We start from the raw sequence: 230,686 nt of genomic DNA, 5'->3' as shown, positions 1-230,686 counted from the left end.
ATTGCATCACAACTATCTATATAGGCACTCAGATCCTCTAGAGAGTGTGTGCGATTGAATGCAATTGGTTTGTAGCCCTCTAATTCAATTAATCGAACTATGAAATTTTTCCCAATAAACCCATTTGATCCTGTAACAAGAACTTTCATATTTACTCCTTGACATTGGCATGCTCACCTCGAACAATAGTCTGAATGAAAGTGAGCTTGAGAAGAAGTTTTTTCATACCTTCAACATCAAGACGATCTGTATTGTGGGAGTTGTAATCTTGAGATGAAGATAATTTTGCCTCACCTTTCTCGATAAATTTATCGTAATTTAGGTCGCGTAAATCAGGCGGTACGCGATAATATTTACCCATATCTAACGAATTAGCACACTCCTCTCTGCTGAGAAGGGTCTCGTATAATTTTTCGCCATGGCGGGTGCCAATAATTCTGATTTCATGTTTAGGCTTATCAAGCAAACTTATTAATGCTTTAGCCAGAGTCTCAATCGTTGTAGCTGGAGCTTTTTGAACAAAAATTTCGCCAGAATTGCCATGCTCAAATGCATAAAGAACAAGATCCACAGCATCATCAAGAGTCATCATAAAGCGAGTCATATTAGGATCAGTAATTGTAATGGGTTTACCATCGCGAATTTGCTGAACAAATAAAGGTATTACTGAACCCCGCGAGGCCATTACATTACCATAACGGGTAATATTAATTAAGGTATGGCCAGTGCTACGCGACTTTGCTACAGCTACTTTTTCCATCATAGCCTTACTAATACCCATGGCATTTATTGGGTAAACGGCCTTGTCAGTACTAAGTACTACTGCGCGCTTAACACCACTCTGAATGGCCGCTTCCAGTACGTTTTCTGTTCCAAGAATATTCGTCTTTACAGCTTCAATCGGATGAAACTCACATGATGGTACCTGCTTAAGTGCGGCGGCGTGAAAGATATCATCCACCCCACGCATTGCATTTAATATCGACTGGTAGTCCCGAACATCACCAATATAGAATTTAAGACGGGGATCAGCATAACGCTTTCGCATATCGTCTTGTTTCTTTTCATCACGACTAAAAATACGAATTTCAGATACATCAGAGCAGAGAAATCTTCTCGAGACAGCATTTCCAAAAGAACCTGTACCGCCAGTAATTAATATTTTTTTTGACATAATTTTTTAAAATTATTTATTAATAAAATATTTCTCATTAAATATAGTTTTTACTAATCTTTTCATAAATTTATTAAAAAAGTACTAATATTTAAACATGTGAATTTTTACTGTGTTGTAAATTTCCTATTGCGTTATTAATAATTGAAATTAAATTTAATATTCCTAATTCAGTAGAAAAATTTTTTTTTGCAAACTCATATCCATTTGTTCCTATCTTTATACGAAAGTTAGGTCTTGAAATTAACTCACTTAAGGCAGTCATAATAGCCTCCACAGATTTAGGAGGGATCAATAAAGCGTGCACGCGATCATCTAGAATACTTTGCACGTTTCCAACAGCAGATACAATGACTGCTACTTTAGCAGACATAGCTTCAATAACAACATTAGGAAAGCCCTCATACCATGATGGCAAGACTAAAATATCAGCGGTTTTTAGTAAATCATCTTTTTGATTGCCCTGAATCCAGCCAATGAAACGAACATAATCTTCTAAGTCATTATCATATACGAATGTCCTAGCCGCTTTTTCAGAACTACCTCTACCGGCAATTGACAATATAAATTTATGCTGGATTGCTAATTTCTTGCATGCATCTAGCAATTCAAATACTCCTTTTTCTTTTTCTAGCCAGCCAATAAATACAATATTTATCCTGGAATTAGCTAAAGAAAAATCCCGCTCAGTTCCAATTTTTAATAGTTTAGAAGTAGCCGACCAATTATAAATTATTGGTGAATTTTCTTTTTTAAAACCAACTGTATTGATAGCAAATTTTTGCCATGCAGCTCCCTGACATAATAAATGAGTTCCTCCACTCATTGCAAATTTCATCAATATTTTCATTAAGAGAGTGTCTTTATTAGAATTTATAAGCACCTCTCCCCGAGGGAATAACAGAGCAGGTATACCTCTTGATCGCGCAAATCTTGCCATAATCCCTTTTTCAAATGCGCTTGCTCCAGTCGATGTAAACAATAGCACTGCATCTGGCGAAGAAGAAAATAACATTTTTAGGTAACGATAGAACCTTTTTATAGCCAAATATAAACGTATTAGAAAAATAGGTGGGGGGTTTCTTATTTGCGTTGAATCAATAAGCAATAACTCAAATTGATTCGACAGTTCAGAATTAAGTAGAAGTTGACAGGTTGTGACAATTCCTCCATAAATTTTAGAATTTTTTCCTGGAAATGCACCTACAATTAATAATCTAGGTTTACGTTTTTGATACTTCATAAATTTAGATCCCTAGAAATACATCAAAAAAATTTACATATAATTAAAATTATCGTTTAAATCAAAGAATTAAAAGGAATTATTTCAATACCTAAATAAATCCGTGCTAAAACAAGAAATATAACTAGCCAACTTATTTAAGTATTAATTTATTTTTAATTTTTTAATGTCTACCTGTCGTTTTACCAGAATTCATTTACTACTATATTAATAATTTTCTTTTAAATATTGTAAAAGAGTTAATAAATTGACTGTTAACAAATTCAATTTTATTTATAGGGCTTTACACTTATTGCCCAAGAGATATTAAGGTGTCTAACTACCTAGTAATTATAATAAGTTATTGGGTAGTTTATGCAATGTAAAATTGGTTAGCCTGGAATAAGTTACTAATATTTTTATAAATTTTACCCCACTAAAGTAAACTCTGTTGTTCCACATACCATCGTGTTGCTAATTTAATACCATCGGCAACACAATGTGTTGGCTCGTAGCCCAATAAGTTTTTAGCTTTACTGATATCAGCCAAACTATGACGAACATCTCCTGCGCGGAAATCACAGTATTTTGGCTCTTTAGAGTCGGACACCCCATAAGGTCTCAAGTTGTGACGTATTAAAACAAATAATTGTTTGAGGCTAGTGCGCTCACCAAAAGCTATATTATAGATCTGATTTCTCGCCTCATTTTTTGCTGTAGCAGCTAGCAGATTGGCCTGAATGACATTTTGTACAAAAGTAAAGTCTCGACTAGTTTCGCCGTCGCCATTGATATATATGGTTTCATCTTTAAGAAGCGACGATACCCATTTTGGAATGACCGCAGCGTAAGCTCCGTTAGCATTTTGGCGAGGGCCAAAAACATTAAAATAGCGAAGGCCGACAGTATGATAGTCATAGCACTTAGAAAAAATATCTGCGTACAATTCGTTGACATATTTCGTTACAGCGTAGGGGCTCAGTGGTTTACCAATCCTATCTTCCACCTTTGGCAGAGAAAGGTGATCGCCGTAGGTGCTGCTGCTGGCAGCATAGGTGAAGCTTTTAACCTTTTCATCTCGAGCGGCTACTAGCATATTTAAAAAACCATTAATGTTGACATTGTTGGTGAGAATGGGGTCAGCTAGACTGCGAGGTACGCTCCCTAAGGCGGCTTGGTGAAGGACATAATCAACTCCGTTGCAAGCCTTTTGGCAATCCTCCATTTGGCAAATATCACCATGAATAAATTGGAAGTTAGACCATTGAGCCGGCGTCACGAGATTTTGCACCTCATCTAAGTTACGTTGATTTCCGGTGGCAAAATTGTCTAGGCCAACAACATTCTGATCGAGCTTTAAAAGAGTCTCGAGTAAATTACTGCCAATAAAGCCGGCTACACCAGTAACTAACCAAGTACTAGGAGATTGATGAATCCGTTTTAGAAGTTGAACGTAAGGACTCATAAATTAAAGTTGACCATCAGTAGCATTCATCGGCAAAATACTTTTTACGTCGAACAGTACAGCCCCAGGATGACCAAAGGCTTTGATCCCATGTTCACCCATATCTAAAAATTGATGGTGTCCGACTGCTAAGATAATGGCAGAATATTGTCCAGTAGCGGGAATTTGCTCTAAGCATTCAAGTCCATACTCATTTCGAGCTTCATCAAGGTCAATCCAAGGATCATATATATCTACTTCAATATTAAATTCATGGAGCGTCCTTACAATATCAACTACCTTTGTGTTGCGTACGTCTGGGCAATTTTCTTTAAAAGTCAAGCCTAGTACCAAAATCTTACTACCGAGCACGGGAATGCCTTTGCGAAGCATTATCTTCACTGTCTCTTTAGCCACATGACTGGCCATGCTGTCGTTTATGCGACGACCAGCCAATATGACCTCAGGGTGATAACCAATCTCTTGCGCCTTATGCGTCAAGTAATAAGGATCAACGCCAATACAGTGTCCGCCTACTAAGCCGGGGCGAAATGGTAAGAAGTTCCATTTAGTACCTGCTGCCTCTAGGACCTCTAAAGTATTGATGCCAAGCTTGTTAAAGATGAGGCTTAGCTCATTCATAAGTGCGATATTAACGTCTCGTTGTGTATTTTCAATTACCTTTGCAGCCTCAGCCACCCGAATTGAACTCGCTTTGTGTGTGCCTGCAGTTATGATTTGGTTATATAACTTATCAACCTCATTTGCAACCAATGGAGTACTGCCACTAGTGACCTTTTTGATGGTTGCCAGACGGCGCTCTTTGTCACCTGGATTTATCCGCTCGGGGCTGTAGCCGCAGAAAAAATCCTGGTTGAACTTTAAACCGCTAAACTTTTCGAGAACAGGTACGCAGACCTCCTCTGTCGTGCCAGGGTAAACGGTGGATTCATAAATTACGATATCACCCGATTTAAGAACCTCACCAACAGTTTCGCTGCTCTTAATTAAAAGAGAAAGGTCTGGGCGATTTGCTTGATCAACTGGTGTTGGCACAGTAATTATATATATTTGTGCAGCTTTCAGATTTGATTTTTCACAGCTATAGTCCAGATACTTAGCACTTTGGAGCTCTTCTGGCCCGCACTCACGAGTACGATCTTTGCCGGACCGTAAATCTAAGATACGTTTTAAATTAATATCAAACCCAATAACTGGGCGGATTTTTCCAAATTCGACAGCAAGTGGTAACCCAACATAGCCTAAACCGATAATGGCAATGATTTTTTTTTTATCCATACATCTATACCTTATATTGAGCAAAATTTTAATTTAAAAAATCTCAAAACTACATTCTTACTTATTCCAGCAATACCCCCCCCCAGATATATATACTTTTAATCTTATTTATTCAAGACAAAAAAATGTTCTAACAATATCGGCTAATTCATCATATTTAAGCTATCTCATAATTTATATGAGAAGCGGTTTCTTTCTTACTAACATAGTTTATCAACGGAATAGCATCAGAATGAACTCCGTCAGAAAATATCAATACCGATCTCTCCTTGTAATATCTGATCTTCAGTTGTACTCTGATCAATAAGGTTTTCTGTAACTGCTCAGCAGACTATAAATGCTACGCTAGTCTCATGTCATCATAGGTACCTAAAGTCGCCAATTCAGCCTAAAACCACTTGTAACATATCCAATCAGCCAAATCAAAAAAATGCCTATGTATAAAGTTTTAACCATACCTCAGATATGAATGGTTATCGCAACATTTTTGGCAAAGCATTAACGAAGTTCTAGAGTTTGCAACGCAATGGATGTATGAGCAATCATCAACGTCCAGATATGTTGTTACCACGAAACATTGAGCGGCTATGGTTTCTCAATGAACCTCGATTCTGGATTTGGTTAAATAACGGGGGGGGAACACCATAAATAGATCTAATCCGTTAACAAGGTAAATATAAGACGGATAAGCATTCCTAGGAATATGATTTTGATTCAAATATATCCTAATATTTAAATTCCGAATGCCAGATTGCAAGTTGTAACAATTTCCAGAGCATAAATCCCTGATTTACTGGATGCTTATGATGCTGGACGAGCATACTCTCTAACTTATTACCGCTTATTTCAAATTTCTCTAGGAAGTTCTTATCCAAAAGCTGTGCTTGGGCAAATTCATATAGAGACGTACGAAGCCACTCGCCATAAGGTACATTAAACCCGGTCTTTGGGCCATCCAGAATGCTGGCTGGCAAGCGTCCTCGTTGAGAATCTCGCAAAACTATCTTCTTCTGCCACCCATTCACGTTCAAGCTCGAAGGTAATTTAATAGCGAGACGAGCAACCCCCTCGTCAAGCATCGGGACTCTCGCTTCGACCCCAGCAGCCATTGTTGCTCGATCTACCTTAGTTAGAAATTGAGCTGGCAACTGAACAGTTAAATCAGTCAACAACATTTGCTTCACTGGGTCAAATTGCTTAAATCGCTGAGCTGCTTTTCTGTACGCTAAAAATGGGTCAACGGTTTGCTGCAAATGTTGCCGCCGTTCAGGTTGAAAAACTAACTCGGGAGGATGATAAGGTGTTTCGACTGTCAGTAGGTAAGCCATTCGCAACGCTGGATCTGGATTTCCAACAGAATCTGCTATGCGGACAAAACGCCGACCCAGATTACTCCGGCTATGCAATAGCGATGAAAAGGAACGCGGCCAGAGTTGCCACCAATATGCATTGCGTAAAATAGCATAACGTCTATAGCCTGCAAATAATTCATCACCGCCATCACCTTGGAGCACTACCTTAATCTGCCCTTGTAACTGCTGAGACATTAAATAGAGCGGAATGTTAGCAGCATCTGCGAAGGGTTCATCATGAGCTCGAGCAAGCTTCATTAAGACTGACTCTAACTCACCACCTTGAATCCTCAACTCATTATGATCTAAACCAAATTTCTTCGCTACCAATGCAGCCTTAGGCAGCTCATTAACACCGCGCTCAAAATCAAAACCAGCAGAGAAACTTTGAATTGGGTAGAAGCGATTTTGCATAGCCGATGCCGCAATTGCAGAAGAATCTACCCCGCCACTAAGAAATAGGCCTATTGGCACATCTGCTATAAGCTGACGCGCTACAGCCCTATCCAGGGCCTCTCGGACCAATTCTGCTGCGTCCCGAGCTTCGCGCAACTGAAAGGGCTCTTCAAGCCATTCCTCAATTCTCCACCAAGCCTCAAGGATTTGTATGCCTTTTTCAATAATCAGCCAATGGCCCGGCTGCAGAGCCTGAATGCCCTTATAAAAAGTGCGATCTCCATATGAGTTACCATACCAAAGGTATTCTGAAAAAGTTTGATCATCTAGCTGAGAATTGACACCTCCTGCTGCGAGAACAGTCTTAATCTCGGAGCCGAATGCAAGTCCGTATTGACAAGTTCCATAAAAAAGGGGTTTGACACCAAAACGATCGCGCATTAATACTAAACGCTGATTTTCAGGGTCCCATATAGCCAAAGCAAAAATACCTTCAAGCCGTTTCAGGCCCTGAAGCCCCCACTCGGCATAGATCCTTAAGACTACTTCTGTATCCGTATAACTTTGCCAATCACTGTGTCCAGCCTTCTGAAGGGCCTGCTTTAATTCTCGAAAATTGTAGACTTCTCCGTTATAAGAAATTACTGGGCCATGCTTCCTGAACCTCATGGGTTGAGCGCCAGAATCCGATACATCAAGGATACTCAATCTGCGATGACCTAAGGCAATAGGCAGATCTATAAAAATACCTGAACCATCTGGGCCTCTTGCTTTAATAGTTGAAGTCATTCGTGAAATAGCGTGGGAAACCTCCGCAGCGCCAGCGGATGAATTTAAAAGTCTTAACCCAGCAATTCCACACATATCAATTACACAAGGCCTCATGTTGAAAGATGATTAGCTGCGAGTCAGGAAAGTATTCAACATACTTGCTAGTTTTTTCCCGTAGACTATCGTCTGCTATAGTAATATGGCTAAAAGATATAACAAAACAGAACTACCGAATGAGTCTACTTTACCAAAATAATTAAAATTTATTTATGAAATATCAATCAGTATACAAAAAAAATGATAATGGAATTTTTTAAATATAAATTATTTTAAATGTTAAATTTTTTATTTTGAATTGAATTAATATTTTCAATTATAATACAGTAAATTAAGGTTACTATAATGATAGTAAAATCAATCAAATTTATACTTACTAATAATATATTTCGCAAAGAAGATTATTGGTATTCTTTCCGTAGATCTATTTTAATGGATGAATCAAAATATAAGCGAAGTGTCCTTAAAAATTTACAAACTATTTATAAAACAAAGTATTTTATAGAAACAGGAACGCTTTATGGTGATACCACTATCGCTATGCAGCCATTCTTTCATAAACTATTTACAATAGAATTATCGGATAATTTATATACGATTTGTAAAAATAAATTTAAAAAATTTAACAATATCGTACCATTGCATGGTGACAGTAGATTCGAATTAAAAAAAGTAATTCCCCTCTTAGATGCGCCATCTACATTTTTTTTGGATGGGCATTTCTCGGGGGGTAGTACATCTTGCGGAGATATTAGTCATCCAGTATTAGAAGAAATTGCTATCATAGCTTCCAGTGCAATTAAAGATCATGTAATAGTAATAGACGACATATCGGACTTTAGCCCAGCCGAAGGAAATCCACGTCTCTCCGAAATTATTAAAAGCATAGAAAATATCAATTTAAACTATAAATTTTACTCTGATTACGATATGCTATTTGCATTGCCAAATGAGGAAAAATTTAGGTTTTTTTGGAGAAAAATAGCTCCATGGTTTGTTATAAGATGAGTATTAAAACTTAATTTAGTATCAATTAGTATGATAAATATTCTCATCGGAACAATTAAAAGCTTTACCAATCAAATCTTGATTTCATCGCGTTATTACCTAAGTTGATAAAACTTAAGAAATAACATACTGACTCTTATTATATAAGTCACAAAGTAATTAATTTAAATTTTTAAAATTTAATCATGTTTATTACTGTTATATAAACTGGTCTTATAAGCACGAAACAAATCAATTAAACAATAATTAGAAATCTTTAGTTTAAATGTGTGATATCGTAAAATTAATTTAACTTAAGAAAACTCCTCTAAACTCATCAATTTTAAGATCCTATTCACTCTGTCATGCATTTGAAACCTCAAGACAAAGTCTTTATTTTTTTTAATAATTCCATTTCGCGCATCAGTGCTTAAATTTAAGTATTTAAAGACAGCGATACGTAGTTTTTCTACATCATTTGGAGGGATCCACTCAATACTACTTCCGCTATACAATGAAGATAACCCATCTACATCCGTCGAAATGACAGGGATACCGATAGCCATTGCTTCGGCTATAACCATACCAAAGGCTTCCCGTCTTGTAGGATGAATCAGCATATAACTTAATGCCATTAAGTTGTGGATATCATTTCTAGGGCCTAAAAAATGGACTCTTTCCTTGAGCTGGCTATTTTCGACCTCTCTTTTTAATTTTTCCAGCCTCTTCGTACCAATAATATCGAATAAGTTAACATCCCCTACGTAAAATATTGCCAAATCAAGATTAATTAAATCATTTTTTAAGGAATCCCATATTACCTCAAATCCCTTCTCACTATCATGGCGACCAACAAATAATAAAATCTTTGTTGATAAAGATAATCCAAAATTATCGTTAAATAATAAAGAATCACTATTCAAAAAAAATTTATCAGAGATGGCGTTGTGTACAACATGAATTTTATCTCTTTTCATTGAAGAATATTCACACCACATCTTTTTTGTATATTCAGAGACACAGTAGACTTTCCATGAGAAATATTTAATAAGGAGTGCATACAAAAATAACTTCAACGAATTATCATTATTTTTTTTATAAACATAATGAATACCCACAACGTGCCGTACTTTAGAGAAAATTATGGCAAAAGATGTTATGAAAGTTGATGAAAGATGTCCAGTTTCTACAACATCATAACAGCCAGTTAGAATGAATTTTCTCAATCTATAAATTGTAATTAGAACATCAAATAAGTTCGGTGAAACAGGCATTTTTAATCTTATGATCTCATTTATGTTTATTGCAAAACCCCTCGCAGAACAATTTTCACTATAATTTTGAGACGAAGGGTGCAAGCATAGTAAATCTGAAGAAATGCCCATATTTCTGAAGCTATGATAAAGATCTAAAGATAGTCTTTCTATTCCACCAAGGGTTTCGATTTGCGGTAATATAACTAATATCTTCATTGAATCGATTACAAATAAATTATTTGGTTACTCTAAAATAATTACGCATTTGATGTTGAAATTGATTGAGATAACGAACTATTGCTGGCGATATTAAACCAATCATAAGAATAATCAAACAGAATATGTCTTTCGGATTTCTAGTGATGTATATATATCCGTACTTAATGGGTAAGAACCTATTGCCAGCATAAAGATTATGCAAAAACGCTTGACGATACAATTCTGTTAAATATCTTGGTGCAAATTGATGAATAGTATTTTCATACACATTTATTATTGATTGATATTGCCAGGCCATATCTTTTGACCAACGACTCAATGCAGCAGCTCGTCCACGATGACCACGTGAAGAACTGAATTCAATTGATTCATGCTGAAAAGCAAAAACTTTATTCGTAAGTTTACGTTTCCATGATTTACTAAAATTAATATGAAACAATGCATCCATTGAAGCTCTGCGATCAAAGAACCAATTTGATTTTAATAAAGCATGTTTTCTGGCACAAAATACTATATCACTACCACCCTCCTCTTCGATCCATAGAAGCCACTCCTCAAAGTTCACAATATCCTTGTTTGGGAAAAATTTAGGAGTATATTTATTGTCAGACCAGATATAGCGGCCACAAATTGCTCCAACCTGTGGATAATGGTTGATCAAAATAATTTCTTGTGCTAATTCATGTAGAGAATCAGGAAGTAATTCATGATCACTATCTAAATGAAGAACCCAATCGCCCTTGGAAAGCATCACCGCATCATATCTTGCAGCACTAATTCCTTTATTTTCATTCTGATAGATATATTTAAAATTTTTATGAGTAACATTTCTTAATATATAAGGAGTTAAATCTTGTGAAGCACCATCACAAACCACAACTTCAAAATTTCTATATGTCTGTTTAAAGCAACTTTCTAGACAATTAGTAATATATTCTTGAGAATTATATGTTGAAATAATGACACTTATAAAGGGTTCATATTTATTAAATTTGTGTTGTATATCAATCTCCATTTATAAATAAATAAAAATATTATGGTTCAATTTTTCTCCCAAGCATAATTAATACCATGTTGAAAATTTATTTTATAACCTAACGATTTAAGCAAGGGATTTACATCTTTACATATATTTTTTGTAATATTATCTGGACTTCTCTCAACGATCATTCGAGTTGGCCATTTGTCTTTTTCAACATCTTCAAAAAATGATTTTAAAACCTCATACTCAGAGCCTTCAACATCAATTTTTAGTGCGGCAATCTTTTCGAAAGACCCTAATGTATCATTTAATAAATTTTTTAGAGACATGCATGAAATCTGAATTGAGGTATCAGTTGAATTTAAAACCATTCTTCCGCCGCCTCGATTTCCATACAACTGAGGTTCAAAATGGAAATCCCTGTCACTGCTCCAAATCCCTTTATTTACGGGGATTATTTGAGATATGTTATTCAGATTAATAGTCCTACATAGATTCTCAAACGAATAAGGATCAGCATCAACAGCAACAATGCAGCCATTTTTTCCAACTATATGCGAAAGTGCTAATGAGTATCCGCCAATATTAGAGCCTAAATCAAGAAAAAGAGAGCCGGGATTAAGTGCTTCTGCAAGAAATCGAATTTCTCTCCAGTCAAATAATTGAGGTGCAAAGAGTAGCTCTCTTTCCACAGATTCAGAGGGATCAAGACTAATTTCATAATTAAAAATTTTTGTAGTAACATCACATTTCAGGTTTTTGAAAAAGTACTCAAAAATACCACTAATCACTCTTCCACCAGGAATGACAGGAATATTATGACTAATGATTAAAGTAAGTCGTAAAAAATGTAAAGTACTTTTTTTCAAATTATACCTTTTAATATAATAAAAATTTTAAGTAGAAAATTTTTTTGAGAAAAATGCGGCTGAAATTCCAATTACTATAGCAAATGGAATAGAATATAAAGTTCTAGGATTGAATAATGCAGCCGATAACATAAAAATTAATAATGATAAATTAAAAATTTTATGGGTTGTTTTTTTACTTTCTTGATACATCATTGTAATAGAAAATAAAAAAATAAGAGCAGCAATAATTCCACCTTCAAGTGTAATTTCAAGTATCACGTTATGAGCAGTGCCATAAATTGCATCAGATCCCAACCCTCCACCAAATACAATATTATCCTTTATGAATTCAAATGCCTTAGGCCAAACCTCTGATAATCTTCCTCCTGAATAATCACGGTCTGATTCTGTATCATATAAATATCTATTTTTAATTAAATCAATAAATTCACTTGATGAGGAATAAATAATAATAATAAATGTAAAACTTAGAGCTAAAGTCAATAGAATTATTCTTCTTAATCTAAATATTCGTTCTTTACATAAAAATATATAAGATAACGAAATAAAAAGTGAAAATATTGCAGTTCTACTAAATGAAAGTAAAAGACATAATAATAAAAATAAATTACAAATTAATAATACATATTTTTCTCTAGAACTGGATATTTCATAAATTGGAATTGAAAATAATATTAATAATGCAATCAGAATTGCTATATCATGATTGTAGTAACCAAATATATAATTATTGCCAAATAAAATTGTTTGTCTTCCGAAGTAGCCTCCGAAAAATAAATAAAGGCTTATTAATATAGTACCAATTAATAAATAGAAATAAAAAATTTTATATTCATCTATGTTAGTGATTAAAATAATAACAAATATTGATAATCCAATTAGTAATGAAATACTTAAAAATCTCGATAAAAATATTGAAAGGTCATAGTTGAGAAAATTAAATGAAATAATAGTTAAAATTGTAATTACAAAAAATGGTAGTGAATAAAACTTCCAATATTTTATGGATAATGCTGTATTTAGTTTTCTTGTGTAAGTTTTATTCCACTTTATTAAAAGTATTAATAAAGTAATTAAAATTTCTAGTTTAGAAAATGAGAAGGAATTTTCATATAAATTTGAAATTCCAGACAGTCCATAAAAAATAAATCCAATTGATAAGCCAATAACTGGATTTACAAAAACTAATGGAATCGTTAGTAAAATAATCGATAATATGGTTGATCTTATTTCGTAATTAAAATAAATATAAATAATTAATAGCAAAGAAAATATACTATAAAGATTTATTTTATTAATATTATTTTGAATATTAATTCGCACTATATAAAATTATTTCTTTTTGTGAGTTTAGATCTATTAATATAACTTTATACAAAGTCGGTCTAAATTCTTTTGATTTGTCATCAAAATGAATTTTTAATTTAAAGTTTTTAAGATAGCATTCATTAAGGTAGTCATTATCAATATCTAGGCTATTATTAAAAGATATATCCTGTACTCTGTTTAACTCCATCCCAGCAAGAATAGAATTTAAAGAAGAAAATCCAAATTTAAGTTTTGAGTTAACCTCTGCATATCTTTCTATAATGCCCTCAAATGTACTTGGATTTATATATAATTTATTTTTAACAAAATTTAATAAAAATATTCTATTGTATACATGACCATCAATTGAAAATCTATATGCCCAGTGCCCGTTTTGATAATTTAAATCATAATTCCATTGCAAATGCATATTGTCAAATTTCTTTGAAACATCGTTACCCCTAATGTTTAATCCATGCCTAAAACTGTATGAATTCTGAGACGGGTTATCTTCAATAATGTCTCCAATCTTTGAATTCCATTCAAATTCTCTATAAAAAAAGCTATCATCGGTAAGAAAGCATACATTTCTTGCTGAAGATTCTGATAATTCTTTTTCCAACAATTCCTTGAAATTAAATATATTTCTAGTATTTCTAAATTGTGGGTATATTAAGTAATAGAATAGATTTCTTGGGTAAAACAAAAGGTGCCATGGAGTTTTATAAAATCCTAAATTCTTTTTAATAAATTTTATATTATATAATCTATATTTACTTTGTAGAATTTGAAATCCTTTTTCAAATTCTTTGTTAGAAGAACCATAAATTATAGATATTTTATAATTTCCTTTAAGATAATTATTTATACTTTCTAATAAATGTTCACATAATATTGGTCTATTTAAACAAAAAATAATTATTTGTAAATCAGGTTTATTTATTAAACCACTATGTATATTCATTTAAATTTTTAAGCCAAGGCTTTTAATTTATTTATAAATTTTTTAGCAAGATTTTTCGATGAAAGCTTTGAATAATCATCGCTATTTAAATATCTTTCCCCACAGTGTAAGATTTGTTCGCAAGTCTCAAGTGATAAGGAATTTATATAGGTTACTAGAGCTTTTACATCGCTAAATTTGTCTGCATTAATAAATGAACATGGCCAAACATAATTTTCAATGTCTGGTGCTCCAGAATATACTGGAATAACCCTTGATTGAATGGCATCAAAAATTTTCTCAGTAATGTAACCATTTAATTTTATGTTTTCATAACAGATGCAAAACTTATATTTTGAAATTGTTTCTAATTTTTGTTTTACCCCACCATTAATTACGCCCTTGTAACATTTTTTTATAACATTCATCATTTCTTTTGAATTTTTAAAATATGATGTTTTATCCCAACCATTTCCATATATATCTAATTTTGTTGATAATCCAACTTCTTTAATTAAATTAAATTTATTGTTAGTATTATCACGATGAACCCACGGATCATTAAATTTTATCCATACAGTTCGTGGAGCATGCAATACCATGGAAGCTACAGCACGTATTATTCCATATAAATTTAATTTTGACGGTATCCATATAAGTCTCAAATGTCGTTTATAAGCAGTTACTGCCACTATTCCCTCTTTATTACCTTCAAATATTTTATTTTTATAATTATGATTTGGCCAAAATATTGCTTCAAAATTACTTTTTTGGGAAACTCGCTCATTGCATGCTGACCACAATAGTGTGATCGGAAATTTTTCTGTTATTTTATTTAATGAATTATAAAACCTTGTGCTTACGATTGGTGACTCAAGTGCCCATAAAATTCCTGGAGAGAGTTTATCACCACAACACTCTAGTCCAATACCCATATCTGATACCAAATATGCTGGCTTTACAGATTCTTTACCATTTTTAAATTCATCTAACCCCATTACTAGAAATTTGTTTTTCTCAGCTTCTTGAATTAAATCAAATAAAAATATTCCTCCGGGAAATTTTAATAGATATTGTTGATCACGCAAATGTTTCCCGGAAAAAATATCTAGAGTTGCTATTACGATGGTTCCGTAATAATTAATAGTCATTAATATAAATAATCTTTCATTTGAATAATTTCGATTCTATTTATCACTTAATATTTTCATTTAATTAATAATTAATTATTTTCTTTTAATAGAACTAGCAATTTTCTCTTAATGTATCGAAAGGGGATTTTTATTATAATTTTAATTGTGTCAATAGTTATCTCAAATAATCCAATTTCTAATTGTAATGATGCTTTTTTTAAATATTTATAGATTGATTCTTGATTTCTCATTGTAAGATTAATGGATGACTGAGCTAATGACACGCTTGCCCATTTTTTATAATAATTTATATCTGAATTACTATCTTCATTCAATATAATTTTTTTATAACAGGTAATCAAGGCTAAAATGTTTTTAAATTTTAAGGGCCCAGTTACAGAATCTTGCTCGGGATGTACCCTGTAACTTACTAATTGACCATTACAAATTGCGCATCCTCCATCCATAGATAATTCCAACAGAAGTGGTCGATCAAATACTATCGAGTATAAACTAATATATTGTTTTAAGTTAATAGCTTTTAATTTTGATGTTTTATATACTACTGAACTAAAGCATAATGATCCAGATCTCATTAAGTAATTAGCAAGATAGTATTGACTGAATACTTCACATTTATTATTTTCAAATTTTGAAGCAAAATTCTTTGATTTTATAGTATTAAAACTAGTTCCTACCCATGCTAAATTCTTATATTCTTTCAGAGTTGACAAACAAATTTTCAATAATTCAGGATGCATAATATCATCATCATGAAAAATCATTGTATATGGGGTATCGATATTCATACTCCATGCATACATAAAGTTTCCTGTTGAGCCAATATTTTTTGAGTGTCTTATATAACTTATATTAAGGTTTGTAAATTTATTGATTATTTGTTTGCAATTGAATTGACTTGCATTATCTAAAACAATAACTTTAAAATCATTATATGACTGTGCCTCAATGCTCTCCAAACACTCTTTCAGATAATGTGGTCTATTGTAAGTTAGTATAAAAATACATAATTCTGTCATTTTAAGTTTTTTTTGAAAACTTGTTGTTTTGATTTTTTATAGAAAGCTTTACTCTGCGATTTGAGCTGTATAAATTTCGTTAAAAATATTGTGTAATGACTTTGTCACTTTCCATTTTGGATAGTGCGCTCTAATTTTTCTTAAATCACTGTAATAAACAATATGATCTCCAGAACGGGCTTCATCTTTATAATTTGTAATCATAGATTCACCGCTTATCGATTGAATCAATGATATTGCTTCTAGTATTGAAATACTATTCTCGACTCCGCCACCAATGTTGTAAACCTCTCCGACTCTAGGCTCATCAATAAAATATTGTATGAAGTTTGCAACGTCCCAAGCATGTATATTGTCTCTTACTTGTTTACCTTTATACCCAAATATTGTATACATTTTCTTTTGAACATTACACTTTATCAAATAACTTAAAAATCCATGTAGCTCAACTCCACTATGACTTGGCCCAGTAAGACATCCTCCTCGCAAACAACATGTTGGTATTCCAAAGTATCTTCCATACTCTTGAACAAGAATATCTGCAGCCAATTTTGAAGCGCCAAATAATGAATGTTTTGATTGGTCAATAGAAAAGTGTTCCGAAATTCCGAAGTGGTACTCTGGATCAGCAAAGTCCCATCTGCTCTCCTTTTCTATTAATTTTAAGTTATTTGGTGCATCTCCATAAACCTTATTAGTTGATAAATGTATAAATGGGGAGTCGGTACAATACTTTCTACAAGCCTCAAGGATATTCATAGTCCCAACCGCATTTGTATCAAAATCATCAAAAGGTATTTCAGCAGCTCTATCATGTGAAGGTTGAGCTGCTGCATGAATAATAACGTTTGGACGCACCTCATCTATCAAAGCATTAATACGATTTCGATCGCGGATATCTATTTCATAGTGATGAAAATTTTTAAAGATTGATTTTAGTCTTTCACGATTCCAAGCTGTGCTTCCTGACGGCCCAAAAAATTGGGCGCGCATATCGTTATCGACGCCATGGATATCAAATCCAAGCTTGGCAAAGTAAGCTAACACTTCACCACCAATTAACCCGCTTGAGCCTGTTATAAGAATGGATTTTTTACTCATATTTCTCAATATTATTAATAAAGTTATTTAAGTTTTATTAATTTAATAAATACACTTAAGATTTTATTGGGCTTAACTCTACCAATCCAGTACCGGTATAGTGACCCAAACCACTGATATCAATTTTGGGTAATTTAATATCCTGCCAAATTTGCAACATATTCCATAGCTTAATATCATCAATAATTAAAATAGCGCCAGGCTTAAAGGTACATCTACTAAACTGAGATAGAAATTTTTTTTCCATTATTGAATCTTTAGCAGCGTCCATAAAAATTAAATCACAATTTTCAATATTTTTTTTCTGAGATTGAAAGAATGACTCTTCTTGCAAGTCCCCTATGAACTGTTTTATAGTTCCACCTTCGAAATCAGAATCTCTCAAAAGAGTTGTGGGAAATGAATGCCAATCTTTGATGTCATAGGTGATTATGGAAGTAGCTCCACCCTCACATAAAGATAATGTACCCATACCCCAGAATGTTCCAATTTCAACAACATTTTTTGCATCTAATGCCCGAACTATGGCAGCCAACAATCTATAATGCTCACCAGGCCATGTACTCGGTGAAAAATTTGTTTCAATTAGGGACGATATTTCTACTGACTTATAACCCTCGTGAAATCTTTTTTCTACCAAGGGTAACTGACAATCAATTGCAATCTTACTCGCCTTTGACACAATATCAACTAGATATTCCGATGGGCAGATTGAGTTCTCGATAGAATGAATCAGTGAAAATTCAATGTGTCTATTTGATTGTTCAAAATTTGTTATTGATGGAAGATATATTTTTAATAGTGGGGGTGAAATCTTTTTAAAAAAGAGAAATTTAAGACAGATTAAGCGTATGTGTTTTATTCCAGCATAATAAATTCTAATTAAATTTTTCATTTTTATATATGTGTTTTATTAATCAAAATATAACATTTAATTAAGAAATTAAAATTATTGAGTTATTTTAGTGTAAAAGTTCTTAATTAAAGCAAAAGAAACAATTGCTCTATACCTTACATATCGAAATATTGAAATCAAGAAATTTTGCCAGTTAGGTCTTGTATGCCAAGGATTCCTAAGGGTTACATAATATGGAATTTGCTCTTTGCTATTTGGTAGGAAAAGAGAATTATTAGTCTCAATTGTGCTTATTCTTGAATTCCAAAAAAAAGGAACGTCCTCCAACAGACAAAGTAAGTCAGACTCCCCATCACCCTCACCAATATTTGTCGCCAATGGATTAATATTTACATATCCTTTTTCATATTTTTTGAAACCGTAACGTATTTTTATGTCATTATCAAAAAAACCGGGCGGTATGAATAATGGAGGAACTTCCTTGGTTATATGAACATATGAGTCATAATGTCTACAGAGTTCTTCCTTTGGGACAATTGAAATTTCATTTATTTTCCTATCTCCATAAAATTCAGTATCTTCGATACGAATAACACGACCCGTATTATTGGTTTTATAAAATATATTAATTAGAAATTCTAGTCGATATATTTTAATTGAATCAAGCAATGCCTTATTTGACTTTACCACATAGGCTAAATCATTTTCGTAAAGAATTTTTTTAAAAAACCCGTCATAATAACCCCATTGTGGATACTGCATTCCAACATCATTTTGTGATTCTGTGTAGTGGCTGTAAGTAATTGAAATCGATGCTTCAGGGTATTTTTTCTCCATAACCTCAGCAAGCTGTAAATATGTTTCAATTTTATTAGGCTTATTAATATAGGGATGATCATTATTTGGTGAGAAAAAAATCCATGAATTTCCGAATTTTTTATGAAGTTCAATTAAAGCGGTGTGATACTTCAGCGCTGTATCAGAACGTTGATTTAATATCATGGCCCGGGGAAATATTTCGCTACAGAATCCTTTAAACTCTTCAACATCATCTATATCTTCACACTCAAACCTTATGACAACTTCATCCCAATTTAATATAGAATAACTTGCAAGTGTATATTGAACTACCTTAATTTTCTCTTGAAATTGATATGCAGCTGTTCTATTCCTAAAACTTCGTAAGACTTTTTCGCGCCTGGTATCATTAAGTGATCCAGCCGTGGTATCTGTGTTTTTTGATATAATAAAAGTATCAAAAAATAAGATCATATAAATCTATAATTGTAGAGTTGTAACTTTTACTCAGAAGATTCATTTTATTGATTGAATATAAAATTTACTTTATGCTTCATTTTTAACTCGAATATCTTCAAAAAAAAGAATTTTTGTAATATATTTTCTTAAATCTAATTCCGATTATTGCATAAACTATTATAAATAATCATATTGTGACTAACTTTTGAAACTATTAAAAATTGCTATCAAAATAGCAGATATTCCTTATTAATTATTTATCTGAACTTAGTAAATTAATTTTAATATATCGTATTATGTATTTGGTATAACTTCTTTTATATAACATTGATATGCATAATTTGCGAGTATTTAATCACTTTCGAAGTGTACATGGTGCGCCCTTTTAACTTTAATAGCTCAATTAATATTTGAACCTTGGTAATTTATTTGAAAAAAAAACTCATAAATCATACCCAGCTGCCAGTGCGTCAGAATGAAACATTTTTACAGTATCTAATGAATATTTATTTAAATCATATCCAACCAGAGGTAATTTCTTTATAATGTCATTGGTTACTGTGATTATGTGACATCCAATTTCATCAGCCTGAAATATATTTAGTAATTCGCGTGGGCTTGCCCAAATTAACTCTACTGTAGTTGAAGATTTTAATATTTCCACAGCAGAAGTCATTAGGGGTACAGGATCATAACCAGTGTCAGCTATACGGCCAGCAAATACTGATACATAACTAGGTATATTTGGATTAAGAGCGGCCATTACCTCACGTACCTGATCAAGTGTCATCAGTGCTGTCACGTTTAATTTAACCTTTTGGGCTGACAGTTTTTTCACTAAATCGTGGCAACTCTCTTGCTTTGTGTTTGTAATTGGAATTTTAACGTATACATTATCACCCCAACTCGCAATCTCTAAGGCTTGGCGCTCCATATCTGCAAAATTATCTGAAAATACTTCAAACGATATTGGCTTATCCTTTATATAAACCAAAATGTCTTTACAAAATTCACGATAATTAGTAATGCCTGCCTTTTTCATCAAAGTAGGATTAGTAGTCAAGCCCTTCACAAAAGGCTTTTCATACATCTCAAGCATTCCTTCTTTATCAGCTCCATCAGCAAAAATCTTTATTTTTAAATCTTCAATTTTCTTCATTCAAACTTTTCCAAGGATCATTTTTTTTACATCGAGTAAAGATGACACAATAAAATCAGGCTTATTTGGTTTTTTTTCAGCATAGTTATAATCAATAAAAAAAGTTTTACATCCAGCCGATGCTCCTGCTTCAATATCACGCCAACGATCACCAACCATGAAACTTGTCGGCAAATTGATATCATACTGTTGAGCTGCCTCGAGCAACGCCCCAGGCAAGGGTTTTCTACAGATACATCTATCCTTATTATCATGATAGCAAGTCTTAAAGACATCTATTGGTAATTTAGATGATAGATATGCATGCATTAACTCAATATCCTGTTTCTTTGCGATACCTCTTGCCACATCTGGTTGATTAGTCACTACTATCAATAAGTAATTTGCATTGTGTAATTTTTGAAGAGCTTCGTAAACACCTGGCAATATTTCCATATCCAGTAAAGATGCTGGAGGATATGGCTTGCCATCACGTACGATCGCACGATTTATTACTCCATCCCGATCTAAAAAAACTGCGCGCTTCAATGAATTTATACTACAGCTTACTTAGCCGTAGATTCCCATTTAGTTTGATGTATTTTTAACTTCGGATGAGAAACCAAAAGGTGCCAAACCACTGCCTGAAAAGCTTCTGAATGTGGTGTTACATTATCGGTATTTACAGTTGGAACAACTACACAAGAATCTGCGACTTGAGCAGTATAGCCGCCATCCCGACCAACCACCCCAATTACTTTGGAGCCTACTGATTTTCCATACTTCAATGCCTCAACTAAGTTAGGACTGATGTTTTTTTCTAAATTTCCTCCGCCAACTGAAAAAATAAACAGCATATCTTTTGAGGTAAGTTTGCTGACTTTAAGCCATTCAATAAAAATTGAAACCCATCCCTCATCATTTGCGCGTGCAGTCAACTCTGATACGTTATCAGTGGGAGCATATGATTCAATACCTACAATCTTGCGAAAGTCATTTACGGCATGTGAACAATTTCCAGCACTACCGCCTACACCTAAAAAAAAGATTCGACCACTATCTATTTTTACTTGAGCTATCAGATCTGCCATTTTTTCAATTGCTCTTACATCCATCCTTTTAATAATCTCAACCGCTTCATTCAAATGTTTTTCTGCGTAACTCATAAACTACCCTTTACTATTTTTCCTAATAAATACGCTTCTGTATCGACTATTCCTTGGTGTGATCCAATTTCATAAAATCTTTCAAAAACTTCGTAGCCAGCAAGCTCACCAGCTAATGATAGTTTATTATAAATTTTTGAAAGATCAAATGACTGCCCATCAGGGCAGTCCTGTAGTGCGTCAATTTTTAAAATTCCTAGGCCATAATCAATGTAATTCATTTGAGATCGAATTGTATTCTTGTTGTATTCAATAATTTGGTCCGCATGATATTCCACATTACTTTTATCCCACTGGTTCTCATTTCTGAGTACAGTCATTAGTCCTTTCTTACCACTAGCTAGATAGAATTTTTCTACATCTGAAAAAACGATAGGCAAATAAGAGTCTCCGTATAAGATAAAAAAATACTCGCCCAGTAGTGGCAAGGCTTGTCTGAGTGCACCGCCCGTTCCTAAGGGTGTTGGACCATCTAGTGAATAGCTAACTTGCATACCCCAACGGGAGCCATCATCGACAACCTCTTGGATCATTTCACCCAAATATCCAATGCACAAAACTACCGAATTAATACCTTGTTGGTGCAAATAATCAAGTTGATGATAAATAAAAGGCTTACCAGCAACTGGAATAAGTGACTTTGGAATTGTTTCAGTAATAGGACGTAGTCGTGTTGCTAGGCCACCGGCTAATATTGCAACTGGGAACATTAGGATGACATCATAACTTTAGTACCTTCAAAATCAAATTTAAAGCGAACTTCTTCTAAACCGATACCAGTCATTGCCCTCCGTAATTGAGTTCGATCCTTTGCCATGAACATCAAAAATCCGCCTCCTCCGGCCCCAACTAATTTCCCACCAATAGCGCCATTGTTTATGGCTAGCTGATACCAGTCATCAATCTGGGAATTACTCATCCCACTTGTGCGGCGCTTTTTATGCTCCCAATGTTCATGCATGAGCTCTCCAAGTAACTCGGTATCACCCTCTTCTAATGCCGCTTTACTTCTATACCCCAAATTCTTTACATAATGTAAATTAGCTATCATATCAGTATCATTTAGCTGCGACTTTAACTTTTGATCCTTTAAGATCTTGCTAGCACTTCTTGAAAAACCAGTAAAAAATAGAAGTAAATTGTCCTCAAGATCAAATATGGTTTCCATGCTAATTTTTAGGGGAGAGGCCGTTACTTTTCCATCCCTATGAAATGTAAAGCAAGTTAATCCGCCAACTGAGGCAGCATACTGATCTTGCTTACCAATGGGCTCACCAAGACGATCAATCTCAATATGACAAGCTAATTCAGCTAATTCTTCTTGATGAATATGGCGTTTACGATGGGCATACAAGGCCTTTATTAATGCAGTGGTAAAGCTACCTGATGAACCAAGACCCGTTCCGGCGGGGATATCTGCAAGAGTGGTGATTTCTACTTGGGGCGTACGAAATCCCATAATACTCAACGCTTCCCGAATAATCGGATGATGCACATCTGTAATTTTTTTTACATGTTCTAGTTGACTGTATTTAAGATAAATCCCATCAGTAAAAGGACGTGTGATCGTTACATAGACGTACTTATCAATCGCCGCTGCAATTAAAAAGCCTTCATGATCTTCATAATAGGAAGCTAAATCAGTTCCCCCGCCCCCTAAGGTGATGCGAAGTGGGCTACGTACAATGATCATAACCAGAATCCTTGTAAATTTTTTCAATTATTTTTAAGACTTGATAAGCATCATTTAGCCCAGCAGCCGGGTCACGGTCTAGCTGAATATCTTCATAAAACTCTGCCATCTCTAAAGCCCATGAATTATCACTCATTGGATACTCCCACGACACAGTTTCAGGGGGGCCCATTTGAGGAAGCATTCTGTAGTAGGTTAATTTCTCTAACCCATAGCTTCCACCCAATCCAGATATATCTAATTTTCCATCCTTACCATAAATCTCCATTGAAAAAAGATTTTTCCATTCGGTGCATGAGGCATGCAAAAAAGCTACTTGCTTTTTTGGTGTCTTTAACAACATAAATCCATTGTCATCTACAGGCATATTCCAATAGAAGGTGTTAGCGAAACCATCAATTTCAGAAAAGTCACCTAAAAACCACCGCGACAGATCAATTAAATGAGGTCCTTGATCAATTAGTTCTCCTCCACCCGACAATTTAGGATCAGCACGCCACTCTTTGTCATAACCCAAACGAGCGCCATGCCCATAGCGTGCACGTATAAACATTAGTTCACCTAAATCACCAGAAATAACAATCTCTTTGGATTTTCTTAACGCCCGATGGTATCGGTGATTAAATCCTACATGAACCTTGGCGCTGCTTTCCTGCAATGCTAAAAAAATTGGCTCCAGCTCAGCACTGGCTCGGGCGGCTGGCTTTTCCACTAATACGTTTTTACCAGAGTTAACTGCAGCTAGGGTAATTTCTGCTAATGAGTCGTGCAATGTAGAGATAATCACGATATCAACCTCATTCAAAGCAATTAAATCTCGCCAATCGTTAAATGATTTAGCTTTGAAGCGATTGGCCAGAGATAAAGCCCTATCCATAGCAATATCGGCACATGCGATTAACTTGCCACCAGAACCTAATGCATTAGCTCTTTTTTGACCTATTAATCCGCATCCAATAATACCCACTCCGAATACATGATTTTTTTTTGTCACCTATCACCCCAATCTATATTACGATCACGGCCAACAATTCTTCGTAAAGTAAATAAATCGGTATTATCAAGCTCAGAGATATGATTTGGCCATTCCTCCCAATTGTCCCAAGTTACGCTTATTAGTTTTCCTGTAATACCTCTGCCAGCATTACCAGCCAAAAAGAGGATAAGATCTGCGACTCTATCCATACATGCGCCACCATCGGTAAAAACTTTGTTCGCTAACTCTAACTCACGTTCACCTGCATTTAAAGGAGATGCCAAAATTTTTTCCAGCATATTGGTTTTCAATGCGCCCGGAGCTATACAATTCACATTAATATTTTGAGGCCTTAACTCATTAGCTATAGTTTCGCTAAATCTTACTAAAGCTGCTTTTGACGAAGAGTAAGAGCTAAATCCTGGCCTAGGCCCAGTAGCACCCCCGCCAGAGAGATTAATGATTGAGGGATTTAATGCCTGATTTAATAATGGAATAAGCTCTTTACAGAGTAAAACCGGTGCCAATAAATTAATTTGTAGAGCTTCAATCCATTCATCAAAATCATTTTGCTGCAAAGATCCAATAGGACCTTGAATTGCGGCGTTATTAACAAGAAGATCTAATGACTGATATTTTTCTTTCATGGAACAGGAAAAATTTTTGATTTGATCATTAGAAGCCAAATCACATGATACTAGCTCTAGAGTCTGAAAAGATCTATTCTCGAATGAAGCACATTTATCCACAAGAGCCTTCTTGTCTCTCGCCACCAATATCAAGCTCCAACCAGCATACCAAAATCTACAAGCTAGATGTGCACCAAGTCCCCTGGAGGCGCCCGTGATTAAGGCGAGCGGTGAATTCATAAGCGTGCCTCAAATACCCATTCATTCGATCGTAAAAATTTTACTGTCTTAATAATGCCCTCTTCGATAGAGACTTTTGGTCGCCACCCAAGTGCATTTATTTTATTTGTATTCAAAAAGATAAATGGGTTATCCCCTATCCAACCCCGATCCCCACCAGAATAATCAAGCGCCGGGCTAACCCCCAACTCCTTGCAAATCCAGTTAATAGAATCGTTTACCTGAACATAACTGTCAACACCTAAATTAAAAATATTCACTTTATCACTAGATTTAGCTGTAGCTAATAAAATCGCATCAATACAGTCTTGAATATATAGATATGACTTACGTTGCTTACCATTACCCAACACTTCCAAACGTGTTGGGTTTATTTTTAGCTTACGATAAAAATCAAAAATATGTCCATGCGTATAACGTTCGCCTAGAATTGAAACAAATCTAAAGATCCAAGATCGAAAACCAAAACCTTCACAATATGCGGCTATTAATCCTTCACACGCAACCTTAGAAGCTCCATACAATGAGGTTTGAATTGGAAATGGTCCATTTTCAGGGGTGGGAATAACTGGCGACTCGCCATATACTGAACCGGTCGAAGAAAAAACAATTTGTTTGACTCCATTGAAGCGCATAGCCTCTAAGACATTATAGGTTACTATGGTGTTCTGCTCAAGGTCCTTGCGCGGGTGATTGGTACCAAAGCGAACATCTGCATTTGCTGATAAGTGAAATACTAAATCGATATTTTTAAAAATATTTTTTAATTTGTCAAGATTAAGTAAATCAACTTCAAAAAGAGTAAATGAATTATTTAATAATGCGTTATTTAAAAAACGACGCTGTCCCGAGGAAAAATTATCAATACCATAAACTATGTGTCCCTCTAATAAAAGTCGATCAACGAGTGAGCTCCCTATAAAACCTGCGCATCCTGTTACCATGCATTTCATAGTTCTATTCCGTTTAACGCAAAATGTTAATTAACAAGATACTATTTTAAGGGATTAGATAGTAAGGCGGCTATTATGAGAATTAACTCTTGGTTAAATTTAACCTTAACATACACTGCCGATTAGTCTAAGTTGCTCTAAGTCGTAAGCTGATTTATCATTTGCTGATAAGTTCCTACGCGTTTGATAGTGCCGCTACTCATCTCTACTATTTGTGTACAATTTTTTAATGTAGTAATGCGATGAGCGATAATTAATAGGGTAAGATTTGCGCTTAAGCCCTCGATTGCTTGCATGACTGCCATCTCAGTTTCGCTATCCAGGGCGCTGGTTGCCTCGTCAAAAATAATAACATTTGCTTGCTTGTATAAAGCACGTGCAATTCCTATTCGCTGACGCTGGCCACCCGATAGACGTACTCCACGCTCACCGACAAAAGTCTGGTATTTCTGAGGCCAGCTTTCAATAGTCTCGGATATCTGTGCCTGTTGTGCAGCAAACATGACACGTTCAAAATCTATGTGTTCCTTGGGTAGGCCAAATGCAATATTTTCAGCAACAGAGCAGTCAGCCAAAAAGATAACTTGTGGTACATGGGCAATTTGAGCCTGCCATTGTCGGTGATTGCCGAGCGTAATGGGGCAACCATCTACTTCAATTACTCCATTTGTCGGCTGCAAAAGGCCCATTATGATATCGAGCAGTGTACTTTTACCGCTGCCTGTAACACCAATAAAACCAACGCGACCTCCCTTAGGGATGGTTAAATTTACCCCCCTCAGCACATAAGGTGATAGCATGGAATAAGCAAAATTTATCTGCCTAAGTACGATCTTATGCATGAAAGGCAATGGGTAGGCAGCTGGAAGATCAGCATAATCAGGTAAAGGCTGCTCGAGTAATTCTAGGGCGTCTTGCAATGAAGCTTGGCTACCGCGTATACCTGACCAAGAACTATATGCCTGTTGTAAGACAGGTAACAATCGCTGTGCGCCTAATGCCATAGCACCAAGAATTGGAATAGTCTTAGCGATACCTTCATCTTGATACATTAGTAAATAAGCCAATGTAGCCAAGAGTACCATTCCCAAGGCCTCCATTACATAACGAGGGCTATTACTGATAAACGCAATGTTACCTTGAGCACGTCGATAGGAATGGTCAGCTTTAGCATAAATCTTGCAGTAAGTTGCTTGACTTCCATCTATCAGAACATCGCGAATACCGCCCAGACCCTCTTGCAGGGATTTAATAACAAGAGTTGACTCACGCGCATTGATCTGGCTATTAATCATCAATTGATTACGGGAAAATTTAATTATTAATAGATAAAGCACACCAAATCCGCCGAATGATGCCAGCGCTATAACAGGATTAACCAATAACAGGATGATTAGGATGGCAATAAGCATGATGCTTGAAGTAATAATACTGATTACATTTGCCACCACTCCAGCAACATAATTAGTTTTAGTGGTTATGCCATTAATGACTTCACTACTATTGCGGGCACACTGTGCAGCATAAGGCTGATAAAGCGTACGTCGATAAATGCTGATACTCAGGTCAGCACCGGTGGCAAACGACAAGCGGATACTAGCCCATAATAATAGCAAACGCATAGCACCAGCTATCAATGCTGCCATTCCGAAGCTAATCGTAAGTGGTAACAAAAGCTCGGAAGGCTCAGTGATTTTTAAAGTCTGAATAAAGGGTTGTAAAGAAGGCGTATTGAAAACGCTCTCTGGCGCAGTTAGTACGCCTAGAAAAGGCAATACTGCTCCAATACTAATAACCTCTGCAAAGGAGCTAAGCATCATCAACAGAACTAATATCGCAAATTGCAAACGACGTCGACGGCTAATTTGATGCCAGAGGCGCTTTAGTAGGCTTGATATAGATTGCCTGCCTTGAACTGACTGCCCGTTACTTAGATCCAACATAGGTTTAACTCTATCTAAATCTAGCCTGAGAAAACAAACCATTTTACAGTACTGCAAAGCATGATTTACCTTTAAATTTATCAAATCTATTGCAGCAAATTTACAACAGGGAACATATACTGAATTTTTTAAATTTTTTGATCTTCGAATTACGATAAAATGCGAGATTGGTGTATTTCTTAACACAACTGAGATCAACACAAAAAATTTTCATAAGACTTGTAAATGATAAAACTCGTTATATGCGACCTTTACCATAGAGCAATGGCTCTAAGAAAGACCACCCTTCGACTGTAATGCAGACTGACTAGCAACTAGCCCACAAACAATAGGGTTAAGAGCTTTTATGCTAATTCTTTGCATCAAGTGGGGGGTCGTAGTTAAGGACTCTAGTAACCAGCTACCAAACCCAGCATCTAATAAATGATCTTCAATGGTCATAATTTGATCAAATTTCTCTATCTGTTTGGGTTGGTCTTTTTTATAGCTCATACCCCATAACGGTAGACTATACAATTCGAAATCAGGGTATCGACCGCCTTTTTGCCAACCGGCTGCAATCTGCAGGCCATTTCCAGTAGTAATAATCGCTTTAGAAGCTGTTTTGTTATTTTTTGATATTTTTTTCCAAATACCAGGCTCTAAATTTGGTAAAGAATCATGCATAAACGCCTCGCCTTCCTTGCCCAATCTTAAATAGGAGGGCTGAGGATATTCGGTTAAATATCGCAGACATGCACGTACCTCCATTGGGTCTCCGGGGGCTGATATAAGCATATTTGGCATAGACCTCATTAACGCATAATCTTGTACCGCATGATGCGAATAGCCCAAATTTCCATATGCTAAACCACCCCCTATAGCAACAATAGTAACTGGTAACTGATGATAGGCAACATCATTCCTAATTTGCTCAGCACACCTGAATGTCGGAAAATTAGCAATCGAATAAATAAAGACATGACAACCCTCTGAAGCCAACCCTGCTGCCATACTCATCATATTTTGCTCAGCTACGCCAGCATTAAAAAATCGATCTGGAAATTGCTCCTGAAAGGGCTCAACAACTGAGAATCCCAAATCCCCAACTATCAAGACAATATTCCGATTGACCTTAGCAATCTTTATTAACTCATCAATGAAGGCTTTACGCATTCTCTGACTCAATCTCTTTGATGGCTTGTAAAAGCTCATCATTATTGGGACTGCGATAATGCCATAACACCTGATTCTCCATAAAACTTACACCCTTACCTTTAATGGTATGCGCAATGATCACTTTAGGTCTATTAATACCGGAAACTTTCAGTACCTGAGACAACATAACATGATCATGTCCATTCAACTCAACTACATCAGCCCCAAATGATCTAAATTTTTCTGAAAGTGGTTCTAAGGCAAGCGTCTTATCTATACTCGTTAAACTTTGAAGTTTATTGTAGTCGACAATAACTGTTAAATTACATAATTGATGATGAGATGCAAACATTAGAGCCTCCCAATTACTTCCCTCATTTAACTCGCCATCACTTAAAATCACAAAAACACGCCAACATAGATTCCGACGCTTAGCATAAAGCGCTTTACCAACACCAAAGGGCAAACCATGCCCAAGAGAACCCGAGGAAAATTCAACCCCTGGAACTTTGTGACTAATATGATTCATCATTAGCGAAAAATCATCACCATAAGTTTCTAAATTTTTTTTGGGGAAAAATTTCATTTCAGCTAATGCAGCGTAGATAGTCACGCAAGCGTGTCCCTTACTAAGAATTAATCTATCCCTACAGGGGTTTTTTGGATTTCGAGGAAAAATTTTTAGAACATCAGCATACAGGACGCCAACGATATCGGCGATTGATAAGGCGCTTCCTATGTGGGATGCGTTTGCCTTAGTAACCATCTTTAGCGCATTAATTCGAATATTTTTTGACAGCTCTTTGCTTGATATTTTCATATCTCAAATTCCAATCAGCAGTTTTTCGAATTGCATCACGCAAATTAATCTTAGGTATTACGTGTAAAGCTTGCTTAATTCTATTGATATCAGGAATATATGAGTCAATAGTTTTATTATTAACCTGATGAATATTTATACAGACATCAGAATTAAGTGTGTCTTTGACAATATTAGCTAACTTCCTAATTGAAACTACTTCATCGCCTCCTACATTAAATACATTATTTGAATTATCTGATAAAAGTATTTTCAACAAACAAATGCATAAATCCGAGGTATACATATACGTACGCAATGGCGTTCCATCACCCCTAATTTCAATAGTATGACCTTGAAGAGACGCCTCGATAAAGTTACCAATAGCGAAATGTTGGTTTAGCGGCAAATAAGGCCCGACGAATGCAAAACATCTTGCAATTTTTACCTTGATACTCAGGCTACTAACTTGTTGGGTCAACCATTCTGATAACTGCTTTCCTAACGCGTAAGCTGATTTTGGAGATACAAGATCAGCTCCACCAATATACGACTCCGAAAATTTGACATTAGCGTTGGGTGACTTGCCATATACTGCGCCAGAACTAAGCAACAAAAAGCGTTCACAACCTAACTCAATAGAATAAGATAATACATTTGAAGTGCCATCCAAACTAGTTCTGAGAATTTGCATAGGATCGAATTGTTGCAACACATCTGTAGCGGCATGGATTACAAAATCAATTCTTTTGATTGGTAAATTACACAAGTTATCACATACGTCACTTTGATAAAGTTTGAACTGGGTGTGCTTCTTAAAGTGCGGATAATTTCGGTAAAACTTTTCACAATCTCTTGAGATAGCCAATATTTCTATATTGAGGCTGTTTTTTTCATTAATCCATAAAAGGCATTCAACTAGGTTTTTACCTATAAACCCTGTTGCCCCGGTTAAAAATATTTTTTTGTTACGAAGTTTCTCAAGATCTAACTTCATTCCATCAGAAATAGCTTCAAGATCCTCTTCCGGGCAAAGATACATCAAAAATTTACACCTAAATATGTTTCAATTTTAGTCGCAACAAAGTCGAGTATTTCTTCTGTGAGTGCGGGCTGTACACCAATCCAAAAGGTATTACTCATAACATTATCTGTGTGAGTTAAGGCACCACTCACTCGATACTTTACATTAACCATATATGGCTGACGAATTAAATTACCTGCAAATAATAAACGCGTGCCAATCTTATTTTGATCAAGATATGTAGTTAAATCCAATCTTGACACGGGTGATTTCTTTTTTAGCGTAATTGGAAAACCAAACCAGGATGGATTAGAGTCTTCCGTACAGACAGGCAATTGTAAATAATCTTCACATGATTTTAAGCGCTGATTTAAAAATTTGAAGTTGTTTTTACGCTTTTGAATAAATTCAGGAGCCTTTTCTAACTGTGCAACAGCACAAGCAGCTTGCATATCTGTGATTTTTAAGTTATAACCCAAATGACTGTAGGTATATTTATGATCGTATCCTTCAGGCAAATTTCCTAGCTTCCAGCAAAATCTTTTACCACAGGTATTATCTGTTCCAGGAGGACAATAACAATCACGACCCCAATCGCGAAAACTCTCAGCAATCTGCTTTAACTCATAATTATTTGTAAATACTGCTCCACCTTCCCCCATGGTGATATGATGAGCGGGATAAAAGCTCAAGGTTGCAATATCCCCAAATGTGCCAACCATACGATCCTTATAGGTAGATCCTAAAGCATCACAGCAATCCTCTACCAACCAAAGGTTGTACTTTTTACACAAATCAGTCACTACATCCAAGTTAAAAGGATTTCCTAAAGAGTGCGCCAACATGATAGCTTTTGTTTTTTGGCCAATCGCTGCCTCAATTTTTTTGACATCAATGTTGAGCGTTAGGGGATCGATATCCACAAAAACAGGTATAGCGCCAAATTGAATTATCGGATTGACTGTTGTTGGAAAACCAGCTGCAACGCCAATCACTTCATCACCACGCTTGATAGCACGCTCACCTAATTTAGGCGAGGTCAATGTTGAAAATGCGACTAAATTTGCAGAAGAGCCTGAATTAACCGTAATAACATGTTTAACGCCAATAAATTCAGCTAATTTTTTTTCAAATAAGTCATTAAAACGACCTGCTGTAAGCCAACCATCTAAAGAGGCATCAATCATATTTTTCAACTCTTGAGCCCCAATTACTTTGCCAGATGGCGGCACAACAGTTTTCCCGGGAACAAATGATCTTTGCGCAAACTCAATTGCAGCATATTCATCAACTAATACTGCAATTTGCTGACGTATTTTTTCCTGTTGCCTCTTTTTCTCATCAATTGTTTGCACATTCATATCAATTACAAACTCCTAGTTATTCATATACTGCTTAATTTGAGAAAGACTAATTTCTTGCATATCTTTCTTTTCTTGAAAAGCTCTTTGCCAATCTACACTTTTTTTAATTGCTGTTTCTAAATTCCATTTAGGTACCCAAGCCAAATGTTGCCTAGCTTTAGAGCAATCCAACTTAAGAAAATTTGCTTCATGAGGCTGTTCCTCACCTTCTTTTTCCCAACTAGCACATCCCCATTGTTTAATCAATAAATTAATTACCTCTTGAACCGATCGGACATCTTCATCTTGCGGTCCAAAATTCCAAGGAGATGCATAGATCATTCCTCGCTCATAAAGCGCCTGAGCTAAAATCAAATATCCAGATAGAGGCTCCAAAACATGTTGCCAAGGTCTGGTCGCTAGCGGGTTGCGAATTTTTAGTGTTTGTCGTGCCTCGAAAGCTTTGATAGCATCTGGAATTAATCTGTCTTTAGACCAATCTCCCCCACCAATTACATTACCAGCTCGAGCAGACGCAACAGCATTTTGATGTTTTATCCATTTATCCTGAGAAAAAAATGATTGGCGATAAGCTGCGGTTACTAATTCTGCGCAACCCTTACTATTACTGTAGGGGTCGTAACCACCCATAGGATCATTTTCACGGTATCCCCACTCCCACTCTTTATTTTCGTAACACTTATCAGTAGTTACAATAACGGTTGCCTTTAAGCTGCTAATTTGACGGGACGCCTCTAATACATGCACTGTCCCCATAACATTAGTTGCATAGGTCTCAACTGGATTTGAATATGAATATCTTACCAATGGTTGAGCAGCCATATGAATTAACACATCTGGTTGAGCCGAGAACATTGATTGGTTCAAATACTCAAAATCTTGAACATCACCAATATGAGATTTCTCAATTAGACTAGATACTTTCAACACTTCAAATAAATTAGGCTGAGTATTTGGCTCTAAAGCAAAGCCAACCACTTTTGCTCCCATAGAAGTCAACCACAAAGATAACCACCCACCTTTAAAACCTGTATGACCTGTCAAGAAGACCTTTTTATCCGCCCAAAAAGTTGGGGTGACAGAAGAAAATTTCACGGCCAAACTTTCCAAGGTGCTAAGCCGGAGGACCAAAGCTCTTCAAGATAATTTTTATCCCGAAGGGTATCCATCGGGTGCCAAAAACCTAAGTGAGCATAAGCTGCCATCTCATTAGTTCTAGCTAATGTCTCTAATGGCTCTTGCTCCCATACGGTAGAGTCATCTTTCAACAGAGATAAAACTGAAGGAGACAACACAAAAAAACCACCATTAATCATTCCACCATCACCTTTCGGCTTTTCTTTGAATGAGGTCACTTTATGATCATTAATATCCAATGCGCCAAAACGCCCTGGGGGATACACGGCCGTCAATGTTGCCTGGGCACTTTGCTGCTGGTGAAACGTAACTAAATTTTTAATATTAATATCTGAAATACCATCGCCATATGTAAAGCAAAAGGCCTCTTCATCCTTGATGTATTGGCCAACTCGCTTTAGTCGGCCACCAGTCTTTGTTTCCTCACCAGTATCTACGAGTGTTACTTTCCAGGGTTCTGCAAATTGTTCATGAACCTCCATACTATTTTTCTGCATATCAAAAGTGATGTCTGAGGTATGCAAGAAATAGTTAGCAAAGTACTCTTTAATCATATACCCTTTATACCCACAGCAAATAATAAAATCATTGATTCCATGATGGGAATAAATTTTCATGATGTGCCAGAGAATGGGTTTTCCACCAACCTCAATCATGGGTTTTGGACGCATTACACTCTCTTCAGATATTCGCGTACCAAGCCCACCGGCAAGAATAACTGCTTTCATAGTATCCTACTCAAGAAACAATGTATTGTGATTAATCTGCTTAAGAATCTGATCTTTAATTTCTGAGCTGTATGCACCAGCCTTTAGAATTACAAATGGAAGATCAAAATTCTTGAGCACCTCAGGCGAAAAAACCATCAATTTAGTACCGTAAAGCCTTTTACCTTGCTTATTCTTATCGTTATCTAGAATTCCGGTAATTTTAGAAACATTTAAACCAAACTCAATTAAATACTGCGTAAAAATATGTGCGCCAAAAATAAAAATTTCTTTCCGCTTACCTACTAAATCTAACTTTGAATTTATAGTATCTACCAAATTCTTATAGTGGGTTATGTAATTTAGGAATATTTCTTTATTAATTTGATACAAATTGGGTGGTAAAGCCTTCAAAATAAATGAGTCAATTTTTTGATAGGAGTAAAAAATACTATGATCATCTAAAAAATATTTTTTTTCAACTAATTCAAAGCCATACTTACCTAGTAAATACTCTACATAAGGTTCAGTAAGAAAAATTGTATGCTCAAAATTTAGACAATTATTATATTTTCTATTGAGCATAACTTTCATATTAGGAATGCTAAATATCAATCGCTTACCAGTGGTAAGGAATTTACCTAAATTTTTAATAAATTGATCTGGATAGTAGATATGCTCAAAAACATGAGAATGAACTATAGCATCAACTGGGTCTTCTAACGAAAAATTTTCGTCAAAAAAGCCTTTGATATATCGAGCATCCACACCTTCCGCAGGATCGGGATTCGGCTCAAGAATTACCCAACTTGCATGAGGAATCTTTTTAAATTCTCTACTCAAAATTCCATGTCCACCCCCGATCTCAAGAATGTTGTTAGGGGAGAATTTTTCCACGAACTCAGCAAAGGCTTGATGATGTTGGAGCCAAATTGCACCAACGCATCCTGAACCATGTTGATTCTTATAAAGTACATTAGCTGGGATTAAGGGATTCAATTGAATCAATCCGGAGCTTTTTGATATGAACCAATTCATATCCGCCATTAAATCAGAAGATTCATCTTTGGAAGAGCACCCCATAAACACCGGAAAATTTGGAAAAGAGTGCAACAATTCCAAATCGTGCTGCATAGTGATAGGGTCAAAATCTCTATTAATTAGATTCATTTTGATTCCAATTGCTTTTTTAATATCGATTTTCCAAGCGCATATAACAAAAGCCCATAGGGGTAATGATGCAAGGCAGCTATATTTAAATATATTAGAGCCGTAAGAGTTAAAACTTTTTTCTGATCATATCCGCGATCTTTAATCCATATTTCAAAATATTTTTCGCAATCAACTAGGATTTGTTTGCGATTAAAGTCATAGTTAATTACATCATCATTCCAATTAATACTATAGTAATTACCTACAATCAATTCATGATTAACTATTAATCCATGCAAAAGCTTGGCGAAATCATAATAAATATCGCCAGTCGATATATCTCCACCAAAATCCTGACGCCAATCTAAAAAAATAAATTTTCGATCTGATGATGTCAAAAGTATATTTTCAAAGTGAAAATCACCATGAAATCTTCCCGCCAAACCATCTGCCAACCAATCCCAATCTATGGAATCCAATAAATCTTTTAGCAAAGGCATGCTCAGACCGTTAATTTTCTCTGCACCATCCTCCCTAGAGAAATTCTTGTAGAATAATTTTACGCGTTCATAAGTTTTATCCCGATAAAACCATAAGCATTTCTCTTTAAAAGAAAGCTTATCTTTTGCATTGAGAGCTTCCAGCCTCCAAAACTGCGCGGAATGATCTAGCAAACTTTTAAATAAAGGCAAATTAACTACATCAGAAAATATTCTGCCCTCTGCCTTGACATAGCGATACATATTCACACCACTTCCAGTGATGCTAGGTACAAATCCTTCCAACTCTTTTGCACGCTCTACTCTATTAGATATAAATTCCTTATCGTTGGAAAATTTAATCGCATGGTTACCTACAAACCAAATGGCTTCATTCGCCTTCTCTAGAATATTTGGCTCATCTGGATCACAATAAAACTCTCTGGCTCTGATTAAGGCATCAACATTTCCAGTGTCATGCCATGTAAAAGATTTAGCCTCAATACCGTTTGACAATAATGCACGCAAACCATGTGCCTCTCCAGCCTGAATTGCTTTAGGGCCGCCAGACTCCATTGCCATCCAAAATGCCTCATGATTAGCGATCCCCGCTAGTCCAATATAAGGTTTGTAGCCCGTAAACTTACCCGCCCCTTTCTCGCAGATCTCAATAACCCGATCATATGCAACTTCTAAAGTTCTGTAGTGATCAAGATCTTGCACCTCGGCATAGCCCATCCAATTCTTATCTGGCGGAGGAATAAACTCATCTACCAAAGTATCGCAAGAAATAAAAACAAAGGGTTCCTGAAGATGCTGCTTACATGCAAGCAAACTTAATCCCAAGCCTGAACCTTCTCCCTCAAAGGGAACAACATGTGCATAATCAAAATGGCGATCTGGATATGCAAGTTCCAAAAATTCTTGCACAAGGTTTCCTTTATAGCCTAGTGCAATAACAAATTTTGCATCAGCGGGAAACTGCTCTAATAAATGGCAAATTATAGGGCGATTAGCTATACCTACTAAGGATTTGTTAAGGTAACGAGTTAGCTCTCCCAATCTTGAGCCAGTTCCTGCAGTGGGGATGCATACCTTGTAACTCATTACTGAGCCCGTTGGTAATCATCCACCAATCTAATAACATCATCCATCTCGGGAGTTGATGCCTCTAAATACACACTATCCTCTATACCTTCCATGCGATGAATCAGTCCGGGCGGAATGGTAATAGTGTCACCTGCATAGTAAAGCTTTTCAATCAGCGCATCTTGTGTTTGCCCTTGAATAATCTTCAAAACTCCTGAGAGTACGTAGATCGTTTCTTTTTTGCGATTATGATATTGCAAACTACAGCGATGACCAGCCCACATAGTTAATTTCTTGACCATGTATTTATCATTAATCTCAACAACTTCTTCTCGCCCCCAGGGCTTTTCGATAATCTGCATTTTCAATTCTTGAATAATTTAAGTATTAAATTTTGTAAGCGCCATATTCGGGATGAAACTCAAAAAACTTATCGTAAAAAAATTTGACATATTGCTGCATAGACCAGCGACTGTTAAATCCATATTTGTTACGAAGCCATTGTTTACCCTCAGAAACATACAGTCGGAGATTTTCTTGATAATCTTCGGTCTTGATAAGATCTGCCTGGTTGATTAAATATGACTCATTCTCGCCCGCCCAGACTGCTGAAGTGATGGCAGCAGCCCAATCATTTGCGTAGGCTTTGGCAATTAATTCGGATTCACTCAAATACCCTCTGAAATTTTCACCGTCAAATAAAAAATTCATAAAGTCTGGTTTATTAATATTACATACCGATTCTATAAATTCCCTACGTAACAAAAGGGAGTTATTATGGATAAACCAAAAATATTTGGTTGACTCCTTTTCTAATAACAATTTCTCACCCCAGAGCTCAGAACAGGGTGATAGAATTCCTAGTTTAGGATGCTCGTCCATGATATTCATCAGCGGGGCTATCGTTGGCATTTGTCCAAGTTCAGTATCATTGGTAAGCAAAAAAAATGCATCGTAAATCTTAAATCTATTTTCTTTCCAAAGTTGACTCAAACCGAAATTCATGCCTCGACCATAGCGTAGCCCATACTTGATAGCATCATTCCAACTAGCGTGCCAAGTACAGTTCTTACTTAACTTAGATGCATCAGAGCCCGCCTCAACGATAAAAATATCAGTCATATCATTATCAAACTTTTTGAGATGCTCACATAATCGCTCTGTTACCTCCGGTAGATTTCTATTTAAGATAATTGTCGCAACGCGTGCCAATTTAACCTCCCGCTATTCTGAAATTTTTCATATATCGGAAAATACTTCTCTTGACTTGATTTTTTAAATAGAAATCAAGATCGATCTGTTTTTTTACTAAATCTTTTCTTGCTATTGCTTTGATTTCATCGCATTCTTGCATAGAAAATACATAGTGCCCAGAAATAATAGATCTATCTCGGTCGCTTGCTGTGGTTTCATCTAACATCCACTTTTCCCACTTCTTGGAATCATAAGAAAGCTTTAAGAAGTCATCTGCTAAACTCTGCAAACTGTTTCTTTCTAAAATATCTAGCAAAGCTAAGGTTTCGGCCACACCAAATTCAGGAGCGACATTAGCAGCATGAATGCCCAGTCTAGGATGCCATTGCAAGGCTTCATCTGACAAGTAGTCAGTGTTGTGCTCTTTCATCATTATTCCATAATGATTGCAAATTTCAATCATCTTAGGAACCTGAATCTCAGCAGGCAGCTCATTAATAACCCTCAATGGCGTATCAAATGAACCCACATTACGTGTTTCCATTACCCTTGTGCCCGTTTGGATGACTACAAATGACGGCTGAGGAATATTATTTTTTTTGCAAAATTTAATTATCTCACTAAGCGTATAGTTAAGCTCTTCTTGTGTATTAGTTCTGCCACTTTGCTCTTCGGTTCCCACTTCAAAAATCACTTCACGACCCAAGCGCTGGGCATGAGTCCAGCAATAATCGTATAAATCAAACACCCGGTCCAAAATTTCATCTACATTTGGTTTGCAGTGAATATCAACGCTAGGGTCAATGTGAAGGACTTGGAAGCCTGCCTCTAAGTCTCTAAGATAAGACAATTTTGCTGAATCCATTGCTCTGCGTAGACTTAAATTCTCGTCTACTTCTTTAGTGCTCTGCCATGGGCCACCATGATCACGTGCCAGTAAGATTTTTCCTTTTTGGTCGTTGTCAATAACATATCTTGCAAACTCTTGAGTAGTCCAATTATTGACATAACCACCATCAAACTCTTCAGAATCAATCTGACGACGACTAGCAATTAGCAATAGTGGCGCCTCATACTCATTGGCAAGTTCTACTGCTGCGTCTACACAATTCAGGCTCATTGGACCCACGCCCAATAAGGTACATTTATTTTTATTTAAAAACGTTTTTAGTCTTTGTTGAATCATACGGTCCACTCCCCAGAGACTTTATTTTGAGAATCGGGTAGGACTTGGGGATTATATGGAGTAAAAAATTTCTCCATAATATGGAGGCAAGCCTCTGCAACGGCCCTGTCGCCACCAGACCTTTCTGTTACGAAATCAGCGTGCTCCTTTGCTAATTTATCTCCATTGGCTGGTGAGATTGCGTACCCGACCTCACGCATAACATAGTGATCGAAGATGCCATCTCCCATATAAATCACGTCCTCAAGAGCATAACGCTCTTTGATCCAATCAATTCGGCGAATCGTACTCACAATTTCTAATGGGAATTTCATATCATCAACAATTCGCTTGTGAGAGATTGAAAATCCTTTTTTATCTCCAGTAACAAAGCAAATTTCAAGATCATTTTTTAATAAAGAGAGGCCATCGTTATCATCTGGGCCAAAAATCTTCATTACCTTACCCTTGGAGGTATAAAGAAAATGGCCAGTGGTCATTACGCCATCGACATCTAAAATAAAATACTTTGGTTTCTTTATTAACATTAATTGAAACCATTAATTTCTGATATCGATAAAGAGCGGTAATGAGTTTGCCGATACTCAATCCCCGATGTGGTAACACCGCACCCCTGGAAATTCAAATTTCTTCGCAGCGCTCTTCCCCTGCCTTTGGGTCGCTGACGACAAACCGACCGCTCAAGGGATTGAGACCATTCCTTCGAATGGGATGTTCTCTTCGCTCTTCGCCTAGGCGATAATCTGCCCAGGCGAATATGTATCAAAACCAAGACACTCGCCATAATTAGTACCGTTGAAATGTATTTGGTCTCTTTACACTGCAAGAAGAAGGTGTTAAGTTTGTAGACTGCACCTTGGGAGGGGGTCGGGATAAGCGGGCACGCCTGCTTGTTGACGTTTTGGATAAAGCTATCCCACTTTACGAGGCCCTTTTCCTTTCCGATTTTAAGGCTGCAATTAATCTTTCCCGGACTCATGCTTAAAGCATTGGCTAGTTGGTGCTGGATCATGATGGGACAAGCCCCAATCAGGCTCAGGGGTTGAAGATGAATATAGTGATTGCCGTCGGCGGTGGGCATAGACTTTTCTCGCTCAAGGCTTAATCCAATTAATTAAATAATATCAGAAACTATAATTTGTTCATTGAGTGGACAGCCTCTTTTGCAGTTTGTACCCTTGTAGGCCACACGTAAGCATGAAGACCTGGGGCGGAATGTATGTTACACCCTGTCGTACCATCAAATCAAGTCGCCATTATTAAAGAATCACGACTCAATTTACCACTCATTATTAATTTTAAAATGGGGAAAAGCCTTAAACTTTAGCCGTTGGTAGCAGATTTTCCAGCGCTCTTAAGGCTCTATTGCCCAATAGAAACGCAAGCATCAAAAAGCCAGTAATGAAAGATCCCCCAACAATGTTCTTCAAAGTATTACCGGACTTATTAACAGATGAGGAATTATTAACATACAGGCTATTGCCAAATTTCACCTTGATGATTTTTAATTGGAGTTGGATACCATCAAGGACTTTGAACGCCTTGATGTCCTCAGGCGCAGACTTAGCACGCAGGTTTTCTTCGCTAGCCATGAGGATCTTGAGCATAGCGATGCCGTCGAAGCGGTTGGTTAATTGCGGTGATATCTCATCTAAGAAGGCCTGATAGATTTTGATTTCACTGAGCTCGTCATTTAGATGCTTAAGGGCCTGATTTTTTGCGATGATGTCGCTTTTGATCGCAATAATTTGGGTGGTCAGCGGCAGATACTTCGCACCTGAGTCCTTGGGGTCGACCAGTTGCTGGATGACGCTGGTGGAGTTGGGATAGCTCTTTTGCAATAACTCCAGGTTCTTGGCACGCTCGCTCAAGTAGGCGATCTCGATCTCGGTAGCCGAGATCTGTGCCTGAACAGAAGCTTGATCTAGAACGGACTTTCTCTCGAAACCTAATAATAGATCCTTAATGGCGATGTAGGTCGCACCATTGCTAATAAACCGAGTCACTTCACTAGCTTCGTTGAGCGCTTTTGCCTCGGATGAAGCGGTTGAAGTAATGACAAAAGATTGGATCGTATCCGAAACGCTTTCGAGATTTTTACTTGAGACCGGCAATTCCTTGCCATCAGTTTTACTTAATAAATAGTTAACGCGAACGTTTTGTTTAAACCAAGTGGGACTACTGATTCTTTTGAAGATAGCGACTTGATTTTCAGGCACTACCTTCCTATTAAGCATCTCAGCCGCTAAAATGGGAAAAAGGTTTTCCATGGAGCGCCAGGAACGAATGTCGAAACTACCATTGTTTTGCAAGATTATTCCCGCAGTGTATTTAGGAAAGGCTAAGGAGCCGCCCAGACCCAGAAACGCTCCTACAATTCCAGCTCCAAGAAGTAGTTTCCAAGTCTCTTGAATAAATTTAAAAATATCAACGAGTGAAATCTCAGTTTCAACTTGACTCGGTGCGTTTGCGTTGAAATGATTGTTCACCCACATCCTTTTGCTTTAATGGAAAATATTAGAAGATTATAAATGGTATCTATGGCTGTAAGTTATTAATGGGAGCTTGCGTTGGTTTTACAAAAATTAAGCCAGAAATGAAGGCCAAAAGGTAATACAAAATTTCGATACCATGTTGGATTGCTACCTCGCCAACGGTATATAGAGAAAAAATCAAGACTACCAAACCCAGCACTGTCATTCTCGCTGGATAGGCATTGCGAGTAGCCTCTATGAAGCTCAGCAACAATACTGAAAAAATTAAGGCTAAAATTGGAAAACCAAATGCTAAACCTAATTCTATCCAACCGCTATGGGTGGCGATTCCAGGGTCATTTTCACCAAGCGGCATATTTACGGGGGGGTTAGGGTGTTTTCCCAAGGGGTAGGCCAGCGTACCAACACCGTACCAATTTTCAAAAATTTTACTCAAACCGGCTACAGCCCAAGCTATTCTCCCATAATTAGCATCTGCTGGAATGTGCCCATCCTCTCCTTGGGGAAGGCCCATGGCAGGATTTTGCCAATGTGGGTATCGTTCAATTTGAACTGCAATTTTTGCATCCTTGAGAATAGTATTCCAACCACTATTAATATTTGTTTGCAAAAACGCAAAATACACGACAAGACATAAAATGATAGCGGCAAATAAAAGCGCTAAAAGACTTTTTACATTAGGCCGTCTCATCTGACTTTGAATGAAGAAAATCAATACACAAATGAACCAAAAGCTGTACAAAATTATTGATAAGCCAATGCCATTTCGAGCATTTACAATAAATACAAATGCCCACAACGCCATACTGGTACCAACCAACCAATAAAGAAAATACCAAAGCTTCAAATGACTCCATTGATAATGGATTGCACGAAAATGATCCAAAAGGGCACCATCAATACCTGCAACGAATATCATGCCCGCTAGAACGGCATTAAACTTTAAATGGAATAAATAGTGATCGTAGTCTGGAACTAGTAATTGGTTTTGCGCTAGCGCTCTTGGAATATATTGGTAATACAGAACGCAGAAGGCAAGCAATATACCCAACCAGAGCAGATTGAGGCGGTTTGGGTAATTGCGTAAAGCTAGCCCAGCTCCCAGGCCCACAATGAATGCCAAGAGTGCTCTTAACCAAGTGCTTTTTAGCTCATCAAGTTGCGCAATTGGATCAACTGAAAAAAAGAAATAATGAACAATGACCCAAAGAAAACTGCAGGCAATTAGGATCAGTGGTAGAAGCTTCCAAAGAGATAAATCTTCCTTTAGTTTTTCATAGCGAAATTCAAGGGCGATGTAATAAAGCGATAAAAGCGTCCCAACAACTAAAAGAATATTACGAAGGGCAATCGTCTCTTTAACTGCCCAAATTCCCAATAGGATTGAACTTAAGATGATCAGAACCCACCTTAGATTATCTATCGAAGGGCTCTGTAATTTGTCTGTCGGCTGATTCAAAATTTATCCTAAGTTAAATATCCGCAATAGAGTTGCTATCTTTTTAAACACTAGCATAAGTTACCATTAAATTACCTTTATTTACCTATGTTCGGTCGTTTCATTTACCGCTGGCTCGGAATTTTCCTCGAGCGTTTTGACCGTCGCAAAACGACTAGCAAAATCCTACTGCAAGATGTATTTGACTTTGGGATACTGAACGCCCAAATTGTTAATAGTTGGTCAATTCTGTTTGCCTGTGATCTTCACCCCACGATCCAATTATTGCTCAGATGGACACAACTTATGTAGATCGCATCGCTAATCGAATCAACTCCAATAGCAAACCATCTGGTTAATTTGCTGCCAATTATATTCAATCCAAATGGCGTATTTACTTCTCACAAGTAGTTCTTCCGCAGATTCAACGGCCATTCATTTTAGTGAGCGGCGATAACGATACGACAATTAGTAGAGCAACCCTTGGTAGTGATTTGGATTTAATTCTTGACCATCCACATCGGGTGCGGTGGTAAGCCCAAAATAAGGGTCACGATTCGCCCAAGTTAAGTGCTATTCCCATCGGAATCAATTTATATAACTTGTGGCTTGATCCCTTGCAATGGGGTGGCGGCTTTATTCTGCCCACACTCCAAGAATTGCAAATCCAAACCTTTGTAAAGCAAGCGCAAAAGTGCGAGGATCGACTGCCCCTCGTCTTTTGCAACGGGTATTTCTTACTTGATCGAACCAATCGGCAATCCTGCTATGACATGATCAATTGATCGCTTTGCTATGTTCAACCCAAGCCCTTACCTTCAGCCAAAACCTGGGAAGAGCAATCGGGTTATCAATTTGTCTTAATTCCCCATGGAGCAGAGATTGATTCCTTTCATACCTGGGAAGCTCTAATTCTTGGCTGCATTCCCATAGTTAAGAAATCTCATATCAGCGAGCTTTTTCAAGACTTGCACGTGATTGAAGTTGAATCTTGGGATCAACTAATCCCAGAATTTTTAGCACAAGCTAAATTGAATCTTAAAAACAAAATGTTTAATTACGACAAACTAACGATGCATTACTGGAGGAAATTGATCAACGAAGGTGGCGACTTGTAATCAGCTGAGTTGCACAAATTCCTGATAGGTCATTGATAGCCCAGACTCTAAATCGACATGGGGTTGCCAACCCAGCTTCTGAAGTGTTGATGAATTCATTAGTTTTCGTGGAGCACCATCTGGCTTTGTGGAATCAAACTCAATCTCGCCAGCATATCCAGTTACCTTGGCGATCAAGTGGGCTAACTCTGCAATCGTGACATCACTACCAAAACCAACGTTAAGATGCTGCTGCATTGGACTAGTCACTTGATCGTACTGCACTTTCGGTAAATTCATTACAAATACGCAGGCTTTTGCCATGTCATCCACGTATAAAAATTCGCGCCTAGGAGTCCCGGTTCCCCAAATGACTACCTTGGATTGATTGTGACGTTTAGCCTCATGAAAACGTCGCACCAGCGCCGGAATCACATGGCTATTTTCGGGGTGGTAGTTATCACCTGGTCCATACAGATTGGTGGGCATTACGGAACGATAGTCCACCCCATGACTCTCGCCATATTGCCGGTTATAGCTTTCGCACATTTTGATACCGGCAATCTTGGCAATCGCATAGGGCTCATTGGTAGGCTCTAATTTTCCGGTCAAGAGTGCGTCCTCCGCCATCGGTTGAGACGCTAACTTTGGATAAATGCAACTGGAACCTAAGAATAGGAGTTTTTTGACGCCACTTCGAAAGGCTTGATGGATGACATTATTTTGCACCATCAAATTGTCGTAAATAAACTCTGCAGGATAGGTATTGTTCGCATGAATTCCCCCAACTATTGCTGCCGCCAAGTACACCTGATCAGGCTTTTCAGATTCAAAAAAGTGTTGGACGGCTGCTTGATTGGTGAGGTCGAGTTCCTGATGAGTGCGATACACCAAATTGGTATAGCCTTTGCGCGCCAACTCCCGCACAATCGCAGACCCCACCATGCCCCGATGGCCTGCAATATAAATTTTTGGATCACGATCGTTAGACAAGCAAGCCTCTCTATAAGGTTTGATTAGTTTTACAAGTGATTACTTTTCTTTACCAACCGCAACGTCATAGCCGTGTTGTTTTAGTAATGCATGTTGCTTTGCTTTTTCCAGATCGTGGGCGACCATCTCTTCGATCATTTGATCAAGCGTAATCTCAGGCACCCAACCCAGCTTTTCTTTGGCTTTAGAGGGATCCCCCAAGAGGGTCTCGACTTCGGTGGGGCGGTAGTAATGCGGATCAATTTGTACGATTACATCGCCCACCTTTAAAGCAGGCGCCTTGTTCCCTTCAATCTTCGCTACAATGGCCTTCTCGCTTTCAGCTTTGCCTTCAAATTTCAGAGTGATTCCTAGCTCATTGGCACTCTTTTGAATGAACTCACGCACGGTATATTGCACCCCCGTGGCAATCACAAAATCTTCTGGCTTGTCTTGTTGGAGCATCAACCACTGCATACGCACATAATCCATGGCGTGACCCCAATCGCGTAACGCATCAATATTGCCCATGTAGAGGCACTGCTCCAGACCCTGAGCAATGTTGGCCAAACCGCGCGTGACCTTGCGTGTCACAAAGGTTTCACCGCGGCGCTTGGATTCATGGTTAAAGAGAATGCCATTGCACGCATACATGCCATAGGCTTCTCGGTAGTTCACCGTAATCCAATAGGCATAGAGCTTAGCAACTGCGTAGGGGCTTCTCGGATAGAACGGGGTCGTTTCTTTTTGGGGGATCTCTTGCACTAAGCCATAGAGCTCTGAAGTCGAGGCTTGGTAAAAGCGGGTTTTCTTTTCCAATCCTAAGATGCGAATGGCCTCCAACATCCGCAGTGCTCCAATCGCATCCACGTCCGCCGTATACTCCGGCGACTCAAAGGAGACAGCCACATGGCTTTGCGCCCCTAGGTTGTAGATTTCATCGGGTTGGCACTCCTGAATGATGCGCACCAAGTTGCTGGTGTCCGTCAAATCCCCATAGTGCAAGATCAAATGGCGATGATTCACGTGCGGGTCTTCGTAGAGGTGATCAATACGCTCGGTATTAAAGAGTGAGGCGCGGCGTTTAATGCCATGCACCACATAGCCCTTTTCCAATAAAAATTCAGCCAGGTAGGAGCCGTCTTGGCCAGTAATACCAGTAATTAAAGCTACTTTAGGTTGATTGGTGCTCATGGATTTGTGATTGGTTATGATTAATCTTAAACTCTATTTTCGCCCATACGTATCTTCAAACCGCACAATATCATCTTCTCCTAAATAAGAGCCTGATTGCACCTCAATAATTTCCAGGGGTTCAGTCCCAGGGTTGGCTAATCGATGGGTCTGCCCTTGGGGGATGTACGTGCTTTGATTCTCGCGCAAGATCATCACTTGATCGCCATTGGTGATTTCTGCGGTTCCCTTCACCACAATCCAGTGCTCAGCGCGGTGATGGTGCATTTGTAGGGAGAGGCTCGCGCCGGGTTTCACTTGAATGCGTTTGACCTTAAAGCGCTCACCCTCATCGACGCTGTCATACCAACCCCAGGGCCGATTGACTTTACGATGCAAATTCTTCTCTTCGCGACTCTCTTGCTCTAGTCGTTTGATAATGGCCTTGACTTCTTGACTATTGGCTCGATCAGCAACCAATACCGCATCGGCGGTCTCTACAACAACAAGGTTATTGACGCCCACTGCGCCAATCAAACGATTACTTGAGTAAACAAGAGAATTGGTGGTTTGCTCCAAGACAACATCCCCTCGCGTGACATTACCTTGCTCATCTTGACTACTGACCTGCCAGACTGCATCCCATGCGCCTAAATCATTCCAACCGGCATCCAATGGAACCATTTGAATGGTAAAAGTGCTACCAGGGCATTTCTCAATCACCGCATAATCAATTGATTCGCTCGGAATCGAATTAAAAAGTTCTTTATCGGGTCGGATAAAAAGAGCATCACCACTGACATCGCTCGTTTTAGCTTGCCATGCTTTGATGGTAGCCTCCAAAATATCAGGGCGAAACTCTTTTAATGCAGCAAGCCAGACACTCGCCTTGAGGACAAACATGCCGCCATTCCAATAGTAGCCACCCTCCTTTAAATATTGGGTGGCAGTCGCTAAATCGGGCTTTTCGACAAAACGCTTGACCAACATCGCGCCATTATCTGCTGGCTGCGCTTGAATATACCCATAACCGGTCTCTGGGGCCGTTGGCTTTATTCCCAAAATCGCAATCGCCCCTGATTGGGCAATTTGCAGTGCCGACTGTATGGCTTTTTCAAATGCGGATTGATTAGCAATTGTTTGATCAGCGGGCGTCACGAGCAAAACGGCATCATCGTGATTCTCTATTGCACATAAGGCTGCCAAGGTAAGTGCTGGTGCAGTGTTGCGCCCCGATGGCTCAAGTAGCAGGGTTGCCTGGGCATTCTTTAACTCGCGCAGCTGATCCAATGCTAAAAAACGATGTTCTTCATTGGTCACAATGAATGCCCTACCCGAATCAGCGCCAGATCCGATCGCTGCGCAAGCCCTAATAATAGCCTGCTGAAAAAGACTTTCCTGACGATCGTCGCCAGAGAGAATTAAAAATTGCTTTGGAAAGCCTGCGCGCGATAAAGGCCAAAGACGCGTCCCGGAACCGCCACATAAAATGACTGGTATGGTTGAGGGGGTTATGGTAGAAGTATTCACACAAAGCTATATTTAGAAAACAACCCTATTTTAAAGGACTAATCAAAACAAAATTTGGAATTAGTTCGGAACAACATTTACCGCTTAAACTATTCCTAATAGTAAATATCCCATTCATCGCCGACTTTATGACTAAAAATGCCCTCATTATTGGCATTACCGGACAAGATGGTGCTTACCTAGCACAGCACCTTCTTAGCAAAGGCTATGCAGTTACTGGATCGTCGCGAGATGTCATGGCATCCTCATTTGCCAACTTAAATGCCCTTGGTATTCGCGAACACGTAAAGCTAATATCTGTCTCAATTAATGACTTTCGTAGCGTCTTTAACGCGATTCAAAGCTGCGATCCTGATGAGATTTACAACCTCGCCGGTCAAACCTCTGTTGGCCTTTCCTTTGAACAACCGGTTGAAGCCATTGAAAGTATTGCGATTGGCACCTTGAATATTTTGGAGGTAATCCGAGTACTTGGTAAGACCGTCCGTTTTTACAATGCTGGTTCTAGTGAGTGTTTTGGAGATACCGGTACCACCCCTGCCAATGAGGCTACACCCTTTGCACCACGCAGTCCGTATGCAGTTGCGAAATCAACCGCCAAGTGGCTTATTAACAGCTACCGTGAATCCTATGGTCTCTATGCCTGCACGGGCATCTTGTTTAACCACGAATCGCCCTTGCGTCCGGAGCGTTTTGTCACGCAAAAAATTGTGGTGGGCGCTAGTCAGATCAAAGCTGGGCTGATGCAAAAGATTGAACTGGGTAATTTAGATATTTGCCGCGATTGGGGCTGGGCTTCAGAGTATGTGGAAGCCATGTGGCTCATGATGCAGCAAGATAAACCTGATGATTTTGTGATCGCCACGGGCCGCATGGAGTCCCTCACCTATTTTGTCGCCAAAGCCTTTGAGTATTTTGATTTGGATTGGCAAGAGCATGTAGAAATTAATCCTGCGTTTTTCCGACCCAATGAAATTCAATACAGTGTGGGTAACCCCGAGCGGGCCATTAAACAACTGAAGTGGAAAAAACCCACCGATGTTGACGGGGTGATTGAGCGCATGTGCGCTGCGCAAGCGCAAAAGCTCGCTTAGTACGCTTAGTAGACAGTAGACTCTCATTTTATTCCGATTGATCAAATTGATGATTGCATCATTAATCGCTGACAAGCCGCAAGCACCTCAGCCACTTCAGGCGGATGCCCTACATCACCGTGATTGGCGATTTGATTGGACCAATAGCCCTCGGTTTTCCACCTAGGGGAGTCGCAATAAATCTCAACCGTGGGTTTACCCAAAACGGCGGCCACATGGGTTAAACCGGTGTCTACCCCCACGATGAGTGCCGCATGGGCAACCAACGAATAGGCCTCTTCAATTGAGATGGCCCTGGGAACGATTGCTCCCGGAATGTGACTTGCGATGAATTCACTAACCTGCCTTTCGCTCGTACTCCCCCAAGGCAGTACCAATCGGTAGCCCTCTTTAGCCAATGATTTTCCCAAATCAATCCACGATTCATTAGCCCAGCGCTTGGCGGCGCGCGCTGTGGAATGAAAACACAGCACATACGGCGCGGTGGGGTCATTAGTCGCGCTGGAAAGATCCTCGAGGGGTAGGATTGGAAGATGCTTTACAAATTCAGGGGGATAAAACTGCGGTGGTTCATTCTCGCGTTTAATGAGTGGCCAATCCATCGCCGAGCACATCACCCAACGCGCGCGATCAACCGCGTGGCACTGTTTAGGAACCTGCACTGCTTGGGTATAAAAAAAGCGTGCCAACGGCTCATAGCCTGAGTACTCGGTGGCATTCCCCAGACCCGCAACTACCGCATGAGCGGATTTTTTTGCAAGTGTGCACACCAAGGCGGATTTGATTAAGCCTTGCGTTTCAAGAATCACATCGTAGGTGGTGGCTTGCAGTATTTGGCGCATGGTCCGAAACTCATGCCAAGTACTTCGACTCCAAAGGCTTTTACGCCAACGCCGAAACGCGAGCGGAATAATCCGATCAATCCCTCTAAATGTGTTGGTGGTTTCTAAGGGTTTGAGTAATGGGACGTAGGCCTCTTCGATAATCCAATCGATTTGCGCATGGGGCAAGCGTTTGCGCAAATCCCAAACGATGGGCAGGGTATGGAGCACATCGCCTAAGGATGAAAGCTTAACGATCAAGATTTTGGGGGCACCCCCCTCTTGAGTGATCAACCCTGCCTGATCAGTCTGATCTACAGAAGTGTGCTGTAAGCCTTGCGTCTGCGATAAACTAGCCATGGCTCGATTATCGTATGGTTTAGTCATGGGCCGCGCTCATTCCCTTCGACTTTCAGAGCGACTTGATGGATACCACTAAAACTTAGGGGCTTGCTTCCAGGATAGGCCTGCCGCATCCTTGGCGTTGAGCGACACTTCTACGCCAGCTGGAATGGGCCATTGGATCGCGATGGTGGGATCGCACCATGATAAACAGACTTCGCTCTTTGGATCGTAGTAATCGGTGGTTTTGTATAAAAACTCTGCGGTATCGGATAAGACCAAAAAGCCATGCGCAAAGCCGGGGGGGATCCACAGTTGGCGATGGTTTTCAGCGCTCAGTATCTCGCCCACCCAGTGGCCAAAAGTCGATGAGTCTTTGCGTAAGTCCACAACTACATCAAAGACCGAACCCGCTATCACTCGCACGAGTTTACCTTGCGTGTGTTCGAGTTGGTAATGCAACCCCCGCAGTATCCACTGCTGTGAGAAGGAATGATTATCTTGCACAAACTCAATCTGCAGTCCAGTTGCGTTTGCAAAATCCTTGGTATTAAAGGATTCGGTAAACCAACCGCGCTGATCCCCAAAGACCTTAGGCTCCACCATCAACACCTCAGGAATGGCGGTAGGCTTGACTTGTAATTTCGGATTAGTATCAATAGTCATGACTTTGCCTTGGTAGATAAACCAATCGGTTGTGCACTGGTATTTAATTCATGAAGCATTTTGGATAGATACTGACCGTAACTGCTTTTACTGAGTTGATTGGCAACCTTCTCCACAGCTTCTTGGCTAATCCAACCATGTCGGTAGGCAATTTCTTCGGGACAAGCCACCATGAGACCTTGACGTTTTTGCAAAGTAGCAATAAAACCTGCGGCATCGAGGAGCGAATCGTGCGTGCCCGTATCGAGCCAGGCATAGCCGCGCCCCATGATCTCAACACTCAATGCATTGTTAATGAGATAAGCACGGTTCACATCCGTAATCTCAAGCTCGCCCCTGGCACTGGGTTTAATCGAAGCAGCAATGTCGCAGACCTGATGATCGTAAAAATAAAGACCGGTTACCGCATAACTACTTCGGGGCTTTGTTGGTTTTTCTTCAATCGAGATGGCTTTGTAGTCTTGATCAAACTCGACGACACCATAGCGCTCGGGATCATTCACGTGATAGGCAAATACGGTTGCGCCGTCGATTTGGGCATTCGCACGCTGGAGCTGATCTACGAGCTCATGGCCATAAAAAATATTGTCACCCAATACCAATGTGCAGGGATGATGGTTTATGAAGGACTTGCCCAAAATAAAAGCTTGCGCAAGACCATCGGGCGATTGCTGCACACAGTAGGCGATATTCAAACCCCATTGCGAACCGTCACCCAGTAACTCGGTAAAACGTGGAGTATCGTGCGGGGTAGAAATCAACAAAATGTCACGAATACCAGCGAGCATCAGGGTTGTTAGCGGGTAATAGACCATCGGCTTGTCATACACCGGCATGAGTTGCTTGGAGACCGCTTGCGTGACAGGATATAAACGCGTGCCCGAGCCACCCGCCAAGATAATACCCTTGCGCTTGTTTGAATTCGCTAAATTTACTGTCATCGAAAAATACCTTTAGGAAGCTCTTAAATATTTTTATGAAGAACTAAATCTTGAACATAGTCTGCGACTTGCTCTTGCCATGATTGTTGCCATTGCTGCCATTTTGTCACATCAGTGCCTTTAGAGATCTGATTCATAAGCGTATCCAATGCGGGTCGTCCCAAACGTGAGTTCATCGGTCGCGGTGCCGGTAAGGGATACTCCGAAGCAGGAATGGCAGTGATCTGATTAGGATACAGTTTTAGATCCGCACCCGCATCTGAGGCAACCTGTACTGCAAAACAGGCCAATTCGTACCAGGTTGTTTCTCCTTGAGGGATGGCGTGGTAAAACCCTGAGGGAAAGGATCGCAGTTGATGGTTCTCATTAAGCACGATGGCTAGGCTAATGCTCGCTAACCAGAGTGCACTGGTGGGCACGCCATATTGATTGGCAATGACTTTGATGGCATCGCGCTCTTTAGCGAGCCGCAAGATCGTACGAATAAAGTTAGGCCCATCGCCATAGACCCAGCTGGTTCGCAAAATTGCAAATTGTGCTTGGGGGTCTGGCTGACTTCTAAATATCGTTTCAATCGCTTCCTCACCGGCTGCTTTGCTTTTGCCATAGATTCCTAACGGATTACGGGCATCGGTCTCGAGGTAAGGGGTGGCTTTGGTCCCATCAAAGACGTAATCGGTCGAGTAGTGTAATAAGGTTGCGCCCTCCTTCACTGCGTATTGCGCCATAACGGCGGGGGCATTGGCATTGATTGCATAGGCTAAATCGATTTCTTGCTCAGCTTGATCTACTGCTGTATACGCCGCCGCATTAATGATGAGGTTTGGTTTCGTTTCTCGTAAAAGATTGGTTATAGCATCGGCATTGCTAAGGTCGCACTGCGCGCGCCCTACGAAGTGAATGCGATGCAACTCGCTGAGCTTATGAGCGGCCAAGACGCTTTGAAATGCTTTACCCAATTGGCCATCTTTACCAAAAACCAAAATGTTCATTTGAATATAGGGATGGATATGTTTTAGCTGTATTGCTTTTGCAACCAATCGCGATAGGCGCCGCTCACCACACCCTCCACCCAGGATAGATTCTCGAGATACCACTGGACCGTTTTGCGAATGCCGGTATCAAAGGTTTCAGCGGGTCGCCAACCGAGCTCGCGCTCAATTTTGCTTGCATCCATCGCATAGCGCCGATCGTGGCCAGGGCGATCTTTCACAAAAGTAATTTGCTGGGCATAAGACTGTCCATCCGCTCTCGGTCTTAACTCATCCAAAATCTGGCAGATGGTTTGCACGACACTTAGATTGGTTTTCTCATTCCAACCACCAATGTTGTACGTTTCTCCAAGCGCACCGTGAGCGAGCACCGCGCGAATCGCTGAGCAATGATCACCGACAAAGAGCCAATCGCGCACTTGCTGGCCATCGCCGTAAATGGGTAGCGGCTTACCATTGATGGCATTCAAAATAACGAGGGGAATGAGCTTTTCGGGGAAATGGTATGGCCCATAGTTATTCGAGCAATTGGTGGTCACCACCGGTAAGCCATAGGTGTGAAACCAGGCTCTTACTAAATGATCCGATGCGGCTTTGGAAGCGGAATAGGGACTATTGGGTTCATAGGGATGGGTTTCCGTAAATGCCGGGGCGGTTGGTAATAGCGAGCCATAGACTTCATCGGTGGAGACATGGTGAAAGCGAAAACTCTTTTTTCGGTCTTCGGATAGATCATTCCAAAAGTGACGCGCGCATTCGAGCAAATGGAAGGTGCCAACAATGTTTGTATTGATAAAATCAGCTGGGCCATGGATCGAACGATCGACATGGCTCTCGGCGGCAAAGTTCACAATCGCTCGGGGTTGATGCTCTTTTAAAAGCTGCAGGACCAACGCACGATCGCCAATATCGCCTTGCACAAACCGATGGCGGGAATCGTTCTTTAGGGAGTCAAGCGTCGCTAAGTTACCCGCATAGGTTAATTTATCGAGATTAATGATTCCTTCGGCAGCGGGGTCTTTGAGCCAATCGAGCACAAAGTTGCCGCCAATAAAACCCGCGCCACCCGTTACAAAAATCATGGTCTACCTCTATTACCGTCAATATCAATAATACTAGGGTTAACGAGCCTTTATTAAATCCAGGTATTTATTGAGCCGCTTTTTTCCAAAAACCAATAGTCCCAAAGCTTGGATCCATTTCAAGATCATTTCAGCTCTCTTGGAAACGACTTGGTGCTCACAATTAATCAATGCGCAGTTGATGTAAATTCGATATCCCTTTTGGCGCAACTCCGCATGATAGGAAATGTGTTCACAGATCTCATCCAATCTACCCTCGCTAACTGAACCGACATAGCGCCCCGCTAAAAATGCCTCCCTGCGGTAGATGGCAAATCCGCCAAATGCTGAGTCCACCTCAATTAAACCCGCACTGGGATCAAGCGCCACTTGTTTGGCGGTAATCGCTAAATTTTCTGCGGCCTCATACCCAATAATATTTTCTAATGCTGTTCTTTGTTGCCAGCAATCGGTTGGATTCCAATCTGGATGTTTTAGCGCCCAAGTGTCGTAATAGGGCCCTAATTGATTAGCCGTAATAACATCCCATGGCTCGCTTACTTTCCAGCATTGGGTAATTTTCTCGGGGGTGATAAGGCTATTCATGCCATCCATATCGGCCATGGCGATATAGTCAATATGGGCATAAGCTGGGTTTTGCGCGACGGCATCAATAATCACATTGCGACACAAGGCAATCCGATCAGTGCGCCTGGGGTAGTGTTGACTTAATTGCCCCATACTGACATACGAAAACTGAGGAATGGTCTTAGTCAGTTCGGCTAATTTTTTTACCGTATCATCGTTGGAGTCACTTTCAACTACCAAGCAATCAATGCTTTTAAAATGTATGAGGCTTGCCATTAGGGTTTGCACTTCGCGCTCAATTACCCCCGCAACATTACGAACGGGGCCAGCCAATAAGACTGACGATTCTGAAATCGGCCGATGTGGGTTAAGTTCGCGGTGTGAGGTCATATATAGTGGGATAAATGATGCGATTTGCTAACTATTATCACCCGGACCGGGTTAAGAATGCCTCATTTGCGGTGATTGATAAACATCATACCTATAACCCGACCTACACCAATCGGCTCTTACGTTCTGAATTCATGGCGGTAGGCGTTGAGCTCAATAACCCTGATGTCAATTTAGGTCGCCCCATTGCTTTTAATCTTCTTCATGATGGTCAGATGATTTGTGATTTACCCGGTCCCAAATACCTGATTGCCACTGAAAACCCCAGTATTTGCCCCCTCAATTGCGATGAACAATACCTCAAGCAATTTGACGCGTTCTTCACTTGGAATCGAAATTTATTGCACTTACCCAATGCAGTGCAGCTCTTCATCCCCAATCAGATTCGCTATGAGGCATTTGCGCCTTTTGAGGAACGGCCAATATTTAGCTGCCTCATTAATGCCAATAAAGCCTTTCCCCCCGGACTCGCAACCGACTTATATCGCGAGCGCATTTCGGTGATTCGCTGGTATGAAAATCACGCGCCAAGCGATTTTTCCCTCTATGGCCTGGGTTGGGGTAAACCCAGTCCTGCATTTCATTTTTCCGCAAAGATTAAGCGGCGGATTGAGCGTCTACGAACCCAACTTTTTGGGTATCGACCGTTTCCGAGCTACGCCGGAGCGATTGAAGATAAGTCCGTGGTGTACCGTAAAGCTAAGTTTGCCTACTGTTATGAAAATGTGGCGGATTTACCCGATTACATTACCGAAAAAATATTTGATTGCTTTTTTAGCGGCTGCGTTCCGGTCTATTGGGGGTCCCACACCATTAACGAGCATATTCCAAGTCATTGCTTTATTGATCGTCGGCAGTTTGATACGACTGCTGATGTACATCGCTACCTAAAGTCGATCGATGCAAAAACCTATGCCCGCTTCCAACAAAACATAATGACTTATTTGAAAAGCTCGGCCGCTATGGCATTTGACACCACACGGTATGTATCAATCATCCGCAATCGGATTTTGGCTGATTTGAACCAATGAGTCAGCGCTTTATCATTGATTACGACAATCCCGATGCCGGAATCGGTCACTCGATGGGCTTCATTAATCGTGGGCTCAAAATTGCACTTCGCAATCAATTGCAGTTAGCATACGCTCCGGCACAGCTGCGCAAATCGTCGCGCGCCAATTGGCGCTGGCGCCTCAAGCAGGGCTTACGCAAACTACGGGGTGCGCAAGTCTATGAAACCCATAATCTTGGTGATGACTTAAACCGCATGCTCAATTTGGCCCAGATACTTCCTAGACGGAATGCGGTAGAGCGGCGCATTCGCCAAGGTGAACTGAGGGTCATTACCTTGCCTCAATTTCAAATACCGATTCCAACGCATGAGCAAATTGATGATGAGGTCTATCGAGTAATCGATACCTTCATTCAATCCCACCCAGAACCCAATACCGTCTTTCGGTTAAAAAAAAATCCCACTGGTGATTATGAATATGCCAGTACTCGAACCTGGTTACGCAGCGCCTATGACAAAGCCCGTCAAACCGATCCAATTGCTCTTCTCTATCCACCAGGATCTTTACATATTGCGGTGCATATTCGCCGAGGTGACCTGCTACCGGGTCGGCAATACGCGGATTTAGCGTCACGAATGCTTCCTGATCGGTGGTATCTTGAGATTCTCGATCTCATCATGGCCCAGGTCCATCAACCCCTAACGATCCATATTTTTAGTGAGGGAAAAAATGGGGTATTTCACTCCGAAACCGGGGAGCCTTTCTCTTGGATGCATTACTACAAGGACAGCGGTCATCAGGTAGTTGAGCATATCGACACGCCTTTTTTAGAAACCTTTCATCACCTTTTACAGGCCGATTACTTCATTGGCTCCAAAAGTGGAATGACCCATTTAGCAGGAATGCTTAGTCATTCCATTAAGCTAGTTCCATCTATGTGGCACTCGTACCGAGGCGCTGATCATCTCTGTGAAGTGCCTGACATCCTCGACGTACCGAGTAAAAGAGCCATCACTCAATTTTTAGCGCATCACCCACCAGCAAACCAGGATCCGCTCTAGGCGTGTGAGCGGCGTCCAAATTCCTGAGCGCCGATACTGAAACCGTGCGTAAATTTCATAGTAAGCCTTGAACGACATTTTTGGAAAAGATACCTTCAGAGCTTTTAGTAATTGAATTGCCGGATACATGCGTTCTCGCCACGGAAGTGGATTAGGACGAAGGTGGACATCAATTCCGAGTAGCGTCAAATAGCGCTTTTGCACTTCAATACTGGAGAGCTTAAATTTCTCTAAATGAACCGAGCTGGTTTGTGCCGGATATTGCCGGTAAGTCACCAGGCGCTCTGGTAAGTTGAGAAAACGATAGCCCGCCGCAGCAATTTGAACCCACAAGTAATAATCTTCCGATGTCAAAATCGTAGTGTCATACCGATAGCGCTTAAATAGTTCTGCACGTGCCATTACTGCTGAATTGCATAAGGTGCAATACACAGCCAGCAAAGAACGTAAATCAGAGTCACTAAACTTGTCCTTGGATTTTTTAATTTCCTTAGTGGCGTCATCCAGTACCCACTGCGCACTGCCGCATACATCGCATGCCTGGGCCTCTAAAGTGAGTACCTGTTTTTCAAAACGCATCGGATCAGCTATGTCATCGGCATCCATGAGGGCAATGTATTGGCCCTTAGCCATATCAATCATCTTGTTTCGGGCGAAGACCACTCCACGATTTTGGTCTGAAAGCACTTTAATAATTCGGGGATCGACATACCGATGAATCACTGCGCGAGTTTGATCGGAGGAGCCATCATCAAAAATAAGTAGCTCAAAATTGGTATAGGTTTGCGCTAAGATGCTTTCGATCGCCTGGGCGATGTATTTCTCCGAATTAAAGGCCGGCATAATGACGCTGACCAACGCTTGGGTACTCATTAGATATAACTTTGCAGGTAACGCCCCAAGCGCTTAATTTTTTTTAAGGCGCGCGAGAAAACGGATTTTTTACTAGGACCAAGGTCTAGACTTAAGTCCCAACTAGATTGGTAAATGACGCCTTGATAATTTTCCTTGAGCTTGGGAATTGACTCACCCAAACGCCGCAATAGGAAGTAATGCCAATCGTAGTAGTACACCCGAAACAATTGCTCAATCGGATATAAGGGAATGGCCCGAAAGTTCAATAAGGCCTCGTTATAAATAAAGGTTTCTGGATGCTCACGCGTGCATAAATCCCATAGCGTTTGGCCGCGAGGCTCAAGAAATTCTGTATCGAGTGATTGCCATACGGCCGCTGACCAAATGAAGGGTGGGCAGAGGCAGTAGTAATTAGGGCCACGGCGACCAAAAATCGCTTTAACATTTTCCGCGTCCACTTGTAAATTACGGGGTGCTTTTGCGTAGTTCCGATTAATCGCGAGCTGATGGTATTCCTTGTTTTGATAAATCACTGTATAGGGATAGCCATCGCTTGCAATAAAGTCACTTTTTTTAAAATCACGTATAAAAATGCAATCGGAATCCAAGCAAACATAATTACTCGCAAGACCTAAGCGCCAAAATTCAGATTTAATGACTTGTTGCGCGAGCCCACCAGGTTTGGTCTTTTCAATCCCCATGGGCGCCCTCGGATTTGCACGCGAGATTGATTCATCGGAGACCCATTGGTAACCGTGGCTACCAAGGAACCGCTCCAGTTCAAGGCGCTCACTCTCGGGGGTAGATATATAAAAATCAAGGCGCTCTTGGTTGTGGCGGTCGATGGAAGCCAACAAATTTCGCAGACGCAAAAAGTCCTTCGAATACGACTTGCAGTAAAGAACAATGTCTTTCAAAAGAGCGTCCGCTTAAATGTGAAGGTGATGAAAAATGGTCCTTACTGCTTGATCAACTCCAATTGGATTGTAAACAGGGTTAATAAGTTGTTTGTGGTTCCAATCCAACCAAATCCGCTCGAGTGTCTTTGCAATCCCGCTCTCGTCTCCATCAGCGCTTAGATAGGAGCCCCGCTCTTGCAACATTTGGTCGAGCTGAGGATTGCGATGTGTAATCCCCCAAATGGGTCGGCCTGCCCACAAATAATCGTAAAACTTTGAGGGAATATACTCCGCGCACCACTCGTCATTACCAACCAATAAAATCAGAACATCAGCCTCTTGCATCTTTTGCGCAACTTGCTCACGACCCGATTGACCTGTTGTCGGGTTGTATTCGAGCCTTCCATGCGCGATCAGAAGATCGGGATAGTCATACCGCTTAATCGCCTCTAAGGTCAAGGCATCCAAGGGTGCGCCAAAAGCATGGATACGGATAAACTCTCGCGCTTCAGGATATTTGCCAATTAAGGTGTGTGCTGCTCGCAAAATCATGGAGAGGGAACGATCATTCGCCAACGAACCGAAGTGGCATAAATTCAAATATTTGCCATAGCGGTGAGGCTGCCTTCCATCCTCAATAGGAGGATTAGCGCCCGGCATCACCACAAATCCTTGCGCATTGCCAGGCGTGTTTAAATTCGGATTACGCGCCTTTGCGTAATGCAAAGCCCCGTCCGTAAACCACCATACATAATCGGAGTATTTACACAACTGTTTTTCTAAATAGTGCCGAAAACGGGCATCGCGATTTTTCGGCTTTTCAAGTCCCAGATCATCAGGATTTTTCCGAATCACCATTGGATCGTGCACCTCAGAAATCAGTGGTAAGCCCGTGGTTCGCTTTAACCAAACCCCTGCTAGATGTGCTGACCACGCGCTACCAATGGAATAGATCACATCGACCTTGCCTGATTTAATGAGCCAATAGCCACGTAAAAACGCAGGGATTGCCCACGACCATTGGCTGGAATAGCCCAAGATAATTTTTTCAATCGCAATAAAGGGGGCTAAGAGAACCGAGACGGTACGAGTTGTGAATTTATAAAACCACCCCCGCCCGTATTGGTTCGCAATCCAATGCCGAAAATCAAAGCGAAAGGCCGACGGCCCCCAGGCTAAGAATTGATAATGAGGAAAGCGGTTGTCTTTCATGCCGGTGATGGCGCTCAGCACAATCGGTTGCACCCCAGCCTCTAAAAAATAAGGGATCTTATCGGTGATCGTAAGGCTTGCCGCACGACCATCCATATTGAAGGCATGGGACAAAATCAACCACCGATTCTTTGTGGTGATTCGAGGTAATGGAGCCAACACTGTCCGCGTTTGAATTTAATTACCCGCCACAATCGACATTACAGCCATGCGAACCGCAATCCCAAAGGTGACTTGCTTCAAAATCACCGATTGAGCGCCATCGGCTACCGCCGAATCAATTTCAACACCCCGATTCATGGGGCCGGGGTGCATCACAATCGCATCAGGCTTGGCCAGCGCCAAGCGCGCGGAGGTGAGTCCAAACTGAGCAAAAAATGCAGCGCCCTCTGGAACCTTACCGGCTTCCATCCGCTCTTTTTGAATGCGTAGGGTCATCACCACATCGACGCCGCGCAGGCCCTCCTCCATGCTGTGAAATACTTTCACACCCAATAAATTCAAATCATTGGGGAGCAAACTCTCGGGACCAATCGCGCGGATGTCAGTGCAACCCAAAGCAGTTAGCGCATGAATATTCGATTTCGCGACGCGGCTGTGCACAATATCCCCCACAATCGCCACCTTGAGTTTGGTGAAGTCCTTCTTAAAGTGGCGCATGGTATACATATCGAGTAAGCCCTGCGTGGGATGCTGATGGCTTCCATCGCCGGCATTAATCACATGCACATAAGGTGGTACGTGATTCGCAATCTCAATCGGAGCGCGCGAGACACTATGGCGCACCACAAAAATATCGGCCTGCATCGCAATTAGATTATCGATCGTATCCATGAGGCTCTCGCCCTTGGCGGTTGATGAGGTCGAGATATCGAGATTAATCACATCCGCTGAGAGACGCTTGGCAGCAATCTCAAAAGTAGTGCGAGTGCGGGTGGAGTTCTCAAAAAAGAGGTTAAACACACTCTTACCCCTCAGGAGTGGAACTTTTTTAACTTCGCGTGCAGGGTCGGTGATGCTTACAAACTGTTGAGCAGTATCCAAAATATGGATGATCTGCTCTTTGGGCATACCTTCGAGCGTAAGTAAATGGGTGAGCTCTCCGGCAGAATTCGTTTGCATGGTCATGCCCGCTCCTCGAGAACGAAGCGAAAGAGTTCGTGCTTGCCCTTGGTTACTTTTTCCAAAGCCAGGATTTGAGTGTCTGGTAATTGGATATGCTCACCGACAAAATCAGCAGCGATCGGTAACTCCCGCCGACCCCGATCAGCGAGCACCATGAGTTCAACTGCTGCGGGCCTTCCAAAATCAAAGAGTTCGTTGAGCGCTGCGCGCACGGTTCTTCCAGTAAAGAGCACGTCATCGATGAGCACGATTTGAGCGCCAGTCACCTCAAAGGGTAGATGCGTTGCCATAGTGTCAGCCGATCGAATCGCTGCCAACCCTTTTTCAGCGTAATCATCTCGATGAAAGGCAACATTTATCACCCCGAAGTCAGAAAGCCCTAAGTCATGCGCTAAACGCTTGGCGATCCACGCGCCACCAATAGCCAGCCCCGCAATTTGGATCTTTGGGTTTGCCAACAAATCCTTTCGGAGATGATTTTGCAACGCTTGATATAGCCGCTCGGCATCCATATTTCTAATTTTCTATAGCGCTCTTCTTAATCAATAATTTCATCTTGAGTCCCAACCCAAACAAAATACCAGGTGCAAGTTGATATGTAATTATCTCCCAAGTCATTGTATTACTTCAGACTATTTATTGAGCTAATCAATGTCTCCCGTAATCAACCAATTATCCACTTGCAGATTTATTCTTAAAATCAATCCAGATGAGGGGTAAAAGGCAAAATTGAGGATACCTCATGGCCCTACTCAGCTCTTATGAGTAGGCAATGATGAAGTGATTCGTATTTATTTCATTCCAAATAGTTTTTAATGCCAAATCTGATGAAGAGTGGCGGTCCATTGGTAAAATTTGTTTACCAAGTACGGGATAACCTCATCATGAAATTTATAAAAAAGCTATTCAAGCAAAAAAATCATCTAAAACTCTAAACGATGTTATTGGCCCCGAGATTAAAGATGATCCCTTTTAAGATGAGTTAAAAAAATACGCTGCCAGCCCAACTTTAAAAACCTTCCTAGAAATTGGCTCTTCTAGCGGTCAAGGAAGCACCGAGGCATTTGTTAGTGCGATCCGCACAAGACAAGACAAAGACTTGTGCTCGTTATTTTGTATGGAAATTAGCAAGCCTCGATTTGAGCAGCTGCGATTGACTTACTCTAATGATCATTTTGTGAAACCCTTTAATCTAAGCTCAATTAGTCCCGAGGAATTTCCTGCTGAGAGTGAAATTATTGATTTTTATAAAACCCACAAAACTAATTTAAATCATTACCCCGTGGATACCATCCTTGGCTGGTATCGCCAAGATCTTCATTATTTACAAAGTAATTTTGCTTGCATCAACGGTATCCAATACATTCAAACTAGTCAAAATATCAATCAATTTGATATGGTTTTAATTGACGGCTCTGAGTTTACTGGCGAACGTGAACTATCGTTTGTGATTGGCGCAAAGGTTATTGCTCTTGACGATACGGAAACGTTTAAGTGTTTTAAAGCTATGCGAATCTTGGAAAAAGACCTTCGCTATCGTTTAATCACGCACAATCCAAAAGTTAGGAATGGTTTTGCAATCTTTGAAAAAATTTAGTGCGATGTTGTTATCGAGCACAGGAACTCAATCTCCAAACCCGAATGATAAGGCGGCAAAGTGCCTATCCTATTAGTTAATTAAATTTAACTATCCATAAAGGAAATCACTAGTTTTTTCCTATTGGATCTATACAAAAATACGATGAAACGGTCACCAAAATTTCTGATAATTAAAACGTGGATTAGTGCTGGGAAAACCTTTCCCATCACTGCCTCTCAATTTATAACCCATTCATTCTAAAGGAGATTTATATGGCTAAGTCGGTAAAAGGTACTAAGACTGAACAGTCGTTAAAGGAAGCATTTGCGGGTGAGTCCCAAGCCAACCGTCGTTATTTGTACTTCGCGAACCAGGCTGACATTGCTGGTGCAAACGATGTGGCAGCGGTTTTCCGCTCCACCGCCGAAGGTGAGACCGGTCACGCTCACGGTCATATGGAGTATTTGATCAATGGTGGCGCTGGCGAGCCAGGAACTGGTATGCCTGCCAAGACCGTTGCCGAAGCTCTCCAGGCAGCGATTGCTGGTGAGACCCATGAGTACACCGATATGTATCCAGGTATGGCCAAAACTGCTCGCGAAGAAGGCTTTGACGAGATCGCTGATTGGTTTGAGACTTTAGCGAAGGCTGAGCGTAGCCACGCCAACAAGTTCACCAAGACGCTCGAAGCACACTTGGCAAATTCCTAATTATTCCTAATTGGTAGTTTCTTAGGAAAAGAAAATGGCGCTCAATTGAGCGCCATTTTTATTTGCTTCAATATCGCGAAGATGTTGAAGCTCTTGGTAAGTTAGGCGATTAGCCCTTCTTTGCCCAAGCGGAACACCAGCCCGCCGCAGCCACTTGCTTACCAGCAAAAAGGCTGCAACCACCTGCAGCAGCACCAGCTTTGGCTTGGTACAGAGCGCAATTGTCGCAACGTTGGGTGTTCGCATGCTTAGGATACTTCTTAGTATCTACTTTAGTAGTATCTGCTTTGTAACCCAAGGCTTGCGCTTGGGGATCAGTCTCAGCAACCATGGCTTGAGCTTGAGCCAAATTATTGAGTGACAATGTAGCTGCACCGGCAGCAGACATGATCAAAAATTGACGACGTGTGTTTTTCATGGATTCTCCGTGTTGAAAAAAAACTGCAAGTCGGATCTTAAAACATAAATCAATACTCTTCGTAGTGTTTTATAAGCTACTGATTTAATTGATTTTTTAGTTGAGAATGATTCTCAAATCATTCGGGGTGGTTGCTATTACTTGCCCTACTGCTTGTCCATGAGCGCCAAGAACTCGCGCCGCAAATTGGCGTCTTTTAAAAATGAGCCACGCATCACGCTATTGACCATCTTGGAATTGAGATCCTTCACACCACGCCATTGCATACAAAAGTGATCGGCTTCCATGACGAGCGCGAGTCCCGTGGGCTTCATTTTCTCTTCCAAGATATTAGCGAGCTCCACCACCGCCTCCTCCTGAATCTGTGGCCGGCACATCACCCACTCGGTAATGCGGGCGTACTTGGATAAACCAATCAGCGCCGTTTGCTTATCGGGCAAGACTCCAATCCACACGCGCCCCATGATCGGACACAGATGATGCGAGCATGCGCTCTTGACTGCAATCGGTCCAATGATCATGAGCTCATTGAGACGAGTAATGTTCGGAAACTTGGTGAGATTTGGCTGTGGGGTATAGCGTCCTGTAAATACTTCATTGACATACATCTTAGCCACACGATAGGCAGTACCGCGCGTATTGTGATCACTCTGCGTATCAATCACGAGACTCTCAAGCACCCCTTGCAACTTCCCCGCCACTTCATCAATTAAGCCATCAATCTCACCGGGTTCAATGAACTGCGAAATATTGTCGTTCGCATGAAAGCGTGCTTTCTTTGCTTGAATTCGTTTACGAATCACTTGCGAGAGTGGCACGCCCTCTTCGCTCTTGCAGGCGGTCGTTTTGGTATTTACTTTGGATGGCGTTAGTTTTGTGGTGCGCGGCATGAATAATTTGAGAAGTGACTTGAATTATTAGGCACTGACCTAAATTTGAAAGAATAAGGCTACTGTACACGCAAATCCAATGAACCACACGAAGGTACGGAGGTTCGCCCAATCCATCACATAGCAAACAATATAGGCTACGCGGGCTAAAAGGTAAGCAATCGCCAACACATCGATGCGTGCTTGAGGCGCTTGCAAGATAATTGTGATTGCAATCGCCACATAGAAAAAAGGTAAGGATTCAAAGGTATTGGCTTGCGCCGAGTTCGCACGCGCGCGCAATCCCGTTTGTTTGGCAAGCCACGCGCGCGGCTGATTGTTGTCATAGGGATCGCTTACAGCATTCTCGGTGGGACCAAATTTGGCAATGCCCGCTGCAATGATGGGTAAAAAACCGGTAAGGATGACACAAACGATGGCGATGGTCATAATTGATTACCTGCTCCGTTATGTTTAATTCACTACTTTTTACTCAGGCGCGTTTCCGTGCCATTAAGAAGATTTCGGATATTACTGCGATGCCGATAAATGAGAAGTGCACTCATCGCGACAATGGCTAACCCCATGGGCTGTGCGCCAAAGAGAAAGGTGAAATAAATCGGTGCAAAGACTGCGGCACATAAGGCGGCTAAAGACGAATAGCGCATAAAGACTGCCACAATGAGCCAGGTTCCTAAGGTGGCCAAGCCCAAGACCCAATTAATCGCAAATAAGATCCCTGCGGCTGTGGCCACACCCTTACCCCCTTTAAAGCGATGAAAGATCGGATAGAGATGTCCGATAAAGACAGCGATCGCTACCAGCCCCAAGAGAATGTTGACGCTTTCCTGGCTGGGCCCCCCCAAGACTTCGCGTGCAAGGGTCACTGCCAACCACCCTTTGGCAGCATCGCCAATCAAGGTGAGCGCAGCGGCCACTTTATTGCCAGTGCGCAAGACATTGGTCGCCCCTGGATTTTTAGAACCATGGGTATAGGGGTCCGGCAAACCCATCATCTTACTTACTATTACAGCAAAAGAGATTGAACCTAAAAAATAGGCAATTACAATCAATAAAAAAACTATTATTATTATTGGTTCCATGAGTCAATACCAGCAAATTATTTAAGTGAAATTAGAAAAATAATTATTAAAAATTTATCAACTGAAGATTAAATTTCAACTTTGGTTTAAATGGTGATCAATTTATGTTTCAAAAAAATCTATATCTAGTGACAAAAGTTTTTTTTAGTATTTTCATCTTCATTTCTTTGAGCCAGACTTATAGGCTTATTCAAAATCACTTTACTCACATTGATGACATATCAGTAGCATATAGATTTACCAAAGAAGATTTTTTTAATAGGGCTTGTTCTAGCAATATGTCCAAGCCTGCTGGTATAGTCATCTATAAAATAACGGGTGAAAATAGAGAACGTTTTTGCAAGCTTTATTATTATGCCTACATTTATACAGTAATTCCGAGAAATTTTACATATGCACCATTTCAGTTTTGGTTTACACAGGCGTTTTTAAAACCAGAAAATTCATATAGCTACATTGAAACAAAATTACAGGGCAGACTTCCTTCTTTTATCTTCCACATATTAGGAATTATACTTTTCCTCGTATTTATCCAAAAGAAATTGCCCGGCTTAAAGGATGAAAAGTTAATTCCCTTTATCTTGATTCTAATTGCTGCATTCTCCCTCGAACAACGAATTATGGCATCACAAATGCATTCTTATGCTATTGGTATTCTTTCAAATGTTTGTGCTATTTACGGTATTGTGCGAACTCAAAATTTTTTCTCCTTTTCAAAAAAACAGCTTTTTTATAACGGATTAATTCTTGCTTTATCTGTAACTATGCAATATCAAGCAATATTCCTTGTATCTGCTGGTTTGCTTGCAACAGCCTTAATTCATTTAAACAGGCAAAATTTTAATGAGAGAATAAAAAAATATTTTTTTCTATGGGCCTTTTTTATCATCAGCTTGGGGTTAACGGGTGCGATAATTATTATTCGCTACAACTCCGGAATTAATTGGAACGCCGGGCCCAACGCCGAATTCATCATCACATCAACAGATTTTTTTAATAGAATTAGTACTTTCTTTAAACTTGTATTTTATGAATCTAGTTATAATTTTTACTCTATTTTAAGTGCTATTGAATTTGAGTCAATGCAAGCAGCAAATTTTTTTGGAGCGAGCCTCTTATTAGTTTGTCTTTTAGGTTTTTTTTATTTGTATCAGAAACGTAATCAGTATGACTATAAAATATATTTCTACACTATATTCTTTTATATTTTACTTTACTTTACATTGATTTTTTTAGGAAAACTTTCTTATTCTCCCACAAGACATTTTTTATTCTTTCTACCAATAATTTTGATATTAATAGGATATGGTTTAATTTTTATTAAAGCTAAAATTAATAATCTCATATTTTATATCTTTTTGATCCCAACAACCCTGATTTATGCTTGCTTCTCGATCCTCATGTTTTCATCTTTCGAAGAAAAGCGCAAAGATTTAATTCAAGTTTTCAATATTCCACTTCTTTTTCAAAATAGTGGAGCTACTGAAATTCTTGTAGATGAATTTGATGTAGAACCTTTTTTTTTAACTGAGCTATCAAATATAACAATTTTTCGTTATAGACCTAATCCAATTTGCAAGGATTATCCTTATTTATCCAGTAACAATCTCCCAAAAAAATTCATAATTTTTTGGTATAGTAAAAGAGTTCTTTTAAATAATCAGGGTGCGCCATTAGTAAAAAATTTTTATGATGGTGGACCCATTTCTTTGACTGATTATTTCCAAAAAGTTTTAATTAGTTGTTTTCCACATGAAAATATCCAAAATAAAACTATTCAGGTAAAAAAAATTTCTGACATACTAATTCAAAGATCTACTATAGAAATTGACTTGAGCAATCGCACGAAAAATGGTTCAAATTCGTTATTTTTACAGACCTTTGAGATTCAATTACCAACTATGGAGTTAAAATAATCATGCAAATTGTAATTCCTATGTCGGGATTTGGTGAGCGTTTTCGGCAATCAGGCTATTTAGTTCCGAAGCCACTTATTAATGTTGATGGTCGTCCTGTTATTTCTTATGTTGTCGATCTTTTTCCGGGTGAGACAAATTTCCTTTTTATTTGCAATCAGGATCATCTTGACAACTCTAATTTTCAAATGCGTGATACTCTCTTATCGCTCTGCCCAACCGGGAAAATTATCGGCATAGCACCTCATAAATTAGGCCCAATATATGCCGTCATGCAGGTGATTGATCAACTTAACCATAATGAACCTGTAATTGTGAATTATTGTGACTTTAGTTGTTATTGGGATTGGGCGCATTTTAAAAATTTTGTAATTACCTCTCAATGTGACGGTGCTATTCCTGCCTATAAAGGTTTTCATCCTCATTGCCTTGGAACTACCAATTATGCATACCTTAAAGAAAATGCAGGTTGGGTTAGCGCCATTCAAGAAAAAAAACCATTCACCTTAAATCGAATGGATGAATATGCTTCAACTGGAACTTATTACTTTTCAAGCGCACAGCTTATGCATGACGCTTTTAAAAATGTGATTGCTAATGATTTAAGTATTGGTGGTGAATTTTATGTAAGTCTTTCTTACAATCTTCTTATTGGCCAAGGAAAACATGTAGCGGTTTATCCTATTCAGCACTTCATGCAATGGGGCACACCTGAGGACTTAGTTGAGTATCAACATTGGTCTTATGTTTTTAGGCGTTTAATATCTCCATTTAAAAAAAATGAGGTTGGTGGTGCTACGATAATTCCGATAGCCGGCCTTGGAAAACGATTTTCAGATGAGGGCTATGCCCATACCAAACCTCTAATCTCAGTCTCCGGTCAGTCGATGGCTATTCAGGCTATCAACGACCTGCCAAATACTCAAGAACGCTGTTTTATTTTACGATCTGATATGCCTGGTGTTGAATCAGTTTGCGAGGAGTTACTAAGGAAATACCCGAACGCACTCATTCCAATGGTTGATAATATTACTCAAGGACAAGCTTGTACCGCTGAAATCGGCCTGAAGGCGCTGTGTGATGCAAAGCGTATTAATGCACACTCGCCAATACTGTTTAGTGCCTGTGATAACGGCGTTCTCTTTAATGCAGAAAAATATCTTTCCATGTTAAACGATCCAATGATCGATGTGATTGTCTGGGGAGTTCGCGGCCATCCGAACGCTGTTCGACATCCGCACATGTTTGGTTGGATTGATGTAGATGATATGGGCCTGATCCAGAAAATTTCTGTAAAACAACCTCTCGCCAACCCCCGTAGCGATCCCATTGTGATCGGGACATTTACCTTTAAACGTGCAGGTGATGCTCAGAGAGCAATAACTCATCTTATTGAACGTAATGGACTTATTAATGGCGAATTTTACTTAGACTCCTGTATAAATGATGCCATTGCTATGGGTCTACGTTGCGTTGTTTTTGAGATAGATGCATATATTTCTTGGGGTACGCCCAATGAACTTAGGACCTTTGAGTATTGGCAATCCTGCTTCAGCAAATGGGCTCTACACCCATATGAGCTCAAACTCGATGCACACATTCCAAGTCATAAAGTAGCCGAACTTACATCCCACTATCAAGCAATCTTACCTGCTATACCGCTCCAGTAATGCCCATTCGAGAAGTGCTAACTTTCTTACTTGTTGGCCTTTTGGCGACAGGTATAGATTTTGCTATCTACCAATCCATGCTCTTGCTCACTTTTTTAGGAACTAGCTCCTCAAAGGCAATAGGATTTATCTTCGGAACTTTATTTGCATATTTTGCCAATCGGTTCTGGACCTTCCAAAACCCAAAAATGCGAACCGGAAGCAGCTTTCGCTTCGTACTAGTTTATGCAATTGGTTTGGTAATTAATGTACTGAGTAATGATGCTCTGCTTATTCTTTTTAAATTTGAGGTAGGCTCAATTTTTTTTGCCTTTATGCTTGCTACACTGTTTTCAGCAATTAGTAATTATGTTGGTATGAAATGGTATGTTTTTAAACACCTTTAGAATGTGTATATGAAACTTTCTTTGATTATTCCTTGTTACAACGAGGGGACCAATCTACCTCTATTGCTCGATCGTTGCCAAATCTTGGGCGAGCGTGGTGATATTGAAATTATTTTAGTTGACAACGGCTCTACTGATGACAGTGCAACAGTCTTAGAAAAACTTATGTCCCAGTATCGATGGTGCAAGAGCATACGAGTTCCGATCAATCTTGGATATGGTTACGGTATTTTGATGGGGCTTCGTGAAGCACGCGGTGAGTTGCTCGGATGGACACATGCTGATTTACAAACAGACCCGAAAGATCTTTTAAAGGCGTTACCTTTGTTTGAACGATATGGCAATTTAATTTATGTTAAAGGCCAAAGAAAACATCGACCCTTTACAGATAATTTTTTTACAGTTGGCATGAGTATTTTTGAAATACTTTTACTAAGAAGGTTTTTTTGGGATATCAATGCTCAACCCAATTTATTCCCACGCTCATTTTATGAAAAATGGGTTCAGCCACCTCACGATTTCTCACTGGATCTTTACGTCTACTTTAAGGCGAAAGAGTCAAATCTAACGATTCATCGCATTCCTGTAGAGTTTGGTAAGCGTATCCATGGTAATTCTCACTGGAATATTAATTGGCAGGGCAAATGGAAATTTATTAAACGTACCATTCAATTTAGCTTTAAATTAAGACGTTCTCTTAATCAATGAAAATAATTGCTCATCGACGAAATAGTATTGAGTTACTCATCAATACCCCAAAAAAATATGGGGTTGAAGTTGATATCCGCACATTCAATAATGAATTAATTTTACAACATGACCCTCTTAAATCTGGGGAAAAATTGGAGGATTGGTTAAAACATTTCGAGCATCAAACCCTAATACTGAATGTAAAAGAAGAAGGTCTCGAAGAGGCCCTACTTTGCCTGATGCGAAAATTCAAAATTAATGATTTCTTTTTTTTAGATCAATCATTTCCTTTTTTAATTAAATTTGCTAAATTAGGCGAACGTCGTTGCGCCTTGCGTGTCTCCGAATTTGAATCAATTGAGACAGCACTATCTCTTTCACATCAAATTGACTGGATATGGGTTGACTACTTTACTTATTTTCCACTTTCTAGATTTATGGCGGAACAATTAGAATCTGCTGGTTTTCGTCTTTGTATCGTTTCCCCTGAATTACAAGGTTTTATTTCTAATGTCGCAATTCCAAAGCTAGCTTCAGAGCTTCGTCAAGAAAGAATTACACCAGCCGCTATATGCACAAAAGAGCCAGAACGCTGGGAATCTGAAGGTTTTGGAATATGAAAATTTGGCTTTTAAATCCACTGTTTTTGTTTGGCCTAGCGACCCGTATTGCGCTTCTTATTTTCATACCAGCAGCTCCTATTAATGATTGGTACATCCCTTTTTTTGAATTTAGTATCGAGAATCTATCCATAGATCCCTGGGCAAGCTGGCTTAATAGTTTAGGTGATTATCGAGCATTTCCTTACGGCTATGCCATGTGGCTCTTTTTTTTGCCCTGGATCATTCTTGCTAAATTTATATTCATTCCAATTTCATATGGGTATGGTGCAGCTATTATTTTTGCAGACTTAATTTTATTATTAACCCTAGATAAATTATTTTCAAATAAAAGAAATAAGCTGATAGCCATTTACTGGCTCTCGCCAATTATCTTAATTGCGATATATGTTCTCGGTTATAACGATTTAATTCCAATCTGTTTTTTAATTTTGTCTATATATCTGATTAAGATTAATCAATTTATATTTAGTGGTGTTTTTTTAGTTGCAGCAATTTCCGCAAAATTAAGTATGTTCCTCACATTACCTTTTTTTTTAATTTACTTCTTACATAATCGTTCAATTTTTCAAAAATTTTCTCAGTTTTTATTTGGATTTATTTTAGCTTTTATAAGCATCCTGCTACCCTTTCTCTTTTCTATCGCCGGCATCCAAATGGTGCTTACAAATCCTGAAGTTACAAAGATTTACCAGCTTAGTATTCCAGTTCTTAAGGATAATGAGCTTTACCTTTTTCCACTGCTATATTTATTGTTGCTTTACTTAGCATGGCAAATTAAACGTGTGAATTTTGAACTATTCTATAATTTTTTGGGAATAGTTTTTTTAGTTTTTGTCCTTCTAATACCTGCATCACCGGGATGGTTTGTTTGGGTAGTTCCCTTATTAATTAGTTATCAACTAAGTAATGATCGCTTTGCAATGAGTATTAGTAATATTTTTATAATTTTATATATTATTTGTATTAGTTTCTTTCTATCAAGCTATGACGTTGGATTAATTCACCATCTATTAGCGAGTAATAATTTTAATATTAGTCTTGGGACATACAATCATTTAAGTTCTTTTGCTTACACTGCACTAGTTTCAATAAGTATTATTTTAATCATTCGTATTTGGAAAAATAATATTGTACGTAATGATTTTTTTCGTCTAAGCCGAAAACCGTTTGTGATTGGAATAGCTGGTGATTCTGGGTCTGGTAAAGATACTTTCGCAAATATTATTACTGATTTATTTGGTAAGCACTCGACTACCCATCTTTCTGGTGATGATTATCACTTGTGGGATCGCAAGCAACCAATGTGGAATATGCTGACCCACATTAACCCCTCGGCTAATGATCTGGAAAGTTTTACTAATGATCTGGTTTCTCTAATAGATGGAAAAACTATTCGTATCCGACATTATGATCATTCAACAGGTTTAAGTGGTGAGCCAATTAATTTGCCTAGTAAAGATTTGATTATCTCCAGTGGTTTGCATGCTTTATATCTTCCACTACTACGCTCGTGTTATGACCTTTCTATTTATTTAGATATTAATGAAGAATTACGTTGCTACCTAAAAGTTTTGCGTGATATTAAAGAACGAGGTTATTCTGCAGATCATGTTATGAAAAAGCTTGAAGAGCGAAGAGTCGATTCATCACGTTTTATTCACCCTCAAGCTCATTTTGCAGATCTTATATTCTCTGTTCAACCTGCAAAAATATCTGAGTTAGATGAACAAGTTGATCCAAATTTACTTCATTTAAAGTTAATTATTCGCTCACGTCAGGGACTCAATGAACTTTCATTAAAACGAATTTTAGTTGCTATTTGTGGGCTTCATGTAGAAATAGAACTTAATCCTATAAATTCTGAAGTAATTCTTATTATTGATGGTGACTGTCAAGCTGACGATATAGCAATGGCTGCAAAAATTTTATGTCCAAACATTTTTGATTTCTTTGATTTTGAGCCAAAATGGTATGGTGGAGTTCTCGGATTAATGCAAATTACTACAATTTCTTTCATGCAGCAGGCTCTAACTAAGAGGTTCATCTGATGAAAATAAATTTTCCATCAGCCTTTACTGTAGCTCCTGATGCAGTTCTACTCGATCTCGATGATACATTATATGCATATGATCATGCCCATCAATCTGCTTATAAAGCAATCAAACAAAAATTGTTTAAGGATTATTCGGTAAAGGAATCTGCTATTGATTTCACTTTTAAACAAGCTAAAAATGAAATTAAATTATCTTTAAAAAAAACGGCTGCATCACATAGTAGGTTACTTTATTTTCAGCGTATGTTGGAATTAATGGGATTAGGTTCGCAACCTTTATTATGTCTTGATTTAGAACAAACTTATTGGAGAACCTTTTTAAATAATGCTCAATTATTTCCTGGAGTAAAAGAATTTTTGGATGATTTAAGGATATTGCGAATTCCATCTGCCATTGTTACAGATCTAACTGCTCAAATTCAGTTTCGTAAACTTCTTTATTTCGGCTTAGACCGTTATTTTACAGCAATTGTAACAAGTGAGGAAGTTGGCCTAGACAAACCTCATCCAATGATATTTGAATTGGCTCTCAAAAAAATTAATCCTAGTGGAGATTGTATATGGATGATTGGAGATAATTCAATTAATGATATTTTAGGTGCCAAAAATGCTATTGGTGCCATTACGTTACAAAAAATTCATTCGGGTGTTGAGATTGGTTCCAATGAATCATTACCTGATGCACACTTTAATAGTTTTATCGAGTTAAGCCGGCTACTTAAAGCACTAAATGAATATGCCTCCAATTAATCATGAACAAATTTCTTCTTTTTGTGTTTCCATTGGTAACAACCCTTTGCTTGTTCAAGGTGCCGGAGGAAATGTATCTTGGAAAGATGGTGATAAGCTTTGGATTAAAGCATCGGGAACATGGTTAGCACATGCTAAAAATAAATCGATCTTTGTTCCGGTTGATCTTTATGATCTAAAGAAATCTATTTTAGAAAAAAAATTTTTCGTTAGCCCAAAATTAAAGATTGATTCACCGCTTCGACCATCAATAGAAACTGTTCTTCATGCATTATTGCCTCACCCTATTGTGGTTCATATCCACCCTATTGAAGCACTTTCCTTTTTAGTTCTACGAGAACCGCATGAAGCATTCAATAGAGTTAGAGAATTAATGAGTGAAGAAATTATTATGATTCCATATCGACAACCAGGCGGAGAATTATCGAGTACTATTTCATCTGTAATTCACGAAAAAAATATCCGTTGTATTTTTTTGCAAAACCATGGGGTGGTATTGGGTGCTTCATCAATCATGGATATGAACGATCTAATTTCTTCTCTTCGCTTAGCTTGTCAATCAGTTTCGCATAAGATAAATTTTTCTACAAATCGGTCTCACATTTCTTCTTTTTTTGATGAATATTTTCCTCCTGAAGACTATGAAATTAATATGTTGGCTATCAATCCTGAGTGGTTTAAGCGACTTAAGGATGATTGGGTTTTATTTCCAGATCACGCAGTTTTCCTTGGTCCAAAAGCATTTTTTTTTCATAATATCGAAGAATTTAAGGCCTTTACTAAGCTTAAGCTATCCCCCCAGCTTATTTTTGTTAAAGACAAAGGTGTTTTTTATAAATCATCCTTTAGTTTGACTCAAAAAATTCAACTCCGCTGCTATCTTGATTTACTTCAGCGTATACACCCTGATTCTGAGTTAAACCCCTTGAGCATGCAAGAGGTTAATAATCTTTTGAATTGGGATGCTGAGAAATTTCGTCAGCAGTATTCGTAAATTGTGTCTAATTCGCCTTTTTGAAATTTGATTTAACTACACCCCCTTGGATGATGAATTTCATGTAATTTCTTTAAGCGCTCGCGCGCCACATGGGTATAAATTTGAGTGGTCGAAATATCGGCATGCCCCAACAAGAGTTGTACAACCCGTAAATCCGCACCATGGTTTAAGAGATGGGTAGCAAACGCATGGCGCAGAGTATGGGGTGAGAGCGCCACTTGAATGCCAGCCAGACTCGCATAGTGTTTGATGATGAACCAAAATGCTTGACGGGTTAATCCAGCGCCTGTGCGGCGCCCCACAAAAACCTCTTGGCAATTTTTTCCCTCTAAGAGGATGGGTCGGGCTTCATGTAGATATTGACGCAACCACTGTCCCGCTTCACCACCAAAAGGAACGATACGCTCTTTACCACCTTTACCGTTGACCACGCGCACGACCCCTTCATTGAGTCCCAACGATACGGTTTTGAGTGACACAATTTCTGAGACGCGTAAGCCACTGGCGTACATCAGCTCGAACATGGTGCGATCACGCAACCCCAATGGCTCGTCAATATTGGGGGCATTGAGTAGCGCAATGACCTGGTCCTCACTCAAGACCTTTGGAAAGCGCTGCGCTTGCTTCGCGGCGCGCAACTTCGCACACGGATCTTCTTTAACATAGCCAAGGCGCAATGCATGGCGATAAAAGCGCTTAAAGACCGTGAGGCGCCGATTGGCTGTGGTGGCTTTATCGCTTCGCTTTGCTGCCATGTAGGCCGTGAGATCTGCCTCCTGGACCCGATAAAGATCGCTGGCATTTTTTTGCTCACCCAACCAGGTAGCAAATAAAATGAGATCGCGCCGATAGGCACTTAGCGTATTTTTTGAGAGGCCATCTTCGAGCCAACAGGCATCGCAAAACTGATCAATCGCGTTTTGAGATGCCAAGACCACAAATTAGTCGCGAAAATTGTTAAACGCCAAAGGAGCTTCGCTCGCTTCTTTTCGCAGTAACGCCATCGCAGTCTGCAAATCATCACGCTTGGCCCCTGTCACGCGCACCGCATCCCCCTGAATACTCGCTTGCACTTTAATTTTGCTGTCTTTGATAATGCGTACGATCTTTTTAGCAAGCTCTTGCTCGATGCCTTTTAAAAGTTTCATGGTTTGCTTACGCTTATCGCCTGACATCGTCTCGGTCTTATCGTCTTTTAAAAATCGAACATCCACATTGCGTTTAGCCATTTTGCTAAAGAGTACGTCTCGCACTTGACCCAATTTAAAGTCATCATCGGCAAACAAAATGAGTTCGTTATCTTTTTGCTCGACGCGCGCGTCTGAACCTTTAAAGTCAAAGCGGTTTGTAATTTCTTTATTGGCTTGCTCGACAGCATTTTTGAGCTCCACGACATTGGGTTCGCACACAGTATCAAATGACGGCATTTACCTCTCCAAACGAATGTTGTAATCATGACGGTTTTGCTATTTTTAGACCAATTTCGTTCTTCATGCAAAACCCGAATAAGATTGTGGCATGAACTCGGATTGCAAGCCACTAGCCAATTACCCATTACGAGAGCGCAATACCCTAGGCTTTGAGGTGGTGGCCGAGTGGGCTTTGCCGATTACCCAAGCTGAGCAAATCCCCCCAGCGATTCGCTGGGCCAAAAATGCGGGGTTGCCCTATCGGACTCTTGGGGGAGGTAGCAACGTTGTGCTACCCGCCCAATTACCAGGACTCACCCTCCTCATGGACATCGATTTCATTGAGGTTCTTGAGAATCAAGCTGCGAAGACAAGGTTGCGGGTAGGGGCCGGGGTCAACTGGCATGACTTCGTTCGCTGGACTCTGGATCAGAACTGCCGTGGTCTAGAGAACCTCGCCTTGATTCCAGGCACGGTTGGAGCGGCTCCCATCCAAAATATTGGCGCCTATGGAGTTGAGGTGAAAGAGTACATCGATACGGTGGAGGCCTTCGATTGCCAAACCAATCAGTGGGTCAGTCTATCGAATAAAGATTGTCGCTTTACCTATCGGCACAGCGTGTTTAAAGATGAGCCGAATCGCTTTGTGATCACAGCAGTGATATTTGATCTGCCCAAGGTATGGCAACCGCGCATCTCATACGCCGATCTTGCCAACCACTTTGCCAATCGCTCAATTGATGCGATCACCGCTTCTGCAATTTTTGATGCAGTGTGCGCCATCCGCACTCAAAAGTTACCGGATCCTAAGGTGATTGGTAATGTGGGTAGTTTTTTTCAAAATCCTGTGATTTCCAATCAGCAATTGCAATCCCTTAAGCGGCAATTTCCACAGATAGTGAGCTATCCAGAATCGGCTACGCATAGCAAGCTTGCCGCTGGATGGCTTATCGACCAGTGTGGCTTCAAAGGGGTGCAAATGGGTAATGTGGGCGTTCACGACAAACAGGCCCTGGTGCTTACGCATCGCGGTGGTGGTAATGCCAGTGAACTGTTAAAGCTTGCCGAACAAATTCAGAGAAAGGTAAAAGAGACCTTTGGCGTTGAATTAGTTATTGAACCAATCATTATTAACGGCAGCGCTAGTCTTTAATCATAAAAAATGCTTATGACTTTTATTGGTTCGTCACATTAAAGAAAACTTTAATATGGAATTTTCAAATTAAAGTTTTCTTTAATGTGAGATAGCTAGTCAATGTTTATAAATACTTAAACTATTGATTTATAGGGATTCTTGGCGTCATAGCTATCTTGACCACGAAGCCACCAACCAACGCTTAAACCAAAATACTGGCAAAGCTTTAAGTCCTCGTCCTCTGTAATAGGGCTCTTACCCGCAATAATGTCATGCATTCTTGAGGAGATACCCCAACATCCTCAGCAAGACGATGCATTGTGAGCCCTAATGGCTTTAAAAAATCCTCTTTCAACATTTCGCCAGGTGTAACAGGAGCAATTTTCTTTTCATTTTTTTATTCTTAAAAATGATTACTTACTTGGTTTATCGAATCTAGTTGCTACCTCACCGCTTGCCAGCTTAATAATGTAATCCTCATCCTCTCGAATATCGCTGGGTTGCCGGGCAGCCTTTTGATTCTGATCCAAAATGACTGCATAACCCCGCTCGAGCGTGCGTTGCGGATTGAGGGTTTCAAGCTGAGTAAGCCAATGTGCTTGATTGCGTTTCAGGCTCTCTAGATAAACGCGTACACCTTGTGACAGACGTTGCTGACATTGCTCAATTTGCTCGCGCATGCGCTCTGGGTTTGGCAGCGCGTGCTTCAGTCTCAGACTAATTTGATCAAGTGTTTGAGCCTCGCGCTCAAGGCGTTGCTCCAGACGCTGAGTAATCGTGTCTTGATAGCTCTTTAGTTCCTGTAAGAGTTGCTCTCGTTTTGGGGTGGCCAGTTCGGCGGCGCCGGTTGGCGTGGGGGCTCGCAGATCTGCCACAAAATCAGCAATCGTGAAATCTGTTTCGTGCCCCACGCCACTAATGATTGGTATGTCCGAGTTAGCAATGGTTTGTGCCAGCTGCTCGTCATTAAAACCCCATAGGTCCTCAATGCTGCCACCGCCCCGCACGAGAAGAATCACCTCGGTCAAGCCATCATCATTGGCCTTCTGAATGGCTTTCATGATCCCAGCAGGCGCATCCGTACCCTGCACTAAAGTTGGGTAGATAAAGATCGGAATATGCGGGGCCCGACGCGCTAAGGTGGTCAGCACATCTTTCAAGGCTGCGGCTTGCGTTGAGGTCACAATTGCAATTGCCTTTGGATGAGATGGAATTGCGCGTTTACGCTCCTCATCAAATAAACCGGCTCTCGCTAATTTATCCTTGAGTTTTAGAAAAGCTTCATAAAGACCACCAAGGCCAGCTTTACGCAAAGCATGGATGGTCAGTTGCACATCACCGCGGGGCACATACATGCTGACCGAGGCACTGACCTCCACTTGATCCCCAGATTGGGGCATAAATCCAACTTGAAGATTTTTTCCCCGAAACATCACACAGCGAATCTGACCTTCTTCGTCTTTGAGCGAGAAATACCAATGCCCGCTGTCATAGGCTTTGAAGTTCGACACCTCCCCGCTAACCATCACAAATTCAAATTGTTCGGTCAAAGATTCAGCAATGGCGCGGTTTAGATCGCCAACACTCAGGATCGGCCTTGATTTTTCGGTCATCAAATGGTCACTTTGCTGTAACTATATGGGCTTGCGGGTCGCAACATATCCACAAGGCTTGACTGGCGGAAAAAGTAAAAAAGTTAGTGAATACTTGCTCTTTATGGATGTGGCTTTCATCCAACAACAAATTCATAAACATTTGATTTAAAACCATATTTTTATCACTTGAATAAATAAATATCCATGCATAAATCAAGGACTTACACCACCCATCAAGGACTTAGGGAGGTATATGCATAAAGTTTTACACAGAGTTATCCACAAGCCGGCATCAAAGCCCGTAGTTGGATGCAACTGACTTACCGGATGAAATAGGGTCACCCGTTTTTGGGGGCTTTTCTGAATTTGCATGAAAATACCGTTCATGTATTCCATCTTAATCGCAGCCGGCTGGCCCATCTGGCCGCTCCTTGCCATATCCATTCTCGGCTTAGCTATCTTGCTCGAACGCAGCTGGTATTTGCGCAAAACCCATATTGTTCGTAAAAGGTCGATTGAAGAGGCGTTTGCCGCCACCCCAACCTTAGCGAATGACCCCAATTTTCTCAATCAGCTCTCTGGCTCCTCCCCGATTGGCGGCCTATTAGCGGGTGTCTTACGTGAGCATGCCCTGGGGCACTCAGCCGAGGTTGCGATTGAAGAGCTTCAGATCCTTGCGCAAAACCTCTGGATGAAATTAGATCGCTATTTAGGGGCGCTCGCCACGATTGCCACCGTTGCCCCACTGCTGGGTCTCTTTGGGACTGTGGTGGGCATGATCGAGATCTTTGGCAGTCAAGGCGGCACGATTGGTAGTGCAGTGAATGCTGCCAGCGTTGGGGCGACTAATCCTCAGCAATTAGCACACGGCATCTCGATTGCGCTCTACAACACCGCATTTGGTCTTTTAATTGCAATTCCAGCTTTGGCTGGTTGGCGGATCTTGCGAGCAGTAGCGGACCAACGCCAGCGTGAGTGTGAGGAATGCACCCGGCAGTTGTTTAAGAAGTTGTATCCACAATCGGCTTCGTCATCTTCATGAGTTGGCTAGACACTTCGCAAAAAAGCTCCTCTCGCTTTGGCATACATTTGGGTCGCTCATCCCGCTCCTTCTCTTATGCCGAACCAGAAATTAATCTAATTGCCTTCATTGACGTCCTCTTAGTCATTCTAATTTTTTTGATGATTTCTACTACGTTCACCAAATTTCAAGAAATTGCGATTACCCTCCCAACGGCCTCTGGTGTCGAGACTGTCGATTCAGCGCGTGAGATCAATATTGCCGTCAGTAGCGATGGTCGCTTTGCCCTAAATGGCAAGATCATGAATCGCTCTCAGCTGGGAAGTGCTTTGAAACAAATGAACACTGTTCCTGAGCAAAACCTACGCATTAGCATCGATGCCGATGCCCGCGCTCCGCATCAAGCGGTCATGACCGTATTGGAACTGGCGCGTGATGCAGGTCTACCCAATATCGCTTTTAGTAGTCAAGCAAAAAAATAATGTTGTTTAAGACCTCACCGCGCTTTTGGGAAAAATCTTCATTTTCTCAATCGCCCATTCGAGCGATTGTCGATCGATTTGTCAGCGTTGTTTTGCTTCCGTTCGCATGGATCTTTGGCCTCATGGTTTGGATCAAGCAGTTGATCGTGGACTCTAGTCTATTGCACACCCTTGGGATCTATCGCGCCGCACCCGTTCCCATCATCATTGTCGGTAATATTCGGGTGGGGGGTACGGGGAAAACGCCGCTCGTGATTGCGCTTGCCAATGAATTGGTCGAACGAGGCTTTAAACCTGGAGTGATTAGTCGTGGCTATCAACCCAATGCTCGATCATTACTTGCGCAACCTACAGCCGTTAATCGGAACGGCAATCCCAACGAAGTTGGCGATGAACCAGTACTCATGTCGCAATGCATTCATGATTCTGTACCCATTTGGGTCTATAGCAAACGTAAGGCCTGCATAGATGCGCTCCTGCAAGCCCATTCCGAGGTCAATGTCATCATCAGTGACGATGGCTTACAGCACGCCGCTTTAGTGCGTTGGCCTGCGCGTGAGGGCGGGCGTGATTTGGAATTAGTTGTTGAGGATGAGCGTGGGGACGGTAATGGCAGACTCTTGCCCGCAGGTCCATTACGCGAGAGTGCTAAGCGCGAACGCGATGCGACCATCACCATTAGCCAATTGCCTCCTAAAAGCGAGCCTTTTTCCAGCTCTCACGAACTGCATTTCAGCCCAATCATCGATAGTGCCTATCCATTGCATCGCCCCAATGAGCCCATCACCTTTACACAAATGCTTAGTCGCTTGGTCGGATTAAAAGTGGGGGTACTTGCAGCAATTGGTAATCCAAAAAAGTTTTTTGATGCGCTCGTCAAGCTTGGTGTTCATATTGATCAAACTCTGGCACTTCCCGATCACGCGTCAGTTCGCGATAACGATCTCCAGGCGCTTGCGGTGGATCTCATCCTGATCACCGAAAAAGACGCAGTTAAATGCTCAGATATTGAGGATTCTCGCGTCTGGGTTATTCCCATGCGCCTAGATCTTCCATCAGAGTTTAGTGATTGGGTGCAAGAGGTCATTACGCGGCCCAATCCTTATCTCAAATAATCTGACATCTTGGGCTATGATGAGCACATAGTGATGATTGAGGCCCTCCGATGATGAATAGAAATTTACTCGATATTGTGGTTTGCCCGATTTGCAAGAGCTCACTCCATTTGGATGAAGACAAGCACGAACTCATTTGCAAAGTCGATAAGCTTGCCTACCCAATTCGCGACGACATTCCGGTGATGCTGGTTGATGAAGCAAGGAGTCTGAGTCCTGAAGAAGCTGGTGCGCTCTATAAATAATTTATCGCGATGACCGTCTTTACTGTTGTAATCCCTGCGCGCTTAGCCTCCTCACGACTTGAACGCAAAGCGCTCGCGGATCTGGGCGGCAAACCAATGGTGGTGCGAGTTGCTGAGCGCGCTTCACAATCCAAAGCAAAACACATTTTGGTTGCTACCGATGCTGTTGAAATCGAATCGGTCTGCCAAGCGGCAGGATTAAATGTCCTCATGACCCGCGCCGATCACCCCAGTGGCACTGATCGGATTGCAGAAGTTGCCTCTCGCTTAGGGTTAGATGATGAGGCACTCATTGTGAACGTGCAAGGCGATGAGCCCTTAATTCCGGTGGAGCTTATTAATCAAGTAGCCAACACCCTGGCAGCACACCCTGAATGCGTGATGAGCACAGCAGCCGTAGCTATTCAGAGTGCTGAGGAAATTACCAATCCCAATGCGGTCAAGGTGGTTCTCAATCAACGCCATGAGGCGTTGTACTTCTCTCGAGCAGCGGTACCCTACGATCGCACCCAATCGTCACCCACTTACTATCGACACATTGGCATTTATGCGTACCGCGTTGGTTTTCTAAAAAAATACGCACAACTTGCAAGCTCGCCATTAGAGGTCGCCGAGTCCCTAGAACAGTTGCGTGCGCTATGGCACGGCTACCGCATTGCGGTGCACCTCGCCTCCGTATTGCCCCCAGCTGGTGTAGACACCCCGGAAGATCTTGCGCGCGTTCGCGCCTTCTTTTAAGGGATTTCGCTAAGAAACATCTCCTAATAAATCTGCCCTAACTCAGGGCAATCAATTAGACTATAGGGAATGAAAAAACAAGATAGGGGATGACATGCGCTTAATTTTGCTGGGTGCTCCAGGTGCGGGCAAGGGAACGCAAGCCCAATTTATTTGTGAAAAATTCGGAATCCCACAAATCTCAACTGGCGATATGCTGCGCGCCGCCGTTAAAGCAGGCACTCCTCTCGGAATCGCCGCCAAGAAAATTATGGATGCCGGTGGCCTGGTCTCCGATGAGATCATTATTGGCCTTGTCAAAGATCGCCTAACTCAACCCGATTGCCACAAAGGCTACCTCTTTGATGGTTTTCCTAGAACCATCCCACAAGCACAAGCCATGAGAGATGCGGCCGTGCCGATTGACTACGTCCTTGAAATCGATGTGCCCTTTGAGGCAATTATTGAGCGTATGAGTGGTCGCCGTGTGCACCCTGCTTCGGGTCGTACGTATCACGTCAAATTTAATCCTCCAAAAGTCGATGGCAAAGATGATGTGACGGGTGAGCCCCTCATTCAGCGTGATGATGATCAAGAGGTAACGGTGCGTAAGCGTCTGCAGGTCTACACCGATCAAACACGCCCTCTAGTGGACTATTATTCAAAGTGGGCAAGTGAGCCAGCAAGTGCTGGGGTTAAGGCACCCGCCTATCGAAAGGTATCCGGTACAGGCTCCGTTGACGATATTACTAAGGCAATTTTTACTGCTTTAGCTTAACTGAAGTCTAGATTGACTCTCCCAAGGGCTTCTCAATTCGGTAATGCTTTAGCTCATAGTTTTCAATTGCGCTGAGCAATACTTCAAATTCCATCGCTTCTTTGGAATTCATCTGTGGCGGATGATCAAAAAATTGTGAAGCTCGCTCAAGAGCATCACAATAACTTTGCTCATTATGAATTTGTAAAAAACTCATTGCATTAAATCTACTTCAGCTCTTTGAGAGCACTCTCAAACGACTCGAGATCAGCAAAGCTGCGATAGACCGATGCAAAGCGGATGTAGGCGACTTTATCTAAACGTTTGAGCTCACGCATTACCAGTTCACCAACCCGCTCGCTGGGGATTTCCTTTTCGCCAGACGCCATCAGTTTTTCTTCGATGCGTCCGATCGCATCATCGACCGCATCGGAGGAAACGGGGCGTTTGCGTAGTGCTAAACGAATTGAGCTGACTAACTTTTCATGACTGTACTCAACACGACTGCCATTTTTTTTCACAATGGCAGGCAGACTTAACTCAGCCCGCTCGTAAGTTGTAAAGCGCTTATCGCAGGAAGCGCAGCGCCTGCGACGTCTTACCGAATCGCCCTCGTCCGATACCCGAGTATCCATTACCTGGGTATCGTCGCTGTGGCAAAACGGGCAGCGCATAAACGTTAATTTACGTAAACAGGAAAGCGTTTAGTAAGGGCATTGACCTGCTCTCGGACCTTCGCCAAATGATTAGCATCGTTTGGATGGTCCAGCACGTCGGCAATGAGTTGCCCCACTTGCCTAGCTTCTGCCTCCCTAAAACCTCGCGTGGTCATTGCCGGTGAACCTAATCGAATACCACTTGTCACCATGGGTTTTTCAGGATCATTCGGAATTGCATTTTTGTTCACGGTAATGTGCGCAGCGCCTAATGCCGCTTCAGCTTCTTTGCCTGTGATTTTCTTAGCGCGCAGATCCACGAGCATGACGTGTGACTCAGTTTTACCAGAGACAATTCGTAGACCCCGCTCAATTAATGAATTTGCTAAGGCTTGCGCATTGGCAATCACTTGCTTTTGATAATCCCTAAAGCCAGGCTCCAGCGCTTCTTTAAATGCAACGGCCTTTGCCGCAATCACATGCATCAAGGGGCCGCCTTGCATCCCGGGAAATACCGCAGAGTTAATCGCTTTCTCATGCTCAGCCTTCATCAGAATAATGCCGCCACGTGGACCGCGTAGACTCTTGTGCGTGGTTGAGGTCACGACATCGGCATACGGCACTGGATTAGAATACACGCCCGCAGCGATCAAACCTGCGTAATGTGCCATATCCACCATAAAAATCGCACCAATCTCTTTGGCAACTTTTGCAAAGCGCTCAAAATCGATTTGCAATGAGTAAGCGGATGCACCAGCAATGATGAGTTTTGGTTTCTTTTCGCGGGCAAGACGCTCCATTTGCTCGTAATCGATCGCTTCGTTTTGATCTAGGCCGTAGGAGATGGCGTTAAACCACTTGCCACTCATATTGAGTGCCATACCGTGGGAGAGATGCCCGCCCTCGGCAAGGCTCATACCCATAAATGTATCGCCAGGCTTCAAAAAGGCCAAGAAAACCGCTTGATTGGCTGATGCTCCGCAATGGGGCTGTACGTTCGCCGCATCAGCTCCAAATAATTTCTTGACCCGATCGATCGCCAATTGCTCGGCCACATCAACAAACTCGCAACCGCCGTAATAGCGCTTACCGGGGTAGCCTTCGGCATATTTATTAGTCAACTGGGAGCCTTGAGCGGCCATCACTGCGGGTGAGGTGTAGTTTTCAGAGGCAATGAGCTCAATGTGCTCTTCCTGACGGCGATTCTCGTTTTGGATGCTAGTCCATAACTCGGGATCAATATGCGCTAAAGTGTGTTGACGATCAAACATGGTGGATTCCTAATTAATCACATAACAATAACAAAATACGGCAGTCAAACTTCGGCAATCGTGCAAGGATTGGCTAAAATTACCCTCCATAATACAAAGTCCTTATGAACCCTACTCAAGACCTTTCTATTCTCTCCCTAGTTCTCAATGCCAGCATCCTGGTCCAAGCCGTGATGGTATTGCTCTTGAGCCTGTCGATAGCCTCTTGGACCATTATTTTTCGTAAAGGCTCGATTCTGGGTGGCGTGCGTCGAGAGACTGAACGTTTTGAGCGAAATTTTTGGGCTGGCGGTGATCTGTATAACTTGTTTGAGGTTGCGCAACGAAAAATGGCCAATGCCGACAGTGCCGGAAATGCTGCTGTTCTTGAAAGAATCTTTGCAGCTGGAATGAAAGAGTTCTTAAAGGCAAAAGAAATCGATGCGGCACGGCGCGCCATGAAAGCAGCCTATCAACGCGAGATGGATCGTTTGGAGGCGAATCTACCCTTTTTAGCTTCAGTTGGTTCAGTCTCCCCCTACATTGGTTTACTCGGAACGGTTTGGGGCATCATGCACGCCTTCCGAGGCTTGGCTAATGTTCAACAAGCCACTCTTGCATCTGTTGCCCCTGGCATTGCAGAGGCCCTGGTCGCAACTGCAATTGGTTTATTTGCAGCTATCCCAGCAGTGGTTGCCTATAACCGCTACTCGACCGATATTGATCGCCTCTCGATGCATTTTGAATCGTTTGTCGAAGAGTTCACCAATATTCTGCAACGCCAAGGCGCTCGCCTCTAAAGGCTATGGCTAGTCGCTCATCCTTTCGCTCATCCCGTCGGAAAGCGATTGCGGATATCAATGTCGTTCCCTACATCGATGTGATGTTAGTATTGTTGGTCATCTTTATGGTGACCGCGCCCCTAGTAAATCCCGGTGTTGTCAATCTACCTACCGTCGGTGGCGCCAAAGTGCAAGCCCTACCCCCGGTCTTTATTACGATCGGTGCTGATGAAGCCATTACGATTCGCAAAGAGGGTGAACCCGCACAAACGATTTCCAAACTAGAGCTTGGTGCCTTTGCTCGCTCACAAGCCGAGAAGTCCGCTGAGCAACCAGTCGTTCTAGCCGCCGACAAATCCATCAAATACGAAGTGGTGATGGATGTAATGTCCCGCTTGAAGGAAAACGGTGTGAAGCGCGTGGGATTGGCAGTTCGTAGTCAATAATGATGAGTAAGCATGAGTAGCGCGACTCTTCATACCTCGCGGCAGTTTCATGCGCAGCGCGAGCCGGGAACTACAAAAGCGTTCGTGCTCTCCCTAGGTGCGCATCTTTTTCTAATTGCTCTGCTGACTCTGGGGATTCATTGGAAAACCAGCTCAAGTCCAGCTGGCGTTGAAGTGGAGCTCTGGGATGCGAGTGTTCCGCCCCCAAGCATCACCCCTATCCCTAAAGTTGAGGTGAAACCAGAAGCCGCTGAAATCGTCATCAAGAAAACGAAACCACCGCCCGAGCCTCCCAAAGAGGTAATGAAAAAACCTGAGCCTAAGCCTGAGAAGAAAGTAGAAACAAAACCGGCTGAGAAAAAGGTTGACCCCAAAGAAGATGTGGCAGCTAAAAAAGCAGCGGCTGCAGCGGAGAAAGCGCGTTTAGATCAATTGGCCCGCTTAAAAGCAGCAGCAGGTGCCGAAGGTGGCAGCGGCGGCAAAGTAGGCGATGGCGTAGGAGCGGGTGGTAACGCCCCCCCTGGTTACGCCGATCGCGTACGCAAAAAGATAAAGCCCCTCATTGTGTTCAATGCCGAATCCACCACTGGCAATCCAGCTGTAGTCGTTTTGGTGGATCTCGCTCCAGATGGCATGATTTTGAAACGAACTGTTACCTCTGCAAGCACGGATCCCGCCTGGGATCGCGCGGTCTTAATTGCGATTGATCGAGCCGAGAGCCTACCGCGTGACGAAAACGGCAAAATTCCTATGCGTCAAATAAAACTGACCTTTAAACCGAAGGATTAATTGATCGGTCATTGTGACCGGCTAGAATAATGTCCATGACATTTGAACGCATTCGTATTGCCACCCTGCTGGCATTTACTATTTTCCTGGGACTCTTCGTTCCCCCTGTGAATGCTCAAATGAATATCGAGATCAAAGGCGTTGGCCAAACGCTCTATCCGATTGCGATAGCCCGGTTTAAAGATGAAGATAAATTACCGGTCAAGATTTCCGATGTGATCCGCCAAAACCTCACACGCAGTGGCTACTTCCGAAATGTCGAGCTTGGTAACGGCGTTGAGGACGATCAAGTCATTCCTAACTTTAAAACTTGGGCGGCACGTGGAGCCGATGCCTTAGCTGTTGGCTCAGTAACTCAAAAATCTCCAGGTCAATATGAGGTTCGTTACCGCTTGTATGACATCCGTAAGGGCGAGAGTCTCAATGGTTTGATTGTGTCTACAAGCGAAGATAACTTGCGCCTTGCGGCCCACAAGATTTCAGATGACATCATCTTCAAACTCTTGGGAGAACGTGGCGTATTCTCGACACGACTCTCGTACGTCATGAAAGAGGGCAAACGTTACCGCTTAGTGATCTCAGATGCCGACGGCCAAAATATGCGTAATGCGCTTAACAGTAGTGAGCCAATCATTTCGGTAGCGTGGTCACCCGATGGTCAAAAAATTGCGTATGTGTCGTTTGAAGATCGTAAACCCGTAGTTTATGTACATGAACTAGTCACCGGACGTCGCATTGTTCTCTCAAATGAACGTGGTAACAACAGCGCGCCATCCTGGGCCCCCGATGGTAAGAGCCTTGCAGTTTCTCTCTCCAAAGATGGCAATACGCAAATTTATCGAGTCAATGCCGATGGCAGCAATCTGCGCCGTCTGACGCAAGGCAATACCATCGATACCGAACCACAATTTTCACCAGACGGTAAGTTCCTTTATTTCACGAGTGATCGAGGCGGCAATCCTCAAATCTATCGCATGAGCGCTGATGGCGAACGCGGGGAACCAGCAAGACGCATCACTTTTAAACAACCGTATGCGACATCGCCACGGATCTCACCCGATGGTAAGTACTTAGCCTATATCGGCGGTGCAGGTGGTGGCTTTAAGCTCTTTTTGATGAACCTCGCCACTGGCGATAGCACTCCGATGACGGATACCAGCTTTGATGAGTCACCTAGCTTTGCCGCCAATGGTCGTTACATTTTGTATTCAACCCAAGTGGGGGGCAAAAAAGTATTAGCCGCTGTTTCAGTGGATGGCTATGTCAAACAAATTTTGAGCGTTCCAGGATCGGATGTGCGTCAACCGTCTTGGGGTCCATTCATGGATCGCTAATCTACTTAAGTGATCCACAATCCAAGGCATAATATTCATTAGTTTGCAGTTCATTGGTTCATAAAATTTATACTATTTTCGAGGGAGAGCGCATGAACACCATATCACCCCAACGTCGCTTCGTACTAACCAGTATTTTGGGAGGTATTGGCTTGCTGAGCGCTTGCTCTTCGGGTGTTAAGTTAGATGACCTCAGCACCATGAAAACCGATGAGGCTAAAGGCAGTAATATCGCCTCTCAGCCTTGGAATGATCCGAAGAGCCCACTCTTTCAACGCAGCATCTATTTTGATTTTGATGAGTACACCATTAAACCCCAGTATCAAAATATGCTACAAGCTGGGGCGGCCTTCTTAAAACAAAATCCTCAGCAGAAGATCATGATCCAAGGTAATACCGACGATCGCGGTACCGCAGAATACAACCTCGCCCTTGGTCAACGTCGCTCCGATGCCGTACGTAAAGCACTTGCAGCACTTGGGGTACCCGATAGTCAAATGGAGGCAGTGAGTCTTGGTAAAGAAAAGCCCAAAGCGGAGGGTAATACCGAAGCGGCATGGGCTGAAAACCGTCGTGCTGACATCATTTACATCACCAAATAAGAGTGTGATCGATTGACTGCTATCTCTAGCTATACACGCATTGCACTGACGATTTCCCTAGGTGCGTTACTTTCCAGTAATGCGTGGGCTATTTTCTCTGATGACGAAGCCCGCAAAGCAATTTTGGAAATGCGCAAATCGGTGCAAGCCTCGCAAGGTGCGATTTTGGATCTACAAAACCAAATCGAGAAGCTACGTTCGGAGAACGCTCAACTGCGTGGACAAATCGAAAGTTTGCAAAAGCAAACCGATGATCTGACCAAGAATCAAAAAACTTACTATCAAGATTTAGATAATCGACTGACTCGATTTGAGCCCCAAACCATTGAAGTGGAGGGCGTGACCGGGGTGGTGCAAGCCGGTGAGCGTTCTGCTTATGAAGAAGCACTTAATGCGTTTCAGAACAATCAGGTCAAAAAAGCGGATTCTGATCTCACTGCATTTATTCGGAAATACCCTTCTAGCCCCTATTTACCGCTTGCACTCTTTTGGTCCGGCAATACCAAGTACGCACTGAAGGATTACAACGGTTCAATCAATCAACTACAAACGCTGATTAGTCGATTTCCGGGGCATCAAAGGGTTCCGGCGGCGATGTTAACCCTTGGTAATGCCAATCTAGAATCTGGTAAGAAAGCAGTAGCTAAAAAGGTGCTGAGTGACCTGATTTCCAAATATCCAGACTCTGAGGCTGCCAAAGAAGCAAAGCCGATTGTTGCCAATATCAAGTAAGTAGATCCTGGATTTCTAATTTTGGACTTTTCTGCTTTTAAGCATTCTTTTGCTCCATCACAGGCCCGCACTCCCAATAGCCCTGCGGTCATTCTGTTCTCCGGCGGTTTAGACTCCACGACCATTCTGGCGCTAGCCAAACAACTCGGCTATCGCTGTTATGCCCTCTCGGTTCATTACGGCCAAAAACATTCCTCAGAGTTGGATGCTGCAAAAAAGATTGCTCAATCGTTTGGTGTTGAGCGGCATGAGGTCATTCACCTGGATCTCGCCCGCTTTGGTGGATCAGCCCTCACCGACCAGACACTGCGCGTACCCACCGAAGGTGATCCGAAGACAACAGCAATTCCAATTACGTATGTGCCTGCTCGCAACACCATCATGCTCTCGATGGCCTTAGCCTGGGCAGAGTCTTTAGGCAGTATTGATGTGTTCTACGGCGCCAATGCAGTGGATTACTCTGGATATCCGGATTGCCGCCCAGAGTATGTGAAATCCTTTGAAATGATGGCGAACTTAGCAACGAAGGTTGGGGTCGAGTCTACTGATGAGCAGCACCGATTTCGAATTCATGCGCCGATCATTTCAATGAGTAAGGCACAGATTATTCAACTAGGCCAATCTCTAGGGATTGATTACAGCCAAACGGTGTCGTGCTATCAAGCCAATGCGGAAGGGAAAGCCTGCGGCGTTTGTGAGTCCTGTCAACTTCGTAAAGCGGGATTTAAAGAAGCTGGGATCGCTGATCCAACGCGATACCAACTTTAGAAAGATGGATCATCAACTCATGCCAAGCATAACTAGTTCAACCAAATCGTTTTCTCACTCTCAGATCTTTGATCACCTAAAGAATTCTCTTTTTTCTGCTGATGAGGCTGCACAATACCTCGAAGTATCAATGCCAACCTTTAGAAGATATGTTCAAGCTGGAAAATTGAAGTCGACACAAAATGTAGGTCGAAGTCAGCTATTTTCTTCAGCTGATTTGCGGCGATTAAAGCAAAAAACAGTGATTAAGGCTTATTCTTTGCTGAGCATACGCGCCACATAGCGCGCGATTAGATCTACTTCCAAGTTCACGTGATCGCCTGCCTTGAGTTTGCCTAGTGTGGTGTGATCCAAGGTATGGGGAATGATGTTGATTTCAATAGGGCATTCGGATTGATCTTTCGATCCTGCTTGATTGACCGTGAGCGATACGCCGTTCACCACAATTGACCCTTTGTAGGCCAGATAAGGCGCCAATGATTGCGGTACATTGATTACTAGCTTCCATGAGCCATATGCATCACCTTGAACAGGAGCAAATGATTGAACCGTGCCAATCCCATCCACATGGCCACTGACCAAGTGGCCGCCCAAACGATCGTTAAATCGTAGAGCCTTTTCTAAATTCACAGACCCAAGCTGGTTTAATCCGGTTGTTTTCGAGACCGATTCCTGTGAAACATCCACTTCAAAGGCATTGGTTTGCATAGTCGTAACCGTCATACAGGCACCGTTGAGCGCAATGCTATCACCAATCGCTACATCATCAAGATAGTTGGCAGGGGTTGTGACAGTTAAATGGAGGCCATCCCCTTTTGGAGTGAGATGTGTAATCTCACCAATCGCAGTAATGATTCCAGTAAACATGAATGAACTATATCAGCCTATGTGATGCTTAATCACTTAACGTCGTAATGCCCGAATTCGGATATCATCACCAATTAAAGTGTGCTCAATAATTCGCCAAGAATCCCTTTGTGACAGTTCTTGAAGCGGCCCAATATTGACCATTCCTAAGCCCTCGCCCAAAAAGCAAGGCGCTTGGTAGATAAGGAGCTCATCGACACAGCCTTCGCGAATCAGTGAGCCATTTAATTTATACCCTGACTCAACATGTACCTCATTCATCTCACGCTCAGTAGCCAAATAAGCAAACAGTTTAGATAAGTCCACCTTACCTTTCGTATTTGGAATTTGAACTACCTCAATGCCACGCGCTGCTAATTCTTTTTGAATTCTCTTTAAGTGGTTTGGCTCTGGATTAGCGCAAATGATGATGGCATTCGCATCACTCAGCACCTTGGCTCCTAATGAAATCTCCAGTTGTGAATCCACAATCACTCGCAGTGGCTGGCGCGAAGTGCTGACCTCACGAACGCTGAGCGCTGGATCATCCTCCTTCACCGTACCCACCCCCGAGAGAATGGCGCATGCTTGGGCTCGCCAATGATGGCCATCTGCACGTGCTGCCGGCCCTGTAATCCATTGACTCTTTCCATTGGGCAGTGCGGTACGACCATCTAGACTCGATGCAATCTTCATGCGTACATATGGAAGACCCAGGGTCATGCGTTTGATAAATCCAGGATTCAGTAAAGCCGCTTCATGCGCCATTAGACCAAGGTCCACCTCAATTCCATGCTTTTCTAAGCTTGCGATACCCCGCCCAGAGACCTTGGGATTGGGATCTTGCATGGCAATCACAACTCGCTTTGGTGAAAGCTGGGTGAGCACATCACAACACGGCGGTGTCCGACCAGTATGCGAACAAGGTTCAAGCGTGACATAAAACGTGCTGGCAGCAAGATCAGCGTCACTTGTTCCCAAGCGTCGTGCATTAGCAATTGCTTCAATCTCGGCGTGTTGGGACCCAACTTGCTGAGTAAACCCTTGGCCCACAATTTGTTCACCCTTGGTGATCACGCAACCCACCCGTGGATTGGGATTGGAGAGATACAGCGCCTTGTTGGCCTCCTCAAGCGCCAAGGCCATCATCTGTCGATCAAATGAACTAAATTGGGTCATAGCGCTATTAAACCTGATTTATGGAATGACTAATAGAGCGGTAATCTGCTAACAATTAAGTTCCTTACGATGAAAGGACGAATTCGGATTACAGATGCGCCAGCGACCGCTTGCCGCCAAGATCACATGCCGCTGCAAATCTGTATTTTTAGTATGGGCAAAGATCAAACGATTGGCAACAAAGCCACCATGTTTTGATTTAGCTGCACCTGCAGGATTAAAGCGAATCTGGCTTTGCCCAGAATGTGGATCGACAAACCCTTTGGACTGAATCGTAATATTGGAAGGCAGAAAATACTGGGCAACAATCGCTATCGAGTCGTTTGCACCAATACCCTCAACCTGCCACCCTAATTTCCAATTTGCTTCATCATCATTAGCTACTATTGGTTTCAAAAGCATGTCGTGACCCCCATAAAGCGCACGCTGCCTAGCAAACTGAGCGTGATAAATGAATTGGCGCGCCGCATGCTCGAGCTCTCGCTCATAAAACTGGGCCTGTATTTGGGGTACTCCAACCATCAAGATCAAACTGATAAGCGCGATGACTACCATCAACTCCAATAAGGAATACCCCTGTTCCCCGCCCTCTCTTGAGTCAAATAAATAATGGATGTGCCTCTTACTCATAGAGTATTTGCCAATTGGTACGACTAAGTTGTTGGCCCGTAATTTGATAACGAAACACGCTGCGAAGACGAATACCCTGTCCCACTTCCATCTCAATCCAGCGTATGTTTATCATATGAGGATTATTCAAATTAGGTGTTGCAGAGTTGCCAAAGTTACTGATCAACTTTGGTCGGCACCCTTCAAGGTCTAAAAAATTGAAGTCCATCTCTACAGAATCTGCCCCATGGATCAATAATGTTTTAAGCCGATCCTCGCAATGGGCTAGGAGCGCTTCTGCCTTCTCAAACTCGGATTGAGATCGAACCTGGATTGCTTGCGATTGAATCTCAAGCGCGAGCACCGACTCCAACTGGGCAACCGTCCAAGCCAGATAGAGTAATAAGCTCATCACCCAGAGCAAAATCATGGGTTATACATTCCGTGACGCTGACTGATGTAGCGCGTCTGCTCGATAACCCGAGCAGGATCATTTTGTCCGATTTGAGGTTGCACCCTTAGGGTAATAGTAATTAAGCCGGTTGAGGTACGAGAAATCTCAGGTTGATGGGTAAGCGAGTTCACTCGCACCCAATCGATTTGTAAAGACAGAACATTATTTAGAATTTCTCCCTGATGCAATCGACCCTGACGATCAACGCTTTGACACATTAGTTTTTGAGTCCGAGAATCATGCCGATTAGGTTCCAGATAAAACCGCTGATAAGCTTGCTGTTTGATGGTTCGCTCACGCGTTAAGGAATTACCCATGCAGTCATATCCCAATTGATCTGGAATATCTTGGGTAAGCACAATTGCATCACCACTGCGAGAAGAAGATCCTTTTTGGATTTTGATTGATTCGACGGTTGCTTGATACTGCGATGTCGTTGCTTGATACCCAGCGCCCTGAATCGCTCGACTCATTAACTCGAGCGAACGATCCAGATTCTGTTGCTGTAAAAATCGAGTCTCGATCTGCGACTGGTGAATCAGGACTCGATGAACTAACCAAGCGGGTGGTAAAAGCAAAATCGTACTGAGTGTAAGCGCGGTCAAACATGCCAATAGACTCATCGTTTTGATTGCGCTGAATTCTGAGACTGCTGGCTTTTTAAGCGATTTAAGTAAAACGTCATTTCATGCTGATTCTTTTGCTGAACCCACACCGCATGGGACTGCTCCAGTTGTACGGCCTTCATAACGAGTTTTGAATAAATCGCGTGCGCGACCGTGATACTACCCACAATCAAGGTCATCGCAATTAGCAGTTCAAGTAATACGATTCCGGATTCAGATCGATGGTCATGGTTCATGGGTTTACTCCAGAAGTGGCTGATCCCCAAAATTGTTCCAAAGTCCTCATGGCTTAACCATCGGCCCCCTCGGAAAATCCTGTCGTAAAGCCCTACAAAGCAGCAAGAGGGCTTAAAATGACGCTCTATTTGCAAATTCCTCTACCATGCCAAACGTATCCTTACCAGCCATCAGCCCCGTTCATGAGATCGTGGCCGACCTTCGGGCCGGTAAGATGATCATCTTGGTTGATGAAGAGGATCGCGAGAATGAAGGTGATTTAGTTCTTGCGGCTGATCACGTTAGCGCGGAAGCAATTAACTTCATGGCTAAACATGGTCGGGGTCTCATTTGCCTCACGCTCACCAAGGAGCGTTGCCAACAGCTCAATTTGCCACTCATGGTTCGAGAGAATGGTACTGCTTTGGGCACAAACTTTACGGTATCGATTGAGGCCGCTAGTGGCGTGACCACTGGCATCTCCGCAGCAGATCGCGCGCGCACCATTCAAGCTGCAGTCGCCCCAACTGCCAAACCAGCTGATTTAGTGCAACCAGGCCACGTCTTTCCATTAATGGCTCAACCTGGGGGTGTATTGATACGCTCTGGCCATACCGAAGCTGGCTGTGATTTAGCAAGTCTTGCTGGCTGCTCATCCACAGCCGTGATTTGTGAAATCATGAAAGACGATGGCAGCATGGCGCGCTTACCAGATCTGATTGAATTTGCCAAAGCCCATCAATTAAAAATTGGGACCATTGCGGACCTGATTCAGTATCGCAGCCAAACCGAGAGCATTGTGCTGCGTGAGGGTGTGCGCGAGTTTGCAAGTCCTTGGGGTCGCTTTACGGGCGTGGTATATCGTGATACACCGAGTAACTGTTTACACCTTGCACTTATTCAAGGAAACCCACAATCGGCCGAAGAAGCGATTGTTCGGGTTCATGAACCGGTCACTGTTTTGGATATTTTGGACATCGATCAATCGACGCACTCCTGGCCTTTGAGCAAAGCTCTGCAAGTAATCGCTAATGCACCCTGCGGCGTCGCTGTTTTACTAAATGCTGCAGGAGTTGCAGCCCCCAATGAGCACAAATGGCTTTCGCAGTTTGAGAAGCTGACCCAATTGGACCAGCACTCCGATCTCAAGCCCTCAACCCCCTCAGTTCATCCCGGTACAGAGCGTAAAACCGATTTTCGCAGCTACGGAATTGGGGCACAAATACTCAAAGATTTGGGTGTGCGCAAAATGCGCCTACTCGCTAACTCATCTAGAGTGCCGAGTTTATCTGGCTACCAATTAGAGATTATTGATCACATTCCCTACACACCAATCCCATCCTGAGGAACATAGCATGAATGATATTGATGTCTTTGAGGCTGACTTAAATGGCCAAGATCTGAGGATTGCGATTGTGCAAGCACGCTTTAATGAAGATCATTGCAAAGCCCTATCAGAGGCCTGCATTACCGAGTTGCTGAATTTGGGGGTGGCTCACCATGATATTCAGTTGGTTACTGTTCCCGGTGCCTTAGAGATTGGCTTTGCCCTATCGCAACTTGCGAAGACTCAAGAGTTTGATGCCCTAATTGCCCTTGGTGCAGTAATTCGGGGGGAAACTTACCACTTTGAGTTAGTCGCCAATGAGTCCGCAAGTGCCATTACTCGGATTAGTTTGGATCATGGTATCCCAATTGCCAATGGCGTACTAACTTGCGACACCGACGATCAAGCCTTCGACAGAACCCTTGAAAAGGGCCGTGATTGTGCACGAGCGGCAGTTGAAATGGCCAATCTCGCCCTAGCCATGAATCCTGACCTCGATATTGAGTCAGCATAACTGCGATGGCTAGTGGATCACCCAACCCAAAGCGTTCCCTCACGCCACGACGACGTGCCCGGGAATATGCTCTACAAGGCGTCTATCAGTATTTGGTAATTCAAAGGGCGGGCGAGCTAACCGATGTCCCTTTAGCGATCAGCGCGATTACAAAACAGCTTGGCGAGGATCCGGCGTTTAAAAAATGTCAGGGTGATTTATTTACGGGTATCTTCCAGGGTGTGATTAGACAGCACCAAGAGCTCGAGGCGTTAATTGTTCCAGAGTTAGATCGCCCCCTAGCCGAGCTGTCCCCAGTTGAGCATGCTGCGATGCTCATTGGTACTTATGAGTTAGCAGCTGATCTTTCGGTACCCTACAAGGTTGCAATCAATGAAGCGGTCGAGCTAACAAAAACTTTTGGTGGCACCGATGGCCATAAATATGTGAATGGGGTTTTGGATCAGCTTGCCCAAAAACTGCGGCAAGCTGAAATCGTCGCAAACTAAACGCTGCCGCCTAACCGACGAGCAACGTTACGTAATTCTTCGCGCTCTAGAAATACTTTGTGCGTGTAAGTGCCCACCCCACTTGCTGCGCTTGGCGCACCGAGATAACTCTTTAAGCCATCCTCAAGTGATCCTGCTCGGGCAATACAAGCTTTCAAGATTAGCGCACCCACCCGAATGTTCGCCTCAGGAATAAAGGCTGCTAATGGGCCTCCATAGGGCTCAAATTTGTCGTGATGAACATGGGTTCGAACTTGCATTAATCCTTGCGCACCCGCGCGGCTCTCGGCACGTGGGTTTAAGCTGGATTCGGTGGCCATCACTGCCAAGATGAGGGTTGGGTCTAAGTTGACCTCTTTACTGACCACCATCGCCTGATTTACATAATGAAGGGTATCTTCAAACGAAATCCGAAACTTTTTAGCCAAATGCTCGGCAACCGCCCGACGCTCGTTTTCGGAGCGCAATATTGAACGATCTACTGCGCTTAAGTCGACTAAATGCCCTGGGATTTGGGATGCAGGTCCGGCAATGGAGGGAATACTCTGTGGGTTTGAGCTCCAAAACTTAAGCTGATTTGCCGACTCATCAGCAGTCAAGATTTCCGCGCTATCGGCACCCAGGATCAGCGCACGCGCTTCAGCAGGAACCAAGTAATGGGCAAGATCAAAGATTCCGGCACCGGTCTTCGGACCAATTAGCCAAATTACAAGAATTACGGCAACCAATATCGCGAATACACGCTGGCCGAACCTGGCAAAAGAACTTGTCACCAGATGACGATTAATCCAAATTGTGTCTAACAAGTTAAACGGTTTCATTGTTTGGGTCACACAAAATACGAGGAATCCGGGAAGCAGACTCTATTCATATTGCAGTGCAACAACTATTGAACATGCCGAATCTTAGGAACCGCTATATATTCTGTCAAGAATAAAGAAATGTTTTTATATAACTAATAAGCCATATTATCCGTTTAAACCCTAATATGATGCAGCGCTTAATGTAAAAAAATCAATGAATACAATGGCTTATTCAAGTTAGTCTGCACTCATTCCTCATCATGAAAAAATCATCTATTACCGATTTATTTTCATATTTTGAAAGAAAAAGTGTCAATCTAAAACTACCTATAGGCTGTCAACTTCCTTATACCTACTAGCTATAGTAGTTTTCAATATGTATTGTTCGCTCTGTAGCCAATACAAATTAGTGCAACGCCATTTGTACTTCACGTATTTATTGGCCCTCAATTTGGACTAATATCCGCAAATAATCTTGTATTGCGGTTGGGATTACACTAAAGACCAAGACACCATCACTCCAAAAAAAATCACCATGAATGCACCCGATTCAATCGCAAATATCCGCACACTCCTAAAGAACCCCCGTCTTTTTCATGAGGATGCCCTAATTAATGGCCAGTGGGTCAAAGCCTCAGAAAACGCTCGATTTGCGGTTTCCAATCCCGCAACCGGTGAAATCATTGCCAAGGTTGCTAACTTGAATCGCTCAGATGCTCAAGAGGCGATCTCCGCGGCTGAACTGGCTCTGAACGCCTGGAAGGGCAAGCTGGCAAAAGAGCGTGCCCAGGTCATGCGCAAGTGGTTTGAACTAATTCTGGCCAATGCCGATGATTTAGCGATGCTCATGACTTTAGAGCAAGGCAAACCTCTGGCTGAAGCCACAGGCGAGGTGATCTATGGAGCCTCTTTTGTAGAATGGTTTGCCGAAGAGGCCAAACGCGTCATGGGAGCAATTCCAGCAACCACCTGGGGCGATAAGCGCACCCTTGTTCTAAAACAGGCCATTGGGGTTTGCGTCGCCATTACACCCTGGAACTTTCCGATCGCAATGATCACTCGCAAAATCGCTCCGGCAATGGCAGCAGGATGCACCATTGTCATTAAGCCCGCAGAGCAAACTCCACTATCAGCCCTAGCGATTGCGGAGCTCGCCCAACAGGCGGGTGTGCCGCAAGGGGTCATTAATATCGTGACCGCCGATGCCGAGCAATCCATTGCGGTTGGTAAGGTCCTTTGTGAATCCCCAACGGTACGTCATCTATCCTTTACCGGATCGACGGAAGTAGGTCGCATTCTTATGGCCCAGTGCGCCCCAACGGTTAAGAAGCTCTCCCTTGAACTTGGCGGTCATGCACCCTTCATTGTTTTTGAAGACGCGGATATTGATGCCGCTGTGTCTGGTGCGATGAGCTCTAAATACCGTAACGCTGGGCAAACGTGTGTCTGTGCTAACCGGTTTTATGTTCACAAAAATGTTCATGATGCCTTTGTTGAAAAATTAGCCCTTGCAACCAAGTCAATCAAAATTGGTAATGGTCTAGAACAAGGCGTTTCTCAAGGTCCTCTCATTGACCAAGCCGCCATTGAAAAAGTTGAACGGCATGTTGCCGATGCGTTGAGCAAAGGTGCGCGACTTGTAATTGGAGGTAAACGTGCAAGTCTGGGCGGCACATTCTACGAGCCAACGGTTCTAGCCAATGTCACCAACACCATGCTCATTACCCATGAAGAAACCTTCGGCCCTGTAGCTCCAGTCATACCATTTGAGAATGACGATGAGGTCATTCGGCTAGCCAATAGCAGTCAGTTTGGCTTGGCATCTTACTTTTACAGCCGGGATATTGGTCGGGTTTGGAAGGTAGCTGAAGCGCTTGAATTTGGAATGGTGGGGGTAAACTCCGGACTCATCTCAAATGAAGTTGCCCCATTTGGTGGGGTAAAGCAATCTGGCCTAGGGCGCGAGGGTAGCTCCTGGGGAATCGACGAGTACCTTGAAATGAAATACGTTTGTATGGGTCTTTAAGGCTCAGACCTGCGATAGAGTAAATCCCAAACCCCATGGCCTAATTTGATACCACGGTTCTCAAATTTAGTCAGTGGTCGATACGAGGGCTTATCCACAAAACCCTCATGCATCCCCTGTAACTGCTGGGCTGTCCAATTAATACCGCCGATGGTTTGGTCCTGATCGATGCCCTCAATCGCTTCTAATCGAACTGTTCGAGTCGATTGATTACGTAGTTTGGGATGATGATTAAGGACCAAAAGCATTTGCTCGGCGTAATGCTGCCAATCGGTTGCCAGGTGAAGATAGCCATTGGGCTTCAACTTAGAAACTAGCAACTCTACAAAATCTTTCTGAATTAAGCGGCGCTTATGATGCCGCGTCTTGTGCCACGGATCGGGAAAGAAGATATGAACCCCATTCAAAGAATTGGGGGCAATCATCCGCTCAAGCACCTCAACAGCATCGTGGGAAATCAAACGAATATTAGAAAGATTCTGCTCACCAATGCGCTTTAGAAGCGCGCCGACTCCTGGCTCGTGAACCTCAAGACCTAAAAATACATCGTTAAGACGAACTTGAGCTATCTGAGCGGTTGATTCTCCCATGCCAAAGCCGATCTCGACAATCCGCGGGGCATCCTGATATGGCGCTCCAAATACCGACCAATCAAATAATGCGTCTTGAAATGGAAACAGAAATTGATTGCCTAAGGTTGCGATCGCATGTTCTTGAGCAAGCGTAGTGCGACCTGCTCTACGAACAAATGTTCTGATCCTATGCTTGGGAAACATTTTTTGAATGATTTATTTCATTAACCCAATAATTGAGTCTTAAAACATCACTATCAAAATTGAAATTGAGCAAGTCAAATTTTTTAAGAAGAAAAGCTTGATCCAGGGCTTCCCAATCATCAATCAAGATAACTGGAAGATTTTTAAATAACTTTTCAGCAACAAGACTCGGCTGAATAATTGGGATGCATCCCAAGATAAGAGCCTCCCAAGTTCTATGACAATCAATACCTTGTCCATTTGGACTCAAGACAAATTTAAATTTAGTTTGAAGTTCCCATGAACGATACCTGGGCATTGCTAAGGATTGAAAAAAGCAGAGTTGTTTATTAACCCTATTAAAACAATCCTTTCTTTGGCCATGAGATAAAGAAAAATGCCAATTACAGAAAATTTTATCGTCTCTTAAGTGGGCTGGTTTTGATCTTTTCTTTATTGCTTTGATCTTGATCTCTTGATCAGATGGAAGGGGATGTGGGTCTGACCATATTTTTGGATCTCTCCAGACAGAATGGTAGTCCATACCAATTGGAAGGGCGTTTAACTTTTCATGGTCAAAGTCAATGTTCTGACAAAACCATCTTTTTAAAAACTTACAATTTAAAATTTCATCAATAGATTTACCAAAATTAGAATAATTTACGGAGATATCACTATCGCCAGAAACAAGAACAAAAGGCTTTTTTATTTTTGGTAAAACTACCTCTGCAAATAAATTAATTTCATCAGAACAAATATAAACTGAAGGAATTAAATCTGCGAAATAATTATTTATATTGTCAGGTAAGTGATTAATAAAATGTGTATCTACATTTGAAGATTGAGGACTTAAATTATGAATATCAGTGTTAAATAAAATTCCTCGACTAGAAACATACTCTGTATTCCTAATCGAATCAAGAAATAGGTCATCTAAAAGACATTTTTCAACAACTTTTCTCTTATCAAATTTTTTTGTAAAGAGGGCAAGCGCTTGCCACAGTTTTTTCATAGAGATTTAAAGTAAGTGATCGTCTCTTTTAATCCATCTTCAAGATTAACTTTAGGTTCCCAGCCGAGTTTTGCTTTAGCCAAATCAATGTTTGGTTGGCGCTGCTTAGGATCATCCAATGGCAATGGTTGATGAATGATCTTGGATTTGCTACCTGAAAGCTTAAGAACCATCTCGGCAAGTTCGAGCATGGTGAACTCTCCTGGGTTTCCGATATTAACGGGACCCGTAAAGCCAGCTTCTGTGGCCATCATCCGAACCATGGCATCGATTAGATCGTCCACATAGCAAAAACTTCGGGTCTGAGAACCATCCCCATAGATTGTGATGTCTTTACCTTGTAGCGCTTGTACGATAAAGTTGCTCACGACCCGGCCATCATTAGGATGCATCCTTGGGCCATAGGTGTTGAAGATACGGACCACTTTGATATCAGTTTGGTGTTGGCGAAAGTAGTCAAAAAACAGGGTCTCAGCACAGCGCTTACCCTCGTCATAGCAGGACCGAATGCCAATTGGATTGACTCTACCCCAATAGCCTTCTGGTTGAGGATGCACTTCAGGATCACCATAGACCTCACTTGTGGAAGCTTGCAAAATTCGGGCGCGCGTCCGCTTAGCGAGGCCTAGCATATTAATCGCACCGTGCACGCTGGTTTTAGTCGTTTGCACGGGATCGTATTGGTAATGCACTGGAGAGGCAGGACATGCCAAGTTATAGATCTGATTGACTTCGACATACAAAGGAAAGGTCACATCATGGCGCATGATCTCCAAATTAAGATTGCCCATCAAATGCGCAAGGTTCTGTTTGTTACCGGTAAAAAAGTTATCCACTACCAAAACATCATTACCTTCTTTTAAAAGTCTTTCGGTAAGGTGGGAGCCTAGGAAGCCTGCGCCACCAGTGATGAGGATTTTGTTTTGATTAATGGACATAGATATCTTTCAGGAATAATCTGTTACGGCTGATTTTATCGCTATTGGCTTTTTATCTTATGAGGTAGTTCTTGCGCAGGCATATCCCAACTCGTTGAGCGATAAGCAAAGACCACTTCAACTAAGATTAGCGTCAAGGACACCACAAAAGAAACCAGTCCCGATACAAATGTAATAAGTACGTAGCCCACATTGACTAATTTTCCAGCACCAGTCTGTAATAGAAATAGTTCCAAAACAGTTAAGGAAATTAAAACACCTGCCAAAACATCAAAAAAGATTGCGAGTGTGCATAACCTTCCTCTAGTTTTGAACTCATCAATCTCTTTCTCATAATGCGTCTTCAGTTTGTAACTTAGTTGATGATCGCCGTATAACTGGTTCTGAATAAAGCGCATCCGGTCTACATTACGAGCCAGTCTAGCAGTGATCGCAGCAACCAGGGTGGCGACAGCTGTTAGGAGAAAGACGGGCGCTAAGGCTAACTGAATATTGGCCTGTATGGCATCGATTGAAAGGTTCATATTTTTACTTTATAAAGATCAATGAGACCAAGCAACAAGACCAGTGTAAGACGTTACTAAAACCAAGACGCCAAAAATAATACGATACCAAGCAAACGGAATAAAGTTGTGATGCGCAACATAATGAATCAGCCAACGCACACAAATAAATGCTGAGATAAAGGCTGCAACAAATCCAACCAGAAGCGTGGGTGCAAATTCAGCAAAACCAAATGCTTGGGATGAGTTTGCAATCTTTAATAACTCATATGCGGTTGCCCCGCCAATCACCGGGATTGCCAAAAAGAAGGAGAATTCGGTCGCAACGGCTCTTGGTAATCCAAAGAGCATCCCACCAATAATGGTCGCCCCTGAGCGCGAGGTGCCTGGTATCAATGCCGCACATTGGGCTAGCCCTACTTTTAGGGCATCAAGCGCAGTCAATTGGTCAATGCTATCGATTTGCCTCATGGTTGATGCTTTGGTTTGGCGATACTCCGCCCAAAAGATCACAAAGGCACCCACAATAAATGCACTTGCCACAGGGACTGGTGAAAATAAATGGGCCTTTATGAACTTACCAAAAATTAGACCAAGTCCCATGGCTGGAATACAGGCAATGATCACATGCAAGACAACCTTTTGAGATTGTTTACTAGAAAAGAGGGTATTGGTTACGCTTAATAAGCGCTCTCGGTACTCCCAGCATACTGCCAAAATGGCACCGAATTGGATGATGATCTCGAAGGCCTTACCGCGCTTATCATTAAAATTTAAGAGATCCCCCACTAAGATTAAATGCCCAGTACTTGAGATGGGTAAAAACTCGGTTAAACCCTCAACGATTCCTAAAATAAGGGCCTTGAATAAAAGTAATGGATCCATAAGTATCAATACTAAAGCCTTAAACCCAGAAACCCTTCACTTTGACGTTTAGGCTTAAACTTCGAAACATGCATTTGAAGAAACGGCTCCCGATTATTACCCTTATTGGAATGGCTGGATGGATAATTTCTAGCCAAGCTTGGTCACAAGCCAATCAAGGATCGGTAACCGTAACTCCAGCAAATAATTCTTTACCCAAGACCTTGGGCCCTCAAGATCTCCTAAAGCTTGAGGTTCCTCCACAAACTGCCATTCCGACCCCGCCAATCTCGTCGAACTTAACGGATCCACAAAATCGTAAAGCGCTTGAAGACCGCACCTTGGACCTTCTTAGCCTTTACCAGGAAGCCGCATTTAACGATCCAGTGATCAACAGCGCACGTTTTAATTTAGCGGCCCGCAAAGAGCTCTATTGGCAGGGCTTGTCGGTGCTATTGCCCCAGGTATCAGCTAACCCGACGGCTACTCGGTTTTTCCAGCATGGTGAAGGTACCAACCGTATCTTCGATCAACGAAGCTATACCGTAACACTGACACAACCAGTTTTTAATTTAACTGGGATGCAACTTTTTAAACAAGGTGACCTCAATAGCAAAATCTCTGATTTACAGTTCTACCAAGCTCAGCAGGATTTAGTGATCAGAGTATCGCAAGCCTACTTTGATGTGCTAACGGCTCAGGATAATGTTGAACTTTTTAAAAATAAGAAAGAATTAATTCGTCAGCAACTTCAGGCTGCAAAAGCCAAATTTGAAATCGGCTCCGCTACGATTGTCGATGCTAATGATGCCCAGGCACGCTTTGATGTCGCTAATGCCCAAGAAATCGCTGCCCATGCCGATCTTGTGGTCAAACGGGGTGTTTTAGAGCAACTAATTGGTCACCCTGTAAAACACATTAAACCAATGGCAAAGGATATTTCTATTGCTGGAGTGGTGGCCGATCCAAGAGCGCGCAATAAAGATACTAAAGGGGTACCTATTGCAGAGAGCGTCAATCCCAAACTTCCGCCTGGACAAGCATTAGAGGACTGGATTACACAATCTGAAAACGCTAACTATGGGGTATTGGCTGGTCAACTCAGCGTGCAACTTGCGGAGAGTGTTTACAAAGCTTCTCTGGCATCAAACTATCCAAGTGTTAACTTTGTTGGTACTGCAGGCTTTAACCAATCAAATGGATCTGCCCTGAACTTCAACCCCTCGCCTACACAAAATATTTATAACAATACCTTGGCGTTACAAATGACCCTTCCCATCGTGTCGGGTGGATTTAATATGTCAGTCATTCGGCAAAACGCAGCGCTATTTGATAAATCGAAGGCCGATTATGACAATCTACGACGCACCGCTGCCCAGTCAACCCGTCAAGCCTTTACAGGGTTCTATGGCGGCTTGGCCACAGTCAAAGCATTAGAAGCTGCTGAGAAATCGTCCGCTACCGCAGTGGAATCCAGCAAGTTAGGTTACAACGTTGGTACCCTCATTAACATCGATGTCTTAATTGCCTTAGATACGCTCTTTACCACGCGCGCTTCTCTTTATAAAGCACGCTATGACACCATCATGAATGCTCTGCGCCTCAAGGCACAGGCTGCCAATCTCTCGGATGAGGACTTGATTGCGATCAATGCCTTGCTTCGCTAATTACTCACTAAGCTATTGACCGTGCTCGCGAAAGAATTGCTCTAAAAGTAATCCGGCTGCATGCGAATCGACAGACCCTTGGTATTGGGTATCTTGCTCAAGCAATACTGAGGAATAGCGCTCATCCACAAAGTGAACAGGCTTACCAAACTGCTTAGTAAGCTCTTGTCCAAACGAGCGTGAGCGTTTAGTCATCCCATGTTCTGCGCCATCAGGATGCATTGGAAGGCCGACCACTAGGCAATTTGGTTGCCACTCACTAATTAATTCTTTAATTTTTTGAAGCGTTTGCTCAGAATTTATATTCTGAATGACACTCATTGCTTGAGCGCTTCCCGTCAGCGAATTACCAACCGCCACCCCAATCCGCTTCGTGCCGTAATCAAACCCCAGAACAATCGTTACAGGATCTGACGCTTCGTTAGGCATGCCCCGCTTCTCCAGAAAGACTTGCCAGATCAAAACCTAAAACCTGCATTGCCTTTTGATAACGATCGGCATATGGCGTATCAAAAATAATTGTTTGCATTTGATCATTTGGGATGACGATATTAATCCAACCATTAAGCGAAATCTCCTCTTCGAGCTGGCCCGCACCCCAACCAGCATAGCCTAGCGTCATCAGAAACTTATCGGGTCCAGAGCCATTGGCTACTGCCTCGAGGACATCTTTGGAAGTGGTCATGGTGAGGCCGTCTGCAATGATTAATGAGGATGAATACTTCTCAGCAAGATCAGTGGGATGAAGCACAAAGCCTCGCTCAACCTGAACGGGTCCACCAAAATAAACCGGCTCATCAAGTAAAGGCGCAATCTCGAGCTTAAGTTCAATTTTTTCAAATAGTGTTGATAACACGATGTCAGTTGGTCGATTGACCACCAACCCCATGGCACCTTTATCGCTGTGCTCCAAAAGATACACCAATGAACCTGAAAAATTTTCATCCAGCATTCCAGGCATGGCTAACAAGAACTGATTAGCAAAGGAACTGGATGAAGAAAAGGTGTTGGCTTGACTCATAACCCATTCTAGCAAGCCTCAAGAATTCAGAAAAGTGAAATTTTTCCAGTCAATTGATAGGCTGCGATCCCAATGTACTCATGCAGTAGCATGTTCCATAGAAATGCACCGCCAGTTAAATTAAACTCGCGCCATTGTAACGTATTGGCTGTTTGGTAATCCACTGGGACAGCAATTATCGGAATTCCTTGCTTTTCAAAGATCTTAGTCGATCGATACATATGACTGGCTGAGGTGACCAATAGCCAGGGTTTTGCTTGCTGAACTGGGGATTGTTGATAAATCGTATCCATGATCATTTTGGAATAGATCGCGTTTTCATAGGTATTGCGCGATTGGTTCTCGTAAAAGGCGGTGGTGTTTGTAATATCCCCAAGCCCTTGTTCTTGAATCAATTGCTTAAAGGCATCAGCCTCTGACATACCCCTTGGATTTACTCTTCCTGAAAAGCCACTAAAGATAAATGGCTTATCGGGATACTTCCGAATCAACTCCAAGCCCTTGGTCACACGCTCAGCAGCGGATCCAATCGACACCTCACCTCGATCTGAAGCAATATCCTCACCACTAATTGCTCCACCTAAAATAATAATTCCAGCAAATTGGTCGGGATTGATATTCTGAATCGATGACTTGGAAACGGCGTCTTCCAGAACACGGGTTAATGCCTCTGGAATAGGCAGGTAACCGACTGCCAGGAATCCAATGACTGCAAGCGCCAAAAGACGGTTAGTAAGGACGGTCTTTCGAATGATGAGAAAAAACCATCCCAAGAGCGTAACCAAAAAGATCAGGTTTAAAGGCTCAATTACGAATTGAACAATTTTCGAGGTAATAAAAAATAGGCTATCCATAGGGGCATCATAATCAAAATCGCATTCCCGAATAAGATAGAGTCTATGACAAGTGTATTGGTATGGCTTCGACGTGATTTACGCCTCTATGATCAGGCGGCCCTTCATCACGCCCTAAGACAGCATCAACAGGTCTGGGTTTCTTTTATCTTTGATACCTCAATTCTTGACCCTTTACTCACCAAGGGCAAGGGCTTTGATCGTAGGGTAGATTTTATTTGGCAAACGATTGAAGATCTGGATCAAACATTAAGAGCCCAAGGGGGCGGAATCATTGCCCGTCATGGCAATCCAATCGAACTAATCCCTGTCTTGGCTAAACAACTTGGTGTACAAGCAGTCTTTACCAACCATGATTATGAACCCTCAGCAATTTTGCGCGATGAGGCCATTGCGCAAAAGCTTGAAAGAGATGGGATTCAGTTCCAACATTTTAAAGATCAGGTTATTTTTGAGAAGACCGAAGTGTTAACTAACTCTGAGACAGTATTCTCAGTCTTCACCCCATATAAGAATGCATGGCTTAAGAAACTCAATCCATCGGATCTTGAGCCCCTTGTCTGTGATCTACCTCATGCTGGCTTACAGGGTCGATATGCCCCCATTCCCAAGACCATCGATACTGGCATCCCCACACTCGAGTCGATGGGATTTAGAACAACTGGCATTGAAAAATACCTCCCGCCTGGTCAGCGAGGTGCCGAACTCTTTTTGAGTGACTTTCTAAAACGAATTGATCAATACAACATTGGCCGGGACTTCCCAGCAACCAAAGGGGTCAGCTACCTCTCGACTTACTTACGCTTTGGTCTCCTATCGATCCGGGGCTTGGTACGCGAAGCCCATCGAAGAATGATTGCAGGTAGCCTTGGTGCAAGCACTTGGCTGAGTGAACTGATTTGGCGTGACTTCTATTTCATGATTTTGGCTAATCATCCTCGCCTTGCCGGCGGTCAATCTTTCAAACCCGACTATGACAAGATTGTTTGGGAGCAAGGATCTAAGGCACAAAAACTATTTAAAGCCTGGTGCGATGGTCAAACTGGCTACCCACTAGTCGATGCAGCCATGCATCAGCTTAATCAGTCGGGCTACATGCATAATCGATTACGAATGGTTGTGGCTAGTTTTTTATGCAAAGACTTGGGTATTGATTGGCGCTGGGGTGAGCAGTACTTTGCGGAGCATCTGAACGATTTTGAGTTTGCCTCCAATAATGGTGGTTGGCAATGGGCTTCGTCCTCCGGTTGCGATGCTCAGCCCTACTTCCGTATCTTTAACCCCATCACCCAGTCTGAGCGCTTTGATAGCGATGGTAAATTTATCCGCCGCTACATTCCCGCCCTAGAAAAGCTATCCAATAAGTCAATTCATGCGCCCTGGCTTGCGGGCCAGCTTGAACTTGAGGCAGCAGGTATTGTTTTAGATAAGGACTATCCACGCCCCATCGTCGATCATGATGAAGCCCGTAAGGCGACCTTGATTCGCTACAACGTTGTGAAAAAAGTGGCTTAAGATGACTCGCGTCTTTGCGATTGGTGATGTACAAGGATGTTTGAGGCCCCTCAATCAACTCATCAAGAAACTCCCCCAAGGTTCTAAATTAATTTTCTTGGGGGATCTCGTCAATCGTGGTCCAGACTCATTGGGAGCCTTGCGGCGTTTAAAGCAACTTCAAGAAGATGGGGTTGCCGAATGCCTTTTGGGGAATCATGATCTGAACTTATTAGCATGTGATGCAGGGCTTCGCGATACCAAACCGCTCGATACGATTGATGATATTTTGGCAGCCCCTGATCGTCGTGAGCTCATCGACTGGTTAAGATACCGACCCATGGCACTGAGTAATGGTAAGGTCTTGCTGGTGCATGCTGGCGTACTACCGCAATGGAGCCTAAAACGCACACTGTCATTAGCCCATGAAGTTGAAACCGCTTTACGTCATAAGAAGTATCGCGATTTCTTAGCCCAGATGTATGGCAATACTCCCAACTACTGGGATCCAAAATTAATTGGATTCGATCGTTTACGTTTAATCACCAATACCCTGACCCGCATTCGGTTTTGCACCCCAGAGGGCGAAATGGAGTTTAAGAGCAAAGAAGGGCTAGAAAGTGGCCCCGCTGGCTATATCCCATGGTTTGAGACTACCAATCGTAAAACAAAATCGATTCCGATCGTCTTTGGTCACTGGTCAACACTTGGCTTACTCAATCATCAAGGCGTCATTGGAATTGACACCGGTTGCGTATGGGGTGGCACATTAACCGCAATCGACCTCGATCATTTAGAAACCATGAACCCAAAAGGTTTGGTCGGGGGTCGTCAATCGCTTTCAATCAAGACCATTAGTGTGGCGGGTTACGATCATCCGCTACGGATGTGAGCGTATTAAATCTTCTGAAATGATTTTTGAGCAGCGCGAATAATCTCATCGACCACAGCATTATCGTGCGCAATCGATGTAAATCCAGCCTCATAGGCAGAAGGAGCCAGGTAAACACCTTCTTCTAACATTGCATGAAAGAAACGTTTGAAGGCTTCAATATCAGTTTTTGTAACTGCTTCATATGAAGTTGGCACTGTTTGCGAAAAATAGAACCCAAACATACCACCAACACTGTCGACCGAGAATGGGATCTTGGCTCGATCGGCCTCTTGCTGTAATCCTGCCATCAATTTTTTGGTTTGCTCGGTCAGGCACTCAAAAAATCCAGGGCGCGAGATGATCTCCAAGGTCTTCGCTCCCGCAGCTACCGCAACGGGGTTACCAGATAAGGTGCCCGCTTGATAGACGTTACCCAAGGGGGCAAGTTTTGTCATGATCTTTCGCTTACCTCCAAAGGCTGCCATGGGCATACCGCCACCCATAACCTTCCCAAGGCAGGTTAAATCAGGCTTAATGCCATGCAAGGATTGGGTGCCGCCCAGGGCCACCCGAAATCCTGTCATTACCTCGTCGTAAATCAATACAGCACCATATTGCTGGGTGAGCGAACGAATTGCCTTCACGAACTCAGGGGTCGCACGAATTAGGTTCATGTTGCCTGCAATCGGTTCCAAAATTAAAGCGGCAACATGATCGCCATGGCGCTTAAAAGCTTCTTCCAAAGCGCCAACATCGTTATAGGGGAGCACTAAGGTGTGCTTAACCAAATCTTGAGGCACCCCGCCCGATGAGGGAGCATTCTTCGTGGAATCGGCAAAGGTCAATAAACCAGAGCCGGCTTTGACTAACAGGCTATCCGCGTGGCCGTGGTAACAGCCTTCAAACTTAATAATCAAATCACGATTGGTATACCCCCTAGCCAAGCGTAAAGCGCTCATAGTCGCTTCAGTACCACTTGAGACCAAACGAATTTGCTCAATAGCTGGCATCAACTCGCAAATGCGCTCAGCAAGATCAATCTCCCCTGCGGTGGGAGCGCCGTAACTAAAACTCTGAGTCGCTGCGCGTTGCACTGCTTCCACTACCTCAGGGTTTGCATGCCCAACAATCATTGGGCCCCAAGACATGATGAGATCAACATAGCGCTTACCGTCGGCATCCCAAAAATAAGGGCCCTGCGCACGAGCAATAAATCGGGGGGTACCGCCCACTTGCCGAAATGCCCGCACAGGGGAGTTGACGCCACCTGGAATGGTTTTTTGGGCCCGCGCAAAGAGTTGTTCGTTTTGACTCATAGTATTAATCAAGAAGATCTAGATGATTAGATGACACACATCTCAAAATCATCTTTGCGCGCACCACACTCGGGACACGACCAGTTCATGGGAACATCTTTCCACAAAGTTCCAGGCGCAATGCCGTCATCCGGACAACCCTTGGCTTCATCGTAAATCCAGCCGCAGATCAAGCACATATAGGTTTTATATTCCATTTGTTATTTCTCTTAGATTTAAGTTCTATTTTACGATTTCTGGATATCGCTCCGCCCTCGAATCTCAAACTTAAAAAGTCTGCATTCCAAGGGGCCGTTAAATAATGGGGTGCGCTTTGATTCTTTCATGCGCAAATGCCCCGGCAAACCCATATCTGCCGTTAAAACAAAGATCTCCCAGCCCGCAAAATGATCTTTGAGTTGTTTACTAAACTGATCTAAAAGGGTTGCGAACTTAGGGTCAATCGGCTCTTTGACTAAAGGCTCTCGGCTCGTACGCCGTTTTTGCATCGAAGTTGCTTTGCTATCGCCAAAAGAATAGGGTCGATCAGAATCACCACCCTTCATCGCCAAGCGCTCTCCATAAGGTGGATTAAAAACCATCACCCCTTTTTGCCCTTCGATTAAATCAACGTTAGGCTTAATCGCGATTGCATCCAATTGTCGAACCATGGGTAACCCAGGTAACTGCGCACGTTGCCAATTGGCTTTACACATGGCAATCATTTTCTCATTGATATCACTGCCACTAATTGCAATGGGGTCATTCTGATACTGATGCATTTCTGTCTTCGCAGCATCACAAAGTGTCTGCCAGTTCTTTTTCTCTAAGGAACTTAAAAAAGGTTTAAGTCTTAAAAAGCCAAAACCTGTTTGTGTAACCGATTGCTTCCACGATACGGTCGCATTTTGATTTGATGAGTCTAGTATGCGAGCTCGTAGCGCCCCCGCCGGGATATGCAATGCAATTTGGGCTGCCTCAATCAAAAAGGTACCGCTTCCGCACATAGGATCGTATAGCGGCATAGAGGCTTGCCAGTTAGTTAACCGCAAAATGCCAGCAGCCAAATTCTCTTTTAAGGGCGCCTCCCCCTTTTCCTCCCGCCAACCACGTTTGAACAAAGGCTCGCCCGAAGTATCGAGATAAATGGTCGCATGGTGTTGGGTTAAGTGAACCTGAATCCGAACATCGGGATTTACGGTATCAATATTCGGCCGCTCGCCCATTTGCTCACGCAGGCGATCGACAATCGCATCTTTAATTCGCAAAGTGGCAAAGTTCAAACTCTTCAATGGCGATCGCTGTGCCGTAATATCGACCCGAAGGGTTTGATTAGAGGAAAACCAGTCTTCCCACCCAATTGATTTTGCTTGGCGATAGAGGTCATCCTCGGATTTATAAGGTTCGTCAGCCATCTTCAGTAAGACACGACTGGCAATCCGTGAATACAAATTGATTGCCATGGATAGGGCTAAGGGACCCTCGACACCTATTCCGCCTGTTAGGCTTGAAGGAGCTGGTTCAACCGATGATCGACCCAATGCTTTTATCTCAGGCCGAGTAACAATCTCCTCGAGCTCCTGGGCTAAAACTGCTTCAAGCCCGCCAGGACAAACAATAAAAAATTTCACAATGGTGATATTAGTTAGGCTTGATCACCACAAGGGCAGTGACCACTAGCATGAGTAAAACTGGGGCCTCATTAAACCAGCGGTACCACACATGGCTTTTTGTATTTTGCTTTTGAACAAATTGCTTGAGGAGCCGTTTACATTGCAAATGGTAGCCAATCACAATTAGCACTAATAACACCTTCACATGCATCCAGATCGAGCCACGCCCTACGCCGTAATACAGCCATAGAATGAGTCCCAAAGCGACTGCTGGCATCATCAGGATGGTCATAAAGCGATAGAGTCGCTGCGCCATCCCAATTAAGCGTTCATAGGCCACATCATTGGTCTCTTGTGCCAGATTAACAAAGATACGGGGTAAATAAAAAAGTCCTGCAAACCAAGACGCGATTAAAACAATATGAAGGGTTTTGGCCCAAAGGTAACCATCAAACATAAAATCTCTTTATCAACATTACTGACGAACTTCACCGTGGCCCATAACCACGTACTTCAGAGAAGTGAGCCCCTCAAGGCCAACGGGACCACGTGCATGGAGCTTATCATTCGAGATTCCGATCTCGGCACCTAAGCCATACTCAAAGCCATCGGCAAATCTCGTGCTGGTATTGACCATCACACTCGCGCTATCGACTTCTCGCAAGAAGCGATTGGCATGTTCTTGATTTTGAGTAATGATTGCGTCCGTGTGCTTACTTCCATAAAGCTCAATGTGATCGATCGCTTCATCGAGGTTTTCAACAATCTTGATCGACAAAATTGGAGCTAGGTACTCGGTGCGCCAATCCTCTTCGGTTGCATCCACTAGATTCGAAAACTGCTTCGATTCCAAGAGTGAACGGCTCTTGGGGTCGACACGCAGTTCCACGCCCTTGTCTTGATAAATTCGGCAAAGCTTAGGCAAAACCTGAGCGGCGATCTTGGCATGAACAAGCAGCGTCTCCATCGCATTGCAAGGGGCATAGCGCTGAGTCTTGGCGTTATCACACACCTTGATCGCTAACTCAATATCTGCGGCATCATCAACAAAGGTATGGCAAATTCCGTCCAGGTGTTTGATCATGGGTACTCGGCCATCTTGCATCAGTCGCGCGATCAAACTCTTGCCACCGCGTGGCACGATCACATCAATGTATTCAGTCATGGTGATCATCATTCCAACGGCAGCCCGATCAGTTGTTTGTACAACCTGCACTGCATTAGCTGGTAGTTGAGCGGTGGCCAAACCTTCCTGAATTAATCCTGCCAAAAAGGTATTTGAGTCAATGGCCTCAGAGCCGCCTCGCAAAATTACGGCATTTCCTGACTTAAGGCATAGCGCTGCTGCATCAATCGTCACATTCGGACGTGATTCATAAATGATGCCGATCACACCAAGTGGCACGCGCATCTGTCCGATCAAAATACCGGAGGGTTGCTGTTTAAACGGAGAGATCTGACCAATTGGATCATCCAAGCTGACAATTTGCTCAAGTCCCAAGGCCATGGTCTCAATCGATTTCTCGGTCATGGTTAAGCGATCCACAAAGGCGGCATCATGACCACTGGCCTTAGCGCGCTCCACATCGCGCATATTGGCAGTCAAAATCTTTGCCACATCTTTACGGATCGCCTTCGCAATATTGCTTAGTGCCTGGTTCTTTTGTTGTGAACTGGACCTAGCCATCGCTCTTGAGGCGTGACGCGCTTGCTGACCAATGGTCAACATCATTTGCTCAATCGTTGGGTTCATCTCGTTTGCCATAGTTGATACTCTAACGCAATAGACTCCCAACAAGTCGCAGGCCATCCCAGGGGTTGGTTGGAAGATCCCGAACCCAGAGACCCTTGGCTTGTTTATCTAAATTAGCTGCAAGTAATAACGCTTGCTTTAGTTTCTTGGGTTGGATACGCTTAAGCGCCGTGGGATAGAGCTTCTCGCGCTTTCCCCAAATTCGATAATTACGCATGATGGTTGGCAAACTCTCTCCAGCCGCAAGCGCAGCCTGGGCCCGATTAAGCGTTCTTAGCTCATCGCTAATGCCCCACAGAATCAGTGGTAAAGGCTCACCCTCACCTTGCAGGCCATCCACCATTCGATTCAAACGTGCCGCATCACCAGAAAGCAGTGCTTCAGTTAACTCAAATAGATCATAGCGAGCAACCTTGAGAACCGCGGCACGGATTTGCTCATCCGTAATGACCCCGTTGGGATATAAGAGCGCCAGTTTCTGGATTTCTTGATGCGCGGCAATCAAATTACCTTCGACTTGATCAGCCATCCACTGCAAACTACGTTGCCCCACTTCACCAGACTCAACCGATTGGGACTGCAGTGACATTCGCTTAGCAATCCATTGGGGCAATTGACTGCGCTCAATTGAATCAATTTGCACTGCCATCCCGGCCTCATCAAGAGCCATAAACCAAGCGGAACTTTTTGTTTTCAGATCAAGGCGCGGGAGCTGCATACATACAATCACATCAAGACCTGAGCTGGCTGATCCCAATCCATTTGCAAACTGCTTTAACACCTCCGCTCCTTCACGGCCGGGCTTACCAGTTGGCATACGCAGTTCCACAAAGCGCTTATCGCCAAACAAGGACATGGTTTGCCCCACACTCAATAGAACCGGCCAATCAAAATAGCGATCCTGAACCATCACATTGCGCTCAGTAAAGCCCTGGGTTTTGGCAAATGCCCGTAGGCTGTCCACGGCCTCCATCATCAGTAGTGGCTCATCCCCGGAAAAAACATACAAGGAATTTAAGCTTTGTGAGCCTTTAGCTAGACCAGCCATATGAATCTGAAAGGCATCACTTTTGATCATCGAGATCGATCAAGTCAGCAATTTATTTGCTCACCCGTCCCAGGGTAGCAATGCGACGCAAAATTTGCAGCGCCAAATCAGAGCGCATACTCTCTAAAAATTGCTGTTGCTGAATATCGGATGCCAATACTGTAGCAGTGGTGAAATCCAGATCCCGAATTACATAAATTTCAGACTCTGGAATCACTTCGGCACCCGTATTATCAAAGGCACGGAATACCACCCGATTATTGAGTCGATACGCTGAAATCTGACCTGTAGAGGTGTAGGTCAAAATTTGCCGGGTACTATCTTCGCTCACAATATCCAGAATCAAATCGGCATCCTTACCCGAGGCAACCACTTTTGCATTCGTTCCAGTCGCAATAATGCGCTCAAGGTCATAGCGGAGTTGGGGTGATGGCCGCCCTGAAATCAAGATCGATTTATAGGGAATAGTGACCGAACCGCGCAAACGAAAACCGCAAGCTGAAATTCCAGAAACCGAAAAGAGGCCAAGAAGAGCGCCCTGTAATAGTAAGCGCCGATTGAGGTTACGCGGTGCACTCATCTGCTTATGCAACCACATTAACTAGGCGACCTGGAACCACAATGATCTTTTTGGGAGGCACACCGTTTAGTAAACGTAAGACGGGCTCGGCTTGCAAGCTCATCGCCTCAATTGCATCTTTTGAGGCATCGGCGGGCACCTTAATTTGACCACGGTGTTTGCCATTAATTTGCAATACCAACTCAATCTCAGACTGAACTAAAGCGGACTCATCGATTTGTGGCCAAGGTGCATCCAATAAAGAGCCAAAGTGTTTCTTAAATCCAAGATCGCTCCACAGTGCATAGGTACAGTGCGGCACCACGGGGTACAAAATCCGCAACAAAATGCCAAGGGACTCAAAAAGGATTTCGGGACGAATCGAATTCGCATCCCGATCTAACTTAATCGGCTCCAAGACATTGAGCATCTTCATTGCAGCTGAAACCACGGTGTTGTACTGACGACGCTGATAATCAAAGTTTGCTTGCTTCAAAATCGTATGCACTTCAAAGCGCAGTTCTTTTTCAGCAGCACTTAAATCATCAGGGATCGAAGCTTTTGCCGATTGCAAATGATCGGCTTGCGAGCTTGCATACATCCACAGACGCCGCAGGAATCGAGCGGCGCCATCTACTCCAGCGCCTGACCACTCGAGTTGCTGCTCAGGAGGTGCGGCAAACATCGTAAAGAGGCGTGCTGTATCCGCACCATACTGATCAATTAAGGCTTGTGGATCAACGCCATTATTTTTACTCTTGGCCATTTTCTCAACGCCACCAATATGGACAGCTGAGCCATCCTTGATGAGCTTCGCTGCAATAGGTCGCCCCTTCTCATCGAGATTCAACTCCACATCGGCAGGGTTGATCCACTGCTTTTTACCGCTTTGATCTTCTTTGTAAAAGGTTTCGTTCAGAACCATTCCTTGGGTCAAGAGATTTTGAAAAGGCTCATCAAATCGTACTAAGCCTAAATCGCGCATCACCTTGGTCCAAAAACGCGCATATAGCAAATGCAAGATTGCATGTTCAATTCCGCCAATGTATTGATCCATTGGCATCCAGTAATCATTGCGCGAATCCACCATGGTTTTCGCATCGGGGCCGGTATAGCGCATGAAATACCATGAAGAATCCACAAAGGTATCCATGGTGTCGGTCTCACGCCGCGCAGGCTTACCGCACTTCGGACAATTGACCTTCAAAAAATCCTCACGTTTATTCAAAGGATTACCAGAGCCATCGGGTACGCAGTCTTCGGGCAACACCACGGGTAAATCCGATTCGGGGACTGGTACTTCACCGCAATCGGTGCAGTGGATCATTGGGATTGGAGTTCCCCAATACCGCTGACGAGAAATTCCCCAATCACGCAAACGGTAGGTGGTTTTTAACTCACCAAGACCTCGATCTTTCAGATCCTTCGCAACCGCCTGGACTGCGTCTGGATGCGATAAGCTATCGTAGGGGCCGCTGTAAATACACTCGGTGTTCTCTTTTTGTGCGTACCACTCATGCCAGCGTGAGGGATTAAAAATATCGGTTACGCCGTTTACAGTAATTACCTGCTTAATGGGCAAATGGTATTTGTTGGCAAAGGCAAAGTCACGCTCATCGTGAGCAGGAACCCCCATCACCGCGCCATCGCCATACGACATGAGTACGTAGTTACCAACCCAGAGTGGAATTGGCTCGTTGGTTAAAGGGTGAGTCACATATAAACCCGTTGGCATACCCTCTTTTTCTTGGGTTGCTAAATCGGCCTCAATCACGCTCCCGGTTTTGCAGCGCTCAATAAATTGCGCTAACTCTGGATTGGATCGTGCAGCCTTTGTCGCTAGTGGATGCTCAGCAGCAACTGCACAAAATGTAACACCCATGATGGTATCGGCACGCGTCGTAAACACATACATCTTGCCATCATTAATTAAACGACCAGCGTCATCCTGAATTTCATGAGTAAATGCAAAGCGTACCCCATGACTTTTACCAATCCAGTTTTGTTGCATGATCTTCACACGCTCAGGCCACGCTAGATCATCAAGCCCGGTTAATAACTCCTCAGCATACGCAGTGATATTGAGGTAGTAGCCAGGAATCTCACGTTTTTCAACCAAGGCGCCCGAGCGCCAACCACGTCCGTCGATCACTTGCTCATTCGCTAAAACGGTTTGATCTACCGGATCCCAGTTAACCGTTTGGGTTTTGCGGTAAGCGATGCCTTTCTCAAGCATCTTTAAAAATAGCCATTGGTTCCAACGGTAGTAATCCGGCTTGCAGGTTGCAATCTCTCGCGACCAATCAATCGCAAGACCCATTGCTGCCATCTGAGCCCGCATGTAATCAATGTTTTGATAGGTCCATTGTGCGGGCGGCACATTATTTTGAAGTGCGGCATTCTCAGCAGGCATCCCAAATGCATCCCATCCCATCGGCATTAAAACGTTGTAGCCTTGCATGCGGAGTTGACGTGCCATCACATCATTGATGGTGTAGTTGCGCACATGACCCATGTGTAACTTGCCTGAGGGGTAAGGCAGCATCGAGCAGGCATAAAACTTGGGCTTTAATTGACCAGTCCTTGTCTTTGCATTTTCTGAGACGCGATAGACATCCTGAGCGCGCCATTGCGCGTGCGCATGCGCTTCAATGCTGCGAAAATCGTAATCCTTAGCATGATGTTTATCCATTAATTATTCTTGTTGTTAGGGATTAAATTATTTGAGGCCCAAGACGTCTTGCATATCAAACCAGCCTTTGGACTGAGTTTGTAAAAAAGTGGCAGCGCGTAAAGCACCTTCGGCGTAGGATTGACGGCTCGTCGAGCGATGGCTAATTTCGATCCGCTCACCCTCGCCGGCAAAGATTACAGTGTGATCGCCAACGATATCACCGCCCCGTATCGTTGCAAAACCAATGCTACCTGGCTTACGCTCACCAGTGTGACCTTCACGAGCATACACCGCCAAATCAGCTAGGGAATGGCCTTGCGCCTTAGCAATCACCTCTCCCATTTTGATGGCCGTTCCTGAAGGTGCATCCACTTTGTGACGATGATGCGCTTCCACAATCTCAATGTCATACCCCTGCTTCAGTAATAGTGCAGCCACTTGCAAAATTTTGAGGGTGGCATTCACTCCTACACTCATATTGGGAGCAAACACCATGGCAATGGTGTCGGCAGCACTACGAAGCTGTTGTAACTGTTCATGGGTAAAGCCGGTAGTACCAACAATCATTTTGACACCCGCCCGCTTTGCGGCCGCAAGGTGCAGCAAGGTTCCCTCAGGACGCGTGAAATCAATTAAATATTCTGCACCCGCCAAACCCTTCGCTAAATCATCCGTAATTAGGACATTGGTTTGTTGACCTAAAAAAGCACCCGCATCCGTTCCCAATAAGGGGGATGCAGGATGCTCAAGGGCGCCCGTTAATTGAGCATTGGGCGATCTCAGAATCGTCTCGATGAGCATTTTGCCCATTTTTCCGGTCGCTCCCGCAACTGCAAATTTCATTGGCATCACTAGTTCTCTGATTAATTTTTAACAGGGGTAACCACCACATCGGGTTGTGGTGTTGGGTTAGGTAAGTTATTGGGCTGGCTAATCACCATCACTTCAGGGGGTGCCCTCTTCACAGGCTTCGGTGGCTTATTTTTTCCGGTTACAACATCCCAAAAGCTACGTTTCTCCCGCGCATAATTATCAATCTCCGCCACAAGCTCGACTTCAGTAGGCAGAGCATCGCCATCAAATTTAATGAGTTTGTCACCTTCAAAAAATAAAGTTACGCGACGCTCTTTACCAATCGTCTGACCCTCACGCTTAAACTCAAACACATAATCCCAGCGATTTGCGTGAAAATAACTAGCGAGTAATGGTGTACCCATAATTTGACGTACCTGCTCACGACTCATTCCAACTTTTAGCTGAGCGTATTGCTCGCTGGAAATAAAGTTGCCTTGAACCACATCCGGAACATATGGCTGAAAAATACTGTTCATCCAAGCTCGCTGGGTATTATCAACGGCTGAAGTGCACGCTCCTAAAACAAAACAAACGCACAGCACGATCAACATCCGTGATGCAAAAGCTCGATTTGGCTTGCGGCAAGTAAAAATGCTAATCTGCATGGGTTAACAGTTCAACGTATCATTAAGTATCTGATTTTAGCGCCCAAACCTGCCGATCGAGCCAAACCGTATGAGCCAGAACGCTTCCCCCACCGACCTCCGTGAAATCGGCTTAAAAGTCACGGCGCCTCGCATGAAAGTCCTTGAGTTTTTTCAGGAAAACGCAAATTCGCACTTTAGTGCTGAGGAGGTCTATATGGCCTTGGTCAAGGACAACTCGGATATCGGTCTAGCCACGGTTTATCGTGTTTTGACCCAGTTCGAGCAAGCTGGAATCTTACTTCGTAGCCATTTTGAGTCAAGCAAAGGTGATAGCCGAGCCATTTATGAGCTTAATGAGGGCAATCATCACGATCATCTTGTGTGCCTTGATTGCGGTCATGTTGAAGAATTTGTTGATTCGGCGATTGAAAAGCGCCAAAACGAAATTGCCAAATCCCTTGGATTTAAGTTACAAGAGCATTCGCTGGCAATGTATGGTCATTGCCAAAAAAAGAACTGCCGCAATAAGAAAAAGTGATTGATTCAATTACTCACTGAGCTTGTATGCCACAGTTCTACCTAGCAGGTGATTGGGCCCAATCCAAACTACCTAAACTTCAAGTTCCAATTGATGGGGATCTAGCCCATCATTTACGCGTTCGTCGTATCGGACCAGATGATGTGTTCACCGTCTTTGATGGCCAAGGCTACACCGCGGTAGGAAGACTTTCCAAAATCAATGATATCCATCCGCAGATCGAAATCGAGCAAATTCAAGAAGATCGGCACCGCGAACTACCGTATCACCTAGAGCTTATTCAGGGGCTTGCCGGTGGTGACAAAATGGATTGGATCATTGAGAAGGCTGTAGAAATAGGTGCTGCAATCATTACCCCTATTGAGTGTGATCGCTCCGTGGTGAAACTTAAAAGCGAACCCAAGCGACTAGAAAAACGTATGCTGCATTGGCAGGCAATTGCCCAAGCGGCTTGTGAGCAATGCGATCGCAGCGTCATTCCAAAAGTTACTCCGATTCAATATCCTCGAGATGCATTTAAACAAAGTAAGGCTGGCTTAAAAATACTTCTGAGCCCAACTGCTACCGATTCGCTGCACCAATTTCTCAACCGACACTCGCCCCAAAGTATTGCCATCGCGATTGGTCCGGAAGGTGGTTTTAGTAGAGAGGAAGAGGCAAGTGCTAAAGAGGCTGGTTTTATGACCTTGTCACTTGGTCCACGCATAGTACGAACAGAAACGGCTGGGATCGTTGCGATCTCAGCCGTTGAAAGTATTTGGAATTTAAAAGAGAATTAAGCGAACGAGTAAAAGACCCGATAAGGAACCCGGCGCTCTGACCAAAACTCAACCGCGTCGCGGAATACATCCAATAGGGTCTCTCTTGCTTCCTTGTCAAACTTTTGGGTGCAAGGCAAGCCCTCAAGTACGACCACAAAGCCTGGCTGCGGGCCTGCTTTGTCAACTAAAGTTGTCAGCGCATCCAACAGTGGATCAAAGTTTTTAGCCTGCTGTTTGGTAAACATATAGGCGTTCGCGATTGCTTCGAGTACCTCGCCCTTGGTGTTGGCATTAGTGCAGCTTGCATAAACAAAGTGTTGGCCTAACTCTGTTGCAGCCTCAGCTAAATCACTGGTTCTAAATGCGCGAATCGATTGCACGATATTGGGGCGCACACTGCGCAACATTGCTGGGGGGCCAGCATCCCTCATAGCCAAAGCGGCACGCCAAGAAGCTGTCACTTTTTTTCCTAGGTCTTGATTGGCAGCATAGGTCTGAAGACGCGACAGCCCGCCTTGCGCATAAATGCTCGCCGCCGAGATCTCGCGATCGGCTTGATCATTTCTGTCCCAATTTTCTGCGCGGCTGTGATCTTCGACGCTTGCTGAAGTAATGTTTTCAGGAAGAATATTCATGATGGGTAATAGGTTACCCTTATCCCGCCTCCAAATCAAGCCCAATCCATGAACTAATTTTATAAGTTATTGATTTTTATCAATAATTTAAAAGTGAGCGACTACTTACTAAGTATATTTCCGCTCTAAAATAAGCCCTTGGATTGGCTTGCAGCCTCCACCACTGCTAGCGTACTCACGTTAATAATCCGGCGAACGGTCGCTGCTGGAGTCAAAATATGAATGGGCTTTGCCACCCCCAATAAAAGCGGTCCGATGGCTACGCCATTACCAGCAGCCGTTTTCAATAAGTTATAAGAGATATTGGCAGCATCAATATTGGGCAAGACCAATAAATTGGCCTCCCCACGTAAGGTTGAATTTGTAATGGCACCAGCGCGAGTCTCCGGATCCAGAGCACAATCGCCGTGCATTTCACCATCAACCTCAAGTTCGGGGGCGGCTTTTTGCAAGATGGCTAGTACTTCACGCATTTTTACAGCCGATGGGGCATCGCTAGAGCCAAAGTTTGAATGGGAGAGCAACGCGACCTTCGGGGTCATCCCCAACTTACGCATCTCGCTAGCAGCTAAAAGTGTGATTTCAGCCAACTCAGCAGCGCTTGGATCAATATTGACGTGGGTGTCGACCAAAAAGACTTGGCGATTAGGCAATATCAGTCCAGACATTCCTCCATAAGCGGTTGCACCGGGCTCGTGACCAATGACCTCATCAATGTATTTCAAATGAGTGGCGGTGTTGCTGATGGTGCCGCAAATCATGCCATCTGCCTGTCCTTTTTTCAGAAGGATAGAACCAATCAAGGTATTACGACGACGCATCTCAAGCTTCGCAAACGACTCTGTTACCCCTTTGCGCTCAGTGAGCTGCAAATAGGTTTGCCAAAAATCCCGATAGCGCGCATCGCTTTCTGGATTAACAATCTCAATATCCACACCAGATTTCATGCGCAGGCCAAACTTCTCAATGCGATGCTCAATGACCGATGGACGCCCAATCAAAATGGGATTGACCAAACTTTCATCGAGCATGACTTGAACCGCACGCATTACGCGCTCATCTTCGCCCTCACAAAAGACGATGCGCTTTTGTTCCATTGGGATCTTCTTAGCAATCCCAAATAAGGGCTTCATAACCGTACCCGAGTGATACACAAATTGCTGCAATTGATCCTTGTAAAGCGCAAAATCCTTAATCGGGCGACTCGCGACACCACCGTCCATGGCAGCTTTCGCAACGGCCGGTGCAATCGCTGTAATTAAGCGTGGATCAAATGGTTTTGGAATTAAATAATCTGGGCCAAAAGCCAAGTTCTCAGAACTGTAAACAGCTGCCACCACATCGCTTTGCTCGGCTTGGGCTAGCTCGGCAATTGCCTTCACTGCAGCGATTTCCATCTCCGTAGTGATCGTGGTTGCCCCTACGTCCAAAGCACCACGGAAGATGAAGGGAAAGCATAGGACATTGTTGACTTGATTCGGGTAATCAGTGCGCCCGGTCGCCATCACTGCGTCAGGCCTAACGACTTTTACCTCTTCAGGCAAGATCTCAGGTGTAGGGTTTGCAAGGGCAAATACCAAAGGCTTCTGCGCCATTTTGGCAACCATCTCTGGCTTCAAGACTCCACCAGCGGATAAGCCCAAAAATACATCCGCGCCCTCAATCACATCGCCTAGGGTACGTTTGTCAGTCTTTTGCGCAAACGGTGATTTTTGCGGATCCATGAGTTCAGTGCGGCCTTCATAGACCACGCCAACAATATCGGTTACCCAGATGTTGTTCTTTGGTAAGCCGAGATGAACCAATAACTCTAAGCATGCAAGCGCTGCCGCACCGGCACCGGATGTGACCAACTTTACTTTTGTAATATCTTTTCCAACGACTTTCAAGCCGTTGAGAATCGCTGCGGCGACCACAATCGCTGTGCCATGTTGATCGTCATGAAAGACCGGAATCTTCATGCGTTCACGCAATTTGCGCTCCACCAAGAAGCAATCGGGAGCCTTGATGTCTTCCAGGTTGATTCCGCCAAAAGTTGGCTCCAGAGCGGCAATCACTTCAACTAATTTCTCGGGATTACTCTCGTTAACTTCGATATCAAACACATCAATCCCGGCGAACTTTTTAAAGAGTACCGCCTTACCTTCCATGACCGGCTTACTTGCTAGCGCACCAATATCACCCAAACCTAAAACGGCTGTGCCGTTGGTGACCACGCCAACTAAATTACCGCGAGCGGTATAGCGAAATGCAGTAGCGGGGTCTCGATTGATTTCTTCACAAGCAGCTGCCACTCCTGGCGTATAAGCCAAGGAAAGGTCCCGTTGATTGGTCAATTGCTTGGTAGGAGCAATGGATATTTTGCCGGGTACCGGAAACTCATGGTACTTCAGAGCAGCTTCACGCAAAGCCTTAATTTGCTCTTCTTTATTTTGATTGGGTTTATTGCCTGATTGACTCATAGGGTTTCGCGGGTGATGGGATAAAGGGGCTTGAAGCCTTAAACAAGAATGCCAAAAGCTCTATTCTATTCCTCTAAAGACTGCCCTTTGAATGCCCTCTGAAACGGCAGGTCTTGCAAGAATGGGGCCCTAAAGCCCGCCTACAATACAAAGATGACAAAACAATTCCTTCAGAGCCCGCCATCAAATACCCACAAACTCGGGGAATTTGAGTTAATACGCGATATTTTCAAGACGCGTGCGGATCAGATGATACAAACTGAGCCCCAAAATGCTCCGCTTCTAGGTATTGGTGATGACGGAGCGTTGGTCGCATCTCGCCCAAACGAAGAGCTGGTAATCACAACCGATATGTTAGTAGCTGATCAGCACTTTTTTGCAGACGCCGACCCTTACCTTGTCGGAAAAAAATCCCTTGCAGTGAATTTATCGGATCTCGCCGCAATGGGTGCTAAGCCCACGGGATTTACTTTGGCGCTTGCTTTACCAAAACAAAGGCAAGCATGGCTGCATGGATTTGCAAATGGTCTCTTTGACTTAGCCGAACTCTTCGATTGCCACCTAATTGGCGGTGATACGTGTCAAGGGCCATTGACGATCAGCATCACGGCTTTTGGTGTGATCCCAAGTGGACAAGCAATTAAGCGATCTGGCGCTCAGGTTGGCGACTCCATTTGGGTCTCAGGTGAGCTTGGTGACGCGCGCCTAGCACTTGCTCATCACCGTAATGAATGGTCGTTCGACCTCGAGTCTAAAGATCTGGATCAAGTCAATCAGCGACTTCATTCGCCTTTACCACGAGTCGCGCTTGGAATCGCCCTACGTGAAATTGCAACATCAGCCTTGGACATATCGGATGGATTATTGGGCGATTTACGACACATTTTGGAGGCCTCCCATGTGGGCGCCCAAATTAACATCGATGCCCTGCCTCGCTCACAAGTAATGCGTCGACAAGCCCAAGCAATTCAGTATCAATGTGCAGCATCCGGTGGGGATGACTATGAGCTCTGTTTCACAACAAATCCAAATCAGCACGAAAAAATTACAAAGCTTTCAGTAGAGCTAGGACTTCCTCTCACCTGCATCGGGCAAATCATCAAATCTCAGGATGAAAACTCACTGATACTCGAAAATAGTGATGGCGTGCCATTAAGCCCTGAACAAACTAAGGAACTTCAACGTTCCTTTGATCACTTTCGAGATTAGATGCTCATGAATTCAGCTCACCCCCCATCATTTGCTTGGATGCTGGGATCTGTGCATCGGGTGTTTGGTATCGGTTTTGGTAGCGGGCTCTCTCCACTTGCCCCAGGCACTGCCGGAACACTGTTTGCCTGGGGACTCTTTTTGATCCTCAACGCAGTTCTTTCAACGACCGCATTATGTCTTCTGCTTTGCATTGGATCGCTCTATGGTCTATGGGCTTGCGGTCAATGCAGCCACGACCTTGGTCGTCCCGATGACAGCTCAATTGTTTGGGATGAGGTGATTGCATTTGGTTGGATCCTATTATTGATTGGATCGACAAATTTTTTAGTGCAAGCGATTGCATTTTTAATCTTTCGGTTTTTCGATGCTGCTAAACCATGGCCCATTAGCCGTGTGGACCAATACTTTAAGAAAATCTGGACCCATCAAGAACATATCAACCCGTCGCATCTCATCAAATACGGTTTTGGCATCATGATTGATGATCTCATCGCTGCTCTTTTCACAATTTTGATTGTGATTCTTGGGATACGCTGGCTCACATGAATTCATCAATGATCTCTTTAGTTCAACAATTGGCACAAACACTGCTAGCCAATAAGCTCAGTATTGCTCTCGCTGAGTCGTGCACTGGAGGCTTATTGGCTGCACACCTCACCGATCTCAGTGGATCAAGTCAATGGTTTGAGCGGGGCTTTGTCACCTATAGCAATGCAGCCAAGGAAGAGAGTATTGGCGTAGCGCATTCGCTCATTGAGCGCTACGGGGCCGTCAGCGAAGAAGTTGCAAAAGCCATGGCTGAGGGCGTCCTCAAAAATAGTCGCGCCCAAGTGAGCATTGCCATAACTGGGATCGCGGGACCTGGTGGTGGGACCGTTGATAAGCCAGTAGGGATGGTTTGCTTTGCCTGGGGAAGGCGGGAGAACAACTTAATTCAAACTCGCTCGCAGACAAAACAGTTAAGCGGTGACCGTCAGAGCATACGGGAGCAAGCCTGCATTTACGCCATTCAGTCACTGCTCGCGCAATTCACGCCAAGCGCCACCCGCTAATTTGACTTCAACCAGCCTTTGTGGCGGAAGTAGCCCAGAGGAATCATTGCAGAAATAATCATGCTGATGATCGCCAGTGGGTAGCCCCAAGTTTCTTTGAGTTCTGGCATGTATTCAAAGTTCATACCCCAGACGCTGGCCAACAAGGTTGGGGGCATTAAGGCGACCGAGACCACGGAGAAGATCTTAATAATTTTGCTTTGGTTCAGGCTAATAAAACCCACCGTGGCATCCATTAAGAAGTTAATCTTGTCAAATAAGAATGCCGTATGATTTTCTAGCGAATCAATATCTCGCAAAATCTGACGTGCTTCTTCTTGCTGCTCGTCGGACAATAACTTACTGCGCATCAAAAATGATAGTGCGCGCCGCGTATCCATCACATTACGACGAATACGACCATTGGTATCCTCTTCGGTAGCAATCGTCTCAAGGACCTCGGCAGCGTCGGCATCGGTAATGGTTTCCGATAAAACGCGCTTACCCGCACGTTCGAGATTTTCATAGACCTCTTCAAGCGCATCGGCAGAGTACTCAGCATCGGTGGAATACAAATCAAGTAATACATCCTTAGCATTACTGACCGAACCTGGACGTAAACGCGCCCGTAATCGCACGAGTCGGAATACTGGTAAATCTTCATCATGGATTGAGAACAAAACCTGATTGGTTAGAACGAATGCAACCCTCACGTTCCGTGATGTGTCTTCTTCGTCAAGCAAAAAATCGGTACGAATATGCAGATGCCCATCGTCTGCCTCAAAATAGCGTGCAGACGCCTCCAAGTCCCCAAGGTCATCCAACTCAGGGAGTTGGACTGCAAAAGCTTCTTTAATCCAAAGAAGCTCCTCCTCTTCAGGGTCAATCACATCAATCCAAATTGGATTGTGGTGTTGGAGTAGTTCATTGCGATCTTCGACTTGCTCTTGCGATAGACGGCCGTTTTGTAGGACGAACAAGTTGATCATGGTGAACTCCCGACGAATGCGCTAGTTTATCCTATGCACTATGAATCGTTCATTACATTTGGCAAAAAATCCGGGATCCTTTCGGGATCAGGTCGAGGCCGCTTGGGCGTCCCAGGGCAGCATGCTGTGCCTAGGCTTAGACCCCGACTCCGAGCGCTTTCCACCCTGCTTAGGTAAAAGTCCCAAAGCCATCCTCACCTTTTGTAAAGAAATTGCCGATTCCTGTGCCGACCTAGTGTGTGCATTTAAACCACAATTTGCGTACTTTTCCTCCCAACGGGCAGAGAGTCAATTGGAGGAGCTAGTCGCCCACCTCAAAACAAACTACCCACAGATCCCAGTAATTTTGGATGCGAAACGAGGGGATATTGGTAGTACCGCAGAGCATTACGCGTTGGAAGCCTTTGAGCGCTATGGAGCCGATGCCGTTACAGTCAACCCGTATATGGGTAAAGACTCGATCGAACCCTACCTTCAACATCCTGGCAAAGGGGTCATTATTCTCTGCCGCACCTCTAATCCCGGTGGATCGGATATCCAAAACCTTCTGACCGATGATAATCAGGCGATTTTTGAACGCGTTGCAATCCTTGCTAAAGAAATGGATCAAACCGGTCAAATCGCGCTTGTGGTGGGCGCCACTTTCCCCCAAGAAATCACTCGAGTTCGAGCCATCGTCGGCGATATGCCCTTACTCATTCCTGGAATTGGGGCGCAAGGTGGAGATATAAAAGCGACGGTTGCTGCGGGCCAAGTGGCAAATCGACCCGGTACGGGAATGATGATTAATTCATCGCGCGCGATTTTGTATGCCAGTGCTAAAGAAGATTTTGCGGATGCTGCCAGAAAAGTAGCGATAGCAACCCGCGATGCGATTCGGTCTGCACAAGTCAAATAAAGAAGATGCTTTATATTGCTAACGGTTTTTAGGTAAAACCACGCGGTCCATATTCTCTAAGATAAATTGTTGTCGCACTTCAAAGTTAATACTACCGCGTTTGCAATATTTGCTTTTATCAAAACACTTCGGGGCTGGCAGAGCGGATGCCAAGTTAGCCGCTTGTTCACGACTGATATTTTTTGGATTAGCTACATAGTAATGAGAGCTTGCGGCACCGATTCCAAAAATTCCTTCGCCCCATTCAACGGAGTTCATATAGATTTCAAGAATGCGTTCTTTGGAGAGCATCAACTCTAAAAGACCGGTAATAACCAGCTCTTGCGCTTTGCGTAGATAGTTTTTTTCTGAAGAAAGAAATAAATTCTTAGCCAATTGCTGTGTGATCGTGGAGCCTCCACGCACGACTTTACTGCCGCCTTTTTGATTGCGCTCCCACGCTTTTTGCATATCATCGATACGCACACCGTTGTGCTTAAAGAAGATGTCGTCTTCGCTCACTAGTATTGCTCGCTTTAAATCATTGCTAATCTGTGCATATGAAACCCAGCGATGCTGAATTGGGCAGGTCAAGCTCAAGTGACAGATACGCCAACGTTCAGCCCTCTGAAATGCGGTACTGCTTGGATTAATGAATGCCCATAGGCCAATCTGAATCACAAAGTAAAGTTGTAAACCGACCACTCCCAATGCCATGCATTTGAGGAAATACATCGCCCATGACATGATGCTTACACGTGGCGCAACTGCGCGATAACAGCCCGGGTATCTAAGCGCTCGATACCCACCCGGTGCCATTGACAAAATGCAATAGCAGCTTGTTCAACTAACATTCCCAAACCATCACTGATTCGACAGTCACGCTGCAAGGCCTGTTCCATAAATACTGTGGTCTTGCCATACACCAAATCATAGGCAAAACCGCCGGTACAAAAAACATGATCCGCGGCCAATTCGCTTAAAGGACTTTGATCATCAAGACCAGCCGCACTGGCATTAATCACAAGCGAAAATGAAGGTGTATTTTCTTCGAACTGAACATTGCTGCTGGCAATCAATTCAACGCCATGCTCAGTTGCCAGAGACTGAAATAACAAAACGAGCTCATCGGCTTTTTGAGAAGTCCGATTGGCAATCCAAAGCCGTTTTGGCCTTTGGGTCAGCAGGGGTTCAACGATGCCACGGCTTGCGCCACCAGCCCCCAGAATAAGGACATCCGCTTTGTTGATGGCCACGCCTTGAGAAAGAAGATCGGCCACCAATCCAGCTCCATCGGTGTTATCACCGCAGAGCACCCCCTCATCTTGCCAGACCGTATTGACAGCACCCGCTAGCCGAGCACGCGAACTCAATTGCTGACATAGCTGATATGCATTGAGCTTAAATGGGATCGTAATATTTGCCCCTTGACCACCCAGAGCAAAAAATTGGGTAAGCATTGCTGCAAAACCATCAAGCGACGGTTGAATTCGTAAATACTTAATATCACGCTGAATTTGCATAGCAAACTGCTCATGAATTAGGGGTGACTTACTATGCCCAATTGGATGACCAAATACAGCATATGTTTGTTTCCGAGCAAAGAGACTTGGCTCAAGCGTCGTCAAAAATGGATAGTGGTTCATGGTTTGGAGCCGTTTCTTAATTCAAGACGGTTACCTGATTGCTCATTCAAATCGCGCGCGAATTCAAAGGTCGAAACCCAATCCAAAATATCAATTTTCTGACGCATTTCACTCGGAAAAGGCCCAAACGGAGCAGCAGCGCGCACAATCGCGACCGCTTGACGATCAAGCTCGGGGATGCCTGAAGAGCGACTCACCTCAATTCCTTCGCGGCCTTTAACATTATTGGTAATCCGACCCTCGGCATCAACGCTCACCGTAAGCACTAAGCTACCGTACAACGGCCGTCCCTGAACACGAGGAAAAAAAGTGTTGCCATAGGCTTCAATCTTTTGACGCATTCCGTCATAGTAATAGGCAAATGCAACCGTTTTCGTACTACTCCCGCTCAGCGCAACTCGACGCGGAAGGCGTCCCTCGGGACTAAGTCGCCTAGCGAGCTCGGCCTCTAATGCATTGGTCTGGGAGAACGGTTTTGACTCATCGCCCGATCGCGATCGAGTTGCCTGCTTTTTCTCGGCATCTAACTTCGATAACAATTGTTTTTGGCGCTTCTCGAGTGCCTCTAACTTAGCATCGGCCCCTAAGTGAGCGCGATGCATCGCACTCGCATCTTCCCGGATGGTTAAGCCACCACCATCCAAATTGGCTTGTGCCAGCTTCTGCGCATTTTGAGGCGGAGTGGGTCTAGACGCATTTACTAATACAACGCTAAGTGGAGTATTTAAGCGACGATCTACTTCAGGCGCATTGAACCAACGCTGACTCATAAGAGCAAGATGAATCAATAATGAAATAGCCAATGCAATCCATAGCGGCTTAATTGACCGACACACCACAAACGGGTGAAGCGCTAATCTCATTCTGGCAAATCTCCCTCTGCCCCAGTACTCGTATCGCTAGTGTTAGCCTCAAGCTCGATTACACGTGCTTTGGCGGCTAGGTCCAACAGATCAATTTCCATGATCTCGATCTTAGCGCGGGTAAGACGGGGATGACCAGCTAATTCAGGGATAGGCAAATGAAAGGGAATGGGCTCAATTCGCGCCATGCCCTCTTTCAAATGACGCGCATAAATTGAATGGGGTAAGCCAGCCTGCGCCAACCAGCGTAGGCACCAATAACGTTCCATACGAGACTGGTACTCGCCGTACTGCAAATACACTGCGTCAAAATCGGCAGCAATCCCCATGATCTCAGAATCTTTGGGAGGAAATGGGGCTGTCATCTTGGCAGTAACCCCATTTCGAATCATGGCAATCAATTGCCATTGATTCACAAGATCCGCATAACGACGCAGAGGCGACGTGCACCATGCATAACACTCAACCCCTAAGCCTTCATGAGGGCCGGGGGTGGTTTGCATGCGCGTACGCATTGCTCCCCAGCCTTTTTGGATCCGAAATAAAGCTGGTAAGCCATGCTCAGCCAGCGCCTGCCCCCAAATTCGATTGCATAAGATCATGCACTCGGCCACGATGGTATCTAAAATCGAACCTCGAATACGAGGCTCGATCACAATTTCATTCGTTGGTGATGTGATCTTGAAATTGAAATCACGGATCAAAGCATTTGGATCGGCTTGACCCAAAACTTCAGCCCGCAAGCCATCTTTAACCCGCTGCTCTTGGCGTTTCTGATGTTCATTCTGAGCTAAAAACCACAGTCGAGTCAGTGCTTCGTGATGCGGCAATGATGAGTTTTCTTGGGCCAAGAAGGCCTCGTCGACTAGTGGTTCCCAATCGTCTAAGCGAAGATTGGTATCAATGGGCACCAACTCCAGTGCGCTTTGCGGGGGGGTCTGGGTTCGATGCCCTAGAGCATCGATCTCAATATACAAGGAGACAGCCGGACGTGCCGAACCAGCATCGAGTGAAAAGTACTCAACAAATTGCTCTGGCAACATCGTAATTTTGTCACCTGGGAAATAAACCGTTGACATCCGCTCGCGCGCGACCTGATCAAAACGATCTCCCTTTTGAATCAATAAACCGGGTGCGGCAATATGTATACCCAATCGATAAAGACCATCACCGATAGGCGTTAATGACAAGGTGTCATCGATTTCGGTTGTGCCGACGTCATCAATTGAAAACGCCTTAACTTGCGCAGTTGGCAAACCGGCAATGGCCTTTTCAAACTCTGCGTTAGTAAACCGAAAATCACTTGCAAAGCCCTCTCCTTTTGGAAAATGCGCTTGTATAAATTGGCCATGATGGTAAGACAGCGGGGAATCCAAAGCACCGCAGCGCATTAGTAAACGCGCTGGGTGTTCTCCAGTTTGCTCACACGCCCCATGAAAGGCTTTGTATGCCAAACTATTTTTATCAGGATGAAACAGCAAACTGTTCACCTGCGTGGATAAGGCATCTGGCAGCTTTCCTTCGATTAGCTCCGACTGCCATACCTCTTGTTGCAAAAGCTCTCTTTGCTTGCGTTCGATTGCCGCTAGTCCCGCTTGCAGCTGCTCAAATGGCGCCCGCATAAAGGCACCGCGCCCTTTACGTCGAAAGTAAACAGGAGCTCCTTGCAATGCAATTGCTAAGCCGATCAATTGAGGCGTGCTAATGGTATCTCCAAAATACTCTTTAGCAATCACCTGAAATGCAAATTCGTGATCAGACGCGCAATCCCATAACAACTGCAAATCAATTGTTGCAGCAATACCATGAGCCTCCTCAAGAACTGCTTGGGGATTAGTGGCTTCAAATTGAAGCCAAACTTCTTTTGACTTTAGCTTGAGATGCTTACCCGATAAAGCGCTTGCTTGCCATGACTGCGTATCTCCAGCACCTGAAGACGATAAGACTGTGGCAATACGTAGCTCACCACCCTCCTCATGCAGTAATTGCATTAAAGCGAAATCCCGCCACTTGCCTCAATGGTGACGCCATTGACATAACTGGCTTCGTCGCTTGCTAGGAACAGGTATACGTTCGCCATTTCTTCTGGTGTACCCAAGCGAGCCATCCACGAGCGCTGCTCAATGCTTTGCAATATGTTTTCAGGCATCGCCTTGACCATCTCAGTCGCAATGAATCCAGGACACACCGCATTCACCCGAATGCCTTTTTGTCCAAATTCACGGGCCCAGGTTTTAGTAAATCCAATTACGCCAAATTTAGTCGCAGAGTAATTGGTTTGTCCAAAATTACCATAGATACCAACCACACTCGAAGCATTGACGATAGCCCCCTTTTTTGCCTCTAGCATATGAGGAACAACTAATTGGGTGCAATTAAAGACGCCCTTAAGATTGACATCAATCACTGCATCAAATTGCTCCTCGGTCATTTTCACTAAACGCGCATCTTGAGTAATGCCGGCGTTATTAATCAATATGTCAATGCGTTGATGTTTAGCGATGATGGCGTCCACTGCACGCTGAATACTGGCTCGATCGGTAACATTCAATACATACGGTTCGGCATTTTTGAGTTGGCCCACCGCTTCCATTACCGCACCTTCATTTAGGTCTGCCAACATGACCTTGGCACCCTCCTCGGTGAACCTTTTAGCAGTTGCAAAACCAATTCCTTTGGCTGCTCCGGTGATAAGTGCAACTTTATTACGTAAACGCATACTAATTCCTCTAATTAGGGATTAAGGTGCTCTAAGCGAGCCAAAATTTTTTGATGAACGCCGCCAAAGCCGCCATTACTCATCACTAAAACATGATCGTGGGGTTTGGCTTCGCTACATACTGCCTCGACTAAACGCCCAAGATCATGAAAACTTTTCGCTTTCGAACCCAAAGGCGCGATCGCCTCTTGCAAGTCCCAACCTAAAGCATCTTTGCCACTGACCGCTCCGTAAGCAAACACCAAATCAGCTTGATTTAAGCTATCTGGAAGCTGAGACTTCATAACACCAAGCTTCATGGTGTTTGATCGTGGCTCAAGCACCGCCAGAATTCGCGCCTGACCAATTTGTTTACGCAATCCATCAATGGTGGTAGCGATTGCCGTAGGATGATGGGCAAAATCGTCGTAAACAGAAATCCGATTCTTTTCGCCAATAAGTTCCAAACGTCGCTTGACGTTTTTAAATTCCGCCAAAGCAAGGGCGGATTCTTCTGGGGTAATTCCGATATGGTGAGCAGCTGCAATCGCTGCCAATGCATTAAGTTGATTATGAACACCCATCACACCCGAATGCCTTGCCCAATGAACTTCCGCACATTTCTTACCCTGATAAAGAACTGAAAAATCAGCTCCGCCTTTGCCATCTATGTTTTCTAAATCCTCAAATGACCAATCGCAGTCACCAAAACCAAAACGCTCCAAAGGAGACCACAAGCCGCGCTCAATCACACGATCCAATGACTCCTGTGAGTCGTTAGCAAGTACCAGGCCTGTTTGCGGAATGGTTCGAACTAAATGATGAAATTGGGTTTCGATCGCCGCTAAGTCAGTAAAAATATCGGCATGATCAAATTCGAGGTTATTCAAAACTGCGGTTCGTGGCCGATAGTGCACGAACTTACTGCGCTTATCAAAAAGGGCGGTGTCGTACTCATCGGCCTCAATCACAAAATAGCGCCCCTCGCCCAAGCGAGCCGAAACGGAAAAATTCAACGGCACACCACCAATTAAATATCCAGGTTTACGTTGATTTCGCTCCAAGATCCAGGTCAACATAGCTGTCGTTGTGGTCTTACCATGCGTTCCGGCGACCGCAAGGACATGTCTACCCGATAACACCTGCTCTCCCAACCATTGGGGTCCTGAGGTATAGGGCAAGCCTTGATTCAGAATTTCCTCAAGAAGAGAATTTCCCCTTGAAATGACATTACCAATTAGAAATAAATCCGGTTTCGATTTAAATTCACGGAGTTGATCGGGAGAGTATCCTTCGATTAATTGAATACCTTGTGCTTCAAGTTGCGTGCTCATTGGTGGGTACACATTCGCGTCGCAACCGGTTACCTCATGACCGGCCTGTCTGGCAATTGCCGCGATTCCACCCATGAAGGTGCCACAAATGCCCAAGATATGAATATGCATGCGAGGATTTTAGCCAAGGAGAGCCATGAACCGTCGTCATTTTCTAATTGCAAGCGGAGTAGCGATTGTTGCTGCCGTAACTGGTGCTTTTTTTGCTAATCGCAGAACTGCCTTGCAATCCGCTTCGCAAGATGCTGTGAAAGCCCTTTTTGATCGGGAGTGGTTTTCTCCTGACCAAAAGCCAATATCGACCCAAGATTGGAAGAATAAGGTTTTAGTCGTCAATTTTTGGGCATCTTGGTGTCCACCCTGTGTTGAAGAAATGCCCGCTTTGGACAAAATTCAAGGGGAATATGACCCTAAAAAGATGCTAATTGTCGGCATCGGTATTGATTCACCATCTAACATTCGTCAATTTATTGAAACTACCATTATTTCCTACCCAATCATTTTGGGTGGTCTTGGCGGCAATGACATCAATAAAATGCTGGGGAACCCATCTGGCGCCCTACCCTTTACTGTGATTATTAATGCCAAGGGAAATATCACTGGTAGAAAATTAGGCAAGATTAGCGAAGATGAGCTAAGAAAGTTAATTAAAGAGGCAATTTAGCTGACTTTAATTCATTTTAAATGTAAATTCTTCGCATGCTTCACTACTATTTTTAATCAAATTCTTAAAAAAATAGCTAATTTCTAGGAATTCAGGGTATCAGGGGGTATACTGCTTCTTACGTTAATTTTCCTGATTTATCGCCAAATTAATCGATATTTTTCAATAACTGTAGCGATCTATGCCTACTAGCCATTCAAATTCCTCTGTTTTACTTCTCAATGGGCCTAATTTAAACCTTTTAGGAACCAGAGAGCCCGAAGTTTATGGGAAAACAACCCTTGAGGACATCACTCGTCGCATGGGCATGCTCGCTAAAGATGCTGGGATTTTGCTCGAGACCTTTCAGAGCAATCACGAGGGTGAGCTGATTGACCGTGTTCAGAAAGCCAAAAAGGACGGCATTGGTTTCATCATTATTAACCCAGGCGGATTTACCCACACGAGCGTTGCTCTACGGGATGCCTTAGCTGGTGTAGCAATCCCATTCATTGAAGTACACCTCTCCAATATTCACCAACGTGAAGAGTTTCGCAAACATTCCTATTTTTCAGATCTAGCCATGGGCGTTATTTGTGGTCTAGGTGCCCAAGGTTATGAATTGGCTTTTGCAGCCATTCAGAACAAACTGGCTTCTCATTAAAAACATTACAACGAGGTTTGGCATGGACTTACGTAAACTAAAAACCCTCATCGACTTGGTCTCCGAATCCGGAATCTCCGAACTCGAAGTGAGCGAAGGAGAAGATAAAGTCAAGATTGTGAATGCGCGACATTCTGGCTCCGTTACAAACGCTCCTGCAGCAACGCCCATGAATACTATGGTCATACCAGCGCCGATCCAACAGGAAATTCCAATAGCTTCTGCTTCTGCCGCTGCCCCAGAAGTCAGTTCAGCGCCTGAGGGTTTTGTGCAAAAGTCTCCAATGGTTGGAACCTTTTATCGCTCCCCCAATCCAGAGGCGCCCGCTTTCGTGAATGTAGGCGATACCGTAACAGTCGGCCAAACCCTCTGCATCATCGAAGCGATGAAGCTTCTCAATGAGATTGAGTCCGAAAAAGCCGGGGTAATTAAACAAATCTTGTGTGAGAACGGTCAAGGCGTTGAGTTTGATCAACCGCTGTTCATCATCGCCTAATCGCCATGTTTGACAAAATACTAATCGCCAATCGTGGCGAAATTGCCCTGCGAATTCAACGAGCCTGCAGAGAGCTTGGAATTAAAACCGTGGTGGTGTATTCCACAGCAGATAAAGACGCAAAATATGTAAAGCTCGCTGATGAGGCGGTATGTATTGGGCCAGCACCTTCAACACAAAGTTACCTTAATATGCCGGCGATTATTTCAGCGGCTGAAGTGACCGATGCTGAGGCGATTCATCCTGGCTATGGATTTCTCTCAGAAAATGCCGATTTTGCTGAGCGTGTTGAAAAATCAGGATTTGCTTTTATTGGCCCAAGACCGGAGTCCATCCGCCTGATGGGCGATAAGGTTTCAGCAAAAAATGCCATGATTAAAGCGGGCGTTCCCTGCGTACCCGGTTCTGCCGGAGCTTTGCCCACTGATAATCCAAAAGAAATTTTGGCGACCGCCAAGCGTGTAGGCTACCCGGTGATCATCAAAGCAGCAGGTGGTGGTGGTGGGCGCGGTATGCGTGTTGTTCATACGGAAGCAGCCCTCATCAGTGCCGTGAATATGACCCGCGAGGAAGCAGGCCGTGCCTTTGGTAACCCCGAAGTCTATATGGAGAAATTCCTTGAGCGCCCCAGACACGTGGAGATCCAAATCTTGGCCGATACCCATGGCAACGCAGTTTGGTTGGGTGAGCGTGATTGCTCCATGCAGCGTCGCCACCAGAAAGTGATTGAAGAAGCGCCGGCCCCAGGCATTGATCGTAAATTGATTGCCAAAATTGGAGAGCGTTGTGCCGATGCATGCAAAAAAATTGCTTACCGTGGCGCTGGTACCTTTGAGTTTCTCTACGAAAAGGGTGAGTTCTTCTTTATTGAAATGAACACCCGCGTTCAAGTCGAGCATCCCGTCACGGAGATGATTACCGGCATTGATATTGTTCAAGAACAAATCAAAATTGCGGCCGGTCAAAAGTTGGGCTTTCGGCAACGCGATATCGTCTTTAAAGGCCATGCTATTGAATGCCGCTTAAATGCCGAGGACCCCTTTAAGTTCACGCCAAGCCCCGGTCGAATTCAGTCATGGCATATGCCTGGAGGCCCGGGCATCCGCGTCGATTCCCATGCTTACAGCGGATATTTAGTGCCCCCGAACTACGACTCCATGATTGGCAAATTAATTGCTTATGGAGCAACTCGTGAACAGGCAATTCGTCGAATGCGTATTGCCCTCTCCGAAATGGTGATTGATGGCATTTTGACCAATGTACCCCTACATCGTGAGCTAATGCTCGACGCAAAATTTGTTGAGGGGGGTACTAGCATTCATTACCTTGAACAGCGCCTTGAGGAGCAATCCGCAACTCGTGGCGAGAAGTAGGCTTTCCTGAGCCAATGCCGTACCGCGAGTTCCAATTTACGGTTGTTGCTGAAATTGCCGAACCCTTGGGGGATGCCCTTATGGAACTCGGGGCACTGTCGGTTTCGGTCGAAGATGCGACGGCAGGTGGCTATGATGAAAACCCCTTGTATGGCGAGCCAGGATTATCGCCAGACGTGCAAGCATGGGATTTATCCGTTGTTAAGGCACTTTTTGATCAAACCCAAGAAGTAAATAAGGAAGAACTCGCCAGCACTTTATTAGAGGCTGGGTTTGCCGTTCAAACCCCTACTGAATCGATTGTGGCGGATCAAGATTGGGTGTCCATGACACAAAATCAATTTGATCCCATTCCGATTGGTGAGCGCATGTGGATTGTTCCCTCATGGCACCCAAAACCCTCTTCACCAGAGGCAATCTGCCTAGCAATGGATCCAGGGCTTGCATTTGGAACGGGTAGCCACCCCACCACTCGACTATGCCTTGAATGGCTTGAGCAATATAGCGCCAGTGGAATCTGTAAAAGCCAAAACCTATTGGATTATGGATGTGGTTCTGGAATTTTGGCAATTGCCGCCAAAAAACTAGGCTTTCAAACGGTTTTTGGTACCGATATTGACCCGCAGGCAATTGAATCGGCTCGTGCGAATGCCAATCAAAACCAAACGGATATTGAGTTTGAACTGCCCGACGATATCGACGTTGCGATTGGGTCCGGGCTCTTTGATGTTGTGATTGCCAATATTTTGGCTAACCCTTTGCAAGTTTTAGCCCCTGCTCTAATCGCACGCGTTCAAGATGGTGGGCAACTAATTCTGTCAGGCATCCTGGAGCGGCAAGCGCAAGAGGTGATTGATTGCTATAAAAACGATATTCCACTCTCAATCTGGAGGGTATCGGAGGGCTGGGTTTGCCTGCATGGTCAAAAACCAGCCTCTATGCCAAATCAGATTTCGAATGCGCCCTTGATTGAGGATGCTGAAATACCGAATCGCGTAATTACTGGTACTATTGTTGCAAAGATTAATCGCCATCGTCCGCAAGCGCTTTTTATTGCCACTGGACTATTTATTACCATCAGCTGCTTCGTTGTATGGAGTCTTTGGCGTATCCCAATCTTGCATTTTTTGGCCCCCAGTGTAGATAAAAACCCGAGCCCGATTGCCTTACATGGCTTTGAGCTAATGCAAACGATGGATCAGGTAATTTGTAAGGTATTGCCTTGCGCTCGAGCTGCCGCAATCGATTTCAAAGCTTGGCGCTTTCAACTTGCTAATCTTGGTATGGATGAAGCGAAGCGTGGGGAAGAAGTGCAATCTATCTTGCAAATCGAGCTACAAAACCGCCTATTGATTTCTGTTGCAATCCCCCATCTCGAACTAACACTAAGCGATGCCGATGAAAATACGATTACTCAAATTCTGATGAGCCCCAGAGAATGGCTCCCAAAAACCTGGCAAAACGCTCACCCTGACTTTGAGCAAACCGGGGCCCCGCCCAAGGAACAATTTAACCTTTCTATTCCCCTGCGACTTCCTGCCAATACGGCAGGCTATCGCTTACGTGTAGCATATCCCTCTTTCACTCAACCACCATCCCTTTAGAGAACTTTATGGCAAGTATTATTTGTGGCTCCATTGCGTATGACACGATCATGACCTTTGAGGGTCGTTTTCAAGATCAAATTCTTCCTGAACAAATTCATATTCTGAATGTCGCTTTTTTGGTTCCCAGCATGCGTAGAGAGTTTGGGGGGTGCGCCGGGAACATTGGCTATAACCTCCAACTCCTCGGCGGCAAACCTCTCATCATGGCAACAGTGGGAGCGGATGCAGATCCTTACCTCTCCCACCTCGAGAGGCTAGGAATAAGTCGCCAGTTCATTAAGAAGCTGGATCAGGCCTTCACAGCTCAAGCGATGATTACTACCGATCTTGCAAACAATCAAATTACTGCATTTCATCCTGGAGCGATGAATGATTCCCACACTAATCGAGTAGGCGACTGTATGGCCCATCTGTCGAATAACGATCGACACATTGGCATCGTCGCTCCAGATGGTCGAATTGGTATGTGGGAACACTGCCATCAATTTTCGCAGGCCAAGATTCCATTCATTTTCGATCCAGGTCAGGGGCTACCAATGTTTAATGGTCAAGAGCTTCTCGAGCTTGTAGATCTCGCCACCTATGTTGCTGTAAATGACTATGAGGGTGAAATGCTTTGCCAACGCACCGGTTTATCGCTTCACGAGCTTGCCAATCGACTTGAGGCGCTAATCGTTACTAAAGGAGCTCAAGGAGCTCAAATTCATGCGCAAGGCAAGGTGATTGACATTCCTGCAGTCCCGGCTGAGAAAATCGCCGACCCAACCGGTTGCGGAGATGCATTTCGGGGTGGTCTACTATACGGTCTTGAAAAAGGTTTGGACTGGGAGACGACTGGACGCTTAGCGAGCCTCATGGGATCGATCAAAATCGCTCACCAAGGCCCCCAAAACCATCAACCAACGCGCGCTGAAATTAGCGATCGCTTCAAAGCTGCTTTTGGGACGGCTATTACCCTCTAAATAAAAATGGGGTCCCGAAGGACCCCATCCAGACTACTTCAACTATCCACCAAGCTGACGCTTAGGGACGGCTGCCTGTAGGAAATGGCCAAGCCGCAGCCGGATTCAACGCAGTTTGCGTTGGAGCAGCAACGGCGGGCTTAGCCGCGGGCTTTTTTACAGAAGCCCCTTTCTTCTTGGCAGCAGGCCTTTTCTTAGCTGCTTTTTTAGCAGGCTTTTTCTTGGCAGCTTTTTTCTTTTTAGCAGCAGGACGCTTTTTGGCTACTTTTTTCTTAGCAGCTTTTTTAGCGGCAGGCTTCTTCGCTGCTTTTTTGGCAGCTGGGCGCTTCGCTGCTTTTTTGGCAGCTGGGCGCTTCTTCGCTGCTTTTTTGGCAGCTGGTTTCTTAGCAGCTACTTTTTTCTTAGCAGCTGGTTTCTTTGCAGCAGACTTCTTTTTGGCGATTGCCATAGTGATTCTCCTTCACGTGTGAGGATTAGAACAAACTACTGATTAAGAAAACCCGACCATGACTCCAAGCTGCGCCTTGCGGTGCACCATGGGAAACGAGCGAGCTATTCATCGGCGCACGGCTTACTACAGGGTGCTGCACGCTAATGAATCCTGGAAAAAAAGCTGCGGCCCTTGCGGGAAGCAGCTTTTCAAAGAGGGTAGAAAAAATTGGGAAGAAGGCCCGGTCACCCTGTTGCAAGGGTTTTCGCATTTTTGCCAGTTTCAAGTGACTACAAATACTAATCAACCGAACTATCTCCTATGTTGCCGGAGGAAGCGCTGGTCTAGCTTTTTGTTACTCCCAATTCAGCGCACCACCGGTTTGATACTCAATTACTCTAGTCTCAAAAAAGTTTCTCTCTTTTTTCAGATCTATCATTTCTGACATCCATGGAAAAGGATTCTCTTCATTTGGATACATTGCGTCAAGTCCTATTTGCATACAACGACGATTACAGATGAAGCGAAGGTAACTTTTGAACATCGGAGCATTGAGCCCAAGCACCCCTCTTGGCATCGTATCCTCGGCATAGCGATACTCCAATTCAACTGCTTTTTCAAAGATGCTCCGAATCTCTTCTTTGAACGCGGAAGTCCATAACTGCGGGTTCTCCAGCTTGATTTGGTTGATTAAATCGATGCCAAAATTGCAATGCATCGACTCATCGCGCAAGATGTATTGATACTGTTCTGCAGCCCCCATCATTTTGTTCTGACGACCCATTGCGAGGATTTGCGTAAAACCAACATAAAAGAACAAACCTTCCATTACGCAAGCAAAAACAATCAGTGAACGCAGTAATTTTTGATCATTTTCCAGTGTGCCAGTCTTAAATGCGGGGTCGGTTAGCACGTCAATGAACGGAATCAAGAACTCATCTTTATCCCGAATCGACGGAACCTCATGGTAGGCATTGAAGATTTCTGCCTGATCCAGACCCAAAGACTCGACAATGTATTGGTAGGCGTGCGTGTGAATAGCCTCCTCAAAAGCTTGGCGCAATAGATACTGACGGCACTCGGGAGCAGTAATCTGACGATAGGTTCCCAATACGATGTTATTTGCAGCTAAGGAATCGGCCGTAACAAAGAAACCCAAATTACGCTTAATAATGCGCCGCTCATCTTCAGTAAGACCATTGGGGTCTTTCCAGAGCGCAATATCACGATTCATATTGATTTCTTGGGGCATCCAATGGTTCGCGCAACCAGCCAAATACTTTTCCCAGGCCCACTTGTACTTAAAAGGAACTAACTGATTGACGTCGGTCGTTCCATTAATCACTCGCTTATCGGCAACGTTCACGCGGCGCTCGGTTGCGTCAGTCGTCAGTTTTGGAGCAGCTTGCACCGGAGGAGCGACCGCAACCTGATCGGCCACAGGAGCAACCTGCACCGGTGGAACTGCCATCGGCGAGGGTGGTGGCACAAACCCCGCTTTAGCAAGGGCTGGTGCCACTTCTTCATCCCAGTTCAACATACTCTTCTCCTAGTTCGTACTTGTTCTATTGTTTTAATTAAGCTTACTGACAGGCTTCACATTCTTCAAATCCTGGGTCTCCAGGACGCATAGTGCAAACCGGACCATCTGCCGCAATCGCACCCGCAGTACTGGCAGCCCCGCTAGAGACCGCATTAAGCTGGCCAGTGGCAACCGTTGATTTCTCAACATGGGTTGCCGCCATCGTCCGCAAGTAATACGTTGTTTTTAAACCCCGAATCCAAGCCAACTTATACGTGTCATCCAACTTCTTACCTGAGGCACCGGCCATATAGATATTGAGCGATTGCGCTTGATCGATCCACTTCTGGCGACGTGAAGCAGCCTCAACCAACCAGCTTGGCTCAACCTCAAAGGCGGTGGCGTATAAATCACGTAAATCTTGGGGAACGCGATCAATTTTGGACAGAGTGCCATCAAAATACTTCAAATCAGCGATCATGACCTCATCCCAGAGTCCGCGATCTTTTAAGTCCCGCACCAGGTAGTCATTGACCACGGTGAACTCGCCAGAAAGATTCGATTTCACAAAGAGGTTCTGGAAGGTTGGCTCAATGCAGGCGGAGACGCCAATAATATTGGAAATCGTGGCGGTTGGAGCAATTGCCACGCAATTGGAGTTGCGCATGCCGTGTTGCTTGATCTGGGCGCGCAAGGCATTCCAATCCATCGTGCTGGACTGATCCACCTCGACATAGCCACCACGCTCCTCTTGAAGCATCTTCAGGGTATCCTGAGGCAGAATGCCGCGATCCCACAATGATCCTTGGTAACTACTATAGGTACCACGTTCTTTAGCAAGTTCACTCGACGCCTGATAGGCATAGTAGCAAACCGCTTCCATCGATGTATCAGCAAACTTAACCGCGGCCTCACTCGCATACGGAATGCGTTGCATGTGCAAGCAATCTTGGAAGCCCATAATTCCAAGGCCGACTGGGCGGTGCTTCATATTGGAGTTACGAGCCTTAGCAACCGCGTAGTAATTGATGTCAATTACGTTATCGAGCATTCGCATCGCAGTCTGAATCGTTTTCTTCAGCTTGGCGTGATCGAGCACCATCTGACCATTGGCATCGGTGGTCATATGGGCGGTGAGGTTGACTGAGCCTAGATTACATACAGCAATTTCAGTCTCATTGGTGTTGAGGGTAATCTCGGTACACAAATTCGATGAATGAACTACGCCCACATGCTGTTGGGGGCTACGAATATTGCAAGGATCTTTATACGTAATCCAAGGATGTCCGGTCTCAAACAGCATCGCTAACATCTTGCGCCATAACTGAACCGCAGGGATTTTCTTCGATGGCTTAATTTCTCCTGCCTCGGCACGTTTCTCATAGGCAATATAAGCTTGCTCAAAAGCTTTGCCATACTTATCGTGTAAATCAGGAGTGCTGGATGGAGAAAACAAAGTCCACTCCCCGTTTTCCATCACCCGCTTCATAAACAAATCAGGGATCCAATTGGACGTGTTCATGTCGTGGGTACGACGGCGATCGTCACCGGTATTTTTACGAAGCTCCAAGAACTCTTCAATATCCAGGTGCCAAGTTTCCAAGTAAGCGCAGACTGCGCCTTTGCGCTTACCGCCCTGATTCACAGCCACCGCTGTGTCGTTCACAACCTTCAGGAACGGGACAACGCCCTGGGACTTACCATTGGTCCCCTTGATATGACTTCCTAATGCACGCACATTGGTCCAGTCATTCCCCAAGCCACCAGCAAATTTAGATAACAAGGCATTCTCTTTAAGAGCCTCATAAATACCATCTAAGTCGTCATCCACCGTGGTTAGGTAGCAGCTCGATAATTGCGAACGCAAAGTTGCTGAATTAAACAACGTTGGGGTGCTTGACATGAAGTCAAAGGTTGAGAGAACTTCATAAAACTCAATTGCACGGCGCTCACGCTCAGGCTCATTTAAAGCCAAGCCCATCGCCACCCGCATGAAAAACGCCTGCGGCATTTCAATGCGGTGATCTTCGATATGCAAGAAATAACGATCGTAGAGGGTCTGGAGGCCTAAATAATTAAATTGCAAATCCCGGTCAGCGTTTAGAGCTGCCGAGATTTTGCTCAGATCAAACTCTAAAAGTCGGGGGTCTAAGAGTTCCGCCTCAATGCCCTTACGAATAAATTGGGGGAAGTAGTTCGGATACTCAGACTGCATATCGCCTTGCAAGACCTCGCGTCCTAGAATCTCCTTACGAATCACATGCATCAATATGCGAGCGGTTACCTGACTGTAAGCAGGATCTTTCTCAATCAAGGTACGGGACGCCAAAATAGCGGAGTCATAGACCTGAGCCATGGGGACGCCATCATAAAGATTCTTGATGGTCTCGGTCATGATGGGGCTAGCATCAATATGGTTACCCAATCCTTCGCACGCTGCCTCAATCACACTGCGTAAGGCAGCCACGTTCAGGGGTTTGCTAACACCGTTGTCATTCACTTGAACGGAAGGCAGGCTTGAGTCTGTAGCTTGTTCTTGGGCAGCACTTTGTTGGGCTGCGCGCTCTTGGTTACGCTTTTCGCGATACAGAACATAAGCGCGAGCAACGTTATGCTCACCGCTACGCATCAAAGCTAACTCAACTTGGTCCTGGATATCTTCAATATGAAACGTTCCGCCATTGGGACGGCTGCGCAATAGTGCACGTACAACGTTCTGGGTTAATTGCTCAACCTGCTCACGAATTCTTGCTGAGGCGGCGCCCTGTCCACCATTCACTGCCAAAAAGGCTTTAGTGACAGCAATTGCAATTTTGGAAGGCTCAAAAGCCACTACCGAACCATTGCGACGAATAATTTTGTAGTCTGAAAGCTGGGTGGTTTGAGCAAGGCCTACGCCACCCGCCACATAGTTGGCGGACGGGGTTTGGGTCAAATTACCTACCGGGCTAACGCCTCCATGACTCATGGTGCCTGCTTGGCCAGCTGCTTGAGGATCGGCGAAGGTCATATTGCTCCTGCTATATATATGTATTTATTGGAAAAAAGACAAATTTGTAACAAAAACACTAGATGTAGTGGTTTTGAATCGTTCTAGATACTAAGTATAGGTAAATATTTTATATTAGGTAAGTCCTTTTTTACAGAATTTATTAGTAATTTCCCTATTTTTGATAGAAATGAAATCTTCAAAAAGGGTGATGTAAGCGTACGCTTACCTGATGAAGAAACTGTTAGCGAGAGTCGACCCCAAAGGGCAATTGTTCCTGACTTAGGTTTGCCAATCGTTGTATTCGAGCCCAATCGAATGATTTCCCGGGGTCTGTCTTGCGATCGGGCGCAATATCGCTATGCCCAGCAAAACGCATGGCCGGAAAATTTTTCTCCAATAAGGCAATTAGTTGGCTCAGTGCCGTGTATTGCTCATTTGTAAAAGCCGATTCCCCATCGCCTTCCAGCTCAATACCGATTGAGAAATCATTGCAGCGCTCCCGCTCAAAAAATTGCGATACACCTGCATGCCAAGCCCGCTTATGAACTGACACCAGTTGAACTAATTGTCCATCACGATCAATCAAAAAATGGCTTGAAACCTTCTGCTGCACAATTTGTTCAAAATAAGGGTGAGCACGAGGATCTAGCTTGTTTTGAAAAAAATCAATAATGTGTCCTCGACCGAATTGACCGGGCGGCAAACTAATGTGATGGATCACCACCAGATCGGGCTCAATTTGGGTGGGTCGCTCATCAAAGTTTGGAGAAGCCCGCCATTGCGCTTTGCCCCACCAACCCTTCTGACTAAGACTATCGCGATGATCGACGCAGCAGTAATAGCGACCATCCCAGGCAATGGCATCCTCTTCGGGCAAGTGAAGATCGCAGTAGGAACAAGAGACCATACGCTTTGCCTTTAGCGGCGGCGGCGCTACTTTAGGCTCTGCCGATTTTTCTTGATCTCGCTTTTTCTTAACCACCAACCACCAATAGGCAAAGCCCAATCCCAAAGCCAGCAAAATCCATTTCAGCAAAATTAGGCTCTCTGCAAAATCACTTCGGCCACAAAGCGGGTACCTGCATAAGTTAAAAGCAGAGCCACAAATCCACCCAGAACCCACCGCACCGCGGTTGGTCCACGTAAACCAACGCGCAAGCGCGCAACCACCAAACCACTAAATAAAAGCCATGACAAGAGTGCAAACACCGTTTTATGGTCAAAAACCAATGGTTTACCGAACAACTCTTGCGAGAAAAATAAGCCTGAGAAAACGGTCATACTTAAAAGTACATAACCGACATAGAGGAGGCGAAACAAAAAGCTCTCCATGGTCAATAATGGCGGCAGACTCTCAATCCAAGTTGGGGCGCCGCCCATGCCATTGGCCATGCCCTTACGCAAAGCACGATCTTGCAGGTTCATTAATACCGCTAGCATTGCTGTTAGGCTAAAAAAGCCTACCGCAAAGGTTGCCACAATAAAATGTGCCTTAAACCAAGGATCAGATACTGCGCGCTGAGAAATGACCGAGCCCGGGAAAAGATCCGGCAAGATTGCACAAAACATCGCCATACTAATGGTCATCAACCGTAAACTTGAAATTGGCAAGAAAAAGCTTTGAATCCAGTAAAAGCTCAATCCCACCCAAGCCATAAGCGACAAATCCTGCGCGAAACCAAACACAAAGTGCTCGCCGTTAAAAATCGACTCGTATAACAAAATTCCGTGAATGATCAAAACGATCAGAATCAGAATTTGGACTAAGCCAATAAAAAACGGGGTTTCAGGGCGCTTTTGATCGCGATAGCCCAAAACAATAATCAGCAAGAGATAAAGTAGGGATGGCAGCCAGCCAAATCCCGAGTAACCTAAAATAGTCATTTCGAAAGTCTAATCGATAAATGCTTGAGAATCTGACCGATCGCCTAAGTCGTGTGGTTAAAACCATGCGAGGGCAAGCTCGCCTAACAGAAAGCAATACCGCGGATATGCTTCGCGAGATTCGTCTCGCTTTACTTGAGGCAGACGTTGCTTTACCGGTTGTTAAGAGCCTGATGGAGCAAATTAAGTTCAAGGCACTTGGTGAGGATGTGGTGGGTAGCCTAACGCCTGGTCAAGCTTTGGTGGGGGTGGTACAACGCGAGCTAACCCTCATCATGGGCGGAGACGAGGAAAGCCGTGGCAAATTAAATTTAGCCACTCAACCCCCTGCGGTCATCCTAACGGCTGGCTTGCAAGGAGCGGGTAAAACAACATCGGTAGCTAAACTTGCCAAATTTTTACAAGAAAAGTTCAAGAAAAAAGTTCTAACGGTGTCGTGCGACGTGTATCGTCCGGCCGCAATCGAACAATTAAAAACCGTCAGCGCTCAAGTTGGAGCCGATTTCTTTCCAAGCTCATCCGATCAAAAACCCATTGACATCGCAAATGCCGCTCTTGATTGGGCTAAGCGCCATTACCACGATGTTTTAATTGTTGATACGGCAGGTCGTTTAGGCATTGATGAGCAAATGATGCAAGAGATCAAATCATTGCATGCCAGTGTGAGACCGATTGAAACCCTTTTTGTTGTCGATGCAATGCTCGGTCAAGACGCCATCAATACGGCACGGGCTTTTCATGAAGCATTGCCTTTGAGCGGCGTCATCCTCACCAAACTGGACGGCGATTCTCGCGGCGGCGCAGCCTTATCGGTTCGTCATATCACCGGGGTGCCCATCAAATTTATTGGTGTTGCAGAAAAGATGGATGGGCTTGAGGCGTTTGATGCAGAGCGCATGACCAATCGCATATTGGGCATGGGCGATATCTTGGCATTGGTTGAGCAAGCCCAGCAAAATGTCGATGTTGAGCAAGCTCAAAAGATTGCCAAAAAAATTCAAAAGGGTGGCTTTGATCTTGGTGACTTCCGGGAACAAATTAAGCAAATGCAAAACATGGGGGGCATGGCTAATCTTCTCGATAAACTACCCAGCCAAATCGCACAACAGGCTAGCAAAGCCAACTTAGGAATGGCTGATAAGCAAATGAAACACATGCAAGGGATCATTGATAGTATGACCCCGCAAGAACGAGCAAAGCCTGAGCTCCTTAAGGCGAGTCGTAAACGACGGATTGCTGCGGGCGCGGGCGTTCAGGTCCAAGAGGTCAATCGTCTCTTGGTGCAATTTGAACAAATGCAAGGGATGATGAAGCAAATGAAAGGCGGCAAGATGGCCAAAATGATGGGTTCGCTTGCCGCTCGCGGAGCCGCCAAAGGGCTTGGCGGGCTGTTCAAAAAGTAGGACTTAAATCAAGTTATTTTTTGCGGTATGGATTGCAGTAGTAATGGTCTGCGCAATTGAGGTAAGCGGAATTAATTGAGCGGCGCTTTCACGTCGCCCCTGAAACTCAACCTGACCCTCTTTAAGACCACGCTCGCCAATCACAACACGATAAGGAACTCCGATCAATTCCCAGTCTGCAAACATGGCGCCTGGACGCTCACCGCGATCATCCAAAACCACATCCACGCCAGCGGCAAGAAGTTCTTGATGTAAATGATTCGCAGCCTCACGAACGGCATCGGATTTATCGTAGCCCACTGGACAAATCACGACCTCAAATGGGGCCATGGAAATCGGCCAAATAATCCCCCGCTCGTCATGACCCTGCTCAATCGCAGCGCCCAATAAACGGGTCACACCAATTCCGTAACAGCCCATCACCATGGCTTGAGCTTTGCCGTTTTCATCGAGATAGGTGCACTTCATCGCCTCTGAATAACGGGTCCCCAGTTGAAAAACATGGCCTACCTCAATACCGCGACAAATCTCGACGGTACCTTTACCATCCGGAGAGGGGTCACCAAGCACTGCATTACGAACATCCGCTACCAGTGGTTCAGGTACATCTCGCCCCCAATTTACACCGGTCAAGTGAAAGCCTTCTGCATTAGCACCGCATACAAAATCGCTCATATTTGCGACTGTCCGATCAGCAATCACTTGGACTGAAGAGGGCAGGCCAACCGGGCCCAAATAACCCACCGGAGAACCGCAAGCCACCTGGATTTCCGCATCAGTGGCAAAGCGGAAGGCGCCCAAGCCAGCAATTTTATTAACCTTGATTTCATTGAGCTCATGATCGCCCCTGAGCAACACCATGAATAATTTAGCGGGTCCGGTCTCTTGATCAACCGCCAACACTAAAGATTTGATCGTGCTTATCAAATCCATCTTAAGAAATTGTGCAACATCCTCGCAACGCTTTTGATCTGGCGTTGCCACTTTTTGCATACTTTCTTTTGGAGTGGCTCGCTGTGCAATGAGAGCAACCGATTCAGCGGCTTCTAAGTTAGCGGCGTAATCCGAATTGGGGCAATAAACAATCGCATCTTCGCCCGTATCGGCAATCACATGAAACTCTTGACTACCAGACCCTCCGATCGCACCATTGTCGGCAGCGACAGCCCGAAACTGTAAGCCCATGCGCTGAAAGATTCGGACATAGGCATCGAACATGAGGGCATAGGATTTTTTCAAACCTGCCTGATCGCGATCGAATGAATAGGCATCTTTCATACTAAACTCACGACCTCGCATAATCCCAAAACGAGGGCGGCGTTCATCACGAAATTTTGTCTGAATTTGATAAAAATTGACTGGCAGCTGCTTATAGCTTCTGATCTCCGAGCGTGCAAAATCAGTAATGACCTCTTCGGAGGTTGGCTGAATTAGGTAATCGCGCTCATGGCGATCTTTAATCCGTAATAACTCGGGTCCCATTTTTTCCCAACGACCCGTCTCTTGCCATAGTTCAGCAGGCTGAACCACTGGCATCAGAAGCTCGATTGCTCCTGCACGATTCATTTCTTCCCGAATAATATTCTCAACCTTTCGAATTACCTTAAGCCCGAGAGGGAGATAGTTATAAATTCCGGCACTTAATTTACGAATAAGTCCAGCGCGCACCATCAATTGATGGGACACGATTTCAGCATCCGCTGGAGCCTCTTTCAGGGTTGCAAGAAAGGTTTGTGAAGCTTTCATGAGTGACTATAATCAAATCGTTGATTTTAAAGGATTAAAGATTAAGGGCTAAAAGGTACGATTATGCTTGACCGCGAGGGCTATCGACCTAATGTTGGTATCGTTCTTCTCAATGCTCGTAACGAAGTATTTTGGGGTAAACGAATTGGACAACACTCCTGGCAATTTCCGCAAGGAGGAATTGCGCACGGAGAAAGTCCCGAAGAAGCGATGTATCGTGAACTTCACGAAGAGGTAGGGCTTTTCCCCCACCATGTCGAAATTATTGGACGAACCCGTGATTGGATTCGCTACGATGTGCCTGAGGAGTTTTTGCGACGCCAAATCAATCACCGTCATCAGCGCGTCGCCTATAAGGGACAGAAACAAATTTGGTTCTTACTCAGAATGCTAGGTCAGGATCATGAAATTCAGCTTCGAGCCACAGGCCACCCTGAATTTGATGCCTGGCGTTGGCATCCCTATTGGATTGAACTTGATACCGTGATTGATTTCAAGCGCGAGGTATATCAACTGGCGCTCTCCGAACTTGCCCGTTTTATCGCCACCACCAACCAAATGCAGCAATTAGTCTGGGGGGCGCCATTGCATGCCTCACATTCATCATGAATAAATCCTGGCTGCTACTCCTTGCTTCATTCACGTTGGTATTAAGCGCCTGCTTCTCTGATCCCTTAGCGGATGGTACCGACCCTTATGCGCCAACGGTTTTCAAAGAGGGTAATACCCTCATGCCTCTCAATCCGCCGAATAAAAAATATTTAGTGCCTTTTTCTGTTTCGCAAACCACAATTTTCAAGTTTGCGGTCGATACCGAATCCATCAAGATTGGGAACGATGGGGTAACCCGATACATTGTTGTTATTACCAATCCCTCTGGCGGTCAAAATGCGTACTTTGAGGGAATTCGGTGTGACACCTTTCAATGGCGCCTGTATGGAACCCTTGAAACCAATCAACAATGGCGAGCCAATCCATTGGGGAGTTGGTTAGCCATTAAAGACAATGTGCCAAATCGATATCAGGCAGCCTTAGCTCAAGGTGCTTTTTGTAATCTAGCAACCCAAGAAAAAAGTTATGCCAAAGTAGTGAAGTCGCTCGATCCCAATAACTTTTTAGGAATCATTGCTCCAGTTGGCTCAGAGGCCGAACTGCCAACCATTCGTTAATTAAGCCTTACTCAACAAAGTTCCAATTGACTCGCCTTGATAGAGGCGTACCAGGACATTGGGTTCACGACCCGAAGCAATGACGGTACTGGCACCGGTTCCTACCGCTGTTTTTGCTGCCAGCACTTTGGTCAGCATTCCGCCTTTGCCTAAATCACTACCAGCACCGCCAGCCATACGCTCCAAAGTGGGGTCGCCCGCAATTGCAAAATCAACCATCGTGGCAGAAGTATCTCTCCGAGGATCGGCGGTATATAGCCCGCCTTGATCGGTCAAAATTACCAAAGCATCGGCGTGTACTAAATTAACGACAAGCGCTGCTAAGCTATCGTTATCCCCAAATTTAATTTCATCGGTGACAACCGTATCGTTCTCATTAATGATCGGAACAACGCCTAAAGACAACAGCGTTTGCAATGTTGCCTTCGCATTTGCATTGCGCTCCTCATTGGCTAAGTCAGCATTGGTCAATAAAACCTGTGCAGTATGCACACCAAATTTAGCGAAGCACGATTCGTAAACTTGAACCAAGCCCATCTGACCAACCGCTGCTGCTGCCTGGAGCTGATGAATTTCTTGTGGACGCTGAGTCCAGGCCAAGCGCTGCATTCCCTCGGCAATTGCTCCGGAACTCACCATCAATACCTGGCAACCTTGCTTTAGTAAAGTGGATACCTGCTCTGCCCATGTAGCAATTGCATTTCGATCTAATCCAGCGCCATTATTGGTCACCAGAGTCGATCCAACCTTCACAACAATTCGTTTTGATTCTGAAATCGTTCTTTTCATCGTGATTACTCGTCTAAAAAACGGGGGTCTTCAGCGCGCTCTTCCTCTAGGTCACGATCTTTACGAAGCCCATCTAAATAGTCTTGAATTCCATAACACAGGCGATCGCAACCTTCGCCCGTAAGGGCTGAGACCTCAAATACGGGACCTTTCCATTTAAAGCGCTTTAAGAAATCGGCAATGATGCGCTCTCGCTCCTCGGGTTGCAGCATATCGACCTTATTCAAAACAAGCCATCTTGGCTTTTGATAGAGGGCTTCATCGTATTTACGAAGCTCATTGACAATCGCCTTAGCGTCAGCAACCACATCGACATTCTCATCAAAAGGGGCAATATCAACCAGATGCAACAGCACGCCAGTACGTTGCAGATGCCTTAAAAACCGATGACCAAGCCCAGCACCCTCGGCAGCTCCTTCAATCAAACCAGGTATGTCTGCAATCACAAAGCTCCGCTCATTGCCAACGCGCACCACCCCCAAATTGGGATGCAAGGTTGTAAACGGATAATCAGCTATCTTTGGGCGGGCATTCGATACTGCGGTAATGAGGGTTGATTTTCCAGCATTGGGCATTCCCAATAAACCCACATCGGCTAAGACTTTTAATTCCAACTTTAACTTGCGGCGCTCGCCTGGCTTGCCATTGGTCTTCTGACGCGGAGCGCGGTTAGTGCTACTTTTGAAATGAATATTGCCCCAACCTCCAACCCCACCTTGAGCAAGGCAAATTCGCTCGCCATGTTTAGTTAGGTCTGCAATTAACTCGTTGGTCTCTAAATCCGCAATCATGGTTCCAACCGGCATCCGCAGCTCGATATCGTCTCCGGCACGACCATAACAATCCGCACCTCGTCCGGGCTCTCCATTTTTAGCAGTATGGGTTTTGGAATACCGATAATCAATCAGTGTATTAATGTTTCGATCGGCAATTGCATACACACTTCCGCCGCGACCACCATCACCACCGTCAGGGCCGCCAAACTCGATAAATTTCTCACGACGCATTGAGGCACTACCAGCACCACCATTGCCGGCAATCACTTCAATTTTGGCTTCGTCTATGAATTTCATAAATAAAAAGGCCTCGCAATCTGCGAGGCCTGTTTCTGTTGATTAACTTAGTTTAAAGAAATCTCAGTCAGGCCGCTTATGAACGAGGCAATACTGAAACTTGCGCTTTCTTCATTGCGCCTTTAACTCCAAACTCGACTTGCCCATCAATCAAGGCAAATAATGTGTGGTCCTTGCCCATGCCAACATTGACGCCAGGATGAACTTTAGTACCACGCTGACGAACAATAATTCCGCCAGCATTGATTGCTTGACCACCATAAACTTTAACGCCTAGGCGTTTTGATTCGGAATCGCGACCGTTGCGTGTTGAGCCGCCGCCTTTTTTCTGTGCCATCTTTCTCTCCTAACTCAGGCCTTAATCGACTTAATCAGAATTTCTGTGTAATTCTGACGATGGCCCTGATGTTTTTGATAATGCTTACGACGTCGCATCTTAAAGATTTTCACTTTATCGTGACGTCCCTGGGAGACCACAGTAGCCATCACAGCGGCACCATTAACCAAAGGATCACCTACTTTAAGCGATGTGCCCTCGCCTACGGCGAGAACTTGGTCAAGAGTAATGTCGCTGCCGATGTCCGCTGGTATCTGTTCTATTTTCAATTTTTCGCCAGCAGCAACTTTATACTGTTTGCCACCGGTTTTTATGACCGCGTACATGGTTAAACCTCTCAAAAAGAACTACAAATAATTGCAAATCAACTTATTTGGCGGCATGATTTCGTTAAAAATCGGTGACTTATAGAAAATCCGCGACCATAAGCTAAGCCAAGTATTATATCTTGGATGAATAACACTGTCAAAAACAATCACTTAGGGCAAATTTTGGCCCCCATCAGCCCTGATTTAAAGGCTTTAGATGAGGTTATTCGCCGTCGACTTGCCTCTGAGGTGGTTCTGATTGACCAAATCTCGTCATACATCATTCAATCTGGTGGAAAACGGGTTCGCCCTGCCCTCCTTCTATTAATGGCCAAGGCCTTGGCTAACGGTAAAGAAACTCCTCATGCTCTAGAGCTGGCTGCAGTGGTTGAATTTATCCATACCGCCACCCTACTCCACGATGATGTTGTGGATGAGTCAACGATGCGTCGAGGTAAGCAAACCGCTAACGCCGCCTTCGGAAATGCCGCCAGTGTTCTCGTGGGTGATTTTTTATATTCCCGCGCTTTCCAGATGATGGTTGCCCCCAATGATATTCGGGTGATGCAAATCCTTTCCGATGCTACGAACACTATTGCAGAGGGTGAGGTCTTGCAACTATTAAATATGAATGATCCCGAGGTAGATGAATCGAGCTACCTCCAGGTCATTCGCTATAAAACAGCAAAATTATTCGAGGCATCTGCTGAGCTCGGTGCGTTAATTTCTCAAGCAAGCGACATTCAACGCGAACTTGCAGCAGCTTTTGGGCGACATATTGGTACCGCCTTCCAACTCATGGATGATCTCCTAGACTACACCGCTGATCCCAATGAAATGGGTAAGAATGTGGGCGATGACTTACGTGAAGGTAAGCCGACTCTACCGCTCATCTTCTTAATGGAAAAAGGTAGTGCTGATCAACAATTGCTTGCTCGGGAAGCAATCTCCCAAAACGAGGAGCTGCCCGATGACGTATTTGACCAAATCCTACAAGGTATTCACTCTTCAGGCGCCCTTGAATACACCCAAGATGCCGCGAGGCGCGAGGTGCACCTGGCCCTGAACACGATTAAAGATTTTCCACAAAACCCAGCCAGCGATTCATTGCGAGCTCTATGCGAGTACTCGCTAATTCGTCAGGGATAAAATAGAAATACGGAATGTAGCGCAGCCTGGTAGCGCACCTCGTTCGGGACGAGGGGGTCGGAGGTTCGAATCCTCTCATTCCGACCACTAACTCCTAACTGTATTTAGCCGAATTTCTTTTGCAGTAAGCCGCGCGCTCTCGGCTTCAGCTCGTAAGGCTTCAATTTCGTGCTTTGCCAAACGTTCGATATTCATATAGTCGAGTTTCCAACGAGGATCATCACTCCAGCGCAGGGTACTTTGAACTGTCGTTCGGGGTCCTGGGGCAATTTCTAACACATCAAGAGCTAAGTTAAAAATGATGGATTGCGATTGCGGATCTTGAGGTCTTGCCGCTGCATTGCCCAAAGGAAAATCATTAAATACAAAACGTGGAACTCCACAATATTCAACAATGTCTTTTGCGGCCCCAACAATCACGGTTGAGAGGCCAGCATTTTCCAAATAACGGGCCAGTAACGAAATGCTCTGATGGCAAATTGGGCAATTTGGGATCAATATCGCAACATCAACCCCATCGGTTTGACACATTTCCAAAATCCGTGGTGCGTCATTTTCTAGGGTATGCCGTTGGCTGCGATTGGTTGGTAAACCGTAAAATCGAGGTGCAAGCTTGGCAATTCGCCGATCCAAAACCGCTTGTCTCGCTGCCTTAAGAGGGAACCAGCAAGCCATCTCGGATAAATTGGCGTGCTGTCGATCGATTCCAACATGCGCAATCCTTAAATCAGGGTCACCAAGCGTAATCATTGCGTAAGGCTCATAAAACTTTGCTTGTGCGTTATAAGGGGCGCCAGGACCTTGATCTCCTTTTGAGGGGTCATATGGAACCGCAGTTGTAATTAAAGCCAACGTTGATGCTTGCAACGGCTTTCGTAAAGGGGTAAATGGCACATTGTTGTAATGTGCCCAAACATACGGGTTGTCATAACCGAGTGCCAGGTAATAAGAGCGTGTCCGTTGCATGTATGGAATTGCGCTGTCAAATTCGGGTGCAAACGACAGTTCTGACATTTTTAGAGTAGCTCAGTGGTAATTGATAAGATCATGGTAATCATAAATACAGGAGAAAGATACTATGGCTCAGTGGCTACGCTACACGCATCAAGGCAATATTGGGTTTGGACAATTACAGGGTGATCAAATTGCTGTCCATACGGGCGACTTATTTGCCAACCCTAAGGCAAGTGGTGAACACCTCAAAGTTCAGGATGTAACGATTGAAACACCATGCGTTCCCAGTAAATTTATTGCCCTGGTGGATAACTTTCATGCCTTGGTAACCAAGCTTGAGCATACCGTTCCGGATGAACCTTTGTATTTCCTAAAAGCAAGTAATTCTTATTTAGCTGCTGGTCAAGTCATACAGGTCCCAAAATCCTATGCGGGTAAGGTTATTTATGAGGGTGAGCTTGGAATTGTGATTGGGACAAAATGCCATGGGGTTAGCGTCGCAGATGCCGCTCAATACATTTTTGGCTATACCTGTGTCAATGACGTGACTGCTGTCGAGATTCTGAATCGAAACCCAGGCTACGCGCAATGGAGTCGTTCAAAGAGCTTTGATACCTTCGGCGTATTTGGACCAACCATTACCACCAATGTCGATCCTATGGGCTTGTCGATCAAAACGATTCTTAATGACCAAGAGCGTCAAAACTATCCGATGAGAGATATCGTTTTTACACCCTCTCAACTAGTCAGCTTAATTTCACAAGACATGACTCTCTTGCCAGGCGATGTGATTGCCTGTGGAACCTCCGTGGGCGTTGGCTCCATGAAACCAGGCAGTCAGGTCAGTATCGTGATCGATGGCGTTGGGCGTCTTGATAATCGCTTCGAATAATTAATACCCGGCGGCTACGGGCAAGATAAGATTCCCCTTAGAATCCTGTACGTTTTGATCTAAGTACTTAGTCAATGCATAAACAGTATTAAGGCAGGGAGTTGGGGTTCCAGTAATTCCACCCAACTCAATCACGGAGCCCAACAAAGCATCGATCTCTAATGAGCGACCAGCCTCCAAATCTTGCAACATGGAGGTTTTATGTTTACCCACTTTTTCAGCTCCAGCAATGCGGCGCTCAATATCGACTCGAAACGTCACCCCAAGTTTTTCAGCAATCGCTTGCGCTTCAGCCATCATATTGCGAGCCAACTCTTTAGTGAGAGGGTAACGGCAAATTCCCTCTAAAGTACCGTGTGTTAAGGCACTAATTGGATTGAATGTGAGATTACCCCAAAGCTTTAACCAAATCTCAGCACGAATATCATCCAAGATAGGCGATTTAAAGCCTGCGGCACCCATCACATCAGAAATCTTCTGGATACGATCTGTCGATTTACCATCGAGCTCTCCGAGGGGAAAACGCACTCCCTCGACATGTCGAATGACCCCAGGTCCTTGCGTAATGGTGGCCGGATAAACAACGCAACCAATAATATTGTCCGGGCTAATGGCACGCATCACAACACCGCCTGGATCAACGGTATCGACCGGATGATCTTTGTACTTGCTATTGAGCTTTTGAAAATACCACCATGGAATTCCGTTTTGCATTGGGATCAAAATGGTATCGGGTCCAAGTGCGGCAACCAAATCATCAATAACGGGCTCCACTTGATGAGCCTTCACTGCCAAAATAATGACATCTTGTTTTGGCAAACCGCGTAAATTTTCAACAGCTTTAACTTTTGCAATGATCGGCTCAGGATGCTCATCGCTTATTAATGCGAGTCCACGCTCTTCAATGGCTCTCAGGGTAGCCCCACGCGCCATCACGGTTACCTCGTTGCCAGAATTTGCTAGCATTACCGCCAGATAACCGCCAATTGCGCCGCCGCCACCAATTACACAGATTTTCATAAACACTCCAATTTAAATAAGATTATTGGCAATGGTACGATATTTTTTAGGGCTATTTGGATTTTCCACAATACTTCGCAGGTCTCAATTCATCCATAAAAATTATTTTTCGCTTTAAGTAAGCTTCTCTCAAGAAAAAAGGTCTACTCTTTTATAAGACTTAAACGCTACTGGTATTTTTGGTAAATTACTAATGAAATGGTATTAACCTAGAACAATAGATTTTGATAGGTTTCAATACTTTAGGCCCCATTTTTGGTTTCATGATGACAGGATGATCCCCACCTATAATCAGGTCTTGCTACTAGATGGGCCTTAATGGGGTGGTCTAAAAACCCTCCGATGATCAATCTATTTTGTCAAAAGAGGACGGTGTGATGCTGCTTTGGTTGGTAATTGCTTATCTCGGCATTTCAATTGCGATTGGTTTATACGGCGCAACAAAAGTACACAATGCCAGAGACTACATTACTGCTGGACGAAATTTGCCCATGGCCTTTGTTCTGGCAATGGTTTTTGCAACCTGGTTTGGAGCAGAGACTGTTCTTGGCATTTCGGCAACCTTTTTGGAGGAAGGATTCAGAGGGCTCATTTCAGACCCTCTTGGGGCATCGGTCTGCTTAATTCTGTTTGGACTGGTATTTGCAAAACCGTTGTACCGAATGAATCTCATCACCCTTGGTGACTATTTTCGATTTCGCTACAACCGCCAAACTGAATTATTAATTTCCATTTGCATTATTGTGTCCTACCTTGGATGGGTATCGGCTCAAATTTCAGCATTGGGTCTTACCTTTAATGTTCTTTCAAACGGTTTAGTTTCAATGAGCGATGGCATGCTCATTGGGGCCGGTGTAGTTTTGATCTATACCCTGTTTGGCGGTATGTGGTCTGTAGCGCTCACAACATTTGTGCAAATGATTGTGATTGTGATCGGACTTTTGCTTGTGGCAAGTAATGCTGCAGATCAAGCAGGCGGTGTTGCAAGTGTTATTGCTAAGGCCAGTGCGGAGGGAAAATTTAATTTCTTACCAAGCCTGGATCCAATTGATATGCTCAGCTGGATTGCAGCTTTGCTCACGATTGCACTAGGCTCGATTCCCCAGCAAGATGTTTTCCAACGAGTCAACGCAGCCAAAAATGAATCGATTGCGATCTGGGCAACCACTTTGGGTGGTGTTGCCTATTTCTTTTTTGCTAGTGTTCCACTTTTCTTGGCTTACACCGCTAATATCATTGATCCACAAATGGTTGAAAAATTTCTTGCCAGCGACTCGCAAATGATTTTGCCGACTCTGATCCTCGACCATATGCCATTTTTTATGCAGGTTGTTTTCTTTGGAGCACTCATATCGGTCATTATGAGCACCGCATCTGGCACTCTGCTTGCACCTTCAGTCACTTTTACTGAAAACATCTTAAAAGGCTTTTATCCTTACATGACAGATAAGCAATTTTTATGGGCAACGCGCATCACTGTATTTGTCTTTACCAGTATTGTGACCTACTATGCGATTGCTACTGAAACTAAAATTCACACGATGGTTGAGAATGCTTACCGCATTACACTTGCTGGTGCATTTGTACCCTTGGTTGCTGGATTATTTTGGAAGAGAGCGAGTGATCTAGGGGCCTTGCTAGCAATTACTTTTGGCCTAATGATGTGGATCTTGCTTGAATTCATGGGGATCGAGGAACCGGTTGAGCCGCAATTAATTGGTTTATTAGCTAGTGCAGTTGGTATGGTTCTTGGCAGCTTTATCGCACCTCGGCTACCAGAGGATAAATCAAACCATTCAAACAAAGTCCGGCATTAATTAGTTAATTCTCTTCGAAAGCCAAATTGCGCATGCCTGTTTTATCTGCTGATGAGCTTTATCAACGCTCAATTCTGGAGTCGGTATCTAGAACATTTGCGCTCACCATTCCATTATTACCCCCAAATCTTGAGAAAGTAGTTGGCAATACCTACTTACTCTGTCGTATCGTAGATACAATTGAGGATGCACCCGGTATCGATGCAATAACTAAACAAGACCTATCCGCGAGCTTTGTAAAAACGGTTCTAGGTGAGCAAAATCCCAAGCAATTTACTGAGCAGTGTGCCATTGCTTTATCAGGGCACAACAATCAAAGTGAAAAAGATTTAATCCAAAATATCCCACGGGTACTTCGCGTACTAGAAACTTGCGATGTGCAACAGCGCCAAGCCGTCGCTCATTGCATACAAATAATGTCTGACGGTATGAGCTATTTTCATACCCGACAAAATCCTCTCGGCCTGGAAAATTTAGCCGAATTTGAAAAGTACTGCTATGTCGTTGCTGGGGTTGTTGGTGAAATGCTAACTACTGTATTTGCACTGCACTCACCTAATTTTTCCAAGGCCATTGCCCAACGAGAATACTTAGCGATTTCTTTCGGTCAAGCCTTACAAATGACCAATATTCTCAAAGACTCCCCAGAGGATCGAGAACGTGGGGTTTCATGGAAACCAATTGGTGTTAGTGATACGGATTTACTCGTGATTGCCCACCAAAAACTTGAAGATGCTCTTCATTACATTCACTGCATTCCGAAATCAGAGCTCGGAATCCGTCGCTTTTGTTTTCTTGCCTTTGGCTTAGCAGTACTAACGCTAAAACAAATTGCACTACGTCATCATGGCTATAGATCAATTGAAGCAAAATTGACTCGGTCACAGGTAAGCCGTTTTTATCTTTTTACTAAATTTGCGGTTCACAGTGATTGGCTATTAGACATCTTTTTTAGAGTCCAAGCTAGATCGCTAAAAGCGTAGTCCTAAATTGCATGTTCGTGCTTTAACAACCATTGTTTAATTCTTAGATAAGGTCCCTTAGCCTCGCCCATAAAACCGCCAATACCTGATTTTGATAGGACGCGGTGGCATGGAATAATCAGTGGGTAGTGGTTCGAGGCGCAAGCGCCCCCAACAGCTCTTGGGGCAGACTTGATCTGATTGGCTAGCTCTCCATAGGTCATGGTTTTCCCGACTGGAATGGATTCAATCTTTGCCCAAACATTTTGCTGAAAAACACTACCTTGATTTTTTATTGGTAGATCAAACCGTGAATTAGGATTATCAAAGTAACTCTCAATTTGCTCTTTTGCGTTTTTTGCTAATTCGTTCAGAGGTCGACTGGGTTGATCCAAATGACTCAAGTATTGAACTTGAGTAATCATTAAGGACTCATCAATCATTTCTGTGCGAATACCCAATCCCCCAAACGGGGCACGTATCAAGCAATACTCAACATGAATCTTCAAAGTTGACCGCAAAAATTCCCCTTTCTGACACCTAAATCAATTTACCCTGATAGTCCAAATAATCAGTATTTGCTATATTGCTTATCTGTACTTTTCTTGAAAGTGTAGATGGATTCATTTTTCGATTCTTGGCCCCTTTGGGCTCAAGCCGCTCTGGTGGTCTTTTTACTTGCCTTGTCTGGATTTTTCTCGATGGCCGAGACCAGTATGGTAGCAAGCAATCGACACCGCTTACGAGCGATGGCAAATGGTGGTCATGCTGGTGCTGCCATCACCCAAAAACTCCTTAAGCGTATAGATACGCTTTTATCGGTTCTATTGATTGCTAATAACCTAATCAATACTATTTTGCCCATTTTGGTAACGGGTATTGCACTTCATTTGTTCGGTACCAATGGCCTAGTTTTGTCGATAGCTACCCTAACCATTGCATTTTTAATCATCATCTTTAGTGAAATTACACCGAAAGTCATTGGTGCTGCCTTTGCTGAAAAAATCTCCGCCAATATCGGTTGGGTAATTTACCCGCTAACGATTTTGCTTAAACCGTTGCTGTGGCTGGTGAACTCTTTTGTTTCTAGCTTAATGGGTCTCATGGGCTTAAACCGAAAGGAAACGGCCTTACAAACCATGAGCACGGAAGAACTCAGAAGTCTAGTTCTTGAGTCAAGTCACTTTATTTCAAATCAGCACCGTAGTATCTTGCTCAATCTATTTAACCTTGAAAATATCTCGGTCGATGATGTGATGACGCCTCGAGCCAAGATGGAGATATTGGATTTATCACGGCCTATTGATGAAGTCATTGGGCAACTTGAGACCTGCTATCACAACAAATTACCCGTATGCGAGGGGGATCCAGAAAGAATTATTGGGATTCTCTCAGTTAAAAAAGCGCTTTCCTTGCTAGGAAACGAAGAACTCAGTCACAGCGACTTTCGAGAACTCCTAAATGAGCCGTACTTTATTCCTGAGGGTACTCCAGTAATGCAGCAGATGCAGTTTTTTCAGGAAAATCGTCAACGTTTAAGTTTAGTCGTTGATGAGTACGGGAGCGTTCAGGGGTTATTAACGTTTGAAGATATTGTTGAAGAGTTAATTGGTGAGTTCACTACCTCTTTTCCGGGTATGTTGACTCATGATCAATGGTCAAGTGATGGATCCTATCTAGCAAACGGTAGTGCAAATTTGCGCGATCTCAATCGGTTACTGGGATTACAGCTACCCGTTGATGGGCCTCGTACATTGAATGGATTGATACTTGAAGAGCTTGAAGAAATACCCGATCATGATCTTAGCGTCAAGGTTGCAGGCGTAGTGATGGAGATTATTCAATTTGATGATCAAGGGATTAAAACAGTTAGGCTTCATAAACCAGGGCCTGAAGATCGAAGTCGATTAGACTCTTGATTCATACCGGGTCTATCACTCAGAATTCATTACGCAAACCACTCGAAGCATCTGATTTTCATATCATTCGTTTGTGGCATGAAATTGCTTCATCTGCCGTTATTAAAGATGCAAGCGATATTCATATTGAAGCACAACAGAATTCTTGCATCGTACGTTTTCGTATCCATGGTGACCTATGCCTTTTCAAGGCATATCCAAAAACTGATCACATTCGCCTAATTACTCGCATCAAAATTCTGGCGAAGCTTGATATTGCCGAACAGCGCTTACCACAAGATGGTCGTCTTGCAATCACTGTCGGCGATTCTATAGGGCGCGAAATTGATTGTCGGGTCTCAACCATGCCTACTCTATTTGGAGAAAAGGCAGTCATTCGACTTCTCAAAACAACGAATGCTGAATTGGATATTAACCATATTGGCTTAACAGATCATCAACTGGGTATTGTCAAAAAGTGCTTGAATCTGCGCCATGGCTTGATTCTGGTGGGCGGTCCTACGGGTAGCGGAAAAACACGCACACTGTACAGCTTTCTTAATTTTTTAAATCAACCCCATCTCAATCTTTGTAGCATTGAGGATCCAATTGAAATTCGCCTGCAAGGAGTAAACCAAATTGCGTACCATCCAAAGGCTGGGCTTCATTTTAATGCCATCATTCGAGCGCTCTTGCGTCAAGATCCTGATGTAATGATGATTGGCGAGATTCGCGACTCAGAAACGGCAAAACTAGCCATAAGTGCTGCACAAACAGGCCATTTAGTTCTAAGTACTATTCATACTCATCAAGCGCTCTCATGCATTGAGCGGCTTAGGTACTTCGGTATCGAACCCCATGCTATCGCCCAAAATATTCTATTGATTAGCTCGCAGCGCTTAATTCGTTATCGTGACTCGTCAATGGGTCGTTTTGCGATTCATGAGGTGCTTCCTTTTACCCCCAAACTGATGACTGCGATCGAAAAATGTGTGTCATCAACTGAGCTGGGCATCATTGCAGGCGAAGAAGGGTTTCGTTCAATGCGACAAGCGGCTGATGCCTTATTGAATCAAGGGTTAATTGACCAATCGGTTTTAATTGATGAGCTTCCGTGATGATTTGGCGCTCTCTATCACTTCGTGATCAAATCAATTTCACTTATCGCCTCCATAGTATTTTACAGGCTGGCGTACCACTCCTTGAAGCCCTCCATCTTTTAGAGCAATGCTCCCCTATTCAGTGGAGATCATTTCTATCACATACGATCCAAGGACTCAAAGGTGGTAACAGCTTAGCGACCAGCCTATCTAAAGAGGGTAAATGGTTTAGTCCGATTTGTATTGGCCTGATAACGATTGGAGAAAAGACAGGGGCCTTAGAACAATCGCTTTCCTTAATTCATCAACAGTTACTTGCTAAGGAATCGCTGAAACAGAAAATGAAGCAAGCGCTAACCTACCCTGCGATTACTTTTGTTGCTGCGATGATGATGGTCGTCACTATGCTGTTATGGGTTATACCTGGCTTTGAAGACATCTTTCATCATTTTCATGCTGAATTGCCGATGAGCACACAACTATTAATTGGACTATCAAAAAACTTGAATGAACATGCGGTAATTATTTTAAGCTCGATATTCATCCTATGTACTAGTACTCTATTCCTTTGGAGAAAATCAATTCGATTTCAAAAGTGGTGTGATCAATATTGCTTTCAAATTCCGATTTTTGGAGAATTCATACGACTATCGCATCAAATTACATGGTGTCAAAACATTGCCCACTTACTTCAATCCGGTCTAAGTCTTTTGGATTCCATTCGTATTTGTGCACAATCATCAAATCATTGGTTAAGTCATGATTTGAGCGCCAACCTATTTAAGCAACTATCGTTGGGCTTAGATCTAGGGCTCGCGATGAGACGTGCCGATCCTATTGGTCGATTTTTTGATCCTGAAACCATTCAATTGCTTGAAATCGGTGCTAGAACCGGTATGCTCAATGCAATGTTGCTCAATCGGTCTCGTTCGATTGAAAATCTCTTAGAGCATCGGTTAGCCATCCTTAGCCAAAGTTTAGAGCCACTGTTTATTATTTTTCTTGGCCTTTTAGTAGCAGGATTGCTGATGACACTATACCTCCCGATTTTTTCATTAGGCAGAATTATCTGATGTGGGTTGACTTCATCCTTCGAATTTGTCTCATCCTAACGCTCATTTATTTGGCATGGGTCGATTTTCATCGGTTTTTAATCCCCAATCGATTCACTTACCCCATGATTGTCTTTGGTCTCATCTTTAATTCTTTTTCACCGCTCGCCTGGTGCGATGCCTATTTGGCTTGGCTTGGTGCCATTTTTGGCTACTCCCTTCTATGGATCATTAATCAACTCTACAAACAAATCCGCTCACAGCATGGTCTAGGAATGGGAGATGCAAAACTTTTGGCCGCTTTTGGGGCATGGTTGGGAATCCATAGTGCTCTATGGATATTGGCCCTAGCCGCTTTAAGCGGCACCATTGGGGGGCTACTCTGGCTAAAGTATCAAAAATTACCACCAAGCCATCCCTTTCCCTTTGGTCCTTTTTTGGCATTTGCTGGCATCATACAAATACTATGGTCAAGTCCACTCGTTCACTCCTTGATTTAAAAGGAAAAGTTCCATTTTTAGGACTGACCGGGGGAATTGGCTCGGGCAAATCGAGTGTTGCCTCCTATCTATCGAAGCGAGGTGCATGGGTTATTGATACTGATCAAATCGCCCACCAAATAACTGCTCCCGGGGGTATGGCGATTGATCCGATCAAAAAGGAGTTTGGATCAGAGTTCATCCTTCCCGATGGATCCCTAAATCGAGCAAAAATGCGTGAATACGTATTTAGCAATGCCGAATTCAAACGAATTCTAGAGGCTATTACGCACCCCCTAATTCGACAGGAAACCCTGATCCAGGCTGAAAATGGCTTAAAAAATGATGCGCCCTATTTGGTGTTTGTGGTCCCACTTCTCCTAGAGTCTGGAACTTGGATCGAGAGCCTTGACCATATAGCGGTGGTTGACTGCGAGGAAGAGATCCAAATTCAGCGGGTGATGGAGCGCAGCCAACTGGACCGGCAAGACGTATTGGCCATCATGGCCCATCAAGCCAGCAGACCCAAGCGGCTGGCAATTGCGGATACCGTGATTCATAACCAGGGGGATCTGGCGAGCCTAGAGATTGAAGTCGACCGCCTTCATCAAAAAATGCTGGATTTATAGTTTTTTGGCTGTGGTCGGAATAAAATAAAACCCTGTGATTATTTACGAATACCCGTTTAATGAACTGGTCAGGAACATGCTCCGACTTGAGTATTTGTTCGACCGGTTTAATCACTTTGCCCGTTCAGACGACCCCGAACTACACCACAATGCTTTGACCACTCTCTTTGAGCTGGGCGACATTAGCGCCCGAGGCGATATCAAATCATTACTTTTAAAAGAATTAGAGCGTCAGAAATTTGCACTCAATCAACTTAAACATGCCAAAGAGGTTGATCAAGAAAAACTAGCATCTACCATGGTGGAATTAGAGCATGCAAGCGCCCAAGTCAATGCGTCAGTTATCAAGCCAAATGCACTGATCGGTGAAAACGAATGGCTTAATGCAATTCGAACCCGCTTACACACACCTGGGGGAACGAGTCCGATTGACCTGCCAGGTTTTTATGCTTGGCGCCACAGCCCCGCTTCTTCTCGTCGTGAGCTCTTACAAAAGTTTATTTACCCGATGCTCCCATGGCAAGAAGCATGCCATTTATTTTTGCGTCTGCTTCGTGAGTCTGGAGAGAGTAAAGAAGTTTTAGCGCATCAAGGCTCTTTCCAACAAGCGCCCTCTGGCAAGGTATATCAATTAATGCGTATCACGCTAGAAGATCCCTCGCTCTTTGCTGAGATCAGCGCTAATAAATATCTGGTCTCGATTCGGCTACTCAAGTGTGAGCAGGATCTTAAGCCTACTCTAATTAATCAAGATATTCCCTTTAAGTTAACCTTCTGTCAATTCTGACTTTGGGCTCACAATTGTTTACGTGCCGCTCAAATACGAACGAACTTTTTCAATCATTGGCCAGGCGGCTGGCAATAAAGGGTTTATGGTTAACTCTTGATTGAATATATTTTGCCAAGATAGCTCTTGATTTTCTAAGCCAACTGGATCGCCATCCCAACGATCGATCAAACATACATGTAGACGAACATAAGCGTGTGGGTAATCGTGTTCTAAGGTCATGATTTCATGACAATGGTTTTTATCTAAAGCAATCCGGATGCCAAGTTCCTCATACAACTCACGCTCCAATGCAGTTGTGATGGATTCATTGGCCTCTAGTTTGCCACCTGGAAACTCCCAATAACCAGCATAAGGTTTTCCACTGGGTCGTTTACCCATTAAAACAAGGGATTGTTCTTTTAAAAGAATTCCGACGGCGACCTCAACGATCGACCGAGATTGAATCGACATAAACTACTTTTTGCCAGACTGGGAACCAACCCAGTGTTTCGCAAACTGCCAAGCTACACGACCTGAGCGTGAGCCACGCTCTAGGGCCCAGACTAAGGCTTCTGGACGAGCCGCTTCAATGGCTTTGTCATAGAGTCCAAAATGCGCCAACCAATGGGCCACAATTGCGAGGTACTCTTCTTGCCTTGGCGGATAAAAAGAAAGCCATAAGCCAAAACGTTCCGATAAAGAAATTTTCTCTTCAACAACCTCGCCTGGATGGATCTCACCATCGTCAGTATGAACATAAGACTCGTTATCCTTCATATACTCGGGTAACAAATGGCGGCGATTCGAGGTTGCATAAATCAAAATATTGTCCACCTGCGCAGAAATAGAACCGTCTAGCGCAGACTTCATCGCCTTATACCCAGACTCACCTTCTTCAAACGATAAATCATCACAAAACACAATAAATCGCTCTGGACGTGCCGCAAGAATCTCAGTGATGTCAGGCAAATCCGCCAAGTGATCCTTATCCACCTCTACTAAGCGTAAGCCTTGAGATGCAAATTGATTGAGGCATGCCTTAATGAGTGAGGACTTACCGGTGCCACGTGCACCCGTTAATAAAATATTATTAGCAGGCTTCTTTTCAACAAAATGTCGCGTATTGTCGATGATGGCATCGCGTTGACGATCAATATGCTTTAAATCTTTAAACGAGATTGGGGACAAGTGTTTAACTGGCTTTAAAAATCCAATTCGTCCAAAAATACTATCCCGACGTTGCCAACGAAAGGCTTTAGCTGTTTGCCACTCCTGATCACTCAATGGCTTCGGTAAAAATGTTTCGAGATGATCTAAAAGACGATCGAGCTTGTCATTCACAGTTCAGGTTCTCGTAATAATGAATTTAGCTAAGAGCGGTAATCCGCATTAATCGATACATACTCGTGCGATAAATCACAGGTCCAGACCGTACCCATCGAATCGCCCCTTCCCAAATCAACTGTTACAGTTATTTCGGCTTGTTTCATCACGGCTTGACCGTGCTCTTCTTGATAGTCCGGATGTCGGCCGCCGTCTTTTGCAACCCAAACATCATCTAGCCATAATTGAACTTTACTGCTATTGAGATCATCGATTCCGGCATAGCCCACTGCAGCTAGGATACGGCCTAAGTTGGGATCACTGGCAAAAAACGCAGTTTTAACCAAAGGAGAATGTGCGATTGCCTTTGCGACTCGCTTGCACTCAAGAGTATTTTTGCCACCTTTTACACAAATCGTAATAAATTTAGTGGCACCCTCGCCATCACGCACAATCAATTGGGCTAACTGTTGAGAAATAGTAATTAAAGCCTCTCGAAAAACATCGTACAGCGGATCTGATCGACTTTGAATTCGAATAGCAGACTGGCAGGTTGCCATCACAATAAAAGAATCATTGGTTGAGGTATCGCCATCAATCGTAATTGCATTAAATGATGCATCGGCAGCCTCTGCAGTTAACTCTTGGAGCAAGCCTTGATCAATCTGAACATTTGTTCCCACAAAACCCAGCATGGTTGCCATATTCGGCTGAATCATGCCAGCCCCTTTTGAGATGCCAGTGAGATGAATTGGCCCAAGTTCAGTATTAATCGTTAAAGAGGCTGCTTTAGGCAGGGTATCGGTGGTCATGATAGCCTGCGCAGCCGCAAACCAATTATCTTCTCTCAATTGGGCAACAGCTTGGGGTATCACTGCCACAATTTTGTCGGCTGGCAATTGCTCCATGATCACCCCCGTTGAGAAGGGTAATACTTGTTCTGCACTAAGTCGAAAAGACCCTGCCAGCACCTCACAGGTCTGAAAGGCTCGACGCAAACCCTCTTCACCAGTCCCAGCATTGGCATTACCAGTGTTCACAATCAACGCTTCAATCGGATTAGCTTCCAATAAGTGCTGTTTACATAGCTGCACAGGGGCAGCGCAAAAGCGATTTTGAGTAAAAACCCCTGCAACTGTAGATCCCGGGGTCAAACGCATCACCAAAACATCTTTGCGATTAGGACGCTTGATACCAGCCTCGGCAATTCCGAGGGCAAGCCCGGGTATTGGAGTTAGGGATTTGGGATCAAGGGTTGGAAAATTGACAGCCATCGTTAAATTAGAACGGCAAACCCCAAATTAAGCAATTTTTCCGTGGCAGTGCTTGTATTTCTTACCACTACCGCAATGGCAAGGATCATTTCTACCAATTTTTGGGCCCTCACGCATTGGAGCCGGTGCGATTGCATGTTCAACCTGCTCAACCGGGACACTTTCTCCATCAGCAAACTGATTATGCTTAAATTGCATCTCTTTGACCTGACCATCATCGGCAATGGTCTCTGTTGCTTCATCAAGTTCTGAGGCACTCTTAATCTGAACCGTATAGACCGTTTTAATTACGTCATTTTTCACAACATCAAGTAATTCTGCGTAAAGCTCAAATGCCTCACGACGATACTCTTGCTTTGGATCTTTTTGGGCATATCCCCGCAAATGAATCCCTTGACGCAATCGATCTAGTGCGGCCAAATGCTCACGCCAATGCATATCTAAGCTGTACAACATCACCGAGCGTTCAAAGCTAGCGAACGACTCGCGGCCAGTGAGTTCCTCTTTGTCCTTGTAGTTTTTCTTAGCAGCCTCAATCACGCGGGTTACGATCTCTTCATCGTCGACTGTATCTGCATTAGCAATCCAGCCTTGAAGATCGACGGAAATTCCCCATTCATTCACCAAGAGATGTTCGAGAGCAGGAATATCCCACTGCTCCTCCATCGATTCCACTGGCACATAATTGCGAACGATTGCTGTAAAAACATCATCGCATAAGTTGGCAATCAGATCACCAATGTCTTTGCTTTCAAGAATCTGATTCCGAAGACGATACGTCTCTTTACGTTGATCATTAGCAACATCGTCATACTCCAATAATTGCTTACGAATATCAAAGTTACGGCCTTCGACCTTACGTTGAGCGGATTCAATTGAACGGGTTACCATCCCCGCTTCAATTGGCTCGCCCTCGGGCATTTTTAAACGATCCATCACAGCGCGTAAACGATCGCCTGCAAAAATACGCAATAGGGGATCATCTAAGGAGAGATAGAAACGCGATGAACCGGGATCGCCCTGACGTCCAGCACGGCCACGCAACTGGTTATCGATTCGGCGACTTTCATGACGCTCGGTACCAATAATATGGAGACCGCCGGCATTGACTACAGCGTCATGTAGGCCCTGCCATTCATCTTTTAACTGTTGAATCCGTTTTGCCTTATCAGCATCGCTTAAGGACTCATCGGCCTCAATCAGAATCGATTGCCGCTCGACATTTCCACCCAAAACAATGTCAGTTCCACGACCAGCCATATTGGTAGCGATTGTGATCATTTTGGGCCTGCCCGCTTGAGCAATAATTTCTGCCTCACGCGCATGTTGCTTTGCATTTAAAACCTGATGGGATAACTTTTCTTTATCAAGCAATTTAGAGATCAGTTCTGAGTTCTCAATCGATGTAGTACCTACCAGAACTGGCTGATCTCGTTCAAAACAGTCTTTAATATCTTTGATGACCGCTGCATAGCGCTCAGGCGAAGTCTTGTAAATTTGATCTTGCCGATCTAATCGACGACTGGGTCGATTAGGTGGAATAACAACTGTTTCAAGCCCATAGATTTCTTTGAATTCGTAGGCTTCGGTATCGGCCGTTCCGGTCATTCCAGCCAATTTCTGATACATGCGGAAATAGTTTTGGAAGGTGATGGTTGCGAGTGTTTGATTCTCGTTTTGAATCCCCACCTTCTCTTTTGCCTCCACCGCTTGATGCAAACCATCCGACCAACGCCGACCTTGCATTAATCGACCAGTGAACTCATCCACAATAATGACCTCACCACCCTGAACAACATAATGCTGATCTCGGTGATACAGCGAATGTGCGCGTAGGGCCGCATAGAGGTGATGCATCAAATTAATATTTTGCGGGGCGTATAAGGAATCGCCCTCTTTTAATAGACCAATTTGAGTCAGAATTTGCTCTGCTTTTTCATGGCCACGCTCAGTCAAATAAACTTGATGGGACTTTTCATCGACCCAGTAATCGCCTGGCTTAATCACGCCCGAGCCATCGGATTTCTCTTCACCCAACTGAGGATCAAGATGAGCAGGCAATGCGTTCATCTTGATATAAAGATCGGTATGGTCTTCAGCTTGCCCTGAAATAATCAAGGGGGTACGGGCTTCATCAATCAGAATTGAATCAACCTCGTCAACAATGGCATAGGAAAGGCTACGTTGAACACGCTGCGCCACATCCTGAACCATATTGTCGCGTAGATAATCAAAGCCAAACTCATTATTGGTTCCATAGGTAATATCGGCTGCATATGCTTTTTGTTTGGCCGCATGATCCATTTGGGATAAGTTAATCCCAACGGTCAACCCTAAAAAGGTATAAAGTTTTGACATCCACTCCGCATCGCGTTCTGCCAGATAATCATTAACAGTAACGACATGGACACCCTTGCCAGAGAGTGCATTTAAGTAAACGGCCAAGGTTGCAGTTAAGGTTTTACCCTCGCCGGTTCCCATTTCAGCGATTTTTCCCTGATGAAGCGCCAGAGCCCCCATAATTTGAACGTCAAAATGACGCATTTTCATGACGCGAACGCTGGCCTCACGAACTACTGCAAAGGCTTCTGCAGCCAAGTCGTCCAAAGCCTCGCCGGCTGCAATCCGTTGCTTAAATTCAGCCGTTTTTGCCTGCAGCGCTGAATTATCTAAAGCCTGGAGATTGGGCTCTAGTGCATTTACCTTTGAAACAACCTTGCGATATTGCTTGAGGAGGCGGTCGTTGCTACTACCAACCAGTGTTTTAATAAGACCAAGTACCATAGGAATCTAGAAAAAATTTTAGCTATTGAGTTTATCACCCGCGAGCCCTCCTTTGATGAATAAGCCCCTCGTGAAATTGGCCCTGCCGTGGCAGGATTGCCTAGCCCATGAGGAAGGCTTAAAAAAGCTTCTTGAGCGGGCAAAAAAGCATGATGCCCTGGCCCATGCGGTTAGGCGGGTCCTGCATTCTCAGGGTTATGAATCGCTTAGCCAGGCCCTTTTAGTTGAATGGCGCCCCGATCGTCCCAGTGAGCTTGTTTTAGTGGTCCCCAGTGCCACGATTGGTACCCGCCTTCAGCAAATGGCCCCAAGTATTGCCAAAAAACTCGGCCAGTATCACTGGGTCATTCATGAGGTTCGGGTAAAGGTAAGACCCAACCATTCATCAGTGAATCCCAATAGAAGAAATGAAGAAACCCCAGAATTTACTCAAGCAGCTCAAAGTGCCTGGGAAGGGCTTTATCAAAAACTACCTCTGCAATCCGCCCTGCGGCAATCGATCGAAAGCTTATTAAAAAATAGAAAAACTAAACGTTGATACTCTCAGGGATTTGCAAATAAGCTGCTGGGGCAATGCTTTTATCAAATGTCTCAATTGAATACGAACTAGGGTCATCCAAAAGCTTTCTTAACAATGCATTGTTTAAAGCATGGCCTGACTTTTCTGCAGTATAAGCGCCCACAATTGGGTGACCGGCTAGATAAAGATCGCCGATGGCATCCAGAATTTTGTGACGCACAAATTCATCGTCGTAACGCAACTCTTCATTATTTAAGATACGGTGCTCATCAAGCACGATCGCATTATCCAAACTACCACCTCGGGCCAGGCCAATCTCACGAAGTGCTTCAACCTCGTGCGCAAATCCAAACGTCCGAGCACGGCCAATTTCACTACGGTAAGCATGTTCAGCAAAATCAACCATAAAACGCTGCCCCGTTTTGTCTACTGCTGGGTGCTTAAAGTCGATCGTGAAATCTAACTTAAATCCAAAGTATGGCTCCAAGCGCGCTAATTTATTGCCTTCGCGCACTTCAATCACACGTTGAATCACCATAAATTTGCGTGGTGCTTCTTGTTCAACAGTACCGGCTGATTCAATTAAAAAAAGAAAAGAGGCGGCGCTGCCATCCATGATCGGCACCTCTTCCGCATCCACCTCAATTAATAAGTTATCCAGTCCCAAACCTGAACAAGCGGAGAGCAAATGCTCAACTGTAGAAACCTTGACACCTTGACTCTGGATTACGGAGGCCAAGCGGGTATCACAGACTGCTAACGCATGAGCTGGAATTGGGGCTGCATTAGGCATATCAACCCGCACGAATTGAATTCCAAAATCAATTGGTGCGGGTTTAATTGTTAACGTCGACTTACGACCAGAATGCAAGCCAATACCGACCGTTTTGATCGGCTGTGCTAAGGTTTTTTGTTTAAGCGCCATGGCTTACATCACATCAATTACAGATGCTTTAAAGTATTTTCGGCATCACTAACTTCAAACTTGCCAGGTGCTTCGAGCGCTAAATGCTTAACAACGCCGTTATCAACAATCATGGCATAGCGTTGGGAACGAACACCAAGACCGCGAGCGGTGAGATCAAATTCCATACCTAACTTTTTGGTGAACTCAGCACTACCGTCACCCAACATACGTACTTTCTTACCAACCTTTAAATCCCGTCCCCATGCGCCCATCACAAATGGATCATTCACAGAAACGCACCAGATCTCATCGACGCCTTTGGCTTTAATTGCTTCAAAGTGTTCCACAAATCCAGGAACATGTTTAGCCGAGCAGGTTGGTGTAAAAGCACCAGGTAACGCAAAAACTACAATCTTTTTACCGGCAGTTAATTTTTCAACTTCAAATGAATTTGGGCCCAAGGAGCAGCCATCGCGCTCTTCATCAAAAAACTCATAGAGGGTGGCGTTGGGTAATTTTTGTCCTACTGCAATCATGTTATCTCCATATCAATAGTGGTTTGGGGTGCTAACGCAGGCGCTGGATTCGTCGTCCGGAGGGGCGACCGAATTAGCAATCCTCGAAGCCACTATTGTATGGTTTATTTACTAGTCTGCTTGCTTCCTTAAAAAGGCAGGTATCTCATAGTAATCCGCCCCCTTCTCAAGCATTGCCTTGGCCTGTGGTGAACTATCGGCACCAAGGCTTGGAGGCACAGACTCTCGAGAATTACGAAATACCTTTGGAACATCAAACTGACCATAATCAACTGCTGCATTAATCGGGGCAGCCGGGCTTGAGCCCATGGCGCTTGACGCTTGAGCAGCATTACGGCTCATCGCAGCTGCAGGACTGGTTGGGGCAAAATCACCCAAAGTGGTCATCGTTGGGCTTGCATCATTCGTCCCTGTGGCAGCGCGCCAGATTAACTGGGGCTGATCCTTTTGGAGCGATTGAGAGCCATTAAGCCCAGTCGCCACCACGGTTACCCGTAAAGCATCGCCCAGGCTATCGTCATAGACGGTTCCAAAAATGACCGTGGCATCCTCAGCAGCATAACCTCGGATAGCTGCCATCACCTCACGGGTCTCGGATAACTTCAATGAACGACTGGCGGTGATATTGACCAACACACCTCGTGCACCCGATAAATCAACTCCCTCAAGTAATGGCGAAGCAACAGCAGCCTCAGCAGCTAAACGTGCCCGATCCATTCCAGATACGGTTGCCGTTCCCATCATGGCTTTACCTTGCTCACTCATGACGGTCTTCACATCTTCAAAGTCGACGTTGATTAAACCCTGCTCATTAATGATCTCGGCAATTCCGGATACGGCGTTATGCAATACATCATCTGCGCAAGCAAAGGCTTTATCAAATTCTGCATCCTCTCCCATCACTTCAAAGAGTTTTTCATTCAAAACGACGATTAATGAATCAACGTGTTTCTCTAACTCTTGCGCACCCAGCTCGGCAACTTTCAAACGCTTGATGCCCTCAAAGTCAAATGGCTTGCTAATGACACCAACCGTTAGGATGCCCATTTCTTTAGCAACTTGAGCAACCACTGGCGCAGCTCCGGTGCCAGTGCCGCCTCCCATGCCTGCGGTAATAAACACCATATGTGCGCCTTGTAATGCATCCGCAATACGTGAGCGGGCCTGCTCCGCTGAAGCTGCACCCACCTCTGGCTTTGCGCCGGCCCCTAGGCCGGTCTCACCCAGCTGTAGATTTAAGCTCGCTTGCGAACGCTGCAATGCTCCCGCATCGGTGTTCATGCAAATGAACTCCACGCCATGAACGCTGCGACGAATCATATGCTGGACAGCATTGCCGCCAGCCCCTCCGACACCAACCACCTTGATGATGGTTTTGCCAGCTGTTTCCTGTTCTATCATTTCAAACTCCATAACACCCTCCTTAATAAAATCGGCTTTCCACCATGGATCACCGATTGACGACGACGAAAAAAATCAAAAATTACCTGTAAACCATTCCTTCATTCGTGTAACCACGCCTTGTAAACTCCCGCCTTGAGTGGCTCTTCGACCTCGTACCATTTGCGCCTGACCTTCCATTAGCAAACCAAGACCTGTTGAGTAACGCGGGCTTCTCAATACCTCATGTAGATGACCGCGATATTCCGGAGCACCAATACGTGCCGGTTTTAAGAAAACCTGCTCTGCCAACTCAACCATGCCTGGCATCATGGCGGTGCCACCTGTCAACACAATTCCCGAGGAAACCATGTCCTCGTAGCCTGACTCACGGATAATGTTGCGCACTAAGGTAAATAGCTCTTCAACGCGCGGCTCAATCACCGCTGCAAGTGCTTGTTTAGACATGGGGCGAGGTTCACGATCACCCACACCCGGAACATCGATCATCGCATTGGGGTCAGCCATATTTTGTTTAGCAACCCCATGATGAATCTTTAAATCTTCCGCCTCAACCGTTGGGGTCCGTAGGGCCATCGCAATATCATTCGTAATCTGATCACCCGCAATTGGAATGACTGCGGTGTGGCGAATCGATCCCTGACTATGAATTGCAATATCGGTTGTACCGCCCCCAATATCAATTAATACAACGCCTAATTCTTTTTCGTCTTCCGTAAGAACCGCCAAACTTGAAGCAAGGGGTTGCAAAATTAAATCATTGACCTCAAGGCCACAGCGTCTAACGCACTTCACAATATTTTGTGCCGCACTCACCGCCCCAGTGACAATGTGCACCTTCACCTCCAAACGAATACCGCTCATTCCAATCGGCTCACGCACATCCTCCTGGCCATCAATGATGAATTCCTGGATCAAAATATGAAGAATTTGTTGATCGGTAGGAATATTGATTGCTTTAGCTGTTTCAAGAACTCGCTCCACATCACCAGAGCCAACCTCCTTGTCACGAATCGCAACCATTCCGCTTGAGTTAAAACTCACAATGTGATTACCCGCTATACCCGTGTAAACCTGAGCAATCCGACGATCGGACATCAACTCTGCTTCCTCGAGTGCCTTCTGAATGGACTGAACCGTGGCCTCGATATTGACTACCACCCCTTTTTTCAAACCTTTAGAGGAAGTCTGACCTAAGCCCAACACATTAAATTCACCATCGGGGCTTAGCTCGGCAACCAGTGCCACCACTTTTGATGTGCCAATATCCAATCCAACCAATAAATCGCGGCTGTCTTTACTCATTTCCATTCCTCGATGCGTTGCTCGTCATGACTCATAATGGCGATTTGATACGCCTTGGGTAGTTCAACCTTGATCGTGGGCGTGCTTGGCTTAGTTGGAGCGCCAACAATATGTACAGCAAACCCATTGGCATAGCGCAGATCGACTGCGTCAACCCGATTTGGCCATTTTTGTTGAACCTGTGGCCAATATTGCAAAAGCTGCGCGACGCGTTGCTCTAAGGCACCTTTTGCCTGCTCTTCCTCGCGCCCAAACTCAATACGAACGCCATTACTAAGCTTGATATGCCATGCGTACCGATCAGAAAGCGTTAATGATTTGATCTCAGCATCCCATGGCTTAAACCAGGTGCTGGCTTTTTGATAAAGACGAAGCACTTCCTTACTTGATCCATCTGGGCCACTAAACTCAATGATGGGAGTGTTTTCGTCTAGCTCGGCGATTGAGCCGTCAAATACTTCACCGTGAACATTAATTAATTTCTGTTGATCGGCTTTTCCCCAAACCCCTAACGGCTTTTGCTCTTCAATACTAACAATCAAACCATTGGGCCAAGCCCGGCGAACGCTGGCATGACGCACCCAAGGAAATGCCTCAAAAGCATTTTTTACATCTTGCAAACGAACACTAAAAAAATTACCCTGAACTTTATCTAAGACCTGACTACGAACTGCAGGAAGCTGAAGGTGCTTTAAGTCTTGATTGCCAGCCGATTCAATCTGTAACTGTTTTAATGTAAACACGGGTTGCTGACTGAGCCAAATAAAAATGGATAGCACAACAGCCAAAACAAAGAACCGCATTAGCCATCGCGTGATTTCTTGCATCCGTTCGGGATAGTTCCAAACCGGCGCAATGACAAAGCCGATTCCCTCAGAGATCCGTTGCATCATGGTCATGATCTATGGACTCCAAGTGGAGAAAGTGTGTCCTCTAAGGTCTGGCTTAGGATCCACACCACAAGATCGGTATAGGGAACACCAGCCGCTTTAGCCGCCATTGGAACCAGTGAATGCGAGGTCATTCCTGGCGATGTGTTCATTTCTAATAAATATGGCTTGTTCTGATTTGCCGCATCGAGCATGACATCTGCACGTGCCCACATCCGACAACCTAGCGCTCGATAAGCCGATATCGCAAGCTCCTGAATCTGATTCTCAAGCTCGGGATCAAGTCCTGGAGGGCAGCAGTATTGAGTTTCATCCGAAAAATATTTGTGATGAAAGTCATAACCAGCTTCAGGGGGAATAATTTGGATCAGTGGCAACGCCTGGACACTCGCGCCGTGACCCACTATCGGGCAGGTTAGTTCTGGACCAACGATGCAGGTCTCCGCCAAAACTCGTCGATCCAATTTGGCTGCCAATGCGTAAGCTGCCGGTAGATCTTCCACGCGCCGCACTTTACTTAAGCCTAAGGAAGATCCCTCGTGTGCAGGCTTCACAATGATCGGTAGTCCCAGATGATTAGCAATTCGATCCCAATTGCTGTCACCGCTTAAGACCTCATAGCGTGGTGTTGGTAATTGATTGCTTAACCAAATTTGCTTAGTAACCACCTTATCAATCGATAACGCAGAGGCCAAAACACCACTACCGGTATATGGAATATTAAGTAACTCGAGAAGACCTTGAATGGTTCCATCCTCACCATAACGGCCATGTAGTGCAATAAAGACGCGATCAAATTGCTCCTTGGAAATATCTACAGGACTACGCACCCCTGGATCAAAGGCATGTGCATCAATGCCCTTTTCCAAAAGCGCATTGAGTACCCCCTGACCGGATAAAAGAGAAATCTCACGCTCTGCGGAACGTCCGCCCATTAATACTCCAACGCGCCCAAATTGTTTAGGGTCGAACTGAGCGAGTTGCAAAGCAACCTCCTGACCCCATGAAGAAATGCGTTGTGGCTTAGACATGACCAATCTCCACAAGCATCTGAGGCAACTTGGAAATGGAACCCGCGCCCATCGTAATCAAAACATCGCCATTTTTTAGAAGTCCGCTCAAGGCCAGAGGAATCTCTTGGAGATCTTCAACCACCTGAACTGAGGTTGATTTACCAAGAGCCTTCATCAGACTTTTACTATCAGCGCCGGCAATCCGTGCTTCACCAGCCGGATAAACATTCGTGAGAACCACTGCATCAAACTGGCGCAAGACATTGACGAATTCACCAAAACAATCACGAGTGCGAGTAAATCGATGAGGCTGAAATGCTAAAACTAAACGTCGATTTGGATAAGCGCCACGCGCAGCCGCTAAGGTTGCATTCATTTCAACTGGGTGATGACCATAATCATCAATCAAGGTAAATGCTCCGCCATGCGCTAATGAAATCTCTCCATAGTGCTGAAAACGACGTCCGACGCCACTAAATTGCAATAAGGCATTCACAATGGCATCATCGTTCACGCCTAGTTCAGTCGCAATCCCAATAGCTGCTAACGCATTCAATACATTGTGCTTACCGGGTAAATTTAGAATGATTGGTAACGATCCGGGTCTTGGGCCATGCCGGCGAATTGCGCGACGATGAACCGTAAAATGCATTTGCGTACCAACGGCTTTGATATCCGTTGCACGAATATCGGCATCTTCAGAAAATCCGTAACGTAAGATTGGCTGCGAGACAAAGGGCAGAATGTCTCGAACATTTGCATCCTCAATGCAAAGTACTGCGATTCCATAAAATGGCATTCGCTGAGTAAACTGCACAAACGTTTGTTTCAAACGTGCCATGTCGTGCTGATACGTATCCATGTGATCAGCATCGATATTCGTAATGACTTCCATTGCTGGATACAGCTGTAAGAATGAGGCATCGGATTCATCGGCCTCAACCACAATGAAGTCACCTTGCCCCAAACGTGCATTGACACCGGCAGAATTTAACTTTCCACCAATCACAAAGGTTGGATCTAATCCACCCTGAGCGAGCACTGAGGCAACCAAACTCGTTGTAGTAGTTTTGCCATGCGTACCGGCAATGGCAATTCCTTGCTTAAGACGCATTAATTCCCCAAGCATTACAGCACGCTGAATCACCGGGATTCGATTGGCTCTTGCGGCAAGCACCTCTGGATTGTTACCGGTCACTGCCGAAGAAATTACTACTGCTTCAGCATTACCAATATTCTTTGCATCATGGCCAATTTCAATTTGTGCGCCTAAAGTCATTAATCGTTTTGTGACTGCCGACTCGGCCAAATCTGATCCTGAAACGCGATACCCTAGATTCAGTAAGACCTCAGCGATACCGCACATACCGGCTCCACCAATCCCCACAAAATGAACGTGCTGGACGATATGTTTCATCGGGCGCACTCCTCGCAAATGGAAGCAACTTCTTCGGTCGCATGAAACTTAGCAAGTGCTTGGGCTTTTACAGCTATTTCGGCTAAATCTTCACGCCGTAATCCTAAAACCAAGTTTGCTAAAGAATCGGCATCCAACTGAGATTGAGGTATCAAGATTGCAGCCTTTGCGTCTGAGAGGAAACGCGCATTTGCGGTCTGATGATCATCAATCGCATACGGAAATGGCACAAAACACGCAGCAACCCCAGCAGCAGAGATTTCTGATACGGTCATCGCTCCAGCACGGCAAATTACTAAATCAGCATTGGCATAGGCTGCGGCCATGTCTTCAATAAATGGCTTTAGCTCACCATTAACACCCAATTGCTGATAGGTCTTAGTAACCGCCTCTAAATGCTGCTCGCCAGTCTGATGAAGCACATTTGGGCGCCGATCAGCAGGCAATAAGGCCAAAGCCTCAGGGACCACTGTATTGAGTGCAGCGGCACCTAAACTTCCACCCACAATAAGTAAATGCAGCGGACCCTGGCGCTTGCCATAGCGCGTCTTACAATCACTTAACCTCTCAAAACTCTCACGTATTGGATTACCAACCCATTGGGCTTCTTTCAGTGTTTTTGGAAATCCAGTAAGAACTCGAGTTGCGAATCGTGCTAACACTCGATTAGCGCTTCCAGCTACGGAGTTAGCCTCATGCAGCACCAAAGGCCGACCCATGAGGTAACTTACTAATCCGCCTGGGAAGGTGATATAGCCTCCCATACCCAACACCACACTTGGCTTTAAGCGACGCAGAATTTTCCAGCTTTGCATCATCGCGCGAGCTAAGCGAAATGGCATGAGCACCTTTGTCAGCATGCCCTTGCCGCGCAGACCACTAAATTTCACGCCCTCAAAAGCAAATCCTTTTGCAGGCACTAAACGATATTCCATACCAGTGGGATTACCCATCCAAGCTACGGTCCACCCTTGATTGCGCAAACACTCCGCAACGGCTAACCCAGGGAAAATATGCCCACCAGTGCCACCGGCCATTACTAAGACGGAGCGCGTGACCATCGTCATAGCTTGCCTCCGCGCATCAAAATTCGGTTCTCATAATCAATTTTTAGTAAGACCGCGAAGGCAACCATATTCATCAGAATCGCTGAGCCACCGTAACTAACCAGCGGCAAGGTCAAACCTTTAGTTGGCAAAATGCCTAAGTTCACGCCCATATTGATAAAGGCCTGCCAACCGATCCAAATGCCAACGCCCTTGGCGCATAAACCTGCAAAGCTTCGGTCCAATTGCAACGCAGTACGTCCAATCAAAAATGCCCGACGTACGATCCAGTAAAAAAGTAGGATCACTACAAATACACCTATAAAACCAAGTTCTTCACCAATCACAGCCAAGATGAAATCCGTATGAGCTTCAGGTAAGTAATGCAACTTCTCAACACTACCTCCTAGACCAACACCAAACCACTCTCCACGTCCAAAAGCCATCAGTGAGTGAACCAGCTGATAACCCTTTCGAGCCGCATGCTCCGCTTGCCAAGGGTCTAAAAATGCAAAGATGCGCTGCCGTCTAAACTCGGATAAAGCGATCACAGTTGTCACAATCAACACGCCCACAATCGTTAGGCCAGCAAACAATTTGGCATTAATGCCGCCAAGGAACAAAATGCCCATGGCGATGATGGCAATGACCATAAAGGCCCCCATATCGGGTTCCAGCATGAGCAAAAGACCAACTAAGGCAACCGCTAGCCCCATGGGCACAAAGCCCTTCACAAAAGAATGCAGATACTCTTGACGTTGCACCGTGTAACTGGCTGCAAAGATAATGACAGCGAACTTCATCAACTCAGAGGGTTGGAAATTCATTACTCCTAAAGAAATCCAACGTCGCGCTCCATTGACTCCCTTACCGATTCCAGGAATCAAAACAGCAATTAATAATAGGATTGTGAATGCAAAGATATATGGTGCTAACTTATCCCAAGTCTTCACCGGAATCTTAAATACCCAGAAACCAACAAAGACCGCAATCCCAAGAGAGATGAGATGACGTACTAAAAAATGGTTACTGCTGTAGTTGGCATATTTAGGGCCATCAGCCAGAGTAATGGAGGCTGAATAGACCATGACTAGGCCAATCAGACTCAATGACAATACTGCCCAGACCAGTAATTGGTCATATTCCATCATGCGCGATCGCGTTTGCTCAACACCAGATACGGCATCGCGTAGCCCCGAACGAAACCCATCAAAGCCCTCACGCGAAATATTCCAAAAACGGTTCTGACGAAGGTTCATGCGGACGCCCCCAGATGTTCATTGGGACTATCGCTCCACTGATTCATCAACTCATGGACAGCACCCACAAAAACTTCAGCGCGATGTTGATAGTTTTTAAACATATCAAAGCTCGCACACGCTGGGGATAACAAAACAATGTCGCCGGCCGATGCGTGTTGAGCCGCCGACTGAACCGCCGACTCTAGATCCTTCACTTCAATAGCCAACAAAATGCCTCGGCTGACTGCACTTAAACACACAGCCGTAATAGCCGGGCCATCGCGACCTATCACGATGAGGCCTTTTACAAATCGCTCGATGGGTTCAGATAAAGGCGTGAAGTCTTGACCTTTTCCATCACCACCTGCAATGAGCCATATATTTTTTTGGCCAGAGGCTACCCCTAGGCCCATCAATGCAGCAACCGTTGCTCCCACATTGGTTCCCTTGCTATCGTCAATGTATTCCACATCTCGAATCACAGCGACAGTTTGAACCCGATGTGGCTCTCCTTGATACTCACGCAAGCCATGTAAAAGTAAGCCGATTCCCAATCCTGCAGCACGAGCAAGTGCGAGCGCAGCAAGGGCGTTTAGGGCATTGTGTCGCCCCCGAATACGTAGGGCATCTGCAGGAATTAATCGCTTTAGTCGCAAGGTATCGGAGGCTTCATACGCATTATTTTTCTTACGACGACGCTTGATAAATCCCTCTTGTGCCTCTTCCTGTGCCATCGCTTGAGTCGCTTCATCAGGCTCCGCCCAAACCAACCAATCAATTCCACCACCATTCAAATCGCGCTCAATGCCAAATGAGTCGATTTCGTTTGGGGCATCACTTCCGAAAGAGATGATCTTATGATCGACTACATTTCTAAATACATCATTGACTAAAGGGTCGTCTCGATTCAGCACCAAGACGGAATCGCTTCCTAAAATTCGAGCTTTAGCAGCGGCATACGAATTCATATCGCCGTGCCAATCCAAGTGGTCTTGGGAGAGATTAAGAATAGTTGATGCGGTTGGATTTAGGGTATGAGTAAAGTGCAGCTGAAAACTCGATAACTCCAATACCCAAATTTGAGGCAAGTCATCAAAACTCTTGGCCTCCTTTAATACAGCACTCAATTTTTCAAGGGCAGCTGGACTAATATTGCCAGCCAACGCAACATGGCGACCGGCTCGCTCACATATTTGTGCGGTTAATGCACTTGTCGTTGTTTTGCCATTGGTACCGGTAATCGCAAGAATGCTTGGCTGATACCCTGTGCCGCCTTCCAATGCCATTTGATGAAGTGCGTTAAGTGCACGTGCAAAAAACTCGATTTCGCTCCACACAGCAATCTTGCGTTCATCACAGATTGACAAAATTGTTTTAGCTGGCTCTTGGAGTGGCGATAAACCAGGACTAATCCCCAAAATATCAGTCTGCCCAAGCAGCACACTCCAATTACTTGCCTGCTCGGTAAAACTATTTAATCCAAAGCCCTCAAGTTCGCTTAACCAATTTTGTTGTTGCGGATTCAATGCCTCTCGCGCACGCGTATCAGCAAGGTGCACTTCCGCGCCTTGAGATAAGCACCACTTCGCCATAGCGAAACCAGACTCACCGATCCCCACAATTAATACGTGAGGAGATCTCTGCCCAGCAAAATCATTGCTCTGACTGGAATTAAAGAGGTGGAGTAATCGCTGGTTCATTGTATTGACCGTTAACGTAACTTAAGGCTTGATAAGCCAACGAGTACTAACAAAATCGTAATGATCCAAAAACGCACAACAACCTGAGTCTCGCGCCAGCCACCCAGTTCAAAATGATGATGCAAAGGCGCCATTCGGAATATGCGTCGACCCTCTCCATAATATTTTTTGGTGAACTTAAACCAAAAAACTTGCATCATTACCGAAACAGTTTCAGCAACAAAGATTCCGCCCATGACAAAAAGAACGATCTCTTGACGAACAATGACTGCGATTGTTCCCAAGGCGCCGCCTAAAGCTAAAGCACCTACATCACCCATAAAGACCTGTGCAGGATGCGCGTTGTACCAAAGAAATGCTAATCCGGCGCCACCCATTGCGCCACAAAAGATCAATAATTCACCAGCACCTGGAATATGGGGAAATAAAAGATATTTCGCGTAGATTGCGTTACCCATCACATAGGCAAAGGCACCGAGTGCAGCACCAACTAAAATTACAGGCATGATGACCAAGCCATCAAGGCCATCTGTTAAATTCACAGCGTTGCTACTGCCCACAATCACCAAATAACTCAAAATGATGAATCCCATAACACCCAAGGGATAGCTCACTTCTTTCATGAACGGCACGGTTAAGTTTGATTTCGCCGGAAGATCTAATGAAAAGCCGCTCTCAACCCAGCTAATAAATAACTGCAACACTTTTAGGTTGTTAACTTCCGACACAGAGAACGCTAAATAAATCGCGGCAAATAAACCGATCAAGGTTTGCCAAAAGAATTTTTCTTTCGAAGACATTCCTTTGGGATCCTTATAAACCACCTTTCGATAGTCATCGACCCAGCCAATCGCACCAAAGCCAAAAGTCACAAGCATGACAATCCAAATAAAGCGATTACTTAAATCAGCCCATAGAACGCAAGAGATAAAAATTCCAATGAGCACCAATACACCGCCCATAGTAGGGGTGCCTACTTTTGCTAAATGCGTTTGAGGTCCGTTGGTGCGAACTGCTTGATCCACTTTCATTTCAGTCAACTTACGAATCACCCAAGGGCCAAAGACAAGACCAATCAAAAGTGCAGTCATTGTTGCCATCACGGCACGAAAGGTGATGTAAGAAAACACCCGGAAAAATCCATAATCATCTTGCAACCACTGTGCCAAGATTAAGAACATGGATTCACTCCTTTGACGAGTGCTTGCGCTACCCGCTCCATCCGCATAAATCGTGACCCTTTAACTAGAATATAAAGATTGCGATCATCGAATTTGTACAGATTCTGAACCAACTCCGTATTTAAAGAATCCATATCATCAAAGTGACGCGCATCTCCACCAGGTCTATTCGATAAATAGGCCTTATGACTTTCTTGAGTCAAACTACCAATTGTTATGAAATGCTCAATACCGCATTGCGCTGCATATTTACCAATTTCGTGATGAAATGCCGGGCCCTGCGATCCCACCTCCCCCATATCACCCAAGACCAAATAACGCACTCCACCGAGAGCTGCCAAGGTATCGATAGCGGCTATAACTGAATCTGGATTGGCGTTGTAGGTATCGTTGATTAGTTCGATACTTTGGGAAAGGGCGATACGCTGCATTCGACCAGATACTGGCTCAAACTGCTCCAAACCCGCTTTAACTTGAGATAAAGGAATCTCTGCAGCAACGGCAACGGTAGCGGCTGCTAAGGCATTACGATAGTTATGCGCCCCAAGCGTATTGAGCTGCACTTCAATCCTACCTAGCGGTGTGCGTATCTCAATCTTGCCATCCGATAGAAGGTGACCACTAATTAATGAATCGTCTTGCAAATTAGTATTTGGGGCCTGATCGAACCAACGAAATTTCATAGACTGGTTTGAGACGCATGCGGATTTCCATAAATCGGTATACGGGGTATCCGCTGGAAATGCGCCCACGCCGTTATGCCCTAACGAGCGCAATACGTCAGCATGCTCACGCGCCACGGCATCAACGGTTTCCATAAACTCTTGATGCTCTCGTTGCGCATTATTGATAAGTGCAATGGTTGGGCGAGTAATCGCCGCAAGCTCGGCGGTTTCGCCTGGATGATTCATCCCCAACTCAATCACGGCTAGGCGATGCGAAGGGCGTAGCTTTAATAATGTCAGCGGTAACCCAATATCGTTATTTAGGTTTCCCTCGGTCACAAGTAATTCAGGTAGGCTGACCGCTTGCCTAAAAATTGCTGCAATCATTTCCTTAACGGTTGTCTTGCCGTTACTTCCCGTCACCGCAACCAGTGGTAATGAGTACTGCGCACGCCACGCAGCTGCCAGCTCACCAAGTCCCTTACGGGTATCTTCTACATAAACAGCAGGTAAGCTAGTGGGGCACGATGTTTTCTCACTAATTAAGGCAGCAGAAGCACCCTGCTCGGATACTGTATTTAAAAATTGATGCGCATCAAAACGATCCCCTTTGAGCGCAACAAATAGCTCCCCAACCGTTGGGTGGCGGCTATCTGTTCCAACCTGACTAATCTGCCGATCGCGTGCCTCTGCGATGCCAATGTTATGCAGTTGACTATTTGGAAGTAAGTCATGGATATGGGCAAGATTTGTCATGGTCGGAATCGCTAACATCAATTTGACCCTCCACTGACTAAACGTAAGTGCGCCTGATCCGAAAAATCAAAACGCTTTCCCTTGATCTCTTGGGTGGTCTCATGGCCCTTACCGGCAACGAGAACAACATCGTGAGCTTGAGCTTGCCTAACTGCAGTCATGATGGCTGCGGCGCGATCCGTAATTAGCTCAACAGATGAATTGTGATGATCACTCATGCCCGCCACAATCATGTTCATAATCTCTTGCGGATCTTCGGTGCGCGGGTTATCGCTTGTGACAATCACATGATCAGCCATTGATTGCGCTACAGCTCCCATCCTGGGACGTTTTTCTTGATCCCGATCGCCACCACAACCAAACACACATACCAACTTTCCACCACGCGATTGGGCTATCGATCTTAAGGTCTCTAATACCTTTAGTAATGCATCCGGAGTATGGGCGTAATCAACAACCATCAGAGGAGCATCGCTGCGATCACTCTGAATCACTTCCATGCGACCAAGAACTGGCTTTAGGTTAGAGACGCGCTGTAGCGCATCTGGAACGGATACACCAAAAACCATCAAAGTAGAAATTACTGCGAGGGCATTACTTAAATTAAAAAGACCTAATAAAGGAATTGCTGTGGAACAACTTGTTCCATCAATACTTAACTGGCATTGATAAGCATTATTTTCGAATGCGTATTCCTGAAAATAAATGGCTTTAAATCGACTCCGAAGCTTCTCCAACCCATCAAACGAGGATTGAGACATGCCATATGCCCATATCACAACTTCCTCGCGTGTCACCAGCCGCATTAATAGCTCACGCCCAAAAGCATCATCGATATTAATGACGATATTCTTTGGATGAAAATCATAAAAAAGTCGGGCTTTTGCCGCGCCATACTCCGCCATCGTGCCGTGGTAGTCCAAATGGTCTTGACTTAGATTGGTAAAGATAGCGCAAGCAAAGTGAGTCCCCTGAACACGCCCTTGTTCCAATGCGTGAGAGGACACTTCAAGCGCAATATAGTTAGCACCCTGTGCTTTTAAACTAGCCATTTCCATTTGCAAGCGAGGCGCATCTGGGGTGGTGTACCCCAACCCTTGCAATCGGTTTACAAAGCCACAGCCAAGAGTGCCAATGACCCCAGCCTTCTCAGATAGACTTTGTGCAAGCCACTGCGTCACGCTCGTCTTACCATTGGTGCCGGTCACGCCAATTACTGGAATCACTTCGCTGGGGTTGCCAAACCACTGTGCGCTTAACCATCCTGCATGGCTTGCGAGATCTGGAACTGCAATACACCGCTCATCTAACTCGGATTCCCAATTAAAGCCTTGAGCTCCCTGAAGATGCGGTTCATACAACACAAATGCAGCGCCTTGCGAAAGAGCTTGAGCAATATAAATTCGTCCATCGCGCAAGGCTTTACCGTGTCCAACAGAATAGGCCAGAAATACATCGCCCTTTGCAAGAATGCGAGTATCCGCAACAAACTTTGCACTGGATTGAAGAAATTGCCTTAAATAAGGCAACACGTCGTGATGGGTCATTTGAACATTGGCCATCATTGCTTGAGTGCCACTTTTTGCAATGAACCGGTTAACGGTTGAGAATCCGGAGCCTGTACCACCGTGCGCTCATTGATATCAGGGGAAACGTTTAAACTGCGTAGTGTCTCGCTCACAATTGTCGAGAACACTGGTGCCGCAACTTGCCCACCAAAATAGCCGCCTACAGAGGGCTCATCAACCATCACCGCAACCACAATACGTGGCGCGCTGATGGGTGCCAAACCAACAAAGAACGCTCGGTATTTATTTGATGCGTAGCCCTTACCCTCGACCTTATGCGAAGTCCCAGTTTTTCCTCCAACCCGAAATCCTTCGGCTCGCGCTGTCACCGCAGTACCGCCTTGCTCAGTGACTGTCTCCAACATATTGCGCATCTCAATCGCAGTCTTAGCGGTAATAATCCGAGTGCCCGGTTTGTAATCTGGGCTGCGCAAAATAGTGGTGGGCACTAACTCGCCATCGCGAGCAAAGATCGTATAAGCACGTGCTAACTGAAATAAGGAAGTTGAAATTCCATAACCAAAGGACATGCGGGCTTGATCGCTTTGGCCCCATTTTTGATAGGGATGCAAACGCCCTGTCACCGTACCAGGGAATCCAATATTTGGAGCCTGTCCAAAACCAACCGCAGCAAATAAGTCCCACATCTCTCGTGGCTCAAGCTGTAACGCTAATTTTGCCGTTCCAATATTGCTCGACTTTTGAATCACTTGCGATACTGTCAACATTCCATAAGGATGAGTATCTGTGATCGGTTTAGGTCCCACTAATAACTTTTGACCAATGGTCATATTGGTTTCAGGCTGCACCTTACCCTGCTCAAGTGCAAGAGCAACAGGGAAGGGTTTCATCGTGGAACCCGGCTCAAATGTATCGGTGAGGACGCGATTCCGAAGTTGCTCTCCGGTAAGCGCTTTACGAGAATTCGGGTTATAGCTTGGCCAATTAGCTAATGCCAAAATTTCACCGGTGCGCACATCAAGCACTACCGCGCCACCTGCTTTTGCACGATGCTTTTCAACTGCGCTCTTTAAGGCGTTATACGCAATGTATTGAATCTTGCTATCGATTGAGAGTTGAAGATCTTGACCGTCCTGTGGAAATTGCAAGATCGCAATGTCATTGACGATTCGTCCCAAACGGTCGACCACAACCCGCCGTTTACCCGGGTGAGCAGCCAACTCTTTATCGCGCGCCAACTCAATTCCTTCTTGACCCCGATCTTCCACATTGGTAAAGCCAACCACATGAGCCATCGCCTCACCTTCTGGGTAATGGCGACGATATTCGTTATTTAGCCCAATACCAGGGATTTCTAAACGACGGACTTGTTGAGCAATCTCCGGATCAACCTGACGCTTCAAAAATACTTGATTACGCTCATCAGCAAAGCGCTTTTTGATCTCTGCTTCACTCATCTCCAAGAGCTTGGCGAGTTGGGTAATTTTTTCTGGAGCCAAATCGGTCGGGATGTTATCTGTATATGCAATCACGGCCTTTGCCTCAAGACTCGTTGCAATTAACTGACCATTACGATCCAAAATTTTTCCACGTGTTGCGCGCATCTCAATTTCGCGCTGTACGCCCTTGACTGCTTTGGCCTCATAGAATCCATTCCCTGGACCCTGAATCCAAAATGCACGAATGACCAAAGCTACGAACGCAACAAATAATAAAAACAACATCAATCGCGAACGCCACATTGGTAGTCGCAACACAACGTTTGGAGAGGTCGAGAAGCCAACTGGTTTCATAGGCCCTCCTTGAAATACAAGGTACGATCTGGAGTGATTGGACTCATTCGCAATTGATTGCGAGCCACATCACGAATCCGAGCGGATTTAGAGAGATTGCGCTGTTCAAACTCTAATCTAAGCCATTCTTGATTTAACTTACGCTCTTGGGCTTGGGCACGTTCCAAAGATACAAATAACTTTCTCGTTTTTTGTTGAGACGTAACCAGCGATAATGCACAAATCAATAGCAACACAAGCAGGCTGAGCGTAGCGCGATTCATGAGAGATCACCTCTTTTCTGCGCAACTCGCATTACTGCTGAACGTGCACGGGGGTTTTCATAAACTTCCGTTGCACTGGGCTTAATCCGAGCAATGATTTCTAAATCGCCCTGCGGTAAATCCTTTGCTCGTATGGGTAATTCACGGGGGACATTAACTTGCGCATGCGCTTGCATGAACTGCTTAACAATACGGTCCTCTAAGGAATGAAAGCTAATTACTACCAATCGACCGCCTACTTTTAATAGCTTGAGTGCGGCCGATAGCCCCTTCTCAAGATCGCTTAATTCTTGATTAATGAAAATCCGAATCGCTTGAAACGTTCGCGTTGCTGGGTCCTGCCCAGGTTCTCGCGTTTTCACTACGCTTGCAATCAGCTCTGCCAAACCCTTAGTGGTTTGAACAGGGTGCCCCTCTTCGCGCTGTTTCACAATTGCGCGCGCTATGGATGTCGCAAATCGCTCCTCACCAAAGGTTTTGATCACCTGTGCAATCTCATCGACGGCTGCACTGACGAGCCATTCCTGTGCAGAGATTCCGCGTGTCGTATCCATACGCATATCAAGCGGGCCCTCGAACCGGAATGAGAATCCGCGCTCTGGTGTATCGATTTGCGGTGAACTGATCCCCAAGTCGAGTAGTACCGCGTCGACGGACTCTGACTGAAGGTACTGCTCCATATTTGCAAAACTTGAATGAATGATTTGTAAGCGTGGGTCGCGAAGGGTTTGCGCTTTCGCAATTGCTTCGGGATCTTTGTCGAATGCGATGAGCCTGATTTCCTTGCCAAGCGTATCCAACAGTGCTTGTGCATGCCCACCTCGTCCGAAGGTTCCATCGATGATTACCGCAGAATTGGGTTGAAAGGATGGTCCACTGATCATGGCGGTGACTGCCTCGGCCAGTAACACTGGGCGATGGATATTGTTCATGGCGCCCGATCATCAAAAGGTAAATTGTTTTAATGCGTCTGGCATGCCCTGCGCAATTGCAGCTTGTTCTTTTGCTGCATACGTGTTGGCATCCCAGATTTCTAAATGCGAACCCATACCCAACAACATAATTTCGCGCTCAATGTTTGCGGCAGTTCGTAGCTCGGGTGTAATCAGAATGCGTCCAGCGCCATCTAAATCAATTTCAGCGGCATTACCCAAAAAAATTCTTCGCCACCAATGCGCATCCATAGGCAATTGCGCAACTCGAGCTCGAAACGCTTCCCACTCAGGTCTTGGAAATAGCAACAAACACCCATCGGGGTGCTTGGTTAAGGTAACGCGGCCTTCACCCTGCAGCAATAAAGCATCACGATGCCTTGCCGGCACCGACATGCGACCTTTTGCATCGAGATTGAGAGCTGAAGCACCTTGAAACAAAATTTACCCCACTTTTTCACACTTCCTCCCACTTTAGAGGAAGCTTCCTACAGGGTCAAGTATTTTTGGGTAAATTTTTAGGAAATTCTCTAGTGATTACAAATACTTAGAGAAGCTTTGCAAAATAGTTGTGAATTAAAATACTGACCTAAAACAAGTACTTGGAATCTATAGCTAAGATACGTCTTTAGGTATATACCAGGGATGCCCTGAAAAGACTGTATAAAAGAACAGTAATGCTAGATTTTATAAGCGGTCGTTGTCATGATTTTGGAAATTCCCGCCATGAGCGTCTGAATGGGCCGGGGTAATTCTTGACCTCCTGCAGCGATTGCGCTTGCGCCGTGCTCAATTTCATCAATCCGCATCTGCTCCACAATGGCACGGGAGCGAAGGTCCGCTTCAGGAAGTTTCTCAAGGTGATCATCTAAGTGCCGCTCGACCTGCTTTTCAGTTTCTGCCACAAAACCCAAACTCCAACGATCGCCAGCAAGTCCCGCCACCAAACCGATTCCAAATGCGCCAGCGTACCAGAGTGGATTTAAAAGACTGGGGCGAGAATCAAGTTCCCTGAGGCGCTCCTCGCACCAGGCCATATGATCCATTTCCTCTTTTGCCGCCTGATTTAATAAGGCGCGAGTTTCGGGAGTCTTGGCTAGAAATTTTTGGGATTGATAGAGCGCTTGGGCGCAGACCTCGCCGACATGATTAACGCGCATTAAACCGGCCACATGGGTACGGTCTTGAGGACTTAAATCAAGGTCTGAAGTAAGTGCTTGCTCTTGACTTGAGCCATTTTCAATAAAGGTCCTAGGTATTGGTCGTGTGTAATTGGCACCACCAGCAATTGCTCGCAAAGCAGTATCAAACTCACCAATCAAGCGATCGATTGGGCTTTGACTGATGCGTTCCAAACGACTCATACCTGGACTTCAGCTTTACAGCTTTCCTTTGTTTTTAAGCCAAGCTCAGCGAGCAACTGGCGATCGGCTAGCGCCTCAGGATTGCCGGTGGTGAGCAGTTGATCGCCATAAAAAATAGAGTTTGCGCCCGCCTGAAAACACATGGCCTGAACCGCTTTTCCAAGCTCTTGACGACCAGCCGATAAGCGAACTCGGGCATTGGGCATTGTGATACGAGCTACGGCAATCGTTCGAACAAATTCCAACGGATCTAATTTAGCTTGATCGGCCAAAGGGGTTCCAGCTACTGGGACCAAATGATTAATAGGTACCGATTCTGGATAGGGATTCAAATTGGCTAAACGTGCAATGAATGCCACCCGCTGCTCCCTCGATTCCCCCATGCCAATAATTCCACCACAGCATACGGACATCCCGGCATCGCGAACATGCTGCAAAGTATCCAACCGATCTTGGTAGCTACGGGTCTGGATCACATTTGGATAGAAGTCTTCACTGGTATCCAAATTATGGTTATAAAAATCCAGGCCTGCGTCCCGCAAAGCCTTTGCCTGACTGGGCTCTAGCATTCCAAGCGTCGCACAGGTCTCAAGCCCCAGCTCCTTAACACCCCGAATCATCGCGGCTACTTTTTCAACATCACGGTCTTTGGGCTCGCGCCATGCAGCGCCCATACAAAATCGATTAGAGCCAGCTGCTTTGGCCGCCCTGGCAGCCTCTAGCACTTCATCTAAATCCAAGAGTTTTGTCGCTTTAACATCGGTGTGATAACGCGCTGCTTGAGGGCAATAGCCACAATCCTCAGGGCAACCCCCCGTCTTAATCGAAAGTAATGTGGCTAATTCCACATCGCCTCCTGGAAAATACTGGCGATGGGTTTCCTGAGCCCGAAACATCAATTCATGAAAAGGAAGTTCAAATAGCGCCGCAATCTGCTCAAGCGTCCAAATTGGATAGGTAGTGGTTGAGCTTGGCTTAACCTGAACCAAGGGTGAGATCGATGGTGATGCTGACATGATTTTATCGGGATTGAATTCTAAAACCAATAACATAACAGATATGCAGCTTAATTTTGAAAATAGTCCCCTGACTTGCAAATGAATAAACCGAGTCATTCCTTAGACTGGGTCAGCCGAAGCCTTGCCTCGGTTTGGCACCCCTGTACCCAAATGAAAGATCATGAGGCGTATCCATTAATTGCAATTGCCTCTGGAAATGGGCCGTGGCTTGAGGATACGCAAGGGCGCCGGTTCATCGATGCAATTAGTTCCTGGTGGACCAATTTATTTGGTCACGCCAATCCACGCATCAATCAAGCAATCGTCCAACAACTCCAAAGCATTGAGCATGTGATGCTTGCGGGGTTTACTCATCAACCGGTGGTTGAACTATCCGAACGTTTAAGTACTTTGACTAACGGTCATTTAGGGCATGCGTTTTATGCCAGCGATGGTGCATCGGCAGTTGAAATTGCACTGAAGATGAGCCATCACTTTTGGAAGATTCAGGGTAAGCCGAATAAAAAGGAATTTATTTGTTTAGCAAATAGCTATCACGGAGAAACCTTAGGCGCTCTAAGCGTGACCGATGTCTCTGTATTTCGCGATGCCTATGGATCGCTTCTCAATCCGGCACATATTGTTATGTCACCCGATTCTCGAGCTGCAACAGAGCAAATCTCAAGCGAGGAAGTTATTGATTTGGCGCTTAAGAATCTTGAGGAATGTTTAGCCCAACACCATCAAACCATTGCGGCCTTAATCATTGAGCCCCTAGTGCAATGCGCAGGCCAAATGGCAATGCATGCGCCACGGTATGTGAAAGGGGCCAAGCAACTGTGTGAGCAATACGATGTGCATCTGATTGCCGATGAAATCGCCGTGGGCTGTGGTCGGACGGGCACATTCTTTGCTTGTGAACAAGCCGGTATTTGGCCCGATCTCATGACGCTATCCAAAGGAATTAGTGCGGGCTATCTACCCCTATCCATTTGCCTAAGTACCGATAGGATTTACTCCGCGTTTTACAGTGATCACATGACGGCAACGTTCTTGCATTCCCATTCCTATACCGGCAACCCATTAGCGTGTCGCGCTGCACTCGCAGGATTAGATATTTTTCATGAGGATGCAGTGCTTGAAATGAATAAAGTACGTAGTCAATGGATTCAGGAGGCGTTTATTTGGACTCGTGATCATCGATCCATTGAGCATGTTCGTCAACAAGGAATGATCATGGCGTTTGATGTGAAAGCATCTGCGATTTCAAACCCAGTCTCATTCTCAAAAGCGATGTTTCAGCAAGGTTTGTGCGAAGGTGTGTTAATTCGACCCATCGGTCGTACTGTCTATGTGATGCCACCTTATATTCTTTCTGCAGACGAAGTCCAACAGATGAGTCGTGCAATTGAGCGCACCTTATATGCCGTTTTACAAAAAGTCTAGTTCAATATTTCCCATGCCTTTTGCTCTTGATCAAATTGATACAGAACTAGCAACACTGGATCGTGAGCTACTGCGCCGATCCATTCGGTCGGTGGATACCCCATGTGGCCCTGAGATTCAAATACAGGGGCGATCATTGCTAGCATTTTGTAGCAATGATTATTTGGGGCTTGCCAACCATCCTGAGTTAATTGCCGCCCTATCTGAAGGGGCTGCACGTTTTGGCACGGGTAGCGGTGCTTCGCATTTAATTAGTGGCCATCATGTAATCCATGACGAGCTCGAAGCAAAATTAGCATCGACTCAAGCCGGCGCCATTCCAAATGTACGTGCTCTATTTTTCTCAACCGGATATGTTGCTAACCTAAGTGTAATTACCGCTTTAGGCTTAATTGGAAACAAAAAAATAAGTATTTACTCTGCGGCTCTTAACCATGCATCACTCATTGATGGGATTCGTCTTGCCCGCGGGCAAGGGTCTGTCGATCTCCATCTCTTTGATCACCATCATTTAGAAGCTCTTGACGATATTTTGCGCAATGACTCGACCCCACATAAATTAATCGTGATTGATGGGGTCTTTAGTATGGATGGCGATCTCGCTCCAGTTCAAAAGCTTTTGCGCCTAGCCAATCAATATGATGCGCTCCTCATGATTGATGATGCACATGGATTTGGTGTGCTCGGTAAGCATGGATATGGAATCTTAGAGGACCAAACGATCTTCTCAGACCGCATTATCTATATTGGTACGCTGGGCAAAGCCGCTGGTCTCAATGGTGCCTTTGTTTGCGCCCATGAAAAAATTATTGCGTGGTTGATTCAGAAAGCAAGACCCTATATTTACAGCACAGCCAGCTCGCCCGCATTAGCTTTTGCTGTACTGCGCAGTATTTCTCTAATGGAAGGTGAGAAGGGGCAAGAATTACGGGCACTTTTGCAACAAAACATCGCGCTTTGGAAAAAGGAATCGACCTTTACCCGTTGGAAGCGATTGGAATCAGATACCGCAATTCAGCCAATTATGGTTGGCAGTAATGAGACTGCATTGCAGCTAGCTAGAGCCTTAGATCAATTTGGCTATTGGATACCGGCAATCCGTCCACCAACGGTTCCCAAGGGCAAAGCGCGCTTAAGAATGACTTTATCGGCCGCGCATACTAAAGAACAGATTAAGGGGCTCTGCAATGTGTTATCTGAGCTAGAGTCCTCATTGCCACCATCATGAATCATTCCTACTTTGTAGCTGGTACAGACACTGAGATTGGTAAAACTTTAGTCACTGCAGCGCTGGTTTACAAATTGAACAATCTCAATCCAGGGTCAGCATGTGCCTACAAGCCAGTCGTCGCAGGGACCTACCGCAACGATGATGGCACGCTTTGCAACGAGGATTTGGAAAGCTATGCGCTAGTCCAAGATCCTACAATTCCCCAAAGTACGATCTGTCCTTATGTATTAGATACTCCAGCCGCACCTCATCTAGTCGCAGCAGCACATGGCAAGTACTTAGAACTTGATCGCATGGTGCAAGCGTATCAAACCCTACAAACACGAGTAACCCATGTGATTGCCGAGGGTGCAGGTGGATTTTTAACTCCCATTGATGATAGCCATGATCTCTCTGGATTTGCCCAGCGTATTCAGGTGCCCATAATTTTGACCGTGGGGATGCGTTTAGGTTGCATCAATCACACACTTCTCACGGTGGAGGCCATCAAACAGCGTGGTCTCACGCTAGCTGGTTGGATCGCCAATTGCATCGATCCCAATATGGCTTATTTAAACGAAAACATTACAACGCTTCGACACCGAATTAAGGCACCGCTATTAGGTAGCATTGCACATTTACCACCAAGCTTACAGAAAAAAACGAATGCGCCCTATTCGATTGATGCGATTAAATTTGCTGCTGCGGCAATCGCCCTACCCTGATTGACTTTCATCGCGCAAGACTCGGCGCAGAATCTTACCGACATTATTCTTAGGTAAGCTCTCTCGAAACTCAATTTGCGTTGGGCGCTTATAGTGGGTCAGCTCGCGATTACAGACATCCATGATTTGTTCTTCTGTAATCGTAAGGTCCTCTCGCACCACAAATAACTTAACCGCTTCGCCCATCGCGCCCTGGCGAATACCCACTACTGCGCACTCAAGGATCCCTGGAATCGAGGCAACAACATCTTCAACTTCATTCGGAAAGACATTAAATCCAGCCACCAAAATCATATCTTTCTTACGATCCACAATCCGAAAGTAGCCAGCCTCATCCATCACACCAATATCACCCGTTCTAAAAAATCCATCGGAGCCGAGCACATTCTGCGTTTCAGATTCTTGTTGCCAATAACCACGCATGACCTGAGGACCGCGAATATAAATTTCGCCAATCTCGCCAACCGCTAAATCCTTACCCTCTTCATCCCGAATACACATCTCGGTATCGGGCAAAGGTAGGCCGATCGAACCCGTGAACTCGGTTGCCAATGGGGTGTTACATGATGCGACGGGAGAGGTTTCAGAAAGACCATACCCCTCCGTAATCACTGTACCGGTTAGATCTTGCCAACGTTGTGCAACAGTCCGCTGTACTGCCATACCGCCACCGATCGTTAAAGCCCATTGTGAAAAATCCAATTGAGAAAATTTCGGATTATTTAAAAGTGCCGCAAATAAAGTATTCACTCCCGGAAACAAATTGATCTCGGGGAATTCTTTCAAAATCCCAATTAAATTGTGTAAATCCCGCGCATTAGGAACCAATAGAATTCGGGCTCCAAGGCGCATACCCAATAAGCCACAGCCAGTGAGAGCAAAGATGTGATACATCGGGAGTGCGCACAGAAAATGCCAAGACGTAATCGTTTTTCGTTGCTCAATTGGTTTTAACCAAGCCTCAATTTGTAATACATTCGCAATTAAATTGCGATGCGTCAGTATGGCGCCCTTCGAAATTCCGGTGGTTCCTCCGGTGTATTGCAATAGTGCAATATCAGCATGAGAAAGCTGTGGACGTTCATATGTGCGCTGCGCGCCTAACTCTAAGGCGGTTGTAAATTGCATACTGCGAACGTGTGTCGGTAGCGTATAAGGAATGACCTTACGCTTAAAGGTCCGTATAAAACGATCTAACCATGGTCCTTTCCAACCCAACATCTGCGCAATACTCGTGATCACTGCGTGTTTAATTGCTATCGCTTGACCCTCTAGTGCAAAGGCATCCTCAAGCGTTTTCCCAAAATGCTCCAACAGCAAGATGGCCTCAGCTCCGCAATCACGAAGTTGCGCCGCTAGTTCACGAGGGGTATATAGAGGATTAATGCTGACCACAATAAATCCGGCGCGAAGCACGCCATATAAAGCCATGGGGTATTGAGGGATATTGGGTAGCATGATTGCAACCCGTGCACCCTTTGATAGGCCAAGGCTTTGTAAATAACTCGCTAATTGTTTTGAAGCTAAATCGATCGCTTCATAGGAAAAATGCTTACCCATACACCAATACGCAGGCCGCTCCTGATGAGTTTTGAAAGACTCATCGAGTAAGTCTAAGAGTGACCCATATCGGTCATAACTTAGATGATGGGGAACATCTGCTGGATAGGATGAAAACCAAGGTTTATTTGTAATCATTGGTATTTATTACACTTTTTTAATAGTCACAATGTCTCCACGCCAAGTGTATCGCTTTGGGCTAATATTGATCTATGCGAATTCTCCCTGAGATCCTCGAGTCCACCCCTAGCATCGCTGAAATCCGACGCATTATTCATGCGCACCCCGAATTGCGCTTTGAAGAAAAGCAGACCGCTGATTTAGTTTCGCAAGCATTATCCAGTTGGGGTATTGCGGTCTATCAGGGCCTCGGTAAAACAGGGGTGGTTGGTCGCTTAGATGGTGAGTTGGGTCCTGGCAAGATGATTGGCTTACGTGCTGATATGGACGCTCTACCATTGCAAGAAAAAAATACATTTGCCCACGCCTCGCAAAACCCTGGAAAGATGCACGCCTGCGGCCACGATGGTCACACTGCGATGCTTTTAGGTGCGGCGCAATATCTCTCCAACCATCGGGATTTCAAAGGAACGGTGATTTTTATCTTTCAACCCGCTGAGGAAGGCGGTGCTGGCGCCCAAGAAATGATTGAAGACGGTCTGTTTGAGCAGTTCCCATGCGATGCAGTATTTGGAATGCACAATTGGCCTGGTCTAGAAGAGGGTCATTTTGGTGTTGTAAGCGGCCCCATGATGGCATCAAGCAACGAGTTCGTGATCGACATTCAGGGCAAAGGTGGGCACGCGGCCCTGCCGCACAACAGTGCGGATCCCATCATGGCTGGTATTCAGATTGCGCAAGCCCTGCAAACCATCATTACTCGCAATAAGCGTCCGGTCGATGCTGCGGTGATTTCGATTACGCAGTTTCATGCCGGAGAAACAAGCAATGTCATTCCCGACACTGCGATGCTCGGCGGTACCGTACGCACTTTTACTTTAGGGGTCTTAGATCTCATCGAAACACGAATGCATGAGATCGCCAATCAAGTAGCCAGTGCCTTTGATTGCAAAGCCAATCTGACGTTTAAGCGTAACTACCCGCCCCTGATTAACGATGAACAGCAAACCGAATTTGCCGCTCAGGTGATGAAAGAACTCGTGGGCAATGAGCGAGTGAACACCCGAATCGATCCAACCATGGGTGCCGAAGACTTTGCCTTCATGCTTTTAAAGAAACCTGGGTGCTATGTATTTTTAGGGAATGGTGACGGCGATCACCGCGCAACAGGCCATGGCATGGGACCTTGCCATTTGCATAACCCCTCCTACGACTTCAATGACCAAATCATTCCGGTAGGAGTGAACTACTGGGTCCGTTTAGCCCAAACTTTTCTGCGTTAACGATTCTTAAACTGTGCTGGCCGCTTTTCTAAAAAAGCAGTCATTCCTTCTTTTTGATCTTCGGTACCAAAGCAGGCATGAAATAAACGGCGCTCATACCGAATGCCCTCGCTCAAGGTTGTTTCATAAGCAGCATTCACACTTTCTTTCACCATCATTAGGGTCAGCAATGGCATCGCAGCAATCGTTTGTGCAATTGCCATAGTTTCAGCGATTAATTGCGCCGCTGGATAAAGTCGGGCAACTAAACCACTTCGCTCGGCTTCGGCGGCATCCATCATGCGACCCGTTAAACATAAATCCATTGCTTTTGATTTTGATACCGCACGGGTTAGCCGTTGCGTGCCACCAGAGCCTGGAACAATCCCTAATTTAATTTCGGGTTGCGCAAATTTGGCATTATCTGCAGCAATGATCATGTCACACATCATCGCCAACTCACAACCGCCTCCCAATGCATACCCCGATACCGCCGCAATCACTGGTTTACGAATCTTGCAAATGGTTTCCCAATTACGGCTAATAAAATTATTTCGATACGCCTCCTGAAAATCCAATTTAGCCATCTTGCCGATATCAGCCCCAGCAGCAAATGCTTTCTCACTTCCAGTAATCACAATGCACGCAATCGCATCATCCGCATCAAACTTTAATAATGCATCACCTAATTCATCCATCAACTCGTCATTTAATGCATTGAGTACTTGTGGACGGTTTAAAGTAATGAGGGCAACTTTTCCCTCAGTCTGAGTCAATATTGTGTTGTATGGCATTTCAATCCCTTTTCGGTAGCATTAACCAAACACGACCATTTTGCTTCATTCTGCCAGCTAATTCTCCAGCTTCATCGCCGGTACCCCAAAAATAATCAACTCGGACTGGGCCTACAATCGCCTTACCCGTATCTTGGGCCATGACCAAACGTCGAATTGGCTGATTACTAAGCGGTCGCGTTGTTTCTAAAAAAACGGGGGCGCCCAACGGAATTGCCCGAGGATCAATCGCAATACTGCGTTCCGGAGTCAGCGGAACCCCCAAGGCCCCAATCGGTCCAAGATCTTGGTTTGCAGAGGCAGGTAGTTCTCGAAAGAACACAAAGCGTGGATTGGCATTGAGCATCTCTTGCACTTTGCTGGGATTGCGTTTAGCCCACTCTGAAATCCCCTGCATCGTTGCCTGCGCTCGGGTAATCTCTTTGCGATCTAATAGCCACTGAGCGCTCGATTTAAAGGGTAAATCATTCGACCCCGCAAAACCTAATCGCATGATTTGGCCATTATCTAAACGGATTTTTCCAGACCCCTGAATTTGCATCGATGCAGCCGCTACAGGATCTTCAACCCAAGCAATTTCGGAACCCTTAAGAAGAGTCGAATTCATCAACTCGGCGCGCGCTGGTGCAGGCGATGGCTTTGCACGAACCCAGGCCTTCGGATAAGCATGAAGAGGTACTGTATATCGGTCCGTACGTACACGCGAACCCAAAATAATGGGCTCGTAGTAACCGGTAACTAAGCCCTCCGACTTACCAGTCATTTGATTACGAACTGCATAGGCTCTGAAATTATTCTCAAAAAACGTTTTTGCATCTCTCGGTTTTTGAGCGTTCGCTCGATCGCATACCGTAACCCAATTGACTGGCCCTGGTTTACGGTTACGCAACACACTACAGCTCTGTAACCAAGCTTGCCATGCCTCACTTAATTTATCTTCATCCCAACCCGGTATCTCAGAAAACTCCACAGGCGTTAATGCCGCTGATGAACTACTGTCATCGGTAACAACGGTTTCAGTGACTTTCGGTGTACGCGATAAGTTGCTCGGGCTACTTACCTTAGGCGCTTGAGAAACTGGCTTGGTTGGCGGCACAGCGCACGATGTAAGAAGAAGGCTCGCTATCACAACACAGAATGCGGTTTTACTAACTACAATGAGGTAACTCCAATTCCAGAAAATCATCATGCTCGCTCAGTTATTTGATGAATATCCAATGCTCTTATTTGTGCTAGAAGCATTTCTAGCTCTGATTATTCTATTAGCAATTGTGTTTTGGACCGGTAAAGGCCGCAAAGACTAGAATAATTAGTCACTCAATATTTTGGAAAGAAATTCTTTGGCCCGTGGCGATCGTGCATCGGGATGATTAAAAAACTCATCACGAGTGCAATCTTCCACAATTCTTCCTTGATCCATAAAAATAACGCGATCGCTTACCTTCTTGGCAAACCCCATTTCATGAGTGACTACGCACATAGTCATCCCCTCTTGTGCTAACTTGACCATCACATCCAAAACCTCGCCAACCATTTCGGGATCAAGTGCGGAGGTTGGCTCATCAAACAACATGACAATTGGATCCATGCATAAAGCTCGTGCAATTGCAACGCGTTGTTGCTGGCCACCAGAGAGCTGGCCAGGAAATTTATCTTTTTGCTCCAATAATCCAACCCGCTCTAAATATTTAAGGCCATGTTGTTTAGCCTCTTCAAGACTACGATTTAGTACTTTTATCTGAGCAATGGTTAAGTTCTCCATCACGGATAAATGGGGAAACAATTCAAAGTGCTGAAACACCATACCAACCCGTGAACGAAGCTTGGTCAAATTCGTGCCCGAATCATGTAAACGAATACCATCAACCATCAACTCACCTTCTTGAAATGGCTCTAGGGCATTGATCGTCTTTATCAAAGTCGATTTACCGGAGCCCGACGGCCCACAAATCACCACAACCTCGCCCTTATGAATCACCGTCGAGCAATCCGTCAGCACTTGAAACTGACCGTACCATTTAGAAATATGTCGAAGCTCAATCATGGCAATCTCATTTTTTAGCGAACAATTGCAACCTTTTCCTGAATACGCTTAACAATTCGGGATAGCGTAAAACAGATTAGAAAATACGTCACGGCTGCCAATAAATAGGTCTCAATCGGCCGCCCAAAATTTTTACCTGCAATTTCAAACCCTTTTAAAAGATCATAAGCGCCAATGGCATACACCAAAGAAGTGTCTTGAAACAAAATAATGGTTTGGGTCATAAAGACAGGGATCATATTTCGAAAGGCTTGGGGTAATACCACCAAACGCATATTTTGTGAATAAGTCATTCCTAATGCTTGGCCGGCATATACCTGCCCCCTGGGAATTGACTGGATTCCGGCTCGCACAATCTCTGAAAAATATGCTGCTTCAAATGCAATAAAGGTGATGATGGCCGATAAATTAACGCCAATCGGTTTACCGATGATCAAGGGAATTAATAAGAAAAACCAAAGAATGACCATGACCAAGGGAATGGAGCGCATCGTATTGACATACGCAGTTGCAGGCAAGGCAAGCCACGGTTTTCCGGAAAGGCGCATTAAGGCCAACACCGTCCCCAACACAATCCCGCCAATTGTCGCAATGATGGTTAACTGAACACTAAAGATCAAGCCCTTTTGGATATAACTAGTAAATAGTTCCCAGTTGTAAAAGCTCAGATCCAGATTCATAGTCTCTCGCTTGCCTTAATGCGTAGAGGATTGACCAGCAGCAATAAAACCGGGAACGCGCGTTTTTTTCTCAATCCACACCATGATTCGATTTACTGAGAATGCGCTCACCATATAAAGCCCCGTCACTGCTAGATAAATTTCAATACCTCGCGACGTTTCCTCCTGAGCCTGTAAAGCAAATAAAGTGAGTTCCGGTACGGACACTGCAAATGCAACGGATGAGTTCTTCACAATATTCATACACTCCGATGTGAGTGGTGGAACGATGATACGCATTCCCATTGGTAAGAGTACATAGCGATAACTTTGTGTGGTGGTCATGCCTAATGCAATGGCCGCATTCCGCTGCCCTGTTGGGAGTGACTGAATTCCCGCACGGACCTGCTCGGCAATTCGCGCGGATGTAAACAAGCCCAAAGCAATACTCACCAATAGATAGGATGGAAAGTTCTTCATGATGGGAAAAAATGCGGGCACTACGTGATACCAAAGGAAGACTTGAACAAGTAATGGAATATTTCGAAAGAGCTCAACCCATGCCGTGGCAGCACTAATACATAATCGATTTACAAGATGCTGAGGCGGTAAGGTACGCATCGTACCTATTACCACCCCCATCACCATGGCCAGAACTAAACTGAGTCCTGCCACCGCAATGGTCCAACCCCATGCAGAAATCAACCAATCCAAATAAGTGGGATCAGCATTGGGATCCATCCCAAATAAAAAAGAGAAGCAGCGGGGTGCTGCTTCTCCAGTTAAAGTGTCTTTACAAAAGACACTCCAATCTAAGGTCATATCAAACTCGCCATGAACCTTCTAAATTACTTCTTCTGATAATCTTCCGCAGGCTTATCGTTTGGATTGGCCCATGCTTGCTTGGTACTTTCAGATAAGGCCAAACCAACACGCGCATTCTTGGGAGGAATGGGTTGTAAAAACCACTTATCCCAAAGTTTAGTAAGGGTCCCGTCTTTCATCATGCGCTTGAGGTTATCGTCCACTGCTTTCTTAAACCCTGGATCATCTTTACGCATCATGATGGCAATCGGTTCAACCGCTATTACCTCTCCCACAATTCGGTAATCGCCGGGATTCTTTGCATTCGCGATATTACCGGCCAAGATTGAGCCGTCCATCACAAATGCATCGGCGCGCCCCGATTCCAATAAGAGGAAACTATCCGCATGGTCTTTACCAAACACTTCTTCAAAGTTCACCCCAGTCGCCTTTTCATGTTTACGCAAGAGCTGTACGGACGTAGTGCCTGTGGTTGTGGCTACTTTCTTGCCGTTTAACTGATTTAGTGAGGTAATTCCAGAGTTGGCCTTGACCGCAATGCGAATTTCCTCAACATAGGTAGTTACTGCAAAAGCCACATCTTTTTGACGGGTAGCGTTATTCGTTGTAGATCCGCACTCAATATCAACCGTACCATTTTGTAACAAAGGGATACGATTTTGTGAAGTCACCGGAGTATATTTGATATCCAGTGTCTTTAAATTCAGTTGCTTTTGTATATCACGCAATACGGTATTGCAAATTTCCACATGGAAGCCAGCATATTTCCCATCTCCCAAGGTATACGAGAGGGCGCCAGATGACTCGCGTACGCCCATAGTTACCACACCGGTTGATTTCATCTTATCGAGTGTGCTTTGCTGAGCGATTGCTACTGGCGAAATCAATAAACTACTGGCAAGCAAAGTGATAATGCCTAAAGCACTAGACCATGAAAATTGCTTCATATTTTTTCCTTTAATCAATTTGGTTTTTGATTTAGATAAAGCGTTTCCATCTTAACGAGAATCCCTGCCAAAACTCCCTAATAGCCCTATTCAGTGCAAGGTTCTTGGCATCACCAGGGCAAACTCTGGGATGGTTGCCTGAAAAAACTGGGCATCCTCGGTGACGCAAAAATATTCCCCACGCATCGTACCGGCTGGGGTGGGGAGAGTCGCCCAACTCGTGTACTCAAAATGCTCGCCAGCACGTAACAGTGGCTGCTGGCCAACCACCCCTAAACCCTTCACTTCCTGAACCTCACCCTCGCCATCGGTAATGAACCAATGGCGAGCAATCAGCTGAACACTGGCCGTTCCAGTATTACGAATCGTAACGGTATAGGCAAACGCGTATTGCTGATTATCGGGATCTGATTGCTCGGGAAGGTACTGGGGGCGGACGTTAACGGTAATTTCAGGTGGATTCATGAGGAGCATTCTGCGCCATCCCAACCCCGTTCGCAAGATAGAATCTAGGTATGAATGACAAAAAAGCACTCAAATGAGCCCTAATTCCGCCATCATTGCCCCTTCGATTCTGTCAGCCGACTTTGCCAAATTGGGCGAAGAAGTGAAGGCCGTCTTGGATGCCGGGGCCGATTGGATTCATTTTGACGTGATGGATAACCACTATGTGCCTAATTTAACGGTTGGACCCTTGGTTTGCGAGGCAATTCGTCCCCATGCGATCAAAAACGGTAAACCGGCCATAATCGATGTCCACCTCATGATTGAGCCAGTTGATCGGATTGTTCCGGATTTTGCCAAAGCAGGAGCCAATCTAATTAGCTTTCACCCTGAGGCGAGCGCACATGTGCATCGCACCCTCTCCCTCATTAAAGATCATGGTTGCCAGGCTGGGCTCGTCCTCAACCCTGCCACCCCGATCCATCACCTAGACCACGCCCTGGATCAAATTGATTTGGTGCTCCTGATGTCAGTTAACCCAGGCTTTGGGGGCCAATCCTTCATTCCCAGCACTCTCACTAAGATCGAACAGGTCCGTAAGATGCTCGATCGCTATCAAGAAACCAGTGGTCGCTCCATTCGTCTTGAAGTTGACGGTGGGATCAAGATTGACAATATTGCTAGCGTTGCCAAGGCTGGAGCCGATACCTTCGTCGCCGGCTCAGCGATCTTTAGCAAGCCAAACTACGGCGAAGTCATTACTGCCATGCGTAAAGCGATTGGGTCTTAAATCATTCTAGAAAAGACCTCGCATCATGAACATGACTGAGTTACAAGAAATCGCGAAGCAGGGATACAACCGAGTAGCTCTGGTTGCAGAATCACTTGCCGATCTCGAGACCCCCCTGTCGCTGTACTTGAAGTTAACTCAGAAGTCCGGTCAGAAAAATACCTTTCTTTTGGAGTCCGTTTATGGTGGTGAGCGCTTTGGACGCTATTCGATCATTGGTCTCCCAGCGCGCACTATTTTGCGAACCGTTGGCACGCCTACCAAGCCCATTAATGAGATCGTTCATGACGGTACAGTGATTGAGCGCAATCACGATAATCCGCTTGACTTTATTGACACTTACATCAAACGCTTTAAGGTCGCTCCACAACCCAACTTACCGCGTTTTTGTGGTGGATTGGCCGGTTACTTCGCCTATGACACGGTTCGCTATATTGAAAAGCGCCTCGCTGTTCACTCTTTACCCGATGAAATCGGTGTGCCTGACATTCAGCTAATGCTCACCGAAGAACTGGCGGTTGTTGACAATGTTGCTGGCAAGATCTATTTCATTGTGTATGTGGATCCCAATGATCCTGGCGCTTATGAGAGTGGCATGAAACGGCTACAAAGTTTGCAAGCCACACTGACAGTCTCGGTTCAGATGCCTGAGGAACAAGCATCCAAGCCACACCCCGAACCTATTCGTAAATTCAAGGCGAGTGATTTTGAAGACGCAGTACGTCGCACCAAGGACTATATCCTCGCGGGTGATTGCATGCAGGTTGTGATTGGCCAGCGCATTAGCCGAAGCTTCACTGAGCCGCCACTACAACTCTACCGCGCATTGCGCTCACTTAACCCCTCCCCTTATATGTATTTTTATGACTTTGGGGATATGCAAATTGTGGGGTCATCCCCCGAGATCTTGGTGCGCCAAGAAAAACGTGAGGGGCGCAAGATGGTCACGATTCGGCCCTTAGCCGGGACTCGTCGCCGCGGTGCGACACCTGAGGAGGATGCACAACTTGCTAAAGAGTTACTGGCGGATCCCAAAGAAATCGCTGAGCATGTAATGCTGATTGATCTCGCCCGTAATGATGTCGGACGCATTGCTAAGACGGGTAGTGTCAAGGTCACTGATTCGATGGTGATTGAAAAGTATTCCCACGTGCAACACATCGTTAGTTCGGTCGAAGGGGAGCTCAAGGACAATATGAGCAATATGGACGTCTTACGCGCCACCTTCCCTGCCGGCACCTTATCGGGCGCCCCCAAAATTAGGGCGATGGAAATTATTGATGAAATGGAAATTACCAAGCGTGGCATTTATGGCGGTGCTGCGGGTTATCTTTCCTTCTCTGGGGATATGGATGTGGCGATTGTGATCCGCACCGGCGTGATTAAGGACGGTATGTTGCATTCTCAAGCGGGCGCAGGTGTTGTGGCCGATTCGGATCCTAGCTCCGAATGGAAAGAAACCGAAGCGAAAGCAAAAGCAGTATTGGCAGCCGCTGAATTAACCGAATCTTCCAAAGGAGCATAACGATGCTCTTAATGATTGATAACTACGACTCCTTCACTTATAACTTGGTGCAATACTTTGCCGAGCTTGGCGAAGACGTGAAAGTCATGCGCAATGATGAAATCAGCGTTGCCGATATCGCCAAAATCAATCCAGATCGAATTTGCATTTCCCCAGGACCATGCAGCCCAAAGGAAGCAGGGATCTCGGTTGATAGCATCAAGATCTATGCAGGCAAAATCCCGATTCTGGGCGTATGCCTTGGGCATCAAGCGATTGGCGAGGCCTTTGGAGGCGAGGTCATTCGCGCAAAGAAGGTGATGCACGGCAAAACTGATGAAATCACGCATACGAATGAAGGTGTATTTCAAAATCTTCCGAAATCATTTCGAGTTACGCGCTACCACTCGCTAGCCATTAATCAAGAAAATCTACCCAGTTGCTTAACCATTACCGCGCAAACCGCCGATGGGGAAATTATGGGTGTGCGTCATCAGGAGTTGTGCGTGGAGGGTGTTCAATTTCATCCGGAGTCGATTCTTTCCGAGCATGGTCACGCCCTCCTGAAAAACTTTTTAGCGATGAAATAAAAAATGGCTATGACCCCATCTCAAACGCTGCAATACTTGATTGACGGCAAAGAATTACCCGAAGCCGAAATGGTGCAGATCATGCGCGCCATCATGGGTGGTGAACTGCCAGGCCCGATGGTCGCTGCTCTCTTGGTAGCCCTTCGTAGTAAAAAAGAAACGCCCACAGAAATTGCTGCGGCTGCGACCGTGATGCGAGATTTTGCTACTGCAGTGAATGTGAACGATAAGACCCATCTGGTCGATGTGGTCGGTACCGGCGGCGATGGCGCCCATACCTTTAATATTTCTACGGCATCGATGTTTGTTGCATCTGCGGCAGGTGCCAAGATTGCGAAGCACGGCAACCGCAGTGTTAGTAGTAAATCAGGCAGCGCCGATGTTTTGGAAGCGCTTGGGGTCAAACTAAATCTGAGTGCTACTGCGGTGAGTCAATGCATTGAGCAACTTGGTATTGGCTTTATGTTTGCCCCCAACCATCACCCTGCCATGAAAAACGTAGTCCCAGTGCGCAAGGACCTCGGGGTGCGTACCATCTTTAATATTTTGGGACCCCTCACCAATCCCGCCAAAGCACCGAATATTCTGATGGGCGTATTTCATCCGGAGCTAGTGGCTACCCAAGCAAAAGTCTTGCAACTGATAGGGGCCGAGCATGCCTTAGTGGTCCACGGCAATGATGGCTTAGATGAGATCACGCTATCGGGCCCCACCATAGTCGCCGAACTGCGCAACGGACAAATCAGTCAATATGAAATTAAGCCGAGTGATTTTGGAATCGCCAATGCTTCAATGGAAAATCTAAAGGTCGCCGATGCACAAGAATCCAAAGCCATCATTTTGAACATCATGAACAATCAATCGGGACCAGCGCGCGATGTTGTGTGCCTCAATGCCGGTGCAACGCTTTATGCTGCTAATGTTAGCAAGTCGATTGCAGAGGGCGTACAACTGGCTAGCAGCACAATAACTTCGGGTAAAGCTAAACAGAAGCTCGAAGCATTTATTGCCTTAACGCAAAGCCTTGCCTCATGAGGGATATTCTGAGTCGTATTCTGGAGACCAAGCGTCATGAGATTGTGGCTGCACAACGCTTGATCTCTAGTGGTGAGATCCTAAAAGAGGCCCTGCAAGCCAATTCCAATCCAAATACAAAGGTGCGTGGCTTTGCCCAAGCACTGATAAGCTCTGTCAGCAATCACAAACCCGGCATCATTGCTGAAATCAAGAAAGCGAGCCCCAGTAAGGGGGTGCTTCGTGAGCACTTTGTGCCACATGACATTGCCCAAAGTTATGCCGCGCATGGCGCGACCTGCTTATCGGTTCTCACCGATCGGGATTACTTCATGGGCTCGCCCCAGTATCTCAAGGAAGCGCGAGCCGCCTGCTCCTTGCCAGTAATTCGCAAAGACTTCATTATTGACCCTTATCAGGTCTATGAAGCGCGTGCTATGGGTGCTGATGCAATCCTGTTAATTGTCGCGGCACTTGAGTTATCACAAATGCTAGAACTAGAGGCGTGTGCGATCGAGAACCAGCTTGATGTATTGGTGGAAGTTCATGATGGGGAGGAATTAGAAGCCGCCCTTGAACTGCAAACACCCCTACTGGGTATCAATAACCGCAATCTCAAAACCTTTGAGGTGAGCTTACAAACCACCATTGATCTACTACCAGCCATTCCCAAAGACAAACTCGTCATCACGGAGTCCGGGATTCTCAATGCCAACGATGTCAAGCTGATGCAAGGAGCTGGGGTTAACGCATTTTTAATTGGCGAAGCCTTTATGCGTGCTGAGCACCCAGGCAAGGCACTTGCAGCATTATTTGCTTGAGTTAGACGTTAAATAAGAAGTTCAAGACATCGCCATCTTTAACGATGTATTCCTTACCTTCAGCACGCATCTTGCCCGCCTCCTTCGCGCCCTGCTCACCTTTGTATTGAATGTAATCATCGTAAGCAATGGTTTGTGCTCGAATGAAGCCGCGCTCGAAATCCGTATGAATTACTCCTGCAGCCTGTGGCGCCGTGTCGCCAATATGAATGGTCCAAGCACGCACCTCTTTCACACCGGCGGTGAAGTAAGTTTGTAGACCTAATAAGCTATAGCCCGCCCGGATCACCCGATTAAGTCCGGGCTCACTCATCCCCAGATCAGCCAAGAACTCGACCTTATCGGCATCCTCTAAATCGGCAATCTCCGCTTCAATAGCTGCACATACCGCAACGACCGGGGCCTTTTCTTTGGCTGCATGCTGCTTGACCGCCTCAAGATGGGGGTTGTTCTCAAATCCATCTTCTTTTACGTTCGCCACATACATCGCCGGCTTTGCCGTAATTAAGCAAAATGGCTTAAGCAAAACTAACTCTTCCTTACTGAGACTCATGGCACGTACCGGCAGGGCTTGATCTAGCTGTGCTTGAACCTTGGTGAGCACCGCAACCAAGGCCGCGGCCTCTTTATCGTTTACCGATTTAGCCGCCTTCGAGTAACGCTGCAGGGCTTTCTCAACCGTACCTAAATCGGCTAAAGCGAGTTCAGTATCAATCACTCCAATATCCGCAATCGGGTCGACTTTGCCGCTAACATGAACCACATTGGCATCTTCAAAACAACGTACGACGTGAGTAATCGCATCGGTCTCCCGAATATTGGCCAAAAATTGATTACCCAGCCCCTCCCCTTTGGAAGCGCCAGCCACCAATCCAGCAATATCTACAAACTCAACCGTGGCGGGCACAACTCGCTCAGGGCTCACAATCTGTGCTAAAGCAGCTAAACGCGGATCCGGGACCTCGACCATACCCACATTGGGCTCAATGGTGCAAAACGGATAATTTTCGGCTGCAATACCTGCCTTGGTGAGGGCATTAAACAGGGTGGATTTGCCTACATTCGGTAAGCCAACGATTCCGCATTTGAGTGACATCCTCCCATTGTAAATGCGCTTGATTCGCTATCATCTTGGTATGCGTTCCCAAAGTACCGCTAATTCTGCCCAGCACACCAATACCCAATTCGACTTCGCAGTCGTTGGGGGAGGTATTGTGGGTAAGGCAAGCGCACTTGCCATGGCGCAACTGGGCTACTCAGTGATTCAAATTGCACCTGATTTACTCCAGACGATCACTCTTGTGCCCTCCTTTGGGCAACGAATCTATGCACTCTCACCGAGCACTAAACATCTGTTATCAGAGTTAAATATTTGGGATGGGTTAGATCAGACTCGCATCCAAGCGGTACGCGATATGCGAATTTATGGCGATCGTGGGCAAAAGCATGATCAACTTCATTTCTCGGCCTTTGAAGCCGGTCGCCCAGAGCTTGCTTGGATTGCCGAATCCGATTTGATTGAAGCCACACTAACCCAAGCGATGCGGTTCAGTAAGAACCTACACAGCATCGAGGCCAGTGTTGACGAGGTTCGGTTTGAGCCAAACACATCACCCACCCTTTCATTGAGCAATGGTCAAACCATCCAAGCCAGGCTGGTGATCGCAGCCGATGGTGCGAACTCCCCTTTACGCCAATCGGTTGGAATTGAAATCGATCAACATTCCTATGATCAACATGCAGTGGTTGCCAACTTTACCTGCTCGATTGCCCATCGTGAGACCGCCTACCAATGGTTCTTGCCCAATGGCGACATCTTAGCCATGCTTCCCTTGCCACACCAACAGGTTTCAATGGTGTGGTCAACACAAAATGAGCATGCCAAACATTTACTACAACTGGATACCAAAGCTTGGTCAAACCTTTTTGGTCAGGAAGTTCATGATCAACTCGGTGAACTGCAACTGCAATCCATACCAGCAAGCTTTCCTCTGCGACGCATCAAGGCGCACCGTCTGATTGGCCCAGACTACGATCCTAAATTAATCTTGGTTGGTGATTCTGCGCACGTGATGCATCCATTGGCTGGTCAGGGACTCAATCTGGGTTTACGGGATGTGGCAAGCCTACTTGACATCATGAAGCACAAAGAGTCGTATCGGGAAGTGGATGATCGCATTCTTCTGCGTCGCTATGAGCGCGAGCGTGAAGGCGACACCTCCTCGCTTTTATGGCTAACCGATCGCTTAAAGAAACTGTTTGCAGCACAAAGTCCGATTGAAAAGGGATTACGCAACTGGGGCTTAGGAATGGTTAATCGAAGTCACATCATCAAGCGCCAACTGATTGAGCGCGCACTAGGAGAACAACTGCATGGGTAAATTCATTTACCAATTTGGACTTGCGATCGTCTTACTCAGTTTTTTTGGTTCGGCCGATGCCACGTCAGAGAAACAAATTCGTGCTGAATTGCAAAAGCGCTTAGGTACTTCGGCCAATGTCCGTAATGTCACGCCATCGGTAATCCCAGGATTATTTGAAGTACAAGTCAATAATGAAATTTTTTACACCGATAGTAAGGCTAAATATTTAATCCAAGGCGAGATGATTGAACTTGCCACGGGGACAAATTTAACTGCTAAACGTCAAGAGGATATCAATCGCATCAAATGGTCTGAGCTTCCTCAAGCCAATGCCATTAAAATTGTGCGGGGCAATGGGAGTCGTCAAATTGCTGTGTTCTCCGATCCCAATTGTGGTTATTGCAAGCGTTTAGAAAAAACCCTACAACAGCTCGATAACGTCACCATCTACAACTACCTGATTCCCATCTTGTCGGCCGACTCAGCACTGAAATCTAAACAAATTTGGTGTGCTGCTGATCAACAAAAAGCATGGAACGATTGGATGCTAGGCAACATTACGCCAAGTGGCAAATCAGATTGCACAAATCCAATCGATAAAAATGCTGCGTTAGCCAAGACCTATGGGGTCAATGGCACCCCAACCATTTTCTTTGCCGATGGCAGTCGTTTCCCAGGAGCCGTGCAGCTCTCTGATATCGAGAAGAAACTCGCCTCTTTGAAATAATTGATGATGGCTTTAGATTCCACACCAGCAATTCAGTATATGGTTTGGCCTGATGACCTTCATGGTCATCGCTTTACCGTCTCGCTCATCATTCACCATCCAAATCCTCAAGGGCAAGTTGTGCATATGCCCGCATGGATTCCGGGGAGCTACTTGATTCGAGACTTTAGTAAGCATATCGAGTCCATCACCGCGTTTACTCTCCCCAAAAACCAGGCTGAGGCAAAGAAAAAGATTGCCTTGGAGCGTCTCGATAATGATCGCTGGCGTATTCCCAAGGGAACCGGGGCTTGCGAGATCGTCACCACGATATATGCTTTTGATCAATCCGTACGTACTGCTTATCTCGATCAAGAACGTGGGTTTTTTAATCCCACTAGTCTCTGTCTCGCTGTTGAGGGTCAGGCCCACTTACCCTGTTCACTCGCTATTGCCCCGCCACACGCTCAGACCAACAAGCACTGGCAAGTGCAAACCACGTTGCGCCAGGTCAAAACGGATGCGAGCAGTTTTGGCTTTTATATGGCCAAGGACTATGCAGATCTGATTGATCATCCGGTCGCACTCGGACAATTTGAGACGATTGAGTGGCAATCCTTTGGCACTCCTCATCGCATGGTTATTCAAGGGCTAACGAGTGAGCAATCCCAACTGCTTGATAAAAAAAAGCTTGCTGATGATCTTCAACGAATCTGTGATGCCACGATTCGCTTATTTGAACCACGTAAACCCAAAGCCCCATTTAAGCAATATCTATTTATCGTTAATGCGGCTCTCGATGGCTATGGTGGACTTGAGCATTGCGACAGCACGGCGCTCCTGTGTAAACGTGATCAACTACCCTACGGTGATCACAGTACTCAAAGACCAAAAAAATCGTATGAAGAGTTTTTAGGGCTATGTAGTCATGAGTATTTCCATGCCTGGCTCGTCAAACGTATTCAGGCGAAGGCCTTTCAGCCATACCGTCTCAATGAACGTAATCACACCCGACTGTTGTGGCTATTTGAAGGATTTACCAGTTACTACGACGATCTGCAATTGGTACGTAGTGCATGCATCACCATGGAGCGCTATTTAGAGCTTGTGGGCAGTAATTGGAATGGGGTATTACGTAATCCTGGCAGAACCAAGCAAAGCGTAGCGGATAGCTCCTTTGATGCTTGGACCAAGTATTACCAGATGGATGAGAACACCCCCAATGCAGTAGTGAGTTATTACGCCAAGGGATCATTGATTGCTCTGGGTCTGGATTTACAAATTCGGCAATTTTCAAACGATCAACAATCGCTGGATGATGTCATGCGCTTTTTATGGAAAGAACATGGCAAAACTGGAACTGGGATTAATCAATACGCTCTAGATCTGGCCATTAATTCAACCATAGGAATTGGCTTTAACAAGATTTGGCAGCGCTTTAAGCGCGACTATATTGATGGTACGCAGGACCTTCCCTTGCAGATTTGGTTACCTCAGATTGCCAATGTCGAAGTCCCTCAAAAGCAAGCGAACTTTACTGAAGCCATCAAACTAGCGCTTGGGATGCGCTATACCGATAGCAGCGGCTGGATCAAGGTGACGCATGTGCTTGATGGTGGATTGGCGCAAATAGCGGGGCTGGCCCCAAACGATCTGATTAGCAGTATCAATCTGCAACGGATCACCAACACGAGAATGGATCAAGTGCTCGGAAGTCTTGTGAACAGTAAAAAAATTACTTTCCATTTTTTCCGACAAGATAAAGAGCATCAAGCTAGCACTGCCTTAAAGCTCGACTATCCAGCTCAATATGAGCTCAAGCAATCTAAAAAGTAGTCTTTCTCTATCAGCATGGATCTCAAGCAGTTCATCCCTGATGATTGGCAATCCCTTCTCAGTAACTATCTGCAGTCAAACGATTGGCGCTCCCTATCTAAAAAATTTGCTATCGAATACCAACAACACCGTGATGCGATTCGACCGGATCGAGAGCGTATCTTCAATGCCATGCATCTCACACCAGTCAATCAAGTAAAGGTTGTCATTTTGGGACAAGATCCCTACCACTCGCTAGGACTGGCGCAAGGCTTAGCATTTTCAGTCCCCAAGAATATTCCACTGCAGTCAAAACAATTTCCGAGCTCATTACGCAATATCAATAAAGCATTAGTACTGGAAGGTCTTGGATCGCTCAGGAGTGGCGATTTAACTCACTGGGCTAATCAAGGGGTATTGTTATTAAACACTGCGCTCTCCGTTCGACTGGGTGAGGCGAACTCGCATGCGCAATTGGGATGGAAACCTTTCGTGATTGAAATCATTCAAAAACTCTCACAACAACCCAATCTCGTTTGGATGCTTTGGGGTGGACATGCGCAGTCCATGGAAGAATATATTCACAATCCCGATCAACAGCTCATCCTAAAATCCTCCCACCCCTCAGGCCTTGGAGTCTATAAAACAGCGCAACCATTTATCTACCCTGGGGACCAAAAAAGTTCTGGGCACTTTACGAAAGCAAATGCGTATTTAACAACGCATCAGAAAAATCCAATTGCTTGGACAAAGTTCGGTGAACAAGAGTTCAAATTAAGCTCGCACGGATAAAAGGTAGACTTGGGGCAATAAAAATCCCCACACAATCGCACTACCCCACTCGAGCATTTGCCCGGCCGTAAATAGTCCCGCAGCTTGACCCCCGTAGCTTGCAAAGACAGCCCCAAGAATCCCAAAGAACATACTCCAAAGGTAAGTAGCCTTGCTTCGCCTGGCTCGTTTAGCTCCCTTATTTCTAGGGGAAAACCCAGGAAAATAATGGGCAGCAGCCCAACCCATCAGGCTTCCAAGTAGTAAATAAGCCAAAAACCCCATTCAAAACGCCCCTATTAGCCCCAAGAAACCTATAATTATCAATATGAAGCTGTTGACTTTGGGTATTAACCATCACACAGCGCCAGTTGCCGTTCGGGAAAAAGTGGCTTTTGATCCCGAGGGTCTGCTTGACGCATTATCCGACCTACGCTCCCATTTGGGTGGCGTTAATCGTGGCGGCATGCCTGAGGCAACCATTCTTTCGACCTGCAATCGAACCGAACTCTACTGTGCTGCTAATGATCCTGCCTCCGAGGGTGAGTTTCATGAGGCAACGTTTGATTGGTTAGCCAAAAGCCAAAATCTAGCGCCCAGCGTTTTACAACCCCATATCTATACCCTGCCGCAATCCGATGCAGTTCGTCATGCGTTTCGGGTAGCCTGTGGTTTAGATTCAATGGTGATTGGTGAGACCCAAATCTTAGGCCAGATGAAAGATGCGGTTCGCACCGCCAATGAAGCTGGCGCCTTAGGAACCTATCTCAATCAACTCTTTCAAAAAACCTTCTCGGTTGCTAAAGAGGTGCGCGGTTCAACTGAGATTGGTGCACACTCCATCTCAATGGCTGCCGCATCGGTTCGCTTAGCCGAGCGCATCTTTGCGTCGATTGGCGAGCAGAAAATTCTGTTCATTGGTGCCGGTGAAATGATTACCTTATGCGCCACCCACTTCGTTGCTCGCAAACCCCGTGGTGCAGCGATTGCAAATCGTACCGTAGAGCGTGGTCAAGAACTAGCCGACTCGATCTCAGCCCAAAACATTGAAGCAGAGTCCTTTCGTCTCAATGACCTGCCAACACGCTTACATGAGTTTGACATCATTGTCTCGTCGACCGCTAGTCCACTACCCATCATTGGCTTAGGGATGGTAGAGAGTGCCCTAAAGCTCAGACGACGCAAACCCATGGTCATGATTGATCTGGCAGTGCCGCGTGACTTTGAGCCCGAGATTGCTCGCTTAAATGATGTGTATCTCTATACGGTCGATGACTTAGGCACTATGGCCCAGGCTGGTGCCAATTTACGTCAGGCCGCAGTGAGCCAAGCCGAGATCATCATTGAAGAGCGTGTTAGTAATTTCATGCATTGGTTACAAGGCCGCAATGCCGTACCTTTAATCCAGGATATTCAACAGCAAGGCGATCGCCTGCGTCAAATTGAACTAGAGCGCGCACTCAGACGCCTAGTTCGCGGCGATGATCCGCAAGAGGTTTTAAATGCTATGGCTCAGGGCCTTACCAATAAGTTTTTGCACGGCTCTTTGCATGCTCTGCAGCACGCCAGCGGTTCGGAGCGTGATGCTTTGCTCAAATTACTACCCAAGTTATTTGCTACTCACTCCAACGATAAAAATAATCCCTCCGATAGCCATTAGATGAAATCCAGCATGCGTGCCAAGCTGGAGCATCTGGATGCCCGTTTGGCTGAACTCAATACCATTTTGATGCAAGAAGACTCCGCCAAGGATATGGATGTCTATCGCAAACTCACGCGCGAGCATGCCGATATTTCAACGGTGGTGGAGCAATTTGGGCTTTACAAAAAAGCGGAGTCTGATGCAAAGGCTGCGAGCGAAATGCGCCTTGACCCTGAAATGAAGGACTTTGCCGACGAAGAAGAAAAAGATGCACAAGCGCGCATGGCCGAGCTTGAGAAAAGCCTGCAAACCCTTTTGCTGCCCAAAGACGAAGACGATGGGCGCAATATCTTTTTAGAGATTCGAGCGGGAACTGGCGGTGATGAAAGTGCGTTGTTTGCTGCTGATCTACTACGAATGTATACCCGCTATGCTGAACGTCAAGGCTGGAAAACCGAGATTGTCAGTCAAGCTGAGTCTGATCTTGGGGGCTATAAAGAGGTGATCGTGCGCTTAGCTGGTAATGATGTCTATGCCAAGATGAAGTTTGAGTCAGGTGGCCATCGGGTACAGCGCGTCCCGCAAACTGAGACTCAGGGACGGATTCATACATCGGCCTGCACGGTTGCGGTCATGCCCGAAGTGGATGAAATCGAGAGCGTCAAGATTAATCCAGCCGAGATCCGCATCGACACCTTTCGGGCATCGGGTGCCGGCGGTCAACACATTAATAAAACAGACTCCGCAGTACGGATCACTCACCTTCCCACCGGAATAGTGGTGGAGTGCCAAGACGATCGCAGCCAACATCGCAATAAAGATCAAGCGATGAAGGTCCTGGTCTCACGCATCATGGATGCCCAACGGCATGCGCAGCAGCAAGAACAAGCCCAAACCCGCAAATCCTTAGTGGGTACTGGTGATCGCAGTGACCGAATTCGTACCTACAACTTTCCCCAGGGCCGAATTACCGATCACCGCATCAATCTAACCCTCTACAAAATTGACGCCATGATGGATGGTGATATTGGCGATCTATTAAATGCTCTCGCAGCAGAGCATCAAGCTGAACTGTTAGCCGCTATGGGCGATGCGTAATCCGCATCATGGCCAACACGATTGCCGCTCTTCTCGAGAGCACTAGACTCAATAAAACCGATGCCAAGGCGCTACTGGCGTATTTGCTTGACAAACATTTAGGTTGGCCGCGCTCAGCACTGATTTCTAGAGATCAAGAATCCCTCCCCAATGAACTTCTCATCGCCTGGCAATCTCTAGAAGCCCAGCGCGCATCTGGGGTGCCCGTGGCTTACCTCACAGGAAGGAAAGGTTTTCATGGGATTGAACTCAAGGTCAACGAAGCGGTATTAATCCCCCGCCCAGAGACTGAGCTCTTGGTGGATCTTGCACTAGAAGAAATGCAGCGTATTCATGCGAAAGTTCCTAATCAGGTCATTCAGATTCTGGATTTGGGAACGGGCTCTGGAGCAATTGCTCTAGCGATTGCCCATGAATGCGCCATCAGTAAAGCGTCGATCAATCTAGGCATTCTAGGGGTTGATCAATCGAGTGATGCGATTGAACTCGCGCGAGAGAACGCCAAAGCCTTGGGGCTTAATCATATAGTCGAGTTTTTGCAAAGCAATTGGTATGACGCAATACCCGATCGATACCAAACCTCATGTGACGTGATCGTCAGTAATCCTCCCTACATTCAAAAGGACGACCCCCATTTACACGAGGGCGATCTACGCTATGAGCCCAGATCGGCGCTCAGTGATGATGGCGATGGCCTGTCTTGCATTCGGGAGATTGTGAGTCATGCCCATCATTACTTAAAGCCTGGTGGCCTGATTGCCATCGAGCATGGCTATGATCAGGCGGCTACGGTTGCAACGCTTCTGGAAAGCCATGCCTTTCATGATGTTGGCGCTCTTGCCGATCTAGCGGGGCATTTACGAGTCACGCAGGCCAGAAAATAAAACCCTACTCTTTAATCGGTCATAAAATAGCTGTCAAGTAAAAATCAAAACAAAAACCAGTTCGTTTATGAAAGGATTTCATCAATATGAGTGATACCCAAGCCAAGATCAAAGAAATTGTGACCAGCCATCCCGTGGTCCTGTTTATGAAGGGTACCGCACAGTTCCCGCAATGCGGCTTCTCAGGGAATGCCGTGAATATCTTACGTGCCTGTGGCCTAGAGACCTTGCATACCGTCAATGTCTTTGATGATGAAGCCATTCGTCAGGGCATTAAAGAGTATGCAAACTGGCCAACCATCCCTCAGCTCTATGTCAATGGCGAGTTCATTGGTGGTTCAGACATCATGACCGAGATGTACCAGAGCGGCGAACTCAAAAAACTCCTCGGTCTTTGATCGCAAGCCCCCTCCTCAAAAGCTCACTCGGTGGGCTTGGTCTGCAGTAGACTAAGCCCATGACAGACCTTCCTACCCTGATTACCATTGTTGCCCTTGGCATTGCCATCGGCCTTGGAATGTATGTTGCTATTCTTCGATCCAATCAGAATCAACAGCAAGGCGCTATTGCGGAGCTAACCACCCAGTTAGAGCACATTAGGGTGGAGCGTGATCGAGCCCTCCAGCGCGCCATTCGCCTAGAAGCTGAATTGGATTCAGAGCGTAAGCAAGTTCAACATCGGATTGATTCATTAAATGAGACCAAGGAGGCGCTCACCAATCAGTTTAAGAATCTCGCCAATGAGATTTTGGAAGATAAAACTAAGAAGTTCACGGAGCAAAATGCCCAGCAGCTCGATCTTTTGCTAAAGCCTCTACAAACTAAGCTCACCGAGTTCAAGGAACAAGTGAGCAACTCCTACGAAAAAGAATCGAGGGAACGCTTTGCTCTCAAGCACGAGATTGAGCGTCTAGCTAATCTCAACCTCAAGATGTCGGATGAGGCACGATCGCTTACCAATGCACTAAAGGGCGACTCCAAGATCCAAGGCAACTGGGGAGAACTGGTTCTGGAATCCATCCTGGAGTCTTCGGGCTTACGTAAAGGCGAAGAGTATCTAGTTCAAGATCGCCATACTCAAGCCGATGGTAGCCGCTTACAACCCGATGTCATTATTAAGTTGCCAGAGGGTCGCCACCTCGTAATCGATAGCAAAGTATCCATCACAGCCTATGCCAGACATACTGAGGCAGCCAGTACGGATGAAGCCGATAAGGAGCTGCTGGCTCACATTCAATCGATTCGGCAACACATTCAAGGTCTATCTGGTAAGAACTATGCCGGGATTGCGGATATCGCCAGTGTGGACTTTGTATTAATGTTTATTCCCATTGAGCCGGCATTTTTAAGCGCTCTTAAATCAGCGCCCAATCTTTATCAAGAGGCGCTCAGTAAAAATATTGTCTTGGTATGCCCCAGCACTCTCATGGCCACCTTGCGAACGGTTGCCCACTTATGGAGACAGGATCAACAGAATAAAAATGCCATGGAGATCGCCCGTCAGTGCGCCAACCTCTATGACAAGTTTGTAGGCTTTGTGGAAGACCTTGAGCAAATCGGCAAACGTTTAGACCAAGCTCAATCCAGTTATCATGATGCCTTTAATAAACTTAAATCGGGTAAAGGGAATTTGATTAATACAGCAGAGAAAGTAAAAATATTGGGAATAAAACCAAGTAAATCTTTAAATAGTAATTTGCTTAATCTAGAAACAGATGAATGAAAAAATAAGAATTTATCAAATATTCTATGACGATGCATCAAAGAGTAGACTTGATCCAGGATTTCTACCGTTGGATAATACTCTTAACCCAGAATCTGATTGGTTCGAATTTTCGCCAATTAGAAATTATCTTTTGTCTAACCTTTTAGATGATGATACATTTTATGGATTTCTATCGCCAATTTTTACAATAAAACAAACATTTCCTCTGAGCATGTAATTGATTTAATTAATTCCCATAGTAGTCAGATTGACATTGTATTATTGTCTATTCGATGGGATCAAATTGCTTTCTTTATTAATCCATTTGAACAGGGCGAATGCCACCACCCAGGAATTATCAAAAATACCCAAAAATTTTTAAATTCAATTAATTTTGATTTAAATCTAAGTGACTTGGTAACCCATTCAATGTCATCTGTATTTAGCAACTATATAATTGCAAAGCCGATTTATTGGAAAAGTTGGCTTGATTTAGCAAATAAGTTTTATACCTATGCAAAAGATAATTTAGAGGTTAATAATGCAACCATGCATAGAGGTGCATCAAATATTGCACTCAAAGTTTTTATTCAAGAACGGTTATCCTCGATTATTTTATCGCGTCATAGATTTAAAGTTATAACACCAGAAATTGGGATTAATGGCCCCATCACCCTTGATTTTTTTGAAAATGATTATCGTACACGTCGACTTCTAACCTCTTTAGACCTTATGAAAGAAAAATTTTGTAATTCTGGCGATCAAATTTTTTTACAAGCCTTTTACAAACTTAGAAAAGAAATTAGGCTAAATAGTAATTCTCGTGCTGGAAAAATTGCTTACAAATTAGTTAATGCTAAATAATCACCTTCTTATTCCAATTAGCAATTACTTCGACTTAAATAAATCTCATTTAGCAAGTATAAGACTAAGAGCATATCCATGTGCCGAAGCTCTACGAAAATCCGATTATTCTTTTACCATCGGAGAACGCGTCAATATTAATGCTAATGCAATCATTGTCGGCAAAATTGGTACCTCAGCAGATATTGATTCGAGGAGCAACAAGTGGTTGGCCCAGCTTGCAGAAGCAAAATCCAGGGGTGTATCTATTTACCTTGACTATACAGATCACCATCTTGGCTTCAATACGCCTATGACTTTTTTTTATCAAAGCGCTCTTAGTTTGACTGATTGCTGCATTGTTCCTTCTGAATTTATGGCTAAGCTATTACGGGCTCACTATCACGGCCCAATAATCGTAATTGAAGATTCAATTGAAATTACTTCTCAATCTGTAAAAACGAAGCTAGTTTCCAGCCAGTCTACTGCATTATGGTTTGGCCACGCTTCTAATGTTAAATTTCTTATTGATTTTATAAACTCATCAGAATTCTTAATCTCTGGTTGTAATCTGATTGTTTTATCAAATGAAAATGGTCTCAATATTTTTTCTCAAAGCTCTCTTAAGTTTATTAATCGCAACCAAATTCGTTTGGGCCTTTGGTCAGTAGAATCAATGCTTAATGCTGCGCGTATCGCTGACTTCTCAATTATTCCATCTGACCTTTTTAATACCAGAAAACTTGGCATAAGTTCGAATCGGCTTATTACTTCATTTGCCTTGGGTCTTCCAACCGCCGCTGATCATCTACCATCCTATCAAGAGTTTTCAGATAGTTATGTAGATATACGGGGCCCTTTATTTTCTAAGATGGTTGATATGCCACTAAATTTTTCGAATCTAACCACATCAGCCCAATCACTGTATGTTGATCGATTTAATCCTGAATCAATTGGTCAAAAATGGCTATCCCTTTTACTGAATCGCCAATAAAAAACCCGCTCACTAGGAGCGGGTCATTATGAACAACGAATTACGAATTAAGCAGCTTTACGAACCTTTGCAGGGGCAGCCGCTTTTTTCACTTGAGCCAATTGGCCTTGGAATGCTTCAAATGCTTGGTCAGCCGATTTCTCAACGGTAGCCAATGCATCTTTGCTAGCCTCACGGAACTGCTCAATACCTTGCATCACTGAGTTCATCGAGGTTTTGAATGCAGATACAAACACATCCGAACCAGCAGGTGCATTTGCAGCCAAGGTATTTACCCAATCTTGCATACCAGCTTGAGCTTGCTCAATGCTAGCTTCTACGACATCAGCAAACTCTTTACCGCTCTCACGCAATACTTTAGTTACTTTGCGCTGATGAGCAATGGCTTGGTTGCCAACGTCTTGCAAAGTATCGGCTTGCAAAAGTTCGGTTACTTGCTTGGGATCTTTTGCACTCAATACTTGCTGGATGTTCTCTTGAGCATTTGACAACGCAGCTTTAGAAGCATCGTAATTTAGTTCAACGAGTTTTTGAGCATTCTCAAGAGCAGCTTCGCTCAATGAAAATACGGTCTCGAGGTTCTTGCTCTGGATTTGCGACAATTTTGCTGCGACTTGATCTTGATTCATGGTGTACTCTCCAATAAGTTAATTTGTTCAATATTGCACTGCACCATGAAACTATACCCAATTTTTTGCTGCTATGCAATAAATATGTGTGCAATGCAACAAAATACTCAGGTATTGAATAAAATATTCAATTAAATCAATTATTTATAATAAATCTCCTGTGCCAAATCCCCCACAAACCAACCCTTCTTATCCTAAAATCGCCACCGCTGCCTGTTTTGGCACCTTTCTAGAGTGGTACGACTTCCTCACCTTTGCCACCCTGGCAGTGGCCTTTGCCCCACTCTTTTTTCCAAGCTCCGACCCAGTGACAGGTCTCTTAGCCAGCCTTGCAACCTTTGGGGCTGGTATGGTGGTTAGACCCTTGGGTGCTGCATTCTTTGGCTCTCTCGGTGATCGCATTGGGCGTCGGCCGGTCTTTCTGATCACGATTACGCTAATGGGCGGAGCTACCTTTGCCGTGGGATTTTTACCCACCTATGAGCAAATCGGGATTTGGGCACCCATTTGCTTGGTAAGCCTACGACTTCTTCAAGGCCTATCTGCCGGCGGAGAAATTGGTGGAAGTGCCATTTACCTCACTGAGCATGCGGGCATTACAAACCGCGGGCTTAAAACAAGTGTCTTACAGCTTATGGGGCCACTTGGTATGCTGGCCTCAATCCTACAATTGGTGTTACTCAATCACTATTTGGATCCAGAGAGTTTCAAAGAATGGGGCTGGCGTGTGCCTTTCTGGTTCTCCATTGTTCTTCTGCTAGTTGCACTAAAGGTTCGGATGACCCTTGAAGAAACACCGATTTTTAAAGCGATGCTAGCTAAAGGCGAACTTGCTAAATCGCCACTGCGCGATAACTTTAAAGATAAAGAAACTCGTAAACAAATGTTTCTGTTGTTTTTTTGTATCTCATCCGGTGGATCCGTGCTCTTTTTCTGTGTACAGGTCTACACCGGCATCTTCATGAAATCTGCCTTACAAATGAGTTCGCAAATTGTAGATACCCTCACCATCACCGCAACACTCGGCCTCTTTCCGATGGTGATTATTGCAGGAGCACTCTCGGACAAGATTGGGAGGCGACCTGTGGTAATTACGGGGCTATTGCTCGGAACAATACTAATTCAGCCCGCCTATCAATTTCTGCAAAGCCTATCAATGCAAAGCGCCCCTGATTATTTTCTAATGAGCGCTACTCTAATTGCACTCGCAATACCGCTTGCATTAGTTGTGGGTCCTCAAACAGCACTTTTAGCAGAGCTGTTTCCAGCAAGAACACGCAATAGTGCAGCAACATTACCACATAACCTAGCAGCTGGATGGATTGGGGGACTGCTGCCGTTAATTGTGACCTGGCTGAATAAGGAATTTGCGAGTCAGCTTGCAGGGCTTTGGTATCCAACTATCTTTTTAGCGATTGCAAGTATTGTGGCAATTTTTTATTTAACGGAAAGTAAGGATAAAAACTTAATTTATTAATTTATTAATATATATATGATCCTTTTCCTCGTTACTATCAAAGCGACTAACAGCAATTTCAAAAGCACGCTCAATTGACTTTACATAATTTTTAGTATCAAATAGTTTTGACTCTTCCCGAACATGAATTAGCTTTCTCTTAAGATCGGTTAAGGTGTTGGGATTTTTACCCAAGCTAATAGCCAAATTTTTATATTCTAAAAGGGTATTTACTGCAAGAAAGGGTAAATCAACGGCGTTCAGTAAGCTCAAACCAACCCTACTGGCAAAAGTATTACCATATAAACTTATCACAGGTATACCGTTCCACAATGAATCGCTGGCAGTTGTATGAGCGTTATATGGGTAAGTATCTAGAAAAAGATCAGCCATTTTATATCGCTCTAGATGTTGTTTATGATCACAAAATTCAGCAAAAATCAAACGATTTGGATTAATATTATTTTTATTTGCCTCGCATAACAAATTGTATTTAGTAAAGTCATCTGTACATAAAAGCCATAGCACTGAATTATCAACACTATCTAAAATTTCCATCCATACTTTGAATAGAGTTTTCGATATTTTAGTAGTCTGATTGAAGCAACAATACACTATTGCTTCGCTTGGTAAACCATAATATTTGCGATCAAAGTTAGAATAATTAATCTCTCTAGCGCTATCATTTGGTTGATAGGTTTCGGGAAGATATATGATCTTTTCACTGTAAAATTTTTGTAATTCATTCGGAATTAAAAACGGATCTGCAATGATGTAATCCATATTTGGAATACATGATGTTCCCGGGTAGCCTAAATAATTGATTTGAATCGGCGCAACTCGCTTGATAAAGAGTTCGTGTCTATTTGGAATTGTGAAAACAGAAAGATCAATAGCAATATCGATTTTCAGGTTTCTAGTTAAATCTATAACTTCAAAATCATTAAGATTTTTTATATCAAAAATACCATCAAATGCAGAAAAAATTCGTTGCTGATAAATATCATTAGTATTTTCTCCATATGAAAATCCGTAGATATTAAACCTAGAACGATCATGAAGTTCGATTAAATTTGAAATAAGATGTGTTACTGCATGGTTTCTAAAGTCACCAGAAAAATACCCAACACTAATTTTATCTTTTGATACTGTTGCTAGCTTAAAACTTGATTCAGCTATTATATTTTTTGAAGCTAGCCATTTACTCGTAATTATTCTTTGAATTTCTGGATCATTAATATAAATTAAACACTCTGATGGAAATATCGGGGCATCAAATCCAGCAATCATGTCCTGCTCATATTTTTCAGAAAATTTACTAAAATCATCCCACGAGCATGTAGAAAGTGCACATGAGGTATATGAGGACTTTAAATATTTTAAATTACTATTTAAGTCATATGCTTTTCGATAATTTTGAATTGCCATTTTAAAATTCTTTACAGCAGCATATGAATTCGCTAAATTTAAATAGAATTCAGGCTTAATATTATTTTGATCTATTGCTGTTAGGTAGTGGGAAATTGCTTCACTATGATCATTAATTTTTGCATATAGATTTCCAATATTAAAATTTAATTCATCCAAATTTAATTCGCTTACCAGTACAGTTTTTAAATCTTTAATTGCTTCAAGATATTTACCCTCTTGCTCGTAAATATATGCTCGCTTTGTATAATTGCTGAAATCAAGTGGGCTAATACTAATAGATTTTTCAACATCAGATTTTGCATTTAAGAATTTTCCGATCTTAATGTATGCATCTGCTCTTGCTAGATAATTTTTATGATTTTCGCCGTCTAAATCTATGCACTTACTTAAATTTTTTATCGCAAATTCTGGCTTGCCATTTTCAATATATGCTATGGACAAATTATATAGAGAAGGTAAATGATCTAATTCAATTGATAGTACTTTCTCAAATTGAATAATTGCACTATTTGTTTTATTTGTTTGTGCATAAAGTAAACCTAATAAAAATAATAAATCAATATTATTTTTATTAATCTTAAGTAATTTCTTATAGTGTTTCTCAGCTAGATCAAACTGACCTTTTTGATGTAATTGAATGACTGAGTTTAAATTCATAAAATTGGTGCCCCATGTCCGACTCGAACAGACCACCTACTGATTACAAATCAGTTGCTCTACCAGATGAGCTAATGGGGCTATCGCTTCATTTTAGTACTTTTTTTAATTGTACTCAATTCATTTAAATAAATTTTTAAACACTCATCTACATATTGATTTGTAAGGTGGCGGCCCTCAATTGCAAGCGACCTATATAGATCGCCATTTATCCATTTTTTTGTAAAGTAAATTGCGTCATTAATTTTAATCATTGTTAACTCATTATTTTCAGCATCTTTAGATCCAGACAGATCATGCTGTACAAATGCTTTCTTTGATACTAATAATTTCCAACCGCGTGACCGAGCTGTGAATGAATAATCCGCATCAGAACAAATAAACTGCATATTTTTATCCAGCAAGCCAATCTCTCTTACCATTTGCTTTCTTAAAAGCATTGCTGCACCATTCACCCAAAACGTTTCCAATTCATTTGTCGCAGAATTATCAGTGAAAATTTGATGATTCCCTAATGGAAATGCCTCTAAACCTCCAGACCATACTATATTTCCATTTTCAGAAATTTGGATTGGGGCGGATATCCCGCATTCTTGATTTCTTATCATTGAATTGACTAATTCTTCTACGGTGTTTTGCTCTAAATATGCGTCTTGATTTAGTACTAAAATATATTCTATTTCTCGGTCTTCTACAAAAGTTTGTATACCTTCATTTACTGCTGATGTGAAATAAGTATTAATTTCTGAATTATCTTTTACATAAATTTTTATATTGTTAATAGTTTGTTGTCTTATTAATTCTAGGCATTTTTCTAATTGCTTTCTTTGTTTATAAAATGGAATTACTACTCCTATCGAACCCATTCTATTTCTCCATTCCTTCTATTGTTTTTTGATATTGATTAATCCATTTTTCGGACATTTCTGTATCTCTAAACTCAAAAAAACATGGCGTTCCCAATGTATAGTGAATTAATTTTGCACTCTCACTGTCCGGATACTCAATGGCTAACCAATTCCAATCTTTATTCAACTCACCTATTTCATCGTCATCTAGCCAACTAAATCTGTGTAAGTATGACCCTGGTTGTGATTGAATAAATTGTGGCATTAATATTCTATTTTTTGGATGCTCACAATTCCATAAAATTAAACTTGACCAGTTTTTTCTAGGGTAATCTTCATTTTTATTTCCAAGATATTTTATATTCCTTTTTGTTTTGTAATTATGTTTTACAACCTGTACAGCTTTCGTTGGATCTCTTTTTTCCCATAATTCTTTGATATCTACGTTACAAATCATGTCACCGTCAGCAAAAATTGCCCATCCAGTAAATTTTTTCAAATAGGGAGTTAAAAATCTTGAATATATAAATTTATTACTTCCATCTTTATGTGTTTCTTTGTATTCAGATAAGGTGTTTTCGGCTAGCGGTAAAAATTCACATGGTAATGATGCTTTTTCTATAATACTTTGACAAAATACATGGTAAGCAACAGCTTCTTTCTGATCAAAACCAACCACGATGCTAATGATATTCATTTTTTCTGCTCCAAACTAATATTATTTGCTACATCCTGTATCACCTCTAGCCAATCATCCATCTTTAATTGCTCGTTTACAGTGACACTCGGGTACCATAAACTTTTTTTGTTTTCGTGATGCCAATACCAAAATCGACCCTTGCTGAATGGCAACAGAAGGATTACTTGTTTACCGATTGCACCTGCCAAGTGTGCCGTTGTATTACTAGTTGTTATTATCAAATCGCAACACATAATTAATGCTGCCAATCCATCAATATCATTAAAATTATCTATGGAATTCATTTTTTCGATATTGATACCATATTCCTTTCTTAATTGCTCACGTTCTGTGGTTGTATCTGTATATTGCAAGTCTATAAACTTAGTATTTGACACAGTCAAAATTGGCAATAATTCAGAAAGTTGAATGCTTTTAAACGATCCGATTTTTTCGTTTTTGCTTAGCCAGGATAATCCTACTAGCTTAACGCTAGGTTGGACTAATTTCTTCTTTAGCAATTGATATTTCTCATCACAAACAGTCAAATAAGGATACTTGACTGTCTCAAAATCTTTTTTTTCCCTCCTAAAAAATTGTCCTAAGCTACCGATAGGAATATGGGCATCATAATTTTCCTCGGATACTATAAAATTTTTATCGAAAAACTCTATATTAGGAAACGAACGGCGAAATAAAATTAATAATTTTTGATCAACTCCAACGGTTAAAGTCTGAACTGATGCCCTTAATTCATGAAACATACTGGCATACAGTATTTGATCGCCAAGGCCTTGTTCTGCCCAAACATATAACCGCACAGCAAAATCTTTGCCATTCCAAATTGGTTTGCTTGTTGTTATTGGGGCACTATTAAATTCTCTCGTTTTCCATCGCCACTCATATTGTTTCCA

Annotated in this window: 233 protein-coding genes, 2 tRNA genes and 2 pseudogenes (2 of these 237 only partly in view); 86 read left to right on the top strand and 151 right to left on the bottom strand. The window is 44.1% G+C overall.

What is annotated here, in order from left to right; translation table 11 throughout:
- The 6 genes from ICV32_RS01825 to asnB form a co-directional block, all read right to left on the bottom strand.
- Positions 1-149, bottom strand: the beginning of a protein-coding gene (locus ICV32_RS01825) for an NAD-dependent epimerase/dehydratase family protein (protein WP_215371451.1). 958 nt of this gene lie to the left of the window's left edge; the window shows 149 of its 1,107 coding nt (coding positions 1-149); the start codon lies at positions 147-149; the stop codon falls past the left edge of the window.
- 2 nt (positions 150-151) lie between these two features.
- On the bottom strand, positions 152-1,174 hold the full coding sequence (locus tag ICV32_RS01820; RefSeq protein ID WP_215371449.1) for a polysaccharide biosynthesis protein: 1,023 nt from the start codon (positions 1,172-1,174) through the stop codon (positions 152-154).
- Between the two features lie 91 nt (positions 1,175-1,265).
- Complete coding sequence (locus tag ICV32_RS01815; RefSeq protein WP_215371448.1) at positions 1,266-2,417, bottom strand: glycosyltransferase family 4 protein; 1,152 nt, start codon at positions 2,415-2,417, stop codon at positions 1,266-1,268.
- A gap of 415 nt (positions 2,418-2,832) precedes the next feature.
- On the bottom strand, positions 2,833-3,861 hold the full coding sequence (locus tag ICV32_RS01810) for an NAD-dependent epimerase/dehydratase family protein (protein WP_215371446.1): 1,029 nt from the start codon (positions 3,859-3,861) through the stop codon (positions 2,833-2,835).
- Between the two features lie 3 nt (positions 3,862-3,864).
- A complete protein-coding gene (gene tviB, locus ICV32_RS01805) occupies positions 3,865-5,139 on the bottom strand; it encodes a Vi polysaccharide biosynthesis UDP-N-acetylglucosamine C-6 dehydrogenase TviB (protein ID WP_215371444.1) in 1,275 nt (424 codons plus the stop codon).
- 725 nt (positions 5,140-5,864) lie between these two features.
- Positions 5,865-7,751 carry an asparagine synthase (glutamine-hydrolyzing) gene (gene asnB, locus ICV32_RS01800; protein ID WP_215371442.1) on the bottom strand — a complete coding sequence of 629 codons (1,887 nt, stop codon included), beginning with the start codon at positions 7,749-7,751 and terminating at the stop codon, positions 5,865-5,867.
- A gap of 309 nt (positions 7,752-8,060) precedes the next feature.
- Here asnB and ICV32_RS01795 point away from each other — a divergent pair, with 309 nt between their 5' ends.
- Positions 8,061-8,723 carry a hypothetical protein gene (locus ICV32_RS01795; RefSeq protein WP_215371441.1) on the top strand — a complete coding sequence of 221 codons (663 nt, stop codon included), beginning with the start codon at positions 8,061-8,063 and terminating at the stop codon, positions 8,721-8,723.
- A 293-nt stretch (positions 8,724-9,016) separates the two neighbouring features.
- Here the strand turns inward: ICV32_RS01795 and ICV32_RS01790 are convergent, their stop codons facing one another.
- The 33 genes from ICV32_RS01790 to ICV32_RS01630 all read right to left on the bottom strand — a co-directional run bounded on the left by ICV32_RS01790 (position 9,017) and on the right by ICV32_RS01630 (position 43,629).
- Entirely contained in the window at positions 9,017-10,174 is a 1,158-nt protein-coding gene (locus ICV32_RS01790; protein WP_215371439.1) for a glycosyltransferase, read from the bottom strand.
- Between the two features lie 19 nt (positions 10,175-10,193).
- Positions 10,194-11,192: a glycosyltransferase family 2 protein gene (locus tag ICV32_RS01785; RefSeq protein WP_215371437.1), complete on the bottom strand. Its 999-nt coding sequence runs from the start codon at positions 11,190-11,192 to the stop codon at positions 10,194-10,196.
- A 26-nt stretch (positions 11,193-11,218) separates the two neighbouring features.
- Positions 11,219-12,028, bottom strand: coding sequence for an FkbM family methyltransferase (locus ICV32_RS01780; protein ID WP_215371435.1), 810 nt, complete (start codon positions 12,026-12,028; stop codon positions 11,219-11,221).
- A 27-nt stretch (positions 12,029-12,055) separates the two neighbouring features.
- A complete protein-coding gene (locus ICV32_RS01775; protein ID WP_215371433.1) occupies positions 12,056-13,354 on the bottom strand; it encodes an O-antigen ligase in 1,299 nt (432 codons plus the stop codon).
- Positions 13,344-14,303, bottom strand: coding sequence for a hypothetical protein (locus tag ICV32_RS01770; RefSeq protein WP_215371432.1), 960 nt, complete (start codon positions 14,301-14,303; stop codon positions 13,344-13,346). The genes ICV32_RS01775 and ICV32_RS01770 overlap by 11 nt, the downstream gene beginning before the upstream one ends.
- An 8-nt stretch (positions 14,304-14,311) precedes the next feature.
- Positions 14,312-15,433, bottom strand: a complete 1,122-nt coding sequence (locus ICV32_RS01765) for a glycosyltransferase family 10 domain-containing protein (protein ID WP_215371430.1) — start codon at positions 15,431-15,433, stop codon at positions 14,312-14,314.
- 71 nt (positions 15,434-15,504) lie between these two features.
- The gene (locus tag ICV32_RS01760) at positions 15,505-16,455 is read right to left on the bottom strand and encodes a glycosyltransferase family 2 protein (RefSeq protein WP_215371428.1); all 951 of its coding nucleotides are present in this window, start codon (positions 16,453-16,455) and stop codon (positions 15,505-15,507) included.
- 48 nt (positions 16,456-16,503) lie between these two features.
- Positions 16,504-17,556: an NAD-dependent epimerase/dehydratase family protein gene (locus ICV32_RS01755; RefSeq protein WP_215371426.1), complete on the bottom strand. Its 1,053-nt coding sequence runs from the start codon at positions 17,554-17,556 to the stop codon at positions 16,504-16,506.
- A 55-nt stretch (positions 17,557-17,611) separates the two neighbouring features.
- Positions 17,612-18,451 carry an O-methyltransferase gene (locus tag ICV32_RS01750; RefSeq protein ID WP_215371424.1) on the bottom strand — a complete coding sequence of 280 codons (840 nt, stop codon included), beginning with the start codon at positions 18,449-18,451 and terminating at the stop codon, positions 17,612-17,614.
- Positions 18,452-18,505: 54 nt separating this feature from the next.
- Positions 18,506-19,684, bottom strand: a complete 1,179-nt coding sequence (locus ICV32_RS01745) for a hypothetical protein (RefSeq protein ID WP_215371422.1) — start codon at positions 19,682-19,684, stop codon at positions 18,506-18,508.
- 427 nt (positions 19,685-20,111) lie between these two features.
- Positions 20,112-20,828 (bottom strand): transaldolase, encoded by a 717-nt coding sequence (locus tag ICV32_RS01740; RefSeq protein WP_215371420.1) that lies wholly within the window; start codon positions 20,826-20,828, stop codon positions 20,112-20,114.
- A complete protein-coding gene (locus ICV32_RS01735; protein ID WP_215371418.1) occupies positions 20,829-21,356 on the bottom strand; it encodes an HAD-IIIA family hydrolase in 528 nt (175 codons plus the stop codon).
- 17 nt (positions 21,357-21,373) lie between these two features.
- A complete protein-coding gene (locus tag ICV32_RS01730; RefSeq protein WP_215371416.1) occupies positions 21,374-21,973 on the bottom strand; it encodes an SIS domain-containing protein in 600 nt (199 codons plus the stop codon).
- Complete coding sequence (locus ICV32_RS01725) at positions 21,970-22,683, bottom strand: nucleotidyltransferase family protein (RefSeq protein WP_215371415.1); 714 nt, start codon at positions 22,681-22,683, stop codon at positions 21,970-21,972. Before ICV32_RS01725 ends, ICV32_RS01730 begins: the two co-directional genes overlap by 4 nt.
- Positions 22,683-23,666, bottom strand: coding sequence for a GHMP kinase (locus ICV32_RS01720; RefSeq protein WP_215371413.1), 984 nt, complete (start codon positions 23,664-23,666; stop codon positions 22,683-22,685). Before ICV32_RS01720 ends, ICV32_RS01725 begins: the two co-directional genes overlap by 1 nt.
- Positions 23,650-24,660: a Gfo/Idh/MocA family protein gene (locus tag ICV32_RS01715; protein WP_215371411.1), complete on the bottom strand. Its 1,011-nt coding sequence runs from the start codon at positions 24,658-24,660 to the stop codon at positions 23,650-23,652. Before ICV32_RS01715 ends, ICV32_RS01720 begins: the two co-directional genes overlap by 17 nt.
- The gene (locus tag ICV32_RS01710) at positions 24,657-25,511 is read right to left on the bottom strand and encodes an SDR family oxidoreductase (RefSeq protein ID WP_215371409.1); all 855 of its coding nucleotides are present in this window, start codon (positions 25,509-25,511) and stop codon (positions 24,657-24,659) included. The genes ICV32_RS01715 and ICV32_RS01710 overlap by 4 nt, the downstream gene beginning before the upstream one ends.
- Entirely contained in the window at positions 25,508-26,464 is a 957-nt protein-coding gene (locus ICV32_RS01705) for an NAD-dependent epimerase/dehydratase family protein (RefSeq protein ID WP_215371407.1), read from the bottom strand. The genes ICV32_RS01710 and ICV32_RS01705 overlap by 4 nt, the downstream gene beginning before the upstream one ends.
- Positions 26,465-26,601: 137 nt before the next feature.
- The gene (locus ICV32_RS01700) at positions 26,602-28,608 is read right to left on the bottom strand and encodes an ABC transporter ATP-binding protein (protein ID WP_215371406.1); all 2,007 of its coding nucleotides are present in this window, start codon (positions 28,606-28,608) and stop codon (positions 26,602-26,604) included.
- 69 nt (positions 28,609-28,677) lie between these two features.
- Entirely contained in the window at positions 28,678-29,562 is an 885-nt protein-coding gene (locus ICV32_RS01695; RefSeq protein ID WP_215371404.1) for a transketolase family protein, read from the bottom strand.
- Positions 29,555-30,364: a transketolase gene (locus tag ICV32_RS01690; protein ID WP_215371402.1), complete on the bottom strand. Its 810-nt coding sequence runs from the start codon at positions 30,362-30,364 to the stop codon at positions 29,555-29,557. Before ICV32_RS01690 ends, ICV32_RS01695 begins: the two co-directional genes overlap by 8 nt.
- Positions 30,321-31,385, bottom strand: a complete 1,065-nt coding sequence (locus tag ICV32_RS01685; RefSeq protein ID WP_251371957.1) for an NAD(P)-dependent oxidoreductase — start codon at positions 31,383-31,385, stop codon at positions 30,321-30,323. Before ICV32_RS01685 ends, ICV32_RS01690 begins: the two co-directional genes overlap by 44 nt.
- The gene (gene rfbH / locus ICV32_RS01680) at positions 31,385-32,728 is read right to left on the bottom strand and encodes a lipopolysaccharide biosynthesis protein RfbH (RefSeq protein ID WP_215371397.1); all 1,344 of its coding nucleotides are present in this window, start codon (positions 32,726-32,728) and stop codon (positions 31,385-31,387) included. Before rfbH ends, ICV32_RS01685 begins: the two co-directional genes overlap by 1 nt.
- Before the next feature lie 15 nt (positions 32,729-32,743).
- On the bottom strand, positions 32,744-33,826 hold the full coding sequence (gene rfbG / locus ICV32_RS01675; protein ID WP_215371396.1) for a CDP-glucose 4,6-dehydratase: 1,083 nt from the start codon (positions 33,824-33,826) through the stop codon (positions 32,744-32,746).
- On the bottom strand, positions 33,823-34,596 hold the full coding sequence (gene rfbF, locus ICV32_RS01670) for a glucose-1-phosphate cytidylyltransferase (protein ID WP_215371394.1): 774 nt from the start codon (positions 34,594-34,596) through the stop codon (positions 33,823-33,825). The genes rfbG and rfbF overlap by 4 nt, the downstream gene beginning before the upstream one ends.
- A 6-nt stretch (positions 34,597-34,602) precedes the next feature.
- Entirely contained in the window at positions 34,603-35,745 is a 1,143-nt protein-coding gene (locus ICV32_RS01665; RefSeq protein ID WP_215371392.1) for a class I SAM-dependent methyltransferase, read from the bottom strand.
- Positions 35,742-37,313: a phosphotransferase gene (locus ICV32_RS01660; RefSeq protein ID WP_215371391.1), complete on the bottom strand. Its 1,572-nt coding sequence runs from the start codon at positions 37,311-37,313 to the stop codon at positions 35,742-35,744. The genes ICV32_RS01665 and ICV32_RS01660 overlap by 4 nt, the downstream gene beginning before the upstream one ends.
- The gene (locus ICV32_RS01655; protein WP_215371389.1) at positions 37,313-37,657 is read right to left on the bottom strand and encodes a cupin domain-containing protein; all 345 of its coding nucleotides are present in this window, start codon (positions 37,655-37,657) and stop codon (positions 37,313-37,315) included. Before ICV32_RS01655 ends, ICV32_RS01660 begins: the two co-directional genes overlap by 1 nt.
- Before the next feature lie 25 nt (positions 37,658-37,682).
- Positions 37,683-38,507, bottom strand: a complete 825-nt coding sequence (locus tag ICV32_RS01650; RefSeq protein WP_215371386.1) for a hypothetical protein — start codon at positions 38,505-38,507, stop codon at positions 37,683-37,685.
- 1 nt (position 38,508) lies between these two features.
- Positions 38,509-39,675: a class II D-tagatose-bisphosphate aldolase non-catalytic subunit gene (locus ICV32_RS01645; RefSeq protein ID WP_215371384.1), complete on the bottom strand. Its 1,167-nt coding sequence runs from the start codon at positions 39,673-39,675 to the stop codon at positions 38,509-38,511.
- A complete protein-coding gene (locus ICV32_RS01640) occupies positions 39,672-40,202 on the bottom strand; it encodes an HAD hydrolase family protein (protein WP_215371382.1) in 531 nt (176 codons plus the stop codon). The genes ICV32_RS01645 and ICV32_RS01640 overlap by 4 nt, the downstream gene beginning before the upstream one ends.
- A 789-nt stretch (positions 40,203-40,991) precedes the next feature.
- Positions 40,992-42,164, bottom strand: coding sequence for a hypothetical protein (locus ICV32_RS01635; RefSeq protein WP_215371380.1), 1,173 nt, complete (start codon positions 42,162-42,164; stop codon positions 40,992-40,994).
- Between the two features lie 49 nt (positions 42,165-42,213).
- A complete protein-coding gene (locus ICV32_RS01630) occupies positions 42,214-43,629 on the bottom strand; it encodes a hypothetical protein (protein WP_215371378.1) in 1,416 nt (471 codons plus the stop codon).
- Between the two features lie 581 nt (positions 43,630-44,210).
- Here ICV32_RS01630 and ICV32_RS01625 point away from each other — a divergent pair.
- The gene (locus tag ICV32_RS01625) at positions 44,211-44,393 is read left to right on the top strand and encodes a hypothetical protein (RefSeq protein WP_215371377.1); all 183 of its coding nucleotides are present in this window, start codon (positions 44,211-44,213) and stop codon (positions 44,391-44,393) included.
- Positions 44,394-44,726: 333 nt separating this feature from the next.
- Here ICV32_RS01625 and ICV32_RS01620 read toward each other — a convergent pair whose 3' ends face one another.
- The 3 genes from ICV32_RS01620 to ICV32_RS01610 all read right to left on the bottom strand — a co-directional run bounded on the left by ICV32_RS01620 (position 44,727) and on the right by ICV32_RS01610 (position 48,380).
- Complete coding sequence (locus ICV32_RS01620) at positions 44,727-45,650, bottom strand: GDP-L-fucose synthase (RefSeq protein ID WP_251371956.1); 924 nt, start codon at positions 45,648-45,650, stop codon at positions 44,727-44,729.
- An 87-nt stretch (positions 45,651-45,737) separates the two neighbouring features.
- The gene (gene gmd, locus ICV32_RS01615) at positions 45,738-46,871 is read right to left on the bottom strand and encodes a GDP-mannose 4,6-dehydratase (RefSeq protein WP_215371374.1); all 1,134 of its coding nucleotides are present in this window, start codon (positions 46,869-46,871) and stop codon (positions 45,738-45,740) included.
- Positions 46,872-46,904: 33 nt separating this feature from the next.
- Entirely contained in the window at positions 46,905-48,380 is a 1,476-nt protein-coding gene (locus tag ICV32_RS01610) for a mannose-1-phosphate guanylyltransferase/mannose-6-phosphate isomerase (protein ID WP_251371896.1), read from the bottom strand.
- A gap of 128 nt (positions 48,381-48,508) precedes the next feature.
- Here ICV32_RS01610 and ICV32_RS01605 point away from each other — a divergent pair, with 128 nt between their 5' ends.
- The gene (locus ICV32_RS01605) at positions 48,509-49,474 is read left to right on the top strand and encodes a GDP-mannose 4,6-dehydratase (RefSeq protein ID WP_215371372.1); all 966 of its coding nucleotides are present in this window, start codon (positions 48,509-48,511) and stop codon (positions 49,472-49,474) included.
- 41 nt (positions 49,475-49,515) lie between these two features.
- Here the strand turns inward: ICV32_RS01605 and waaC are convergent, their stop codons facing one another.
- Genes waaC through ICV32_RS01575 form a run of 6 tightly spaced genes read right to left on the bottom strand, consistent with a single transcriptional unit; the run spans position 49,516 to position 55,275 of the window.
- A complete protein-coding gene (gene waaC / locus ICV32_RS01600; protein WP_251371895.1) occupies positions 49,516-50,682 on the bottom strand; it encodes a lipopolysaccharide heptosyltransferase I in 1,167 nt (388 codons plus the stop codon).
- A gap of 48 nt (positions 50,683-50,730) precedes the next feature.
- A complete protein-coding gene (gene rfbC, locus ICV32_RS01595; RefSeq protein WP_215371371.1) occupies positions 50,731-51,303 on the bottom strand; it encodes a dTDP-4-dehydrorhamnose 3,5-epimerase in 573 nt (190 codons plus the stop codon).
- Complete coding sequence (rfbA, locus tag ICV32_RS01590; RefSeq protein WP_215371369.1) at positions 51,300-52,244, bottom strand: glucose-1-phosphate thymidylyltransferase RfbA; 945 nt, start codon at positions 52,242-52,244, stop codon at positions 51,300-51,302. Before rfbA ends, rfbC begins: the two co-directional genes overlap by 4 nt.
- Positions 52,245-52,267: 23 nt before the next feature.
- Positions 52,268-53,236, bottom strand: a complete 969-nt coding sequence (gene rfbD, locus ICV32_RS01585) for a dTDP-4-dehydrorhamnose reductase (protein ID WP_215371367.1) — start codon at positions 53,234-53,236, stop codon at positions 52,268-52,270.
- Positions 53,237-53,259: 23 nt separating this feature from the next.
- Complete coding sequence (rfbB, locus tag ICV32_RS01580) at positions 53,260-54,318, bottom strand: dTDP-glucose 4,6-dehydratase (protein WP_215371366.1); 1,059 nt, start codon at positions 54,316-54,318, stop codon at positions 53,260-53,262.
- 39 nt (positions 54,319-54,357) lie between these two features.
- The gene (locus ICV32_RS01575; protein WP_215371364.1) at positions 54,358-55,275 is read right to left on the bottom strand and encodes a hypothetical protein; all 918 of its coding nucleotides are present in this window, start codon (positions 55,273-55,275) and stop codon (positions 54,358-54,360) included.
- A 14-nt stretch (positions 55,276-55,289) separates the two neighbouring features.
- On the opposite strand from ICV32_RS01575, the gene ICV32_RS01570 reads away from it, so the two are divergent.
- Entirely contained in the window at positions 55,290-56,306 is a 1,017-nt protein-coding gene (locus ICV32_RS01570; protein ID WP_215371362.1) for a glycosyltransferase family 10 domain-containing protein, read from the top strand.
- Positions 56,303-57,349 (top strand): hypothetical protein, encoded by a 1,047-nt coding sequence (locus ICV32_RS01565; RefSeq protein ID WP_215371360.1) that lies wholly within the window; start codon positions 56,303-56,305, stop codon positions 57,347-57,349. The genes ICV32_RS01570 and ICV32_RS01565 overlap by 4 nt, the downstream gene beginning before the upstream one ends.
- Here ICV32_RS01565 and ICV32_RS01560 read toward each other — a convergent pair.
- The 5 genes from ICV32_RS01560 to pyrR form a co-directional block, all read right to left on the bottom strand.
- Positions 57,311-58,222, bottom strand: coding sequence for a glycosyltransferase (locus tag ICV32_RS01560; protein ID WP_215371358.1), 912 nt, complete (start codon positions 58,220-58,222; stop codon positions 57,311-57,313). The two genes, ICV32_RS01565 and ICV32_RS01560, sit on opposite strands and share 39 nt — an antisense overlap.
- Positions 58,222-59,121 carry a DUF6492 family protein gene (locus tag ICV32_RS01555; protein ID WP_215371356.1) on the bottom strand — a complete coding sequence of 300 codons (900 nt, stop codon included), beginning with the start codon at positions 59,119-59,121 and terminating at the stop codon, positions 58,222-58,224. Before ICV32_RS01555 ends, ICV32_RS01560 begins: the two co-directional genes overlap by 1 nt.
- Before the next feature lie 12 nt (positions 59,122-59,133).
- Complete coding sequence (locus ICV32_RS01550; protein WP_251371893.1) at positions 59,134-60,411, bottom strand: hypothetical protein; 1,278 nt, start codon at positions 60,409-60,411, stop codon at positions 59,134-59,136.
- An 81-nt stretch (positions 60,412-60,492) separates the two neighbouring features.
- Positions 60,493-61,443: an aspartate carbamoyltransferase catalytic subunit gene (locus ICV32_RS01545; protein ID WP_215371355.1), complete on the bottom strand. Its 951-nt coding sequence runs from the start codon at positions 61,441-61,443 to the stop codon at positions 60,493-60,495.
- Positions 61,440-61,952 carry a bifunctional pyr operon transcriptional regulator/uracil phosphoribosyltransferase PyrR gene (gene pyrR, locus ICV32_RS01540; RefSeq protein ID WP_215371353.1) on the bottom strand — a complete coding sequence of 171 codons (513 nt, stop codon included), beginning with the start codon at positions 61,950-61,952 and terminating at the stop codon, positions 61,440-61,442. The genes ICV32_RS01545 and pyrR overlap by 4 nt, the downstream gene beginning before the upstream one ends.
- Before the next feature lie 665 nt (positions 61,953-62,617).
- Here pyrR and ICV32_RS01535 point away from each other — a divergent pair.
- Both ICV32_RS01535 and ICV32_RS01530 read left to right on the top strand, forming a co-directional pair.
- Positions 62,618-63,037, top strand: coding sequence for a hypothetical protein (locus ICV32_RS01535; protein ID WP_215371351.1), 420 nt, complete (start codon positions 62,618-62,620; stop codon positions 63,035-63,037).
- 254 nt (positions 63,038-63,291) lie between these two features.
- Positions 63,292-63,729 carry a rubrerythrin family protein gene (locus ICV32_RS01530; RefSeq protein WP_108507821.1) on the top strand — a complete coding sequence of 146 codons (438 nt, stop codon included), beginning with the start codon at positions 63,292-63,294 and terminating at the stop codon, positions 63,727-63,729.
- Positions 63,730-63,838: 109 nt separating this feature from the next.
- Here ICV32_RS01530 and ICV32_RS01525 read toward each other — a convergent pair whose 3' ends face one another.
- The 4 genes from ICV32_RS01525 to plsY form a co-directional block, all read right to left on the bottom strand.
- Positions 63,839-64,147 carry a high-potential iron-sulfur protein gene (locus ICV32_RS01525; RefSeq protein WP_215371349.1) on the bottom strand — a complete coding sequence of 103 codons (309 nt, stop codon included), beginning with the start codon at positions 64,145-64,147 and terminating at the stop codon, positions 63,839-63,841.
- Positions 64,148-64,293: 146 nt separating this feature from the next.
- Complete coding sequence (gene folE, locus ICV32_RS01520; protein ID WP_215371348.1) at positions 64,294-65,037, bottom strand: GTP cyclohydrolase I; 744 nt, start codon at positions 65,035-65,037, stop codon at positions 64,294-64,296.
- A gap of 39 nt (positions 65,038-65,076) precedes the next feature.
- On the bottom strand, positions 65,077-65,466 hold the full coding sequence (locus tag ICV32_RS01515; protein ID WP_215371346.1) for an MAPEG family protein: 390 nt from the start codon (positions 65,464-65,466) through the stop codon (positions 65,077-65,079).
- Positions 65,467-65,498: 32 nt separating this feature from the next.
- Positions 65,499-66,119: a glycerol-3-phosphate 1-O-acyltransferase PlsY gene (gene plsY / locus ICV32_RS01510; protein ID WP_215371344.1), complete on the bottom strand. Its 621-nt coding sequence runs from the start codon at positions 66,117-66,119 to the stop codon at positions 65,499-65,501.
- A gap of 167 nt (positions 66,120-66,286) precedes the next feature.
- On the opposite strand from plsY, the gene ICV32_RS01505 reads away from it, so the two are divergent.
- The 8 genes from ICV32_RS01505 to ICV32_RS01470 are packed head-to-tail and all read left to right on the top strand — an operon-like array spanning position 66,287 to position 75,201.
- Positions 66,287-68,035, top strand: a complete 1,749-nt coding sequence (locus ICV32_RS01505; protein ID WP_215371342.1) for a hypothetical protein — start codon at positions 66,287-66,289, stop codon at positions 68,033-68,035.
- A gap of 2 nt (positions 68,036-68,037) precedes the next feature.
- Entirely contained in the window at positions 68,038-69,705 is a 1,668-nt protein-coding gene (locus tag ICV32_RS01500; protein ID WP_215371340.1) for a hypothetical protein, read from the top strand.
- Complete coding sequence (locus ICV32_RS01495) at positions 69,705-70,091, top strand: GtrA family protein (protein WP_215371338.1); 387 nt, start codon at positions 69,705-69,707, stop codon at positions 70,089-70,091. The genes ICV32_RS01500 and ICV32_RS01495 overlap by 1 nt, the downstream gene beginning before the upstream one ends.
- A gap of 9 nt (positions 70,092-70,100) precedes the next feature.
- Positions 70,101-70,799 (top strand): glycosyltransferase family 2 protein, encoded by a 699-nt coding sequence (locus tag ICV32_RS01490; RefSeq protein WP_215371336.1) that lies wholly within the window; start codon positions 70,101-70,103, stop codon positions 70,797-70,799.
- Positions 70,796-71,401 (top strand): hypothetical protein, encoded by a 606-nt coding sequence (locus ICV32_RS01485; protein ID WP_215371334.1) that lies wholly within the window; start codon positions 70,796-70,798, stop codon positions 71,399-71,401. Before ICV32_RS01490 ends, ICV32_RS01485 begins: the two co-directional genes overlap by 4 nt.
- Positions 71,398-73,452, top strand: a complete 2,055-nt coding sequence (locus tag ICV32_RS01480) for a uridine kinase (RefSeq protein ID WP_215371332.1) — start codon at positions 71,398-71,400, stop codon at positions 73,450-73,452. Before ICV32_RS01485 ends, ICV32_RS01480 begins: the two co-directional genes overlap by 4 nt.
- On the top strand, positions 73,452-74,207 hold the full coding sequence (locus ICV32_RS01475) for an HAD family hydrolase (protein ID WP_251371892.1): 756 nt from the start codon (positions 73,452-73,454) through the stop codon (positions 74,205-74,207). Before ICV32_RS01480 ends, ICV32_RS01475 begins: the two co-directional genes overlap by 1 nt.
- Positions 74,188-75,201 carry a class II aldolase/adducin family protein gene (locus ICV32_RS01470; protein ID WP_215371330.1) on the top strand — a complete coding sequence of 338 codons (1,014 nt, stop codon included), beginning with the start codon at positions 74,188-74,190 and terminating at the stop codon, positions 75,199-75,201. Before ICV32_RS01475 ends, ICV32_RS01470 begins: the two co-directional genes overlap by 20 nt.
- Positions 75,202-75,233: 32 nt before the next feature.
- On the opposite strand, the gene xerD is transcribed toward ICV32_RS01470, so the two are convergent.
- Entirely contained in the window at positions 75,234-76,142 is a 909-nt protein-coding gene (xerD, locus tag ICV32_RS01465; protein ID WP_215371328.1) for a site-specific tyrosine recombinase XerD, read from the bottom strand.
- A 3-nt stretch (positions 76,143-76,145) separates the two neighbouring features.
- Positions 76,146-76,631: a YajQ family cyclic di-GMP-binding protein gene (locus ICV32_RS01460; protein WP_215371326.1), complete on the bottom strand. Its 486-nt coding sequence runs from the start codon at positions 76,629-76,631 to the stop codon at positions 76,146-76,148.
- Between the two features lie 91 nt (positions 76,632-76,722).
- Here ICV32_RS01460 and murB point away from each other — a divergent pair, with 91 nt between their 5' ends.
- Complete coding sequence (gene murB / locus ICV32_RS01455) at positions 76,723-77,766, top strand: UDP-N-acetylmuramate dehydrogenase (protein WP_215371324.1); 1,044 nt, start codon at positions 76,723-76,725, stop codon at positions 77,764-77,766.
- Positions 77,767-77,882: 116 nt separating this feature from the next.
- On the opposite strand, the gene ICV32_RS01450 is transcribed toward murB, so the two are convergent.
- Both ICV32_RS01450 and xseA read right to left on the bottom strand, forming a co-directional pair.
- A complete protein-coding gene (locus ICV32_RS01450) occupies positions 77,883-78,026 on the bottom strand; it encodes a hypothetical protein (protein ID WP_215371322.1) in 144 nt (47 codons plus the stop codon).
- A gap of 135 nt (positions 78,027-78,161) precedes the next feature.
- Positions 78,162-79,361, bottom strand: a complete 1,200-nt coding sequence (gene xseA, locus ICV32_RS01445) for an exodeoxyribonuclease VII large subunit (RefSeq protein ID WP_215371320.1) — start codon at positions 79,359-79,361, stop codon at positions 78,162-78,164.
- Between the two features lie 352 nt (positions 79,362-79,713).
- On the opposite strand from xseA, the gene ICV32_RS01440 reads away from it, so the two are divergent.
- From ICV32_RS01440 to adk, 6 genes are all read left to right on the top strand, one after another.
- On the top strand, positions 79,714-80,385 hold the full coding sequence (locus ICV32_RS01440) for a MotA/TolQ/ExbB proton channel family protein (RefSeq protein WP_251371891.1): 672 nt from the start codon (positions 79,714-79,716) through the stop codon (positions 80,383-80,385).
- Complete coding sequence (locus tag ICV32_RS01435; protein ID WP_215371318.1) at positions 80,382-80,846, top strand: biopolymer transporter ExbD; 465 nt, start codon at positions 80,382-80,384, stop codon at positions 80,844-80,846. The genes ICV32_RS01440 and ICV32_RS01435 overlap by 4 nt, the downstream gene beginning before the upstream one ends.
- Positions 80,846-81,961, top strand: a complete 1,116-nt coding sequence (gene lpxK, locus ICV32_RS01430) for a tetraacyldisaccharide 4'-kinase (protein ID WP_215371316.1) — start codon at positions 80,846-80,848, stop codon at positions 81,959-81,961. The genes ICV32_RS01435 and lpxK overlap by 1 nt, the downstream gene beginning before the upstream one ends.
- Positions 81,962-82,014: 53 nt before the next feature.
- Positions 82,015-82,206, top strand: coding sequence for a Trm112 family protein (locus tag ICV32_RS01425; RefSeq protein WP_215372475.1), 192 nt, complete (start codon positions 82,015-82,017; stop codon positions 82,204-82,206).
- A 9-nt stretch (positions 82,207-82,215) separates the two neighbouring features.
- Positions 82,216-82,944 carry a 3-deoxy-manno-octulosonate cytidylyltransferase gene (gene kdsB / locus ICV32_RS01420; RefSeq protein WP_215371315.1) on the top strand — a complete coding sequence of 243 codons (729 nt, stop codon included), beginning with the start codon at positions 82,216-82,218 and terminating at the stop codon, positions 82,942-82,944.
- 94 nt (positions 82,945-83,038) lie between these two features.
- A complete protein-coding gene (gene adk / locus ICV32_RS01415) occupies positions 83,039-83,701 on the top strand; it encodes an adenylate kinase (protein WP_215371313.1) in 663 nt (220 codons plus the stop codon).
- A 7-nt stretch (positions 83,702-83,708) separates the two neighbouring features.
- Here adk and ICV32_RS01410 read toward each other — a convergent pair whose 3' ends face one another.
- From ICV32_RS01410 to glyA, 3 genes are read right to left on the bottom strand one after another with little or no spacing between them, the layout of a single operon-like run.
- Positions 83,709-83,897 carry a hypothetical protein gene (locus ICV32_RS01410; RefSeq protein ID WP_215371311.1) on the bottom strand — a complete coding sequence of 63 codons (189 nt, stop codon included), beginning with the start codon at positions 83,895-83,897 and terminating at the stop codon, positions 83,709-83,711.
- A gap of 10 nt (positions 83,898-83,907) precedes the next feature.
- The gene (gene nrdR, locus ICV32_RS01405; protein WP_108507803.1) at positions 83,908-84,354 is read right to left on the bottom strand and encodes a transcriptional regulator NrdR; all 447 of its coding nucleotides are present in this window, start codon (positions 84,352-84,354) and stop codon (positions 83,908-83,910) included.
- A gap of 5 nt (positions 84,355-84,359) precedes the next feature.
- On the bottom strand, positions 84,360-85,607 hold the full coding sequence (gene glyA, locus ICV32_RS01400) for a serine hydroxymethyltransferase (protein ID WP_215371309.1): 1,248 nt from the start codon (positions 85,605-85,607) through the stop codon (positions 84,360-84,362).
- A gap of 104 nt (positions 85,608-85,711) precedes the next feature.
- Between glyA and tolQ the strand changes: the two genes are divergently transcribed.
- The 8 genes from tolQ (at position 85,712) to ICV32_RS10070 (ending at position 91,322) form a co-directional block, all read left to right on the top strand.
- Positions 85,712-86,386: a protein TolQ gene (gene tolQ / locus ICV32_RS01395; protein ID WP_215371307.1), complete on the top strand. Its 675-nt coding sequence runs from the start codon at positions 85,712-85,714 to the stop codon at positions 86,384-86,386.
- Positions 86,387-86,391: 5 nt separating this feature from the next.
- Positions 86,392-86,814, top strand: coding sequence for a protein TolR (gene tolR, locus ICV32_RS01390; protein ID WP_215371305.1), 423 nt, complete (start codon positions 86,392-86,394; stop codon positions 86,812-86,814).
- Positions 86,815-86,826: 12 nt separating this feature from the next.
- On the top strand, positions 86,827-87,603 hold the full coding sequence (tolA, locus tag ICV32_RS01385; protein WP_215371303.1) for a cell envelope integrity protein TolA: 777 nt from the start codon (positions 86,827-86,829) through the stop codon (positions 87,601-87,603).
- A 35-nt stretch (positions 87,604-87,638) separates the two neighbouring features.
- Positions 87,639-88,937, top strand: a complete 1,299-nt coding sequence (tolB, locus tag ICV32_RS01380) for a Tol-Pal system beta propeller repeat protein TolB (protein WP_371817064.1) — start codon at positions 87,639-87,641, stop codon at positions 88,935-88,937.
- Positions 88,938-89,029: 92 nt separating this feature from the next.
- Positions 89,030-89,539 (top strand): peptidoglycan-associated lipoprotein Pal, encoded by a 510-nt coding sequence (gene pal / locus ICV32_RS01375; RefSeq protein WP_215371299.1) that lies wholly within the window; start codon positions 89,030-89,032, stop codon positions 89,537-89,539.
- Positions 89,540-89,551: 12 nt separating this feature from the next.
- Positions 89,552-90,271 (top strand): tol-pal system protein YbgF, encoded by a 720-nt coding sequence (gene ybgF, locus ICV32_RS01370; protein ID WP_251371890.1) that lies wholly within the window; start codon positions 89,552-89,554, stop codon positions 90,269-90,271.
- A gap of 90 nt (positions 90,272-90,361) precedes the next feature.
- The gene (gene queC, locus ICV32_RS01365) at positions 90,362-91,039 is read left to right on the top strand and encodes a 7-cyano-7-deazaguanine synthase QueC (RefSeq protein WP_251371953.1); all 678 of its coding nucleotides are present in this window, start codon (positions 90,362-90,364) and stop codon (positions 91,037-91,039) included.
- Entirely contained in the window at positions 90,939-91,322 is a 384-nt protein-coding gene (locus tag ICV32_RS10070; RefSeq protein WP_371817063.1) for a helix-turn-helix domain-containing protein, read from the top strand. The genes queC and ICV32_RS10070 overlap by 101 nt, the downstream gene beginning before the upstream one ends.
- Here the strand turns inward: ICV32_RS10070 and ICV32_RS01355 are convergent.
- The 6 genes from ICV32_RS01355 to ICV32_RS01330 are packed head-to-tail and all read right to left on the bottom strand — an operon-like array spanning position 91,292 to position 94,989.
- On the bottom strand, positions 91,292-91,906 hold the full coding sequence (locus ICV32_RS01355) for a riboflavin synthase (protein ID WP_215371294.1): 615 nt from the start codon (positions 91,904-91,906) through the stop codon (positions 91,292-91,294). The two genes, ICV32_RS10070 and ICV32_RS01355, sit on opposite strands and share 31 nt — an antisense overlap.
- A gap of 36 nt (positions 91,907-91,942) precedes the next feature.
- Positions 91,943-93,064 (bottom strand): bifunctional diaminohydroxyphosphoribosylaminopyrimidine deaminase/5-amino-6-(5-phosphoribosylamino)uracil reductase RibD, encoded by a 1,122-nt coding sequence (ribD, locus tag ICV32_RS01350; RefSeq protein WP_251371889.1) that lies wholly within the window; start codon positions 93,062-93,064, stop codon positions 91,943-91,945.
- A gap of 48 nt (positions 93,065-93,112) precedes the next feature.
- Positions 93,113-93,694 (bottom strand): GspH/FimT family pseudopilin, encoded by a 582-nt coding sequence (locus ICV32_RS01345; RefSeq protein WP_215371292.1) that lies wholly within the window; start codon positions 93,692-93,694, stop codon positions 93,113-93,115.
- Positions 93,687-94,103, bottom strand: coding sequence for a hypothetical protein (locus tag ICV32_RS01340; RefSeq protein ID WP_215371290.1), 417 nt, complete (start codon positions 94,101-94,103; stop codon positions 93,687-93,689). The genes ICV32_RS01345 and ICV32_RS01340 overlap by 8 nt, the downstream gene beginning before the upstream one ends.
- The gene (locus ICV32_RS01335) at positions 94,100-94,750 is read right to left on the bottom strand and encodes a hypothetical protein (RefSeq protein WP_215371288.1); all 651 of its coding nucleotides are present in this window, start codon (positions 94,748-94,750) and stop codon (positions 94,100-94,102) included. The genes ICV32_RS01340 and ICV32_RS01335 overlap by 4 nt, the downstream gene beginning before the upstream one ends.
- Positions 94,747-94,989, bottom strand: coding sequence for a hypothetical protein (locus ICV32_RS01330; RefSeq protein WP_215371285.1), 243 nt, complete (start codon positions 94,987-94,989; stop codon positions 94,747-94,749). Before ICV32_RS01330 ends, ICV32_RS01335 begins: the two co-directional genes overlap by 4 nt.
- Before the next feature lie 146 nt (positions 94,990-95,135).
- Between ICV32_RS01330 and ribBA the strand changes: the two genes are divergently transcribed.
- The 3 genes from ribBA to nusB are packed head-to-tail and all read left to right on the top strand — an operon-like array spanning position 95,136 to position 97,298.
- Positions 95,136-96,314, top strand: coding sequence for a bifunctional 3,4-dihydroxy-2-butanone-4-phosphate synthase/GTP cyclohydrolase II (gene ribBA, locus ICV32_RS01325; RefSeq protein WP_215371283.1), 1,179 nt, complete (start codon positions 95,136-95,138; stop codon positions 96,312-96,314).
- 10 nt (positions 96,315-96,324) lie between these two features.
- Complete coding sequence (gene ribH, locus ICV32_RS01320; RefSeq protein ID WP_215371280.1) at positions 96,325-96,810, top strand: 6,7-dimethyl-8-ribityllumazine synthase; 486 nt, start codon at positions 96,325-96,327, stop codon at positions 96,808-96,810.
- Between the two features lie 5 nt (positions 96,811-96,815).
- Entirely contained in the window at positions 96,816-97,298 is a 483-nt protein-coding gene (nusB, locus tag ICV32_RS01315) for a transcription antitermination factor NusB (protein WP_215371277.1), read from the top strand.
- On the opposite strand, the gene ICV32_RS01310 is transcribed toward nusB, so the two are convergent.
- Complete coding sequence (locus ICV32_RS01310) at positions 97,295-98,071, bottom strand: transglycosylase SLT domain-containing protein (RefSeq protein ID WP_251371888.1); 777 nt, start codon at positions 98,069-98,071, stop codon at positions 97,295-97,297. The two genes, nusB and ICV32_RS01310, sit on opposite strands and share 4 nt — an antisense overlap.
- A 565-nt stretch (positions 98,072-98,636) precedes the next feature.
- Between ICV32_RS01310 and ICV32_RS01305 the strand changes: the two genes are divergently transcribed.
- Positions 98,637-100,127: an NAD-dependent succinate-semialdehyde dehydrogenase gene (locus ICV32_RS01305; protein WP_215371271.1), complete on the top strand. Its 1,491-nt coding sequence runs from the start codon at positions 98,637-98,639 to the stop codon at positions 100,125-100,127.
- Here the strand turns inward: ICV32_RS01305 and trmB are convergent.
- Genes trmB through ICV32_RS01280 form a run of 5 tightly spaced genes read right to left on the bottom strand, consistent with a single transcriptional unit; the run spans position 100,124 to position 104,220 of the window.
- Positions 100,124-100,903 (bottom strand): tRNA (guanosine(46)-N7)-methyltransferase TrmB, encoded by a 780-nt coding sequence (gene trmB, locus ICV32_RS01300; RefSeq protein ID WP_215371268.1) that lies wholly within the window; start codon positions 100,901-100,903, stop codon positions 100,124-100,126. The genes ICV32_RS01305 and trmB overlap by 4 nt on opposite strands.
- A complete protein-coding gene (locus ICV32_RS01295) occupies positions 100,887-101,894 on the bottom strand; it encodes a hypothetical protein (protein ID WP_215371265.1) in 1,008 nt (335 codons plus the stop codon). The genes trmB and ICV32_RS01295 overlap by 17 nt, the downstream gene beginning before the upstream one ends.
- Positions 101,891-102,832: a UDP-glucuronic acid decarboxylase family protein gene (locus tag ICV32_RS01290; protein WP_215371263.1), complete on the bottom strand. Its 942-nt coding sequence runs from the start codon at positions 102,830-102,832 to the stop codon at positions 101,891-101,893. Before ICV32_RS01290 ends, ICV32_RS01295 begins: the two co-directional genes overlap by 4 nt.
- A 41-nt stretch (positions 102,833-102,873) precedes the next feature.
- Entirely contained in the window at positions 102,874-103,356 is a 483-nt protein-coding gene (locus ICV32_RS01285; protein ID WP_215371260.1) for a DUF2721 domain-containing protein, read from the bottom strand.
- Between the two features lie 18 nt (positions 103,357-103,374).
- Positions 103,375-104,220: an undecaprenyl-diphosphate phosphatase gene (locus ICV32_RS01280; protein WP_215371258.1), complete on the bottom strand. Its 846-nt coding sequence runs from the start codon at positions 104,218-104,220 to the stop codon at positions 103,375-103,377.
- Positions 104,221-104,330: 110 nt separating this feature from the next.
- Between ICV32_RS01280 and ICV32_RS01275 the strand changes: the two genes are divergently transcribed.
- A complete protein-coding gene (locus ICV32_RS01275; protein WP_251371887.1) occupies positions 104,331-105,866 on the top strand; it encodes a TolC family protein in 1,536 nt (511 codons plus the stop codon).
- A gap of 12 nt (positions 105,867-105,878) precedes the next feature.
- Here the strand turns inward: ICV32_RS01275 and ruvX are convergent, their stop codons facing one another.
- The 3 genes from ruvX to ICV32_RS01260 are packed head-to-tail and all read right to left on the bottom strand — an operon-like array spanning position 105,879 to position 107,741.
- Positions 105,879-106,295, bottom strand: coding sequence for a Holliday junction resolvase RuvX (ruvX, locus tag ICV32_RS01270; RefSeq protein ID WP_215371252.1), 417 nt, complete (start codon positions 106,293-106,295; stop codon positions 105,879-105,881).
- Positions 106,288-106,887, bottom strand: a complete 600-nt coding sequence (locus tag ICV32_RS01265) for a YqgE/AlgH family protein (protein WP_215371249.1) — start codon at positions 106,885-106,887, stop codon at positions 106,288-106,290. The genes ruvX and ICV32_RS01265 overlap by 8 nt, the downstream gene beginning before the upstream one ends.
- 26 nt (positions 106,888-106,913) lie before the next feature.
- On the bottom strand, positions 106,914-107,741 hold the full coding sequence (locus tag ICV32_RS01260; protein WP_215371246.1) for a YdcF family protein: 828 nt from the start codon (positions 107,739-107,741) through the stop codon (positions 106,914-106,916).
- A 45-nt stretch (positions 107,742-107,786) separates the two neighbouring features.
- Here ICV32_RS01260 and ICV32_RS01255 point away from each other — a divergent pair, with 45 nt between their 5' ends.
- Together ICV32_RS01255 and ICV32_RS01250 are read left to right on the top strand one after the other, a co-directional pair.
- The gene (locus tag ICV32_RS01255; RefSeq protein WP_215371243.1) at positions 107,787-109,256 is read left to right on the top strand and encodes a deoxyribodipyrimidine photo-lyase; all 1,470 of its coding nucleotides are present in this window, start codon (positions 107,787-107,789) and stop codon (positions 109,254-109,256) included.
- A gap of 1 nt (position 109,257) precedes the next feature.
- The gene (locus tag ICV32_RS01250; protein ID WP_215371240.1) at positions 109,258-110,127 is read left to right on the top strand and encodes a symmetrical bis(5'-nucleosyl)-tetraphosphatase; all 870 of its coding nucleotides are present in this window, start codon (positions 109,258-109,260) and stop codon (positions 110,125-110,127) included.
- A gap of 5 nt (positions 110,128-110,132) precedes the next feature.
- Here ICV32_RS01250 and hemL read toward each other — a convergent pair whose 3' ends face one another.
- The 10 genes from hemL to ICV32_RS01200 are packed head-to-tail and all read right to left on the bottom strand — an operon-like array spanning position 110,133 to position 120,511.
- Positions 110,133-111,425: a glutamate-1-semialdehyde 2,1-aminomutase gene (hemL, locus tag ICV32_RS01245; protein ID WP_215371238.1), complete on the bottom strand. Its 1,293-nt coding sequence runs from the start codon at positions 111,423-111,425 to the stop codon at positions 110,133-110,135.
- A gap of 26 nt (positions 111,426-111,451) precedes the next feature.
- Positions 111,452-111,622, bottom strand: coding sequence for a rubredoxin (locus ICV32_RS01240; protein ID WP_108507762.1), 171 nt, complete (start codon positions 111,620-111,622; stop codon positions 111,452-111,454).
- 30 nt (positions 111,623-111,652) lie between these two features.
- Positions 111,653-113,035, bottom strand: coding sequence for a class I SAM-dependent RNA methyltransferase (locus ICV32_RS01235; protein ID WP_215371235.1), 1,383 nt, complete (start codon positions 113,033-113,035; stop codon positions 111,653-111,655).
- A 10-nt stretch (positions 113,036-113,045) separates the two neighbouring features.
- On the bottom strand, positions 113,046-113,474 hold the full coding sequence (locus ICV32_RS01230) for a CopD family protein (protein WP_215371232.1): 429 nt from the start codon (positions 113,472-113,474) through the stop codon (positions 113,046-113,048).
- An 18-nt stretch (positions 113,475-113,492) separates the two neighbouring features.
- Complete coding sequence (locus tag ICV32_RS01225; protein WP_251371886.1) at positions 113,493-114,782, bottom strand: glutamate-5-semialdehyde dehydrogenase; 1,290 nt, start codon at positions 114,780-114,782, stop codon at positions 113,493-113,495.
- Between the two features lie 10 nt (positions 114,783-114,792).
- Positions 114,793-115,848 carry a DNA polymerase III subunit delta gene (holA, locus tag ICV32_RS01220; protein WP_215371228.1) on the bottom strand — a complete coding sequence of 352 codons (1,056 nt, stop codon included), beginning with the start codon at positions 115,846-115,848 and terminating at the stop codon, positions 114,793-114,795.
- Between the two features lie 22 nt (positions 115,849-115,870).
- Complete coding sequence (gene lptE / locus ICV32_RS01215) at positions 115,871-116,398, bottom strand: LPS assembly lipoprotein LptE (protein WP_215371225.1); 528 nt, start codon at positions 116,396-116,398, stop codon at positions 115,871-115,873.
- Positions 116,399-116,402: 4 nt separating this feature from the next.
- A complete protein-coding gene (gene leuS, locus ICV32_RS01210) occupies positions 116,403-119,069 on the bottom strand; it encodes a leucine--tRNA ligase (RefSeq protein WP_215371223.1) in 2,667 nt (888 codons plus the stop codon).
- A 27-nt stretch (positions 119,070-119,096) separates the two neighbouring features.
- Positions 119,097-119,894 carry a 4-hydroxy-tetrahydrodipicolinate reductase gene (gene dapB, locus ICV32_RS01205; protein WP_215372466.1) on the bottom strand — a complete coding sequence of 266 codons (798 nt, stop codon included), beginning with the start codon at positions 119,892-119,894 and terminating at the stop codon, positions 119,097-119,099.
- 20 nt (positions 119,895-119,914) lie between these two features.
- Complete coding sequence (locus ICV32_RS01200) at positions 119,915-120,511, bottom strand: outer membrane protein assembly factor BamE (RefSeq protein ID WP_251371885.1); 597 nt, start codon at positions 120,509-120,511, stop codon at positions 119,915-119,917.
- A 70-nt stretch (positions 120,512-120,581) separates the two neighbouring features.
- On the opposite strand from ICV32_RS01200, the gene fur reads away from it, so the two are divergent.
- Together fur and ICV32_RS01190 are read left to right on the top strand one after the other, a co-directional pair.
- On the top strand, positions 120,582-121,031 hold the full coding sequence (fur, locus tag ICV32_RS01195) for a ferric iron uptake transcriptional regulator (protein ID WP_215371220.1): 450 nt from the start codon (positions 120,582-120,584) through the stop codon (positions 121,029-121,031).
- 26 nt (positions 121,032-121,057) lie between these two features.
- Positions 121,058-121,810, top strand: a complete 753-nt coding sequence (locus tag ICV32_RS01190) for a 16S rRNA (uracil(1498)-N(3))-methyltransferase (RefSeq protein WP_215371217.1) — start codon at positions 121,058-121,060, stop codon at positions 121,808-121,810.
- Here the strand turns inward: ICV32_RS01190 and ICV32_RS01185 are convergent.
- Positions 121,807-122,427, bottom strand: a complete 621-nt coding sequence (locus ICV32_RS01185) for a barstar family protein (protein WP_108509280.1) — start codon at positions 122,425-122,427, stop codon at positions 121,807-121,809. The two genes, ICV32_RS01190 and ICV32_RS01185, sit on opposite strands and share 4 nt — an antisense overlap.
- A gap of 125 nt (positions 122,428-122,552) precedes the next feature.
- Positions 122,553-124,889 carry an NADP-dependent malic enzyme gene (locus ICV32_RS01180; protein WP_215371213.1) on the bottom strand — a complete coding sequence of 779 codons (2,337 nt, stop codon included), beginning with the start codon at positions 124,887-124,889 and terminating at the stop codon, positions 122,553-122,555.
- A 153-nt stretch (positions 124,890-125,042) separates the two neighbouring features.
- Here ICV32_RS01180 and thiL point away from each other — a divergent pair, with 153 nt between their 5' ends.
- The 3 genes from thiL to ICV32_RS01165 are packed head-to-tail and all read left to right on the top strand — an operon-like array spanning position 125,043 to position 127,153.
- Entirely contained in the window at positions 125,043-126,098 is a 1,056-nt protein-coding gene (gene thiL / locus ICV32_RS01175; RefSeq protein ID WP_215371210.1) for a thiamine-phosphate kinase, read from the top strand.
- The gene (locus tag ICV32_RS01170; protein WP_215371207.1) at positions 126,099-126,647 is read left to right on the top strand and encodes a phosphatidylglycerophosphatase A; all 549 of its coding nucleotides are present in this window, start codon (positions 126,099-126,101) and stop codon (positions 126,645-126,647) included.
- Positions 126,644-127,153 (top strand): CinA family protein, encoded by a 510-nt coding sequence (locus ICV32_RS01165; protein ID WP_215371205.1) that lies wholly within the window; start codon positions 126,644-126,646, stop codon positions 127,151-127,153. Before ICV32_RS01170 ends, ICV32_RS01165 begins: the two co-directional genes overlap by 4 nt.
- Here ICV32_RS01165 and corA read toward each other — a convergent pair.
- The gene (gene corA / locus ICV32_RS01160) at positions 127,150-128,121 is read right to left on the bottom strand and encodes a magnesium/cobalt transporter CorA (protein ID WP_108507748.1); all 972 of its coding nucleotides are present in this window, start codon (positions 128,119-128,121) and stop codon (positions 127,150-127,152) included. The genes ICV32_RS01165 and corA overlap by 4 nt on opposite strands.
- A 40-nt stretch (positions 128,122-128,161) precedes the next feature.
- Between corA and pyrF the strand changes: the two genes are divergently transcribed.
- Positions 128,162-129,019: an orotidine-5'-phosphate decarboxylase gene (pyrF, locus tag ICV32_RS01155; RefSeq protein ID WP_215371202.1), complete on the top strand. Its 858-nt coding sequence runs from the start codon at positions 128,162-128,164 to the stop codon at positions 129,017-129,019.
- Between the two features lie 18 nt (positions 129,020-129,037).
- Here pyrF and mtgA read toward each other — a convergent pair whose 3' ends face one another.
- The 6 genes from mtgA to mpl are packed head-to-tail and all read right to left on the bottom strand — an operon-like array spanning position 129,038 to position 135,650.
- The gene (gene mtgA / locus ICV32_RS01150) at positions 129,038-129,745 is read right to left on the bottom strand and encodes a monofunctional biosynthetic peptidoglycan transglycosylase (protein ID WP_215371199.1); all 708 of its coding nucleotides are present in this window, start codon (positions 129,743-129,745) and stop codon (positions 129,038-129,040) included.
- Positions 129,746-129,750: 5 nt separating this feature from the next.
- Entirely contained in the window at positions 129,751-130,644 is an 894-nt protein-coding gene (gene aroE, locus ICV32_RS01145) for a shikimate dehydrogenase (protein ID WP_215371196.1), read from the bottom strand.
- Positions 130,641-131,507 (bottom strand): energy transducer TonB, encoded by an 867-nt coding sequence (locus tag ICV32_RS01140; protein WP_215371193.1) that lies wholly within the window; start codon positions 131,505-131,507, stop codon positions 130,641-130,643. Before ICV32_RS01140 ends, aroE begins: the two co-directional genes overlap by 4 nt.
- Positions 131,504-133,498, bottom strand: coding sequence for a ribonuclease catalytic domain-containing protein (locus ICV32_RS01135; RefSeq protein WP_215371190.1), 1,995 nt, complete (start codon positions 133,496-133,498; stop codon positions 131,504-131,506). The genes ICV32_RS01140 and ICV32_RS01135 overlap by 4 nt, the downstream gene beginning before the upstream one ends.
- Positions 133,498-134,226: a beta-ketoacyl-ACP reductase gene (locus ICV32_RS01130; RefSeq protein WP_215371187.1), complete on the bottom strand. Its 729-nt coding sequence runs from the start codon at positions 134,224-134,226 to the stop codon at positions 133,498-133,500. Before ICV32_RS01130 ends, ICV32_RS01135 begins: the two co-directional genes overlap by 1 nt.
- 14 nt (positions 134,227-134,240) lie before the next feature.
- Entirely contained in the window at positions 134,241-135,650 is a 1,410-nt protein-coding gene (gene mpl, locus ICV32_RS01125) for a UDP-N-acetylmuramate:L-alanyl-gamma-D-glutamyl-meso-diaminopimelate ligase (RefSeq protein ID WP_215371184.1), read from the bottom strand.
- Positions 135,651-135,675: 25 nt separating this feature from the next.
- On the opposite strand from mpl, the gene ICV32_RS01120 reads away from it, so the two are divergent.
- The 7 genes and pseudogenes from ICV32_RS01120 (at position 135,676) to ICV32_RS01095 (ending at position 141,284) form a co-directional block, all read left to right on the top strand.
- The gene (locus ICV32_RS01120; protein ID WP_215371181.1) at positions 135,676-136,203 is read left to right on the top strand and encodes a TlpA disulfide reductase family protein; all 528 of its coding nucleotides are present in this window, start codon (positions 135,676-135,678) and stop codon (positions 136,201-136,203) included.
- A gap of 181 nt (positions 136,204-136,384) precedes the next feature.
- Positions 136,385-136,846, top strand: coding sequence for a type II 3-dehydroquinate dehydratase (gene aroQ / locus ICV32_RS01115; protein WP_215371179.1), 462 nt, complete (start codon positions 136,385-136,387; stop codon positions 136,844-136,846).
- On the top strand, positions 136,800-137,342 hold the full coding sequence (gene accB, locus ICV32_RS01110) for an acetyl-CoA carboxylase biotin carboxyl carrier protein (RefSeq protein WP_371817062.1): 543 nt from the start codon (positions 136,800-136,802) through the stop codon (positions 137,340-137,342). Before aroQ ends, accB begins: the two co-directional genes overlap by 47 nt.
- Before the next feature lie 5 nt (positions 137,343-137,347).
- Positions 137,348-138,715 carry an acetyl-CoA carboxylase biotin carboxylase subunit gene (gene accC / locus ICV32_RS01105; RefSeq protein WP_215371173.1) on the top strand — a complete coding sequence of 456 codons (1,368 nt, stop codon included), beginning with the start codon at positions 137,348-137,350 and terminating at the stop codon, positions 138,713-138,715.
- Positions 138,716-138,729: 14 nt separating this feature from the next.
- Positions 138,730-139,653: pseudogene (prmA, locus tag ICV32_RS10020) on the top strand (50S ribosomal protein L11 methyltransferase); the annotation flags it as partial.
- Positions 139,654-140,319, top strand: coding sequence for a DUF3426 domain-containing protein (locus tag ICV32_RS10065; protein ID WP_371817071.1), 666 nt, complete (start codon positions 139,654-139,656; stop codon positions 140,317-140,319).
- Positions 140,320-140,327: 8 nt separating this feature from the next.
- Positions 140,328-141,284: a carbohydrate kinase family protein gene (locus ICV32_RS01095; protein ID WP_215371168.1), complete on the top strand. Its 957-nt coding sequence runs from the start codon at positions 140,328-140,330 to the stop codon at positions 141,282-141,284.
- Positions 141,285-141,345: 61 nt separating this feature from the next.
- On the opposite strand, the gene ICV32_RS01090 is transcribed toward ICV32_RS01095, so the two are convergent.
- The 6 genes from ICV32_RS01090 to ICV32_RS01065 all read right to left on the bottom strand — a co-directional run bounded on the left by ICV32_RS01090 (position 141,346) and on the right by ICV32_RS01065 (position 148,112).
- Positions 141,346-141,732 carry a histone gene (locus tag ICV32_RS01090; RefSeq protein ID WP_215371166.1) on the bottom strand — a complete coding sequence of 129 codons (387 nt, stop codon included), beginning with the start codon at positions 141,730-141,732 and terminating at the stop codon, positions 141,346-141,348.
- 25 nt (positions 141,733-141,757) lie between these two features.
- Positions 141,758-141,985 carry a hypothetical protein gene (locus ICV32_RS01085; RefSeq protein WP_215371163.1) on the bottom strand — a complete coding sequence of 76 codons (228 nt, stop codon included), beginning with the start codon at positions 141,983-141,985 and terminating at the stop codon, positions 141,758-141,760.
- Positions 141,986-142,069: 84 nt separating this feature from the next.
- Complete coding sequence (locus tag ICV32_RS01080) at positions 142,070-143,254, bottom strand: ribonucleotide-diphosphate reductase subunit beta (protein ID WP_215371161.1); 1,185 nt, start codon at positions 143,252-143,254, stop codon at positions 142,070-142,072.
- A gap of 43 nt (positions 143,255-143,297) precedes the next feature.
- A complete protein-coding gene (locus tag ICV32_RS01075; RefSeq protein WP_215371158.1) occupies positions 143,298-146,246 on the bottom strand; it encodes a ribonucleoside-diphosphate reductase subunit alpha in 2,949 nt (982 codons plus the stop codon).
- A gap of 223 nt (positions 146,247-146,469) precedes the next feature.
- On the bottom strand, positions 146,470-147,264 hold the full coding sequence (gene ampD / locus ICV32_RS01070; protein ID WP_251371883.1) for a 1,6-anhydro-N-acetylmuramyl-L-alanine amidase AmpD: 795 nt from the start codon (positions 147,262-147,264) through the stop codon (positions 146,470-146,472).
- Between the two features lie 2 nt (positions 147,265-147,266).
- Positions 147,267-148,112 (bottom strand): inner membrane protein YpjD, encoded by an 846-nt coding sequence (locus tag ICV32_RS01065; RefSeq protein ID WP_215371156.1) that lies wholly within the window; start codon positions 148,110-148,112, stop codon positions 147,267-147,269.
- Positions 148,113-148,132: 20 nt separating this feature from the next.
- Here ICV32_RS01065 and ffh point away from each other — a divergent pair, with 20 nt between their 5' ends.
- The gene (gene ffh / locus ICV32_RS01060; protein ID WP_215371153.1) at positions 148,133-149,515 is read left to right on the top strand and encodes a signal recognition particle protein; all 1,383 of its coding nucleotides are present in this window, start codon (positions 148,133-148,135) and stop codon (positions 149,513-149,515) included.
- Between the two features lie 3 nt (positions 149,516-149,518).
- Here the strand turns inward: ffh and ICV32_RS01055 are convergent, their stop codons facing one another.
- Positions 149,519-151,261: a proline--tRNA ligase gene (locus tag ICV32_RS01055; protein ID WP_215371151.1), complete on the bottom strand. Its 1,743-nt coding sequence runs from the start codon at positions 151,259-151,261 to the stop codon at positions 149,519-149,521.
- Between the two features lie 63 nt (positions 151,262-151,324).
- Between ICV32_RS01055 and ICV32_RS01050 the strand changes: the two genes are divergently transcribed.
- Both ICV32_RS01050 and ICV32_RS01045 read left to right on the top strand, forming a co-directional pair.
- Positions 151,325-151,870, top strand: coding sequence for an RNA pyrophosphohydrolase (locus ICV32_RS01050; protein ID WP_215371149.1), 546 nt, complete (start codon positions 151,325-151,327; stop codon positions 151,868-151,870).
- A complete protein-coding gene (locus ICV32_RS01045; RefSeq protein WP_215371147.1) occupies positions 151,867-152,430 on the top strand; it encodes a CNP1-like family protein in 564 nt (187 codons plus the stop codon). Before ICV32_RS01050 ends, ICV32_RS01045 begins: the two co-directional genes overlap by 4 nt.
- Positions 152,431-152,442: 12 nt before the next feature.
- Here the strand turns inward: ICV32_RS01045 and proB are convergent.
- From proB to rplU, 4 genes and pseudogenes are all read right to left on the bottom strand, one after another.
- Positions 152,443-153,219 (bottom strand): annotated as a pseudogene (proB, locus tag ICV32_RS01040) (glutamate 5-kinase); the annotation flags it as partial.
- Between the two features lie 5 nt (positions 153,220-153,224).
- Complete coding sequence (gene cgtA / locus ICV32_RS01035; RefSeq protein WP_215371142.1) at positions 153,225-154,292, bottom strand: Obg family GTPase CgtA; 1,068 nt, start codon at positions 154,290-154,292, stop codon at positions 153,225-153,227.
- A 76-nt stretch (positions 154,293-154,368) separates the two neighbouring features.
- Complete coding sequence (rpmA, locus tag ICV32_RS01030; RefSeq protein ID WP_215371140.1) at positions 154,369-154,629, bottom strand: 50S ribosomal protein L27; 261 nt, start codon at positions 154,627-154,629, stop codon at positions 154,369-154,371.
- Between the two features lie 14 nt (positions 154,630-154,643).
- Positions 154,644-154,955, bottom strand: coding sequence for a 50S ribosomal protein L21 (rplU, locus tag ICV32_RS01025; protein WP_215371137.1), 312 nt, complete (start codon positions 154,953-154,955; stop codon positions 154,644-154,646).
- Between the two features lie 126 nt (positions 154,956-155,081).
- On the opposite strand from rplU, the gene ICV32_RS01020 reads away from it, so the two are divergent.
- A complete protein-coding gene (locus ICV32_RS01020) occupies positions 155,082-156,086 on the top strand; it encodes a polyprenyl synthetase family protein (protein ID WP_215371135.1) in 1,005 nt (334 codons plus the stop codon).
- Between the two features lie 10 nt (positions 156,087-156,096).
- A tRNA-Pro gene (locus ICV32_RS01015) sits at positions 156,097-156,173 on the top strand.
- Here ICV32_RS01015 and ICV32_RS01010 read toward each other — a convergent pair.
- Positions 156,174-157,100, bottom strand: a complete 927-nt coding sequence (locus ICV32_RS01010; RefSeq protein ID WP_215371132.1) for a reductase — start codon at positions 157,098-157,100, stop codon at positions 156,174-156,176.
- 64 nt (positions 157,101-157,164) lie between these two features.
- Here ICV32_RS01010 and ICV32_RS01005 point away from each other — a divergent pair, with 64 nt between their 5' ends.
- Positions 157,165-157,932, top strand: a complete 768-nt coding sequence (locus ICV32_RS01005; RefSeq protein ID WP_215371130.1) for a fumarylacetoacetate hydrolase family protein — start codon at positions 157,165-157,167, stop codon at positions 157,930-157,932.
- Here the strand turns inward: ICV32_RS01005 and ICV32_RS01000 are convergent, their stop codons facing one another.
- Positions 157,933-158,952, bottom strand: a complete 1,020-nt coding sequence (locus tag ICV32_RS01000) for a 2-dehydropantoate 2-reductase (RefSeq protein ID WP_215371127.1) — start codon at positions 158,950-158,952, stop codon at positions 157,933-157,935.
- A gap of 377 nt (positions 158,953-159,329) precedes the next feature.
- On the opposite strand from ICV32_RS01000, the gene ICV32_RS00995 reads away from it, so the two are divergent.
- Positions 159,330-160,769: a sodium:solute symporter family protein gene (locus tag ICV32_RS00995; protein ID WP_215372460.1), complete on the top strand. Its 1,440-nt coding sequence runs from the start codon at positions 159,330-159,332 to the stop codon at positions 160,767-160,769.
- Positions 160,770-160,801: 32 nt separating this feature from the next.
- Positions 160,802-161,752: a squalene/phytoene synthase family protein gene (locus ICV32_RS00990; protein ID WP_215371124.1), complete on the top strand. Its 951-nt coding sequence runs from the start codon at positions 160,802-160,804 to the stop codon at positions 161,750-161,752.
- A 2-nt stretch (positions 161,753-161,754) separates the two neighbouring features.
- Here the strand turns inward: ICV32_RS00990 and ICV32_RS00985 are convergent, their stop codons facing one another.
- A complete protein-coding gene (locus tag ICV32_RS00985; protein ID WP_251371882.1) occupies positions 161,755-162,252 on the bottom strand; it encodes a methylated-DNA--[protein]-cysteine S-methyltransferase in 498 nt (165 codons plus the stop codon).
- Positions 162,253-162,348: 96 nt separating this feature from the next.
- Between ICV32_RS00985 and ICV32_RS00980 the strand changes: the two genes are divergently transcribed.
- The 6 genes from ICV32_RS00980 to zapD all read left to right on the top strand — a co-directional run bounded on the left by ICV32_RS00980 (position 162,349) and on the right by zapD (position 167,676).
- Positions 162,349-163,650 carry an HlyC/CorC family transporter gene (locus tag ICV32_RS00980; protein WP_215371121.1) on the top strand — a complete coding sequence of 434 codons (1,302 nt, stop codon included), beginning with the start codon at positions 162,349-162,351 and terminating at the stop codon, positions 163,648-163,650.
- Complete coding sequence (locus ICV32_RS00975) at positions 163,647-164,747, top strand: GspE/PulE family protein (RefSeq protein WP_251371881.1); 1,101 nt, start codon at positions 163,647-163,649, stop codon at positions 164,745-164,747. Before ICV32_RS00980 ends, ICV32_RS00975 begins: the two co-directional genes overlap by 4 nt.
- The gene (locus ICV32_RS00970) at positions 164,747-165,802 is read left to right on the top strand and encodes a type II secretion system F family protein (RefSeq protein ID WP_251371950.1); all 1,056 of its coding nucleotides are present in this window, start codon (positions 164,747-164,749) and stop codon (positions 165,800-165,802) included. The genes ICV32_RS00975 and ICV32_RS00970 overlap by 1 nt, the downstream gene beginning before the upstream one ends.
- Positions 165,802-166,281, top strand: a complete 480-nt coding sequence (locus ICV32_RS00965; RefSeq protein ID WP_215371115.1) for an A24 family peptidase — start codon at positions 165,802-165,804, stop codon at positions 166,279-166,281. The genes ICV32_RS00970 and ICV32_RS00965 overlap by 1 nt, the downstream gene beginning before the upstream one ends.
- The gene (gene coaE / locus ICV32_RS00960) at positions 166,248-166,889 is read left to right on the top strand and encodes a dephospho-CoA kinase (RefSeq protein WP_215371112.1); all 642 of its coding nucleotides are present in this window, start codon (positions 166,248-166,250) and stop codon (positions 166,887-166,889) included. Before ICV32_RS00965 ends, coaE begins: the two co-directional genes overlap by 34 nt.
- 76 nt (positions 166,890-166,965) lie before the next feature.
- Positions 166,966-167,676, top strand: a complete 711-nt coding sequence (gene zapD / locus ICV32_RS00955) for a cell division protein ZapD (RefSeq protein WP_251371880.1) — start codon at positions 166,966-166,968, stop codon at positions 167,674-167,676.
- Positions 167,677-167,694: 18 nt separating this feature from the next.
- Here zapD and ICV32_RS00950 read toward each other — a convergent pair whose 3' ends face one another.
- Genes ICV32_RS00950 through secA form a run of 4 tightly spaced genes read right to left on the bottom strand, consistent with a single transcriptional unit; the run spans position 167,695 to position 173,039 of the window.
- On the bottom strand, positions 167,695-168,129 hold the full coding sequence (locus ICV32_RS00950; RefSeq protein ID WP_215371106.1) for an NUDIX domain-containing protein: 435 nt from the start codon (positions 168,127-168,129) through the stop codon (positions 167,695-167,697).
- Positions 168,130-168,132: 3 nt separating this feature from the next.
- A complete protein-coding gene (locus tag ICV32_RS00945) occupies positions 168,133-168,999 on the bottom strand; it encodes an ATP-binding protein (RefSeq protein WP_215371103.1) in 867 nt (288 codons plus the stop codon).
- 29 nt (positions 169,000-169,028) lie between these two features.
- On the bottom strand, positions 169,029-170,255 hold the full coding sequence (argJ, locus tag ICV32_RS00940; RefSeq protein WP_215371100.1) for a bifunctional glutamate N-acetyltransferase/amino-acid acetyltransferase ArgJ: 1,227 nt from the start codon (positions 170,253-170,255) through the stop codon (positions 169,029-169,031).
- Between the two features lie 27 nt (positions 170,256-170,282).
- Entirely contained in the window at positions 170,283-173,039 is a 2,757-nt protein-coding gene (gene secA / locus ICV32_RS00935) for a preprotein translocase subunit SecA (RefSeq protein ID WP_215371097.1), read from the bottom strand.
- A gap of 55 nt (positions 173,040-173,094) precedes the next feature.
- On the opposite strand from secA, the gene ICV32_RS00930 reads away from it, so the two are divergent.
- On the top strand, positions 173,095-173,577 hold the full coding sequence (locus tag ICV32_RS00930; RefSeq protein ID WP_215371094.1) for a hypothetical protein: 483 nt from the start codon (positions 173,095-173,097) through the stop codon (positions 173,575-173,577).
- Here the strand turns inward: ICV32_RS00930 and lpxC are convergent.
- The 19 genes from lpxC to bioB form a co-directional block, all read right to left on the bottom strand.
- Complete coding sequence (gene lpxC / locus ICV32_RS00925; RefSeq protein ID WP_215371091.1) at positions 173,567-174,484, bottom strand: UDP-3-O-acyl-N-acetylglucosamine deacetylase; 918 nt, start codon at positions 174,482-174,484, stop codon at positions 173,567-173,569. The genes ICV32_RS00930 and lpxC overlap by 11 nt on opposite strands.
- A 17-nt stretch (positions 174,485-174,501) precedes the next feature.
- Entirely contained in the window at positions 174,502-175,002 is a 501-nt protein-coding gene (locus tag ICV32_RS00920; protein WP_215371088.1) for a peroxiredoxin, read from the bottom strand.
- Positions 175,003-175,113: 111 nt separating this feature from the next.
- Positions 175,114-176,415 (bottom strand): cell division protein FtsZ, encoded by a 1,302-nt coding sequence (gene ftsZ / locus ICV32_RS00915; RefSeq protein ID WP_215371085.1) that lies wholly within the window; start codon positions 176,413-176,415, stop codon positions 175,114-175,116.
- A gap of 63 nt (positions 176,416-176,478) precedes the next feature.
- The gene (ftsA, locus tag ICV32_RS00910; RefSeq protein ID WP_215371082.1) at positions 176,479-177,708 is read right to left on the bottom strand and encodes a cell division protein FtsA; all 1,230 of its coding nucleotides are present in this window, start codon (positions 177,706-177,708) and stop codon (positions 176,479-176,481) included.
- Positions 177,705-178,607, bottom strand: coding sequence for a cell division protein FtsQ/DivIB (locus tag ICV32_RS00905; protein ID WP_215371079.1), 903 nt, complete (start codon positions 178,605-178,607; stop codon positions 177,705-177,707). Before ICV32_RS00905 ends, ftsA begins: the two co-directional genes overlap by 4 nt.
- Complete coding sequence (locus ICV32_RS00900) at positions 178,604-179,533, bottom strand: D-alanine--D-alanine ligase (RefSeq protein WP_251371949.1); 930 nt, start codon at positions 179,531-179,533, stop codon at positions 178,604-178,606. Before ICV32_RS00900 ends, ICV32_RS00905 begins: the two co-directional genes overlap by 4 nt.
- A gap of 88 nt (positions 179,534-179,621) precedes the next feature.
- Complete coding sequence (gene murC / locus ICV32_RS00895; protein WP_215371074.1) at positions 179,622-181,028, bottom strand: UDP-N-acetylmuramate--L-alanine ligase; 1,407 nt, start codon at positions 181,026-181,028, stop codon at positions 179,622-179,624.
- Positions 181,025-182,095 (bottom strand): undecaprenyldiphospho-muramoylpentapeptide beta-N-acetylglucosaminyltransferase, encoded by a 1,071-nt coding sequence (gene murG / locus ICV32_RS00890; RefSeq protein WP_215371071.1) that lies wholly within the window; start codon positions 182,093-182,095, stop codon positions 181,025-181,027. The genes murC and murG overlap by 4 nt, the downstream gene beginning before the upstream one ends.
- Positions 182,092-183,333, bottom strand: a complete 1,242-nt coding sequence (gene ftsW, locus ICV32_RS00885; RefSeq protein ID WP_215371068.1) for a putative lipid II flippase FtsW — start codon at positions 183,331-183,333, stop codon at positions 182,092-182,094. Before ftsW ends, murG begins: the two co-directional genes overlap by 4 nt.
- A complete protein-coding gene (gene murD / locus ICV32_RS00880) occupies positions 183,330-185,015 on the bottom strand; it encodes a UDP-N-acetylmuramoyl-L-alanine--D-glutamate ligase (RefSeq protein ID WP_215371065.1) in 1,686 nt (561 codons plus the stop codon). The genes ftsW and murD overlap by 4 nt, the downstream gene beginning before the upstream one ends.
- A gap of 11 nt (positions 185,016-185,026) precedes the next feature.
- On the bottom strand, positions 185,027-186,196 hold the full coding sequence (gene mraY / locus ICV32_RS00875) for a phospho-N-acetylmuramoyl-pentapeptide-transferase (RefSeq protein ID WP_215371062.1): 1,170 nt from the start codon (positions 186,194-186,196) through the stop codon (positions 185,027-185,029).
- On the bottom strand, positions 186,187-187,635 hold the full coding sequence (murF, locus tag ICV32_RS00870) for a UDP-N-acetylmuramoyl-tripeptide--D-alanyl-D-alanine ligase (RefSeq protein WP_251371879.1): 1,449 nt from the start codon (positions 187,633-187,635) through the stop codon (positions 186,187-186,189). The genes mraY and murF overlap by 10 nt, the downstream gene beginning before the upstream one ends.
- Positions 187,635-189,164 carry a UDP-N-acetylmuramoyl-L-alanyl-D-glutamate--2,6-diaminopimelate ligase gene (locus ICV32_RS00865; protein WP_251371878.1) on the bottom strand — a complete coding sequence of 510 codons (1,530 nt, stop codon included), beginning with the start codon at positions 189,162-189,164 and terminating at the stop codon, positions 187,635-187,637. The genes murF and ICV32_RS00865 overlap by 1 nt, the downstream gene beginning before the upstream one ends.
- A 14-nt stretch (positions 189,165-189,178) precedes the next feature.
- Entirely contained in the window at positions 189,179-190,939 is a 1,761-nt protein-coding gene (locus tag ICV32_RS00860) for a penicillin-binding protein 2 (protein WP_215371056.1), read from the bottom strand.
- Positions 190,936-191,202 (bottom strand): cell division protein FtsL, encoded by a 267-nt coding sequence (ftsL, locus tag ICV32_RS00855; protein ID WP_215371053.1) that lies wholly within the window; start codon positions 191,200-191,202, stop codon positions 190,936-190,938. Before ftsL ends, ICV32_RS00860 begins: the two co-directional genes overlap by 4 nt.
- The gene (rsmH, locus tag ICV32_RS00850) at positions 191,199-192,134 is read right to left on the bottom strand and encodes a 16S rRNA (cytosine(1402)-N(4))-methyltransferase RsmH (protein ID WP_215371050.1); all 936 of its coding nucleotides are present in this window, start codon (positions 192,132-192,134) and stop codon (positions 191,199-191,201) included. The genes ftsL and rsmH overlap by 4 nt, the downstream gene beginning before the upstream one ends.
- A gap of 12 nt (positions 192,135-192,146) precedes the next feature.
- The gene (mraZ, locus tag ICV32_RS00845; protein WP_108507692.1) at positions 192,147-192,575 is read right to left on the bottom strand and encodes a division/cell wall cluster transcriptional repressor MraZ; all 429 of its coding nucleotides are present in this window, start codon (positions 192,573-192,575) and stop codon (positions 192,147-192,149) included.
- A gap of 239 nt (positions 192,576-192,814) precedes the next feature.
- Positions 192,815-193,498 carry a 2-polyprenyl-3-methyl-6-methoxy-1,4-benzoquinone monooxygenase gene (gene coq7 / locus ICV32_RS00840; protein ID WP_371817061.1) on the bottom strand — a complete coding sequence of 228 codons (684 nt, stop codon included), beginning with the start codon at positions 193,496-193,498 and terminating at the stop codon, positions 192,815-192,817.
- Complete coding sequence (gene bioB, locus ICV32_RS00835) at positions 193,495-194,514, bottom strand: biotin synthase BioB (protein WP_215371047.1); 1,020 nt, start codon at positions 194,512-194,514, stop codon at positions 193,495-193,497. Before bioB ends, coq7 begins: the two co-directional genes overlap by 4 nt.
- 81 nt (positions 194,515-194,595) lie before the next feature.
- Between bioB and bioA the strand changes: the two genes are divergently transcribed.
- Genes bioA through bioD form a run of 3 tightly spaced genes read left to right on the top strand, consistent with a single transcriptional unit; the run spans position 194,596 to position 197,877 of the window.
- Complete coding sequence (gene bioA / locus ICV32_RS00830; RefSeq protein ID WP_215371044.1) at positions 194,596-195,942, top strand: adenosylmethionine--8-amino-7-oxononanoate transaminase; 1,347 nt, start codon at positions 194,596-194,598, stop codon at positions 195,940-195,942.
- Between the two features lie 13 nt (positions 195,943-195,955).
- Positions 195,956-197,170: an 8-amino-7-oxononanoate synthase gene (locus tag ICV32_RS00825; RefSeq protein ID WP_215371041.1), complete on the top strand. Its 1,215-nt coding sequence runs from the start codon at positions 195,956-195,958 to the stop codon at positions 197,168-197,170.
- Entirely contained in the window at positions 197,167-197,877 is a 711-nt protein-coding gene (gene bioD, locus ICV32_RS00820; RefSeq protein ID WP_215371039.1) for a dethiobiotin synthase, read from the top strand. The genes ICV32_RS00825 and bioD overlap by 4 nt, the downstream gene beginning before the upstream one ends.
- Here bioD and ICV32_RS00815 read toward each other — a convergent pair.
- Positions 197,869-199,575, bottom strand: coding sequence for an AMP-binding protein (locus tag ICV32_RS00815; protein WP_215371036.1), 1,707 nt, complete (start codon positions 199,573-199,575; stop codon positions 197,869-197,871). The two genes, bioD and ICV32_RS00815, sit on opposite strands and share 9 nt — an antisense overlap.
- Positions 199,576-199,649: 74 nt before the next feature.
- On the opposite strand from ICV32_RS00815, the gene ICV32_RS00810 reads away from it, so the two are divergent.
- Entirely contained in the window at positions 199,650-200,840 is a 1,191-nt protein-coding gene (locus ICV32_RS00810) for a M20 aminoacylase family protein (protein WP_215371033.1), read from the top strand.
- Here the strand turns inward: ICV32_RS00810 and ICV32_RS00805 are convergent.
- The 7 genes from ICV32_RS00805 to apaG form a co-directional block, all read right to left on the bottom strand.
- Positions 200,837-201,613: an enoyl-CoA hydratase gene (locus ICV32_RS00805; RefSeq protein WP_215371030.1), complete on the bottom strand. Its 777-nt coding sequence runs from the start codon at positions 201,611-201,613 to the stop codon at positions 200,837-200,839. The genes ICV32_RS00810 and ICV32_RS00805 overlap by 4 nt on opposite strands.
- 1 nt (position 201,614) lies before the next feature.
- Positions 201,615-202,802, bottom strand: coding sequence for a murein transglycosylase A (locus ICV32_RS00800; protein WP_251371877.1), 1,188 nt, complete (start codon positions 202,800-202,802; stop codon positions 201,615-201,617).
- A gap of 120 nt (positions 202,803-202,922) precedes the next feature.
- Positions 202,923-203,657, bottom strand: a complete 735-nt coding sequence (locus tag ICV32_RS00795; protein ID WP_215371028.1) for an amino acid ABC transporter ATP-binding protein — start codon at positions 203,655-203,657, stop codon at positions 202,923-202,925.
- Positions 203,658-203,671: 14 nt separating this feature from the next.
- Positions 203,672-204,337, bottom strand: a complete 666-nt coding sequence (locus ICV32_RS00790; RefSeq protein ID WP_215371025.1) for an amino acid ABC transporter permease — start codon at positions 204,335-204,337, stop codon at positions 203,672-203,674.
- Between the two features lie 15 nt (positions 204,338-204,352).
- Positions 204,353-205,138, bottom strand: coding sequence for an amino acid ABC transporter permease (locus ICV32_RS00785; protein ID WP_215371022.1), 786 nt, complete (start codon positions 205,136-205,138; stop codon positions 204,353-204,355).
- Positions 205,139-205,164: 26 nt separating this feature from the next.
- A complete protein-coding gene (locus ICV32_RS00780) occupies positions 205,165-206,088 on the bottom strand; it encodes an amino acid ABC transporter substrate-binding protein (RefSeq protein WP_215371019.1) in 924 nt (307 codons plus the stop codon).
- Positions 206,089-206,178: 90 nt separating this feature from the next.
- Positions 206,179-206,553 (bottom strand): Co2+/Mg2+ efflux protein ApaG, encoded by a 375-nt coding sequence (gene apaG / locus ICV32_RS00775; RefSeq protein WP_215371016.1) that lies wholly within the window; start codon positions 206,551-206,553, stop codon positions 206,179-206,181.
- Between the two features lie 73 nt (positions 206,554-206,626).
- Here apaG and rpe point away from each other — a divergent pair, with 73 nt between their 5' ends.
- From rpe to trpC, 5 genes are read left to right on the top strand one after another with little or no spacing between them, the layout of a single operon-like run.
- On the top strand, positions 206,627-207,322 hold the full coding sequence (rpe, locus tag ICV32_RS00770) for a ribulose-phosphate 3-epimerase (protein WP_215371013.1): 696 nt from the start codon (positions 206,627-206,629) through the stop codon (positions 207,320-207,322).
- Between the two features lie 31 nt (positions 207,323-207,353).
- Positions 207,354-208,847 carry an anthranilate synthase component I gene (gene trpE / locus ICV32_RS00765; RefSeq protein ID WP_215372448.1) on the top strand — a complete coding sequence of 498 codons (1,494 nt, stop codon included), beginning with the start codon at positions 207,354-207,356 and terminating at the stop codon, positions 208,845-208,847.
- Positions 208,848-208,849: 2 nt separating this feature from the next.
- Positions 208,850-209,416, top strand: coding sequence for an aminodeoxychorismate/anthranilate synthase component II (locus tag ICV32_RS00760; protein WP_215371010.1), 567 nt, complete (start codon positions 208,850-208,852; stop codon positions 209,414-209,416).
- Positions 209,417-209,419: 3 nt separating this feature from the next.
- On the top strand, positions 209,420-210,451 hold the full coding sequence (gene trpD, locus ICV32_RS00755; protein WP_215371007.1) for an anthranilate phosphoribosyltransferase: 1,032 nt from the start codon (positions 209,420-209,422) through the stop codon (positions 210,449-210,451).
- Entirely contained in the window at positions 210,448-211,251 is an 804-nt protein-coding gene (gene trpC / locus ICV32_RS00750; RefSeq protein ID WP_215371004.1) for an indole-3-glycerol phosphate synthase TrpC, read from the top strand. The genes trpD and trpC overlap by 4 nt, the downstream gene beginning before the upstream one ends.
- Position 211,252: 1 nt before the next feature.
- Here trpC and ychF read toward each other — a convergent pair whose 3' ends face one another.
- Positions 211,253-212,347 (bottom strand): redox-regulated ATPase YchF, encoded by a 1,095-nt coding sequence (gene ychF, locus ICV32_RS00745; RefSeq protein WP_215371001.1) that lies wholly within the window; start codon positions 212,345-212,347, stop codon positions 211,253-211,255.
- Positions 212,348-212,360: 13 nt separating this feature from the next.
- On the opposite strand from ychF, the gene ICV32_RS00740 reads away from it, so the two are divergent.
- Genes ICV32_RS00740 through ICV32_RS00725 form a run of 4 tightly spaced genes read left to right on the top strand, consistent with a single transcriptional unit; the run spans position 212,361 to position 216,927 of the window.
- Positions 212,361-213,632, top strand: a complete 1,272-nt coding sequence (locus tag ICV32_RS00740) for an FAD-dependent monooxygenase (protein ID WP_251371876.1) — start codon at positions 212,361-212,363, stop codon at positions 213,630-213,632.
- Positions 213,625-214,341, top strand: coding sequence for a DsbC family protein (locus ICV32_RS00735; RefSeq protein WP_215370998.1), 717 nt, complete (start codon positions 213,625-213,627; stop codon positions 214,339-214,341). The genes ICV32_RS00740 and ICV32_RS00735 overlap by 8 nt, the downstream gene beginning before the upstream one ends.
- A 3-nt stretch (positions 214,342-214,344) precedes the next feature.
- Positions 214,345-216,156 carry a M61 family metallopeptidase gene (locus ICV32_RS00730; protein ID WP_251371875.1) on the top strand — a complete coding sequence of 604 codons (1,812 nt, stop codon included), beginning with the start codon at positions 214,345-214,347 and terminating at the stop codon, positions 216,154-216,156.
- Between the two features lie 15 nt (positions 216,157-216,171).
- Positions 216,172-216,927 carry a uracil-DNA glycosylase gene (locus ICV32_RS00725; protein WP_215370995.1) on the top strand — a complete coding sequence of 252 codons (756 nt, stop codon included), beginning with the start codon at positions 216,172-216,174 and terminating at the stop codon, positions 216,925-216,927.
- Here ICV32_RS00725 and ICV32_RS00720 read toward each other — a convergent pair.
- Positions 216,910-217,182, bottom strand: a complete 273-nt coding sequence (locus ICV32_RS00720) for a hypothetical protein (protein WP_215370992.1) — start codon at positions 217,180-217,182, stop codon at positions 216,910-216,912. The genes ICV32_RS00725 and ICV32_RS00720 overlap by 18 nt on opposite strands.
- A 52-nt stretch (positions 217,183-217,234) precedes the next feature.
- Here ICV32_RS00720 and hemA point away from each other — a divergent pair, with 52 nt between their 5' ends.
- From hemA to ICV32_RS00685, 7 genes are all read left to right on the top strand, one after another.
- Positions 217,235-218,566, top strand: a complete 1,332-nt coding sequence (hemA, locus tag ICV32_RS00715) for a glutamyl-tRNA reductase (RefSeq protein ID WP_215370990.1) — start codon at positions 217,235-217,237, stop codon at positions 218,564-218,566.
- Complete coding sequence (gene prfA, locus ICV32_RS00710) at positions 218,567-219,646, top strand: peptide chain release factor 1 (protein WP_215370987.1); 1,080 nt, start codon at positions 218,567-218,569, stop codon at positions 219,644-219,646.
- Positions 219,647-219,654: 8 nt separating this feature from the next.
- Complete coding sequence (gene prmC / locus ICV32_RS00705; RefSeq protein WP_215370984.1) at positions 219,655-220,530, top strand: peptide chain release factor N(5)-glutamine methyltransferase; 876 nt, start codon at positions 219,655-219,657, stop codon at positions 220,528-220,530.
- Between the two features lie 86 nt (positions 220,531-220,616).
- Positions 220,617-220,928 carry a Grx4 family monothiol glutaredoxin gene (gene grxD / locus ICV32_RS00700; RefSeq protein WP_108507666.1) on the top strand — a complete coding sequence of 104 codons (312 nt, stop codon included), beginning with the start codon at positions 220,617-220,619 and terminating at the stop codon, positions 220,926-220,928.
- A gap of 59 nt (positions 220,929-220,987) precedes the next feature.
- Positions 220,988-222,253, top strand: a complete 1,266-nt coding sequence (gene rmuC / locus ICV32_RS00695) for a DNA recombination protein RmuC (protein ID WP_215370982.1) — start codon at positions 220,988-220,990, stop codon at positions 222,251-222,253.
- A 264-nt stretch (positions 222,254-222,517) separates the two neighbouring features.
- On the top strand, positions 222,518-223,099 hold the full coding sequence (locus tag ICV32_RS00690; RefSeq protein ID WP_215370979.1) for a hypothetical protein: 582 nt from the start codon (positions 222,518-222,520) through the stop codon (positions 223,097-223,099).
- Entirely contained in the window at positions 223,089-224,072 is a 984-nt protein-coding gene (locus tag ICV32_RS00685) for a hypothetical protein (RefSeq protein ID WP_215370976.1), read from the top strand. Before ICV32_RS00690 ends, ICV32_RS00685 begins: the two co-directional genes overlap by 11 nt.
- Positions 224,073-224,119: 47 nt before the next feature.
- On the opposite strand, the gene ICV32_RS00680 is transcribed toward ICV32_RS00685, so the two are convergent.
- Entirely contained in the window at positions 224,120-224,701 is a 582-nt protein-coding gene (locus ICV32_RS00680; RefSeq protein WP_215370973.1) for a phasin family protein, read from the bottom strand.
- 160 nt (positions 224,702-224,861) lie between these two features.
- Between ICV32_RS00680 and ICV32_RS00675 the strand changes: the two genes are divergently transcribed.
- Positions 224,862-226,178: an MFS transporter gene (locus ICV32_RS00675; protein WP_215370970.1), complete on the top strand. Its 1,317-nt coding sequence runs from the start codon at positions 224,862-224,864 to the stop codon at positions 226,176-226,178.
- Here the strand turns inward: ICV32_RS00675 and ICV32_RS00670 are convergent.
- The 5 genes from ICV32_RS00670 to ICV32_RS00650 form a co-directional block, all read right to left on the bottom strand.
- Complete coding sequence (locus tag ICV32_RS00670; protein WP_215370966.1) at positions 226,167-228,245, bottom strand: tetratricopeptide repeat protein; 2,079 nt, start codon at positions 228,243-228,245, stop codon at positions 226,167-226,169. The genes ICV32_RS00675 and ICV32_RS00670 overlap by 12 nt on opposite strands.
- 5 nt (positions 228,246-228,250) lie before the next feature.
- A tRNA-Thr gene (locus ICV32_RS00665) sits at positions 228,251-228,326 on the bottom strand.
- Positions 228,326-229,111, bottom strand: coding sequence for a glycosyltransferase family 2 protein (locus ICV32_RS00660; protein WP_215370963.1), 786 nt, complete (start codon positions 229,109-229,111; stop codon positions 228,326-228,328). The genes ICV32_RS00665 and ICV32_RS00660 overlap by 1 nt, the downstream gene beginning before the upstream one ends.
- A 1-nt stretch (position 229,112) precedes the next feature.
- The gene (locus tag ICV32_RS00655; RefSeq protein WP_251371874.1) at positions 229,113-229,790 is read right to left on the bottom strand and encodes a glycosyltransferase; all 678 of its coding nucleotides are present in this window, start codon (positions 229,788-229,790) and stop codon (positions 229,113-229,115) included.
- A protein-coding gene (locus ICV32_RS00650; protein ID WP_215370961.1) for a CDC27 family protein crosses the window boundary here: on the bottom strand, positions 229,787-230,686 show its 3' portion. Its footprint extends 870 nt past the window's final position; only the last 900 of its 1,770 coding nucleotides appear in the window; its start codon lies beyond the right edge, outside the window — the gene reads right to left on this strand; it ends in the stop codon at positions 229,787-229,789. Before ICV32_RS00650 ends, ICV32_RS00655 begins: the two co-directional genes overlap by 4 nt.

It is taken from the genome of Polynucleobacter sp. MWH-UH24A (assembly GCF_018687475.1).
GTDB lineage: Bacteria > Pseudomonadota > Gammaproteobacteria > Burkholderiales > Burkholderiaceae > Polynucleobacter.
The sequence above is the reverse complement of the archived record's forward strand: the minus strand, read 5'-3'. Positions and strand labels throughout refer to the sequence as shown.

Bases quoted from the DNA above. Each gene is read 5' to 3' on its own strand.
- secA (WP_215371097.1), bottom strand. From the start codon at position 173,039: ATGGTACTTGGTCTTATTAAAACACTGGTTGGTAGTAGCAACGACCGC.
- ICV32_RS00780 (WP_215371019.1), bottom strand. From the start codon at position 206,088: ATGAAGCAATTTTCATGGTCTAGTGCTTTAGGCATTATCACTTTGCTT.
- ICV32_RS00800 (WP_251371877.1), bottom strand. From the start codon at position 202,802: ATGATGATTTTCTGGAATTGGAGTTACCTCATTGTAGTTAGTAAAACC.
- tviB (WP_215371444.1), bottom strand. From the start codon at position 5,139: ATGGATAAAAAAAAAATCATTGCCATTATCGGTTTAGGCTATGTTGGG.
- ICV32_RS00790 (WP_215371025.1), bottom strand. From the start codon at position 204,337: ATGAATCTGGATCTGAGCTTTTACAACTGGGAACTATTTACTAGTTAT.
- bioB (WP_215371047.1), bottom strand. From the start codon at position 194,514: ATGTCAGCATCACCATCGATCTCACCCTTGGTTCAGGTTAAGCCAAGC.
- ICV32_RS01355 (WP_215371294.1), bottom strand. From the start codon at position 91,906: ATGTTTACTGGAATCATTACTGCGATTGGTGAGATTACACATCTCACT.
- ICV32_RS01180 (WP_215371213.1), bottom strand. From the start codon at position 124,889: ATGAGTCAATCAGGCAATAAACCCAATCAAAATAAAGAAGAGCAAATT.
- ICV32_RS01265 (WP_215371249.1), bottom strand. From the start codon at position 106,887: ATGAGTCAAGCCAACACCTTTTCTTCATCCAGTTCCTTTGCTAATCAG.
- ICV32_RS01345 (WP_215371292.1), bottom strand. From the start codon at position 93,694: ATGAGTAAGAGGCACATCCATTATTTATTTGACTCAAGAGAGGGCGGG.
- trpE (WP_215372448.1), top strand. From the start codon at position 207,354: ATGACTGAGTTACAAGAAATCGCGAAGCAGGGATACAACCGAGTAGCT.
- ICV32_RS01090 (WP_215371166.1), bottom strand. From the start codon at position 141,732: ATGGCAATCGCCAAAAAGAAGTCTGCTGCAAAGAAACCAGCTGCTAAG.
- aroQ (WP_215371179.1), top strand. From the start codon at position 136,385: ATGCCTACTAGCCATTCAAATTCCTCTGTTTTACTTCTCAATGGGCCT.
- tolB (WP_371817064.1), top strand. From the start codon at position 87,639: ATGACATTTGAACGCATTCGTATTGCCACCCTGCTGGCATTTACTATT.
- accC (WP_215371173.1), top strand. From the start codon at position 137,348: ATGTTTGACAAAATACTAATCGCCAATCGTGGCGAAATTGCCCTGCGA.
- ICV32_RS01280 (WP_215371258.1), bottom strand. From the start codon at position 104,220: ATGGATCCATTACTTTTATTCAAGGCCCTTATTTTAGGAATCGTTGAG.
- bioA (WP_215371044.1), top strand. From the start codon at position 194,596: ATGAATAAACCGAGTCATTCCTTAGACTGGGTCAGCCGAAGCCTTGCC.
- murF (WP_251371879.1), bottom strand. From the start codon at position 187,635: ATGTTAGCGATTCCGACCATGACAAATCTTGCCCATATCCATGACTTA.
- ICV32_RS01480 (WP_215371332.1), top strand. From the start codon at position 71,398: ATGAAAATTTGGCTTTTAAATCCACTGTTTTTGTTTGGCCTAGCGACC.
- tolQ (WP_215371307.1), top strand. From the start codon at position 85,712: ATGAACCCTACTCAAGACCTTTCTATTCTCTCCCTAGTTCTCAATGCC.
- ICV32_RS01530 (WP_108507821.1), top strand. From the start codon at position 63,292: ATGGCTAAGTCGGTAAAAGGTACTAAGACTGAACAGTCGTTAAAGGAA.
- ICV32_RS00970 (WP_251371950.1), top strand. From the start codon at position 164,747: ATGATTTGGCGCTCTCTATCACTTCGTGATCAAATCAATTTCACTTAT.
- ICV32_RS00685 (WP_215370976.1), top strand. From the start codon at position 223,089: ATGCTAAATAATCACCTTCTTATTCCAATTAGCAATTACTTCGACTTA.
- ICV32_RS01755 (WP_215371426.1), bottom strand. From the start codon at position 17,556: ATGAGTAAAAAATCCATTCTTATAACAGGCTCAAGCGGGTTAATTGGT.
- ICV32_RS01410 (WP_215371311.1), bottom strand. From the start codon at position 83,897: ATGAGTTTTTTACAAATTCATAATGAGCAAAGTTATTGTGATGCTCTT.
- asnB (WP_215371442.1), bottom strand. From the start codon at position 7,751: ATGTGTGGAATTGCTGGGTTAAGACTTTTAAATTCATCCGCTGGCGCT.
- ICV32_RS01200 (WP_251371885.1), bottom strand. From the start codon at position 120,511: ATGCAGATTAGCATTTTTACTTGCCGCAAGCCAAATCGAGCTTTTGCA.
- ICV32_RS01710 (WP_215371409.1), bottom strand. From the start codon at position 25,511: ATGAATTCACCGCTCGCCTTAATCACGGGCGCCTCCAGGGGACTTGGT.
- ICV32_RS01740 (WP_215371420.1), bottom strand. From the start codon at position 20,828: ATGAAGAAAATTGAAGATTTAAAAATAAAGATTTTTGCTGATGGAGCT.
- rmuC (WP_215370982.1), top strand. From the start codon at position 220,988: ATGACAGACCTTCCTACCCTGATTACCATTGTTGCCCTTGGCATTGCC.
- ICV32_RS01135 (WP_215371190.1), bottom strand. From the start codon at position 133,498: ATGCAATTACTGCATGAGGAGGGTGGTGAGCTACGTATTGCCACAGTC.
- ICV32_RS00725 (WP_215370995.1), top strand. From the start codon at position 216,172: ATGGATCTCAAGCAGTTCATCCCTGATGATTGGCAATCCCTTCTCAGT.
- ICV32_RS01790 (WP_215371439.1), bottom strand. From the start codon at position 10,174: ATGAAGATATTAGTTATATTACCGCAAATCGAAACCCTTGGTGGAATA.
- ICV32_RS01340 (WP_215371290.1), bottom strand. From the start codon at position 94,103: ATGATTTTGCTCTGGGTGATGAGCTTATTACTCTATCTGGCTTGGACG.
- leuS (WP_215371223.1), bottom strand. From the start codon at position 119,069: ATGGATAAACATCATGCTAAGGATTACGATTTTCGCAGCATTGAAGCG.
- ICV32_RS01190 (WP_215371217.1), top strand. From the start codon at position 121,058: ATGCCACAGTTCTACCTAGCAGGTGATTGGGCCCAATCCAAACTACCT.
- ICV32_RS01045 (WP_215371147.1), top strand. From the start codon at position 151,867: ATGAATAAATCCTGGCTGCTACTCCTTGCTTCATTCACGTTGGTATTA.
- ICV32_RS01330 (WP_215371285.1), bottom strand. From the start codon at position 94,989: ATGAACCATGACCATCGATCTGAATCCGGAATCGTATTACTTGAACTG.
- ICV32_RS00760 (WP_215371010.1), top strand. From the start codon at position 208,850: ATGCTCTTAATGATTGATAACTACGACTCCTTCACTTATAACTTGGTG.
- ICV32_RS01290 (WP_215371263.1), bottom strand. From the start codon at position 102,832: ATGTCCATTAATCAAAACAAAATCCTCATCACTGGTGGCGCAGGCTTC.
- ICV32_RS00785 (WP_215371022.1), bottom strand. From the start codon at position 205,138: ATGACCTTAGATTGGAGTGTCTTTTGTAAAGACACTTTAACTGGAGAA.
- ICV32_RS01640 (WP_215371382.1), bottom strand. From the start codon at position 40,202: ATGTTAATAAAGAAACCAAAGTATTTTATTTTAGATGTCGATGGCGTA.
- ICV32_RS01570 (WP_215371362.1), top strand. From the start codon at position 55,290: ATGATGCGATTTGCTAACTATTATCACCCGGACCGGGTTAAGAATGCC.
- ICV32_RS01165 (WP_215371205.1), top strand. From the start codon at position 126,644: ATGAATTCATCAATGATCTCTTTAGTTCAACAATTGGCACAAACACTG.
- ICV32_RS01750 (WP_215371424.1), bottom strand. From the start codon at position 18,451: ATGAAAAATTTAATTAGAATTTATTATGCTGGAATAAAACACATACGC.
- ICV32_RS01080 (WP_215371161.1), bottom strand. From the start codon at position 143,254: ATGTTGAACTGGGATGAAGAAGTGGCACCAGCCCTTGCTAAAGCGGGG.
- ICV32_RS01010 (WP_215371132.1), bottom strand. From the start codon at position 157,100: ATGTCAGAACTGTCGTTTGCACCCGAATTTGACAGCGCAATTCCATAC.
- rfbA (WP_215371369.1), bottom strand. From the start codon at position 52,244: ATGACAGTAAATTTAGCGAATTCAAACAAGCGCAAGGGTATTATCTTG.
- pyrF (WP_215371202.1), top strand. From the start codon at position 128,162: ATGAATCGTTCATTACATTTGGCAAAAAATCCGGGATCCTTTCGGGAT.
- ICV32_RS01565 (WP_215371360.1), top strand. From the start codon at position 56,303: ATGAGTCAGCGCTTTATCATTGATTACGACAATCCCGATGCCGGAATC.
- trpD (WP_215371007.1), top strand. From the start codon at position 209,420: ATGGCTATGACCCCATCTCAAACGCTGCAATACTTGATTGACGGCAAA.
- nrdR (WP_108507803.1), bottom strand. From the start codon at position 84,354: ATGCGCTGCCCGTTTTGCCACAGCGACGATACCCAGGTAATGGATACT.
- ICV32_RS01475 (WP_251371892.1), top strand. From the start codon at position 73,452: ATGAAAATAAATTTTCCATCAGCCTTTACTGTAGCTCCTGATGCAGTT.
- ICV32_RS00810 (WP_215371033.1), top strand. From the start codon at position 199,650: ATGCGAATTCTCCCTGAGATCCTCGAGTCCACCCCTAGCATCGCTGAA.
- ICV32_RS01690 (WP_215371402.1), bottom strand. From the start codon at position 30,364: ATGAAAATATCAAGCAAAGAGCTGTCAAAAAATATTCGAATTAATGCG.
- ICV32_RS01055 (WP_215371151.1), bottom strand. From the start codon at position 151,261: ATGAAAGCTTCACAAACCTTTCTTGCAACCCTGAAAGAGGCTCCAGCG.
- ICV32_RS01260 (WP_215371246.1), bottom strand. From the start codon at position 107,741: ATGGATAGCCTATTTTTTATTACCTCGAAAATTGTTCAATTCGTAATT.
- ICV32_RS01745 (WP_215371422.1), bottom strand. From the start codon at position 19,684: ATGATCTTATTTTTTGATACTTTTATTATATCAAAAAACACAGATACC.
- ICV32_RS01815 (WP_215371448.1), bottom strand. From the start codon at position 2,417: ATGAAGTATCAAAAACGTAAACCTAGATTATTAATTGTAGGTGCATTT.
- ICV32_RS00860 (WP_215371056.1), bottom strand. From the start codon at position 190,939: ATGAAACCAGTTGGCTTCTCGACCTCTCCAAACGTTGTGTTGCGACTA.
- ICV32_RS00655 (WP_251371874.1), bottom strand. From the start codon at position 229,790: ATGAATATCATTAGCATCGTGGTTGGTTTTGATCAGAAAGAAGCTGTT.
- ICV32_RS00825 (WP_215371041.1), top strand. From the start codon at position 195,956: ATGCCTTTTGCTCTTGATCAAATTGATACAGAACTAGCAACACTGGAT.
- accB (WP_371817062.1), top strand. From the start codon at position 136,800: ATGAATTGGCTTTTGCAGCCATTCAGAACAAACTGGCTTCTCATTAAA.
- ftsA (WP_215371082.1), bottom strand. From the start codon at position 177,708: ATGAGTAAAGACAGCCGCGATTTATTGGTTGGATTGGATATTGGCACA.
- rfbB (WP_215371366.1), bottom strand. From the start codon at position 54,318: ATGATTTTTGTAACGGGTGGCGCGGGTTTTATTGGCGGCAACTTTGTG.
- ICV32_RS01660 (WP_215371391.1), bottom strand. From the start codon at position 37,313: ATGAGTTACAAGGTATGCATCCCCACTGCAGGAACTGGCTCAAGATTG.
- ICV32_RS00980 (WP_215371121.1), top strand. From the start codon at position 162,349: ATGGATTCATTTTTCGATTCTTGGCCCCTTTGGGCTCAAGCCGCTCTG.
- ICV32_RS01425 (WP_215372475.1), top strand. From the start codon at position 82,015: ATGAATAGAAATTTACTCGATATTGTGGTTTGCCCGATTTGCAAGAGC.
- ICV32_RS00920 (WP_215371088.1), bottom strand. From the start codon at position 175,002: ATGATTGCAGTAGGACAAAAATTACCCAACGCCACCCTCTATGAGTTT.
- ICV32_RS01050 (WP_215371149.1), top strand. From the start codon at position 151,325: ATGCTTGACCGCGAGGGCTATCGACCTAATGTTGGTATCGTTCTTCTC.
- ICV32_RS00740 (WP_251371876.1), top strand. From the start codon at position 212,361: ATGCGCTTGATTCGCTATCATCTTGGTATGCGTTCCCAAAGTACCGCT.
- ICV32_RS00680 (WP_215370973.1), bottom strand. From the start codon at position 224,701: ATGAATCAAGATCAAGTCGCAGCAAAATTGTCGCAAATCCAGAGCAAG.
- ftsZ (WP_215371085.1), bottom strand. From the start codon at position 176,415: ATGGAGTTTGAAATGATAGAACAGGAAACAGCTGGCAAAACCATCATC.
- waaC (WP_251371895.1), bottom strand. From the start codon at position 50,682: ATGACTAAACCATACGATAATCGAGCCATGGCTAGTTTATCGCAGACG.
- ICV32_RS01620 (WP_251371956.1), bottom strand. From the start codon at position 45,650: ATGGTGGGGTCTGCGATTGTGCGGGAGTTGGCGCGCAAAGGCTATACC.
- hemA (WP_215370990.1), top strand. From the start codon at position 217,235: ATGAAGCTGTTGACTTTGGGTATTAACCATCACACAGCGCCAGTTGCC.
- ICV32_RS00805 (WP_215371030.1), bottom strand. From the start codon at position 201,613: ATGCCATACAACACAATATTGACTCAGACTGAGGGAAAAGTTGCCCTC.
- ICV32_RS00950 (WP_215371106.1), bottom strand. From the start codon at position 168,129: ATGTCGATTCAATCTCGGTCGATCGTTGAGGTCGCCGTCGGAATTCTT.
- tolA (WP_215371303.1), top strand. From the start codon at position 86,827: ATGAGTAGCGCGACTCTTCATACCTCGCGGCAGTTTCATGCGCAGCGC.
- rfbC (WP_215371371.1), bottom strand. From the start codon at position 51,303: ATGACTATTGATACTAATCCGAAATTACAAGTCAAGCCTACCGCCATT.
- tolR (WP_215371305.1), top strand. From the start codon at position 86,392: ATGGCTAGTCGCTCATCCTTTCGCTCATCCCGTCGGAAAGCGATTGCG.
- ICV32_RS10070 (WP_371817063.1), top strand. From the start codon at position 90,939: ATGCGGAAGGGAAAGCCTGCGGCGTTTGTGAGTCCTGTCAACTTCGTA.
- ICV32_RS01485 (WP_215371334.1), top strand. From the start codon at position 70,796: ATGAAAATAATTGCTCATCGACGAAATAGTATTGAGTTACTCATCAAT.
- ICV32_RS01765 (WP_215371430.1), bottom strand. From the start codon at position 15,433: ATGACTATTAATTATTACGGAACCATCGTAATAGCAACTCTAGATATT.
- trpC (WP_215371004.1), top strand. From the start codon at position 210,448: ATGAGGGATATTCTGAGTCGTATTCTGGAGACCAAGCGTCATGAGATT.
- ICV32_RS01450 (WP_215371322.1), bottom strand. From the start codon at position 78,026: ATGCATGACATTATTGCGGGTAAGAGCCCTATTACAGAGGACGAGGAC.
- lpxC (WP_215371091.1), bottom strand. From the start codon at position 174,484: ATGGCGCTTAAACAAAAAACCTTAGCACAGCCGATCAAAACGGTCGGT.
- ICV32_RS00900 (WP_251371949.1), bottom strand. From the start codon at position 179,533: ATGGGCGGACGTTCCGCAGAGCGTGAGATTTCTCTTTTATCCGGTCAG.
- ruvX (WP_215371252.1), bottom strand. From the start codon at position 106,295: ATGCCTAACGAAGCGTCAGATCCTGTAACGATTGTTCTGGGGTTTGAT.
- ICV32_RS00660 (WP_215370963.1), bottom strand. From the start codon at position 229,111: ATGGGTTCGATAGGAGTAGTAATTCCATTTTATAAACAAAGAAAGCAA.
- ICV32_RS01085 (WP_215371163.1), bottom strand. From the start codon at position 141,985: ATGCGAAAACCCTTGCAACAGGGTGACCGGGCCTTCTTCCCAATTTTT.
- ICV32_RS01525 (WP_215371349.1), bottom strand. From the start codon at position 64,147: ATGAAAAACACACGTCGTCAATTTTTGATCATGTCTGCTGCCGGTGCA.
- kdsB (WP_215371315.1), top strand. From the start codon at position 82,216: ATGACCGTCTTTACTGTTGTAATCCCTGCGCGCTTAGCCTCCTCACGA.
- mpl (WP_215371184.1), bottom strand. From the start codon at position 135,650: ATGCATATTCATATCTTGGGCATTTGTGGCACCTTCATGGGTGGAATC.
- ICV32_RS01020 (WP_215371135.1), top strand. From the start codon at position 155,082: ATGAATAACACTGTCAAAAACAATCACTTAGGGCAAATTTTGGCCCCC.
- ICV32_RS00905 (WP_215371079.1), bottom strand. From the start codon at position 178,607: ATGACCATGATGCAACGGATCTCTGAGGGAATCGGCTTTGTCATTGCG.
- ICV32_RS01285 (WP_215371260.1), bottom strand. From the start codon at position 103,356: ATGAACCTTTCAATCGATGCCATACAGGCCAATATTCAGTTAGCCTTA.
- ICV32_RS01705 (WP_215371407.1), bottom strand. From the start codon at position 26,464: ATGAAATGCATGGTAACAGGATGCGCAGGTTTTATAGGGAGCTCACTC.
- ICV32_RS01255 (WP_215371243.1), top strand. From the start codon at position 107,787: ATGACAAGTGTATTGGTATGGCTTCGACGTGATTTACGCCTCTATGAT.
- ICV32_RS01240 (WP_108507762.1), bottom strand. From the start codon at position 111,622: ATGGAATATAAAACCTATATGTGCTTGATCTGCGGCTGGATTTACGAT.
- aroE (WP_215371196.1), bottom strand. From the start codon at position 130,644: ATGAACCACTATCCATTTTTGACGACGCTTGAGCCAAGTCTCTTTGCT.
- holA (WP_215371228.1), bottom strand. From the start codon at position 115,848: ATGATCAAAAGTGATGCCTTTCAGATTCATATGGCTGGTCTAGCTAAA.
- adk (WP_215371313.1), top strand. From the start codon at position 83,039: ATGCGCTTAATTTTGCTGGGTGCTCCAGGTGCGGGCAAGGGAACGCAA.
- pyrR (WP_215371353.1), bottom strand. From the start codon at position 61,952: ATGGATGCCGAGCGGCTATATCAAGCGTTGCAAAATCATCTCCGAAAG.
- ICV32_RS01545 (WP_215371355.1), bottom strand. From the start codon at position 61,443: ATGACCATGCAAACGAATTCTGCCGGAGAGCTCACCCATTTACTTACG.
- nusB (WP_215371277.1), top strand. From the start codon at position 96,816: ATGGCTAGTGGATCACCCAACCCAAAGCGTTCCCTCACGCCACGACGA.
- ICV32_RS00815 (WP_215371036.1), bottom strand. From the start codon at position 199,575: ATGATTACAAATAAACCTTGGTTTTCATCCTATCCAGCAGATGTTCCC.
- ICV32_RS01275 (WP_251371887.1), top strand. From the start codon at position 104,331: ATGGCTGGATGGATAATTTCTAGCCAAGCTTGGTCACAAGCCAATCAA.
- ICV32_RS01295 (WP_215371265.1), bottom strand. From the start codon at position 101,894: ATGAAAAAACTGTGGCAAGCGCTTGCCCTCTTTACAAAAAAATTTGAT.
- ICV32_RS01560 (WP_215371358.1), bottom strand. From the start codon at position 58,222: ATGAGTACCCAAGCGTTGGTCAGCGTCATTATGCCGGCCTTTAATTCG.
- prmC (WP_215370984.1), top strand. From the start codon at position 219,655: ATGGCCAACACGATTGCCGCTCTTCTCGAGAGCACTAGACTCAATAAA.
- ribH (WP_215371280.1), top strand. From the start codon at position 96,325: ATGAATGATATTGATGTCTTTGAGGCTGACTTAAATGGCCAAGATCTG.
- prfA (WP_215370987.1), top strand. From the start codon at position 218,567: ATGAAATCCAGCATGCGTGCCAAGCTGGAGCATCTGGATGCCCGTTTG.
- ICV32_RS01335 (WP_215371288.1), bottom strand. From the start codon at position 94,750: ATGAGTCTATTGGCATGTTTGACCGCGCTTACACTCAGTACGATTTTG.
- ICV32_RS01470 (WP_215371330.1), top strand. From the start codon at position 74,188: ATGAATATGCCTCCAATTAATCATGAACAAATTTCTTCTTTTTGTGTT.
- ICV32_RS01000 (WP_215371127.1), bottom strand. From the start codon at position 158,952: ATGAAAATCTGTGTAATTGGTGGCGGCGGCGCAATTGGCGGTTATCTG.
- rpmA (WP_215371140.1), bottom strand. From the start codon at position 154,629: ATGGCACAGAAAAAAGGCGGCGGCTCAACACGCAACGGTCGCGATTCC.
- ICV32_RS00990 (WP_215371124.1), top strand. From the start codon at position 160,802: ATGCCTGTTTTATCTGCTGATGAGCTTTATCAACGCTCAATTCTGGAG.
- ICV32_RS00735 (WP_215370998.1), top strand. From the start codon at position 213,625: ATGGGTAAATTCATTTACCAATTTGGACTTGCGATCGTCTTACTCAGT.
- ICV32_RS00995 (WP_215372460.1), top strand. From the start codon at position 159,330: ATGCTGCTTTGGTTGGTAATTGCTTATCTCGGCATTTCAATTGCGATT.
- mraY (WP_215371062.1), bottom strand. From the start codon at position 186,196: ATGTTCTTAATCTTGGCACAGTGGTTGCAAGATGATTATGGATTTTTC.
- ICV32_RS00865 (WP_251371878.1), bottom strand. From the start codon at position 189,164: ATGACCCATCACGACGTGTTGCCTTATTTAAGGCAATTTCTTCAATCC.
- glyA (WP_215371309.1), bottom strand. From the start codon at position 85,607: ATGTTTGATCGTCAACACACTTTAGCGCATATTGATCCCGAGTTATGG.
- ICV32_RS01645 (WP_215371384.1), bottom strand. From the start codon at position 39,675: ATGATTCAACAAAGACTAAAAACGTTTTTAAATAAAAATAAATGTACC.
- pal (WP_215371299.1), top strand. From the start codon at position 89,030: ATGAACACCATATCACCCCAACGTCGCTTCGTACTAACCAGTATTTTG.
- rpe (WP_215371013.1), top strand. From the start codon at position 206,627: ATGAGCCCTAATTCCGCCATCATTGCCCCTTCGATTCTGTCAGCCGAC.
- apaG (WP_215371016.1), bottom strand. From the start codon at position 206,553: ATGAATCCACCTGAAATTACCGTTAACGTCCGCCCCCAGTACCTTCCC.
- argJ (WP_215371100.1), bottom strand. From the start codon at position 170,255: ATGGCTGTCAATTTTCCAACCCTTGATCCCAAATCCCTAACTCCAATA.
- gmd (WP_215371374.1), bottom strand. From the start codon at position 46,871: ATGAGCACCAATCAACCTAAAGTAGCTTTAATTACTGGTATTACTGGC.
- ICV32_RS01075 (WP_215371158.1), bottom strand. From the start codon at position 146,246: ATGACCTTCGCCGATCCTCAAGCAGCTGGCCAAGCAGGCACCATGAGT.
- ICV32_RS01810 (WP_215371446.1), bottom strand. From the start codon at position 3,861: ATGAGTCCTTACGTTCAACTTCTAAAACGGATTCATCAATCTCCTAGT.
- ffh (WP_215371153.1), top strand. From the start codon at position 148,133: ATGCTTGAGAATCTGACCGATCGCCTAAGTCGTGTGGTTAAAACCATG.
- ICV32_RS10065 (WP_371817071.1), top strand. From the start codon at position 139,654: ATGCCAAATCAGATTTCGAATGCGCCCTTGATTGAGGATGCTGAAATA.
- corA (WP_108507748.1), bottom strand. From the start codon at position 128,121: ATGATCAACTTGTTCGTCCTACAAAACGGCCGTCTATCGCAAGAGCAA.
- ICV32_RS01140 (WP_215371193.1), bottom strand. From the start codon at position 131,507: ATGAGATTAGCGCTTCACCCGTTTGTGGTGTGTCGGTCAATTAAGCCG.
- ICV32_RS01065 (WP_215371156.1), bottom strand. From the start codon at position 148,112: ATGACTATTTTAGGTTACTCGGGATTTGGCTGGCTGCCATCCCTACTT.
- ICV32_RS01120 (WP_215371181.1), top strand. From the start codon at position 135,676: ATGAACCGTCGTCATTTTCTAATTGCAAGCGGAGTAGCGATTGTTGCT.
- zapD (WP_251371880.1), top strand. From the start codon at position 166,966: ATGCTCCGACTTGAGTATTTGTTCGACCGGTTTAATCACTTTGCCCGT.
- ICV32_RS01695 (WP_215371404.1), bottom strand. From the start codon at position 29,562: ATGCGTAAAGCCTTCATTGATGAGTTAATAAAGATTGCTAAGGTCAAT.
- trmB (WP_215371268.1), bottom strand. From the start codon at position 100,903: ATGTTTCCCAAGCATAGGATCAGAACATTTGTTCGTAGAGCAGGTCGC.
- rsmH (WP_215371050.1), bottom strand. From the start codon at position 192,134: ATGAACAATATCCATCGCCCAGTGTTACTGGCCGAGGCAGTCACCGCC.
- ftsL (WP_215371053.1), bottom strand. From the start codon at position 191,202: ATGAATCGCGCTACGCTCAGCCTGCTTGTGTTGCTATTGATTTGTGCA.
- ftsW (WP_215371068.1), bottom strand. From the start codon at position 183,333: ATGAACCTTCGTCAGAACCGTTTTTGGAATATTTCGCGTGAGGGCTTT.
- hemL (WP_215371238.1), bottom strand. From the start codon at position 111,425: ATGAGTCAAAACGAACAACTCTTTGCGCGGGCCCAAAAAACCATTCCA.
- rfbD (WP_215371367.1), bottom strand. From the start codon at position 53,236: ATGAACATTTTGGTTTTTGGTAAAGATGGCCAATTGGGTAAAGCATTT.
- ICV32_RS01720 (WP_215371413.1), bottom strand. From the start codon at position 23,666: ATGATCATTGTACGTAGCCCACTTCGCATCACCTTAGGGGGCGGGGGA.
- ICV32_RS00670 (WP_215370966.1), bottom strand. From the start codon at position 228,245: ATGAATTTAAACTCAGTCATTCAATTACATCAAAAAGGTCAGTTTGAT.
- murB (WP_215371324.1), top strand. From the start codon at position 76,723: ATGAACTCGGATTGCAAGCCACTAGCCAATTACCCATTACGAGAGCGC.
- ICV32_RS00730 (WP_251371875.1), top strand. From the start codon at position 214,345: ATGATGGCTTTAGATTCCACACCAGCAATTCAGTATATGGTTTGGCCT.
- ychF (WP_215371001.1), bottom strand. From the start codon at position 212,347: ATGTCACTCAAATGCGGAATCGTTGGCTTACCGAATGTAGGCAAATCC.
- mtgA (WP_215371199.1), bottom strand. From the start codon at position 129,745: ATGTCATGGGCGATGTATTTCCTCAAATGCATGGCATTGGGAGTGGTC.
- ICV32_RS01785 (WP_215371437.1), bottom strand. From the start codon at position 11,192: ATGGAGATTGATATACAACACAAATTTAATAAATATGAACCCTTTATA.
- xseA (WP_215371320.1), bottom strand. From the start codon at position 79,361: ATGACCGAAAAATCAAGGCCGATCCTGAGTGTTGGCGATCTAAACCGC.
- bioD (WP_215371039.1), top strand. From the start codon at position 197,167: ATGAATCATTCCTACTTTGTAGCTGGTACAGACACTGAGATTGGTAAA.
- ICV32_RS01685 (WP_251371957.1), bottom strand. From the start codon at position 31,385: ATGTATCTTTGCCCGGAAGAGGATCTTGAAGCTATTTCTGATGGAATG.
- dapB (WP_215372466.1), bottom strand. From the start codon at position 119,894: ATGAAATTTGCAGTTGCGGGAGCGACCGGAAAAATGGGCAAAATGCTC.
- lpxK (WP_215371316.1), top strand. From the start codon at position 80,846: ATGTTGTTTAAGACCTCACCGCGCTTTTGGGAAAAATCTTCATTTTCT.
- ICV32_RS01575 (WP_215371364.1), bottom strand. From the start codon at position 55,275: ATGACCTCACACCGCGAACTTAACCCACATCGGCCGATTTCAGAATCG.
- ICV32_RS01760 (WP_215371428.1), bottom strand. From the start codon at position 16,455: ATGACAGAATTATGTATTTTTATACTAACTTACAATAGACCACATTAT.
- ICV32_RS00965 (WP_215371115.1), top strand. From the start codon at position 165,802: ATGTGGGTTGACTTCATCCTTCGAATTTGTCTCATCCTAACGCTCATT.
- ICV32_RS01185 (WP_108509280.1), bottom strand. From the start codon at position 122,427: ATGAATATTCTTCCTGAAAACATTACTTCAGCAAGCGTCGAAGATCAC.
- ICV32_RS01250 (WP_215371240.1), top strand. From the start codon at position 109,258: ATGACTCGCGTCTTTGCGATTGGTGATGTACAAGGATGTTTGAGGCCC.
- plsY (WP_215371344.1), bottom strand. From the start codon at position 66,119: ATGGAACCAATAATAATAATAGTTTTTTTATTGATTGTAATTGCCTAT.
- murD (WP_215371065.1), bottom strand. From the start codon at position 185,015: ATGAACCAGCGATTACTCCACCTCTTTAATTCCAGTCAGAGCAATGAT.
- ICV32_RS01820 (WP_215371449.1), bottom strand. From the start codon at position 1,174: ATGTCAAAAAAAATATTAATTACTGGCGGTACAGGTTCTTTTGGAAAT.
- ICV32_RS01490 (WP_215371336.1), top strand. From the start codon at position 70,101: ATGAAACTTTCTTTGATTATTCCTTGTTACAACGAGGGGACCAATCTA.
- cgtA (WP_215371142.1), bottom strand. From the start codon at position 154,292: ATGAAATTCATAGACGAAGCCAAAATTGAAGTGATTGCCGGCAATGGT.
- ICV32_RS01500 (WP_215371340.1), top strand. From the start codon at position 68,038: ATGCAAATTGTAATTCCTATGTCGGGATTTGGTGAGCGTTTTCGGCAA.
- ICV32_RS01495 (WP_215371338.1), top strand. From the start codon at position 69,705: ATGCCCATTCGAGAAGTGCTAACTTTCTTACTTGTTGGCCTTTTGGCG.
- ICV32_RS01435 (WP_215371318.1), top strand. From the start codon at position 80,382: ATGAGTTGGCTAGACACTTCGCAAAAAAGCTCCTCTCGCTTTGGCATA.
- ICV32_RS01655 (WP_215371389.1), bottom strand. From the start codon at position 37,657: ATGCAGATTATCGAAAAGCCCTGGGGGCGAGAAGAAGTTGTTGAGATT.
- ICV32_RS01730 (WP_215371416.1), bottom strand. From the start codon at position 21,973: ATGAGTTACGCAGAAAAACATTTGAATGAAGCGGTTGAGATTATTAAA.
- murC (WP_215371074.1), bottom strand. From the start codon at position 181,028: ATGAAACATATCGTCCAGCACGTTCATTTTGTGGGGATTGGTGGAGCC.
- ICV32_RS00930 (WP_215371094.1), top strand. From the start codon at position 173,095: ATGAATAAGCCCCTCGTGAAATTGGCCCTGCCGTGGCAGGATTGCCTA.
- ICV32_RS01305 (WP_215371271.1), top strand. From the start codon at position 98,637: ATGAATGCACCCGATTCAATCGCAAATATCCGCACACTCCTAAAGAAC.
- ICV32_RS01440 (WP_251371891.1), top strand. From the start codon at position 79,714: ATGAAAATACCGTTCATGTATTCCATCTTAATCGCAGCCGGCTGGCCC.
- ICV32_RS01795 (WP_215371441.1), top strand. From the start codon at position 8,061: ATGATAGTAAAATCAATCAAATTTATACTTACTAATAATATATTTCGC.
- murG (WP_215371071.1), bottom strand. From the start codon at position 182,095: ATGACGATGGTCACGCGCTCCGTCTTAGTAATGGCCGGTGGCACTGGT.
- ICV32_RS01770 (WP_215371432.1), bottom strand. From the start codon at position 14,303: ATGAATATACATAGTGGTTTAATAAATAAACCTGATTTACAAATAATT.
- ICV32_RS01230 (WP_215371232.1), bottom strand. From the start codon at position 113,474: ATGTTTGATGGTTACCTTTGGGCCAAAACCCTTCATATTGTTTTAATC.
- ICV32_RS01095 (WP_215371168.1), top strand. From the start codon at position 140,328: ATGGCAAGTATTATTTGTGGCTCCATTGCGTATGACACGATCATGACC.
- rfbH (WP_215371397.1), bottom strand. From the start codon at position 32,728: ATGAATGTGCAAACAATTGATGAGAAAAAGAGGCAACAGGAAAAAATA.
- coq7 (WP_371817061.1), bottom strand. From the start codon at position 193,498: ATGAGTCGTTTGGAACGCATCAGTCAAAGCCCAATCGATCGCTTGATT.
- ICV32_RS01550 (WP_251371893.1), bottom strand. From the start codon at position 60,411: ATGGATGGTCGTGCGGCAAGCCTTACGATCACCGATAAGATCCCTTAT.
- rplU (WP_215371137.1), bottom strand. From the start codon at position 154,955: ATGTACGCGGTCATAAAAACCGGTGGCAAACAGTATAAAGTTGCTGCT.
- ICV32_RS01225 (WP_251371886.1), bottom strand. From the start codon at position 114,782: ATGGCAAACGAGATGAACCCAACGATTGAGCAAATGATGTTGACCATT.
- ICV32_RS01665 (WP_215371392.1), bottom strand. From the start codon at position 35,745: ATGAATCTAATTAATAGAGATTTTGACCCTATCACTATGCAGCACGAT.
- folE (WP_215371348.1), bottom strand. From the start codon at position 65,037: ATGCCGCGCACCACAAAACTAACGCCATCCAAAGTAAATACCAAAACG.
- ICV32_RS01725 (WP_215371415.1), bottom strand. From the start codon at position 22,683: ATGTTCCCAGTTGCAATATTAGCCGGTGGCCTAGCAACACGACTACGT.
- ICV32_RS01605 (WP_215371372.1), top strand. From the start codon at position 48,509: ATGACTAAAAATGCCCTCATTATTGGCATTACCGGACAAGATGGTGCT.
- ICV32_RS01130 (WP_215371187.1), bottom strand. From the start codon at position 134,226: ATGCGTTTACGTAATAAAGTTGCACTTATCACCGGAGCAGCCAAAGGA.
- ICV32_RS01005 (WP_215371130.1), top strand. From the start codon at position 157,165: ATGGCTCAGTGGCTACGCTACACGCATCAAGGCAATATTGGGTTTGGA.
- ICV32_RS00795 (WP_215371028.1), bottom strand. From the start codon at position 203,657: ATGATTGAGCTTCGACATATTTCTAAATGGTACGGTCAGTTTCAAGTG.
- thiL (WP_215371210.1), top strand. From the start codon at position 125,043: ATGACAAAACAATTCCTTCAGAGCCCGCCATCAAATACCCACAAACTC.
- ribD (WP_251371889.1), bottom strand. From the start codon at position 93,064: ATGACCCAATTTAGTTCATTTGATCGACAGATGATGGCCTTGGCGCTT.
- coaE (WP_215371112.1), top strand. From the start codon at position 166,248: ATGGTCAAGTCCACTCGTTCACTCCTTGATTTAAAAGGAAAAGTTCCA.
- ICV32_RS01515 (WP_215371346.1), bottom strand. From the start codon at position 65,466: ATGACCATCGCCATCGTTTGTGTCATCCTTACCGGTTTTTTACCCATC.
- ICV32_RS01170 (WP_215371207.1), top strand. From the start codon at position 126,099: ATGCTCATGAATTCAGCTCACCCCCCATCATTTGCTTGGATGCTGGGA.
- ICV32_RS01460 (WP_215371326.1), bottom strand. From the start codon at position 76,631: ATGCCGTCATTTGATACTGTGTGCGAACCCAATGTCGTGGAGCTCAAA.
- grxD (WP_108507666.1), top strand. From the start codon at position 220,617: ATGAGTGATACCCAAGCCAAGATCAAAGAAATTGTGACCAGCCATCCC.
- rfbF (WP_215371394.1), bottom strand. From the start codon at position 34,596: ATGAAAGCAGTTATTCTTGCCGGTGGGCTTGGTACGCGAATATCTGAA.
- lptE (WP_215371225.1), bottom strand. From the start codon at position 116,398: ATGAGTGCACCGCGTAACCTCAATCGGCGCTTACTATTACAGGGCGCT.
- fur (WP_215371220.1), top strand. From the start codon at position 120,582: ATGAGCCAGAACGCTTCCCCCACCGACCTCCGTGAAATCGGCTTAAAA.
- ribBA (WP_215371283.1), top strand. From the start codon at position 95,136: ATGCCAAACGTATCCTTACCAGCCATCAGCCCCGTTCATGAGATCGTG.